The organism is Burkholderia cepacia GG4, assembly GCF_000292915.1.
Taxonomy (GTDB): Bacteria; Pseudomonadota; Gammaproteobacteria; order Burkholderiales; family Burkholderiaceae; genus Burkholderia; species Burkholderia cepacia_D.
In genome coordinates this window covers 288,358-515,050 of the sequence record NC_018514.1, presented here as the reverse complement: position 1 = coordinate 515,050, position 226,693 = coordinate 288,358, and the positions used below count along the sequence as shown (strand labels likewise).

Below are 226,693 nucleotides of genomic sequence, written 5' to 3'. Positions count from 1 at the left end.
GCGCTGCTCGATCTCTATACGATCCAGCGCGAATTCTCGCGGCTCGGCAAGATCGTCGACGGCGCGCACATCGCGCTCGTCGGCGACCTGAAATACGGCCGCACGGTGCACTCGCTCGTCAAGCTGCTCGCGTTGTACCGCGGGCTCAAGTTCACACTCGTGTCGCCGCCGACGCTCGAAATGCCGGCCTACATCATCGACCAGATCGCGACGAACGGCCATGTGATCGAGCAGACGAACGACCTTGCGGCCGGGCTGCGCGGCGCGGACGTCGTCTATGCGACGCGGATTCAGAAGGAGCGCTTCACCGACGAGTCGTTCGAGGGCTATACGCCGGATTTCCAGATCAACCAGGCGCTCGTCGATTCCGTCTGCAAGCCCGACACGCTGATCATGCACCCGCTGCCGCGCGACAGCCGGCCCGGCGCGAACGACCTGTCGGTCGACCTGAACCGCGATCCGCGTCTCGCGATCTTCCGGCAGACCGACAACGGCATTCCGGTGCGGATGGCGATCTTCGCGGTACTGCTCGGCGTCGAGAACCTCGTCCAGCATTCGATGCGCGACGCGACGTGGCGTCCGCCGGCATACCTCGGGCCGGAGGATGCGGTGTTTCACGGGATCGATTGAGCCGCATCCGGCAACGCGCCGCGCCGCTGAACTTGAATGGTTCAGTTGAGGGACGGCGCGCGCTGGCGTAACGCACGACGCGCCGTCTCGCACGGCGCGTTTTCATTTTCAGCGCGGGTGATGCGGGGCGGTCAGTCCAGGATCACCGGGCCCACGGGTCGATCACGCGCAGGCCCGCTGCTTCGAACGGCGCGACGTCGCGCGTGGCCACGATCAGGCCGTTCGCTGCGGCTGTTGCAGCGATAAAGCCATCGGCAGACGCCATCGCGTTGCCCGTAGCACGCGCCTTCGCGCGAAGGCTCGCATACGCTTTACTGGCCGCATCGTCGAACGCAAGGATCCGACCGCGAAACAGCGGCACGACACGCTGCTCGACGCTCTGGTGCAGCCAGTCCCGCCTTCGCCCTTCCGGCAAGGCCGCCACACCGAAGCGGATTTCCGCGAGACTGATCGCGGCAAGAAACAGCGTCTCGACGTTCTGCGCGTCGAGCCATTCGATCACGGCTGCGCTCGGTTCGCGTCGCAGCGGCTCGGAAATGACGTTGGTATCGACCAGGATCATTCGAAGCTCATCGGTTCGGATGGCGCTTGGTCGCGCTGAACCTCGAGATCGATGCCACCAGCCTCGCGCCCGATTTCAGCCAGCAGCGTTCCCAGCCTGGGGCGCCCACCGGGCCGGACGGCTTGCTCGAGGATGTCGCGTACCTCGGCCTCGGTACTGCGGCCATGTTGCGCAGCACGGATTCGAAGCGCGCGATGCACCTCGTCGGGCAGATTTCGAACAGTGATCACGGGCATGATGAGCCTCACCACATTTGCTTTCAATGCAGTCATGTTATCACCTTGCTGTCACTTTGAACGAATGAAGATGCAACCACTGTAAGTCGCCCGCCACACCCTTCACACTCAGCCATTCGGCCATCCTCCCCCGCCCCACAAGCCCGGCAAACCCGCCGTCACATTCGCCAACACTCTCTTCGCAAATGAGAACAAGAACGCTTCTCATTCAGCAATAAATTACATAGAATGCCGCCTGAAAACAAATCGTAATAATTCCCGGCGGCCTGCACGTTTCCGTAACGCGCCGCTCCCGGGCCACACCGCGAGGTCGAAGCGCACCATGAAGTCACGTCCTGAAGAGTTGAAGCTCGGCAAATTCACTACCCTGTGCAGCGTGCTCGCCGCGAGCCCCGCGTTCGCCGATGGCACCCCGCCGCCCGCCCCCGCCAGCACCGAAGGCCATCTCGCGCCGATCGAGATCCAGGGCAAGACCGAGCACAGCTACAAGGCCGATTTTTCCGCGTCCGCGAAATTCACCGCACCGCTCGTCGACACGCCGAAGTCGGTCACCGTGATCCCTCAGGAACTGATCCGGAACAGCGGCGCGGCCACGCTGACCGAAGCGCTGCGCACCGTGCCCGGAATCACGTTCGGCGCCGGCGAAGGCGGCAACCCGCTCGGCGATCGTCCGTTCATCCGCGGCTACGACACGCAGGGCAGCATGTTCGTCGACGGGATGCGCGATACGGGCGCGACCACGCGCGAGATCTTCAACACCGAGCGCGTCGAGATCACCAAGGGCTCCGACGGCGCGTACGGCGGCCGCGGCGGCGCGGGCGGCAGCATCAACCTGATCACCAAGGCGCCGCACCTCGGCACGACGGCCGCCGCGAGCGCGGGCTTCGGCACCGACCGCTATCGCCGCTTCACGGCCGACGGCAACTGGCAGTTCGCCGATCACGCCGCGTTCCGCCTGAACCTGATGAGCCACAACAACGACGTCGCCGGCCGCGACGCCGTCAACAACGAGCGCTGGGGCGTCGCGCCGTCGATCGCGTTCGGTCTCGGCACGCCGACGCGCGTGACCGCGAGCTACTACCACCTGTCGACCGACGACCTTCCCGACGGCGGCATTCCGTACTTCTACACGACGTCGAACAAGCCCGCGAACGTCGACACGATCTATCCGGCGCCCGTCGATCGCCACAACTTCTACGGCCTGATCGACCGCGATTTCCGCAAGACCACGTCGGACATCAGCACGATCAAGATCGAGCACGACATCACGCCGGACCTGACGGTGCGCAACACCACGCGCTACACGGAATCGACGCAGGACTACATCTGGACGCAGCCCGACGACAGCCAGGGCAACGTGATCAACGGCAAGGTCTGGCGCCGCAACAACAACCGCGACAGCTCGATCAACAGCCTCGCCAACCTGACCGAACTGTTCGGCGAGTTCCGCACCGGCCCGTTCAAGCACAGCTTCACGACCGGCATCGAGCTGACGCGCGAATGGGGCAAGCGCGACTCGTACACGGTCGCGACCGACAAGGGCACGATCTGCCAGAAAGGCATCGGCGCGCCGTCGGGCTACAACTGCACGAGCCTGTGGTCGCCGAACCCGAACGATCCGTGGGCCGGCTCGGTCACGCGCAACAACGACTACGCGCATGCGCGCACCACGACCAAGTCGATCTACGGCTTCGACACGATCGAACTCGCGCCGCGCTGGCAGGTGAACGCCGGCGTGCGCGTCGACGACTACTCGACCCGCTTCACCGACACCAGGGCGAACGGCGGCAAGACCTACACGCGCGACGACACGCTCTTCAACTGGCAGGCCGGCCTCGTGTTCAAGCCCGCGCAGAACGGCAGCATCTACGCGTCGTATGCGACGTCGTCGACGCCGGCCGGCATGCTGCTCGGCGAAGGCAGCGAAACGCAGTCGCTCACGCCGGGCCGCGGCGGCGTCGGTCCGAACGCCGATCAAATGGCCCCCGAGAAGAACCGCAGCATCGAGCTCGGCACGAAGTGGAACGTGCTGAACGACAAGCTGTCGCTGACCGCCGCGCTGTTCCAGATCGACACGACGAATGCGCGCGTGACGCTGCCGAACAACCAGTACGCGATGGTCGGCAACAAGCGCGTGCAAGGTCTCGAGCTCGGCGTCGCCGGCCAGATCACGAAGCAGTGGCAGGTGTTCGGCGGCTACACGTACATGAAGAGCGAACTGCGCGACAACGGCAAGGACGCCGCAAACGACGGCCACCGGTTCCCGAACACGCCGAAGCACAGCCTGACGATGTGGTCGAACTACGACGTGACGCCGAAGTTCACCGTCGGCGGCGGCGCGTTCTACATGTCCGAAGTGTTCGGCGATCCCGCGAACCTGCGTGCGGTGCCGTCGTACTGGCGCTTCGATGCGATGGCGCAGTACCGGATCAACAAGAAGCTCGACCTGCAGCTGAACGTGAACAACCTGTTCAACCGCACCTACTTCGATCAGGCGTATCCGGCGCACTACGCGTCGATCGCGCCGGGCCGCTCGGCGTTCGTCACGCTGAACGCGCGCTACTGATCGATGGAGACCGTCTCGCTGAAGGCGCTCGCGTCGGTGTCGCCGCGCGGGTTCGCCGATATCCTGGCCGGGCCGCCCGAGCGTGCCGCCGCGTGGGTCGCGGCGGCCGCCGAACACGGGATCGTCGACGCGCAGGCCGTGTACGGACAGTACCTGCTCGACGGGCATGGCGTCGCGCGCGATCCGGCCGCCGCGCTCGGCTGGTTCCGCCATGCGGCGCGGGCCGGCCATCCGATGGCGATGAACATGCTCGGCCGCTGCTACGAGTTCGGCTGGGGAACGGCCGCGTGCGCGCCGGTGGCCGTGTACTGGTACCGGCTCGCCGCGCAGGCGGGGCTCGACTGGGGCATGTACAACTACGCGACGGCGCTGGCGCTCGGCAACGGTGGCGACAAGGATCGCGCCGCCGCGCTTGACTGGTTGCGGCGCGCGGCCGCGCTCGGCCATGCGAAATCGATCAACCTGATCGGCGGCTTCTACGAGGACGGCTGGGTCGTGCCCGTCGATGCCGACGCCGCGTTCGACCACTATCGCCGCGCGGCCGAGGCCGGCGATTTTCGTGGCCAGTTCAACTACGCGCGGCTGCTCGCCGAGCGCGGGCGCATCGACGCGGCGCTCGCGTGGCTCGCGCGTGTGCCGGCCACCGCCCCCCCCCGCGTTCGTCGCGAAAGTGCGCGCGTATCTCGCGTCGTCGCCGCTCGATGCGTTTCGTGCGGCGGCCCTGCAGTTGCCGGCTCACGGCATGGAATTCGACTCATGATGCTTCATATCCCCGGCGTGCTGACCCAGGCGCAGGTCGCGCAATGCCGAGCGTTGCTCGATACCGCCGATTGGGTCGACGGCAACGCGACGTCCGGCGCGCAGTCGGCACTCGCGAAACGCAACCGGCAGTTGCCGGAAGACTCGCCCGTCGCGCGTGCGGTCGGCGATGCGATTCAGGATGCGCTGGCGCGTCATGCGCTGTTCTTTTCGGCGGCGCTGCCGCTGAAGGTGTTTCCGCCGCTGTTCAATCGCTATGAAGGCGGCGAGACGTTCGGCACGCATGTCGACAACGCGATCCGGCTGCTGCGCGGCACGGATTTCCGCGTGCGCAGCGATCTGTCGGCGACGCTGTTTCTCGAGGAGCCCGATGCGTACGACGGCGGCGAACTGTGCGTGGAAGATACGTACGGCGTGCATCGCGCGAAACTGCCGGCGGGCGACCTCGTGCTGTATCCGGCGTCGAGCCTGCATCGGGTCACGCCGGTCACGCGCGGCGAACGGGTCGCATCGTTCTTCTGGATTCAAAGCATGGTGCGCGATGACGGCGACCGCACGCTGCTGTTTCAGCTCGATACGCAGATCCAGGCTTTGTCCGCCGAAAAAGGCGCGAAGGATCCGCTGGTCATTTCGCTGACGGGGATCTATCACAACCTGCTGAGGAAGTGGGCGGATGCCTAGCGTGAACCGTAGCGCCACCCCCGTCGCTTGCATCGGATCGCCACGCGCGCCCGGCGCGTTCCACAACGATCCGGCCGATTGCATGATCGTCGCCACCGCGCGGCGGCTCGGCGCGCCGCTCGTCACCCGCGACGAAAGGATCCGCGCGTACGCGCACGTCAAGACACTCTGGTAAGCCACACACCGCACGCAGGCCAGGCCGATACCCGTGTGCCGCCAAGCCATCGCACATCGGGATTCGTCTAACCAAATCGTCCACGACGAACCACGTCCGATGCATCGCACTGACCGGCACGTGCGTGACGAATTACCCGTCCGAACGGTGGCATTGGCCGTTAGACGACCGCTATTGGGCCGGGATGCAGGGCGAATCGCACGCCATATACGGCCCTGTCGAGCAAACCATGCTCGACGAAGCCGCACGCCGACATTCTTTCCGACGGCAACGCGCATGCATCGGCAACATCCGCACTTGCCGATCGCTGCGCGCTCCCGCACAATCGGGCCACTTGCCTTCCTCCCCCCGCGCCGATGTCCTATGCGTCACTCGCCACCGGCGTCCTGCTCGCCGGCGGTCTCGGTCAACGCTTCGACCCCAGCGGTCTGCACAGCAAGCTGCTCGCGCTGCTTCCCGACGGCACGCCGGTTGCGGTCGCGGCCGCCCGTCATCTCGCGGCGGCCACGGCCGACGTGATCGCCGTCGTGCGCCCCGGCGCCGAACAACTCGCGATTCTGCTGAACGAAGCCGGCTGCCAGGTCGTCTATGCGCCCGACACGACGCGCGGCATGGGCGCGAGCCTGGCGGCCGGCATCCGTGCGACGCCGGAAGCGACCGGCTGGCTGGTCGCGCTCGGCGACATGCCGTGGATCGCGGCTTCCACCTACGAAGCAGTGACGCGCGGGCTCGACGCCGACGACGCGTCGATCGTCGCCCCCGCGCACCGCGGCGTGCGCGGCCATCCGGTCGGTTTCGCCGCGCACCATTACGATGCGCTCGCCGCGCTCGACGGTGACACAGGCGCCCGCGCACTGTTCGCCAGCGCGCCGGTGAACCTGCTCGCCGTCGACGATCCCGGCATCCTGCGCGACGTCGATACACCGGCGGACCTGCGCTGACGCCGATCGCACCAGCCATACCGCACATCGCGCCTGCCTGTCGCCACGCCATCCGGCGCGATATCTGCAGAGATCCGGACGTCGCCGGCAATCCGCACGCCGCCGCAAGAATCCCGCTGCAAACACGCGCCCGATTGCCTATAACGAAGACGAGGCGCGCCTGCCGCGCCACCGCCGTGACGCATTGCGCGAGTATCCCATGACCGACCACACAACCCCGATGCCGGAGCCCCCGGCCGACCCGAACCGTGATCCCGAAGACGACCCGCTGTCACCGCCACCGCCGGGGCATCCCCACGACAACCCGCAGCAGCCCGACGGGCCGCCGAGCAAGGATCCTGTCTAGCCGGGCACTGGCACGAGTCGTATTCGCCCGTGCCATGCCCGGACGTACCCGGTAACGCGCCTCAGCGACGACCGCTACCGCACCGCCGCAGCCGCGCTTTCGCGCGCGACGCGCACCTCGTACGTCTTCAGGTGGTTGTACGCGATCCGCAGCAGCGACAGCGCATCCGCCGCCTGCGGGTCGCGGCGCGCGAGCAGGTCGCCGATCACGTGATCGGCTTCGACGCGCGCGCGGTTCTCGACGTCGCGCAGCATCGACGCGGTCAGCGGCGACGGCGTCAGCACCATGCGCTGCATCCGCTCGATCGCCGCCGGATCGGGCCGTTGACCGTTGTGCTCGGCGATCGCGCTGCATTCGGCGAGCATCGTCTCGAGCAGGCGGCGACCGTCCGGCGCGGCGAGAATGTCGCCGATCGAGCCGCGAAACAGCGACGTGCTCGCCGCGAGCGTCGCGAGAAACACCCACTTTTCCCACATCCGCGCGACGATGTCGTCGCTGAGCGTCGCGTCGAAGCCCGCGCCGCCGAGCACGTCGGCCACCGCGCGCACGCGCGCCGATTCGCCGCCGGCGAGTTCGCCGAACGACAGCCCGTGCGTGTCGTTCAGGTGCACGATCCGCTGCTCGCGATCGAGCGTCGCCGCGATCACGCACAGGCCGCCCAGCACCTGCGCAGCGCCGAAGCGCTCGCGCAGCGCGTCGAGATGGCGCATCCCGTTGAGCATCGGCAGGATCAGCGTCGACGGCCCGACGAACGGCGCGAACGACGCGATCGCATCGTCGAGGCTGTACGCCTTGCAGCTCAGCAGCACCAGGTCGAACGGCGCGGCTGCGTCGCCGGCGCGCACCGTCTGCACGTTCGCGAGCGTCAGGTCGCCGCGCGGGCTGCGGATCAGCAACCCGTCGCGCGCGAGCGCGGCCGCACGGCCGTCGCGCACCAGAAATGTCACGTCGCGCCCCGCCGCCGCGAGCCGGCCGCCGAAGTATCCGCCGACCGCGCCGGCCCCTACCACCAGAATTCGCATCGTTGCCTCCTTTCGGGTTCGTTCGGCGCCGCCGCCCTGCGCCCGATCATCCGGACGCAACACGCAGCCGCCATCGCCCCGACAGTATAGCGACGCCGCATATGTATATGCATAGATGACCGTACGCGCGCGATGGCATTCGTGACCGAGGTTTCTAAGGGATTTCCCGCCTACGGCAACGTTCGTTGCGGGCCGTCAAACACTAATCCCGTCACGCCGTTTCGGCGCGCTTGTTCGACCGACCGACCTCCCCCCATGCGCACCCTCTCCCTGAATCAGAAACTTGCTTCGATGATCGTCATTCTGTGGCTCGGCCTGCTCGTGATCGCCGGAATCGGCGCATGGCAGACGCGCGCGTCGATGATCACGGAACGCCGCGACCAGCTTGCGTCACTGGTCGCCCAGGCGACGAGCGTTGCCGACCATTTCTACAAGCTGTCGCAGCAGAACGCGTTGCCGGAAGCCGACGCGAAGCAGAAGGCGCTCGAGGCGATCGCCGCGATGCGCTACGGCACCGACGGCTACATCTCGATCAACGACTCGAAGCCGGTGATCGTGATGCATCCGATCAAGACCGACCTCAACGGCAAGGACGTGTCGAATTTCACGGACCCGAACGGCCAGCACCTGTTCGTCGAGATCGTGAAGGCCGGCAACGTGGAAGGCAGCAAGGGCTTCGTCGAGTATTTGTGGCCGAAGCCGGGCGCCGACAAGCCGCAGGACAAGACCAGCGCGGTGCAACGCTTCGCGCCGTGGGACTGGTATCTCGTGACGGGCATGTACATGGATGACGTTCGATCGGCCGTGCTCGCGAGCATCGGCCGCTGGCTCGCGATGACGGCCGTGCTCGGCGCGATCGCGACCGCCGTGATGGTGCTCGTGCTGAAAAGCGTGCGCGCGAACCTCGGCGGCGAGCTCGAAGTCGCGCTGGACGCCGCACAGCGCATCGCGCAGGGCGACCTGACCGCGCGCGTGAGCGTGAAGCACGACGATCGCGCCAGCCTGCTGCATGCGCTGCACACGATGCAGGGTGGGCTGATCGACATGGTGTCGCGCGTACGGACGGGCACCGAGAACATCAACGTCGGCGCGAGCGAGATCGCGTCGGGCAACACCGACCTGTCGCAGCGCACCGAGGAACAGGCGGCCGCGCTCGTGCAGACCGCGTCGAGCATGGACCAGATGACCGCGAACGTGAAACAGAACGCGGACAGCGCCGCGCAGGCCGCGACGCTTGCAAGCCAGGCCGCGCAGGTCGCGACGCGCGGCAGCGAGGTGGTCGACGACGTCGTACGCACCATGAACGAGATCACCGACCGCTCGCACAAGATCGGCGACATCATCGGCGTGATCGACGGGATCGCGTTCCAGACCAATATCCTCGCACTGAACGCGGCCGTCGAAGCGGCGCGCGCGGGCGAACAGGGCCGCGGCTTCGCAGTGGTCGCGGCCGAGGTGCGCTCGCTCGCGCAACGCTCGGCGACGGCCGCAAAGGAGATCAAGTCGTTGATCGTGTCGTCGAACGAGACGGTCGAGCACGGCGCGACGCTCGTCACGCACGCGGGCGAGACGATGACCGAGATCGTGCAGTCGGTGCGGCGCGTGAACGAGATCCTCGACGAGATCAGCCATGCATCGCGCGAGCAGAGCGCGGGAATCGAGCAGGTCAATCGCGCGGTGGGCGAGATGGACCAGGTCACGCAGCAGAACGCGGCGCTCGTCGAACAAGCGGCGGCCGCCGCGCATTCGCTGCGCGACCAGGCCGAAGCGCTGCGCGACGCCGTTACGCGATTCGCGCTGCCGGCCTGATACCCGATGACGCGGCCGGCACCGCAGGTGCCGGCCGTTGTGCCGCCCCGCGCGGCCCTCGCCTATCCGGCCCCGCCCGGCCGGCCCACGGCCTTGCTGCCGCTGAACCCCAGCCCGGCTGCCCGCTGGACCAGCTCGATGTCGTTGGTCACGCCGAGCTTCTTCATCGCGCTGATCTTCTGCGCACTGACCGTCTGCTTGCCCTTGTTGAGCTGCTGCGCGATCGACTTGATCGGCACGCCGGCCAGATAGAGGCGAATCACCTCGATCTCGCGCGTCGACAGCTTCACGGGCGGCTGGTCGCGTTCGGCGAGCGCCTCGAGCGCGCGCCGGACGAGCGGCGACAGATAACGCCCGCCGCTATAGCTCGAATGGATCGCGGTGACGATATGGCCGACCTCGTCGAACTTGCTGACGAGGCTCGCACCGGCCTGCGCGAGGATCGAGCGAAAGATCACCGGGTTCTCGTTCCCGACCAGCGCGACGATCCCGACGTTCGGGCGCACGCGCCGCAACGATTCGCACAATGCGAGGCCGTCCATCTGCGCGTCGCCGCGTGTCGAATAGTCGACCAGCGCGATGTCGAACTCGATGCTGCCGAGCGCCGCGACCAGTTCGGCCGGGGTCCGATAGACGCCGACGAGATCGATCGCGCATGCGTCGCCGGCGATGTGTTCCATGCCCGCGAGCGTCAACGGCCAGTCGTACGCGAAGACGGTGCGAATACTGAATTTCCCCATGCGCAGTTCCAGAAGGTTCGCCGGGCCGCGCGACGCGGAATGCGCGCGCGGCCGGATCGGCGTTGAATGACGTTCAAGATATATTTATCCCAAACGTCATTCTAGGAAGCGGCGCGCGGCCGGGATATCGGACGGCGTATAGAGCAGCCCTCAGGGACCTAATACGAGTTTGATTTTTTGCGCCGGCTCCACTTTGACTTTCCAGGAACTTCCGCCAATCGTTCGGCATCTGTTGGCGAGTTTCAAGCCTGCGAAGGTCCATCTCATCGCCGGCGATGGGTGCCTCAAAAGCCGCATCGGCGAGAACACCCTCAACGCGGCGCTCGAGCGTATGGGATACGAAGCTGACTCGCCCGCGCCCTCGATTGCGCTCAACGAGATCGGCTATCCGAAGATCCTGGTGGATGCGACGCAGATTAGACAGTCCGCACTGCGGCTGGGAGTAAGCCGTGATGATGCGCGATGCGACCGAGGATCTGACCATGCATTGAAGACCCGCGACTGGGCGGCAGAAACCAAGGAAATCGGTCCTCAGGTCAGATAAGTGAACACCCGTCATGAACGCCCGCCTGGCGCACCCGCCTCCCACGAGCGCAGGGATATGGGAGACATCCCTGCGCGCTCGGCGACCGCCGACATGCAGCCCCGGATTCATTGAGGGAAGGAAGAAGGAATTAGTGCTTTTGCATGCAGACTGCGCTCCGTTAATGATTTTGATCGGAGATTCGCGTTTTGGAGCTCAAGCAGGCCGTTACCGTTTTAGGAGAAAACTGCCAAGAAATTAACGCTTTCTGACGCCCGTTAAAGGATTTCCACCATGCAGGTCGGTTTCAAGGCTCACCGCCGAGGATGACGATGGCCGGCCCGCGCATGTCGGCGACCTCTATTCGGAGGAAACCGCGCGCAAGGAAATTCACCGCCTGAGCTTCGAGACGGGCTTGTACAGCCGCGCCTGGGAGATCAGCAGCACCCACACCGAAGAGGCAACCTGGAATCTGTGCAACCTGGCAGACATCGCCAGACCATCGGCGTTTCTGTTCGTCGCCCTCCGGATTCCGTACAGCCCGGCCATCGGCGTCAAGCCGATGGCGACGCCTTGGACGGATGCCAACCTGTTCGGCGAACATTCTATCGACAATCCGTATTTGGAGCTGATCCCGGCAAACGCCCAATGATGCTGCAAGTTCCCAACCACGGACTTCAACTCAGCCAGCGCTCGCCCTGTCGCGCCCGACGCGCTCCCGGCCGCCGGCACGAAGGCGGTGCCGCGTGCCGTGAGGCAGAGCGCCAGTGGGAAGCGCGACAAGGCGTGCCCACGGACTACACTAGGGCCGGAGGACGCCACGGGGGTCCTGGTGCGTGACGTCACAGGTAGACCAACTCCATCGTGGCGGAGCCGTCGATGACGATTTCCTGGCTCAGGTCGAGGTCTTTGGCGGGGGCTATGGCGATATTGAACAGCAGCCTGCTGCTGATGTTCTGGAACGCCTGGGGCAAGGTCTGACCTGGCTCGGCCCACGAGGAAAGCCAGGACGGGGGGATCATTTCGGCAGTGTCACTACTGGTGGGGGCGCCCCAATACCGATCGTCGAAGCTGACCAACTGGGAAAGCGGTTTGCCATCACCAAAACGCTCGAACGGATAGAACCAGTACCTGTTCTTGCTGCCGGAGGGACCCAAGCCATACATGCGGTTCCCATAATAGTCCACGTCTTCGCGATTGTTGACCACCTTGATGGCAACCTTGGTTGGAGCCTGGCACTGGATATTCAGTGGAAGATCGTATTTGAAGCTGAAGATGGTTTCCTCTGCTTCATTCAGATCCTTGCGCGAAATCGTGCCCAGATCGATGGTGCCGCCATTGCCCAGCGTCAAGCTGCACGCGCCGGACTGGATGCGACCGCTGACGCTCAGGTCGGTGCCGGCAAGCGCGTGGCCGGTGCTCAGCAGCAAGGCGCTGGCGAGCAGCGAGGGAACCGGCAGGTGTTTGAGGTGCATGATGAGATCTCTCGTGTTGGAGGTGTGTGTGCGAGAAGGGGGCCGGCGCGCTGGCCTTGCCGCTTCACAGGTAGACCAGCTCCATCGTGGCGGAACCGTCGATGGCGATTTCCTGGCTCAGGTCGAGATCTTCGGTGGGGGCTATCCGTATCGAGACACCCAGCGTACTACTGATGCTCTGGAACGCCCGCGGCAAGGTGTGGCCAAGCTCGGCCCACGAGGAAAGCCAGGAAGGAGCAATGCCTCCGGTCGACGTTGTACCACCGGTCACCTCCCAGCCGAGGCCCCGATCCACCAATTGGACGAGCTTGACGCCATCGCCAATGCGGTTGAGTGGCATGAGGTAGTAGTGGCCGACGCTTTTGCCGCCAGATGCACCCAAGCCGAACCCAGCTCCTTGGAACGACGTTCCTGGGCGATTGTCGAGTGCCCGGAAGGCAACCTTGGTGGGCGTCTGGCACTGGATGGCCAGTGAGATCGCATGCTGGTTGAAGACGGTCGCCTCTGCCCCCTTCAGACCCTTGCGCGAAATCGTACCCATATCGACGGTGCCGCCATTGCCCAGCGTCAGGCTGCAGGCGCCTGGCTGGATGCGGCCACTCACGCTCAGGTCGGCAGCCGACGCGATGCCCGGGCCCGACAACGTGCAGGCCAGCACGAAAAGAACACACCACTGTTTCAAATCCATCTGAATACCCCTCCCCTCTCGTTCGAATCGGAATGCCCTTCGAATCGTGACGGCGCGCGCTGCGCCGGCGATCCGAAGATCCGAAGATCCGAAGATCCGAAGATCCGAAGATCCGAAAAATAGATGGCTTGCGCCAAGCGTGCTGATACCAGAAGCGCCCTTGCGTCACCAAGACAGCAAGTCTGCCGACCCTGTGCCTGTTGAAACCATTCGGAAGAGTCGGATTTTCAGCGAGAAGTTTCTATATTTCCGGCGAGAAAAATCTGGCACACCACTCTGCCCATTTCGCCGTCAATCCTCATTTGATCCAGATATCTGCCCTCGCCCAACAGTCACGATTTGAAACATTTCACGCTTCGAACGCATTGGCCCAATGAGCGGCCCGTTAATCGGAGAAGAAAGCGCAGGAGAAAACCGCCGCGTTGTCCGCCGGCGAGAACATAGCCGGACGGCAATGGGAATCTTGCCGCTGCGGGGCATCACACTGTAATGTGTTTGTCAAAATTGTCGAACGACCGCTCGGCACTCGGATAGAGCTTTTGGGGAAACCGGTGCCAATGCCATTTCCGCAACGGCATCACCCGTCAACCGAAGGGGCTGCCAGGTCCTGATTGGCAAGTTCGGCCAAATGAAATCAATTGAGAGTAGAGGAGTCCGTGAATCCTCGTATTGTGGTCGTGGACGACCATCCGCTAGTTCGAATGGCCGTGCGAATGGTTTTGGAGCGCGACGGTTATGAAGTCATCGCAGAGTGCCACTCGGGGGTGGACGGAGTTCAGGCCGTTCGCACACTTGAGCCCGATCTGGTGGTCCTGGATCTAGGCATTCCCGATCTGGACGGCTTCTCGGTCATGGAGCGCCTGCGCGTTGCCAAGGTCGCCTCCCGTATTCTGGTACTCACCTCCGGCGACACGCGCAGCCATGCGATGCGTTGCCTGCGAGCCGGCGCGTCCGGCTTTGTCTCCAAGAACGGGGGGCTGAATGAAGTATCCGAAGCCGTAAAAGCGGTGCTTGCCGGCTATTCGTACTTTCCTCGAGTGGTCACCGACATGCTTCGCGAAAACTTGCAGGAGGTCGCGACGCACAAAGGCAAAGGCCCTGCCGTAGAGCTCGATGGGATCACCGACCGGGAAATGACGATCCTTCGTCTGTTAGTCAATGGAATGAACAACCAGGAAATCGGGCGTACGCTGATGCTCAGCCACAAGACGGTGAGTGCCTATAAGGTACGCCTCATGAGCAAACTCAATGCTCCGAACATGGTCGAGCTTCTGAAGGTCGCACAGCGCAATGGCATAGCGATATCCTAGCCGCTTGCGTACCGACCGGTTGACCTGCCACGCGTGAAGGTGATCGACGACAAGAGCAGGCAAGTCGTGCAGTTCGTGATCCGTGCGTGCGGCGCGGTGTCGCCGAATGCAGAGCCGGCCGTGAAAGCTGCGATGCGCATCGCGCCGAAACTCAATGCGTCACTCGACGTACGCATCCCCGAGGCCCGATCGGCTTCAGAACGGGATCAGCTCCAGGAAGTGGCTGCTGGACCAATCGGATTCGCTGTTGACGCCCTCGATCGAGGCACCGGGAATCACGGGATCCAGTTCCAGTTGCAAGGCCAGCCGGCTGCCCGTCACCGGCACGCCTTGCTCCAGCACGACGGCGCCCTTGTTCGGATGCAAGCTGACTTTGCCAGCCTGCTCCGAAGGATGTTGGCCGGCATGTTCCACACTCCCCAACGCAACGGTCTTGCCATCCAGATTCGCGTCGCCGACCGTCACGGAAAGAACGCCCTGTAGGCCAAACCGGAACGCGCTCTCATTTTGAGCTTCGCCACGGAGGAAAATCGCCATGCGCACCGGGTCCTTGCAGACGACGCTCACAGAAACCCGGCGTTTTCCCAACGAGTGCCCCTGGGCCGATGCGGGCTGCGCCAGGATGGTCCGTCGGTACTGAACACCGTAGTCCAGCTGCGCAGGCGCCGTATGCACCTGGCAATTGTCCGCCGCCATCGCAGCGCTGCTCATGATCAAGCCCATGCACATTGTCCGCGCGCACCGGCAGACAAACTTCGATTGTCGCGACATATCGTCTCTCAAGGCCAGGGGTCTCATTGGAATGTGCAACGGGCATCGGCGCTTTCGAACAGGGTGCCGGGACTTGGCCGCTCGGGCAGCACATACTTCAACAGGCACTGCCTGCCGTCCGGCAATGCCACCGTCAACGCATCGGTCCCGGCGCCATTGTTGAGGAATACCTGCCCCTGCTCGAGCACCGTGCCGACATAGTGCTGGCGGCCGTCGAGCACATAGGCGCCGGAGGGGAGCAGATTGCCCTCGGAGTCGCGTGCGTTGAGCAGCGCCCGGCGCACACGGGTGAGCTCGAAGTCGATCCGGTTCACCGACCCGCGCCCGGGATCGACCTGGTGGAATCCGTTGCCGATGTCGACGTTGCGCGGCAGAGTGGTGGTCATCACCTCCACACGATTGCTGCTGTATGGGGAAAGCCGGGGCACCACGGCACGTCCCCAAAGGTCGGTCCATACCGGCCCCTGAGGGGTGTTGATCTTCACGTTCGAGACGCCCGACGCCGACACAATGCCGAACGTGTCCTGTACCGGATAGGGCGAAAGCGTCACCCCGCTGGCATGCACCACCACCCCGCCCGAAGCGCCGCCATAGTACGAGCGGGCGCGCTTGCCGGTATCGGAAAACCCCAGGTTGACCTGCGCGATGCGCGACGTCGCGGCCGCTTGCCCCGACACGGCATTGCTCCGGTCGCGCGTGTTGCGCTCCGCGTTCAGCGCGTAATTCAGGCGATCGCCGATCCGCTCGTTGTAGTTGGCCCCGAAGCGCGTATAGCCGCTCGTGTTGCTGGCATAGGTGCGGACGCTGCGCTTGCCGAACGGGATGCTCAGCGACACGTAATAGGTGTTGTCTGGCCTGTCGTAGGCTCTGCTGCCGTAATACCGGGTCTCCCGGCGCGGGCTGAGGTCGCGCTCCACGTTCAGCGACACGGTGCCGAAGGCGAAGCTCTTTCCCCAGGAAAAGTTCAGCCGCTGGGTACGCTCCCCGTTCTGCTGGTTGGAGAATGCGTAGCCGAAGGTCAAACCGCCCAGCCTGGAATCGGACCAGGCCAAGGCCGCGGTATGCCGACTCCGAAAGCGTGACGCAGCAAATCCGGGCTGGCCGGCATCCACGGTAAAGTCGTCCAGCGTGCGGTAGCCGCTGCTCTGGTACGCACTGCTGAAACTCATGCTCAGGTTCTCGTGCAGGCCGCCGAAAATGCCCGAGACCTCGATCTGCGTGCCCGACTTCCTGGCCTGCAGCGAGGCGCGCTGCTGCAGCTTGACGCTGCTCGACGACGACACGCGCATATCCACGCCCCAGCTGGCGGCCTGGTATCCGGGAGCGAACAGCGCGGCGGCGCCAATGTTGTTTCGCCGCCCCAGCGCCCAGCTACCGCTCGCGCTCGCCACCCACGGACTACGGGCCTTGTTGCCGTCGAGATTGCGGCTCTTGCCGATCGCGAAAGCATAGCCCGGTCGCTGTCCGAGAGTCCCCGCACTGATCGATGCGGCAGGCACGACAAAGCTGCGCCGCGCGCCATCGGATTCGATGACGGTCACCTCCAGGTCGCTGCTGTTGTTGAGCAGCGGCAGGTCGGTAAGCGCGAACGGGCCGACTGGTACGACGGTGGTATAGATCAACCCGCCCGCCTGGCGCACCTCGACGCGCGCCTGCGATTGCGCCACGCCCTCGACCATGACGACGTTGCGCTCCTGCTTGCTCAACGCGGCATCGGGAAAAATCTGGATGCCGGTCAGTGGCGCGCCGGTGAGCACCGAATTGGCGATATTGATCTGCCCACCCTGCACCGTGGCGCCCAGCCGCAGCCAGGTTCGCTGGCCGTAGGCATAGAGGTGTCGGCTTTGAAACCCTGAGTGATCCTGACTTTGCGAGTAGGCACGGCTGCGCAGGATCCAGTCGCCTGCGTTCACGCCGAGTTCGGAATTGAGCGACAGGAAGTGCGAGCCCGGCATGCCACTCGCTTCGCTGCGCATGGCCATCAGCTCGTAGTTGAGCAGCGCCGCATTGCCACCCCGGCTGTAGCCGGAGAAGTCCGCCACCGCCTGACGCAACGCCGCGGTCGGCACGACCAGCCGCACTTCTTCCCGCCCAGGCTTGAGCGTCACGTCCGTGCCGGGGAAGGCACGCACGAAGTCGTAGCAGGTGTCGGGGCCGACATCGCCGTCCACCGCGTACTTCGCGTCGGGCACGACCAGGCCGGCCGCCCCAAGGAAGGTTTTGTCGAAGCACAGTGCGCCGTCTTCGTCGAACCGCGTATTGATCCGCCCGCGCCGAATGTCGTTGACGTACACAACAACGCTGCTGCGGCCAGGCCGATAACGCGGCGCGGAGCGAAAATAGTCGGCGATCTGCGGATCCAGCCCGCGCTGCTGCAGGATGCCCGTGTCGAAGGCCGCATCCGCAGCGACCGACTCGGCCGTCGTTTGCGATGCAGGCACTGCGTCGGGCGGCGCTACCGCCTGAGCATGTGCCCGTGGCGGATAGGCACCCGCCAGCAGCATCAACAGCGACGCGGCCGTCCCACTGCAGTACGCACTCGACTCGCGTTGGCGCCGTCTTCGGCACGTGTCACGGTCAAGCTGCATTACGGTTGCGCCGCTGCGTTGACGAGCGGCGCGTCGTAGGTGTCGACCTCGTATCCGTAGATCGTCGCGGGCGACAGCTTGACGCCGGTTGCCCGTGCCCCCGCCCCCGGCGGCAACGAGACCTCCACGGTGCTTTCGGGAAGCACATAAGTCTTACCCAGATCCACAGCGGTCTTGTCCGGCAGGAGTTGCACACCTTGCCCCAGACGCACCACATACGGGCTATCGTTGCGCACGCGCAGCTTGCCGTCGGCCACCGACCACTGCAGCAGCGTCCATGGAGACGCGTGCTTCGCGAGCGTGGCGGGATGCACGATCAGTGGCAGGTTCTGGCGGACCGTCATGCTGATGCGCGCCTTGCCGTCCGGGCCTTTGGGCGGGATGCCCTCGAACGTCACGCGCTTGAGCCGCTGCACCCGCAGTGGCGCCGGGCTTTGCAGCAGAAAACGCACCAACTGGGTATCCTGGCCTTCTACCCGGCTCACCGGCGGCACCGCCACGACCAGCAGTTCCTGGTCGTCCGGCGTGTTCTGTATGGTCGTATGCAGCAACAGCGGAATCGACTCCGTGTTCTTCACGTTCATGGTGACTTCGCCGTCCGCCTCGTTCAGGATCACCACGGACGATTCAGGCAGGACGCCCGAGGCCGCCGCAATGGTCGGCACGCTCAGGAAGATCGGCAGTCCGCCTGTCAGAACGGCCTTCGTGAATGCGTACCGGCGCGACGAAAAAGACCGGACATGGGATGCTGACCATGACGGGAAACGCGTGAAACGGCCAAACATGATTAGGTATCCGATGCAAATGAATTTAAAGGACGCGAATGCCCGATACGCCCCGGAGGGCGAGGAAATGCGAGGGGCGGCGTGATCGATCGCCGCGTCGGCGCGGTTGCCGACGCTAGGTGCGATATTCGTGACGAGTGGGCACTACAGGTAAATCAGCTCCATCGTGGCGGAGCCGTCGATGGGGACTTGCTGGCTCAGGTCAAGGTCTTTGGTGGGGGCTATCTGGATGTAGAAGCCTAGCCTACTGCTGATGTTCCGGAATGCCTGCGGCAAGGTCTGGCCAGGCTCCGCCCACGAGGAAAGCACGGACGGATCGATACCCCAGGTCGTCGCAGTACTACCACCTGGCGGCACCTTCCAGGCACCACCGTCCGATTTCATCAAGTGGACGAGCTCAGCGCCATCGCCAACGCGGCTCCTAGGCACGAGGCTGTACCTGCCAACGCTCTTGCCGCCAGATGCACCCAAGCCGAACCAATATCCGTCAAGCGCCGTTCCTGCGCGATTATCGAGTGCCCGAAAGGCAACTTTGGTGGGCGCCTGGCAGTGGATACCCAGTGAAATCTCATGCTGGTCAAAGACGGTTGCCTCGTCTTCCTTCAGATCCTTGGGCGAAATCGTGCCCAGATCGATGGTGCCGCCATTGCCCAGCGCCAGACTGCAGGCGCCGGGCTGGATGCGGCCACTCACGCTCAGGTCGGCGCCGGCCAGCGCCTGGCCGGCGCTCAGTAGCAAGGCGCTCGCGAGCAGCGAGGGAGCAAGCAGGTGTTTGCGGTGCATGATGCGATCTCTCAGGTTCGAAGTATGTGTGTGCGCGAGAAGGGAGCCGGCGCACCGGCCTTTCCGCTTTACAGGTAGACCAGCTCCACCGTGGCGGAGCCGTCGATGGCAATTTCCTGGCTCACGTCGAGGTTGCTCGCAGGGGCTATGTCTATTTCGAAGCCCAGCCTGCTACTGATGTTCTGGAACGCCTGCGGCAAGTTATAGCCAGGCTTGGACCACGAGGAAGTCATGGACGGACTGACCTTCCATGTGTACATCTCACTGCCAGCCCCGTTCCAGGAACCGTTCCCCCATCGCACCAGGTGGGAGAGCGCTGTGCCGTCGCCAATGCGGTCCTTTGGCAGGAGGAGGTACCTGCCGATTTTCTTGCCGCCAGATGCGCCCAAGCCGAACCCGAATCCTTGGAACGCCGTTCCTGCACGATTGTCGAGTACCCGGAAAGCAATCTTGGTGGGCGCCTGGCACTGGATGCTCAGTGAGATCTCATGCTTGTCGAAGGTGGTTAGCCCGGTTTCTTGCAGATCCTTGGACGAAATCGTGCCCAGATCGACGGTGCCGCCTTTGCCCAGCGTCAGGCTGCAGGCGCTGCCTGGCCGTATATGGCCATTGACGCTCAGGTCGGTGCCAGCCAGCGCATGGCCAGCGCTCAGCAGCATGGCGCAGGCGAGCAGCGACGGAGCAAGCAGGTGTTTGCGGTGCATGGTGCGATCTCTCGGGTTGGAAGCGTGTGCGCGCGAGAAGGGAGCCCGCGCACCGGCCTTGCCGCTTTACAGGTAGACCAGCTCCATCGTGATGGAGCCATCGATGGCGATTTCCTGACTCAGGTCGAGATCTTTGGCGGGGGCGATCCGTGTGTAGAAGCCCAGCGAGCTGTCGATGTTCTGGTACGCCTGCGGCGAACTCTGGCCAGGCTCGGCCCACGACGAAAGAAGAATGTCCTCGGCCTTGATGCCCCCCCAGCCCTGCCCCCAACCATTGCCGCCATTCCAATACGCCAAGTGAGTGAGCTTGGCGCCATCGCCAAAAATCTCGTCGAGCGCGAGGGCGACGGCGCCAACGTTCTTACCGCCAGATGCGCCCAAGCCGAACATGTTGTGATAAGTCGACGTTCCTGCGCGATTGTCAAGCAAGCGGAAGGCGACCTTGGTGGGCGCCTGGCAGTGGACGCCGAATGGCATATTTGAATTGAAGGTGGTCTCGTCCGCCTCCTGAAGATTCTTGGACGAAATCGTGCCCAGATCGACGACCCCGCCATTGCCCAGCGCTATGCTGCAAGCGCTGTCCGCTCGAACTTGACCGCTGACGCTGAGGTCCGCCGCCGACGCCACGCCCGGGCTCGACAACGCACAGGCCAGCATGGAAACACCACACAATTGTTTCAAGCTCATATGAATATCTCTCTCATTCGAAACTGCATGGATTAACGAATACTGATGCAGCACGCACGCCAGCGGATGGCTCACAGTTCCAACGTCGCGACACGTCGAACCGTATGCCTCTCTACCGAAATCCCCTTCGTGCTTTTTCAGATTGCGTCGGCTCTCCGAATCCCCCCGCCTGCAAACGCAACTCGAACGCGCAATCAGCCGACGCACGGCCTCGCGCACGCTCCGACGTAATCGCCGCCGCTAACCGACGGAGTCCGATTTCTCATCGCTGACTCCTTGAAATTCGGGAATTCGTGACGCGCGTGCACTACAGGTATACGAGTTCCAAGGTCGCGGAACCATCGAACTCGAGCTCGTCGGTGAACGCGGAGTGGTATTTGGGAAAGAGCTGGAGCTCCAACCTAGTCGTCAGCGTCTTGAACGCCATCGGCTCAACCTGTGGCCCACTCACGTCCCACGAAAGGGTCGTCCCCCTCTCACCCCGCCAGTGATAAAAGGCACCCTTATCGCCCCAATTAGTTGATCCGTTGTTCCTGCGCCAAATCTGGACGCCGTCCCTTCCATCGATCTGAGCACGACCGGGCACAATGTCGTAGTAACCGATTGCAGGGTTCCCCAGGCCAAAATTCCAGGGCATATTTTCGGATCCCGTACCTTTTCGATTATCGATCACATTGACGCCGACTTTGGTCGGGCGCTGGCAGTTAAGCGTCAACGTCACGTCCCTGCTAACCACAACCTCAGGAGCAGGAAAATGCTTTTGTCGCGATAGAGTTCCAAAATCAATGACGCCGCCATTGCCCAGCGCCATGCTGCAAGCACCATCCGTTCGGATATGCCCGTTGACACTGAGGTCGGCAGCCAACGTCACGCCCGCACTCGACAACGTGCAGGCCAGCACTGAAAGAACAATCCACTGCTTCAAGCTCATCTGAATATCTCACTGATTTGAAATTGGATGGGCAAACGCATATCGTGGCAGCAAGCACATGAGTGGATATTCAGCGCCAGTGTCGTGATGTCCCGACCGAAATGTCCGCCTTTCGAAAAACCCGCCAAATCGGAACACTGCGCATAGCGTCAGCTAGCCAAGTCCCTCGCCCCCTGCTTGCCCGGCGAACAGCAGTGTCCGACAGAAATTGGCCCGAGCACCGGCCATCGCTGCCGCCAACGCTCCGGCCAACTTCGATCGCTCTGCTTACAGATAGGTCAACTCGAGGGTCGCAGAGCCATCCAGCGCAACGCCGCCATTGGAAAGATCCAGCTCCGGCAGCTTGTTGATCGTCGGGGTGACGGTCAGATCAGCCGAGATGGTCTTGTATGCCCCGGGCGCCGTGTTGCCCGATTCCGAGAACGATTTGCGCGCCGAGCCGTTCGCCATCAATCCCGCGCCGTCGAGCACCCACGCGTCGGAGCCAGCGGGAGCCGCCACGACGTCCAGCGCATTGCTGTCGCCGACTGCTTTATTCAGAGCCAGCGTGTAGTAGCCCGCCTTCCCAAAGCCCAGGCCGAACTCACTGTCGTCACCCTTGCCACCGACGGCCGTACCCGAGCGATTGTCCCGCACGTTCAACGCGACCTTGGCGGCCGCATTGCATGAGATCGCCACGGACTGCGCCTTGGCGTCGAGTGTCGTCGGAGCATCCTGGCTAAGCTTGTCCGACGCGATGTTGCCGAAATCATAGACACCGCCGTTGCCGATCGTGAGAGTGCACGCATCGGGCACGATTTTGCCAATGACCTTGATTTCCGCGGTTTGTGCCTGCGCATGACCGGCAAACAACGCACCGGCAACCAACCCCAATCCTGCCAGCTTTCTCTTCATCGCCTTGCTCCAATAACAAATGAACTGAAAAAATGATGGCCGGCACCAACCGTGCTGGTGCCAGAAAAGCCATGGCGTAACTGCGGCGGTAAGTCTGACAGCCGCTCGCCCGATCAAGCCACTAGGAAGAATCTGTTTTTCAGCGAGACGTTTCTATTTTTTGGCGAGCAATATCTGATGCGCCACTCAGCCCGTTTCATCTCCAAGCCGAATTCGATCCAGAGATCGGCTTCCGCTCAATCACCATATCTTGAAATATTTCGTGTTGCGAATTTATCGCGCCGATGAGCGACTCGTTGGCAGCAAGCAACCGCGTCGAGAAGTCTGTAACCGCAAAAAAGGCCTTCTGTCGCGACAACGCCGTGGCGAAAAGCTTCTTCAGTGCGCTGAAAATGGAACGAATCAAACGGCGGATTTACCCGACCAGGGCGATGGCAGCCACAGATGTTCGATTACATCGAGGTGTTCTACCGCCCCATTCTCCGGCACGGTCTCGCCGGCAACCTGTCACCTGTAGAGTTTGAGCGGCGCTATCCGCTAAACGGCTTGTGAGTGTCCATGAAACTCATGGCCGGTCCACGCTGCCCTCGTCCGGACAGCCAACGTTACAGGTCGCACGGGCCGCACCGACGGCCCGCGGGGTAAAATTGCGGCCTTTGCATGCCATTCCGGGCGACCGGCCAGGGGCAGCGCGCCGTTGCCGGCCGCGCGCCCCGCCCGTTCGCCGGCTGCCCGTACTCCCGTTTTCTCCATGACCGAATCCGATCCGCAATCCGACGACACCTCCATCCACGAAGACGGCCTCTGGCGCGACAACGGCTGGACGGCCCGCATCATCAAGAACGAAGACGACGACGGCTGGGCCGTCGAGATGATCAAGGACGGCGAAGCCGAACCTGCGCTCGTCGGCCCGTGGACGATGGGCCGCGACAAGAAGAACCCGAAGCCGATGGACGCGAACGCGTTCCGCACGCTGGTGAAGACCGCGACCGAGGTGCTGATGCGCCACGAGCAGCAGCGCCGCGCGATGCTGCACAAGGAAGTGACGGTCCAGGGCGACGATGGGCAGGATGTGTCGGTCACGCTCGACATCGTGCCTGACGAATTCGAGCCGTATGCGCAGCTGCAGGCGTTCGATCCGTACGGCGAGCTGCTGGCCGACGCGAAGGTGTCCGCCGGGTTCAAGCTCAACAAGGCCAGCGCCGCACGTTGGGTCGAATCCGGCTTCGAACGGCCGGCCTGAGGACCGCGACCGGGCCCGCGCGCCACACGGCGCACGGCACGGGGCGCGGGGCACGGCATGCCGTGCGCGAGCGCGTTCGGCGTCAGGCGTGCAGACCGTGCGCGGTCATCAGGCGGTACAGCGTCGCGCGCGAAATCCCGAGCTCCGCGGCGACGTCGGCATGCTGGTGCCGATGTCGCCGCAGCGTTTCCTCGATCGTGCGCCGCTCGGCCAGCCGGCGCACTTCGGCGAGCGTCGGCGGCCGGCGCGCCGTGTACTGGGTCAGTTCGAGGTCGACGGCCGAGATCAGCGGGCCGTTCGTCATCACGACCGCGAACCGGATCCGGTTGATCAGCTCGCGCACGTTGCCGGGCCACGCATAGTTGTGGATCGCCTCGATCGCGCACGGCATGAAGCCGCGGATCCGGTGTGAGCTGTCGCTGCGATAGCGCCTGAGCACGTGATCGGCGAGCAGCATGATGTCGCGGCCGCGCGCGCGCAGCGGCGGCTCGTCGATGCGCAGCACGCACAGGCGGTAGTACAGGTCCGGGCGGAACCGCCCCGCCTGCATCGCGGCCTCGAGATCGACGTGGGTCGCGGACACGATCCGCACGTCCACCGGAATCGACGCGTGCCCGCCGAGCCGTTCGATCTTGCCTTCCTGCAGAAAACGCAGCAGGCTCGCCTGGCTTTCGAACGGCATGTCGCCGATCTCGTCGAGAAACAGCGTGCCGCCCTGCGCGGCCTCGATGCGGCCGATCTTGCGCTGGTGCGCGCCCGTGAACGCGCCGCGCTCGTGGCCGAACAGCTCCGCCTGCAGCAGCGTCGACGGGATGGCCGCGCAATTCACCGCGACGAACGGCGCATCGGCACGCGACGAATACTGGTGGATCGCCGCCGCGGTCAGCTCCTTGCCGGTGCCGGATTCGCCGGTGATGAACACGGTGGCCTCGGTGTTCGCGACCTTGCGGATCGTCGCGAACAGGCGGCGCATCGCGTCGCACGTGCCGATCATCGCGCCGCCGGGCGGCGCCGCGTCCGCGGCCGGGTCGCCTTCAGCCAGTTTCAGCATGCCGTATGCATGACCGACGAGATAGCCGATCGTCGTGTAGGCCGTCGCGTTGCACACATAGTCGAAACAGCACTGGCGGATCAGGCGCGCGATCGCCGCGTCCCGCAGCCGCTCGTCGTCGATGAGTGCGACCCAGCCGACGCGCGGGTCGCGCACCAGCGCCTCGAACGACGCGACGTCGGGCGACTCGCAGTCGCCGAAATCGATGATGCCCGCATGCAGGCGGTTCGCCTTCACGAGATTGAGTGCGTCCGCAACGGATTTCGCGCGCCATACCTCCCAGCCGCGCGACGTGAGGCAGTCGACCAGCCCGACGTCCGGACGCTGCGACAGATAGACGAGCGGGCGCGACAGCGCCGTGCGATGGTGCCGAACGGCGACGAACGGCGGCGTGCACACGGCCCGTTCGCCCTCATTCGGGCCTGACAGTCTGATCGGGCAGCAATAGTTCACGATGACCTCGCCGCGTAGGGTTGTCCGTCGGACCGGCCGGCGCGACATGGTGCGCGGCGGGCCTTGATGCCCGCGCGCTACGCTGCCGGCGTGTCCGCGCAGGAAAGTGTCGTTATCGGCAGAACACGACACGCTGGGTATAGATCTGCGGCTCGACGACGGGTCGCGCGGACTGGTTGAGATCCTCGCGATAGCTACGGTAGGTCTTGCCGCCCACCGTCACTTCCGTCGCACGTGCCGTCTCGATCGTGTTCAGCCGGCTGCGTTGCCAGTCATTGACCCGATCCGACGCGGACAAGCTCGATTCGCCAGCGATTTTCTGCGTGATCGCGCTGCTGTCGCTCCACGGCTGCGTCTGCATGTCTTCCGCGTGCTGCATTGCGCCGATCGTCTTGCCCGTCGGGTGCGGTCCGTTCTGCGCCTCGAATGGCGCGCCGCGACCGTACACCGGCGACTGCCACGACGGTGCGTGTCCTTCCTCCGGCATCATGTAAATCATCTGCGGCTCGCCGATCATCATCATCGGCACGCAGGCCGTGTTGTCCGGGCGGCCGAGCGTCGTCAGCGCCTGCTCGACGCTCGCGGCGTTCGCGAGGGTCTGCTCGCTCAGGATGACAAAGACCGCAGGGTTCTGGAAAACCGACTGCGCAACGGCTTGTGAGCCGTACAGCAGAAGAGCGACCAAAAAGATCCTCATCATTGAGGCCTCCTTGTACCCTCGTCAGGCAAAAAGAGGTGTTGACCTCGGGGAGGGGCCAACACCCGTCGAACTTGCGACGCGCGTCGCGCAGCGAGTCCCGGCGGCTCCCGTGCGACCGGTGGACCGGTCGCGCGGGAGCCGGACCCGCTTGCTTACGACGACGTGCTCGTCGAGATGACGGCCGGAGCCGGCATGACCGGTGCGGCCGGTGCGGCCTGCTGGTCGACCGGGGCCGGCTCGGACACCGCCGGCATGTCCGCAGCCGGCGCGGCGGCAGATTCAACCGCGGGCTGTGCAGCTTCCGGTGCCGGTGCTTCGGCGGCCGCTTGCGCTGCCGGTTCGGCTGCCTTCGCATCGGCCACCGGTGCGACTTGCGCTGCGTTGTCGGTCGCCGCCGGCGCGGGTTCCGGTGCCTTGTCGGCAACGATCGGTGCCGGTTCCGGTGCCTTCTCGGCAACGACCGGTGCGGGCTCCGGTGTCTTCTCGGCGACGACCGGTGCCGGTTCCGGTGTCTTCTCGGCGACGACCGGTGCGGGCTCCGGTGCCTTCTCGGCAACGACCGGTGCGGGCTCCGGTGTCTTCTCGGCAACGACCGGTGCCGGCTGCGGTGCCTTGTCGGCGACAACCGGTGCGGGTTCCGGTGCCTTGTTGGCTACGGCCGGCACGGCGACGACGGCGGCAGCAGGAACCGCGCTCATCGCGGCCGGTGCGACCGCAGGCGCAGCGGCAACTGCAGGCGCAGCGGCGACCGCCGGTGCAGCCGCGGCAACCGGCGCGGCTGCGGCAGCCGGCACGACGGCAGCGGCTTGCGATGCCTTCACGGCGGCGGCTTGCGTAGCGGCCGGCACCGCGCTGACGGCAGGCGCGGCAATCGACGGCGCAGGCACCGGCATCGGCACCGGGATCGGCGCCGCCTGGACCGCGGTCGTCGCGACCGGCCGCGTCTGCACGGGCGCCGGCGCGGCCGCGTCGATCGGCGGTAGCCCCATGCGGTTGCGTACGAGCGGATCGTGATACTTCACGTCGTCGGCCACGGTCGCGTCGGCGGCGGGCGCGACGTTCGAGCGCGCGAGCGGCGCGGTGGTGCCCGGGCACAGGTGCCCGGTCGCCTCCACCGCGCGCCGGTTCGCATCGCTCTGGCAGAGCAGCGCGAGCGCGACGTCGGTCAACCCCATCGCGCGGAATTCACGTGCATCGAGACGGCGCACGCAAGCCTGGTCGACCAGGGTCGTGCCGCCGGTCGCGCCGAACCCCGGGAACGACACGCCGACGCTCACCGAGCCCATGCAGGTATCGGACAACGTGGTCGTGAGACCTGGCGCCTGGATCGCCGGGTTCGTCTTGATCGTCTGGGTGCCCGAGTAGTTGACGTTTTCAGCCGCCTGGGTGTTGTACGGGCTGGTGCCGGGTGCGCCCGCCGCGAGCGAGCTCGCGCTCTGCGGCGTCACGTTCGCCCCCCCGCTCGTGGAGGACGGCATCGTCAAGTTGACCTGCACGCTCGAATTGCCGCTGCCGCGAACCGCGCTGCTGCTCGTGGCATTGCCACCGGTCGTGGTGTTCGTGTTCATGCTCGCCCCGCCGCCGAGGCTGACTGCCGTCGACGAAGTCGAGGATTGCGCGCTTGAAGTCGAGTCGGCGGTTTGCGCTTGGGCACCGATCGTGGCCATTGCGAACATTGCCGCACATGCCACCCTGATCTTGTTGCTGTTCATTTCAATCTCCGGACGAGGTTTGACCTCCCACCCAGGCAACCGTATTAATTCCCCTGAATTCCTTCAGATTTGCCTGCTTCCCCGAACTGCTTCCAGCCGCTCCCCAGCTGGGACCACGAACCGCCCGACACGCCCGGCCATGGCTGGGAGTTCGGTGCGCCGATGGCACTGCCCGACGAAAGCACGGGTTGTTGTGACGGGTTGGTTGCAGGGTTTGACGTCTGCAAATTCGATTGCACGTCCTCGGCAGCACGGTCAGCGCCATATGCCGTCAGAGACGCGAGCATCAGAGCGGCGGCAATCAGTTTCTGCTTCATGCCAACTCCTTACGGTGACAACAGGGCAAGGCAAGAGACCAGCGTCGCTGGGAAACTGGTCCCCCAACACCCTGTTAAGGACTGCTTGCAGTCGCGCCAGAACTGCCCTGGCTGCCGCCCGATGCGGATGGCGATCCGGCCGGACCGGTGCCCCACACGGTGGACGAGTTGTAGTGGTTCGAACCGGCGATCGTGCCCGACCCGCCACTGCCCGTCACGCCGGCGGCACCTGCATTGGCCGTGCCGTTGTCGTTCGCACCCGTTGCCGTGTAGTGGTTCGCGCCGAGTACGATCGTGGCGGTCACCCCTCCCGACAGAGCATTTGCGTTCTCGCTCGTGTTGCTGGTTCCACCGAACGAGCCTGCGGCGCCGATACCGCCGCCTGCTGCAAACGCACCGCCGTTCGTGCCGGAGCCGCTGGCCGTCGAAGTCGAGTTGTGGTAAGCAGATGCCGTGCCGGCGGATCCTGCGGGTGTGACGGTACTTCCAGCGTTTGCGCCCGCTACCGAATTCGAATTGCTCGTATAACCGCCGGAGCCCACCAGCACCGAACCGGAGACGCCTGCTGCAACGGATTGCGTCTGGTTGAATGTCGACGACGGACCGGCAGCCATGACGGCTGACGAGAGGACGGTGAGCGCTGCCGCTAAAAAGACGTTGGCTTTCATAGCAATTCCTTGCTGTGAGGAAGTTCAGTGGCAAGGCCCGCCGGGCCGCTCTTACGGAGCGTGACCCGGCAGCCGTGCCACCAGCCAATGACGAACGCTATGCGCCGCGGCTTAGTAGTGGATCGTCCAGCCGTTCGAGCCGGCAGTCGCGCCGCTCATGCCACCGGCTTGTGCGCCACCGAAGCCGAAGCCGCCCACCGTCGACGTGTTGGTGTGGTCCGTGAACGAGACCGCACCGCTGCTGCCGCCACCGGCCGTCGCGCCAGCTGCGCCGAGTGCAGCGCCCGAATCGGTCGCGGTGAAGTGACCGAATCCGGCAACCCCGGCCATCGTTTGGCCTCCGCTCGACGAAGCGCTGGTCGATACCGTGCCGTTCGCTGCGAACGCTGCACCCGAAACCGCCATAACTGCTGCTGCAATCAGAAGCTTCTTCATGGTCGACTCCATAACGGCGTGGACGGAACAAGCAAGGAAAGCTGCACGCCTTCAACTTCCCTGCCATGAGCAATCCTCAAAAATAAGGATCACTATCCAATTACAAAGTATCGACTCATCTCGAATCCGAGATCCCGCGATTTTTGCCAGTCGAAGTTTAGGTTCGCACTTTTATTTTTACGAACTTTTTTAGATATATTTTCGATAAGGCGTATGAGTCAATGCAATTATCGAAAGCAAATTTCATCACGATTCCGGAATCGTTAGATTTCCATTCCGAATCATTTTCTTTTCGATACCAGCATTGCGACATGCCGGCATGCGGCACCCGCCTCAGCAATCAAAAATGCGCGAATATAATTGCCCGCCGCAAATGCAGCGCCGTTGCAAACGCCAGCCTCAGCCGGACGCCAACGGATATGCATCACAATCAGGCGGCATCGTTTCTCCCTGAGCAACCGGTCAAAATATCTTCCGGGCAATCCGGCCAATGGGCGTCCGATCTAGTCCAGCCAGTGCCGGTATTGGCCCGGCGCAATCGAAACGGCCCTGCACGGCCGAAGACGAATCGGCATCAAGCTGTCCGGCACGAACAGCCTGTTCCATCCGGGGAAACTGAATAAAGGTGAGCACCGCTGTCGGCTGGTTGCCGCACGAAGCGACAGATGCTCCAGTGCGCGCAACGTGCGGATGCCGTGAATCCGGCGAAGAGGAACCCGCGAAGCTGGCACTGCGTCGCGAGTCTTACCCCAAACTGTCCGGCCACCCCACCGTTGCGTGAAGAATGCGCGGATCCAGTTACTGCGATTGGTCTTCATCGCCATTTCCCCGACTGCTTATTGACGAGTTGGCCGCCCCCCATCCTTGTTACATCTGGTCGACCGCTCGCCGGTGCGTCCAATATTGCAAGCGGCATGCCACGCGTGATTCCACCGCCCGTTGTGCGTCGTATACCGACCGCTATACCGAGCCCTATCGCCAGGAACCGCACTTTTTGTTTCAGGAATGTATCGCAACAACGGTCGGCAACATGGATCGATCATTGAATGCCGAGAAGCAATGCCGTAAATGACGGACGAGTGCGGCGCACCGGGCCTCGTGAAGGGGGGCGGTGAACGCGTGTTTCAAACTTGAGAACTGCCCCGCCGCACGTCCCGGCCGATGTGCGCTTTGCCGCCCGCAAATCGCCTGCTGAGGCCCGTTCGACGCCCCGCGGTACCTTGCGGATCGCGCTTCGAATCACGCGGAAGCCGTTATCGCGGGGCCGACGCGGCGGGCATCGATACGCCTCCAGGTGTGCGCACCGCACAGACCCGAAACGCAATTGATTCATCCGTGAAAATACCGACGGGATCACTTGTAGATCGACAGCGCGAGCGAACCCTTCAACACGCCTCATCGACTTTTACTTTTGTCATTCAACTCGAGGACATCCAATGCCGACAGCCATCGCGTTCAATGCGCGGATCACGCTGGCCTCGCGCCGGATCGGACGACCGCGATACGCGACAGAAACATTTTCCGAATCGGCATCGACCGCAATTCTCTTTGCTGAAACTTGCTCGTGCAGCGCTCGATTTACCGCTGAAAACCCGCTGTAGCGCGACTTTCTTGCGCATTTCGAGAGGCTGGTTCGTACCGGGCCGGCAGATGGCGCACCCGTTCATCCGTCGGCAGGATGCATGCATGAAACGGAAGCGCGTGCAGCGCGCGGCTGCACGATCCGATGCCCTGATGGCGTATGTATTCGGCGTCGCTGGCACGCTGCTTGCCCGGGATCCGATTCCGGTGCGCGGCCGGTGAACGACGTGCCGGGCTGCGAAGCGCCGCGTCATTCCTGATAACCAGCGTCATCGCGACATGGCCGGTGGCGCCGCTACGTGCCCAGCAGTTCCTTCTTGCGCAAGTGCACGACGTCGCGCATCGGCGGCGCGCCGAACAGCCGGCTGTATTCGCGGCTGAACTGCGACGCGCTTTCGTAGCCGACGGTCGCGGCTACCGAGCCGACGTCGCCGCCCTGCCTCAACAGCAGCCGCCGTGCCTCGTGCAGCCGCAGCTGCTTCTGGTATTGCAGCGGGCTCAGCGTGGTCACGTGCTTGAAGTGATGATGGAGCGACGACACGCTCATGTTGACCGCCTGCGCGAGTGTCTCGACGCGCATCGGCTCCGCGTAGTGATCGCGGATCCATTCGATCGCGCGCGCGATCCGGTGCGTCTTGCTGCCGGCGACGGCCATCTGCCGCAACCGCGTGCCCTGCTCGCTCGTCATCAGCCGGTACAGCACTTCCTTTTCGATCAACGGCGCGATCACCGGAATGTCGGCCGGCATATCGAGCAGCCGCAACAGCCGCAGCGCGGCATCGAGCAGCGGCGGCGTGAGTGCGGCGAGCGCGATGCCCTCGCCTTCGGGGCCCCCATCGGGCTCCGGCAGCCGCATCTCGGCCGCGAACTCGACGATGCGCTGCGGATCGAGCGTCAGCGACAGGCAAAGGTACGGTGCCTCCGGCGAAGCCTGCGTCACGCGCGAGAGAATCGGCAAGTCGATCGACGTAATCAGGCAGTTCTGCGAGTCGTATTCGTAAGCCTGGCCAGCCACGATCACGCGCTTCGCGCCCTGCGCGGCGATCACGAGCGCGGCCCGCGACACGCCACAACCGAGATCGACCGGATGCGTGTGCCGGTGCAGCATCAATGCCGGCACGGCGGTCGAGTGGGAGCCGTCCACCGGCGCGAAACGGCCGATCAGCGTCGCCAGTTCGCGCCGCCCGGATTCGCGCGATTCCGCGATATCGGTCATGTCCATGACGGAGTCCTCGATTCAATTCCCTGAATCGCGGGAGCATAGCGAAACGCTCCGCAGCGTGCCGGGGATTTGCAGGATTGTTCAATAAATTTGCAGGATTGGGTAGACGCAAAATTCGACGGGTCGCGCACACTGCCCGCTGACCTGGCCCATGCCGGGTTTTCCCCACGGAGACAACACAATGCCCACCTCGTTTGTCCTGAACGGCAAGAGCGTCACGCTCGACGCCGATCCGTCGATGCCCGTCCTCTGGGCGATCCGCGAGCACGCGGGGCTGACCGGCACGAAGTTCGGCTGCGGCATGGCGCAGTGCGGCGCGTGCACCGTCCATCTCGAAGGCCAGGCCGTGCGCTCGTGCGTGCTGCCGCTCGCGGGCATCGCGGACAGGCACATCACGACGATCGAAGGCCTGCAGAGCAAGCCCGCGCAGGCCGTGCAGGCCGCCTGGGTGAAGCTGCAGGTGCCGCAGTGCGGCTATTGCCAGTCCGGCCAGATCATGTCGGCCACCGCGCTGCTCGAACAGAACCCGAAGCCGACCGACGCGGACATCGACGCCGCGATGAACGGCAACATCTGCCGCTGTGCGACCTACGCCCGTATCCGGGCCGCGATCCACGACGCGGCCGCAACGCTGGGAGCCTGACCATGACGATCGAACTCGACCATCCCGGTTCGGTACGGCCATCGCGTCGTACGTTTCTGAAGGCCGCGGGCGCCACGGCCGTCGTCAGCCTGACGATCGGCTTCGAATGGGCCGGCCTCGGCCGCCGCGCGCTCGCCGCCACGGCACCCGCCGCCGACTTCGCGCCGAACGCGTTCCTGCGCATCACGCCCGACGGCGCCGTCACCGTGATCGCCAAGCACGTCGAACTCGGCCAGGGTGCGTACACGGGCATCGCGACAATCGTCGCCGAGGAACTCGACGCCGACTGGTCGAGCGTGCGCGTCGAAAGCGCGCCGGCCGACGCGAAACGCTATGCGAACCGCGCGTTCGGCACGATGCAGGCCACGGGCGGCAGCTCGGCCATGTCGAACTCGTGGCAGCAGCTGCGCGAAGCGGGCGGCAAGGCCCGCGCGATGCTCGTGTCGGCCGCGGCGGCACGCTGGAAGGTGCCGGCCGGCGAGCTGGCCACCGCCAACGGCGTCGTCAAGCATGCGAAGAGCGGCAAGACGGCCGCCTACGGCACGCTGATTGCCGATGCGTCGAAACTGCCGGTGCCCGACAAGGTCACGCTGAAGCAGCCGGCCGACTTCAAGCTGATCGGCCAGCGCATTCCGCGCGTCGACGCAGCCGCGAAATCGAACGGCACCGCGCATTTCACGCTCGACACGACCTTCCCCGGGATGCGCGTCGCGCTGCTGCAGCGCCCGCCGCGCTTCGGCGCGACGGTCAAGTCGTTCGACGCGTCGGCCGCGAAGGCCGTGCCGGGCGTGGTGTCGATCGTGCAGGTGCCGCGCGGCATCGCGGTCGTCGCGACCGGCTTCTGGGCCGCGAAACAGGGCCGCGACGCGCTGAAGGTCGAATGGGACGAAACGAACGCCGAAAAGCGCAGCTCGGACGAGCTCATGCGCGAATACCGGGAGCTCGCCACGAAGCCCGGCGTGTCGGCGCGCAAGGACGGCGATGCCGACGCGGCGATCGCGGGCGCCGCGCGCAAGATCAGCGCGACGTACGCATTCCCGTATCTCGCGCACGCGCCGATGGAGCCGCTCGACGCGGTCGTCAAGCTGACGGCCGACAGCTGCGAGATCTGGGCCGGCGACCAGTTCCAGACGGTCGACCAGGGCAACGCCGCTCAGGTCGCGGGCCTGAAGCCCGAGCAGGTGCAGATCCACACGCTGTACGCGGGCGGCAGCTTCGGCCGGCGCGCGAACGCGTGGTCGGACTACGTGGTCGAGGCCGTGTCGATCGCGAAGGCGCTGGGCGCGGACGGCAAGCCGCTCAAGCTGCAGTGGACACGCGAGGACGACATCCAGGGCGGCTTCTATCGCCCGATGTACTTCCACAAGCTCGATGCGGGGCTCACCGCGGACGGCCGGCTGGTCGGCTGGCGCCACCGGATCGTCGGCCAGTCGATCCTCGCCGGCACGCCGTTCGAGCCGTTCATGGTCAAGAACGGGGTCGACGCGACGTCGGTCGAGGGCGCGACGAACCTGCCGTACACGGTGCCGAACGTGTCGGTCGAACTCACCACCACCAAGGTTGGCGTGCCCGTGCTGTGGTGGCGCGTGGTCGGCAGCTCGCACACGGCCTACGCGGTCGAGGCGTTCATCGACGAAGCTGCGCACTCGGCGGGCAAGGATCCGTACCTGTTCCGCCGCGACCTGCTCGCGAAGGAGCCACGGATGCGCGCGGTGCTGGAGCTGGCCGCGCAGAAGGCCGGCTGGGATCCGGCGAAGCCGCTGCCGAAGGGCCGCGGGCGCGGCATCGCGGTGGCCGAGGCGTTCGGGAGCTATGTCGCGCAAGTGGCCGAGGTATCGGTCGACGCCGACGGCAAGGTGAAGGTCGAGCGCGTGGTGTGCGCGGTCGACTGCGGGATCGCGATCAATCCCGACATCGTCGCCGCGCAGATGGAAGGCGGCATCGGCTTCGGGCTCGGCGCGGTGCTGCACAGCGCGATCACGCTGAAGGACGGCCACGTCGAGCAGCGCAACTTCGACGGCTACCACGTGCTGCGGATGGCGGAAATGCCGAAGGTCGAGGTGCACATCGTGCCGTCGGCGGAAGCGCCGACCGGTGTCGGCGAGCCGGGTGTGGCACCGGTCGGGCCGGCGGTGGCCAACGCGATCTTCGCGGCGACCGGCAAGCGGCATTATGTGCTGCCGTTCGATTCGGGCGATACGGCGAAGGCTTGACGGGCCAACGCAACACCGGCCGCCGAAGCTCGCCCGGAACAATGGTCTCTCCGCCCTCGGTGAGTCGCTCATCCGCAGGCAAACAGGAAAAGAACCGCTCGTGGATGGCCGAGATTCGCGCAGGCTCAAAAAGCGCGGCGACCGGAAGCGCGGCCCATTCTTCCTCGAGCGCCGCTTCCGTTGCGATGTGCGCGACCGCGAAGCGCTGCTTCTTGCGCTCGACAATATCGCTCGAGTAATCCCGATGAAGCGCGGCCTCGATCTTGGCAGGGGTCGTATGCTGACCTTCAATCTTGTTCGTGTAGTACGAACTCATTGCGCGCAACCGGGGAACGAGCGCACGAGCCAACGGGGTACCCCGCACGGCGAGCAATCGCTGCGACGAATCGACGACTTGTGCGGCCTGGTCAAGCAGCGGATCGAGAACACGGTCCTCGGGAAACAGCGGATCGAAGGTAGCAACGGTCGTCATGCTTCGCCGTCGGGTTTGATGCAGGGTTGAATGTAGGGTTTGATGTCGCCAGTTATAGCGGCTTATGTTCATGATTTATATGAATTTTATTAAACCAACAGTCAGGTCTGATGTAGGGTTCCGTGGAAGGTTTATTTTGCTCGGCTTTACACCATGCCTGGCAAGGGCGTCGGCACTGTCATCGACTCCTTCCCCACGTTACGCCGCCCGTAACACCCGTAACGTTCCCGGTTGATGCTACGTAACAATCCTTCAATATTGCTCCGACCCTCCCGAAGCTCCGCCACGCGTCCCGCGTTAAATATTCTTTTAGATTCAAGGCTAGCGCGCTGCCCACGCCGCCCCTTGGCCTGATAGCCCGTCCCTGGCCCGGAAGTTGCGGTACATGCCCTGCAAACACTCCTTACGGACATGCGAGGGCCAACATGGATTGCAAATACCTGTACATCGACAATATAAAAATCAACTTCGTGCGCCGCACGATCGAAATCGACAACAAAGTCGTCGACGTCACGCCGCGAGAATTCGACGTCGTCGAATTCCTGCTCGACAACATGAACAAGATCGTGCCGCGGCAGGCGATCCAGGAAGCGGTCTGGGGCCGCGAACTCGGTGTGTCGTCGCGCACGCTCGACACCCATATCTCGCGTATCCGTTCGAAGCTGCAGCTCGATCACGACAAGAACCTGCGGATCATCCCGATCTATGCGGTCGGTTACCGGCTGGTGCTGTTCGGTGCGGCCATGACGCACGTCGAACGCCACGACGCGGCGCCGATCCTGCGCGCCGCGCCGCACGCGGCGCTGGCCGCCGACTACGCGTAACGCGTAGCCGCTCACCCGCGCGCCGCCGCTGCGCGGCGCGCCGAATGTCGCCCCCGACACGCTCGCCGCGCTGGTGCGCACCGAATCGGGTTTCAATCCGTATGCGATCGGCGTGGTCGGCGGCCACCTGACGCGCCAGCCCGCGTCCCTCGACGAAGCGCGCGCGACCGCGAGCGAGCTGGCCGCGCGCGGCTTCAGCTACAGCGTCGGCCTCGCGCAGGTGAACGAGCGCAATTTCGTGAAATACGGCCTCGACGACACGACGATGTTCGAACCGTGCCGCAACCTGCGGGCGGGCGGCGCAAGCCTGACCGAATGCATCGCGCGCTCGTCGACCACCGGCCGTCCCGCGGAGGCCGCGTTGCGCGCGGCACTGTCGTGCTACTACAGCGGCAACTTCACGACGGGTTTCTCGAGCGGCTATGTGGGCCACGTCGTCGCGAGCGCGCAGCGCAATGCGCGCGAAGGCGGCGTCGAACCGATTCCGGTGGTCAGCGATACGCCGCCGCCCGAGCGCCGCCGGTGCATGGACGCGGCCGCGACCACGCCGCCGGAACGGGCGCGCCGGCTCGCGTCGCCCGCCGCATCCGCCGACGCGCCGTCATGCCATGCACGCCCGGTGTTGATGATGTGCCGCGGATTGCCGGCGAGCGACGCGAAACGGCTGTGCGTGCGCTGTCTCGATCAGTGAGCGTCGGCGCAACGCCGGCATGAAGTGACGCGCCGCAGCGCGCTGCGTCATCCCGCATCAGGCCGCGCGCTGTGCCTCCAGCCAAGCCTGGAACATCAGCACCGTCCATAGCTGGTGCTGCCAGTTCATCCGGCCCGACTGGTGCTGCCGCCACAGACGCTCGACCGCCTGCACGTCGAAGAAACCCTCGTCGCGCAGCCGCGACGGCTGCAACAGCGCGTCGGCCCAGTCGCGCAACGCGCCGCGCAGCCAGTGATCGACCGGCGCGCAGAAACCCTGCTTCGGCCGGTCGATCAGCGCCGACGGCACGTACCGGTCCAGCAGCCGGCGCAGCAGCGCCTTCGACTGACCTTCCGGCAAGCGCACCGACGCGGGTACGCGCCACGCGAATTCGACGACGTGATGATCGAGGAACGGCATGCGCGTCTCGAGGCTGACGGCCATCGCCGCACGATCGACCTTCGCGAGGATGTCGGTCGGCAGGTAGGTGAGCGTGTCGATCGCCATCGCCTGCTCGGCGAAGCTCAGGTGCGCGGGCCACGCGGACACGGTATCGAGCGGCGTCGGCGGCTCCTGTCCGGCGAGCGCGAGGCGCTCCGGATGATGCACCGACGACATCAGCAGCCGGTACAGCCCGATGCGGCTCTCGGCCGTCATCACGTGGCCGAGCTTGTGCAGCCGGTCGCCGATGCGGGTTGCCGATTCGCGCGCTTCCACACCGCTCCACGCGCCCTGCGCGACGGCCGCGAGCTGATCCGCATGATCGGGCCGCAGCGCATGCAGCGCGGCGGCGATGCGCGCGCGCACCGCCGCCGGTACGCGATGCAGCTTGCGCCACAGACGCGGCGTCAGGAAGTAGCGCGTATAGCCGCCGAACAGTTCGTCGCCGCCGTCGCCGGACAGGCTCACCTTCACGTGCCGGCGCGTCAGTTCCGACACGAGGAAGGTCGGAATCTGCGACGCGTCGGCGAACGGCTCGTCATAGATCGTCGGCAGCTTCGGCACGACGCCCAGCGCGTGGTCGGCCGTCACATAGAGTTCGGTATGCCGCGTGCCGAGATGGCGCGCGACCGCCTTCGCATAGCCGGCTTCGTCATAGCCGGCCTCGTGGAAGCCGATCGTGAACGTGTCGACCGGTTTCGTCGACTGAGCCTGCATCAGCGCGACGATCGCCGACGAATCGACGCCGCCCGACAGGAACGCGCCGAGCGGCACGTCGGCTTCCATCTGCCGCGCGACGGCCTGGCGCAGGACCGCGTCGAGCTGCCCGACGGCTTCGTCGGCGCTGCCCTCGAACGGCTGCTCGCGGCCCGCTTCGATCGCCTGCTCGAGCGTCCAGTACGCGCGCAAGCGCGGCATGTCGCGCGCATGCTCGAACTGGATGAAAGTGCCCGGCGGCAGCTTGCTGATGCCGCGATAGATCGTATGCGGCGCGGGCACGCTCGACTGGCGCAGGTACAGGCACAGCGCGTCGCGATCGATCGTGCCATCGAAGCCCGGATAGGCGCGCAGCGCCTTGAGCTCCGACGCGAATACCAGCGCTTCGCCGATCCGCCCGTAGTAGAGCGGCTTCTCGCCGATCCGGTCGCGCGCGAGCGTCAGCACCCGCGACGCGCGATTCCACAGCGCGAACGCGAACATGCCGGTCGCGCGCCGCAAGGCCGCCTCGAGGCCCCACGCGACGATCGCCGCGATCAGCACCTCGCTGTCGGAGTGGCCGCGCCACGCCGGTGCGCGACCCGCGCGCTCGAGCTCCGCGCGCAACTCGCGATGGTTGTAGATTTCGCCGTTGAAGACCATGACGTAGCGACCGCACGCGGATGCCATCGGCTGCCGGCCATGGACCGACAGATCGACGATCGCCAGCCGCCGGTGGCCGAGCGCGATACCGGCTTCCGGGTCGACCCAGAGGCCCTGCCCGTCCGGCCCGCGATGCGCGAGGCTCGCCGTCATTCGCGCGAGCGTGCCGCGCGCTGTCTCCTCATCGAAGGCGACGCTATTCAGAAAGCCGTCGATTCCGCACATTTGATTTGTTCGCCCCTGTTGACCTGTTCCGTCACCCTCGGCGCAACCTCGCGGCCCGCCGTCCGGCTGACGGTCGAGCCATATTACGAAGAAATAAATCAGCAATAATTCATGGGTGAATTCCGGTCAGCAACGGAAAAAAGCCAGCGTCAAGCGCCGCGTGCGGCCGAACAGGCGGACGGAAAACAGGTCCGCATCACGGCGCATTGGTGGACCGGGCGCAATCCGGTGTTCCGACCCCGACACGCGACGCGCGTCGTCACGATGCCCGCCGCGATCGACACCAGCAGCGACGGAATCTACGACGCCATCCCGTCGCCGACCGTCAGGATCGCGTAGCGCTGCAGCGCCTTGCCGATGTCCATCCCGTGCATCAGCGTGCCGACCGCGATCCCCGCGACGATGTTGATGAACGCGATCACGAGGCCCGCGATCGCGTCGCCCTTCACGAACTTCATCGCGCCGTGCATCTACGATTCCTGCTCGAGCTTTTCGCGGCGCTCGCGCGCTTCGTCGGCGCTGACGATGCCCGCACGCAGGTCCGCGTGGATGCTCATCCGCTTGCCCGGCATCGCATCGAGCGAAAAGCGCGCACCGACTTCGGCGACCCGCTCCGAGCCCTTCGCGATCACGATGAACTGCACGACGGCGATCACGAGGAACACCACGACGTTGTTGCCGACCACGAGCCGCCCGAACGCGTCGATCACGTGGCCGGCGTTCGCGTGCAGCAGGATCAGCTTGCACGACGCGATGTTCAGCGCGAGCCGGAACAGCGTGGTGAACAGCAGCAGCGCGGGAAACGACGAGAAGCTGACCGCCGACGGCACATAGGTCGACACCGTCAGCAGCACGACGCTTGCGGCGAGGTTCAGCTCAGCGAGATCATCCCGTCGAGCGCGGCCTGCGGCAGCGGCAGGATGAACAGCGCAGCCACCGACACGATGAACGCGGCGAGAAACAGGTCGGCGCGCGGCGATGCCCCGAGACGCCGCCCGGACACGCTGCGGCCAGCGGAAAAGATCCGCTGCCAGTCGCGCGGGAGCGCCTTCGGTGCTGCCATCGTGCTGTCGTTGTCGTTGTCGCCGACGCGCGCGGGCCGTCATGCCCCGCGTCGCGCGGACCGTTGAATGGGACGAGTGTAGCGACGCGAAACGGCGCAAAAAGGGACGCGCCTCGTAGCGTCCACGCGGTTTTGCGGCCACGCTCGGATCGGACTACGAAACCCGGCGGCGCCTGCGCGCGCGTTCCGCCGGAACCGCTTCCATCGCGCGGCGGGCGCCGCGCGGACAGACGGGATCAGGACTCCAGACGACGTGCGGCGAGATACGCGAGCTGCGCGCGGTTCTGTACGTTGAAGAGTTTTTCGAGCGAACGGATATGGTGACCGACCTTGTGCAGCGAAGTGCGCAGCGCGCTCGCGATCTCCTGGTCGGACAGACCGTGCACGAGACGCTCGAGCACCTGCTGCTGCTCGTCGCCAAGCGCGAAGCCGCGCATGCGCGCGATGCGCGCCTCGAGAAACGGCAACGCGACGCGATGCACTGCGAGGCTCACCGACAGCGCACCACCCATCACGCGATCGTCGATCCATTCGGTGCCGTGGGTTTCCGACGTCACGTTCACCGCGACGCGCAGGTCGAGCCGCGGTGCCGACAGGCTGAAGATCACGCCGCTGTTCATCGCGTGCGCACGCAGATGACCCGCCAGCGCGAGCACCTTGCGATCGCCGCTGCCCTGCGCGGCCGCTTCGATTTCGTCGAGCCGCCACGCGACCGGAAAGCCGCTCTGGCGCACCTGCGCGAAGCGCGGATCGTTGTCGTAGAGCATGCCCTCTATATACGGTTGCATGAACGTCGCGGGTGCGAGGTCGCGCAGCAGATGCGCGCACAGGATCCGGCGCCCGATCATCTCGTATGCGCCATAGCCGAGCGTGCTGAAACCGATTTGCCGCAAGCGGGCATGGCATTGCGTGAAATCGACAGGAGTCGGGTCGGATTTACCGGGCGTGATTTGAATGCCGGTAAAAACATCGCGCTCGATTGGATGAATTTCTTTCGAATAAGCAGCGGCAGCCGCGATATCGGCTTGCGAGAACCACTCGACGCGTGGCGCGTCGTCAGCATATGTCATGAGGAGCCCACCCTTTCCCAATATGTGAACCTGCCCCGTCACGATTTGGTCTTTTCTTTATGATTTTCTGGTCGTCTCTATATCCGCGCGAATATGAACCTTTCGCCGGCATTAGTATTACGGCATATTACGCGCACACCGGCATTTTTGTACAATGCCCCCGCGTTTGGTCAGGCTGACGATCGGCGCATATCAAAACGATGCTCGACCGCACCGCCGCGGCCGCCGTGCACGACACGGCCGCCGCCAGGCGATGCGCGTCGATTCCGAGGGATGGCTCATGTCCGATATTGCATTGCATGAAGAAGCGGTCGCCCCAACCATGTTGTCCCGTCCGTCGCAGCGGACGGCCGCCGGTGCCGACGCGTCGAGAGCGCGCCCGGTGCAGGTCGTCTGGTGCGACGACGTCAAGCGCGGCGACGTCGTGCAACCGAACGCGCCGAAGCTCGGCGTCGCCGATACGCTCGCGCACGCGCAGAGCACCGCCGAGCGCAACCGGATCGTCGCCAGCCTGCTGCACCTGACGGGCTTCTCGACGTTCGCGTACTTCGCCCTCGAATTCTCGCGCGAGCGCGTCGAGAGTCTCTACCTGCACGAGGCGTTCACACCGGCCACCTATCGCGGTGACTACGTGCGGCACAACCATCACGACATCGACCCGCGCACGCTCGGCGCGCGCGTGTGCAACATGCCGATCGTGTGGGACCTGCAGCAACTGCGCCGCGAACACCGCGAACGCGACGACGGCCCGTGCGTGACGCCGGCCGCGCTCGACGGTTTCCTGCAGACGATGCAGGACGACGGCATGTGCAGCGGCATCATGTATTCGATGGCCATTCCCGGCACGCGGCTGCATGCGTTCATGAGCTTCACCGCACCGCGCCGCACGCGCGAATGGATCACGCCGGCGACGATCGAACAGGCGCTGTCGATCGGGCTGTCGGTCCACAAGTTCGCATCGCCGCAACTGATCGCGACGTCGCGCGAGCGCACGGTCAACGGACTCACGCCGTTCGAGCAGGAGCTGCTGCTGGGTATCGCGGAAGGCGCGTCCGACAAGGAGATCGGCCGGCGCCTCGACACCAGCGCGCACAACGTCGACTATCACCTGCGCAAACTGCGCAAGCGCTTCGGCGTCGCGAACCGGATCCAGCTCACGTACCTGACGTCGAAGCTCGAGCTGATCTGACGCGCGCGGCGTACCCGCGTAAACGCACATGCCGGCCTCGCGGGCCGGCATGTGCGTACTCCTGGTGATGACGACGTACGGCGTTACTTCATCAGCGTCATCTGCACGACCTTGACGATCACGAGGCCGACCGCGATCACCAGATAGCCGCGCAGCACGGCCATCCAGACCCGCGTCGCGACCGTCATGTTCTGCGGCTCGAGCGAGTCGAGCGGCGGCATGCGCCACGTGGCGCGCAGCGAACGATCGATGCCCGGCTCGACGACACGCTTGTTGCGGCGGATCAGCACCGTCGCGAGATAACCAACGATCGCGAGCACCGTGCCGCCGACCAGCACGTCGACGATCGCTTCACCGCTGATGTCCGGATACATCACCGACGCGGTCAGGATGATCGACAGCAGCACGAGCACCCAGATCACCGCGCCCGTGAACACGTTGAGCTTCGTCGAGTTGACCCACGGGCCGAGCACCTGGCGATCGTTGCAAAGCACGAGCAGGAACACCGTTGCGCTCGGCAGCAGCACGCCGGCGAGCGTCTGCACGGCTTCGGTCAGCAGGCCGAGCGGGCTGCCCGGGATCAGCACGAGCGCGGCAGCGGCCGCGACGATCCCGAAGTAGACCAGATAGAAGCCCTTCGCATCGGACACGCCGCGATGCAGCGAATGGCGGATCTTGAACACGTCGCCGATCGCGTACGCGGTCGACAGCGACACCGCCGCCGCGCCGATGATGCACGCGTCGAGCAGCGCAACCGCGAACAGCGTCGCGCTCGTGCGGCCCGCATACTTCTCGAGGCCCGCGATGATGCCGCCTGCGTCGCTGAAGTTGCCTGCTTCCGGGTGCCCGCCGAACAGCGCGGCGCTGAAGCCGATCATCGCGACCGCACCGATCAGCACGAACGCGATGCCGATCCACAGGTCGACCTTTTCATACTTCATGAAGCGCGGCGTGATGCGCTTGTCGATCACGTAGCTCTGCTGGAAGAACAGCTGCCATGGCGCGACCGTCGTACCGACGATGCCGATCACGAGCAGCATCACGTCCGACAGCTTCGCGTGCGCGGGCCAGTTCGGCACGAAGAAGTCGCGCGACATCTGCGCCACCGGCGGGTGGATCGACACGAGCACGGGCACGAGCAGCAGGCTCAGCACGCACAGCACGATCGCGAACCGCTCGAAACGCCGGAAGTCGCCGGTACTCACCGCCGCCATCGTCAACGCGGCGGCCACGCACACGCCCGCGATCTTCGGGAGCCCGAAGAAAGCCAGCACGAAGGTGATGCCGATGAACTCGGTGACGATCGTCAACGCATTCAGCAGGAACAGGTCGATCACGCTGAACGCGCCCCAGAACTTGCCGAAACGCTCGAAGATCAGGCGCGCATGGCCGACGCCGGTGACCGCGCCGAGGCGCAGCACCATTTCCTGGTTGACGTACAGCACCGGCACAAGCAGCAGCAACGTCCACAGCAGCGTCGTGCCGTAGTTCTGGCCCGCCTGCGTGTAGGTGCCGAAGGCGCCGGCGTCGTTGTCGCCGACCATCACGATGAGGCCGGGGCCGATGATCGCGAGCAGTGTGCGCAGACGTGCCCACCACGTGCCGCGCGCGGCTGTGTCGTGATGCGCGATCGTGCCGAGGGCACCGCGGATATCACCCAGGTGGGCTTCGTCGAGCACGGCGCTGCGTTCGACGGCGATCGGTGGAGAGACGTTGGATGGCGTGGACATGATGGATTCCGTACGGCTGGTTTTTTATCCGGTAAGCGTGTGACCTTGGTATACGCGCGCGGAACGGGGCCGCAAGCGCATGCCGAGGCGCGCTCGGCGCTTCAGTGGAACAACGATTTCAACTGTTTCAACAGGCGGGAGAACACCCGCGGACGGGCGTCGAGCATCAGCATCGCGTCGTAGTGCGGACGCGCATCCGCAACGTGCGGAAGATTCGACAGCAGAAGGCCGAAGTTCATGGTCTGGCTCCTGGCGGCGACGGCATGCGTGCCGGCCGCGTGGTGGGCGCGGGGCCAGTCCGGGGCCTGAACGACGTGTCAGGCTAGTCGGCCGGAATGTCCCTGCGACCCGGGTTCAAAAGGGTCTGTTGCTGCAACGGGCATAAGGGACAACTGTCACTGTCGTTCATGGCGGCTCCTGTGCGGTGTTCCGGAGAACACGGTTGGCCACCGCACGGCGCGCGGGCCGTCGTTCGGGCGCAGGCGAAATGCATGCGCGAACGCGGCCGCGCACCGGGGCGGCGGCGAAACCGGGCGGCGCATGCGAAAACGCATCACGCTAACCGGCGCGAATCAGGGTGCACGTAGGGGGTACTGCGAAATGCTGCTGCGCACACCGTTTGCCTGGAGGGACAAACGGCGGCTTCGATGAGGCGCGGACGTCGGTCGCTCAGGCGGAAATTTCGGTCGAAGATCGACTACTGCAGGCGTCCAAGGCGGCGGCCCCAAGAGTGAAGATGGCGGATTCTATGGACCGGCTGAAAAGGAAGTCAACCCTTTGAATCGCCGTTGGCGGAATATTTTTTCGGGTTCACGGCCACTGAAAGATTCGCGCCCGAAATGACGCGCCGCAACCTTTCAGCGCGCCAGCCGGCGCGCGCCACCGATGCGTGCAAGCAACAGTCCCCGCGGGGCGCCGGCGGCGGCCGTAGCGCCGGTCGGCCGGCCGGTTCCGCCATGACGCAGCCGGTGGGATGCACGCAACGCCGATGCTTTTTTGCTTGCACCGCAGCAAAGCTCGCGACTACAATCCGCCCCAATTCATCAAGGGAGTCCCTCCGTGGACGCATGCTCTAGTTGCAGTTCGATGCCGGTCCAGGCCGGCCAAGCCATCGCGAGATAGCAGCCAGACGCATGTCTTTCGCCGCTAGCTCGCATTCGTCGGGTTAGCGCGCTTCCTCCCGGGCCGGCCATCGCCGGTTCGTCAGTCGCACGCTCCGTTACGTTCCAACCGCCGATCGCAGGCCGCGCCGCGCGCCCGCGCTCGATCACGTCGTCCGGCAGGCGCCGGACCGGACGGAGGCAACGTCATGTTCTTTCAATCGTTCGCGCTCAGACTCAAGCGACTCGTGCACCTCGCGTGCGACCGCTCGTTCGTTTCGGCCCTTTCACCGCTCGCTCATGCGCTCGCCAGCTGGCGAAGCGCGGCGCTCGCGCATGTGCCGACGCTGCCCCGCCCGCTCGACTGCGTGCTGATCGGTGCGATGGCGGCCGCCATCGCGCTCGTCGCGCTGCTGTGCACGGCCGCGTCGCGCCTCGGCTTCATGCAGGTGTGGCGCGTCGGCGGCTGGCTGCCGTAAGCGGCGGCGCGGCGCGCAGCAGGCGCGTGCCCACGCGCCGCCCGCGCCTGCGCCATCGCGTCACACCCTCACTTCTTCAGTCTAACTAATCAATCGAATAATGGAGCCTACATGAGGAATCGTTTCGAACCCACGCTGCGCAAACCGCGCCTCGACGCGCTCGCGACGCTGCTGCTGTCGCTCGCCGCCGCGCCCGCGTTCGCACAATCGTCGGCGCCCACCGCGGCTGCCGAGCCGGCGGCCGGCGCCAGCGACACTGCCGCCCCCGCACCGGCCGCCGATGCTGCCGCGCCCGCTCCGACCGGTTTCTGGGAACGCTCGAACCTGCTCGGCAACATGGGCGGCCTGCGCGACGTGCTCGGCGATCACGGCGTCACGCTGAACCTGCAGGAAACCAGCGAGTACCTGTACAACGCCGCAGGCGGCACGCAGCGCGGCGGCGCGTATCAGGGTCTCACCCAGTTCGGCTTCAACGTCGATACGGAAAAGGCGATCGGGCTGCCCGGCGGCACGTTCAACGTGTCGGCCCTGCAGATCCACGGCACCAACCTCACGCAGCGCTACCTGCAGACGCTGCAGACGGCGACCGGTATCGAGGCGAATTCGACCACGCGCCTGTGGGAGCTCTGGTACCAGCAGGCGTTCCTCGACGGCAAGGCCGACGTGAAGGTCGGCCAGCAGAGTGTCGACCAGGAATTCATGGTGAGCCAGTACGCGGCGACCTTCATGAACGCGACGTTCGGCTGGCCCGTGCTGCCGTCGACCGACCTGCCGGCCGGCGGCGCCGCGTATCCGTTGTCGTCGCTCGGCGTGCGGCTGCGCGTCAAACCGGCTGACGCGTGGACCGCGATGGTCGGCGTATTCGACGGCAACCCGGCCGGCCGCAGCGACGGCGACGCCCAAGTGCTGAACGCGCACGGCACCAACTTCAACCTGCGCAGCGGCGCGTTCGTGATCGGCGAACTCCAATACGCGCTGAACGCGCCGCCCGCCGACCCGAAAGCGCCGCAACCGACCGGCCTGCCCGGCACCTACAAGCTCGGCTTCTGGTATCAGTCGCAGCACGCGGACGATCCGCGCACCGGCACCGACGGGCTGTCGCTCGCGAATCCGGCGAGCAACGGGATTCCCGCCACGCATCGCGGCAACTACGGTTTCTATGCGGTCGCGGATCAGATGGTGTGGCGGCCGGCGGCAGACAGCCCTCGCTCGGTCGGCGTGTTCGCTCGCGTGATGGGCGCACCGGGCGATCGCAATATCGTCGATTTCGCGGCGAATGCGGGCGTGACGCTCAAGGCGCCGTTCAAGGGCCGCGACAACGATACGGCCGGCATCGCGGTCGGCTACGCGAAGATCGGCTCGCATGCGCGCGGCTTCGACGGCGACACCGGGGTCTACACGACGCCCGGCTATCCGGTGCGCCGCGCGGAGACGGTGATCGAGGCGACCTACCAGTATCAGGTCACGCCGTGGTGGCAGTTGCAGGCCGACCTGCAGCACTTCTTCCGGCCGGGCGGCGGCATCCCGAACCCGAACGTGGCCGGCGCGCGCATCGGCGACGAAACGGTGGTCGGCGTGCGCACGACGATCTCGTTCTGACGCGCGTCACATGCAACACGGGCCGGACGGCCGCTCAAGCGGCGATCCGGCCCGTGCGGTCGCGGGCTGGCGACGCGCTGCGCGCCGCCCGTTACCGGGCGTTCGTTGCTTGCCGCCAGTTACTCGCCATACAGACCCAGCAGTTTCAGCGTGACGCCGTTGGTCCAGCCGAAGCCGTCCTGCAGCGGATATTCGCCGCCACCGCCGCCGCCCGCGCCGGCACCTTCGACCACGTACTTCTCGACGAGCTTGCCTTCGGTCGCATACACATGCTTCACGTCGGTCAGGAAACGCGTGTCGATGTCCTTCGCGAGCGCCGGTTCGCCGTAGCGGCGCAGCCCTTCGCTCGCGATCCACTGTAGCGGCGCCCAGCCGTTCGGCGCATCCCACTGCTGGCCCGTGTTCGCGGTCGTCGTCGCGAGGCCGCCCGGCTGCAGCAGCGTGTTGCGCACCTCGCGCGCGGTCGCCTTCGCGCGCTCGGGCCACGCAACGCCCGCGAACAGCGGATACAGCGCGGCCGCCGTCACGGCGTCGCGCGGCTTGCGCAGTTGCCAGTCGTAGTCGCCGTAATAACCATGGCGATTCCACAGATAGCGATTGATCGCGGCCGCGCGCCGCGCCGCGCGCGCCGAGAAATCGGTCACGCAGGCGACGTCGCGCGACACCGTGCAGCCCTTCACGATCGTCGTCTCGAGATGGAACATCAGGCTGTTCAGGTCGACCGGCACGATCGACGTCGTGCGGATCGTCTCGAGCGTCCTGCCGTCGCCGAACCAGCGCGAGCTGTAGTCCCAGCCGCTTTCGGCGCCCGCGCGCAGGTCGCGGTACACCTCGTTCGCCGGGCGGCCCGGCACGGCCTTCGCGGTCGTCACGTCCTCGAGATACGACTCGTCGCGCGGCGTGTCGCTCGCGTCCCAGTAGCGGTTCAGCACCGCGCCGTCCGGCAGCGCGACCACGTGGCGCGCGGCCTGCCCGCGCGGCGTCGTGGTTTCGCCCTGCATCCAGTACGCATGCTCCTTGCGCAGCGCCGGCAGGTATTTCTGGTAGACCTTGTCACCTTCGGCCTGCGCGGCGAGCGTGACCATGTATGCGAAGAACGGCGGCTGCGAGCGGCTCGCATAGTAGGTGCGGTTGCCGTTCGGGACGTGGCCGATCGTGTCGATCAGATACGCGAAATTGTCGAGCATGTCGTCGACGAGATCCTCGCGCCCCGACACCTGCAGCCCGAGCATCGTGAAATAGCTATCCCAGTAGTAGCCTTCGCGGAAGCGCCCGCCCGGCACCACGTACGGTTTCGGCAGCGCGATCAGCGAGCTGTACGGCGGCACCGTCGCGCTCGTGCGCGTCAGTTGCGGCCACAACCAGTCGATGTGCTGGCGCAGCGTCTGGTTCGGTGGCGGCGTGACCCCGCCTGCCGGCGGCGGCGTGAAGTGCTGATCGACAAACGCCATCAGCGAGAAGCCCGGCTGCGACTTCTGTTGCTGATACAACCGTACGATCGTCGCCGGATCGGTGTCGGGCGTCGCATCGACGAAGGTCTTCTGGTCGGGATAGAGCTGCGCGGTCTGCACCGCGACGAACAGGTTACCGTAGAGCTGGCTCGGTGGCGGCAGCAGCGTGCCGGAGGCCGGGCTCGCGAGCGCCGTCGTGGCGGGCGCCGCGGCCTGGCTGGCCGCCTGCATGGCGGCCCGGTTCGCATTGTCGGCCTGCGCGGCGCAGCCGGCGACGGCCAGGTAGGCGACGGCCGTGACGGCGGCCCAGCGCAGACGCGGCGCGGGCGACGAACGATGCGATGCGGTCGATGCGGCACGACGTGACGTCATGACGTGTCCCCTCCTTTCGATGGTGAGTGGATCGGCAGGGGTCTCGTTCGCGCGGGCGCTCGTCTCGATGGCCGTCGATCGATGCGCGTGGTTGTATTCCGCAGATGAGCTGCGACTGTCGCACGAAACACGCATCGCACGCAAGTTTCGCGGCCGGGGCTGCAGGCCGGCGTCAGGTGTCTTGTCATGTATCGCGCCCCGGACCGCAGTCGTCTCTTCTTTCACAAGCGGTAACAGGAACGACTGTTGCAACATGCGGAACAAGCGTTGTCTCGCGTGACGCAACGACCACATTGTGGGCATAATGGCATCTTTACCGCGCGCCCTGCCCATGTCGCCCGTCTTTCTAGCACCGCTCATCGTTGCCTGTGCGTTGTTCATGGAAAGCGTCGACGCGAACATCATCGTCACCGCGCTGCCCGCGATGGCGAGGGACTTCGGGCACAATCCCGTCACACTGAACATTGCGATCACGGCCTACGTGGTCGGCCTCGGCGTCTTCATCCCGATCTGCGGATGGCTCGCCGATCGCTTCAGCGCGCGCTCCGTATTCCGCACCGCGATCGGCATCTTCGTCGCCGGCTCGCTGATGTGCGCGGCCTCCAACTCCCTCGGCGTGCTCACGTTCGCGCGCTTCGTGCAGGGCGTCGGCGGCGCGATGATGGTGCCGGTCGGCCGGATCATCATCTTCCGCGCGGTGCCGCGCTCCGATCTCGTGCGCGCGATGAACTACCTCGCGATTCCCGCGCTGTTCGGGCCCACGGTCGGGCCGCTCGTCGGTGGCTTCATCACGACCTACCTGCACTGGCGGATGATCTTCTTCATCAACGTGCCGATCGGCATCTACGGGATCTACCTCGCGAGCAAGCACATCGCGAACACGCACGAGCCCGATCCGGGCCCGCTCGACTGGTTCGGCTTCCTGCTGTCCGCGAGCGGCGCCGCGCTGCTGCTGATGGGCCTGACGCTGATCGACGGTTCGCTCACGTCGCGCAGCAACGCGATCCTGATGTGCGTGGCCGGCACGGCGATGCTCGCGCTCTACGTGCCGTACGCGCGCCGCAAGGAGCGCCCGGTGCTCGACCTCAGTTTCCTGAAGATTCCGACCTACCACGCGAGCGTGGTCGGCGGCTCGCTGTTCCGCATCGGCCTCGGCGCGGTGCCGTTCCTGCTGCCGCTCGCGCTGCAGGAAGGGCTCGGGATGAGCGCGTTCCACTCCGGGCTGATCACGTGCGCGTCCGCGCTCGGCGGCGCGGTGAGCCGCTCGACGGCCACGCACACGCTGCGCCGCTTCGGCTTTCGGACGGTGCTGATCTATAACGCCGCGTTCGCCGGGCTCGCGATCGCCGCGTACGGCATGTTCCATCCGGGCATGGCGACCTGGGCGATCTGGACGATCGTGCTGGTCGGCGGCATCTTCCCCGCGCTGCAGTTCACGAGCCTGAACTCGATGATCTACGCGGACATCTCGCAGAGCGACGCGGGCCGCGCGACGAGCCTCGGCAGCGTCGTGCAGCAGATGTCACTCGGGCTCGGCGTGACGGTCGCCGGCCTCGTGCTGCACGTGTCGCACTGGCTGCAGGGGCATCAGACGATGGTGTGGTCGGATTTCTGGCCCGCGTTCGTGGTGGTCGGGCTGTGTTCGTTCGCGTCGATTCCGATCACGCGGCGGCTGCCGCCCGGCGCCGGCGACGAAGTCGCGCGCGGCAAGCGGCAATAAACGGACAACGGATGGGCGGGCGGGACAAGGCTGGCGCCTGAAAAACCGGACAACCAAAAAAATCAGCGAACATCCACACGGGGCCGGTGCACAGCCGCATGGATGTCCGCTCAGGGCTCCGGGTCACTCATTGGGGGTTGAGAATCCCGGATCTACTTCCTGCGTGCCATGGACATATGTGCGTCGGAAGCGGAATCGTTGCGCGCCTGTTTCGTCGCGCCATGACTGCACTATAGGGAAACTCGCGCCGCGCATCTGTCAACCATTGTCAGACGCGGAGCGTGCACGCGTCGCACACGTGCGCCGCTTTCGCGCTAAAGTGGTGCCCGACCGCCACCCTCAGCCGCCGTTCCGATGCTTACGCTCTCGCCCGCCGCCGCCCGCGCGCTGCATCTCGCCGCGCAGGGCCTGCTGACCCCGCCCCGCCGCAAGGCCACCAAGGCCGACGTGCTCGACACGATCCGCCGGATGGCGCAGTTGCAGATCGATACCATTCACGTCGTCGCGCGCAGCCCGTATCTCGTGCTGTTCAGCCGTCTCGGCGACTTTGCGCCGCAGTGGCTCGACGAACATCTCGCCGAGGCTCGCCTGTTCGAATACTGGTCGCACGAAGCATGCTTCCTGCCGGTCGAGCAGTTCGGGCTGATGCGCTACAAGATGCTCGATCCGTCGGGAATGGGCTGGAAATACGCAGCGGACTGGCACGAGCAGAACCGCACCGAGATCGACCGGCTGCTCATGCGGATTCGCGACGAAGGCCCGGTGCGGTCGGCCGATTTCATCCGCGAAGGCGGCGCGAAGGGCAATGGATGGTGGGATCGCAAGCCCGAGAAGCAGCACCTGGAAGTGCTGTTCACCACCGGTGACCTGATGGTGTCCGAGCGCCGCAATTTCCAGCGCGTGTACGACGTACGGGAGCGCGTGCTGCCCGGCTGGGACGACGCGCGCGACCTGCCGCCGCGCGATGCGGTGCTGCCCGCGTTGCTCGACTACACGTGTCGCGCGCTCGGCGTCGTGCGTGCGGACTGGGTGGCCGACTACTACCGGCTGCCGCGCCGTTCGTACCACGCGGAGCTCGAGCGGCTCGCGGACGCCGGCGAACTGATTCCGGTGAAGATCGCCGACTGGAAGGAGCCGGCCTACGTGCATCGCTCGCTCGACGCGCTGCTGCCGGCCGCCGCGGACGACACGCTGCGCTCGACGGTCACGACGCTGCTGTCGCCGTTCGATCCGGTGGTGTGGGACCGGCGGCGCGCATCGACGCTGTTCGGGTTCGACTACACGATCGAGTGCTATACGCCCGCGCACAAGCGGCGCTACGGCTATTTCTGCCTGCCGGTGCTGCATCGCGGCCGGCTGGTCGGGCGCGTCGACGCGAAAGCGCATCGCGCGCTCGGCACGTTCGAGCTGAAGGCCGTGCATGTCGAGCCGGGCGTGCGGTTCGGCACCGGGCTCGCGGCCGACGTCGCGAAGGCCGTGAAGCGTCTGGCGGCGTGGCATGGCACGCCGGAGGTGACCGTCGCGCACGCGCCGCCGGAGCTGGCGAAAGCGCTGGCCGGCAGTTGAACGCAGGCCCGGCGACCCTGCTCGCCTGCCGCAGGCGTTGGTGCCGACACCGTTGCCGCGCCGAGGCCCTGGCGCGCCGCGCGGCCGCAACCGTTACCGCTGCGCGGCGATCCAGCGGGCAATCCCCGGCCACACGTCCTTCAGCGTGCGCGAGCCCATGAACAACCCGATATGCCCGCCCGGCACGAGCTGGCGCGTCACCTGCGAGGCGGGCGTGCCCACCAGGTCCTGTGCGGCAAACACCTGCTCCTGCGTCGTGATGTCGTCGGCCTCGCCGGCGAGCAGATAAACCGGGCATGTGATCGCCTTCAGGTCGAGCGTACGCCCGAGCGCGACGAACGTGCCCTTCGCGAGCCGGTTCTCCTTGAAGATCTGCACGATTGCCTGCAGATACCAGCGCCCCGGCAGGTCGATCGGACTTTCGTACCAGTTTGCGAACGCTTCGCGCTTGCGCAGGTAGTCTGCGTCGTCGAGGTGTTCGTACAGGTCGACGTGCTCGGCGAGATAGTGCTGGTCGGGATGCATGTTCTTCCAGCCGCGCAACATGAAGCGCCCGCGCATCAGGCCGCCACCCATCGTCACCAGCTCCTCGTAGAACGACGTCGGACAGGCGTGCGCCATCCGCTTGATCGGGCCGTCGCCCGCATCCGTGTCGATCGGCGCGCCCGCGAGCACGAGGCTCGCGACCTTGTGCGGAAAGCGCGCCGCATACATCGCGGACATCCACCCGCCCTGGCACAGCCCGACGAGATTCACGCGCCCGCCGAGCTCGTCGACGCATACGTTCAACTCGGCCAGGTACTGGTCGATCTCGAGATCGCGCATGTCGTCGGTCGCCGAGCGCCAGTCCGTCAGGTACACGCGCGTCACGCCGTGCTCGCGCAGCGTCTGCATCAGGCTCTGCCCCGGCTGATAATCGGCGATCATCGCCCGATGTCCCGCATACGGCGCGTCGACGATCGTCGGCAAACCGTGCGCCGGCGCGACCGAATAATCGCGGAACGTCATCGTGCGTAGCGCCAGCAGCGCGCGGTTCGGCGATGCCAGCGCCGGATGCGGCTCGCAATGCAGCTTCTCCTCTTCCGCGGCGAAGCGCAGGTTGCGCGCGGTGAACGCCGCACCGAGCTCGAACATCGCGGCGGCGGCGGCCATCGGCCAGAAGATCGGCAACGCGGGCGTGCTGACCGACGGCGCGGCGGGCGCGGAAGGCGTGACGGCTTTCTTCAAATTCATCGGTATCCTCATCAGGTCGAACATGCAGCGGAACTAGCGTGTCGCGATGCGTGACGATCGCATGGCGCCCGCGACGAATCGCACGTCGCGAGCGCCGCCGTGACGGATTCGTCCGTCACCACATCGACCTTCCGATGCTGACGAAAGTCGGCCATCGAACGCCCGTCGCGATGATCGGCGAACCCATTCTGGTCCGTACCCGAAAACGATCCTTTGACCGCCGTCAATCGTTTCAGGTGAAATCCCGATAGCATGAAATCGCGCGATGACACTTCGATGGCTGCGGTGCGATACCGGCCGACATCGCGTCGCCACGGCGCACCTGCGACATCGGGCGCCCTGCCCCCCTCACCGCATATGCACATCCGCGAAATCCGCTCGAAGATCGCCAGTACCTCGTCCACGCGCAAGATCACGAAGGCGATGGAAATGATGGCCCGCACCAAGATGGCCAGCGCCCAGCGGCGTGCACGCGATTTCCGGCCCTATGCGACGCGCATCCGGGAAATGGCCGAGCGCGTGCTGCGCGACCGGCCCGACCACGTGTCCGCGCTGATGGTGCGGCGCACGCCCGTGCGCCGCGTCGGCCTGATCGTCGTCAGCACCGATCGCGGACTATGCGGCCCGCTCAATACACGGCTGCTGGTCGAATGCGTGGATGCGCTCGAACGCTGGGACCAGGCCGGCGTTGCGTGCGAAATCAGCGTGATCGGCGCGCGCGGTATCGCGCCGCTGATGCGCCATGGCGCGACCATCGCCGCCCGCGCAGGCGGCCTCGCCGCCGCGCCGCAGTTCGAGCAATTGCTCGGCGCGCTGCTGGTGCCGCTCACCGCGTTCGTCAACGGCGAACTCGACGAGGTACACATCGCGTACAACCGGCTGACGAGCCCGCTCGCGTATTCACCGCGGATCGACGCGGTACTGCCGATCACCGGCCTCGACACCGGCCCGCCGGCCGGCGACCCGGCCGCGTCCGATTATCTGTACGAGCCCGCGCCGAAGCCGGTCGTGGATACCTTGCTGCTGCGCTACGTCGAGGCGATGCTCTACCAGGCCATCGTCGAAAACCACGCGTGCGAGCAGTGCGCGCGGATGTTCAGCATGCAGACCGCGACCGACAACGCCGACCGCGTGCTGCGCGACCTGCGGCACCTGTACCAGAAGACGCGGCAGGCGCAGATCACCACCGAGCTGTGCGAGATCGTCGCCGGCGCGGCGGCCGTCTGAAGGAGGAGGAAGCATGCCAACGTCGATGAAGCTCGACATTCTCAGCGTGGAGGACGTGCTGTATTCGGGCGACGCGCATTTCGTCGTCGTGCCGGGGGAAAGCGGGGAGCTGGGTATCTACCCGCATCATGCGCCACTGCTCACGCGACTGCGGCCCGGCGTCGTGATGGTCGTTGCCGCACCGGGCGGCGAGCATCGCCGCCTGCTCGTCGCGGGCGGCCTGCTGGAAGTCAGCCGTGCCGGCGTGACGCTGATCGCCGATCACGCGCTGCGCACGCCCGAACTCGACGACCTGCGCGCACGCGAAGCACGCCATGCGGCGGACGACTGGCGCCGGCGCTTTGCGCACGAAAACCGGCGCACATTCGATTTCGCATCGGCTCGCGCGGAACTGATGGACGAAATCCGGCGCTTCTTCGCACTGGCGATGCACCGGCAGGCCGCGCCGCACGACCCGGCGGGCGGCGCCAGCCAGGCCGCGTCGGCGCCGTGACGGTCGGCCGGTGCGCTCAGTCGCGCAGCTTGCGAAAACGCGGCGTGCCGTCCGGCAGGTTCTCGTTGAACATCGCTTCCGGCCGCACCCACAGGCCGCGCGCATGCGGCCACAGATGCTCGTACACGACCACCGATTCCTCGGTTTCGGAATGACGGGCGACGCCGATGTAGCGATACAGGCCGCCCTTGTAGTGGCGATGCGTGGCGAGCTGTTCGGCTTCCTGTTCGGTCATGATCTGGTTCCCTTCGGCAAAAACGAAAGCGCGTATTGTATGCGCTCGCCGCGCGTCAGCGTTTCGCGTAGACGTCGGGGCGGCGGATCTCCATCAGCCGCTCCGGATTCGCGGACGGCCCGAAGCCGACCGGCCGGTACAGCTCGTGCGCGTCGGTCGTCACGAGCATGATGCGGCGCAGGCTTTGCACCATCGGCTGCGCGAATACGTGGTCGATCAGCGCGCGGCCGTAGCCGTTGCCGCGTTCGGCCGGCAACACGAACACGTCGCACAGGTACGCGAACGTCGCATGATCGGTCACGAGCCGCGCAAACCCGACGAGCCGGTCGCCGACATACGCGCCGAAGCACAGCGAGCCTTCGATCGCGCGCTCGACGACATCGCGCGGGATGCCTTGCGACCAGTACGCATCGCGATGCAGGAAGTCGAAGATCGCGTCGATGTCGAGTTCGCGCTTGTCGGTGGAAAATCTCAGCGTGGCGGGGGTGGCTGCGGGCACGTCGGCTCTCCGGTGGGGTCGCGGGCGGAGCAGCAACGATAGCGCGGCATCGGGCGGGCGACAAGCGACGGCCGACTCGACATGTACAATATCCCGTACAACAAATCCACCTGTGCTATAGTTGTACAGTTTAAAGTACAAGTGAGGCAAGTCATGCGCACGATTCACTTTTCGGATGCCCGCGGCAATCTGAAGACGGTCATCGACCAGGTCGTCGACGACGCGGACGTGACGCTCATCACACGTCGCGACGCGCCAAACGCAGTCATCATGTCGCAGGAATACTATGACAGCCTGATGGAGACGGTTCACCTGCTGCGCTCGCCGGCCAACGTCGCCCACCTCGAGCGCTCGATCGCGCAATTGCGCAAGGGCAAGGCGAAAGAGCACAAGCTGGCGGGGGACGATGAATGAGCGTACGACGCGTGCTCTTTACCTCCGACGCGTGGGACGACTATGTTTATTGGCAAGGGCAGGACCGCAAGACGCTCAAGCGCATCAACCAGCTCATTCGCGAAGCCCAACGTACGCCATTCGAAGGCATCGGCAAACCCGAACCGCTGAAGGCCAATCTGTCCGGCTTCTGGTCGCGCCGCATCGACGACACAAACCGTCTGGTTTATGAAGCTGACGATCTTCAGATCAGCATCGTGTCCTGCCGCTACCACTACGCGTAGCATCACCCCCGCCGCCTTCCGCCCTCCCGCTCACGGCGCCGGCAACGCCCGGTCGGCCTTGCAACGCTTCAGCGGCAGCGGCCGGGCCGCCACGATGCGCGTCACCTCGCGTGTGCGCGGGTCGATCTGCCGCCTGCGCGCGCATGGCGGCGATACACGCCGACCACGACCGGCTCGATTCGGTGCTATCGTCACTCGCTCGATCAACCTGCCGCACCGTTTGATGCCCTATCGACTCATCGCGTTCGACTTCGACGGCACCCTTGCCGATTCGCTCGACTGTTTTCTCGCCGCACTGACGGAGGCGTCGCGCCTGCACGGCTTTCGCGACGCCACGCCCGAGCTGCGCCCGGCGCTGCGCGGCATGTCGGCGCGCGAGATCATCCGCGCGCTCGAGGTGCCGATGTGGAAGGTGCCGCGCGTGACGATCGACATGCGCCGGCTGATGCAGCCGCGCATCGCGCAGGTGCAGCTGTTCCCCGGGGTCGACGCCACCTTCGACGCGCTGGCCGCGCGCGGTATCCGCATTGCGATCGCGACGTCGAATGCCGAGGACGTCGTGCGCGACCGGCTCGGCCCGCACGCGAGCCGTCGCGTCGATACGTTCGCGTGCGGCATCCCGCTGTTCGGCAAGGCGCGCCGGCTGCGCGCGCTCGTGCGCGAAACGGGCATGCAGCCCGATGACGTGCTGTATGTCGGCGATGAAATCCGCGATGCCGATGCGGCGCGCCGTGCGCGCATCGCATTCCAGGGTGTCGCATGGGGTTACACGGCCCCCGACGCGTTGCAGTCGCATTGCGCGACGCCGTTGCTGCCGAGCCTCGAAGCACTGCTCGATCACGTGTGACGGTGCCGTGCGCATCGCACGCCCGATCCGGCGTCACGTCACGCGATGCCCCGCGCCGCACACACGCACGCACGCACGCACGCACGACAATGAAACGCCGATGACACGCGCGCACATCGCTCCCATCGCACGCGCGCCGCACACGCAAAAATTGCCGGCGCGCCATGCACCGCAGGTACGCACTACCGATCCGCGCACGCGCACATCGTTTCGTCTTACGAACCGTTACACAAACCACAGCGCGGTTGCACCTGCTACCGGAGCGCTCTCCTAGAATCAGTCAGGCCGGGAAACACTTCGAACGCCGCCGCGGCAGAGCGGCGAACGATTCCGGCCCGGGCGCGCCCGGTCTCTCGCACAGCCGCGGATCACCCGATCCGCCCGTTAATCAGAGCCCCGATCGAAAGGAGGTCCCATGAACCGCTTTCCCCAAATCTCGCGCCTTGCATTGTCTGCCGCTGGCCTGCTTCTCGTCGCCGTGACGGCGACCGCGCAAACCGCACAACCGGCGCCGTCCGCACCGGCCGCCGCCACGCAAACGCGCATCCACGAAGCCGACCAGGCCTTCATCACGGACGGCACGAAGACCGTGTCGACGCAGCACGACGCCGCGCGCATCGCCGATTCGCGCACGTCGGACAGCCAGGTCAAGGCGTTCGCGCAACGCGTGTCGACCGACGATGAAAAGATCATCCAGGCGATGCGCGCGGCAAGCCCGCGCGGCATCGACGTGCCGGCCAACGACCCCGACACGGCCGTGCTGAACAGCATCAAGAACCTGCGCGGCGCGGAGTTCGACAAGGCGTATATCGAGCAGGTCGCGCTCGCCGGCCAGCAGAAGACGATCTCGGCGTTCCAGGCCGAAATCGCCGCGGGCCGCGACACGAAGCTGAAGGAAGTCGCACGCCAGGCACTGCCGATCCTGCAGGCACACTACGCAGACGCACAGAAGCTCGCACAGCGTCACCACCTCGCATCGGCGCAGTAACGCGATGCACTGCCGCGCGTGGCGCGGCACACCGCTTCCCCCTCGTCGCGTCGCCGCCCCCTTCCGGCGGCGCGACGCACATCCCGCACGCGATACGCGATCGACGTCAGGTCGCGAGTTTCGCCTTCAACCGTTCGCGGATGTCCGGCCATTCGTCGTCGATGATGCTGAAGCGCACCGAGTTGCGCTTGCGGCCGTCGGGCATGATCCGTTCGTGACGCACGATCCCTTCCTGCTTCGCGCCGAGCCGCAGAATCGCCGCGCGGGACTTCTCGTTCAGTTCGTCGGTCGTGAATTGCACGCGCACGCAGCGCAGCGTGTCGAACGCGTACGCGAGCAACAGCCATTTCGCTTCGGTATTCGCGCGCGTGCGCTGCGCCGACTCGCTCAGCCACGTATGACCGATCTCGAGCTTGCGATTCTTGCGGTCGATCTTCCAGAAACGCGTGCTGCCGATCACGCGGCCGGACGCACGCTCGACAATCACGAACGGCATCACCGTGCCGGCTGCGCGGCCCTGCAGCGCCGCGTCGAGATACGCGTCGATCGTGTCCTCGCCCGGCACGACCGTGACCTTCAGGTTCCACAATTGGCCGTCCGCCGCGGCATCGAGCAGCAGCTGCCGGTCGGATGCCGCGAGCGGCCGCAGTTCGATGCGTTCGCCGATGAGGGTCGGTTGTTCAAGGGACGATGAAGCGTCAGTCATGACGGGTTCCGTGGAAGTTGCGGATGCGCGCGGCGAAACGCCCATGATACGGCCGCCTTTAGCGGGGCAGCGCAGCGAGCCGGCGGCGGATCGCTGTCGCTTCACCGCGCAGCGCCTCGGCGAACGCGTCGACGAGCAGGCTCTTCGGCCGGTGCTCGGGCACGATCACGCTGACCCGGTACGGAAACGACCGCGTGAGCGGCCGCACGTGCAGGTCGCGCCCGACGAAATCGAGTGCGGTCAGCGGATTGACGATCGCGGCGCCGAGCCCCTGCCGCACGAACGCGCACACCGACACGGCCGACGGCGTCTCGACCACCGAACGCGGCGCGACGCCGAGTTGCGCGAACGCCTCGTCGATCAGGATCCGGTACGGGTCGTTCAGCGACAGGCTCACGAACGGGCGATCGGCAAGATCCGCGAGATCGATGGCGTGCTGCGCGAGCAGCGGATGGCCGTCGGGCAGCACGCAGACCTCGTCGACTTCCAGCAGCGGCGTGAGCACGGTGCCGGCCGGCGCGACGTCGTGCTCGGTCAGCCCGAGATCGTAGCGCTGCGCGGTCAGCCATTCCTCGAGCACCGGCGACTCCTGCGTCGCGACCGACACGCTGACGCCCGCATGCGCGTGGTGAAAGCGCCGGCATGCGCCGGGCAGGATCGCATGCGAAAACGCCGGCAGCGCGATCACCGACAGCTGGCCGTCGCGAAACTCGCGCAACCGCGCGGCCGTCGCCGCGATGCGCTCGAGCCCCACATACGCGAGCCGCACGTCGTCGAACAGCGTGAGCGCGGCCATCGTCGGCCGCAGCCGGCCGTGCGTGCGCTCGAACAGAGCGAAACCGACCACCTGCTCCATCCGCGCGAGCTCGCGGCTGATCGTGGGCTGCGACGTGTAGAGCATCTCGGCCGCGCGCGTCGTGCTGCCGGTGACCATCAGCGCGCGGAAGACTTCGATATGCCGGTGGGTGAGCATGGCCACTATATCCAGAATGAATCGAATATCAATAAACAGGCATTTTACTGTATAGCCGTTCAGGCGCATCATTCACGCTATCCGTCCATTCGACCCGATTCATCCGCCATGTCCCTCGATTCCCGCCAGCTCGCGGCACTCGCGCAGCAATACGGCACCCCGCTGTGGGTGTACGACGCCGACGTCATCCGCGATCGCATCGCCCAACTGCGCCAGTTCGACGTGATCCGCTATGCGCAGAAGGCGAACTCGAACCTGCATATCCTGAAGCTGATGCGCGACGAAGGCGCGTGCGTCGACGCCGTGTCGCTCGGCGAGATCGAGCGCAGCCTCGCGGCCGGGTTCAGCCCGGCAGGCGAGCCGGAAGGCGTCGTGTTTACGGCCGACCTGATCGACCGCCCGACGCTCGCGGCCGTACTGAAACACGGCGTGACCGTGAACGCCGGCTCGCTCGACATGCTCGCCCGCGTCGGCGAGCATGCGCCCGGCCATCGCGTGTGGCTGCGCGTGAATCCCGGCTTCGGCCACGGCCACAGCAACAAGACCAACACCGGCGGCCCGCAAAGCAAGCACGGGATCTGGATCGACGACGTGCCGCGCGCGATCGAGATCGTGCGCCAGTACGGGCTGAAGCTGGTCGGCATCCACATGCATATCGGCTCGGGCGTCGACTACGGCCACCTGTCGCAGGTGTGCGACGCGATGGTCGATCTCGTCACGTCGCTCGGCCACGACATCGAGGCGATCTCGGCCGGCGGCGGGCTGTCGATCCCGTATCGCGACGGCGAGCCGCGCGTCGACGTCGGTCACTACTTCAGCCAGTGGGATGCCGCACGCAAGCGGATCGAACGGCATCTCGGCCACGCGGTGCGCATCGAGATCGAGCCGGGCCGCTTCCTCGTCGCCGAAGCCGGCACGCTCGTCACCGAAGTGCAGGCCGTGAACCGCCGGCCGAAGCACGACTTCGTGCTGATCGACGCGGGCTTCAACGACCTGATGCGGCCGTCGATGTACGGCAGCTACCACGCGGTGTCGGTGCATGCGCAGGATGGCGCGCTGCCCGCCGGCCGCCCGCTCGTCGACATCGCGATCGCGGGGCCGCTGTGCGAGTCCGGCGACGTGTTCACGCAGGACGCAGGCGGCGTGGTCACGCACCGCAAGCTCGCGCAGCCGCAGATCGGCGACCTGCTGTTCCTGCACGACGCAGGCGCGTACGGCGCATCGATGTCATCCAACTACAACAGCCGGCCGCTCGCGCCGGAAGTGCTCGTCGATCGCGGCACGCCGCGGCTGATCCGCCGCCGGCAGACGATCGACGAACTGCTCGCGCTCGAAACGTTCGCGTAACACGCGCATTCGCGCCGCGTTCGACAACCCGAACGCCGACGGCCAGGCTTGCCGCTACCGGCATGCCTGGCCGTTTTGCTTTTCAGCGGTTCGATTCGGTTCAGTCCGGGGCAACCGTTCGACCGCGCCGTAGCACCTGATGCTGCGCACCCCGTGCAACCGCAGCAGATCGCTTGCACCACGCTCCATGCGCGGAGAAAAACTTTCCACGCCACGTCGAAAGTCCGTGCATTTTTGGAAGCACTTTCCTTTTTGACAAAACTAAGATTGCCCTCAGTCGTTCAGCATTTGCGTCACCGGATACGCATCGACGATGCAGCCGGTCTACCCCACTCGCAAGCCGCACGGGCACACATGAACACGATGCTTGAACTCTTCGCCGCGCACCGCTACGCCACCGTGCGCGAACGCATGCCGTAACGCATTGCGGCACACGGCTCGCGCCGTCTCTCGCCGCTCCTGTTCCCACGCCGCATTCGATTGCGGCCCGCTTCCCGCCCACGGTGACGCCGCCCGTCGCCGCGGACGCGCGCACCCTGAATTTTCGACAACGACGTTTCGACAACACCCGGAGACAACCATGAAGCACTTCACCCCGACGCTCAAGCAAGGCCTCGCCGCCGCCCTCCTCTGCGTGGCGGCCACCGCATCGCACGCGGCGGACCTGCTCGACACCGTCAAGCAGGCCGGCGTGCTGAAGATCGCGCTCGAAGGCACCTACCCGCCGTTCGACTATCGCAATGCCGACGGGCAGCTCGAAGGGTTCGACGTCGATGTCGCGAAGGCGGTCGCCGCGCGACTCGGCGTGAAGCCGCAGTTCGTCACGACCGAATGGAGCGGGATTCTCGCGGGGCTGCAGGCCGGCAAGTTCGACGTGATCGTCAACCAGGTCGCCATCACGCCGTCGCGCCAGCAGGCGCTCGACTTCAGCACGCCGTATGTGTATTCGTCCGCGCAGCTGCTGCAACGCCAGAACGACACGCGTGCGTTCAAGTCGCTCGACGAGCTGAAGGGCAAGAAGGTCGGCGTGACGATGGGCAGCAACTACGTCGATCTCGTGAAGACGGTGCCCGCAGTCGACCTCCAGGTCTATCCGGGCACGCCGGAGAACCTGCGCGACCTCGCGGCGGGCCGTATCGACGCGGCGGTCAACGACCGCCTGATGCTGAGCTACCTGATCAAGAACTCGCACCTGCCGCTGCGCCCGGGTTCCGTGCTCGCCGGCGGCGAGGACCGGATGGGCATTCCGTTCCGCAAGGGCAATCCGAAATTCGCGAAGGCGATCGACGACGCGGTCGCGTCGCTGCAGCAGGACGGCACGCTGAAGAAGATCTCGATGCAGTGGTTCGGTGCGGATACGACGAAGCCCATCACGCAATAACGCGGCCGCCACGCGCCCGCGCGCACGAACGCGCGGGCCGGCCGCCACATCGGCGGCACACGACACACAATCAGGAGACACGCGATGGAAGCACTCGATCTGGTCATTCAAACCCTGCCCGTGATGGTGAAGGGCGCGCTGCTCACGCTGAAGTTCGCGGTGGCATCGATGGCGCTCGGCCTCGTCGTCGGACTCGTCGTCGCGATCATGCGGATCGGCAACAACCGGCTCGCATCCGGACTCGCGCAGGGCTACGTCAGCCTGATGCGCGGCACGCCGCTGCTCGTGCAGATGTTCGTCGTCTACTACGGGCTGCCCGATCTCGGCATCACGCTCGACCCGACGACGGCCGGCATCTTCACGCTGACGCTCAACGCGGGCGCCTATCTGTCGGAAAGCATGCGCGGCGCGATCCTCGGCATCGGCCGCGGGCAATGGGCGGCCGCGCACAGCCTCGGCCTCACGCACGTGCAGACGCTGCGCTACATCGTCTGCCCGCAGGCGCTGCGCCTCGCGGTGCCGAGCCTCGGCAACACGCTGATCAGCCTGATCAAGGACACGTCGCTCGTGTCCGTCATCACCGTCACCGAGCTGCTGCGTTCGACACAGGAAGTGATCGCCGCGACGTTCCAGCCGCTGCCGCTCTACCTCGCGGCCGCCGCGATCTACTGGGTACTGAGCACGCTGCTCACGCGCCTGCAGGGCCGCGTCGAAACGCGCCTCTCGCTGCCGTCCACGCATTGAACATGCGCATGTCATCCAACCCGAACCTCATCCACGGACAACCCATGATTACGCTCGACAACGTCTCGAAGTGGTATGGCAAGCATCAGGTCCTCTCCGAATGCAGCGCGGCGGTATCGAAAGGCGAAGTGGTCGTCGTGTGCGGGCCGTCGGGCTCCGGCAAGTCGACGCTGATCAAGACGATCAACGGCCTCGAGCCGTTCCAGAAGGGCAGCATCGTCGTCGACGGCATGCGGCTCGGCGATCCGGCCGCGAAACTCGCGCAACTGCGCGCGCGGGTCGGCATGGTGTTCCAGCATTTCGAGCTGTTTCCGCACCTGTCGATCACCGACAACCTGACGCTCGCGCAGGTCAAGGTGCTCGGCCGCCGCAAGGACGAGGCGATCGACAACGCGATGAAGCTGCTCGACCGCGTCGGCCTGAAAGCGCACGCGCACAAGTATCCGGGGCAATTGTCCGGCGGGCAGCAGCAACGCGTCGCGATTGCGCGCGCGTTGTCGATGAACCCGGTTGCGATGCTGTTCGACGAGCCGACCTCCGCGCTCGACCCCGAGATGATCAACGAAGTGCTCGACGTGATGGTCGAACTCGCGCGTGACGGGATGACGATGGTGTGCGTCACGCACGAGATGGGCTTTGCCAGGAAGGTCGCGCATCGCGTGATCTTCATGGACCAGGGCGCGGTGGTCGAGGATGCGGCGAGCGCTGCGTTCTTCGCCGCGCCGCGCTCCGAGCGCGCGCGCGACTTCCTCGACAAGATCCTGCACTGAGCGCACGACGGCCGCCCTGCCGCGCTTGACCGATCGATTGACTCACCCTCAAAGGACGACATCTTGAACCACCTGCATTCGCCCGACACGCTGCTCGCTCACGAAGGCCGCTCGCACGGCCAGCCCGGCTCGCCGGTCAACCCGCCCGTGTATCGCCAGTCGACGCTGCTGTTTCACGGCACCGACGCGCTCGATGCCGTGCGCGGCACGCCGCTCGCGTACGGGCGTCACGGTAGCCCGACGACGCGCGCGCTCGAGAAGGCGCTCGCGCGTCTCGAAGGCGCGCACGCCGCACTGCTCACGCCGAGCGGGCTCAGCGCGATCACGACGTCGCTGCTGGCGGTGCTGAATCCCGGCGACCATCTGCTGATGGCCGATTCGGTGTACGACCCGACCCGCTCGTTCTGCGACGAGACGCTCGCCCGCCTCGGCATCGAGACGACGTACTACGATCCGTCGCTCGGCGCCGGCATCGCGTCGCTGATGCGGCCGAACACGCGCGCGGTCTTCACCGAATCGCCGGGCTCGCTGACCTTCGAGGTGCAGGACATTCCCGCGATCTGCCGCGTCGCGCACCGGCACGATGCGGTCGTGCTGCTCGACAACACCTGGGGCACGCCGCTGAATTTCCGCTCGTTCTCGCATGGCGTCGACGTGTCGATTCACGCGGCGACGAAATACATCGCCGGACACTCCGACGTGCTGATGGGCGCGATCCTGACGACCGAGGCGCTCGCGCCGAAAGTCACGCGCTGCTACCGGCAGCTCGGCATGACCGTCAGCGGCGACGACGCGTATCTCGCACTGCGCGGCCTGCGCACGCTGTCGGTGCGCCTCGAGCGGCACCAGCGCAACGCGCAGGTGCTGACCGAATGGCTCGCGCAGCAGCCGGAAGTCGCGCAAATCCTGTATCCGGCGCGGCCGGGCGACGCCGGCCACGCGCTGTGGCAGCGCGACTTCACGGGCGCCTGCGGGCTGTTCGGCCTGGTGCTGCATCCGCAGCCCGACGACGCGGTGCGCGCGCTGCTCGACGGGATGACATGCTTCGGCATGGGCTACAGCTGGGGCGGGTTCGAAAGCCTGATCATCCCGTCGAATCCGTCACGCAACCGTACCGCGACGCAGTGGAGCGCGGCCGGCCCGCTGCTGCGCATCCACGCGGGGCTCGAGCATCCCGACGACATGATCGCCGACCTCGACGCCGGTTTCGCGAGAATGCGCGCCGCCGCTGCCGCACTCGCGGAAGCCTGAAATCGGGCCACGCGGCGCACGCCGCCCGTGCCACCCCGCACGACGATTTTCCTCAACGTTCGACCACTACTGATAGCGAGATCATCATGAAAGACACGCTGTTCATCCTCCGCCCGGGTTTTTTCAAGGACTCCGAAGGTCCGTTCTACTGCGGCGACTCGGTTGCCGTCGAAGGGCTGCTGAGCTTCTACCCGCAGTTGCGCGACGCTGTCGCGGTCGAGTACATCGACGCGCCGCGGCCGCGCCAGCCGATCGTCGCGCTGATCGGCGAGGACAATCAGTCGGCGCCGGTCCTCGTGCTCGGCGACGGCCAGGCGCCCAAAGATAGTGCGGTCGGGATTCGCGAACACAACGGCCGCCGCTTCATCGATTCGCCGGCCGAGATCCGGCGGTATCTGTCCTCGCAATACGGCGTCGCGCACGTCGCGTAAGCGCGCCGGCGCCGGATGACGAGCGGCGCCACCGAACCGGGCGCGCGGCATGCGCGTGCCCGTTCGCCGCTTCCGGCACGCGCAGCGGCCGCGCGCACGACGCACTCGGCCACGCGGACTCGCCGCTACCGATGATCGGCCCGGGCACCCCGCCCCTGGCCGTCCCGACTTCAACGCAACGCGGCACCGGATGCTGGCACACCCCGGGGCCCCGCCGCGACATGCGTCAGCCCGGCGAGCTGCAGGCCGGCGCGAACGCGAATGCCGCCGGCTCGGACGGCACGTGGCGCGCGAGCCACAGTGCGGCCTCGGTCCGGTTGCTCACGCCGATCTGGCGGAACAGCGCATACAGGTGGTTCTTGATCGTACCTTCCGCGACATTCAGCACGCGGCAGATCTGCTTGTTCGACTTGCCTTCGGCCAGCAGGCGCAGCACGTCGCGCTGGCGCGGCGTGAGGCGCTCGAACGCGCGATCGTCGCCGGCCGGCACGCCGCCCGGGCGTGCCTGCGTCGCGCCGCCGTCGTTCGGCGGCACGTAGATCGCACCGGCCGCAACCCGGCCGAGCGCATCCGCGAACTCGTCGGCGCTCGCGTGCCGGTCGATGATGCCGGCCGCCCCCGCCAGCAGCGCATCGGCAATCGTGCGACGGCACACGGCGGCCACCAGGCACAGCCACGGTGCACCGGCGAACGTCTCGTGCAGCACGTTCGGCCAGCTCGGCCGCGCGGCATGCTCGTCGCATTCGATCGTGATGGCCTCGACCGTCTCGGGCAGCAACGCGTCGCGCAAGCGCAAGACGTCCTCGGGACAGCGCGCCGACCATACATGCCAGTTGACATCGCGTTTACACAGTACGTCCGCCACGCCCGCGACGAACAACGGCGGGCTATCGATCATCAGAACGTTCATTTGCGCGGTTTCCTCGAAATCGGGATGCTCGGTTTAGGTTTTTTTGCTTCCCTACCCGGCGTTTTTTTTACCGCTGTTTCATGCACCGCGCACTAGGCCCGTCGCTCCGTGACGAATGGCCTAATTCGTCCACACCGGGCCCCGCCACGCGTGCCGATACCCGTCGCGGGCCGGCCCGGGCCGCCGGACGTGACGGACGTCATATTTGGTAAACGTCTTCAATTTCCTAACGTGAATAAAGACAGCGAATTTCCGTTGTCTTCAACACGAAGAGGAGTTTATTCATGGACGCGAATTTCATTGGCTCGGTAATTAACGCTTTACCCATGGACCAAATGATCGCCGGGCCGTTAAAAGCGATGATCAGCGCGCAAACACAGGCCGCAAAGAGCTACGCGGATTTCCTGATGCAGGTCTGCATCCAGGGCGGCAAGGCCGTGGCCGTCCAGTTCGACTACGACGAGACGCTGGTGGACGAAAGCGGCGTGTCGAAGGGCGTCGTGCAGAAGACGATGCGCATCCCGCTGCTCGCGGCGATCGTCCACCCGATCATCGCGATCGAGGAAGGCACGATCGACTTCGAGATGGAGATCACGCAGTCCGAAAAGTCGTCGTCGTCGACCGAGGCCGGCGGCGAATTCCAGGCGAAATTCGGCTGGGGGCCGATCAGCGTCAGTGTGTCCGGGCGCGTGTCGCACAAGTCGGAGCAGACGCGCAGCACCGACACGCGCGCGAAATACTCGATCCATACGCAGGTAAAGCGCCAGTCGCCGCCCGAGGCGCTGATGCGCGTGATCGACTTCTTGACCGAAGCCGCAACCAAGCCGGTGGTCACCGAAGGCAACGCGAAAGACGTGAAGCCGCTGCCGGCCACGCCGACCGACGGCAAGCTGGTCGGCGACGCGTCCGGGTCCGGCGGCAACGCGGCCGCGCCGGCCGGTACGGGCGCGCAGCAGCCTGCGCACGCATAAGCGCGCGGGCCGGCCATGTTCAGGCTCTTCAGACGGTCGCGCCGCGCGGGCGGCGGGCACGACGATGCCGATACGCGCCCGGGTGGCGGCAACGCCCGGCCGGAACCGGACGCGCCGGCCGCGCCGCCGGCCGCTGCCGCGGCGGGGCATCCCGGTGCCGGTTGCGGACGCGTAGACGCGTCACAGCTCAGGAACGGCCAACACACCATGCACCGACGATACGTCCGCGATCCGTGCAGTCACGCGTGATGCACGCGTATCGAAGGCAATCACTTTCCTGTCGCCGAGGTGCGCGATAAAGAGCTGGTTGCGGATCGGATCCAGACTTGCATAGTCGAGTCGTGTCGGGTGGCCCGGCAACGCGATGTCCGTGACGTGCGTCAGCGGCAGGGTGCCGATCGAGGTGTCTTCGCCCGAGGCGAAAATCCGCTGAATCAACAGGCCCGATGTGCCGAGTCCGCCACCTAGCGCGATGAGCAGGAGCAGGTTGTAGCGCCAGCTCCGAGCTTCTTCATGATTTCCTCCCGCGACGGTTGCCGCCGCATGACGCGGGGGCGGCGGCATCGCTTTGCATGGCTCCCCGCGTATTCGTCGTTCGACCGTCGCCGCGATTACCCGCAATTACCGGGCCCGGTCGTCGTCTGGTTTGACGTGCCGAAAGGCCGCCAGCAGCGCAAGGTCATACGCGATCTTCAGCACGCCGCATGCGGCCAGCGGCGCACCGGCCGACGACGAGCGCCCGCCGCCGCGCGGCATCGCGCTCGACGAGATCGCGCGCGGGATGCAGCACGCGGCGGCGGCCGCGAACCAGTTGCTCGCGCACCAGTACACGGCCGTGCTCGACCAGTTCTTCGAGCTGCGCGACGACGGCCTGCTCGCGCCGCGCGAGGTCACGGTCGCGCTCGATGCGGAGCACACGATGCCGGTGCCGCTCGTCGCGCTCGCCACGCCGCGCGGGCTCGCGCTCGACCGGATGATCGTGCACCTGACGGTGCGCGGCGACTTCACCGAGGCGCTGCCGGCCGGCGGCGTCGCCGGCGACGACGACCAGCGCGGCCGCTTCTACGTGACGTTCGCGCCGCGCTCCGGGAAGAAGGATCCGCAGGGCAACACGCGGCAGCGCGATACCGAGCACATCGACATCGAAATGCAGTTCGCGGCGCTGCCGCCGCCCGAAGCGATCATGCGCGTGATCGACGAATATACGCATCGCCTGGTGCCGCGCGTACGGCCGGGCAGCAAGGAGAACGACGATGGCGAACCAGCCTGAACGCACCGGTGCGCCGGGCATCGCGCTGATCAAGCAGTTCGAGGGGCTGCGGCTCTCGCGCTATCTCGACGCAGTCGGCAAGCCGACGATCGGCTACGGGCACCTGATCCTGCCGAACGAGCGCTTCACGCGACCGCTCACGCCGGCCGAGGCGGAGGCGCTGCTGCGACGCGACCTGCGCAGCGCCGAGCTGAACCTGCTCAAGCTGCTGCACGTGCCGGTCACGCAGCAGCAATTCGATGCGCTGATGTCGTTCGTCTTCAATCTCGGCGCAGGACGGTTGCGCTCGTCGACGCTGCTACGCTACCTGAACGCCGGCGCGAGCGCGCGTGCGGCCGACCAGTTCCTCGTCTGGAACAAGGCCGGCGGCAAGCCGCTCGCGGGGCTCACCAAGCGGCGCCAGGCCGAGCGTGCGCTGTTTCTGTCATGAGCGCCGTGACGCCGCACCTGCCGAACGTCACGGGTCGCCGGACGTGCCGTTCGCGCCATTTCCCGCGTCGTCGGCTGCCCGTAAGCTGAAACCGTTGCTGTGGTCCCGCCGCACCCGAACCTCTCCAACCTTTCGTCACGACAGGAGTCCAGCATGAACGTTACTCGCTCGCCCGGCCGCACGACGCCGCCCCGCTCCGCCGTTGCGCGCAAGCTGCGCCGCGCGCTGGGTGCCGCTTGCGTCACCGTTGCCGCCGCGGTGACGGTCGCGCCGCACGCCGCGGCGGCCGCCGATCCGTTGCCCGCCTACGGGGCCGACCTGCAGCGCACGTCGGTGTCGGGGCTGTCGTCGGGCGGCTTCATGGCCGTGCAGTTCGACGTCGCGTTCTCGAGCCGGTTGATCGGCGCGGGCATCGTCGCGGGCGGTCCATTCAATTGCGCGGGCGTGAATGCGCTGATCCCGCCGGCCGTGGCCGCGACCACGCTGTGCATGCAGCCGATCGGCCCCGCGCCGTCGGCGGCCGACTCGTGGCGCGACGCGCGCAGGTTCGCGCTGCGCGGCGAGATCGACGATCCGGCCGGCCTGCGTGGCCAGCGCATCTACGTGTTCAGCGGCGCCAAGGACACGGTTGTCTCCACGCGCGTCGTCGACCAGACCGCGCGCTTCTACACGCTCGCGCAGGTTCCGGCCGCGAACCTCCAGTACCGCGAATCGCCGGACGCCGGACACGCGTTCATCACCAACCGCCCCGAAGACAACGCGTGCAGCGCGAACGCGAGCCCGTATATCGACAACTGCGGTTTCCAGCAGGCGCACGACATCGTTCGCTGGATCTACGGCACGCCCGGGAAGCCGCTCAATCCGCCGGCCGCGCAGGCGGGTGGCAAGCTGCTGACGTTCGACCAGCGCGCGTTCGATCCGCAACGCAGTGCGTCGCTCGGGGCGACGGGTTACGCATACGTGCCGACCGATTGCGAACGCGTGACCTGTGCGGTGCACGTCGTGTTCCACGGCTGCGTGCAGAACGTCGAGGCGGTCGGCGAGAAGATGATTCGCGGGGTCGGCTACAACGAGATCGCGGATACGAACCGGCTGATCGTGCTCTATCCGCAGGTCGGGAAATCGGCCGTCAATCCGCTCGGCTGCTGGGATTTCTGGGGCTATACGAGCGCCGATCCGCTCCACCCCGGCTTCTACCGCCGCGACGCGCCGCAGATGGCCGCCGTGATGCGGATGGTGCAGCGCCTCGGCGCCGCGCGCAAGTAATCCGCCTGTCGGCCGCCGCCACGTCGTCATCGTCCCTTCATCTCGAGGAATCGCCATGTTCTCCACGTACATTGCCCAATGGGAACGCGCGCACGCCGACGCGCTCCAGCTGTTCGGCAAGGTCGCCGCGCAGACGACCGGCACCGGCGACACGACCGGCGGCCCAGCGTGGCGCGCGTTCGCGCACACCGCGCTGCTCGCCGGCCACCGCTACACCGATGCATGCCAGGCCGCGACCGACGTGCTGTGGCGCGGCCAGCTCGACCGGCTCGCGCTCGGCAGCTCGGCCGCCGCGGTCAAGGCGCTCGCGGCGCTGAACGCGGATCTCGCGACGCGCTTCGCGCAGAGCCACCTGCAGCATGCGGGCGCGATGGCCGATGCGGCCGCGCAATATCTCGACGATCTCGGCCGCACGCGCGGCCCGGCCGACGCCGCGATGGCGCTCGGCCGCTTCGCCGGCGACCTGCAAGCCCAGGCCCGCGCGCACGCGCTGCACGTCGCGTCGCTCGCGAACGGCGTTGCGCCCGCGCTCGCGCAGTGGGCCGACCGCACGCTGCGCGACGAACGCGCCGTGCCCGACCAGGAGCAATCGACATGAGCATCAAACTCCGCTTCGTGAACCGCTCGAACGACTGCGGCAACAGCGAGGTCGTGCTGTTCCAGCGCGACGTGATCCCCGATCTCGACGCATTCGCGATCGCGTGGAAAGTGATCCGTTATTGCGGACGCGACTGCGCTCATCCGTTCGACTACTCGACCGACATCGACGTCGCGCTCGGCGACGAGCACGGCAATTTCTCGCCGCGCGTCGCGGCGCCCGCCGGCATGCGCTTCGTGGTGGACGCGCATCCGACCGGACGCGGCCGGCTGGTGCCCGACCCGGCCGACGCGCCGGGCGGCGACATCGAGGTCGTGAACCGGCTGCGGCGCGGCGCGGTGAACGTCAACGCATTCAGCGCGGGCCGGCTGATCGCGGCGAAGGAAGCGGTCGCGCCCGGGCAAAAGGCCGTATTCCGCTTCGCGCCGATGCTGTGGATCGGGGTCGCGTCGCAGGTGCAGGAAAGCCGCGCGCTGCACGCGGCGGTGATGTCGAGCGCGAACACGCTGCTGCCGCTGGCGGGCGTCGCCGCGGCGGACATCGTGATGACGGGAGGCGGCACCGGCACCGACGCGCAGCCGTTCGCGTTCGCGCTCGAACACATCGTGCGCGCGTAGCGCCGCCTGAAACGGTTTGACTCGGCTTGACGGCACGGCTTCGCGGCCGGTCCGGCGGGAAAGGTGTGCGGCAGACCGACTGCCGTTTTTTCAAACTCAAGGAGCAACGACGTGGATATCCAACTGAACCTGATCAACCGCTCGAACGACGCGAACAACTCGAGCGTCGTGATCTTCCAGAAGAACGTGGCGACCGACTTCGACGAACTCGCGATCGCGTGGAAGGTGATCCGCAATTGCGGCCAGGGCGACAACCATCCGTTCAAGTTCCCGATGACGATGAGCGTCAGCGCGAGCGACAGCTGGGGCAACTACATGCCGCAACAGACCGCGGGGAACGGCCAGGTGTTCCAGGTCGTGCGCTCCAGCTCCGGCGACGTGCTGCAGCTCGGCGGCGACCCGGGCGCGAGCTCCGAGGTGCAGGTGCGCAACGATCTGCCGGCCGGCGCGATCAACGCGACGATCTACAAGGACGGCAGCGCGCTCGCGCGCAAGACCTCCGTCGCGCCGGGCCAGAAAGCCGTGTTCCAGTTCAAGCCGACGATCTGGATCGGCGTCGCATCGCAGATCGAACAGGGCGCGCTGATGAATTCCGCGGTGATCTCCGACATCAACACGGAACTGTCGCTGCTCGGCATCGCGAGCGCCGACATCGTGATGACCGGCGGCGGCCCGGGCCCGCGCTCGATGCCGTTCACGTTCCGGCTCGAGAACGTCGTGATGGCGTAACGGTCCGCGCGCCGGCAATGCACGGCCGGCGCCCGTTCAATCAGTTATCCGAATTGAATCAAGGTGACTCATGGACATCAATCTCAACTTCGTCAACCTGTCGAACGACGTCAACAACAGCCAGGTCGTGCTCTTCCAGAAGAACGTGTCGACGGATTTCGACGAGCTCGCGATCGCGTGGAAGGTCATCACCCATTGCGGGCGCGGCGACAACCATCCGTTCGTGTTCCCGATGTTGACGACCGTCTCCGCGAGCGACGCCGACGGCAACTACATGCCGCAAAAGCGCGCGGACAACGGACAGGTCTTCAACGTGTCGCGCTCGACGTCGGGCAACGTGCTCGCGCTGGCCGGCCCGGCACCGACCTCGCGCGAGATCCAGCTGCGCAACGACCTGAGCCAGGGTGCGATCACCGCGTCGGTCTTCAAGGACAGCCGGCTGCTCGCGCACAAGACCGGCATCGTGCCGGGCCAGAAAGCCGTGTTCGAGTTCAAGCCGACGCTGTGGATCGGCACCGCGTCGCAGATCGAACAGGGCGCGGTGATGAACTCGGCCGTGCTGTCCGACATCAACACCGAACTGTCGCTGCTGGGCATCAAGAGCGCCGACATCGTGATGACGGGCGGCGGCGGCGGCACCACCGCGACGGCCTACCAGTTCCGGCTCGCGAACGTGGTGATGGGGTAAAACGGCGCACGCGCGACGGCGAACGGCCTGCCCCGTCACGTCGTCGCGCGCCAGTGCGGCTGCGCCCGGCGCGTCAGCCCGCGCGCTGCACCGGCGCCATCTTCGAGAAGTACTTCGCCCCCGCCACGCAGCCGACCACCACCACCGTCACGACGAGCATCGACGGCGGCACCGTCTCGTGCAGCAACCCGGCCGCAAGCAGGAAGCCGAAGAACGGCTGCAGCAGCTGCAGCTGGCCGACGCCCGCGATACCGCCGAGCGCGAGGCCGCGATACCAGAACACGAAGCCGATCAGCATGCTGAATAGCGACACATACGCGAGCCCCCACAGCGCGGCCGCGTCGACGCCGTCGAACGTCGCGGGCCACGTGAACCACGTGAGCGGCAGCATCACCGGCAGCGACAGCACGAGCGCCCACGAGATCACCTGCCAGCCGCCGAGCTGGCGCGACAGGCGCGCGCCTTCCGCATAGCCGAGCCCGCACGCGACGATCGCGGCCAGCATCAGCGCATCGCCCACCACCGACGCCTGGCCGCCGTTGCGCAGCGCAAACGCGGCTACCGCGCCGCTGCCGATCAGCGAGAAGACCCAGAACGGCAGCCGCGGCCGTTCGCCGCCGCGCCAGACGCCGAACAGCGCGGTCGCGAGCGGCAGCAGCCCGACGAACACGATCGCATGCGCGGACGTCACATGCTTGAGCGCGAGCGCGGTCAGCAACGGAAAACCGACCACGACCCCGAGCGCGACGACGACGAGCGACGCGGTCTCGGCACGCGTGGGCCGCTTCTGCTTCAGCGCGACCAGCAGAATCAGGCCGAGCAGGCCGGCGATCGTCGCGCGCGCGAACGTGAGGAACAGCGGGTCGAGCCCCTGCACCGCGACGCGTGTCGCGGGCAGCGAGCCGCTGAAAATGATCACGCCCAGCAGGCCGCTGAGCCATCCGTCGGTCGTCTTTTGCACGGGAAATCCTGGTCGGAACAAGGTGGATGACCAATGATCCGCCGCCCGCGAAAAGCGCGTAAGCTACACCCCAATACAATTCTGACAAACTGTACTGGACAACCGGCCGTACAGTTTCCTTCTAGCCATGAGCCGCTCCGTGCCAAACCCCGCCCCGCCGCCACCGTCGCGCACGCGTGTGGATACCGTGATGGACACCTTGCGCGCGCGGATCGCGAGCCGCGCGCTAATGCCCGGTGCGCGGGTGCCGTCGATCCGGATGATGGCCGACGCGCTCAGCGTGTCGAAATCGACCGTCGTCGACGCGTACGAGCGGCTGGCGAGCGAAGGCGTGCTCGTCGCGCGGCGCGGCTCCGGCTTCTACGTGTCGGGCCACGCACCGCCGCTCGCACTCGCGGAGCTCGGCCCGCAGCTCGATCGCGCACTCGATCCGCTGTGGCTGTCGCGCCAGGCGCTCGAAGCGGCGCCGAACTCCGCGAAACCCGGCTGCGGCTGGCTGCCGTCGTCATGGCTGCCGGACGAGAGCCTGCGCCGCGCGCTGCGCGCCGTGTCGCGCGACGAGCCCGACGCGCTGACCGACTACGCGACGCCGCTCGGGCTGCCCGCGCTGCGCCAGCAGCTCGCGTGGCGGCTCGCGCAGCACGGCATCCATGCGGAGCCCGCGCAGATCATGCTGACCGACGGCGGCACACACGCGCTCGATCTCGTGTGCCGGCTGCTGCTGGAGCCGGGCGACACCGTCGTGCTCGACGATCCGTGCTACTTCAACTTCCAGGCGCTGCTGCGCGCGCATCGCGCGCGGATCGTCAGCGTGCCGTACACGCCGAACGGCCCCGATCTCGCACGCTTCGAGCAGGTGCTCGCCGAGCACCGGCCGCGCCTCTACATCACGAACGCGGCGCTGCACAACCCGACCGGCGCGACGCTCGCGCCGCCCGTCGCGCACCGGCTGCTGACGCTGGCGGCCGAGCATGGGCTGCTGATCGTCGAGGACGACATCTTCGCGGATTTCGAGAGCACGCCCGCGCCGCGCCTCGCGGCGTTCGACGGACTGTCGCGCGTCGTGTCGATCGGCAGCTTCTCGAAGACGCTGTCGGCCGCGATCCGCTGCGGCTATGTCGCCGCGCGCCCCGAATGGATCGACGCGCTCGTCGACCTGAAGCTCGCGACCTCGTTCGGCAATGCGCAGATCGGCGCGAACGTCGTGCACCGGCTGCTCGTCGACGGCACGTACCGGCGCCATCTCGACAGCCTGCGCGCGCACCTCGCGGATGCGATGGGCGAGACGATCCGGCGGCTCGCGCGGGCCGGGCTCGGGATCTGGACGGAACCGCGCGGCGGCCTGTTCGTATGGGCGGAGCTGCCCGACGGGCTCGATGCCGCGCGCGTCGCGCGCCATGCGCTCGACCATGATGTGGTGCTCGCGCCGGGCGATGTGTTCAGTGTGTCGCGCAGCGCGACGTCGTTCATGCGCTTCAACGTGTCGCGCTGCAAGGGGCCGGCGGTGTTCGATGCGCTCGGGCGGGCGATGGACGCGGTGCGGGCGGCGGAACGCAGCGGCCGCACACTGGCCGACCAACGATGAAAACCGAAGGCAGCGGGGCGCATGGCCACCCCGCCGCCCGCCCTCACGCTTCCGCCGCGTGCGCCCTCGCCCGCACCTCGGCGAACGTCGCATCGACCTGCATGCGCCCCGTGTCGAACACCGTCTCGAGCGCATCGTCCCACTCGCCTTCCAGCGCACGGTCGTTCCATGCAACGGGCAGCGTCACCGTCCGGTACTCACCGGTGCGCCGATTGCGCAGCAACGTGAGCCGCCCCTGCTTCGAACGCTTGCCCTGATCGGTGACCGGATCCTTGCGGACGTCGTGCCACACGCCGTCGCGCCGGATCGCCGAACACTTCATCGCAAAGCGCTGCGTATCCCGGTTCACCTGCTGCAGCAGCGCGCCGCCCATCCCGAACACGACGTTGCCGGCCGCGTAGCCCGCGTCGTCGAGCGCGCCGAGGATCGCCTCGATCGACTGCTCGTCGACACCGTCGCCCTGGATCACTCGCACGCGGTTCAGCACGCGTCGCCCCTTGCCGTTCACGGTCGAACCGAACGACGCGTCGAGCGCGCGCACGGTCTGCAGCACGATCGTCACGGGGTCGCCCGAATCGGGGCGCACGACGAGCGTCGCGCCCGAATCGATCACCGCCTGACGCAGCGGGCCGCCCCACATCTCGAGCGCGGCGAACAGATCATAGGAGTCCGACACGACCGACACGATCGCGCCGGGCAGCCCGAAGCGGCTGATCATGTTCCGGTATGCATCGACCTCGTGTTCACGTCCCCACGACGTGATCGTGCTGTGCTCGGCCGCCGGCACCGAATACGCGGCCATCGGCTCGCGATAGAAGCGATTCGCGGCCAGCACGCCGAGCACGGTATCCGAACCCATGAAGCTGACGAGGTGCGCCGCGCCGCCGATCGCGGCCGACTCCGCGCTCGACACGCCGCGCGCACCGAAGTCGTGAAGCTTGAACGGCAACTGCGCGAGATCGTCGTCGGTCTTCTCGAGGAAGCGGCGGATCGTCTGCCGCAGGTGCCAGCTGCGCGTCGCGACCGTCACCGGGTACCACACGCGCAGCAGCATCGTCTCGAGATACGACGCGAGCCAGAACACCTTCGGATCGTCGCACTCGACGGTCATCAGCACGTTGTGCACCGGCACGACCGAACCCTCGGGCACCGCGCGGATCCTCACCGGCAGGTAACCATCGTAGTGCTCGACGACGTAGCGCCACCCGTCCTCGTTGAACGGCTCGCCGTGCACCGCGAAGAAGTCGCGCGCGTCGTCGATCATCGCGTGCGTGACCGGCCGGCACAGGTATTCCTTCAGCAGCATCTGCAGGCCGAAGAACAGCGTGCGGTCGTAGCGGCCGCCGCGAGATTCGACGTACGAGAACATCGCCTGCGCGTCGGGCGGATATTGCAGGAAGTGGGAAGCCTTGTACGAATCCGTGTTGAGGATCGGATTGGCGAGAACCGCGGCAAAGCCGCCGGGATCGTTTTGCATGGCTAGAGCTCCTCTAGGCCGTTGAAGTGCCGCCGCGTCTGTCGCAGCGGACCGGTATCCGGGGCATCAGCGGATCACAGCTTCCCCAGGAAGTGATACGCGATCTCGAAGTGATCCTCGAACATCACGTTGCGCATCTGCGCGAATTCGTTGAGCGGCACCCAGCGCGCCTTGTCGGCGTCGTCGCTGCCCTTCACGCGCGGCAGCTCGCCGGTCGGGAAATTGAACAGGCATGCATGCGTGATCGTGCGGCCGCGCAGCGAGCGGGTCGGATGATCGAACACCTGGCGATCCTTGATCGAGCCGCGCAGCACGGGCTCCGGCAGCTTCAGGCCGGTCTCCTCGCGCAGTTCGCGAATGCACGCCGCGTCGAGCCGCTCGTCCTGGTTCACGAACCCGCCAGGCAGCGCCCACAGGCCGCGGCCCGGTTCGCTGCGCCGGCGCACGAGCAGGATATGGCCCGAGTGCACGACCACCGCGTCGACCGTCACGAACGTGACCGGATACGGCGCAGCCGACCACGCCTTGCGATACGCGGCGATGAATTCGGCCTCGGCCTTCAGCTGCGCGAATTCGGGCTGCGTGCGAAAACGCTCGAGCCAGCCGAACACGGGTTCCGGCACGGCCCATTGCACGAAGCTGTTGGTGCGCTCGGCGAAATACTGGTCACGGATCTCGGTTGCGGAAATGTCTTCGGTCGCATCGACGTCGACGAGCTCCCATTGCGGGAACATCCGCAGGTAATACGAGGTGGCGTCCTTCTCGTGGCCGATCAGCCCGACCTTGCGCTGCGCGACGTCGCCGAGCGCGGCGGCTACCGCGTCCTGCACCCAGCGCACCCAGTCGCCGTCGTTGTACGTCGAATCCTGCACGGGCGCGATCGTCACGCGCTCGCGCTCGGACGCATCGAGCAGCGAAGCCAGCATTTGGCGGCGCTCGTCGAACGAAAACGGATCCTTGACGGTGCGGGGCTTGTCGGTCGACCCGATCAGCACGCACACGCGCTCGGCGCGGCTCAGTGCCGACTTCAGCACATTCAGGTGACCACGATGCGGAGGCTGGAAACGACCAATGAAAACGAGCGCGTCGAAGCGCCGGTTCTGTTGCGTACTCATGAGGCTCCCTCAAGAGATTGATACGCTCCGGGTCTTTCCCGAAGGCATGCAATCGATCGTAGGGGAATTCCCGGAGAAGGTCAATCGAGCGCGCGCTCGACTTGACGAAGTCTGAAGAATTACGTGGCTTTGGCGGGTTACACTCGATTTCATCCTAATCCGCAGCGTGGCGCTTGCTACCCATCATGAGGATCTCAGTCAGCCGGATCGTCGGCGTCGATCGCAGACGCCTCTTCACGTGGTCGCAGGACTACGCGCGGCGGCTCGTGTGGGACAGCTTCCTCGCCGACGCGTATCTGCTCGACGGGATGACGGCCGACGTCGGCGTCGACGCGTTCTGCCGCAGCCAGTCGGGCGCGACGATGGTGTCGCGCTACATCTCGTATCGGCCGCCGCAGGTCGCGGCCGTCGAAATGGTCGACGGGCCGAAGGTGCTCGAACGCTTCAGCGGCAGCTGGAATTTCACCGAGCGTACGCCGGGCACGACCGAAGTGAAGTTCACGTACCACTTCCGCGCGCAGCCGTCCTGGCTGCGCTGGCTGCTCGAGCCGCTGATCGGCGCGTTCTATCTCGTGCACACGCGCCGGCGTCTCGATTCGTTCAAGCGCTGGGCCGAAGCCGAAGCGCTGCCGCACTGACGCGCGACGCCGCGCGCGTCAGAGGAACGGCGAAATGTTCGCGATCGCGCGCGCGACGTAATCGTCCTTCTCGCCCACCGGTGCGACATAGTGAATCGCGCTGCGCGCGGCCTCGACGCCGGCCAGACGCGCGATGAACCACGCGGCCAGATACTGCGACGACAGGCACCCGCCGGCCGTCGCGACATTCCCGCTGGCCACGAACGGCTGGTCGAGCACGGCCACGCCGGCTTCCTGCACCCACGGCTTCGTGGTGAGGTCAGTACAGGCCGGGACATCGCCGAGCCAGCCGAGCTTCGCCAGCACGAGCGTTCCCGAACACTGCGCGCCGAGCAACTGCCGCGCGGGGTCGAACTGCAGTTGCGCCATCAACGCGGCATCGGCGACGACGTCGCGCGTCCGCACGCCGCTGCCCACCAGCACGGCGTCCGCGTCTCGGGCGTCCTGCAGCGACGCTTGCGCGTCGATCGTCACGCCGTTCATCGAGCGCACGCGGGCGGTCGGGCTCGCAATCGAAACCCGCCAGCCCGGCTGCTTGACCCGGTTGAGAATGCCGAGCGCGATCAGCGAATCGAGTTCGTTGAAACCGTCGAAGGTCAGGATGGCGATATGCATGGGGCCTCTGCGTGGGGACGTAGTACCGCCCGATCATAAACCGTTCGCGCCATCGATGCGTGCGCGTCAGCGCATGCGCGCCGCCGGCGTCGGCAGCCGGGCCGCTTACGCGATGCCGCGTGCCACCTGCTGCCGCAGCTGCACGTACGTGCCGAGCGCGGCGGCGATCGCATCGACCGCATCGGCCGCGCACGCGGCGCCGCACATGAACGCGTCGACGGCCGCGAAGCCGTGCTCGGGCCACGTATGAATCGTGATGTGCGACTCGGCGAGCAGCACGACACCCGTCACGCCGTGCTCGCCGCCGAAATGATGGAAATGCGCGCCGATCACGCGCGCGCCGGCCCGCTGCGCGGCGTCGGTGAGAATCGTCTCGAGCCGCGCGGCGTCGCGCAGCAGCGCCGCATCGATGCCGCCGAGATCGGCCAGCACGTGCGAGCCGAGCGTCGCGCGCGGCGCGGCGATCCCGTCGCGCGCCGTCATTTGTGCGACCCGTACGACGAGTAGCCGCTGCGCGCCGACGAACTGCCCCACCCGCTGCCGCCCGAGCCGCTGCCGCCGAGCGACGCGCAGCTGAACAGCGTGACGACGACCAATCCGTAAAGTCCGTAAAGGATGTAACGCATTACGAGTTGCCCCCGTCCGACGCGAACCCTTTCCACAGCCATTCAGGCAGCCACAGCACGAGCAGGCCGACCAGCACGTAGACGGAGCGGCCGGTGAACGAGAACAGCGAACCCATGTTGAAGATCACGAGCATCGCGCTGAACACGACGGGCAGCGGTGCGAAGCTGTGCGGGCGCTTGCCGCTGAACAGGCCCGTCGACGCTCCGCCTGAACTCGTTGCGGACGCAACGGCCGCCGTCGCGAGCGCCGGCGTCGCGAAACGTTCGGCCAGCGTGCTTGCCGACAACGGTCGCGCACGCGACCAGACGATTTCGGCGGCGCTGCGTTCACGCGTGAGCTTGTCCTTCTGCCAGCCATAGTCGACGATCGACGTGCGGTCGCCGACCTGCACGCGCCAGTTGAACGCACCGACCACGTACACGACCTCCGAGTCGTACGCTTCGCGCAACCGATACGTCTTGCCGCCGTCGACCACGTCGGACTCGCCGCTGATCGTCGGCCAGTGGTCGAGCACCTGCACGCGCTCCCAGCGCCCTTCGCTCTGCACGAGCCACAGGAAGCCGCGCTTCGGGTTCAGCAGCAGGTATTCGTCCCACGTTTCGTCGTCGTCCGGCACGCGGCAACGCATCATGCCGATCACCGTGTACTTCACGCCGTCGAAGGTGCCGGTCGCACCGAGTTCCAGCGCACCCTTCACCGCATCGAGCTTGCGCTGCGCGGCGAATACGGTCTGCTGTTCGGCCGTGCACTGCACGCCCGCGTGACAGCTGCCGCACACGACATAGTCGGCCACGTTCGGCGCATACGACAGCGGCGTGCCGCAGCTCGGGCACGCGAACGGCACCATCTGCGGGCCGCGCTTCTCGCGCGTGTCGGTGTCGGGGTCGCGCAGCCCCGTGAATGCGAGCGCGTCGAATTCCATCGCCTCGCCGCTGTAGACGGCCGGGCTCCCGCCGTTCGCCTCGGCGTCGGAATAATCGTAGGTCGCGAATGCGTTGCCGGTGCGCAGGTCGACGACGCGCGCCTCCCAGCCCGCATCGACACGGAACGGCAACTCGCCGTCGCCGCCCGTGCAGCGGGCGGTACGCACGTCGGACACGAGATACGCGCGGCCGCCGTGATCGATTCGCATGCCCGGTTCGAGCGTGCCGAACGCGGGCCACGCGCCGCCGGACGCATCGTCCGGCTCGCGCACCGTGACCGCGTACTGGCCCGATGCATCCGACAGCCAGCCGACTGCGCCGTCGTCAAACACGACGTACCACTCGCTCCACGCGCCGGCGTCGTAAGTCATCTGGATGCGCCCGAGCACCGTGAACGTGCGCTTGCCGTAGCGCCCGGCCGTGCCGATCTGGATCGGCGATGCGTCGTCGAGCACGGTGGCCAGCTCGCCGATGCGTTCGACGTCGGCGCCGCGCTTGAGCAGCGTGCTGCGGCAGAACGCGCAGACGGCCATCACCGCCGCCGCCGAGCGAAACTCGACCGGCGCGCCGCACTGGGGGCACGAAGTACTGAACATGCGCGACGCTTACCGGGTGAGCTTCGCGAGGATTTCCGCCTTCGCGCGCGAGTAGTCTTCTTCGGTCACGAGACCCTTGTCGAGCAGCGCCTTCAACTGTTCGAGGCGTTGCACGTAGTCTGTCGCCTCGGCCGGCTGCGCGGCGGCAACCGGCGCCGCAGCAGGCGCGGACGGTGCCGGTTGCGCGGCCCCCGCGATCTGGCCGGCCATCGCCTGCCCGATCGCCGCGCCGGCCGCGAGCCCCGCGCCAACGCCGGCGATGCCGCCCGGATTCTGCGCGGCCAGCGGGATCGCCTGCGCGGTCTGGTATTGCGTCGCGCGTGCGAGATCGCCAGCCATCCCCGCGCCGATCCGCAGGTCGAGCGCCTTCTGCAGCTCGGCCGGCAGCGACACGCTTTCGACCGCGAACGCATCGAGCGCGAGACCGTAGCGCGTGAACACCGGCGCCAGCGCGTCGGCGACGCGCTGCGACAGCAGTGACTGGTTCGCGGCCATGTCGACGAACGGCACGTCGGAAGAACCGAACGTCGTGCTCATCGCGGTGACGACCAGGTTGCGCAACTGCTGTTCGAGATCGTCGACCGTGTACTGCGCGCGCGTGCCGCTCACCTCGCGGTGGAACGCGGCCGCATCGACGATCCGGTACGAATAGATGCCGAATGCGCGCACCTGCACGAAGCCGAATTCGCGATCGCGGATCGTCACCGGCTGCGCGGTACCCCAGCGCCGGCCGAGCTGCAGCCGCGTGCTGAAGAAGTAGACGTCCGACTTGAAAGGCGACTGGAAGAATTTATCCCAGTTCTGCAGGTACGTGAGCACCGGCAGCGTGCGCGTCTCCAGCTTGTACAGCCCGGGCTGGAATACGTCGGCGACCTTGCCTTCGTTGACGAAGATCGCGACCTGCGTTTCGCGCACGGTCAGCTGGCCGCCGTACTGGATCTCCTGGTCTTCCATCGGATAGCGCCAGGCCAGCACGCCGTCGGTGTCTTCCGTCCATTGCAGGACGTCGATGAACTGCTTGCGGATAAACGAACCCAGACTCATGTCGGTCTCCTCGCGCGCGTGGCGCGTCAGGTCAGGCAGGCGGCATTGATGATGCCGACGACGAGCGACGCGGTGCCCATCAGGCCGCCCATCGCGACGTTGCGATCCTCGATCGCATGGTTCATGCCGGGAATCAGGCGGGTCAGCACGGCATAAGTGACGAGCTGCACGGCCATCGCGCCGACGGCCCACAGCACGACTTCACCGAGCGTCGAGTTGTGCGCGATGCTGGAGGCGAGGGTCAGGCAGAAACCGACCAGCGCGCCGCCGAACGACAGCGTCGCGGCCGCGTTGCCGTCGCGGATCAGCGCCAGTTCGTCGAACGGGGTGACCTTCAGGTACACTGCCGCGAACACAAAAAGCAGCACGAACGCCGACAGTAAATGAACCGCATAAAGATAGGCACTATTCATTCTTTTCCTCGGATCTTGTGCTCGGTTCGCCGACCCCTCTCCGGCCGGCTCATGGAGTGCCGCCCTGCCGATGGCCGCCCCGCGGATGGCCGCCCCACGGATGGCCGCCCCACGAAAATCCGCGCCAGTATATCCACATTGACGAACACTGCACAACGAACGCGCCATGCTGCATAAGCGCGCGCTCGTCCTGTCGATCCTCGTGCTCGCGTCGTGCGGGCTCGGCTACGAACTGATCAGCAGCGCGCTGTCGAGCTACCTGCTCGGCGATTCGATCCTGCAATTCTCGTCGGTGATCGGCTGCTACCTGTTCGCGATGGGGATCGGCTCGTGGCTCGCGAAGTTCGTCGAGGACGACGACGTGCTCGACCGCTTCGTCGACATCGAGCTGCTCGTCGGCCTGCTCGGCGGCGTGTCGGCCGCGCTGCTGTTCGTGGTGTTCGCATGGCTGGCCGCGCCGTTCCGCGCAGCGCTCTACGCGCTCGTGCTCGCGCTCGGCCTGTTGATCGGGATGGAGATCCCGCTGGTGATGCGCGCGTTCCAGCAGCGCCGCCAGGCGTTCCGCCATACCGTCAGCGAGGTGCTGACCTTCGACTATCTCGGCTCGCTCGCCGTGTCGCTGATCTTCCCGCTCGTGCTCGCGCCGCGTCTCGGCCTGTTGCGCACGAGCTTCCTGTTCGGCCTGCTGAACGCGTTCGTCGCGCTGTGGACCACGCACCTGTTCCGCGACGAGATCCGCAACGTGCGCGGCAAGCTGATGCGCGCGTCGCTCGTGATCGGGCTGCTCGTCGCCGGCTTCGCGCTGTCGGACCGCATCACGCACTGGGCCGAACACGGCGTGTACGGCGACGAGACGATCTATTCGGAAACGACGCCGTACCAGCGCATCGTGCTCACGCAGTGGCACGACGACATGCGGCTGTACCTGAACGGCAACCTGCAGTTCTCGTCGCGCGACGAGCACCGCTATCACGAGGCACTGATCCATCCGACGATCGACGCGCTGCCGTGGGCGAAGCGCGTGCTGGTGCTCGGCGGCGGCGACGGCCTCGCGGTGCGCGAACTGCTCAAGCACCGCAACCTCGAACAGATCACGCTCGTCGACCTCGATCCGGCGATGACGAAGCTGTTCTCGACGTCCGCGCCGCTCGTGAAGCTGAACCAGGGCGCACTGAGGGACCCGCGCGTGCGCGTGATCAACGACGACGCGGTGCGCTGGCTCGAATCGAATGCCGACGTGTACGACGCGATCGTCGTCGACTTCCCCGATCCGACCAACTTCGGGCTCGGCCGGCTCTATTCGGTGCCGGTGTTCCGCCTGCTCGCGCGCCACCTGTCGGAGAACGGCTATGCGGTGATCCAGTCGACGTCGCCGTATTTCGCGCCGCACGCGTACTGGACGATCATCGCGACGCTGCACGAAGCCGGGCTCAACACCTGGCCGTACCACTGCTACGTGCCGTCGTTCGGCGACTGGGGGTTCGTGATCGCCGGCAAGCGCCGCGACTTCACCGTGCCGACGCACTACTCGGTACCGACGCGCTGGCTCGACGCGCAGACGGCCGCCGAGATGTTCCACTTCCCGGCCGACATGCCGGCGCTGCCGATGTCGCCGAACGAACTCAACGACCAGCCGCTCGTGCGCCGCTTCGACGACGACTGGAAGCACGTGCTGCGCTGATGGACCGCCGCACGTTCCTCGTCGCGTCCGCGGCCGCGTCGCTCGCCGCGTGCGGCCGCACCGGCTGGCTCGAGACGACGCCGCGCGTCGGCTACCCCGGCATGCGCGAAGGCCATGCGCTGCGCGATCACGCGGCGCTGCCGCCGCCGTCCGGCACGATCGAGACCGACGTCGCGATCCTCGGCGCCGGCGCGGCCGGCCTGTCGTGCGCGTGGCAGCTCGCACGCGCCGGTCATACGCACTTCGTCGTGCTCACGGGCCCCGAATTCGGCGGCAATGCGGCCGGCGGCCGCTTCGGCGAGCTCGGTTATCCGAAGGGCGCGCACTACCTGCCACTGCCGTCGCTCGAATCCGCCCATCTGCGCGACATGCTCGCCGATCTCGGCGTGATCGAATCCGCGCCGTTCTCCACACGACCCGTGTATGACGAGCGCGCGCTCGTGCACGCGCCCGACGAACGCCTGTTCATCGCCGGCCAGTGGCAGGACGGCATCGTGCCGACGGCCGGCCTCGACGCCGACGCGCTCGCGCAGCAGACGCGCTTCTTCGCCTACACGGACGGCCTGCGCACCGCACGCGGCGCGGACGGCCGCAAGGTGTTCTGCATCCCGATCGCGGAATCGTCGCGCGACCCGCGCTGGCGCGCACTCGACCGCCGCTCGTTCAAACAGTGGCTGCTCGACGAGGGCTACACCGCACACGCGCTGCACTGGTACCTGAACTACTGCTGCCGCGACGACTACGGCGCGGGCTACGAGCACGTGTCCGCCTGGGCCGGGCTCCACTACTTTTCGTCGCGCGGCGGCCATGCGCGCGATGCGGACGACGGCGCGGTGCTGACCTGGCCCGACGGGCTGCACACGATGGTGACGAAGCTCGCCAATTCGATCGGCGCGCGCACCGGTTCGAACGCGTGGTCGCGGGACGGCTTCGCCGTTCGCGCGACCGAACGCGCGGGCGGCGTCGACGTGCTGTGCGCGCGCGTCGCCGACGACGGTACGCTGACGACGTTCACGCTGAAGGCGCGGCGCGTCGTCAGCGCGATGCCGCTGTTCGTCGCCGCACGCGTGTTTCCGCAGCTGCACGCCTATGGCTTCGATCCCGCGCGCGACCTGCCGCCGCGCGCGCCGTGGCTCGTGTCCAACTTCCTGCTCGACGGGATGCCGGACGAAGCGTCCGGCGTGCCGCTCGCGTGGGACAACGTCGTCTATGACGGCGCGGGGCTCGGCTATGTCGTGTCGACACACCAGTTGATCCGGATGTCGCCGCCGACGCGCTCGGTGTTCTCCGCGTATCAGGCGCTGAGCACGCGCACGCCGGACGACACGCGCCGCTGGCTCGCGCAGGCGGAGCCCGACGCATTGCGCGAGCAGGCGGCGGTCGACCTGCAGGCCGTGTACGGGCGCGAGCTGTGGAAGCATGCGAGCGCGCTCGAGATCACCGTGCGCGGCCACGCGATGGCGACGCCCGACGTCGGCTTCCTGAGCCGGCGGGGGCTGCTCGCACTGCGCGATGCCGACGGCCCCGTCGTGTTCGCGCATGCGGACCTGTCCGGGCTGTCGCTGTTCGAGGAAGCGTCGTACTGGGGCATGCTCGCGGCCCGGCGCGTGCTCGCCTGAGCGCCGGCTTCCGGCTCCGCGCGGCCGCGCTCATTCCGTCATTGCAGCGCCACCGCCAACCGCTATAATCGCGCGACATTCCGACTGCATTGAGCAGGCCGACGGTGCCGCGCGATCCGGCGCGCCCTTGCCCTCCTCGACAACAACAATGACAAATCGAACCGTTCGACGCCTTCGCCCGTTCGCGCGCGCCGCCGCACGCCTGCTCGTGTGCGCCCCGCTGCTCGGCACGCCGCTCGCACTGCATGCGGCAGGCTCCGCAAGCCCGGACACCCAGCCCGCGTCCGGCCGCTACATCGTCGTCGATACCGGCCATACGCCGGCCCATCCGGGTGCCACCGGCGCGAGCGGTCGCGTCGAATACCGGTACAACCTTGACCTGTCCACCGCCGTCGCAGAGACGCTCGCCGCGCATGGCGATCGCGTGCTGCGCACGTCGGCCGACGGCCGCGAGATCACGCTCGACCAGCGCTCGACGCAGGCGCCCGACGCGAACCTGTTCGTGTCGATCCATCACGATTCGATGCAGCAGCAGTTCATCGACGCGGGCCGGCAACGCGAATTCCGCGGTTTCGCGGTGTTCGTGTCCGAGCGCAATCCACACTACGCGGAAAGCCTGCGATGCGCGAAGGCGATCGCCGAACGGCTGGTCGCGGCCGGCGAGCGGCCATCGCTGTATCACGCGCAGCCGGTCAAGGGCGAGAATCGTCCGCTGATCGATCCGCAACTCGGCATCCACCGCTTCGACGATCTCGTCGTGCTGCGCACCGCGCCGATTCCGGCCGTGCTGGTCGAGGCCGGCGTGATCGTCAATCCCGACGAGGAAAAGCGTCTCGCGCAGCGCGAGACGATCCAGCGCCTGTCCGCCGCGATCGCGGGCGGGATCGACGCGTGTACGGCGGCCAGGTAAAGGCGACGCCGCCTGGTTTCAACGGTTTTCACCCAGTGAGGAGCACCATGATGATGAAGAAGAATCTGCTCGTATCCTGCGCGCTGCTTGCGCTTGCCGTTCCGTTCGCCGCGCACGCGGCCGGCTGCGGGAAACCGCGCAGTGCGTTCGACCAGGTGTACTGCAGCAGCAACCAGTTCTCGCAGCTCGACCGCGAACTGAACGACGAGTACGGCCGCGTGCGCAAGCAACTGAGCGGCGACCAGCAGGCGAAACTGAAGACGGGCCAGCTCGCGTGGATGAAGCAGCGCGACGACCGCTGCAGCGAAACGCGCGACGACGGCTATCTCGTGAACCTGCAGTGCGCGATCGACTTCACGCAATCGCGCCTGTCGTTCCTGCGCGAACGCGAGCGCGAATGCTCGAGCACCGGTTGCGTGACGGCGAAGCTCGGGGAGTAAGCGCTTCCCGGGTGCCGTGTCGTGAATCGCTGCGCGGCGCGGCACCCGCTGCCCTGCAATAGATCAGGTGGGATCCCCATGGCACCGAATACGACGACGATCGACATCCGCGCCACCACGCCCGCCGACGCCGCGACCATCGCCGAGATCCACGTCGCATCGTGGCAGGCAACCTACCCAGGCATCATGCCTGCGCCGTTCCTCGCCGGTCTGTCGGTCGAACAGCGCACCGCCGCCTGGCGCGACGTGCTCGACGCTGGACGGCCGCGGGTCGCGCTCGCGTTCACGGAAGGCGAGCCGCGAGGCTGGGTTGCCTATGGTCCGACACGCGACACCGACAAGGACTCGACCTGGGGCGAAATCGAAGCGATCTACCTGCATCCGTCGCATTGCGGCCAAGGAATCGGCGCGGCGCTGGTCAACCATGCGTGCCGTGCGCTGCATGACGCAGGGCATGTCCGGGTGTCGCTGTGGGTGCTCGTCGAGAATCGTCGTGCGAAGGCATTCTATGAACGCGAGGGCTTTGTCGTCGAGCGCGACGTCAAGACGTTCGAGATCGACGGCGCGCCAATCGAAGAGGTTCGCTATTGGCGTACGCTTCTTTAGCTTGAATCCTCCCGTGCCATCCCTCCCCTGACGCCCCGTCACACCTTCGGCCCATTTCCCGCCGGGTTTGCCGCCGATATCGTGCTCGTGTCCACTCGCAACGCGGACCCATCCAGACCGATCGACATCGAACCGGAGGCACATCATGCAATACGCATATCGCGGTGAAGACAACGCCCACGCGGGCAAACCCGGCCGCACGCCGGCGGACGTCAAGGCAGCAGGCGGCTTCACGCCGTGGCAGGCCAAGACCGTCGACGACGCAAGAAGCAACCTCGTGAAGCTCGTCACGACCGGCACGCTCGCGCAGCAAGCGCAAAGCTGGTGCATGTTCAAGAACAAGGAGAATGGCTGGTTCTTCAGCACCGGCACGGACGCGCAAACGGCCTACGACAACTACGACTTCTTCTATCGTCTCGCGATCGACGGCCTGAAGAAAGTCGACTGGAGCGTGATGAAGGCCGACGTCAAGGGCATCAGCCTCTATCTGAACGGGACATCGCTCGACGACTCGACGCTGATCGCCGTCGTCTGGTCCGTGCGCCCGACGGAACTGTTGATCATGACGCCGGTCCCGACATCGTCCATCGACGTGAACGACGGCGACCGGTGGAATCCGCTGACCGCCTGGTGAGTGCCTTCGATCGCAACGACCCATGCCGGTTGCGCGTGACCCGCAGCGGGGTCACGCGTCGCGCCGTCACAGAAACCACCGATACTCCCGCGCGCCGATCTCGTTGCGGAAATCCAGCTCCTCCTGCCGCTTGTTCTCGCAATACACCATCACGAACTCGCTGCCGAGCCCGTCACGCACGGCCGCGTGATCCTGCATCGCCGCGACGGCCGACAGCATCTCCTTCGGGAAATCGATCCCGCTGCCGCGATCGTCGTTGAGCGGCGCGATCGGCGCGATCCGTGCGTCGAGCCCGTGCTCCATCCCGGTGAGAATCGCCGCGAGCACCAGGTACGGATTGGCGTCCGCGCTCGCCAGCCGATGCTCGATGCGCAGGTTGCGCGCATCCGATTCCGGAATCCGGATGCACGCGTCGCGATCCTCGAAGCCCCAGCTTGCCCGGCTCGCCGCGTTCACCATCGAGCCATAACGCCGGAACGCATTGTGATTCGGCGCGAACACCGGCATGCAATGCGGCAGCAGCGCGAGGCAGCCGGCCACCGCATGCCGCAGCGGCCGCTGCTCGTCGGCGGCGAGCAGGTTGCGCCCCGCGTCGTCATACAGGCTCACGTGCACATGCATCCCGCTGCCCGGTGCGTGCAGGTACGGCTTGCCCATGAAGCTCGCGCGATAGCCGTGCTGCAACGCGACACCGCGCGTGCTGCGGCAGAACAGCGCCGACCAGTCGGCCGCGCGCAATGCATCGTCGGTATGGCCGAAGTTGATTTCGAACTGGCCGGGTCCGAGCTCGGCCGTGATCACCGTCGCGTCGACGCCCTGCTCGCACGCGGCCTCGACCATCTCGTGCAGCACCTCGGAAAACCGCGACAGCCGCTCGATGTGCATGTTCGGCTGGTCGTCGCGGTCGTCGCTCAAGCGATCGCGCGGATACTGCGGCATCCCGTCCGCGAGCTGTGCGGCGAACAGGTAGAACTCGAGCTCGAACGCGACGACCGGCCGGATGCCGCGCGCCGCGAAGCGTCGCAGCACGCGCGCGAGCACTTCGCGCGGCTCGAACTCGATCGGCGCGTCCGTGCCGTCGGAGCTGATCAGCATCTGCGCGAGCGGCTGCCGTTCCCAGCGCACCGGCTTCAGCGTGCCGGGAATCAGGCGGCGCGGCACATCGGGGTCGCCGTCGTTGAAGCAGTAGTCGCCGATCTTGTAGAGGCCGCCCTGCGTGCCGAGCAGCACGCAGTTCTGCGGCAGCTTCAGCAGCGAGCCCGACGCGACCTTCTCGAGCGCGTCGATCGGATAGCGCTTGCCGTAGAAGTGGCCGGGCAGGTCGAGACAGATCAGGTCGACATAACCGATCTCGGGATGCGCCTGCCGGAATGCGCGGATTTCATCGACCAGCACGGGAACGACGTCAGCCATGTCTCTTCCTTTCCATGTCTTGTATGGCGGTGCCGCAGCGCGGCGAACCGGATTCATCGGCATGCGGCAACGTCGCCTGCGCGATGTCCATCAGTACTGCAAACCAGCAGCGCGGCGCGACAGCGCGACAGCCCGTCAAGCCGCCCCGCCGACAACTCAGGTGAACACCCAGATCACGCGCGTCGGTGTGTCACTCAGGTTCGCGTAACGAAACCGCTGGTGCGCGGGCAACTGAAACGCGTCGTTCGGGCCGAGCGTGACGGGCGTGTCGTCGCCGTCGATCCAGATCGTCAGCTCGCCTTCGAGCACGAAGCCGCCCTGCTCGTCGCTGTCGTCGACGGAGCGCTCGCCGCTGCTCGCGCCGGGCGCGAGATGGCTTTCGAGGATCGAGAAGCGCGAACGCATGTTCGGCGACACGAGGATGTCCGTGATGCCGGCCGCGTAATACACGGTGCGCCGCTCGTCGGGCCGCGTGACCCACGGCACGCTGCGCGGCTTGCTGAGGCTGTAGAAATACGTGGTCGGCACGCCGAGCGCCTCGCCGATCGCGGTGAGATCGGCGACCGTCGGGCGCGACAGCCCGCGCTCGACCTGCGACAAAAAGCCGACCGAGCGGCCGATCCGTTCCGCCAGATCGTTGAGCGTGACCTTGCGATGCTTGCGCAGGTCGCGGATCAGGATCGCCAGACTTTCTATCTCTTCCTGTTCGTTCATGGTGGATTCCGGTGCGTCAGACGGTATCGCGCAAACGGTACCAGGCCTTGCCGATCGCTTCCAGCGGCGCGGCGAGGCGGTCACCGCCAGGGAAGCGCGGGTTGCGGATGCGCTGGTACTGCGCGAGCAGGCGATCGTCGCCGAGCACGGCATCGGCGACCGCGCGCGCACCGGCGAGCGTCGGCAGCACGCCGTGCCCCGAGAAGCCCTGCAGCCAGAAACGCTGGCCGCGGCGGCCGATGTCCGGCGTGCGGCGCATGCTGATGTCGATGTGACCGCCCCACACGTAGTCGAGCGGCACGCCGCCCAGTTGCGGGAACACGCGTTCGAGGTGCGGGCGTGTCGCGGCCGCGATGTCGGCCGGTATGCCGCCGAGATAGGTGCAGCCGCCGCCGAACAGCAGGCGGTTGTCAGGGCTCAGGCGGAAGTAGTCGGGCACGAACTGGTTGTCGATCACGCAGCTGTTCTGCGGCAACAGCGCGCGCGCGACGTCCGGCGCGAGCGGCGCGGTCGCGACCTGGTAGGTGCCGACCGGCAGCAAGCGGCGCGACAGGTCGGGATCGAGCCGGTCGACGTAAGCGTTGCACGCGAGCACCAGCACGTCCGCACGCACCTCGCCGTGCGCGGTGCGCGCGACATGGCCGCCGGCCGCCTCGCGACAATCGAGCACGCGGCTCTGCTCGAAGATGCGGCCACCGGCCCGTTCGATCGTCTGCGCGAGACCGAGCGCGAGCTTCAGCGGATTCAGGTGCCCGGCCTCGGGATCGTAGAGCGCGGCGAGATAGCGCGCGCTGCCGATCCATTCGGGCATCTCGTCCTGCCCGATCACGCGCAGCCGGTCGTAGCCCCAGCGCTCGGCCGCTTCGTCGCGGGCCTGCGCGAGCATCGCGACGCGGCGCGGCCGCACCGCCGCCCACAGGCTGCCGGGCCGGTAGTCGATGTCGAAGCCGTGCCGCGCGGGCAGTTCGCGCACTTCGGCCGCGGCCCAGCGCATGCTGTCCCACAGCTCGCGCGCGCCGTCGCGGCCAAGCGAATCCTCGAGCGGCTGCATGTCGCACGACCAGCCGAGCAGCGCCTGTCCGCCGTTGCGGCCCGATGCGGCCCACGCGACGCGGCTCGCTTCGAGCACGACCACACGCTTGCCCGCGAGCGCGAGGCGCAACGCCGTATGCAGTCCGCTGAAGCCGGCGCCGACGACCAGCACGTCGGCGTCGATACGTTCATCCAGTTCGGGACGATGCGGGATCGGCGCCGGATAGGTGCCGGCGTAGTAGCTTGCGACGTGACGGTCGGACTGCACGAACATGCGGACTCCCGTGAAATTTTCGCCGGTGAATTTCATGAAAAATTAGCACGGCAATTTCACGGAAGCAAGGGGGGGCGATTCGGCGTGAAGTCTCGCGAACTAAGAGCTTCTGGAGTCCGGTGAATTAAAGTTGCGCGCTTTACGAGCAATTTCGGCTGGATTTAACAATTGGCAGCAATCGCGCCACTTCGAGCCCGGCGGCGAATACACGCCCGAGCAGATCGCCGAGCATTGCATTGCGACGCTCACAGGCGGCTTGTTGCTGCGCCCGGTGGTCGCAGACAAATGACCCGATGATTGGGTCCGGGTCGTCAGGCTGATCGGGTTCGACGGCGGCCACACCGAACATGCATCGGATTACTCGCCTCGTTCCCGTCATCGCTGCGGTTCATGGCGTCGCTTTGGCAAAAGAGTCGCCAAAAATCAGGCAAAAAAAACGGCATGCCAGGCATGCCGTTTCGGGGATCGGACCGTGCGCCGCGAGGCTCGATACCTCTGTCCGGCGCTCGGTGCGAACAGCAACGCGTTTTAGTTCGGCAGCGCGTAAGCGATCACGTAATCGCCGAGCTTCGTGCCGAAGGAGCCGTGGCCGCCTGCGGCGATCACGACGTACTGCTTGCCGTTGATCGAGTAGCTCATCGGCGTGGCCTGGCCGCCTGCCGGCAGGCGGGCTTCCCAGAGTTGCTTGCCGTTGTTCACGTCGAACGCGCGGATGTAGTTGTCCGCCGTTGCGCCGATGAACGCCACACCACCGGCCGTGATCATCGGGCCGCCCAGCATCGGCATCCCCATCTTGAACGGCAGCGGGATCGGCGAGCTGTCACGCACCGTGCCGATACGCTTCTTCCAGACGATCTCGTTGGTCTTCAGATCGATACCGGCGATGTAGCCCCATGCCGGTTGCTTGCAGGGCAGGCCAAGCGGCGAGAGGAACGGGTTCAGCGTCACGCCAAACGGCACGCCGTACTGCGGCTGGATACCCGACTCCGTACCGCTCCCCTTGGCACCCGATGCCGGTTCGATCGGGTTGCCCGGACCGCGTGGGATCAGACGCGACACGAACGGCAGCGCAATCGGGTTGGCGATGGCGATCTGACGATCGGTGTCGAGCGCAATGCCGCCCCACTCGAACATGCCCAGGTTGCCCGGGAACACCAGCGTGCCTTGCAGCGACGGCGGCGTGAAGGTGCCTTCATACCGCAGCTTGTGGAACATCACGCGGCAGACCAACTGATCGTACATCGTCGCGCCCCACATGTCCTTGTCCGTGAGCAGGTTCTTCGGACGGAACGTGAGTTCGGAGAACGGCTGCGTCGGCGAGGTACGGTCGCCAGGCGCGGCGCCTTGCGGCACCGGCCGTTCCGGAGCCGGCACGACGGTTTCGCCAGTGCGGCGGTCGAGCACGAACAGGTTGCCGGTCTTGGCCGGCCCGTACACGACCGGCACGGTCTTGCCGTCCTTGGTCGTGATGTCGGCAAGCGTCGGCTGCGACGGCATGTCCATGTCCCACAGATCATGGTGAGCGGTCTGGTAGAACCAGGCCAGCTTGCCCGTCGAGGCGTGCAGCGCGAGCAGGCCGCTTGCATATCGCTCCATCTCCGGCGTACGGTCGCCGCCCCAAATGTCCGGCGTGCGCACGCCCATCGGCAGATAGACGATATCGAGCTTCGCGTCGTAGGCGGCGGGCGCCCATGAGTTCGGCGAGTTCCAGGTGTAGTGCTCGCCCGGGCCCGGGATATGGTTCGGGTCACTCGCGCCCGGATCGAACGCCCACAGGAGCTGGCCCGTGCGCACGTCGTAACCACGGATCACGCCCGACGGTTCACGGGTCGAGAAGTTGTCTTCCACCGCGCCCGCAACGACGATCACCTTGCTGGTGACAACCGGCGGCGAAGTTGGCTCGTACATACCCGGCGTGGTGATCGGCATGGCGTGCTGGAGATCGAGGTCGCCATTGCTGCCGAAGCCCGCGCAGCGCTCGCCTGTCAGTGCGTCGAGCGCGTACAGGTGGCCGTCGTTGACCGGCAGGTAGATACGGCGCGAGCACGCCCCCGTAGCCGATACGGCAGCGTCGCTTGCCGGTGCGGCGGCCTGCGGCGCCGAAGCAGCAGCGTCACTAGCCGGAGCAGCCGTTGCCGATACATCAGCGCTCGCCGTCAGATCGACATACGACACGCCGCGGCAAGTCACGTGCTGGAACGACGGATCGGTCTTGAGCTTCGGATCGAAGGTCCACTTAAGCGCGCCGCTCTGCGCGTCGAGCGCGAAGAGCTTCTGGTGCGGCGAGCACAGGTAGAGCAGATTGCCGATCTTGATAGGCGTGACTTCGTCGGTGATTTCACCCGGATCGCTCGGGCCTTTCATGTCGTTCGTGCGGAACGTCCAGGCCACCTGCAGGTTCTTCACGTTATCCCGCGTGATCTGCTGCAGCGGCGCGTAGCGCGTGCCTTCCTGAGTGCGGCCGTACGCGGGCCAGTCCGAGGCGTCAATGCCGTTGGCGTTCGCGGCGGGCGAACCGACAGACGAAGCCATCGTGCCATTGACCGTCTGCGGATCGTTGAAGCAGGCGTATACGAGCACACCCGCCCAGATCACGAGCGCGCCGACAAGCGACTGCACGCCGAGCTTGCGCGGCACTTCGAGACGCCAGCTCACGAGCAGCAGCAACCACACGCCGAACACGACGAGCACCCCCGAGCGCGGCGCGAGCGCCCAGAAGTCGGGACCCGACTCCCACAGCGACCAGATGGCAGTGCCCACGAGCACGAGCGCGTAGAGCACGAGCGCAGTGGGACTGCGGCGATACAGCAGCCACGTGACTGCCAGCAGCACGACGCCGGTCACGACGTAATACGCCGAACCACCGAGCGAGAGCAGGTACGCGCCGCCTATCAGCAGAAAGAGCGACGTAAGCGCGATAAATAGTAGCGTTACGACGCCGATGAACCCCGGCGATGATTCTCTTGATCTGGTCATGATGATCTCAACCTTCTTTTGAGGACGGCGCCAGCATCGCTTGCCACTCGATGCCTGTGGCGAGGCTCGCCCGCGCGAACACCGGCGAGTCGTCCAGCCACTGCGCTATGCCCGCAGTGGCCGGCTGTGCGGAAAACGCTCCGCGAAATGGCCTGTTGCTTTAGAAGACGTGAATCATCCCGACATACGCGCCGGTTTGCCCTTCGCCCATGTTCGGACGGGTCGGCGAGCTGGAATCGCGAGCCGTCGCAAACACCGGGAAGTTGCCGTTCTTGCTGTTGCCCACGTGAGCGACCGTGCCGCACAAGAAGGTGCACGTGGTCAGATTATAGGTGGTACCGAGTGCGTAGAGCATTGCGTGGCTACCCGGATCGTGCGAAGCGTCGTCGCTGCCTTCGTCGACATGGATGTAGAAGACCGCGGCCGTCACGGCCCAGCGCGGCGTCACCCGACCGCAAAATGGGAAGAACTCTGAACAAACAGGCGCCTGGTCACGTAAGCAAAGCAGGCGAGCGAGATGCTGTGTACCCACTGCCATCCCGGATCTACCTCAAATGATCGAGATACCCAATTCGACCATGAGCGTCCAATACTCGGCGAACGGACTCACTGTCGTACATCGGGACACGGTACAGTCGAAGCCAGTGATATTTTCGCTGCCTTGGATTGTCCCGACGCGGTCGCTTTCACGAATTGGGTACGCAATCCTTCCATCGCCTCGACACCTCCAGTGATCTGGTGCGCCAGTTCAGCAAGTGCGCGCCGGTGGCCGACCACGAGCGCGTCGTAGCCATCGGCGACCGGTTCGGCGACGCTCGTGCGGCACGTCATCACCGCCTGCGTGCCGAGCACGCGCACGCTCCACACCGCATCGATCGCCGCGCGCTTGGCCGGCCACGACTCGAAGCGCTGCACGTTCACGCTGATGCGATAGACGGGCACGCCGGCCGGATACGCGGAATTCGCAACGTCGATCGTGCCGAGCTGCGCGGCGAGATCGTCCGACAGCGCGCGGCGAATCTCGTCGGCGGGCGGCGCGGCCCAGCGTTCCTGCTCGAGCACGTCGACCTGCGCGGCGTTCTTCTGCACAACGAGCTGATTCTTCGCGACCTGATCGGGCACACCGACGGACGGCACCTCGATCAGGAACGATGGATTCGCGGGCGCGGTACGCACGGGCGCCGCGGCGTCGGCCGGGCTCAGCGTATAGAACCGCGCAGGCGGCGAGCTGCACGCGGCGAGCGCGAGCGCAGCGAAGACTGCTGCCGCGCCGCTCGCGAGGATGTTCACGCGTGTCGTCGTCATGGTTGATCTCCTGGCTTGCCCTTGAGCAGCGATTCGGGGTGCCGCTCCAGATAATCGGCGAGCATATTGAGTGACTGCAACGTGTGCGTCAGCTCCTTCAGCGCGCCGCGCACGTCGGACTGCAGCGGCGAATCCTGCTGCAGTGTGGCCTCCGCGGCCGAGAACGTCTGCTTCGCCGCCGACAACGTATCGCGCGCCTGCGGCGCCACCTGCGTGTCGAGCTGCCTGAACAGCTTGTCGGCATTCCCGAGCGCGCTGTTCAGGTTCGCACCGATCTGGTCGAACGGCACCTTATCGAGCTTCTTCGCGATGTCGGCGACCTGCATCTGCAGCTCGTCGAGCGTGTTCGCCACGGTCGGCAGCTCAACAGTCTCATGACTGACATCGACCTTCACGGCGGGCGCCGTCGGGAAGAAATCGAGCGCGACGTAGAGCTGGTTCGTCAACAGGTTGCCGGTGCGCAACTGCCCGCGCAGCCCGTGCTCGACGAGTCGCTGCAGGATCTGTCGGCGCTCCGGTTCGCCCTTGCTGCGAATCGCGTCCCGGAAGCTCTTGCCGAGGCGCTCCGGATACAAGTTCATCATTACCGGCATCTTGAAGCTCTTCGCCTTCGCGTCGTAGTCGATGCCGATGTTCGTGACTTCGCCGAGCACGATACCGCGGAAGTCGACCGGCGCGCCCACCGCGAGCCCGCGCAGGGACTGGTTGAAGTTCATCACGATCTGCAGCGGTTGGCCGTCCGGATCGCGCATCGCCTGCCCTTCGTCCGACGCGAGCTGGAATACCGTGCCATGCGCAGCCACGCCCCCGGGCGGTTGATCGACCGGAGACTGGAACGCGATGCCGCCGAGAATCACTGTGGCGAGCGACTGCGTATTGAGTTTGAGGCCGCTCGAATCGAGACGCAGATCGACGCCGCTCGCCTGCCACCAGCGCGAATTCTCATGCACGTACTGGTCGTACGGCGCGTTGACGAACACCGTGAACGTGACACCCGTGCCGAGCCTGTCCAGCGAGAAGCCGACCACCTGCCCGACCTGCACGCGCCGGTAGTAGACGGGCGAGCCGATATCGACCGAGCCAAGCGAATCGCCGCGCAGCGTGTACTGCGTACCGCGCTGATCGCCGGTCACGGCAGGCGGCGTTTCAAGGCCGGTGAACGCGCGCTCGTCGTCCTTCGAACGTCCCGCGTCGACGCCGATGTATGCGCCCGACAGTAGCGTGCCGAGCCCCGATACGCCGGTCGCGCCGATGCGCGGTCGTACGACCCAGAACCGCGCCCCTTTCACCGCGAAATCTTCCGCCTCCTTCTTGAGCCGGACGTCGACCAGCACATGAGACAGATCCTTCGCGAGCCGGATCGCGTCAACCGTGCCGACCTCGACATCCTTGTACTTCACCTGCGTCTTGCCGGGCTCGAGTCCTTCGGCGTTGGCGAAGCTGATCGTGATTTCCGGGCCGCGTTCGCGCACCGACTTGACGACGAGACCGAGGCCGATCAGCGCGGCAATCAGCGGCACGAGCCACACGAGCGACGGCAGCCAACCGGCGCGCTTCGCGATCACCGGATCGGCAATGGACGGTGGTTGACCGGCACCTGCGTTCGAATCGCGTTGCGGGCCTTGCGGACTATTCATGGTGAGTTCCAGAGGTTTCGACGGGATCCCAGATCAGACGGGGATCGAACTGCAACGACGCGAGTATCGTCAGGATCACGACCGAGCCGAACGCCAGCGCACCGGGGCCGGCAGTGATGACGGCGAGCGACCGGAAATGCACGAGCGCAACGGTCAGCGTGACCACGAAGATGTCGAGCATCGACCAGCGGCCGATGTGTTCGACGACCCGATAGAGCGTGGTGCGCTGCATCGGCCGCCAGGCCGACCGGCACTGGGCGGTGATGACGAGGATCAGCAGCACGCAGAGCTTGAGCATCGGCACGAGAATGCTGGCGACGAACACGACCACCGCGAGCGGCCAGTCGCCCGACACCCAGAAATAGACGACACCGCTCATGATCGTGTCCGACTGCGAGCCGACGATCGACGACGTGCGCATCATCGGCAGCAGGTTGGCCGGGATATACAGGATCACGGCCGCGAGCAGGAATGCCCAGGTGCGAGCGAGACTGTTCGGGAACCGCACGTGCAGCGCGGTGCCGCAGCGCGTGCAATGCGTCGGCGCAGCATCCCGATCGGCGGCGAGCGGCTGAACCTGGCCGCAGACGTGGCAGCTCGCCATCCCCTCGCGGGCGGCGGTCGTCGTCTTCATCGGATCGTCGCCTCGTCGTCGGCGGCGCGATCGCCGCGCAGTGCGTCGGCCAGATCCCACAACGCGCGCGGCTCGAACATCACGACGACGCTCAGCATCAACGTAAGCGCCGCAAATGCGAACAGCGCCGCTTCCGGCACCACCCGCGCGAGGCTCACCATCTTCACGATCGTGACGAGGATGCCGAGCATGAACACCTCGATCATGCCCCACGGACGCACGAGGCCGATCGCGCGCAGCACCAAGCCGAAACCGGGCGGAATGCGGCCGGCGCGCAGCGGCAGCATCACGTAGAGCAGCGCCGCCATCTCGGCGAGCGGAAACAGCAGCGTCGCGCAGAACACCATCACGGCGACGAGGCCCATGCCTTGATCCCATAGCGCCCGCACCGCGCCCAACAGCGTCGTCTGCACGTGCATGCCGTTCACGTTCATCTCGAGGATCGGAAATCCCTGCGCAATCACGAACGTGATCAGCGCGGCGAGCGTAAGCGCACAGACGCGGTCGAGCTGCGGGGCGCCGCCTCGATACAGTAGTTCGTTGCAGCGTGGACAGCGCGCGTGGGTGTGGCCGGCGAGCGGCAACTTGCGCAGCAGCGTGTCGCAGGCAGGACAGGCAATCAACGCGGTGCGGGCCATGCGGCGGCACTCGTCAGGCGGGGTTGGGTGGCCGGGCCGGGGATCGACGCTGCATGCCTCGAAGCCGGCCGGCATGACACGGCGGCGGCGTAACGGTTCATCGATCGATCTCGCCGACAATGCGCTGGAGAAACCGCTTGAGAAACGTCCGCTCCTCAACCGACAGTCGGCTGAGCACGATCCGCTCGGCTTCCTCGACGACGGCCGGCACGCGCTCCGCGATCTGCCGCCCCCTCGCCGTGAGCGACAGGTCCAGCGCACGCCGGTCCAGATCGTTGCGGCGCCGCACGATCAACCCGCGACGTTCGAGGTCCTGCGCAAGGCGCGTGAGGCGGCTCGTGCCGCAACCGAGCAATTTCGCGAGCGCCTGACAGGACATCGTGTCGCAGCGTGCGAGCTGAACGAGCGCACTGCCCTGCGAGTACTGCACGCCGAGCGCCGCCTGCATGCGCTGGTTCAGCACCTGCCGGACCGCCAACTGGACGCCCAGCATCGTGCGAAAGCCGTCCGCCTCGCGCGGCACGTCGTCAAAGCGTGGCCCCACGGACTGAATCGACATGGCTTGCCTCACCGCGGCTTCAGCGTCACCGGCGCATCCGACCGGTAACCGCCGCCCAGCGCCTTGGTCAACGCGATGTCCTGGCCGATGCGGCGGCCGTCGAGATCGAGCAGCGCGACCTGCTCCACGATCACGGCCTGCTTCGCTTCGACCGCGCTCAGCCGGCTGCCCATCCCGCTGCGGTAATGGGCGTCGGCGCTGTCATGCGCGAACGTCACGGCCTGGATCTTCTGCGTCTGCAGCTTTGCTTCCGCGTCGAGGTCCTGCAGCTGGCTGCCCGTCGTCGCGACGTCGCGCACGGCATTCAGGACCGACTGGTTGTACTGCAGGATCAGCAGGTTACTCGCGCTGCGTGCGTTGCCGAGGTTGGCGTTGAGCCGCCCGCCGTCGAACACCGGCAGGGTCAGGCCGGGCACGAGGTTGATCTGCTGGCTCGCATGCGTGAACAGGTCGCCCAGATGCAGCGCGTTGACGCCGAAGAACGCCTTGATGTCGAAACTCGGATAGAACGCAGCCTTGGCCGCGTCGATCTTGTCGAACGACGCTTCTACGTACCAGCGCATCGCCTGCAGATCCGGGCGCCGCGCGAGCAGTTCGTACGACAGCGTCGGCGGCAACGCCGACGGCGGTTGCGGCAACGGCACGGGCCGGATCTCGGGCAGATCCGTCGGCCCGGCGCCAAGCAGCGCGCGCAGCGCCTCGCGAAACTGCACGACCCGCCCGCGGGCGGCGACGAGCTGCCGCTCCGTCGCAAGCTTCTGCGCGCGGGCGAGTTCCGTCTGGGTCTGCGGTTCGAGCCCGCGCGCCGCGCGCGCGGCATGCGCATCCATCGAGAACACGGCCACGTCGTGCAACCGTTCCAGCAGGTCGATGAGGCGATAGGTCGTCTGGATACCGTAGTAAAGCTGCACGACATCGGCGGACACTTCCAGCTCGATCGCCGACGTCTCGACCACCCGTGCGTTGTGCACGCCCAGCGCCGCCGCCACCTGCGCGCGCTGCTTGCCCCAGATGTCGACATCGAGACTCGCGCCCAGGCCGACGATGCCTTCCGTGTACCACGGCCCGGTCGCGCCCAGCAGCGGCTGATTGCCGGAATAGGCGCCCAGGAAGCCGTTGCCCGACACGCGCTCGCGATCCACCGAGCCAAGCGCGCTCACCTGCAGGTTGGTCCCCGCTTTCACGAGGTCGACGTCGGATTTGGCCTGCGACACGCGCGTACGCGCGATCCCCATGGTCGGCGCATCCGCGAGCGCCCGGTCGACCAGCGCGTCGAGCTGCGGATCGCCGTAGCGGGTCCACCAGCGGGCCGACGGCCAGCCGTCCTGCGCCAGGTGAATGTCGTCGGCGACGCGAACGCGCTCGGGATCGAGCGTCGCCACCGGCTTGGTGTCGTGACGAATCAGCGCGCAGGCGGACAGCCCGCACAGCAGCGCGGCGACGGCAATGCGGCGCAACGACGAACAGGAAGGTCGAATCAGCGAATCGGTCATGCTTGCGAAGCTCGGGAAGGCAATACAGAAGCGACAGGTTCCGGCGCCCAGGCGGGCAGCCCCTCTACCTGGCCGGCGAGCTGGCCGGCGCGGGCCAGCAGCCGGTCGTAGGCGGACTGCGACGCATCGTCCGGCCGGGCGGACAAATCCGCCGCGCAGCGATCCGACAGCGCCGCGATGGACGCACGCGACGGTGCATCGATCGCCAGCGGGTGCTCGACCAGCGCGTCGGCATAACGGTCGAGCGCGCCGGCCAGTTCGGCCTGAAGCGCGGCCGCCGCGGCGGCGACGTCGTGCGGCGCGCGCTGCGCGTCCCGCTCCGCGCCGAACGCATCGGTCGCCAGCAGGATTTCCCGCATGCGGGCCAGCAGCGCCTGCATGCGCAAGGTCAGGCTTTCCTGTTCGCCGTCGGCCATCTGCCAGCCCGGTTCGAGCGCGACGCGCGCCGCCATCGCCTCGCTGTCGCCCAGCTCGGCCCACAGCCCGACCGGCACCGGCCCGCTCGCATCGGAGCGAAGCTGCGTGCCGATCCGGCGCAGCAGCTTCGCCGCGCGCTGGCGCAGCGCCTCGCCCTCGGCCTCGGGCCACAGCAACGCGTGAACGACCGCCGACACGGCGACACCCAGCAGGATCCCGATCATCCGGTCGCGGATTTCGGTGAGATTCGTGGTCGGCCCGAAATGCTCGAGTACGGCCAGCGAGAACGTAAACATGATCTGCGTGCCCGCATAGCTGATGCGCTCCGACCCAGCGGATACCCACGCGGACAGCGCGATCACCGGCAGCGCCATCATCAGCAAGCCGACGATGCCGTCGAGCCGCGGCATGACCCAGACGACCATCGCGAGCGCCAGCACGCTGCCGACCGCCGCGCCGCCGATCCGCAGCACCGCGCGCTGCGCCGACGCGCCGAGGCTCGGTTGCGCGACGATCAGACAGGTCAGCATCATCGTGTGGATGCCCTGCCAGTCGGTCGCGATGTAGAAGACGTAGCTGCACATGGCCGCCATCAGCGTCTTCAGCGCGAACTGCGCGTAGACCGGATTGGTGGCGGCATCCGGCACCAGCATCCGCTCCTTTTCGGCCCTGGACTGAACCGCCGGCGGCGCCGCCGACCGATCCGAGAATGTCAGCAACGCGTCGCGCATTTCCGCCAGCGCGCCCGGCAAGCCGTCCGCCGCCAACCCGACCAGTGCCGCAGGCGCGACGAAGCGCGCGTCCGCTCCGACCGCGTCGGCCAGATGCCGGACCGCTTCGCGCAGCACCGCCAGCGCGCCGGCCGCCGATCCGTCGGCGGAGGCCGGCAGATGGCCGGCTGCCGCGTACAGGCGCGACACCGTCGCCACGCGGGCGAGATGCAATGCCTGGCTCGCGCGATAGGCGGGATCGCGCATCGTCGCGAAGCGGAGCAGCTTCTGCAGCGTCAGCGCGCCGACCTGGATGGCGCGCGCCGTCGGGCCGCCCGCCGCCGGCGCGCGCCGTTCGAGCGCGGCCAGACTCGCGTCCACGGCATCCAATTGTGCGCACAGGGCCGCACGAAGCTGGCGCACCGGCTCCGCCGGCAGGAACAGCGTATTGATCACGAGCGTCACCGCGATCGCATAGTTGACCGCGACCCACACCCACAGCACCGCGCGCACCAGCAGTTCAGCCTGATCGGTCCGGTCGACGAAGGTCTGCGAGTAGATGACGACGATGGCGACGATGAAGAACACCACGCCGATCCTGGCCACCCGCATCATGTAGACGCTGAAGAAGAACAGCACGCAGGCCAGCAGGATCCGCAACAGCGGATAGTCGTAGGTGAACTTGAACACGAGGATCGAGCTGCCGACGGCGAGCGTCGACCCGACGACGAACAGCACGCCGATCAGGCGCGTCACCACCACGTTCGCCTGCGTCACGAAGAACACCACGATCAGCGACACCGCCAGCAGCGGCACCTGCAACGCCATCGACGCGACGATCACGAGCGCACTGGCGAGCACGCAACGCAGCATCACGTTCATGCGCCCCGGGTACGGGCGAATCTCGCCGCCGACGAAGCCCGCGAAGCGCTGCAGACGGCTCGGCGCGAATGGCGCGGTACTCATGGCGCGCTTACCGGGCCGCATCGTGCGCGACGGCGTCGCGCCTGAGCGTCGCGACCGCCGAGGTCCCGACCCGGAACAGGTCGGGATCCGGGTTGCGCACCGCGATCTTGACCGGGAAGCGCTGCGAGACATGCACCCAGTTGACGCTGCGCGCCACGCGCGGCAGTCCTTCCAGCACCACGCCGCCGTCGTCGGGCAGTACGCCGTAGCTGAGCGAATCGATCGTGCCGGCGAAACGCTTGCCGATGTCGCTCGTCAGATAGACGGTCGCCGGTATCCCCGCGCGCACGCCTTTCAGGTCGGTTTCGCGGAAATTCGCGATCACGTACCAGTGGCGCGTATCGATCAGCGTGAAGACCGGCTTGAGCGCCGACGCGAACTGGCCGACCGTCGTGCGCAACGCGGCGACGCGTCCGTCGAACGGCGCGCGCACCTCCGTGTACTCGAGATTCAGTTCGGCGATCGCGATCTGCGCCTCGACTTCCGCGCGCTGCGCGACCAGCGCGTCCACGCCGCTCACCGCCGCGGACGCCTGCTGCGCCTGCAGCATCGCCGCGTTCAGTTCGGCCTGCGCCGCGCGCTGCGCAGTGCGGGCCCGGTCGACGTCCTCCGCCGACGTGTAACCCGGCGCGAGCAGCGGCTCCATCCGGTGCAGCGTGTCGGCGGCCTGCGCGGCCTGCGCGCGCGAGCGCTCGACCGCGGCCTTCACGGAATCGGCGTTGTACTGCTGCGCATTGACCGTGCGCTGGGTGAGTCCGATCTGCTTGTCGAGCGTGACCAGCCGCGCACGCGCCTGGTTCAGCGCGTCCTGGTACGGCCGCGGATCGATCCGGAACAGCAGGTCGCCCTGCTTCACCGGCTGGTTGTCACGCACCGGCATCTCGACGATCTTGCCGTTGACTTCCGGCACGACGTTGATCGTGTCGGCGTAGACGTATGCGTCGTCGGTCGTCGGCGACCGGTCGAGACGCCACACGACGACGCCGAGCAGCACCAGCGCGGCGATCACGATGAGCCAGGCAGGCAGGGACTTGTTGCGCGATGCGCCGGAAACGTCGGACATAACGGTACGCGGAATCAGTGGGGGAAGAAGAGCAGCCAGACGGCCAGCGCGAGCGCCGTGGCGAGCGCGGGATAGCTGATCGCCAGCGGCGCGAGCAGCGCGCGCTTGCCGCGCTTGCCCAGCACGACGTGAACGATCGCGGTCCCCAGCACGCCGGCGACGATGCAGAACAGCCAGTCGGGAAAGGCCGCACCGAACACGGCGACCGACGGTGCGGTCGCGCATCCTGCAAGCAACAGGCTGGCCGCAATCGAAACGAAACTCAGGGCGGTGGACGGGCGCATCGGCAAATGACTCACGGCAACGGACGAAAGCGGCATGACGGCATGCCGCAAGATTGATTCGGCAATCGAACGAACACGATGGGAGGAGGCCGAGACGCCCGGACTGGAAACCGGGCACCCTGTCTTCTGCCTCCGGGCTGGGAATGCGGATCGAGCCGGGCCGGCGCAGTACGCGACCCGGCTGCCGATACTACCCGCGGCACGATTGCGATAAAACCGTGAAACAAACTATTGGGCTTGTGTGTTTTCACAAAATTGTGAAAACACACAACGCCGGTTGGTCATCGTCACAATCGTGCGAGCGGAAACCGGCGCACGTCGCATTTCGACAAAACTCCGATGTCTATATTCATATTGACTGTGCGTACTGCTATTTATTATAAGAACGGACTTCCGAACTCGTGGATTCAGCAACGATGGTGATGTTCGACGCACTTTCCCCATACGCCGTCGGTCCGCTTCCACGACATCGGTTCATCTCCCCTTCCCCGCGATCGGCATTGCGCCGCCGTTCCGCTTGCAATTAACTCGGCAGCACGGCCGCCGCCGGACGTACCATTCAGGTACCCGCAGCGCTGTCCGATCGCGAGAAGCCTTCGCCAGGAGCGAAATCGTATGACCACCGTCATTCCCGATCTGTCGCCGGCCATGCGGCAGTGGATTGCCAGCGTCACCGAGAACAACACCGCATTCGTCGATCGCGTGTACAAGGCGCTGCTGGTCATCAAACCTTATGCGGACCTCGATTCGACGACCCAGCTCGACATTCGCCAATCGATCGCGCTGTCGTCGCGGCTCTGGCTCGACAGCCTCGTGTCGGGCCGGATGCCGTCGGAGGATGCACTCGAGGGCTTTCGTACGTACGGGCGCCGGCGCGTCTACCAGGGCGTTCCGCTGGAGTCGCTGCTGCGCGCATTCCGGCTCGGGTCGCGGGAATTGTGGTGCTTCTATATCGGGCTCGCCAAGGACGACAACGCGCTGCGCGACGAACTGCTGTTCCGGATCTCGCCGTACCTGATGGAGTTCTTCGACATCATGTCGCAGGAGATCGCCCAGACCTTCCTGGAGGAGCAGTACAAGCAGGCGCGCTGGCGGGAATCGCTGCGCTACCAGCTGCACGGCATCATCTTCAACTTTCCCGACGATACCGACGAGTTCAACAAGACGGCCGCGGCGCTGCGCCTCGACGTATCGGTGCCACGCGTCGCGCTGGCCATCGACATTGCGTCGATCGACAGCAATTCGGCCACCTTCAAGAGCGAGCTCGACCGCATCGTCGCGGCGGCGGCCCGCCGCCTGAGACTGCCCGTCGACGATATCTTCGACGTCTGGTTTCGCGGGCAACTGCTCATGTGGATTCCCGTCCGGCGCGGCGAGACGGCGAGGACGAGCGATCTGCAGATGGTCCGACAGATCGCGTCGATCGCGACGGCCGCGCCGGAAGTCAGGGCCATAGGCGTCGGCCTGCCGGGCGCAGGCGCGGCGGGCTGGGCGGAGTCTGCGAGCGAAGCCGGCCGGGCGCTCAATTTCGGTCGCGGCCACCTCGAGGAAGAGCGCGTGCGGCTGTATGCCGAAATCGCGGTCGAGGAAAGCATCCGCGGCACGAAGCGCGCGCTGACCTACCTGACTTCGCTGGCCGAGCAGCTCGCCGGTGAACCCGATCTGCTCGACACGCTGCGGACCTACTTCGAGCAGTTGCAGCGACGCAAGGCGACTGCGAGCGTACTGGGCATCCATCCCAACACGCTCAACTACCGCCTGGAGCGGATCGAGAACATGCTCGGCGCCCGCCTGGACGACGCGGGCTGGATCTCGAAGCTCGACATCGCGCTCAAGCTGCGCAGCGCGCTCGAATGACGCCGGCCGGCACGCAGTCGACCCGATTTCCCCCCACCCTCGCGAGCATCCCATCATCATGGAAAGCTGGACGATCGGCGTGCTTCTCGGCATGGCCAACATTCTGATTCATGCGGTAGCCATGGTTCTTCTGGCCGTCGGTGCACGACGCATGCGATCCGCGCTCGACATGCAGAGCGACACCATTCACGCGCAACTGCGCAAGCTGGTCGGCATCATCGCATTCATCTGCATCGCGCTCGGCACGCTGCATACGCTGGAGGCGGCTCTGTGGGCCGTCGTGTTCGTGCAGCGCCACGCGCTCGGCTCGTTCGGCGACGCCCTGTTCTTCTCGATCGACACGATGGCGACCCGCGGCGCGTCGGGTCTCGCGCTGACGGAACAATGGCGCATGCTCGGCGCGATCGAGTCGTCCGTCGGCGTGCTGCTGTTCGGCATGTCCACCGCGTTCATCTTCGCCGTCATCCAGGCCGACTTCGCGGCGATCACGCATTCGCTGCATCGCCCGTCCACTTCCCGATAGCGCTGCCGCACCGCAGCACACCGGCCGACGCGTCCGTCGCGGCGGCCCTGCCGGTCAGCGCGCGCCCGGCGCTTCGTCCACCTCGGGACACGGGCGCCGGTCGGGCGCGTCGCCGCTGCTGGCGAGCGCGCGTTCGTCGCTCGCCAGCATCGGCGGCAATGCATCGCGCATCAGTTCTACCCAGGTCCGGACTTTCGCATCCAGATACTGGCGCGACGCGTACAGCGCGTAAACATTCATGTCGCACGTGCGATAGTCCGGCAGCACGCGTACGAACTCACCGTCGCGCAACCCGGCGACCGCCGAGTAGAGCGGCAGCAGACCGATGCCCATGCCACCCCGGATGCCTGCCGCCAGCGCGTCGGCGTCATTGACGCGAAAGGCCGGCCTGACTCGCGGGACCCGCTGCTCGCCGTCCGGGCCGAGCAATTGCCACGCGTCGTGCGGCATCGCCGTCGCCGCCAGGTCGAGACAGGCATGCCCTTCGAGATCCTCGTGCGTGGCCGGCGCGCCATGCGCGTCGACATAGCCGCGCGCCGCGCACAGGATGCTGAAGGTCGACCCGAGTCGCTCGGACGTCATGCCCGATTCCGGCGGATGCCGTTCGAGCGCGATCGACACGTCGAAGCCCTCGCTCATCATGTCGGGCCGCCGCCGGGCGACCGACAATTCGATCCGGACCTCCGGAAAGCGTTGCCGATAGCGCGCCACGAGCGGCATCACGTAGTGCCGGTCCAACCCGTTCAGGCAGTGCAGCTTCAGCTTGCCGGACGGCCGCGCGTCGGCGTCGCGCGTCTCGGCCTCCGCCTGTTCCAGGTAGGCAAGAATCTGGTCGCAGCGCCGCCAGTATCGTTCGCCGGCCTCGGTCAACGAGATGCGACGCGTCGTCCGGTTCAACAGGCGCACCGCCAGATGCCGTTCGAGGTCCGACACCGCACGCGAAATCCGCGGGGTGCTCGCGCCGAGTTGCCGCGCCGCCGCCGAAAATCCGCCCGCGTTGACGACGCGAACGAACAGGCGCATGTGGTGAAGCGTGTCCATGGTGTGTTCCGTTTGAAGCAAACGGAATTCTTGCACGGCGATCCGCGGCGATTATCCCGCCGCTCGCAAAATTGCGTTACGCAGGGTTGTGTCGTTTTGCACAATGGCGCTTGTGCGCAAGCGCTCAGTGCCCGATGCGGCCCGGCCGGATCGTGCAGCCGGAAGCGGCCTCCGCGCCGCGTCGGTCACCGCGCATCCGTCTGCGCCTTGAGAATCGCCTGGGCGCGATTCCTGACGTCCAGCTTCAGGTAAAGGTTCTTCAGGTGAAACTTCACCGTGTTCTCGGACAGAAACAACGTCTCGGAGATCTCGCGGTTCGACGCGCCGCTGCAGAGCAGGCGCAGGATTTCCTGCTCGCGCTGCGACAGCTGGCTCGCCCATGCGGCCTTCGGGCCACTCGCGGCCGGATGCCGCATCGCACGCTCCGCACCCGGCGCCGTCGCTGAATCGAGCAGCGCGGCCAGTTCGCCGCCTTCATCGAGCAACGCGCGCGTGCAGCCCCCTGCCCGCGCCGCGTCCTGCGCGCCCTGCAGCGTGCGTAGCGCGAGCCGCGTGTGACCTTGCCGATGCTGCACCAGCGCCTGCAGCACCTGCAGCTTGACCGCCAGCAGCGGCCGCACCGGCACGATGCCGAGCGCCGACTTCAGCAACTCGGATGCCCGGTCGAGCCGCTGCTGCAGCAACGCGAGCCGGATGCGTCCGAGCAACGGGCCGCTCAGCATCTCGGTCACCAGAATCCATCCCGGATCCGGCGCTGCGTCATCGCCCGGCACCTGCGACAGCAACGTATCGATGCGCGTCGTGTCGCCGCTGCGGCCGGCGAGATACAGCCGCTCCCACGCGATCATCTCGCGCACGCTCGCCCAGCGATTCTGAAAGCTCAGCCGCTCGAGTGTGTCGAGCGCGTCGCGTGCCTGAGGCATCCGGCCGCGTGCGACATGCACGCGCGCAATCGACACCATCGACAACGCGACGAATTCCGGCACCGCCGCGAGCGTGATGTCCTCGCCGAACTGGGCGGCGAGCCGCTCCACCGTGTCGAGCTGATCGGCCTCGTAGCAGGCCCAGATACGCGACGCGGCCAGCGCCGCGGCCGACATGCCGCGATTCACGTATGGGCTGCCCGCGTCGCGTCGCATGCCGCGGGTCGCGTGCGGCGCGTCGGTCGCCAGCCGCGGCTGCGCGCCGATCACTTGCAGGATGCAGCGCAACGCAAGCGTATAGCCGTGGCTGAATGCGGACTGCGCGTGATCATTGTGGCTGTTCGCGAGCACGAGCAGGTGATGGGCCCGTTCCTCGTCCCACGCGGCCATCGCGCTGAACGCGTGCAGGTTGGCTGCCGCGCCGAGTTCGAATGCCTCGAACAGATCGGACGCGGGCTGATGCAGCGCGGGCACGTCGGCGAGCCTCGTCGCCTCGCGCAGGTCGTTCCTGAACAGCATCGCCATCGCGAGCACGACGTCGGCGCCATGCCCGTCGCGCGTCTCGGCGAGATACGACAGCAGTGGATGGGTCGGCCCGCCGCGCCGCAGAAACACCAGCGCCCATGCGATCTTCACCGCGAGGCTCCGACAGCAGAGCACCTCCTGCAACGGCAGCCGGTCGAACCAGTACGCGACCGTCACCAGCTCGGCGCCCTCGACGAGCCGCGACGCCCAGCCGTCCAGCGTCGTGATCGCCAGCGCATATTCGCGGGCCTCGACCGCATGGAACATCGCCTCTTCCGGTATGCCGTGCCGCACGTACCAGTGCGCGGCGCGGCGATGCACGTCGATCAGGTCCGCCGGGTCGTCGTGCGCGAGCCGTTCGGACAGGAAGCGCGCAAACAGGCCGTGATACCGATACCATCCCGGGCTGCCGTCGAGCGCCTCGACGAACAGCCCGTCGCGCTCGAGCTGCCGCAGCACCGCGTCCGCACGCGCGAACCCGGTCACGTCCGCGCAGAGCGAGCCGTTCAAGCGCCGCAGCTGCGAGGTCTTCAGCAGGAACGCCTGCACGTCGGGCGGCTGCAGCGCCAGCGTGTTCTCCGACAGATAGCGGACCAGCTCGAGCGGCGTGCAGTCGCGCAACGCGTCGAGCGCGTGCCGGATCTCGTCGCGCGCGAGCGCCAGCTTGAACAGCTGCAGCCCCGCAGGCCAGCCCTCGGTGCGCGACTGGATGAACGCCTCCGTCTCGGCATCGATCGTATCGGCAGCATCCGCCAGGAACACGGCCGCTTCGTCCGACGAGAAACGCAGGTCCTCCATGCGCAGCACGAGCGCCTCTTCGGCGACCTGCAGCGCACTCACGCCGACGTCCGGCAGGTTGCGCGATCCGATGTAGAGGCGGCAGCGCCCGGGCAGCGCATCGAGCAGATCGCGGAAGAAATGCAGGATCGCCGGCTCGTGAATCCACTGGAAATCGTCGATGCAGATGCCGATCGGCCCGTCGATCCGTGCGATCTGGTCGAACACCCAGTCGAGCATGTTGTCGGTGGGGCGGCCCGAATGCCCGCTCGCCACCACGCCGGCCTCCTCGACCAGCTGCGCGATCAGCGAGATGAAATACGCTTCGAAGCGGCGCGGATCGTTGTCGTTCTCGTCGAGCGCGAGCCACGCCATGGTCCAGCGCTTCGCGCGCCCGGTCTCCATGATCTGCTGCAGCAACGTCGATTTGCCGCTGCCGAGCGGCGCCTGCAGGATCACGATATGCGGCACCCCGAGCCCCGTCACGCGATCGAGCAGCGCGCGCCGGACGATCGCGCCGCGACGCGCGACGGGCGGAAAGAACTTGTGTTCGCGCAGGTCCGCGCCATGCCGGCGTGGCCTGCGTCGCGTCGCATTCGGGGAAGCAGTCACGGTCGCTCGGATGACGTGGAAGAGAAGGCATCGTGCCTCAATCGCGAAGCCGCTTCAAGCATCGTCGGCCGCCGGCTCCGCCGTGTCGGTGTCCGGCAGCGGCGGCGTCCAGCCGCCGACGCGCGAAAACGCCGAGAACGCGGCAAACGGATTGCAGCAGAACGGGCGCAGGCAGCCCGCATCGTGCGACGCGTCGTCGTCCTCCGTGCGGCCGGATGCCGGCGTCGGCGCGCCGGTCGCGAGCGTGGCCGTCATCGTGGCACCGCACCGGCGAACGCGACGTAGGCGTCGAGCGCGTCCGGATTGGCCATCGCATCGCGGCTCGCCGCGCTGTCGACCCGCTGGCCCATCAGGATCTTGCGCACCGGCACCTCCATCTTCTTGCCCGTCAGCGTGTATGGAATCTGCGCCATCGACACCATCACGTCCGGCACGTGACGCGGGCTGCACAGCGTGCGCAGCCGCTCCGCGATCCGCGCGCGCAGCGCGTCGTCGAGCGCCGCGCCGTCGCGCAGGCGCAGGAACAACGGCATGAAGTAGCGGCCTCCCGGCAATTCGCAGCAGACGACGAGACTGTCGGCCACCGCGTCGATCTCCTCGACGACGCGATAGATCTCGGCCGAACCGATCCGCACGCCGTGGCGGTTCAGCGTCGAGTCGGCCCGCCCGTAGATGTAGCAACCGCCGTGCGGCGTCATCTTCATGAAATCGCCATGCCGCCACACGCCCGGGAAATGGTCGAAATAGGACTCCCGATAACGCGTGTCGCCGTCGTCGTTCCAGAAGCAGATCGGCATCGACGGCGCCGGCTGCGTGACGACGAGTTCGCCGATCTCGTCGACGACCGGCTCGCCGGCATCGTTCCACACGTCGACCGCCATGCCGAGCATGCGCGCCTGAATCTCGCCCGCCCGCACCGGCAGCAGCGGCACCGCGCCGACGAGCCCACTGCACAGCTCGGTGCCACCCGACTGCGACGTCACCCACAGATCCGGCTTCACGCAGCGATAGAACCACGCGAACGTCTCCGGCGTGCTCGGCGCGCCGCTCAGGATCACGCTCCTGATGCGCGACAGGTCGAATGCGCGGCCGGGCTCGAGGCCGGCCTTCTCCATCATCTGCACGAACGTCGGGCTGGCGCCGAAACAGGTCGCCCCCGTAGCGGCGGCAAGCTGCCACAGGCACGCGGGGCCGCCGTGCACCGGGCTGCCGTCGTACAGCACCGCGGCCGCGCCCGTCATCAGCGACGCGACCAGCAGGTTCCACATCATCCAGCCGGTCGTGCTGTAGAAGAACATGACGTCGCCGGCATGCAGATCCATGTGCAGGTGCATCAGCTTCAGGTGCTCGACGAGGACGCCGACGTGGCTGTGGACGATCGCCTTCGGCAGGCCCGTGGTGCCCGACGAAAACACGATCCACAGCGGATGCTCGGGACCCACGCGCTCGAAGCGGAATGCGTCGGGCGGCACGTCGGGGCCGGCCAGCAGCGCACGCCACGGCTGCACCGTGCACGGCAGCGACGCGGCGCCGTCCGGCAAGGTATCGGCGTCGGACGACAGCCACACGAGCGTCTCCAGCGAGGGCAGCGCGTGCGCGATCTGCAACGCTTCGTCCGTGCGCTCGAACACGCGGCCGCCGAAGCTGTAGCGATCGGCGGTGATCAACACCTTCGGCGCGATCTGCCGGAAGCGGTCGACCACCGTGCGCACGCCGAAGTCGATCGCGGCCGACGACCACACCGCCCCGATGCTGGTGGCGGCGAGCATCGCGATCGCGCATTCGGGCACGTTCGGCAGATACGCGACGACGCGGTCGCCCGGCTGCACGCCCAGCTCACGCAGGCGCGTCGCGACGCGCCGCACCTGGCTGGCGAGCTCGACCAGCGACAGCGTGCGCAGCGGCTGCGTTTCGCTCGCGTAATGGAACGCCGGCTGCGCCGCGTCCGCGTGTGCCGCATGCTGCAGCACGTGCTCCGCGTAGTTCACGCGCGCATCGGGAAACCAGCGCGTGCGCGGCATCGGCGCGCCGTCGGTCACGCGGCGCGCCGACCCGTCGTGCCGCACGTCGAACCACTGCCAGAGCGACGACCAGAACGCGTCCGGCTCGCTGATCGACCAGCGCCACAGCGCATCGTAGTCCGCGAACGTCAGATCGTGATCGGCCTCGAGCCAGGCCATGAAACGTGCCAGGTTGGAGCCGCGCATGAACGCGTCGTCCGGCGTCCACATCAGTTCGCCTTCGTTCGTCATGTCGATTGCCTTTCACGTAAGCGCGCGATGCGCGCGAGAACCGTTTCGGGATGCGCCGCAGCGGGGATTGCCGCTACGTCGAATGTATCGGGCTGCGCCGCCGGCAGATCGTCTTCGCCGTGCCAGAATGCCGCCGGCACGAGGACCCCGGTCAGCCCCCCACCGCCCGGCGCCGGCGCGATCGAAAAATCTGGCGCCGCAACGCCCGCGAAGGCGACCGGCGCCGGCATCCGCATCCCCCAATCCCAGCCATAATGCCGCGCGACGTTCACGACCGGCTGAACCCGTTCCAGTCCATGCGCGGCAGTGTCGGCATCCCACGCCTGCGACTCGCGCATCAGCACGGCGTCCACGCCGGCCGTCGCAAACCCGCGCAGGAAATCCGCGACGCACGCTGCGGCAGCATCGGCCGCATCTTCATCGACGTCGACGTGCTGCATACCGCTCGCGAATGTGAACGCACGTGCCGCCCAGTCGCGCGGCGACGGCAGGTCCAGCACGAAGATCGCGCCGGGCAACGCCGTGCGCAGCGCGACCGCCAGCGCCGCCGCATAGGCGCGCACCGGCTCGCTCGACAGGCACGTTTTCAGCGGCAGATGCGTGCGCTTCGTCTTGCCGACCATCTCGGCGCCGAGCGCCGAATCGCGTGCGAGCCACGCATCGGCCAGATCCGCAAGCGGCAGCGTCAGCACATCCGGGCGCAGCAGGCCATGCGCGTGACGCACCCACGCGACGCACGCGGCACTGTCGAGCCACGGCGGCGCATCGCCGGTCAGCAGCGGCGCGCTGTAGCTGTCGTGATCGAGCCATAGTAGCCGGCGCATGCGATTTGCTTCAGTCAATCGGGGCATGATGCCTCCCTGTTCAACATGCCGTGTAGCCGCCGTCGATCACGAGATCGGCACCGGTCATGTAAGAAGAATCGTCCGAGACGAGAAAGACGATCGCACGCGCGATCTCGTCCGGATCGGCCAAGCGATGCATCGGAATGCGGGCCATCAGCCGCGACGCAAATGCGTCCGCGTCGCTCGTCGACATTTTCGACACCGCACCCGATACCATCTGCGTATTCGCGAAGCCCGGGCACACCGAGTTGATACGGATGCCGTAGCCGCGCTCCGCGCAGTGCAGGGCCGCCGAGCGCGTCAGCAGGCGCACACCGCCCTTGCTCGCGTTGTACGCCGGTACGAGCGGCTCGCCAACGAGGCCTTCGATCGACGCGACGTTGACGATCGCGCCACCGCCGGATTGCTTCATCCGTGCGATTGCCGCCTGCATGCCGAGAAACACGCTGTCGAGATTCACCGACATCGTGCGTCGCCAGCCTGCGAAGTCGAGCGTCTCGATGTCGGCGATCTCCGCGATGCCCGCGTTGTTCACGAGCATGTCGAGCCGCCCCCAGCGCTCGATCGCGACGTCGAGCACACCCGGCCAGCGCTCCGGATCGGTCACGTCCTGCACGACGAAATACGCGTCGTGCCCGTCGGCGCGCAGCGCCGCCGCGTGCGCTTCGCCTTCGTCCCGGCACATGTCGGTCAGCAGCACATGCGCGCCGGCGGCAGCGAGCCGGCGCGCAGCGGCGAGGCCGAGGCCACGCGCCGCGCCGGTGACAACCGCGCAGCGGCCGTCGAGTCGGCTCATGCCGGTACCTCCTGCGCAGCAAGACGCGCTTCGAGCTCGGCGATCCGGACGTCCTTCGGATCGAGCATGAATGCCCCCTGGATCTGATCGGCCGGCATCTTGACGCGCTGGCCCAGCGTCGTCGCATAGATCTCGGCGTGGTTGTTCCAGCTGCCGAAGTACGGCAACGATGCGGGCGGCTCCGGCGTCACCCATGCGTCGCAAAACGCGTCGAACGGTTTGCCGCGTGCAATGCGTGCCAGCCGCTCGGCCGCGCGTGCATCGGCAGTCGCCTCCGCATCGACGACCAGTGTCGCCTCGTCATAGACGACCTTGTAGATGTCGCGCGCGTTCTCGTGCGACATCAGGTCCTCGCGCAGATCCTTCATCACGAGCGCCGGATCGCGTTCAAGTACGTCTCCATAGCCGCCGCCCGAGCCCTGGCAGATCATGTAGATCTCGCCTTCGTTGCAGATCTCGAACGTCATCCCCATGTCGTGACTGCTGTATTTCGCGCCCGGAATCGGACGCTTGTTCATCAGGGCCACGATATCGAACGCTTCGACGGCCTTCGGGTTTTCTTCGAGCACCTTGAAGATGTTGATACCCTTGATCTTCATCAACTGATAGCTCGGGCACGAGTAGCCGCCGAACAGCCCCTGCGCGGACGGAAATTTCGACCCTTCGCAGCCGGTCATGAAGCCCCACAGGCCCGAGCCGCGCGCGGTCGCGATCTGCTCGTAGCCCATCCCGCCGCGATACTTGCCCCAGCCGATCCGATCCTTCGCGAGCCGTTGCGCACCGAGGCGGATGATCGGGGTATCTTCTTCCGCGATCTCGTGCTCGCCGGTGTCGCACATGAAGCCGAACACGGGCGAGATCGAATGCTCGCCGTCCGCGTGACTGCGCGCACCCTGCCCGTTGCCGTTGATGTCCGCGCAGAAGTTGCCGGTCACGTCGCCGTGCTGCGTGATACCGCCGTAGATGAACGTCGCCGCCTGGTCGTACTGTGACGCAATGACTGCCGAGTAGCGATGCGGCAGGCTGTAGCTGAGCTTGTTCATCGGCACCGTCCACGCCACGCAGCCCTTGAACAGCGGCATCAGGCTCATCGCCTGCGGCATCTCGCCCTCCGCATCGAGGATCGAGTTGCGATCGGTGATGATCTCGATCGGCGACAGCACGGCCATCGTGTGCGGCAGATCCGGCCAGATGTTCTGCAACAGCCCGGTGCACAGCGCGGCCTTGAACGATGCGATGTTGGTGTTCACCGAGCGGTTCAGGAACTGCGGCGCCGAGCCGCGGAAATCCATGATCATGCGCTCGCCCTTCACGGTGATCGCGCAGGCGATCTTCTGCAGCGCGTTCTCGCGCAGGCTCGAATCCATGAACTGCAGCACGCGCGTCGTGCCGTCCGGCAGTTCGCGGATGCGCCGGCGCATTTCCGTTTCGACGTCTTCGAGATGCGAACGCAGTGTGCCGATCAGCGCTTCCCGGCCGTACTGGTCGAGCAACGCGATGATCCGGTCACGCAGCCGCAGTACCGCGTGCAGCTTCACCTTCATGTCCTCGAGCTGCAGGCGCGGATCGCGCACCGAGTTCTGCAGGAACGTCACGAGATCGCGCTTCAGCTCGAAGTTCTCGACGATCTTGAACGGCGGCATCTTGATGCCCTCGTCGTACTTGCTCTCCGCCTTCGCGGGCAGGCCGCCCGGCTCGGTCGAGCCGTTCTCGCCCTCGTGGATCGTCGACGACAGCCAGCAGACCAGTTCGCCCTTGTAGAACAGCGGCATCATCATCGACTGGTCGGTGTTGTGGATGCCGCCGTAGCGCGCGTCGTTGTGGATGAACCCGTCGCCGTCCTTCACGCCGACGGTCGGATCGTCGGTCCAGTTCTTGATGATGAAGCGGATCGGATAGAAGCAGCACGCGGCAAACGCGATGATCCCGTGCGGCGCGATCATCGACAGGTCGCCCTGGGCGGTGTAGATCGCGGTCACCAGGTCGCCCCACTTCGCACCCGGCGCCGCCCCCATCTGGTTCACCATCGTGAACGCCTCGGACAGCGCCGAGTTGATCAGTCCGCGCACATGGTGGACCTGGTGGGGATCGACGCCACGCTCCAGCACTTCCTGCTCCGCCTTCGAGCGCGGCAGGATGCTGTGGTTGCGCATGATCTCCGGGTCGGGCCCGAGGAACAGCGTGTTGTCGGCGATGAACTTGTCGAGCAGCGCCCGGTCTTCCGCATTGATGTCGTTTTGCATGTCGAACTCCTTGCTTACTTGCGCAGGAACCACGCGCCGCCCTGGGCCGTCGCCTGGTAGATCCAGCCCGGTTCGACGAGGAACGTCGTCGCGCGTGTGGTGATGACGGCCGGCCCTTCGATCTGCGTGCGCTCGGCGCGTGCGCGATCGTCGTAGACGGCTGTGCGAAGCGGTCCCTCGTGCCCGACGAAGTGGCATTCGCGATAACCCACCGGCTCCGGCGGCGGCAGCGGATCGTCGCTGACCGTCAGCTTCGCGAACTGTACCGACGGCTGCTCGACGTACGCACACACGCGCAGCGTGTTGATCCGCACGCCGGTTTCCGGGCTCTGCGAGCCTTCGCCAAAACGCGAGCCGTAGCTCTCATGGAACAGTTCCATCAATGTCAGCACGTCACGCTGTGTCTTCAGGCGCGAGAGCGGCGTGACCACGGCCGTCTGCACGCGCTGGTTGCCGTAGCGCATGTCCAGCTCGAGGCGATAGCGAATCCGCGACGGGTCCATGCCCTGCCGCTCCAGATCCTCGCGACCGCGCCGTTCGAGTTCCGCGACGCCTTGGTTGAAGGTGTCGAAATCCATGAAGAACGACTTCGTGTTCGGGTTGAACAGCACCGTCCACGTGTTCATCTCGTGGATATGCATCTGGTTCACCGTACCCGCGCCGCATGCCGAAAACGTCGACGAATACGGCGGCGCCAGTACGCGGGCGATGCCCAGCGCCGCTGCGATCCCGCACGCGTGCAGGGGCCCGTTGCCGCCATAAGCGAGGACGGTGAAGTCCTTCGGCTCGTAGCCGCGCGTACGCAGTTCGGTGGCGATCCCGTTCGCCATCGACGCGTCGACCTGCTTCTTGATCAGCTTCGCGGTTTCGATCACGTCGAGGTCGAGCTCGTCGCACAAATCGTCCTGCATCGCCTGCCTGGCACGGCGCGGATTCAGCGGAATGCGGCCGTTTGCATAGTTCTTCGGATCGAGATAGCCGAGCAACAAGTCCGCATCGGTCACAGTCGGATGCTGGCCGCCGCGATCGTAGCAAGCGGGCCCCGGATCGGAGCCGGCCGACTGCGGGCCGATCTCGACCGTCTTGTACATCCGCTCGTAGCGTGCGATCGAGCCACCGCCCGCGCCGAGCGCGACCAGATGCACCATCGGCACGCTGACGAGCCAGCGGTCGATCACCGGGTTGAAATCGTAGAATTTCTGCCCGCCCTGCACGACGATGCCGATGTCGAAGCTCGTACCGCCCATGTCGGTCGCAACGACGTTGCCGAGCGCTGCGGCGGCGGCCAGGTATTCGCTCGCGGCGATCCCCGATACCGGCCCCGAGTGCACGGTCTGCAACGCGTCGGTCGAGTTGAGCTGCGCCATCCCGCCCGAGTTGTGATTGACCAGCATCGGCTTCGCATAGCCCTGCTGGCGCAGGTTCAGTTCCAGCGTGCCGAGCCCGTGATACATGATCTGATGCAGGAACGCATCGATGATCGACGACGTCGCGCGCGAATACTCGCCCTTGCGCCCGACGACCTGATGCGACAGCAGCATCGGAATCGCGCCGAGCATGTGCGCCGGATATTCGTCGAGGAAGATTTCACGCACGCGCAGTTCGTGAACCGGATTCACCACGCTGTTGGTGAACATCACGACGAGCGCCTGGGCGCCAGCGTCGACGAGTTCGCGAATCCGCAGCCGCACGTCATCCTCGTCCAGCGTCCAGAACACCTGGCCCGCATAGTCGATGCGCTCGCGCACTTCGCGGATCAGCGGAATCGCGACGAGCGGTTCCGGCCGCGCGGCATTCGGGATGTCCATCTGCTCGGGCTCGGACAGCCCTTCGCCATAGCCGCGTGCACGGGACAACGGCACGGTGTGCTTGAAGCCGGTGGTGACGAGCAGGCCGACCCGCGGCCCCTTGCGCTCGATCAGCGCATTGGTGCCGAGCGTCGTCGCGTAGCGCACCGAATCGACTTCGGACAGAAGCTGCGTCGGCGTCAGATCGAGCTGGCGGCATGCATCCGCGAGCGAGTCGTTGAAGCCGACCGCGAGATTGTGATGGGTAGTCAGCGACTTGCCCTCGACGCACTGCTCGCCCCACGCGACGAAGCAATCCGTGAAGGTGCCGCCGATATCGACGGAAACACGTTTCATGAGCGGTTCTCCCCGTATCTCAAGTGGACGATGCATCGGCGTCGGCGACGAGCGCATGCCGGTGATGCGCGGCCGCATGCAGCGCGCGCTGCAGCTTCACGCGTTCGAGCGCGAGGTCGGGCGCCTGCGCGGGTTCGGTCATCTCCGGCCGGTCCTGCCACTGCATTTTCAGCGCGTCGATGTCGAGCTCGATGTCGTGCAACGGCGGATGACCGGGCGGCAGATATTCGGCTTCGACCAGCACGCCGCATTCCGGGCAGTAGTATTCGAGGATGCGGCACCAGTCGGGGTCCGGCGAATACGTGCGCTCGTAGCGTGCCGGATCGAGCAGCGGCTTGTGAATCTCGCGCGGGTCGCGATCATGGACAAGCAATCCTCGCTTGTAGTTGTCGCGCGCACTGCCATGCTCATGGCCGCATCGCCGGCATTCCCATTGCTCCGTCCCGAGGTCGATGCGCAGGGTTTCGGTAATCAGGACCTTCATTGTTCGCTCTCCTTGCCGCTGCTGAGCAGGATGTCTCCAGCGGCGTTGATTTCGAAGTGCCAGCCGGCGTCGATGCGCCCGGTGAAGAAGTCTTCCTCGAGCACGGCCGGTCCCGCCGCGTGCACCGCGACGCCCTTCGGCTGATCGTCGACGCGATACAGCGGCAGTTCGGCATCGCGGCCGTCGACGGTGACCGTGCGCGTGCCGCGCGCGATCGCGGCCTGCCGGCCGCTTTCGCCGAACCGGCCGTCGAGCGTCGCCTGCGGCATGCGCTTGATCGCGGTCAGCGTCACCGACAGCGTGGCGCCCGGCTCGACGCCCGGCGGCAACGCCGGTCCTTGCAACGCATGCTCGACCGTCGTGCCGTCGGCACCGGTGGCTTCGAGCGTGTAGACCAGCCGGCAATCGTCGATCGCCGCGCCTTCGCCGAACATCGCGCGTGACGCTTGCGTGAGTAACGCGTCCATCGTCGCGACGAGCGCGTCGCCGCTCGGATCGACCAGCGGGGCCGAGAAACCGTGGCCCACGTCCGAAAATCCGATCCCGTAAGCGGAAAACACCGCCGCCAGGCCGGGAATCAGCACGCGCTTCACGCCGATCGCTGCCGCGACCCGGCACGCGACGAACGCGCCCGCGCCGCCGAATGCGGCGAGCGTCGTATCGGCGCGGATCTCCGTATAGGCAACGAGGCTGTCGGCGACCTTCTTCACCCATGCGGCCTCCATCGCGGCCAGCGCCTCCTTGTCGCCCATCCTCATCGGATCGGCGACATGCGCGTGGATTGCGTGCTGCGCACGCGCCTTGTCGAGATGCAGCTTTCCACCGAAGAACGAAGCTGGATCGAGCAATCCGGCGAGCGCGAACGCGTCGGTGATCGTCGCCTGCGTGCCGCCCAGGCCGAAGCACGCGGGCCCCGGTGCGCTGCCGACGCTCTCCGGCCCGACCGTGAGCCGCTCGCCGTCCGCGCGAATGATCGAACTGCCGCCGACGCCCGCGCTGACCACGTCGCACAGTGCGAACGACGTCGCGACGCCTTCGACGTTGCCGTGCCGGTTCGCGCGCACGCCGCGTTCGTCGACGACGCCGATGTCGGTCGTCGTGCCGCCGATATCCATCGACAGCAGATGCGTGAGTCCGTAGTGCGCAGCCAGCACGCGCGCGCCTTCCATTCCGCCGCGCGGGCCGGAACTGTAGGTCTTCAGCGCGATCGTCTTCGCGACGCGGCCCGCATGGCCGTCGTTGCGAAACACCAGCAGCGGGCTTTGCGCACGCGCGTCGCGCAGCTTCTGCTCGGCGCTGTACAGGAACCGCTCCATCGCCGGATGCAGGAACGCGTTGAACAGCGCGGTCCAGGTGCGGCGTACGTCGTCGGCGTCGTCCGCGACTTCGTGCGCATACAGGATCGGCAGCGCGCCGAGCAGGTGCGGCGGGAAACTGCGCAGCAGCCGGCGCTTCAGTTGCTGCTCGAGTTCCGCCCGCTGCGACCCGCCGATCGCGACGACCAGCCGGTTCGCGCCCGCCGCCGCGAGCTCGCCGACCACGCGCACGATGTCCGCTTCGGACGGCTCGCTGCCGAGCGTGACGGTACGCTCGCCGATCACGGTGTCGAACAGGCTTGCCGCACCGTCCGCGCCGCGAATCCGCGCGGCCGTCAGCGTGCCCCCGACCACCAGGCCGAGCCGCGGGCCCTTGCGCTCGACGAGCGCGTTGGTGCCTTGCGTCGTCGAATAGCGGATCGCCGCCGTCGACAGCAGCAGCGCCTCGAGATCCTCGCGACCGAAGATGGCTTCGGATGCCTTGCGCAAGCCGTCGAACAGGCATTGCGACAGATCGTGGGGCGTCGTCAACGTCTTCGTGCGCACCACCTTGTCGCTGTCCATCACGCAGATGTCGGTCAGCGTGCCGCCGTTGTCGATGTTGATCAGGCGATGCCGCACGGGCCCGGCGCTGGTCGCGCCCGGGCGGACATCGCGCGTGAAACCGGATGAGTGAGTCATGAGCTGTCTCGCTGAATGAAGAGCCGGGTCAGGCCCGGCACATCCGCCGCAACGGCGGATCGACGGGAAGATCGAGCGGCGCGCGCTGTTCGGTCGGGCGACCGCGCAACGGCGAAAGGGATGGGTGATACACGTCGTCTCCTGTGTGTTGTATCTATCGTGGAATCAGTTTAGGTATCCGCATCACGCATCACGCCACCCGTCCGGGTAGTCTCGGGATATGGATTGCCCGTATCCGGCGTGGTCGGCCGCGTGCGTGAAGTCGCGCATTAGCGCCGCCGTGGGCGACGAGGTGACGGTAACGAGGGACGAGCGGCTTGCACGGGCGCGGCTAGGTCGCACACATAGCGTCGCGCGACCGGCGCGGGTCAATGCCGACGAACGGGAGAAGCCCGTCCGCCGACATTGCATCGGCGCTGCACGGGAAGGGGGGCCGCAGGCGGGAAGAAGCGGTACGGTGCACCGCACGACTCCCGCGATCGCGGAGAACATGCGGCCCGCCCGCCGAACCGGCAGGCGCGGTATCCGCCGAAGTCGGCGGCGAGATCGAGGTAGGGATCGACGTCGATTCGCGCGCTGCACGCGTCGCGGATGCAGCGCGCGCCGATCAGAAGAGGTGACGGATACCGACGGCCGAGCCGAACGTCGAGCCCGATGCGCCGAACAGCGCGTCGTTGGTCGACAGGCCGGTATTCATCTTCCCGTGGTTGTTGACGAAGCCGAACTGGCCGTACAGCAGCGTCGCCTTCGACAGGCTGTAGGTCACGCCCGTCGCGGCCATGATCGAATGGTTGCCGGTGTCGTTGCCGTCGCTGGTGTACCACACGCCGGCGTCCGCGTTCACCGCCGGCGTGATCTGATAGCTCAGGCCGCCGCTGTAGACGCGGTTGTCGAACGAACCGGAGACCTTGAAGCTGACGAACGACGCCTTCACCGTCAGGTCACGATAGCGGTAGCTGGCGCCGATCGTGCGGCCGGTAAACGGCACCGTGCTCGGAATCGGCGTCGACGCGGCGGTGCCGCCCGCATTGCCGTTGTACATGGCCGCGCTGATCAGCAGCGGCCCGTACGTGTAGTTGAGGCTCGCCGAATACTGCCGCCCCGCCTGGAAGTCGCCGGCGACGCCACCGAGCGCGAGCATCGCGGCGCCCTGGAAGCCGCCGATCGTCGGGCTCGTATAGGACACTGCGTTCGCGTTGAAGATGCCGGTCACGAACACGCTGCCGACGTAGACCGGCACGCCGCTGCCGAAGTACGACACGTCGCGCGCGTCGGTCGAGATGAGCGACAGCACGAATGGCGAGAACTGCACGCCGGCCTTCACCGTCCCGTACGGACTGGCGAGGCCCACCCATGCCTGCCGACCGAACATGTTGCCGTTCGAATCGGTAAAGCCGCCGTTCGAGATGTCGATCCCGCTTTCGAGCGCGAACATCGCCTTCAGGCCGCCGCCGAGATCCTCGACGCCTTTCAGGCCGAACAGCGACGGCGTCATGCCGCCCGTCACCATCGAGAACTGATGGCCGGCGTTCTGCCCGGTGGCCGGGTTCACGGTCTTGCTCGTGTACAGGATCCCGGCGTCGACGACGCCATACAGCGTGACGCTACTTTGCGCATGGGCGGATGGAATCGCGGCGGCGGCCGATACGACGGCCGCGGCGGTAAAGCGAAGGCGGGATCGGCGACGTTTCATCCAATGAGTCTCCTGGCGTTCTTGCTGTTGGAAGGCCCGAAGCCGAACCGGCGTCCCGGACGCGTTCCGATGCGCGTGGGTCCGACCGCGGGCGATAAGGAAGCGGCATCGCTGCGCACCATCCGTTGGGAACGCAGTGTAGGGACGGGACGGGTAGGCGGTCGCTACCCGTTCGGGTAGTTCGAAAACATGGATTCCCCGCATTCCGTATGCGAAAACGCGTCGTTGCCAGGGTGTGCCGATCGCATCGGTGACTTTCTTACGATCTGTCAGATGCGACGGGTAACGACGCGCGATCCGGCACGAATGCCCGCGTCCAGCGCGGTAAAATCGACGCGTCTCATGCGCGGTCGGCGGCTGCCCGCGACGCCGCGCATCCCCGACGCAAGGAGGAGGCATGACGACACCATTCAAGCTGGGCGACCACGTCCGCTGGAATTCCGAAGCCGGTTACGTGACCGGCACGATCATCGCGATCCACACGCAGGATTTCGATTACAAGGGCCATCGCCACCGCGCGTCGCCCGACGATCCGCAATACGAGATCAAGAGCGACCGCACCGACCACATCGCCGCGCATCGCGGCCGCGTGCTCGAACGCCTGGCCGGCAAGGACGACGCGTGACGCTCCCGTTCTATACGATCGGTCATTCGAACCGCACGCTCGACGAATTCGTCGAGATGCTCGACGCGGTCGACATCGCGTTGCTCGCCGATATCCGGAAGATGACGCGCTCGCGCACGAATCCGCAGTTCAACGAAGCGACGCTCCCCGCCGCGCTGGCCGCGGTCGATATCACGTACGAGCACATCGCCGAGCTCGGTGGGCTGCGCGGCAAGTCGCGCGGCGTGCCCGACGAGGTCAACGACTTCTGGACCAACCGAAGCTTCCATCGCTACGCCGACTACGCGCTGTCGCCCGAGTTTCGAGCCGGCCTCGACCAGCTGATCGTGCAAGGGCACCGGCAGCGCTGCGCGATCATGTGTTCGGAAGCCGTGTGGTGGCGCTGTCACCGGCGTATCGTGTCCGACTACCTGATCGCGCGCGGCGAAACGGTGCTGCACATCATGGGCAAGAACCGCGTGGAGCCCGCGCGCCTCACGGCCGGTGCGGTGATCCGGGCGGACGGCACGATCGTCTATCCGGACGTCGAAGACGCTGCAGCAGCGGAGGAAACCGCCGCGCAGCCGGACGAGTGACGCTGGATCGGTCGCGCGCATGACCGTGTCGTCGTGTCGTCGTGTCGTCGTGTCGTCGTGTCGTCGCTTCGTCGCTTCGTCGCTTCGTCGCTTCGTCGCTTCGTCGCTTCGTCGCTTCGTCGCTTCGTCGCTTCGTCGCTTCGTCGCTTCGTCGCTTCGTCGCTTCGTCGCTTCGTCGCTTCGTCGCTTCGTCGCTTCGTCGCTTCGTCGCGTGCTGGCGCAACGCCGCAAGCAACGCCGCCCCTCGACCGGCCGCAGGCTGCCGGTCACGCACGTCCGTAGCCCCCGCGCTTGCCCCGCTTTGCGCCACCGCGATCCTGCATTACCATCGGGCCACCGCCGCGCGTGCCCGCCTCCGGCCTGCGCGCCCCGCCACCTCTCCGCTCCCGCACCGATGCTCGCCCTCATCATCCTCGCCGGCCTGTGGGCCGGCCTGCAGAACGCCCTCGCGGGCGGCGGCTCGTTCGTCACGCTGCCCGCGCTGATCGTATCCGGGATGTCGCCGCTCGCGGCGAACATCACGTCGACGGTCGCGCTGTTCCCCGGCCAGGTCACGACCGGCTGGGCAAGCCGCAACATGGTGCGCGGCGCGGGCAAGCTGTCGTTTCGCGCGCTGTTCGCGATCAGCGTGGTCGGCGGCGCACTCGGCGGCCTGCTGCTGCTGAAGACCCCGTCGTCGATCTTCTCGCACCTCGTGCCGTGGCTCGTGCTGTTCGCGACGGTCGTGTTCGCGTGGGGCAGCTTCTTCCGCAAGCCCGGCGCGGGCACGCAGCATCTCGGCCCCGTCACGGCCGCGATCTCGCAGTTCCTGATCGCGATCTACGGCGGCTACTTCGGCGGCGGCATCGGGTTCCTGATGATGGCCGCGCTGACGATGGCAGGCCTGTCGCCGCGTCACGCGATGTCGACCAAGAACGCGCTCGCGGGTGTGATGAACGCGTCGGCGGTCGTGCTGTTCCTGAGCTCGCCGCACCTGCACTGGCGCGAGGCCATCGCGCTCGGCGGCGGCGCGATCGTCGGCGGCCTGCTCGGCGCGTGGGCGCTGCACCGCGTGAACGAGCGCGTGCTGCGGATCGCGATCGTCTGCATCGGGGCCGCCCTCACCGTCGGCCTGTTCGTCAAGCCGATCTGACGCGCGCGCAGCGGCCGACGGCGCGGCACGCATGCCGCCGCCGCGACGGCAATTGATGAGCGAACCGCAAGACGTCTTTCGGATTCGCGGGTGCGGGGCGCGACTTGCGGCCCCGCTCCTCAAGCCTGGCAGGCGTGCCCGTTCAACCGAACGGTCGCACGCCGATCAGCGGTCCGTGCAGCAACAGCGCGAATACCGCCCACACGATGAGTCCGGCCGCGACGGCGATGACGTCGCCCGACAGGCGGCCGGCCGGATAGCGAACGCCATCGCGGCGATCGCGCGTGCGCGACACGATGAACTGGACGAGCGACCACACGAAGAACGCGCCGAACAGCACGGCCGCGTGCATCGTGCCGTTGACGAGCAGGTGCGCGACCGCCCACACCATCACGCCGGCCACCATCGGATGCCCGGCGAGCGTCTTGATCCGGTTGCGCGGTACGTACGACGCGGCGATCAGCACGAACGCGACCGCAGTCAGCATGCCCGTCAGGTGGCGCACGCCGACGGGCGACATCCACAGGAGCGTCGCGTTCTCGCGCGCGACCCCGTAGCCGCGGATGATCAGCACGAAGCCGATGATCGACGCGATCGAATAGCCCGCCTTCCAGCCCTTCTCGCCAACGCGCGCGATCATCGCGGTGCGCCAGCCGTCGGCCACGATCCGGATCGAGTGCACACCGAGGAAGATCGCTAAACCGAGAATCAGGACGAGCATCGGTTGTCTCCGTCTGGAACGATGAGTGGGGAAGGCATGCCGCGCGGCGTTCAATGCACCGTTCGCGGGGCCGGCGTCACGGCCGGCGCGGGTCGCGCCAGACGCGGACGCGATCCGCGCCGATCATAAACGCCGCAGCCGCCGTTGTGAAGCATGAGGCATGTCAGGCGCGGCAGGGTTGATGCTTTCGTGTTTCGGTGCGCGCGGCGTGCATCACGCGCATCACCCGGCGATCGGTGAGTCGGAAACAGAGGACAACGGACAGCGCGGCAGCGCGGCAGCGCGGCAGCGCGCGGCCAATGCTACGCCTGCTTGCGCTTCGGTGCGGATTTCGTGGCCGGCTTCGAAGCAGGTTTCGGCGCCGGCTTCGGTTCCGTTTTCGGTACCGGCTTCGCGCTCCGTTTCGGGACCGGTTGCGGCGCAGCAGCCGATCCCGGTTCCGAAACCGGCCGCAGCGCCGTTTTCGCGTTCGCCTTGCGTTGCGACGCCGCTCCGGATTCCGGCGCTTGCGCCGGTTTCGACACAGCCTTCGTCTTGCGCTGCGCCGCCGGCTTCGACGCCGCTCCCGAAGCCGGTTCCCGCGCCGCTTTCAATTTCGCCTTGCGTTTCGGCGCACCCGCCAGCAACGCCGCCCGGTACGCGCCGCGGCACCAGTCGAACAGCGCGCCCGCGTCCTCGAGCACGTCAGCCGGCGTTTCGTAATAGCCTTCAAGCGCAACGGTACGCGTGCGCCCCGCATACGAAAACGGCCCCATCCCCGCCGCGACGAACGCGGGCCGGTTCACGTCGTCGACACGCAGGAACAGCGATCCGCGCGCGATAAACCCGAACATCACGCCGTCGAGCCGCATCGCCGCGCCGCTGAAGAACCGCGTGACCTCGACCCGGCCGAGGCTCGCGATCTGGTAGGCGATCTCGTCGCCGTGCGCCTTGTCCGCCTGCCAGCTCATCGCTTGTGCCCTCGCCCTCGTCCGCGGGCCGTCAGGCAGCGCCGCTACAGCGTTGCGTCCACAGCTCCAGTTCCGCGTCGTCGAAACCGATGGCCGCCGCGCTGTCGCGGATCTGCCGCCACGTCGCACGATCGACCGGAATGCCGTCCGCGCCGCGCGCGGCCCGGCTCGCCTCCTCCGGCTCGCCGGGCATCCGCACCGGCGCATCGCCCGCCTGCGGCGACGCCTTCGCCCATGCGACGAACGCATCGGCCTCGCGCTCCGCGTCGGCCGCATCGAACGCGTTCGGATCGATCAGCACCGACAGCATCCCGTTGACGATCGCGCTCGTCTTCTGCAGCGTGTCGCCGTAGGTCGTATGCCCGCCGACCAGCGCGCCGCCGAAAATTTCGCACATCGCGGCCAGCGCATAGCCCTTGTGCAGCCCGAACGGCAGCAGCGAGCCGAACGGCTGCTCGTGCATCACCGCCGGATCGTCGGTCGGCTGGCCGCGATGGTCGATCAGCGACCCGGCCGGCACGCGCTTGCCCTGGTTATACGCCACCCGCGTCTTGCCGTACGCGATCGCGCTCGTCGCGAAATCGAGCAGCAGCGGCGGCCGGCCCGCGCGCGGATACGCGGCGCAGAACGGATTCGTGCCGAAACGCGGATCGGTGCCGTGCAGCGGCGCGACCAGCAGATCGCCCGGCACGTTGACGAAATGGAACGACACCAGCCCCGAGCGCGCGCATTGCTCGGCCCAGTGCCCGATGCGGCCGAGGTGATGGACGTCGCGCAGCCCGATCGCGCAGATGCCCATGCGCCGTGCACGCTCGATCCCTTCGACCATCGCCTCGAACGCGATCACCTGGCCGAAGCCGCGCCCGCCGTCGACCGTCAGCACCGCGCCGCTGTCGCGGACGATCGACGCGTGCCCGTTCAACTGCAACTGCCCTTCCCGCCACGACGCGACGTAGTTCGGGATCATCCCGATCCCGTGCGAATCGTGACCCGCGAGATTCGCGCCGACCAGGTGATCGGCGACGAGCCGTGCCTCGCGCTCGCTGCTGCCGGCCCGTTCCCAGAGTGCCGCGACGAACGCGTGCAGCGGTTCGGCGCGCATGCGCAGCGGTTCGGTATCGGGTGTCGGCAGCGCGGTCATCGGCAAGGCTCCGTCAAGTCAGGCGGGATCCGGTCAGGTCGGGACGGGCAGCAACCACGCTCAGCGCGCGGACGCGATCACGTCCGCCACCGCCGCGGTCAGCTTCTTCGCGTACGGCACGTGCAGGAACTCGTTCGGGCCGTGCGCATTCGACTTCGGCCCGAGCACGCCGCACACCATGAACTGCGCGGACGGGAAGCCGGCCTGCAGCACGTTCATCAGCGGGATCGTGCCGCCGAGGCCCATGTACGCGCAGTCCGCGCCGAAGTGGCGACGCGACGCGGCGTCGAGCGACGACGCGAGCCACGGCGCGAGATCGGGCGCGCTCCAGCCGGTCGCGGCGCCCGCGTCAGGCTTGAACGTGACCTTCGCGTTGTACGGCGGGTCGAGTTCGAGCAGTTCCTTCAGCTGCTGCACGGCCTGCGCGGCGTCGACGAGCGGCGGCAGGCGCAGCGACAGCTTGAAGGCGGTGCGCGGACGCAGCACGTTGCCCGCGTCGGCGAGCGCCGGCAGGCCGGCCGCGCCCGTCACCGACAACGACGGACGCCAGGTCGAATTCAGCAACGCCTCGCGCGGATCGGTCGTGGTCGGCAGCACCGGCTTGCCGTCCATGCCGCACGCCCACGGCAGCCCCTTCCACACCGTGTCGCCGAGAATCGCGGCGGCCGCGTCGGCTTCGCGCACCCGGCTCGACGGAATCTCGCAATGGAACACGCCCGGCAGCAGGTTGCCGTTCTTCGCATCCTCGAGACGCTCGAACAGCTGGCGCATCACGCGGAAGCTCGACGGCGCGATGCCGCCGTAGACGCCCGAATGCAGGCCCTCTTCGAGCACCTCGACCTGCAGGTCGCCGGACACCAGCCCGCGCAGCGACGTGGTGAGCCACATCTGGTCGTAGTTGCCGGCGCCCGAATCGAGACACACGACGAGCGATACCTGACCGAGCCGGTCGCGCAGCGCGTCGACGTACGGCAGCAGGTCGTAGCTGCCCGACTCCTCGCAGGTCTCGATCAGGCCGACGCAGCGCGGCCGTTCGACGCCCTGCTCGTCGAGCGCGCCGAGCGCCGCGAGGCTTGCGTAGATCGCGTAGCCGTCGTCCGCGCCGCCGCGTCCGTACAGCTTGCCGTTCTCGAACTTCGGCGTCCACGGGCCGAGGTCCGCGCGCCAGCCGTCGAATTCGGGCTGCTTGTCGAGGTGGCCGTACAGCAGGATCGTGTCGGTGCTGCCCGAGCGCGTCGCCGGCGTTTCGAAGAAGATCACCGGCGTGCGGCCGGGCAGACGCACGATCTCGAGCTTCAGGCCTTTGACCGGCTGGCGTTCGGCCCACTGCGCGGCATCGGTGACGACCCGCTCGAGATACCCGCGTTTCGCCCAGTCGGGGTCGAATGCGGGACTCTTCGCGGGGATCGCGATGTAATCGGTCAGTGCGTGGAGGATTTCATCGTTCCACTTGCGCTCGACGAAGGTAACGAGCTTGTCATGGTCGAGGACGGGGGTAGTGTCGACGGAGTTCATGGTGGGGGTGCCTGGATAGGGCTGACGAAAAACCGGATGATACGCCGATGACCCCGGCCCCGGGGCCCTTTCGGCGGCGGTTTTCAGGGGCCTTTCGGGCCCGTTTCCCGTCCCGCTTTGCGCGCCCGCTCAAACGGCCGGCGGGAATGCGTCGCGCAGCCCCGCCGCGCACGCCATCGCGTCATCCCACAGGCGCCGGGTCAGCGCCCCGGCATCCTCGTCCCGCGCAAGCGCCGCGGCCTCGCCCGACCACAGCAGCGAGAAATCGTCGCGCCCCTGCCGCTCGAACGCGCCGCGCAGCGGATCGACGGCGGCCGTCGCGAGGGGGAACTCGGGCGCAAGCGCGCTCATCGGCCCCTGCTCGCGCATGAAGCGCGTCAGCAGGCCGCGTGCGGGGCGGCCCGTGTAGAGGTTGGTCACGCGCGTACCGTCGTCGCGTGCGGCCCGCACCGCCGCGCGATGCTGCGCCGAGCGGCCGGCCTGGGGCGTCAGCAAGTAGCCGGTGCCGATCTGCACCGCGCGTGCGCCGAGCGCGAACGCGGCCGCGATGCCGCGGCCGTCCGCGATCGCGCCTGCGGCGATCACCGGCGCGCGCACCGCGTCGACGATCTGCGGCAGCAGCGCAAACAGGCCCGGCTGCGCATGGATGTCGTCGGTCAGGAACATCCCGCGATGCCCGCCTGCCTCGGCGCCCTGCGCGACGATCGCATCGATGCCGCGCGCATCGAGCCAGCGCGCCTCCTCGACGGTCGTCGCCGACGACACGACCTGCGCCCCGGTGCGACGCACGCGCGCCAGAAGCCCGTCGTCCGGCAACCCGAAATGAAAACTCACGACGGCCGGCCGCAGTTCCTCGACGACCGCGCACGCCGCGTCGTCGAACGGTGCGCGACCGGCGCCGCTTTTCACGTCCGCCGGATCGAGCCCGGCTTCCGCGTAGTAGCCGGCAAGCGCCGCGCGCCAGCGCACGTCGACCTCGGCGTCAGGCGCGGGCGGCGAATGACAGAAGAAGTTGACATTGAACGGCGCCGGCGTGCGCGCGCGAATCGCCGCGATCTCGTCGCGCAATTGCTGCGGGCCAAGCGCCGCGCATGCGAGCGAGCCGAGCCCGCCCGCTTCGCAGACGGCAATTGCAAGCGTGCTCAGCGAACCGACCATCGGAGCCTGGATCAGCGGCAAACGGGAAGGCAGCATCGACATCACCCCTCGGAACGAAAGAATCGTCATGCGCATCGGCGACGCACTTTCACATTTAATGCGTCAAATAATAACCGACAAATTCGAGCACAAACGACCGCATTATTTACATCACGAAATGAGTTAACCGATTCGGCAAAAATACGGATTATCTCCCAGCCTCGGCCCGGCCGATTCTGATTTTCTGGCGCAATCGCCGCAAACCCCCGTCAGCCGTGCCACGACGCCCCGCCCCCCGCACCAACACACCGATCCGCTCATTTCAATGACATCCATCAACATTTAACTCATTAAATTTCATCGTTTACCATTACCAAAATCGATTAACGAGATAACATGAGCGCGTTCAATAAAACGACGATCCATTCCGGAATCGTCGACCGGCGCCGGGCCGCGCCACCTCAACCGCATCACGTCCATTCAAGGAGCCTCGCATGTCCGATGCCAGCTCGTCCTCCTCCCGTTCCGCCGCCGCGCCATCCGCGACCGCCTCGCCGAAAATCGGCGTCATCCCCGCCACGCTGATGGTCGCGGGCAATATGATGGGCTCCGGCGTCTTCATGCTGCCCGCGAACCTCGCCGCCACCGGCGGCATCGCGATCTTCGGCTGGCTGATCACCGTGGTCGGCGCCGTGTCGCTCGCGCTGGTGTTCGCGAAGCTCGCGGCGATCGACCCGGCCGCCGGCGGCCCGTATGCGTACGCGCGCAAGTCGTTCGGCCCGTATATCGGCTACCAGACCAACCTGATCTACTGGCTCGCGAACGTGCTCGGCAACGTCGGCCTCGCGGTCGCCGGCCTCGGCTATCTCACGCACTTCTTCCCGGTCCTGCACGACCCGCTCGTGTTCGCGCTCGCGCAGATCTTCGTGATCTGGCTGTTCACCTACGCGAACATCCTCGGGCCGAACGTGGTCGGCCGCGTGCAGTCGGTCACGACGATCTTCGCGCTCGTGCCGATCCTCGGGATGGCCGTGTTCGGCTGGTTCTGGTTCAGCAAGGACGTGTACTTCGCCGGCTGGAACGTGTCGGGCGCGAGCAGCTTCAGCGCGATCGGCGCGACGCTGAACTTCACGCTGTGGGCGTTCATCGGGGTCGAGAGCGCGTCGGTGTCGGCCGGCGTCGTCGAGAATCCGTCGCGCAACGTGCCGATCGCGACCGTCGGCGGCGTCGTGCTCGCGGCCGTCTGCTACGTGCTCAGCTCGACCGTGATCATGGGGATGATCCCGAACAAGGCGCTGCTCGCGTCGAGCGCGCCGTTCGCGGATGCCGCACGTCTCGCGCTCGGCGACACCGCCGCGAACGCGGTCGCGATCTGCGCGGCGCTCGGCTGCCTCGGCTCGCTCGCGGGCTGGACGTTGCTGGTCGGCCAGACCGCGAAGGCCGCGGCCGACGACGGGCTGTTCGCCGGCGTGTTCGCACGCGTCAACTCGAAGAACGTGCCGTCGGCCGGCCTCGCGATCGTCGCGGTCATCATGTCGGTGCAGGTGCTCGCGACGATGTCGCCGAGCGCGAGCGAGCAGTTCGGCAAGATCGCATCGATCGCCGTGATCATGACGCTGTTGCCGTACATCTACTCGTGCATCGCGATCAAGGTGCTCGGCTACGGCAAGATGCCGTCGCACCAGTTCACCTTCTACACGATCGTCGGCCTGATCGGCGCCGTCTACGCGCTGTGGGCGATGGTCGGCTCCGACGGCCAGCAGACGCGCTGGTCGCTGATCTTCGTGATCGCGACGATCGTGTTCTACGAGCTGTCGATCAACCGCCAGCGCGAAATCGAGGAAACCCACATCCATCCGGGCGGCCGTTCGCCGCGCTGGGTGCGCTATCTGGCGCTCGGCATCACCATCGTCGCGCTCGTCGCGACCTTCTGGATCTCCGTGGGCCAACACCAGGCCGACCTCCTTCACGCACGCTCGCCGGCTGCTGCCACCAGCGTCCCGGCAACTCAACAAACGGGGGAATAACAGATGACCGCTTCCTTGACCCAACCGGCGTTCCGCCGCCTCGGCATGAAGGCGCTGCTCGTGCAGCACGACATCGACGAACGCACGGCCACCGGACGCGCAGCCACCGCGCTCGCCGAAGAGTTGCGCACGCGGCTCGTCGACGTCGTGATCGCGACGTCCGCCGAAGACGCACGCGCGGTAGTCGACGCCGATCCCGCGATCCAGTGCCTGCTGCTCAACTGGGAACTCGGCAACGCGCCCGATCATGCGCCCGCGCAGGCCGTGCTCGACGCGATGCGCGCGCGCAATGCGACGGTGCCGGTGTTCCTGCTCGCGAGCCGCGCGAGCGCGGCCGCGATTCCGGTCGACGCGATGCGCAAGGCCGACGACTTCATCTGGATGCTGGAGGACACCACCGCGTTCATCGGCGGCCGGATCGTCGCCGCGATCGAGCGCTACCGCGAGACCGTGCTGCCGCCGATGTTCCGCGCACTCGCACAGTTCTCGCGCGTGTACGAATACTCGTGGCACACGCCGGGCCACACGGGCGGCACCGCGTTCCTGAAATCGCCGGTCGGCCGTGCGTACTTCGAATTCTTCGGCGAGGCGCTGTTCCGCTCCGACCTGTCGATCTCGGTCGGCGAACTCGGCTCGCTGCTCGACCACTCCGGCCCGATCGGCGAAAGCGAACGCTACGCGGCGCGCGTGTTCGGCGCGCACCGCACGTATCACGTGACGAACGGCTCGTCGATGTCGAACCGCGTGATCCTGATGGCGAGCGTCACGCGCAACCAGGTCGCGCTGTGCGACCGCAACTGCCACAAGTCGGCCGAGCACGCGATGACGATGTCCGGCGCGATTCCGACCTACCTGATCCCGTCGCGCAACCATTACGGGATCATCGGGCCGATCATGCCGGAGCGGCTCACGGCCGCCGCGGTGCGCCTCGCGGTCGACGCGAACCCGCTGGTGCGCGGCCGCGCCGGCATCGATCCGACGCCGGTGCATGCGCTAATCACGAACTCGACGTACGACGGCCTCTGCTACAACGTCGCGCGCGTCGAGGAACTGCTCGGCCAGAGCGTCGACCGGCTGCATTTCGACGAAGCCTGGTACGGCTATGCGCGCTTCAACCCGATCTACCGCGATCGCCACGCGATGCACGGCGATCCGTCGCAGCACGACGCGAGCAAGCCGACCGTGTTCGCGACGCAGTCGACCCACAAGCTGCTCGCCGCGCTGTCGCAGGCGTCGTTCATCCATGTCCGCGACGGCCGCAACCCGATCGAGCATGCGCGCTTCAACGAGGCGTACATGATGCATGCGTCGACCTCGCCGAACTACGCGATCATCGCGTCGAACGACGTGAGCGCCGCGATGATGGACGGCCCCGGCGGCGAGGCGCTGACAACCGACGCGATCCGCGAGGCCGTGTCGTTCCGCCGGATGCTCGCGCGCCTGCATGCGGAATGCGAGGAAAACGACGACTGGTTTTTCAACGGCTGGCAGCCGGACACCGTCGTCGATCGCAAGACGGGCCGGCGCGTGCGCTTCCATGAAGCGGACGAGACGCTGCTGGTCAGCGATCCGTCATGCTGGGTGCTGCATCCGGGCGACACGTGGCACGGCTTCGGCGAGATCGAGGACGACTACTGCATGCTCGATCCGATCAAGGTGTCGATCGTCACGCCGGGCGTCGCGCCGCACGGCGGGCTGATGCCGGTCGGCATTCCGGCGACGGTCGTCACCGCGTACCTGGACCGGCACGGGATCGTCGTCGAGAAGACGACCGACTTCACGATCCTGTTCCTGTTCTCGCTCGGCGTGACGAAGGGCAAGTGGGGCACGCTCGTCAACACGCTGCTCGACTTCAAGCGCGACTACGATGCGAACGCACCGCTCGAACAGGCGCTGCCGGAACTCGTCGCACGCTATCCGGACCGCTACGGCAAGCTCGGCCTGCGTGATCTGTGCGACCTGATGTTCAGCGCGATGAGCGACCTGAAGACGACCGAGATGATGTCGCGCGGCTTCTCGACGCTGCCGCAGCCCGACTTCAGCCCGGCCGAGGCGTTCGAGCATCTCGTACACAACGACATCGAGATGCTGGAGCTGGCGGAGATGGAAGGCCGCACCGTCGCGACGGGCGTCGTGCCCTATCCGCCCGGCATTCCGCTGCTGATGCCCGGCGAGAACGCGGGGCCGGCCGACGGGCCGCTGCTCGGCTACCTGAAGGCGCTCGAGCAGTACGACCTGCGCTTCCCCGGCTTCACGCACGATACGCACGGCGTCGAAGTCGAGGACGGCGTGTACCGGATCGCGTGCATCAAGGCAACCGTGCGCGACACCAACACGCGCTGAGCATGTGCATCGCGACGCCGCGCCGCCGACGTGCGGCCGGCGTCGCGATGCTAAAGTCGATTACGCCGGTTACGCCGACAACTGGCCAACCCACGCGGCAAGCTGGGCTTCGCCTTCTTCGTCGAGCTTTCCCTTCAGTTCGCTGTACCACGGCGCGATTGCGTCGACCGGCTGGGTGGCCTTCAGGATCTCGAAACTATTCGAGAGGAACGCCGAAAAGAACGGAATGCCGCGCATGTAGAGGAAGGTCGAATCGGTGATGCGCACATGGCCGTACACGTCGCGCACCCACGCGAGATGCGGCAGCGCTTCACGCGAATGGCCGCTTTGCATCAGCGCAGAAATGAAGTTCACGCGCGCGGCGACGTCAGACTGCTCGTGCGTGTCGTGATTGACCTCGGCGGCCTTCTGCATCCACGCTTCGCCGCGCTCCACTTCGTCGCACATCACCGAGGTCGTCGCGAGCTGCACTGCATTGTGCGCGCTCGGCTCGTGGTCGAACAGCGCGAGCCAGTATGGAAACGCCTCCTGGTAACGCTTCATCGCCGAGTACGACAGCGCGCACAGGCGTGCCGCATCGGCCAGCCGCTCCGCGTGCGGCGCGGCAGCCGCGATCGCGGCGTCGTGCCGGCCCGCCTGGAAAGCCTTCAGCGCGGGCGCGAGTTCGGGTGCGATGTCGGGGCCGTTCTGCCCGGCAGCTTCGGGTGCTTCGGGTGCTTCGGGTGCTTCGGGTGCTTCGGGTGCTTCGGGTGCTTCGGGTGCTTCGGGTGCTTCGGGTGCTTCGGGTGCTTCGGGTGCTTCGGGTGCTTCGGGTGCTTCGGGTGCTTCCGATGCTGCCGATGCGCGTGACGCTTCGGTCGAAGCCGCAGGCGATGCCGCTTCGTCACGCGGTTTCTTTCCGAACAGCTTTCCCAGCAGGCCCATGGTGTTGTTCCTTGTCGTTGTGATGAAGGAATGGCGGCTTCCTGCAGCGGCGCGACATGCGCGGCACGCGTGGAGCGGGTCACCGCACGGCGACCGCCATCTTACGCACGCTTGAAGTCAGCGGGACAAGAATCAGGGAACGACGGCCGGGCGCCGCCGTGACGAGGCAATGTGACGCTCAGGCGTCCGGCGGCCTGACGCCGCGATCCATCCCGCGCCGGTATGCGGCCGGACTCGTCGCCGCGACGCGCCGGAAGTGCCGGCGCAGCGATTCCTCGGAGCCGAACCCCGCGCGTGCGGCCACCTGCGCAAGCGACAACCCGGGATGCGCCTCGAGCGTGTCCTTCGCGACATTCACGCGCTCGCGGATCAGCCACGCGAGCGGCGACATCCCCGTCGCATCCGCGAACTGCCGCTGCAGCGTGCGCGTGCTCATCGCGGCCTGCGCGGCCAGCGACGCGAGCGTGTGCGGCTCGGCCGCGTGCGCGCGCATCCAGTCGATCAGCTTCGCGAGCCGGTCGCTGCCGCCGGGCGCCACCGGGCGCGGCACGAACTGCGCCTGGCCGCCGTCGCGATGCGGCGGCAGCACGAGGCGCTGCGCGACGCGGTTCGCGATCGCGCCGCCATGATCGCGGCGCACGAGATGCAGCAGCATGTCGAGCCCCGCCGCCGAGCCGGCCGACGTGATGACCTGCCCTTCGTCGACGTAGAGCGCGTCGGGATTCACGCGCAGCGCCGGATAGCGCGCCTGCAGGCGCTCCGCATAACGCCAGTGGGTCGTCACGGTCAGCCCGTCGAGCACGCCGGCCGCCGCGAGCACGAACACGCCCGAGCAGATCGAACAGAGCCGCGCGCCGCGACGATGCGCGGCACGCAGCTTCTTCAGCAACGGTTCGGGTGGCAGTTCGTCCGGATCGCGCCAGCCGGGAATCACGATGGTGTCCGCGCGATCGAGCATCGCGAGCCGGTACGGCGCGGCGACCGTGATGCCGCCCGCCGCGCGCACGGGCCCCGGCTCGCTCGCGCAGACCGCGAAGCGATACCAGTCGACGCCGAGTTCCGGACGTTCAAGCGCGAACAGTTCGACCACGCAGCCGAATTCGAAGGTGCAGAGGCGATCGTAGGCGAGCGCGACGACGAGATGATTGTGCATGGCGCGATGTTACCGGAACTTGTCGATCACGCCACTGCCGCGAAAGCTGCCGAACCGCGATACTGCCCTTCATTCCGGCGCATTCCGCGCCATCCTTCAGGAGCGCTTCTCATGTCTTATGTCACCGACGTCCCCGCCGCCGACAGCGCCGCCGCCCTCGCGCACTTCGAAGTGTCGCTGCAATTCGAAACCGACTGCTGGGACGTGCACGACGCGCTCGCGTCCGGCACGCCCGATTTCGTGCTGCTCGACGTCCGGAGTCCGGAGCAGTTTGCCGCCGGCCACGCGCCCGGCGCGCGCAACCTGCCGCACCGCAAGATCGTCGCCGGCAAGCTCGCCGACTATCCAGCCGACACGCTGTTCGTCGTCTACTGCGCGGGCCCGCACTGCAACGGCGCCGCGCGCGCAGCGATCCGGCTCGCGCGGCTCGGCCGCCCGGTGAAGCTGATGATCGGCGGCGTCACCGGCTGGCTCGACGAAGGTTTCGCGCTGAGCAACGAAGTGCGGCCGGAGGACGTCGGCACGCGCTGATCGTCATTAAAAACGCAACAATCAATTGCCAGCACACGAACGGAAAAAGCGCGACAATCGGCTCCATTGCAGTTCGGATGGAGCAGCAACATGCAACACGCAGTCCTGATTCAGATGGCCGGTTCGGTCGCAGCGATCGCGCTCTATTTTCTTCCGGCCATCGTCGCCGACCGGCGCGGCCGGCACGACAAGCTGACGATCGCCATGTTCAACGCCCTGTTCGCGTGGACGGGCATCGGCTGGCTGATGACCCTTTACTGGGCATGCCAGCCGAACCCGCAAACCGACGTCGCGCAAACCATCCTCGCGAAGCGCCGCGGCATCAGCATGCGGACCTTCTCGACCGGTCTCGTCGAACGCGTGCAGCGCCGCGTCGCCGCCCAGGAGCAATGGGCGGAGAAGCAAGGTTGCCGCTAAGTCCCGCTGTACCGCTTACCTCCCCGCGACGAACTTCGGCATCCTGACGTTGGTCGACGCGCGGTAGTCCCACACCAGCCTGTCGCGCGACGGTCCGCCGCCCGCGCGCAACCACGCCCCGAACGCCCCCGCCGTCACCGCCCGCGCGATCCGCTCGCCCGGGCAGCCGTGCGGCCCCGTGCCGAACCCGAAGTTCGGCCCCGGCGCACGGCCCGGCAGCAGCCGCTGCGGCTCGCGATGCACGGCCGGGTCGCGGTTCGCCGCGGCGAGCACGACCAGGATGGCCGCGCCGGCTTCGACGGTCACGCCTTCGATCGTCGTGCGCGACGCGACGAAGCGGCGCGTGTTCTGCACCGGCGCGTCGAATCGGCCGACCTCGGCGACGAATGCATCGAGCGCGGCCGCATCCGGCATCGCGCGTTCGGCACCCGCGCCGTCGGCCGTCGTGCCATCCCACGCCACCAGCGCATTGCCAAGCCACGCGGCCGTCGCCTCGCACGTCTGCGACAGCAAGCCGACGAGATTCGCGACCAGCGCGCCGCTCGCCTGCCAGCCCGCGGCGCGCGCCGCCTGCTGAATCGCGGCGACCAGTGAACCGTCCTGCGCACGTGTGTGCGCGACGCGTTCCGTCATCCGGTCGAGCAACTGGCGCGCGCCGTCGCTCGCCCTGGCCAGCGCGGCGGCGTCCGACAGCGGCGACAGCGCGGCGACGAAATCGACGACCAGCCCGGCGATAGGGTCGAGCTGCGCATCGTCGAAGCCGAGCAGATCGGCGACTGCGCAAACCGGCACCGTCAGGCACCACGCGTTCAGCGCAGCGGCGTCGTATGGCGCGCGCAGCCGGCGGCCGGCGAGCTGCGCGGCACGCTCGCGCAACGCGTCCGCGTCGATCGGCGCAAATGCGGCACGCAACGCCTGCTTCGGTACGTCGTGCCGCAGCGCGCCATCGTTCATGCGCACCAGCTCGCCGAACAGCGCGCCGGCCGTCGTGCCGCGCAACGCGGGCGGCACCGGCGCGTCGAGCGGCCGGACGCGGCACGCCGGGTGGCCGAGCACGGCCGTCACGCTCGCCGCGCGGCTCGTGACCCACAGGCCGAGCGTGGCGTCGAACGCGAGCGGCGGCCCGTCGACGAGCGTCGCGTAGTAAGGATAGGGATCGCGGTGCGTCACCGCGGCAATCGGATCGGTCGGGTTCATGCGTGCAGTATCGGCGCTCAGGGCCGCCGCATGTTTCGGGGTGACGTGAAATGTCGCTGTGCGGGCGATGCGGGCAAGACGGACTGCTGCGTTGCAGCAACCTGCGGGCGCCGGGCGGCGCCAAGCCGTGACAGGCGTGCCGGCCTCAGGCCGCGGAACGGTAACGGTGCCCCTGCATGCGCACGCGGACGCGCCCGGCGGAAATCGCGCGCGGTTCGGGTACCACCGTCTCGTGATGAAACATTTCCTGCCGGAAGTGGCCGCTGTCGTCGAACCACTGGCAGATCAGCCAGTCGGCATCGTCGAACACAACCGGCCCGGCATAGGTGACCGTCATGCGCGGCCCGCCTGTTTTCAGCGTCACGACATCGCCGACACGAAAGCCACTGCAGTGATTTTCCCGGATCGTCATCGCACTCTCGACATTCTATATATTCATTTTCCGGCAGCCTGCCGACGCGGTCGTTTGACGGTGCCGAAGATTACCCATTAAAAAAATAATCGGCAACTCGCGATAACCCCGAATTATCGGTCTTGAAAATGCAACAATACGCGGGATCGATACGCTTGGCGGGCAACTGAGCCAGAACCGGCGCGGCTTGCGCGCCGGTTCCGGTCGAAAAGCCGGAATGCGGAGAATAAACGATGTATTTCTCGCCGTCATCGGACTTTAAATCGACGGCGCTTTCGGTTGATTACTGTCAATCAGTTTTCGGCTGGAAACGTTCCCACGTTTTTTCAGCGCTCATTGTTCAAACGGAACGTGCGGATTGTCCGGCGCCGAAAACCAGCGATCGAGATCGCGCCCCGACAGCGCCGCTTGCGCGAACGTGAACGTACCGTCGCGCGCCATTTCCATCGCGCCGCGCAGGAACGCGCCGAACGCGGTCCGCGCCAGTGCGGCGCCGACGCTGATGCGCTTCACGCCGAGCGCCGCGAGCGCATCGGCGCTCAGCAGCCCGCCCTGCAGCCCCATCACGACGTTGACCGGCCCGTCCACCGCGCGCGTGACTGCCGCGATGTGGTCGGGATCGGTCAGGCCCGGCGCGTACAGCACGTCGGCGCCCGCGTCGCGATACGCGACCAGCCGCGCGATCGTGTCGGCGAGGTCGTGGCGGCCGTGCAGGTAGTTTTCGCAACGCGCGGTCAGCGTGAACGGGAACGGCAGCGCACGTGCCGCGTCGACCGCCGCCGCGATGCGTTCGACCGCCGCGTCGTGCGGATAGATCGGCGCGTCGGCGCGGCCGGTCGCATCCTCGATCGAGCCGCCCACCGCGCCGGCGCCGGCCGCCAGCCGGATCGTCTCGGCGACCGTCTCGGGCGCGTCGCCGAAGCCGTTCTCGAGATCGGCACTCACCGGCAGGCCGCCCGCGGCGACAATCTCGGCGATGTGGCCGAGCATCTCGTCACGGCCGATCGCGTTGTCGGGCCGCCCTTTCGAATACGCGAAGCCGGCGCTCGTGGTGGCGAGCGCGTCGAAGCCGGCCATCGCGAGCAGCCGGGCCGAGCCGGCATCCCACGGGTTCGGGATGATGAAGGCACCGGGGCGCACGTGCAGCGCGCGGAAAGCTTCGGCCTGGCGGAACTGAACGTCGGAATCGGACATCGCGGTCTCCTCGGGATTGGAGACGCCAGCATACGCGCGTCCGGCACCGCGACGGTTCGGGATGCGGTGAAATGTCGATGTCGATGTCGGCACCTCGCGCGCGCGGCGCGCCGCCGGTCATGCCGCTCAGGAACCGAGCTGCTTCGTCAGGAAAATGCGCGTATGCCCCGTCGCGTAGTCCGGCAGTTCACCGAAGCGGACATAACCGCGTTTCTCGTAGAACGGCCGCGCCTGGAAGTCGAACGTGTCGAGCCACGCGCTATGGCAACCGCGCGCGACCGCTTCCGCTTCGGCGAGATCCATGATGCGCGTGCCGGCGCCCTGGCCGCGCGCCGCCTCGGGCACGACGAGCAGGTCGACATGCAGCCAGCCGAACGCCGTGCTGCCCCACAGGCCGCCGACGACGGCGCCGTCGGCATCGGTCACGCGCACGGCCAGCGGCCGAAAATCGTGCGGGCCGGCCTGGCTTTCGTTGAACCGGACGAGCGGCGCCGCGATCTGCTTGCGGACGTTCGCGTCGCCCGCGTCGGTCACGTCATAGGTAAACGTCATCGGATGGCTCGGATCAAGTCGTCCATGGCGGGAGGACGGATGGAAGGTCGAAGCAGCGCGCGGCTACACGACATACGCACCCTTCGCATGCAGCTCCGCTTCGGTGCGCTCGAGCGCCGCGATCGCGTCGCTGCCTTCGAGCGCCAGCAACTGCGCGACCAGCGCTTCGGCCATCGCATGCGCGGCGACCAGCGACGGAAAGAACGACGGACTGTCGTGCGTGAAGATCAGCTGCGCGTCCGCGTGCAACGCGATCGGCGACACCGCGCTGTCGGTGATCGCGACGATCTTGCTGCCCTGCGCCTTCGCGGCCTGCGCGACGCGGGTCGCTTCCGCCGAATACGGCGCGAAGCTGACGACCACGGTCACGCTCTGCTTCGCGATCGTGCGCAGCTCCATCTCGAGCGAGCCCGCGACGCCGTTGAGCAGCGACACGGTCGGCCGGAACAGACGGTAGCCGTACACGAAACCGAACGCGACCGGATAGCACGACCGGAACCCCGCGACGTGCACGTGCGATGCCTTGCGGATCAGCTTCGCGGCATCCGCGAGCGCGTGCTCGTTCTGCGCGGCGGTCGCGGCGAGATTGTGCTGCTGTGCGGCAAGCAGGTCATGCGCGAGCGACGCTTTCGCGTCGGGCCGCACGAGCGAGCGCGCCCGTTGCGTGAGCGGCTCGGGACGCGTGCGCACGCGCGCGACGCACAGGTCGCGCAGCTCGTTCCAGCCGGGGAAACCGAATTGCTGCGCGAGCCGCACGAGCGACGCGGGTTGAACCTGCGCGCGCTGCGCGACCTTGCGCATCGACGACGTGGCGACCTCGTCGGGATGATCGAGCAGAAATGCAGCGCCCGCCTGGAATTGCGGACTCAGTTCGGAAAATTGCGCCCGGATCCGGGACGCGAGTTCATCGAAATTGGCAGCCATCTTGGTGAGAACGGGAACCGGTCGTCCATGGTATCACCGGCCCCGTCCGCACCGGTCAGCGCACCACTTCGACGTGGTCGGCGTCGACCTTCACACGGCCCGACCATTTGCGCTCGAATTCGCCGGTCACCTTCACTTCGTTCTTGTCGTTGACGGGCTGGCCGGCGGCCCACAGCTTGTGGTCGATCTCGACGAGGATCGTGCCCGTCGCGTCGGCGAACGTGTAGTCCTCGCCGCCCATGCGCTTGACGATGCGCCCCTGCAACTGCACGTGCTGATCGTCCTTGCCGTTCGCGAGGAGTTCCTTCACGGTCGTCGTCGCGAGCGCGGACGGCCCGGTGTATTGCGCGTAGACGGCGGCAGGCAGCACTGCGAGCGCGACCGTCAGGATTCTGGCCAGGTGTTTCATGTTTGCGTTCCTCTTCTTCAATAGGGCGCCGCGCCCCGTAGCACGCGACAGCCCAAGATTACGGACCGTAAGATTAAGCAAACCTGAAGGCCGTGCCGAAGCGACACGGTCCCGCATTGGACACGCATGAATGCGCGGCCGACCGCCGTTCTTTAAGCTCGCCCTAAGACACCTGCGCTTATCATGGGAACCCCGGGCGCTCGTGCCCACCACCAGACACCAATCCATGCGCGTACTGCTCGTCGAGGACGATCCGCTGATCGGCAGCGGGCTCGAACAGGGCCTAAAACAGGAAGGCTTCGCGGTCGACTGGGTGAAGGACGGCGACGCCGCGTCGCTCGCGCTGCGCTCGACCAGCTACGGCCTGCTGCTGCTCGACCTCGGGCTGCCGAACCGCGACGGCCTGTCGGTGCTCGCGTCGCTGCGCCGCCGCGACGAGACCCTGCCCGCGATCATCATCACCGCGCGCGACGGCGTGCCGGACCGCATCGCCGGCCTCGACAGCGGCGCCGACGATTACCTCGTCAAACCGTTCGTGCTCGAGGAACTGCTCGCCCGCATTCGCGCGGTCAACCGCCGCCATGCGGGGCGCGCGCAAACGACGCTCGCGATCGGCCCGCTGCGGCTCGATCCCGTCAAGCACGTGGTCTGGCTGAACGACGACGAAGTCACGCTGTCGCCGAAGGAATTCGTGCTGCTGCACGAACTGATGCGCGACCCCGGCGCGGTGATTTCGCGCGAACAGTTCGAGGAACGGCTGTACAGTTGGGGCGAGGAAATCGAAAGCAACGCGGTGCAGGTGCATATCCACAACCTGCGCAAGAAGCTCGGCCACGACATGATCCGTACGGTGCGCGGCGTCGGCTACCGGATCGGTGACGGCGCATGACGGGCCTGCAACACGCGATCGCGCGCTGGCGCAGCGCGTCGCTGCGGCGGCGCCTGCTGATGTGGCTGCTGCCCGCCGCCTGCGTGATCGGGCTGGTCGCGAGCGCGGGCACCTACTGGGGCGCGCTGCGCGAACTCGACGATCTGCTCGACGACCAGATGCGCAGCATGTCAAAGCAAATCGTGGTCGGCCCGAACGGCGAGCTGTCGTTCCGTAACCACGGCGACGGCAAGCACGACTTCGAGGCCAGCGACCCCGACGCCGTGCTGCTGCAGGTCTGGCGCAACGGCACGCTGGTCTATTCGACCGATCGCAAATCGTCGCTGCCGCCGCCCGCCCAAACCGGCGTCGCGAGCGTCGACGTCGGCGGCCAGCCGTGGCGCACTTATGTGACCGAACGTGGCGGCACGACGATCCGCCTCGCGCAGGCGCGCCATGCGCGCTGGGAAGCGATCGCGGGCATCGCGGTGCACCTGCTGTGGCCGGTGTTCTCGATGCTGCCGCTGCTCGCGATCGGGCTGTGGTTCGGCATCGGCGCGGGGCTGCGGCCGCTGCGCACGATCGCATCCGGCCTGAAGCGCAGGAATGCGAACAATCTCGAACCTGTCGACGTCGCCTCGATGCCGAACGAGGTCCGCCCGCTCGCCGAAGCGATCAACGACCTGCTCGCGCGCCTCGACCGCTCGTTCACGCTGCAGCGCCACTTCATCGCCGATGCCGCGCACGAACTGCGCACGCCGATCATGGGGCTGTCGATCCAGTCGCAACTGCTGCGGCGCGCGTCGACGTCCGACGAACGCGAACGGATACTCGCGCAGATCCACGCGGGCACGACCCGCCTCGGCCACCTCGCCGAACAGCTGCTGACGCTCGCGCGTCTCGAACCCGATGCGCAGGCATCCGCATCGACCGCCACGCCCGTCGATCTCGCCGCGCTGTGCCGCTCGGTGGTGGCCGACCGCACGCGCGTCGCGGACGCGCACCGGATCGATCTCGGCGCGATCGTGTCGTCGCCCGTGATGGCCGCGGGCAATCTGGACACGCTGCGTGTGCTGCTGAACAACCTCGTCGACAATGCGATCCGCTATGCGGGCGACGGCGCGCGCGTCGACGTGTCCGCGCGCCTCGACGGCGCGACGCCCGTGCTCGAAGTTGCCGACGACGGCCCCGGCATTCCGGAAGCCGAGCGCACGGACGTATGGGAGCGCTTCTATCGCGGCGAAGGCGCGCAGGCGGTCACGTCGTCGGGGAGCGGGCTCGGGCTGTCGATCGTCAAGCGCATCGCCGAGCAGCATCGCGCGACGGTCGCGCTCGGCACGACGCAAGGCGGCCGCGGGCTGACCGTGACAGTGCGGTTTCCCGCAGCGGGCTGACGCGCGCCGGGCAGGCGGCTTGTCCACAGATTGTGTTGGCAAGCTTGTGGACAACCCGCCGCTAACGGCAGCAAACCATTGATCGGAAAGGGTTTGGAAGACGTGCGCAGCGAATGCGCCAGCCAGGGCGAAATACGCCCCATATTGACAACCAGTTGTCTATTACGTAAAGTGGTTGTCAATTCGTGACGCGTATTGAACATGACGAAACCCGCCAAGTTGACCGCCATCGCGCTGTCCGTCTTCCGGCTGAACGGCCTGCTGATTGAATGGGGTAATACCTTTGCCGCGCCGCACGGCTTGACCAGTGCGCGCTGGCAAGTGCTCGGTGCCATCTCGATGGCACCCGACGCACCGAACATCCCGCAGATCGCCGAGGCAATGGGCATCACGCGGCAGGCCGTGCTGAAGCAGATCAACGTGCTGGCGGAAGAAGGACTGGTGCAGCCGCTGGCGAACCCGACGCACAAGCGGTCTCCGCTGTATGCGCTGACGCCGCGCGGCGCGGCGGCCTATCACGCGGTGGTCGGGCAATGGCAACAGCATGTCCGCGACATCTCCGGCCAATTCAGTTCGGCTGATCTGGATGCGGCGATTCGCGTGCTGTCAGCGATGTCCGGTGCGCATGCGCCGGGCGGACCAGCGTGATCGCCCCACTGACCCATGACCCACAGGAGTGCACATGCCACATTTCAAACCGATGGATCCGAACTTTCCGATTCAGCAACAGATCGGCATCGACGCAGAGCCCGTTGTCCTGGTCAACGTGTTCACCCTGGATGCGGCCGACGAAGCGGATTTCCTCGCTGTGTGGAAGGACGATGCAGCGTTCATGAAACGGCAGCCGGGCTTCATTTCGACCCAGTTGCATCGTGCGCTCGGCGACAGTCCGACTTACTTCAACTATGCGATCTGGGAGTCGACAGACGCGTTTCGCGCGGCCTTCACGCATCCCGAGTTCGTCGCAAAACTGTCGGCCTACCCGTCGTCCGCCGTCGCGAGCCCGCACCTGTTCCAGAAAGTCGCCGTGGCCGGTATCTGTACCGCGTAAGCCAGCATGCGAAGCGGCGCAGCGCACCGTTTGCGCGCTGTGTCGTGCCGGTCGATCGCGAACCGGACTTCTCCACAGAAAATGTTGGCAAGCTTGTGGATATCCTGCGCACCACAACGCTAAGCCCTTGATCCGACGGACTTTGGCACGCGTGATGCAGAGGAAACGCCTGCCGGGCCGTCACACGCGCCGCGTCGCCGCAGTTCGCATCACGATGCCACGTCGATGCACCGCTGATGCACCATCGAAGCGCAACGCGTGCCGCCGCACCACTTACCCACAGATTTTGTTGGCAAGCTTGTGGATATCCTGCGCAAGCCTGGGCTAACCCGTTGATCGGCCAATGATTCATGCGCCGGGTCACCATTTCGTCACCGCACGGTCCGCATCCGCGCGCACGCGGACGATCCGGCGCAGCAGCGACACCCTGCCCGCGCCTTGACGCCCGCGCACGCCACGCGTCAAGATCACGCGAGCCGCACGCAGCCGCGCATCAACGGCTTCGCGCGTGCGCACGACGGGCCGGCCGTTCCGCCGGCACCGGACAACGACACATCACTCCGAGGAAGACCATGGAACACTTCACCGCGTGGCAGTTGCTCGTCTCGCTCGTGCTCGTCGCGATCGTCGTCTATCCGTATGTCCGCATCGTTCGGCGTACCGGACATTCAGGCTGGTGGATCCTGGCGATGTTCGTCCCGATCCTGAACTTCGTGATGTTGTGGGTGTTCGCGTTCGTGCGCTGGCCCGCGCTCGACGATCGGCATAGCTGAACATCGCGCAGGCGAACGTGCGGGCTTGTCCACAGATTTTGTTGGCAAGCATGTGGATAGCCTGCGCATACCGCAAGCAAGCGCTTGATCCGAAAGGCTTTGTCCGCGCCGCTTCGAATGCGGCATGCAGCCGGCAAAGTGCCGCTCGCGCCGCGTCACGCGACGCGGCAGGCCACATGCCGCGCGCGTGCCGCCGCTTGTCCACAGATTTTGTTGGCAAGCATGTGGATAGCCTGCGCATACCACGCCCAAGCGCTTGATCCGAAAGACTTTGTCCGCGCCGCTTCGAACCGGGCAGGCAGGGCCGCGCGACACCTGCCGCATGCCATCGCGCCGCTTGCTTCGCCATGAACGCACGCGCCCGCGGGCTTTTCCACAATTTTTGTTGGCAAGGATGTGGATATCCTGAGCATGCGTGATCTAAGTCGTTGATCGCACAACGTTTCGACGCGACGGTCACGACAGCGGCACGGCGTGCACATCCACGCATCGATGACGCACGCGGCGCCGCCCGTTCACGCGAACGTCGCGGCCGCGATGCGCGCCGCTGCCGCGATCACGTCGTCCTTCGGCTTCGCATCGGCACGTGCCTGCGTGTAGTACACGGCCAGCACGATCGGCGCGCGCGACGGCGGCCAGATCACACCTGCGTCGTTCGTCGTCCCGTAGTCCCCGGTGCCGGTCTTGTCGGCCACCTGCCACCCGGCCGGCACACCCGCGCGAATCCGCTTGTCGCCGACCTGGTTGCCGCGCAGCCAGGCGACGAGTTGCGCACGCTGCGCGGGCGGCAGCGCCTCGCCGAGCGTGAGCGCGTGCAAGCTCGCGGCCATCGCGGCCGGCGTCGTCGTATCGCGCGGATCGCCCGGCAACGCGGTGTTCAGTTCGGTCTCCCAGCGATCGAGCCGGAACGCGTCGTCGCCGATCGAGCGCGCATACGCGGTCACCGCCGCCGGTCCGCCGATCAGCTTCATCGCCAGGTTCGCGGCCGAGTTGTCGCTGTACTGGATCGCCGCCGCGCACAACTCGGCGACCGTCATGCCGGTGCCGACATGCTTGCCCGACACCGGCGAATAGTTGACGAGATCGGACTGCCCGTACGTGACGCGCTGCTGCAGCAGCCCCGGACGCTCGACGCTTTGCGCGAGCACCGCCGCGCTCAGCATCGCCTTGAACGTGCTGCAGAACGGGAAGCGCTCATCGGCGCGATGCTGCGCGCGCCGGCCACTCGCGGTGTCGATCGCGCACACGCCGAGACGGCCGCCTGCCGCGCGTTCGAGCGCGGCAAACGTCGTCGCGGACGACACGTCCTGCGCGGCGGCCGGCGCCGACCCGCACGCGGTGACGGTCAGGACGAGCGGCGCCGTCGCGGCGGCCAGCAACAGGGTTCGACGTTGCGATGAGTAGGTCATGTCAGGTCTCTCGTGGTGGAATGGATGCAGGACGGCCAGCCGGCGAGACAGCACTATCCTGACTTTACGGTTGCCTGACAAGCAACGATAATTGAGCGCTGACAAAAGAAATACTTATGACCAAGCTCCGCCCTCATCTTCCGCTGAATGCGTTGCGCGCGTTCGAATCGTCGGCGCGCCACCTGAACTTCACGCGCGCCGGCCTCGAGCTGAGCGTGACCCAGGCCGCCGTGAGCCAGCAGGTGCGGTCGCTCGAGGAACGGCTCGGCTGCACGCTGTTCACGCGTCTGCCGCGCGGCCTCGGGCTCACCGACGAAGGACGCGCGCTGCTGCCGGTGCTCAGCGACGCGTTCAGCCGGATCGAAACCGTGCTCAAGCAGTTCGAGGGTGGGCGCTTCCACGAGGTACTCACGCTCGGCGCGGTCGGCACCTTTGCCCTAGGCTGGCTAATGCCAAGATTGAAGCGGTTCGGCGACACGCACCCGTTCGTCGAGCTGCGGCTGCGGACCAACAACAACGTCGTCGACCTCGCGGCCGAAGGTCTCGATTTCGCGATCCGCTTCGGCGAAGGCAACTGGCCCGCGACGCGCAACGAACGGCTGCTCGACGCGCCGCTCACCGCGCTGTGTGCGCCGGAGATCGCGCGGCGTCTCGCGCGGCCGGCCGATCTCGCGAACGAAACGCTGCTGCGCTCGTACCGCACCGACGAATGGCTCGGCTGGTTCGACGCCGCGCAGCTCGAGCCATGGACGGTCAACGGCCCCGTGTTCGATTCGTCGCGCCTGATGGTCGAGGCCGCGATGCAGGGCGCGGGCATCGCGCTCGCGCCGGCCTGCATGTTCGCGCGCGAACTGCAGCTCGGGCTGCTCGCACGGCCGCTCGACATCGACGTGCACACCGGCGGCTACTGGCTCACATCGCTGAAATCGAAGCCGCTGACGCCCGCGATGACACAGTTTCGCGACTGGATCGCGGCGGAAGCCGCCGACGCGGCGCCGGTCGAATGATGGGCCCCTGTTTGTCCACAGAAAGTGTTGGCAAGGATGTGGATATCCTGGGTACCCGGGGCCTAACTCATTGATCGTGCACGAATCAGGGTGACGACGCACGCATCGGGCAGCCCGCAGGCAGCGGGTTCGCGACGCCCGCCTCCACAGGCCGGATCCTCAACCATCGAGAAGCAATCACGTCAGACTTATCCACAGATTTTGTTGGCAAACCTGTGGATATTCCACCAATGTGACACGTAACATCTTGATACAAAAGAGGATTCAGTAGATCGGGCCAGACAGGTCACCGATGCGGCACCCATTGGCAGGCGCCCGGTGTGCGCCACACGGCCGATTCAGGGCCGGCCGGTTCTCCACAGATTTTGTTGGCAAGCGTGTGGATATCCTGCGCACTGGCCACCTAACCCGTTGAGCGCACGGGGTTTTGTGCGCGTCATGCAGGATCGGGCAGCACCGGCGCGGGCCGTGCGGCCGACGCCGGTGCTGTCGGTTCATCAATGCCGGTCGAGCCCGCCGCGCAACTCGCTCGCCTTGTCGCGCAGCGCCTCGTAGCCCGAGCGCGCATGTTCAGGCAGGTCGGGGTCGCCGATCAGCGCGCCAAGCGTTTCGATCAGGCTGAACAGGATGCCCTTCGCCGCGCCGGCTGCGATGCTCTGAGACTCGATCGACTTGTGCAAGTGGTCGACCGCCGCTTCGAGATTCTCGAGCTTCTGTTCACGGTCGTCGGGCCGGTTGTCGGTCGTCATCGTAGGTGCCTCCGCCATCGTTCAAGGGTCATGTCTCGATTCTATGCCGCCGTGCGCGGACGTGGCGCGACATTGCGCAACCTCCGCGCAACCTCCGCGCAACCGCCTTCGCTACAGCACCGCGACCACCCTCACGCGCCCCGGCTGCTCCGCCGCTGCGACCACCTGGCCGTCGACGCGACGGAACGTCAGCGACACGGTTTCGTCGCCGACCCGCAGTGCGTCGATGCGCAGCCAGTCGACGCCTTCCGGCAGCGCCGGGCGCTCGACGCGCACCTCGTGATGCACCGCGTCGATACTCACGCCGAGACACGCCTGCAGCATCATGAACGGCGCACCGGCCGCCCACGCCTGCGGCAGGCAGGCGACCGGATAGGCCGTCGGCGGTTCGCCGCGCCGGCGCGGGAACCCGCAGAACAGCTCGGGCAGCCGCATCTCGAAGCTGACCGCGGCTTCGAACAGCGCACGCAGCAGGTTCACCGCGGCCGTCTTGTCGCCGTAGCGCGCGAGCCCACGCGCGATCAGCGCATTGTCGTGCGGCCACACCGAACCGTTGTGATAGGCCATCGGGTTGAAGCGCGGCTGGCCGGCCGCGAGCGTGCGGATGCCCCAGCCCGTCTGGAACAGCGTCGAGCCGAGCACGCCGGCGACCGCCGCGCCGCGCTCGGCGTCGGGCAGGCCGAACGCGAGCAGGTGGCCCGCGTTCGATGCGAGCACACGGCACAGGTCGCCGTGACCGTCGAGCGCGATGCCGTAGAACTGGCCTTCGGGCATCCAGAACAGCGCTTCGACCTGCTCGCGCAGCGTCTTCGCACGCAGCGCATAGCGCGTCGCATCGGCCGCGTGACCGCGCCGGTGCGAGCACATCGCCATCGCATCGAGCGCCGCGCACGCATAGGCCTGCACTTCGACGAGCGCGATCGGCCCGTCGGGGAAGCGGCCGTCCGCGTGGAACACCGAATCGTGACTGTCCTTCCAGCCCTGGTTCGCGAGACCGCGCTCCGACGTGCGCTGGTAATCGAGCAGCCCGTACGGATTGCGGTCGCACTTGTCGATCACCCACTGCGCGGCGCGCTCGAGCGCGGGCCACAGCTCGTCGAGCAGCGCATCGTCGCCGGTGCGCTCCACGTACGCACCCGCGAGCACGATGAACAGCGGCGTGGTATCGACGCCGCCGTAATACAGCGCGAACGGCACCTCGCCCGTCGCGGCCATCTCGCTGCGGCGGAACTCGTGCATGATCTTGCCGGGCTCCGCGTCGCGGAACGCGGACGTCTCGCGCGCCTGGTGCTCCGCGAGAAAGCGCAGCACGCCGCGCGCAAGCGACGGCTGCAGCCACAGCATCTGCAACGACGTGATCACCGCGTCGCGGCCGAACGGCGTCGAGAACCACGGAATGCCCGCATACGGGTACGGCCCGGTGTCGAGCTGGGTCGTGAGCAGCCCGAGATCCGCGAGCGAACGGTCGAGCCACGCGTCGAACAGCGGATTGCCGGTGTTCACGCGCGCCATCGACTCGCGCCGCGAGCGCATCTCGCGATGCACGCCGACGAGCGCGGTGCGCAGCGCGACGCGACCGCAGCCGGGCGCTTCACCGTGTGCTGCGCCGAGCGTCGCATCGACGGTCAGGTAGATCGACACGCACGCCTGCGCGGCGATCGTCAGCCGGTAGTCGGCACGATCGACCGACAGCGCATCGGGCGCCGGCGAGAAATGCACGGTCACGTTGCGCTCGACGCTGTCGAGGCCGTCGTAGCGCAGCCGCACCGCACCTGCGTCGACGCGCGGCGCGACCACCGTGCCGCGCTTCGGACGCTGCGTGCCGCGCACTTCGAACATGTCCTTGAAATCCGCCGAGAACGACAGCGACAGCGGCACGTCGGCTTCGCTCGCGCCGTAGTTCGTCAACGTCAGCGCTTCGTACAGCACGTCGCCCGCGAGCACGCGCATCCGTTCGATGTGGATCACGCCCTCGGGCGTCTCGTGGCCGCCGAGCGGCGGCAGCGGGCGATTCGTCAGGTGCGCGGTGAACGACGCGTTGTCGGCACTCGTCGCGCCCGACAGCAGCGACGGCGCGCGGCCGCCAAAGGTCAGGCGCCAGGTCGACAGCACGCGCATGTCGTCGACGAACAGGCCGTCGTCATGACCGCCGATGTCGCCGAGCGCGTCGCTGACCACGAACGCGTCGCCAGATTTCAGCACGTACTGGTTGTTGCGCGCGAGCGCCTGCGGGTCGGCTTCGGGCGCGATGAATGCGGGGCCTGACGCTTGGGTCGGGGCGACCGGCGCGGCTTGCGGCGCCTGCGTCGTGGTGGCTTCGGCGTGATTCGGCATCGATGCTCCTGTGTCGAGGCGCAACGCGCGGCGCGCGTCGCGGGTTTCGCACAGGATAGGCCAGAACCGGGGGCACGCGCAGCGATGACGCGACGCGGCGCCTTGCGACGGCGCAGTCGTCGCAAGGCGCCGCGTGCACGCAGGTTACGCGCCGGTCAGAACTTCCACAGGATGTTGCCGAGCACCGCGTTGTCGCGCACGCCGCTGCCGTACTGGCCGCTGAACGTGAGGCCGAGCGTCAGCCGTTTCGTGATGTTCGCGTCGATGCCCGCTTCGAGCACCGCACTGTCGCGCGCAATCGGCACGCCCGACACCTGGAACGACGTGCCGCCGTTCGCGAACGTGAACGCCGACGACGGCCGCACGTTGCCGAACGCATGCCGCCAGCCGACCGTGCCGCGCGCGGTGATCGTGCCGCTCGCGAGCGTGCCGAGCTGCGACGCGGCACGCAGGCCGAGCGTCGAGAAGCCCACATGGGTCGTCTGGCCGCCCGCCTGCAGCGCGGCCGCCCCGCCGCTCTCCGTATAGCCGTCGGTATGCAGGTTCACATACGCGAGGCCCGCGAACGGTTCGAGCGCGACCGGCCCGACCGGCAGCGCGTAGCCGACTTCGCCGAACACCTGCGCCGAATTCGCGTTGTAGCCGGCCGAATCGTGATCGGAGAAGCCCGCGAAGCCCGGATAGCGGTCGCTGTTGATCCGGTACCAGGTGTACGACGCACCGCCGCGCACGCCGAGCGCACCGTACTGCGCGCCGCCGTACAGCGACAGGTAGTAGCTGTTGACCGACGCCGACGAACTCTGGTCGTTGTCGAGCGAGCTGTGCGTGACGCCGGCCGCGAGGCCCGCGCGCCACTTGTCGTTGAGCGCCATGTCGGCGCCGGCGATGAAACCCGTCATGCTGCGGTTGATCGTCGACGCATTGCCGTCGCCGGCGAGCCGGCTGCGACCGCCAAACGCCTGGCCCCACACGACCGGCTGGTAAGGCGTGCCGCCGTAGCAGCCGTCGCGCGAACCGATCCGGCGTTCCGGCGGCAGCGTCGGGTCGGTCACGCCGGCCGTGTTGTCGCCGCACAGCGCGGCGCCGCCCGACGACAGCGCGGCGAGCGGCCCCGATCCGGGCGCGAGGCCCTGGCGCACGCGATCGGTGACGGCGTCGCGCACATAGCGGCTGTCGAGCAGCAGCATGCTCTTCAAGCTCGCCTGCAGTTCGCCGTCGAGCTGCGTGTAGGCCTGGCGCGCGGTGCCCGCATCGGTCGTCAGCACCTTGTCGTACAGCGGATTGCCGGCGCCGAGCGCGCCGATCGCGGTCGCGACCGCGCGCTGGTTGGGTGTCGTCGCGACATCGGGCAGCGACGTGCCGTTCTGGACCAGTCGCAGGTACACGTGGTTCGGATCGTAGCTGAGCGTCGGCATCAGGAACGCGTAGTTCGAGTTCACCTGACTGAATGTGCCCTGCACGCCCGACGCTGCGCTGAGGATCGTGTACGTCGTGCTCGGCTGGTAGCTGGCCTGGTTCGCGAGCACCTGCACGGTGCCGCCGTTCAGCGTGGCCGAGCCGCCCGCCGCGATGCTGCCGCTTTGCTGCGGCGTGACCTCGACCTGCAGCGTCGAGCCCGGCTGGAACGTGACGTTGCCGGCCACGTTCAGCGCCGCGCCCGGCTGCGACGCCGCCGCGAACGCGCCGCCCTGGACCACGAGGCTGCCGACCGTGCCGGTGCCCGTCAGCGTCGCGCCGTTCTGCACGGTCACGCTCGACTGGCCGAGCGAACCGTCGACGGCAAGCGTGCCCGCGGCGACGGTGGTCGGGCCGCTCAGCGTATTGGTACCCGTCAGCGTCAGTTGTCCGCTGCCGGCCTGGGTCAGCGAACCGGTGCCGGACAGCACGCTCGCGAGCGTCACGTTGGCGGACTGGTTGAAGATCAGCGCGCCGTTGTCGACGACATTGCCGACCACGCTGCCCGACGTGCCGCCGTTGCCGAGCTGCAGCGTGCCGCCCGATGCGATCGTCGTGCCGCCCGTGTACGTGTTGCTGCCGGTCAGCGTCTGAATGCCGGTGCCCGCGACCGTCAGGCCGCCGGTACCGCCGATCGCGCCGCTGAACGTGCCGCTGGCCGTTCCGCCCAGCGTCAGCGCGTTGGCGCCGAGGCTCACGTTGCTGCCGGCCACGCCCGACAGCGCACCGAGCGTTTGCGCACCCGACGCGCCGCTCAGGTCGAGCGTCGCGCCGGTGCCGGCGAGGTTCACCGCGCCGGTCGATGCGAGGCTGCCGCCCGCGCCGAGCGCCAGCGTGCCGGCATTGATCGTCGTGCCGCCGGTGTACGTATTCGCGCCCGTCAGCGTCGTGGTCGCCGCGCCGTTCTTCACGAGCGAGCCCGTGCCGGAAATCGCGCCGCTCAACCCGAGCGCATTGCTGCCGCCGAGCGTCAGCGTCGAGCCCGCGCCGAGACCGATTGCATTCGCCACCGACAGGTTCGCGTTCGTATCGAGCGTCGCCGCGCCGCCAACGGTCAGCGCGCCGGTACCGAGTGCCGCGGCGTTGCCGAGCACCAGTCCGCCGCTATTGAGGTTCGTGCCGCCCGAATAGGTGCTTGCGCCGTTCAGTGTCTGCGTGCCGGTGCCGGCCAGCGTGAGGCTGCCGGTGCCGCCGATCGCACCGCCGAACGTGCCGCTGGCCGTCCCGCCCAGCGTCAGCGCGTTGGCGCCGAGATTCACGTTCGTGCCGGTCACGCCGTTCAGCGCGCCGATCGACTGCGCGCCTGTCGCACTGCTCAGGTCGAGCGTCGCGCCGGCACTCGCGAGATTCATCGCGCCGGTCGCCGCCAGGCTGCCGCCCGCGCCGAGCGCCAGCGTGCCCGCATTGATCGTCGTGCCGCCCGTATAGATGTTCGCGCCCGTCAGCGTCACGGTCGCCGCGCCGTTCTTCACGAGCGAGCCCGTGCCGGAAATCGCGCCGCTCAGCCCGAGTGCGTTGCTGCCGCCGAGCGTGAGCGCCGCGCCCGTGCCGAGATCGACTGCGTTGGCGACCGACAGGCTCGCGTTCGTATCGAGCGTCGCCGCGCCACCGACATTCAGCGTGCCGATGCCGAGCGCCGCGGCGTTGCCGAGCACCAGTCCACCGCTATTGAGGTTCGTGCCGCCCGAATAGGTGCTCGCGCCGTTCAGCGTCTGCGTGCCGGTGCCCGCCAGCATGAGGCTGCCGGTGCCGCCGATCGCACCGCCGAACGTGCCGCTGGCCGTCCCGCCCAGCGTCAGCGTGTTGGCGCCGAGATTCACGTTCGTGCCGGTCACGCCATTCAGCGCGCCGATCGACTGCGCGCCCGTCGCACTGCTCAGGTCGAGCGTCGCGCCGGCACTCGCGAGATTCATCGCGCCGGTCGCCGCCAGTCTGCCGCCCGCGCCGAGCGCCAGGGTGCCCGCGTTGATCGTCGTGCCGCCGGTGTACGTGTTCGCGCCCGTCAGCGTCACGGTCGCCGCGCCGTTCTTCACGAGCGCACCCGTGCCGGAAATCACGCCGCTCAACCCGAGCGCATTGCTGCCGCCGAGCGTCAGCGTCGTGCTTGCGCCGAGACCGATTGCATTCGCGACCGACAGGTTCGTGGTCGCGTCAAGCGTCGCCGCACCGCCGACGGTCAGCATACCGGTGCCGAGTGCCGCGGCATTGCCGAGCACGAGGCTGCCGGCGTTCAGCGTCGTGCCGCCCGTGTAATTGTTCGCGCCGCTCAGCGTCAGCGACGCCGCGCCGTTCTTCACGAGGCCGCCGCCGCCGGAGATCGTGCCGCCGAGCCCGAGCGCGGTGCTGCCACCGAGCGTCAGCGTCGTGCCGGTCGCGACGTTGATGCCGTTCGCAAGCGACACGCTCGTGGTCGCATCGAGCGTCGACGAGCCGTTGACGTTCACCGCGCCGGAGCCCAGTGCCGTGTTGCTGCCGACGACCAGGTTGCCGCCGTTCAGGTTCGTGCCGCCGGTATAGACGTTCGTGCCGGTCAGCGATTGCGTCCCGGTGCCGGACAGCGTCACGCTACCCGCGCCGCCGATCGTGCCCGCGTAGGTCGCATTGCCAGTGCCGGAGAGCGTCAGCGAATTGCTGCCGAGGTCCACGTTCGTACCGGCCGCCCCCGCCAGCGAACCGATCGTCTGCGCGCCCGACGCACTACTCAGATCGAACGTCGCGCCCGCGCCGGTCAGGTTCACCGTGCCGGTCGCCGCGAGGCTGCCGCCCGCACCGAGTGCGAGCGTGCCGGCATTGATCGTCGTGTCGCCCGTGTACGTATTCGCGCCGGTCAGCGTCGTCGTCGCCGCGCCGTTCTTCACGAGGCCGCCGGCGCCCGCGATCGTGCCGGACAGCCCGAGGTTGTTGCTGCCGCCGATCGTCAGCGTCGTGCCGGTCGCGAGATTGATCGCGTTGCCGAGCGTCACGTTCGTGCTCGTGTCGAGCGACGCGGCCGCGTTGACGTTCAACGCGCCGGTGCCGAGTGCCGTGTTGTTGCCGAGCACCAGGCCGCCGCCGTTCAGGTTGGTGCCGCCCGTGTACGTGCTCGCACCCGACAGCGTCAGTGTGCCGCCGTCGTTCTTCGTCAGCGCACCGCCGCCCGACACCGCGCCCGACAGCGTGAGCCCCGTCGCGCCTTGCACCGTCAACCCGCCCGCGCCGAGCGCCACATTGTTGGAAACATCGAGCCCGGCCGTGCCCGCCTGCAGCGCGCCGCCGGTGGCCGTGACGGTGCCCGTGCCGAGCGACGCGTTGTCGTTGATGATCGCGACGCCGCCCCCGAGCGTCGCGTCCTGCGTGGTCGACGCGCCGTTGATCGTCCAGTTGCCGCTCGTGACGTCGAGATGATTGAAGTTGATGTAGTTGTTGACCGCGATCGTGCCGTTTGCCGTAGCGCCCTGCTGCAGCACCAGCGTGTTGTTGCCACCCGCACCGCCGTCGACGATGCCGGTCGCCGCGACGCCGAGCGTGACCGCGCCGACCGTGATGTTGAATGCCCCTCCGGTGCCGCCCGCCGTATTGACCGACGAGCCGGTGATCGCGGTGAACGTGTTCGTGCTGTTCGCGCCCATCGACACGCCACCGTTGATCGTGCCGGAGTTGACGAACGTGTTGCCGAGCCCGGGCGTGCCGTTGGTGCCGAGCGACACGCGCCCGGTGATCGTCCCGCTGTTCGTCATGTTGACCTGGCCGCCGCCGTACGCGGCGACCACGGGCGCATCCGCGCCGAACAGCGTCGCGCCGACCAGTGCGGTAGAGCCGATCGAGCCGGTATTGGTGATGTTGGAGACACCACCCGTGCCGTTCTGGACCGACAGCGCCATGCCCGTCACGCCGCTGATCGCCACGCCGGTCGAGCCGTTCATCGTGCCGTTGTTGGTGACGGTCGTGAGGCTCGCCGCCGCATTGCCGACCACCGCGCCGCTCGACAGCACGCCGAGCCCCGAGCCGAGCGCGGAAGGATCGATCGTGCCGTTGTTGGTCAGCGTCGTGTTGTTGCCGGTCAGCGACATCGCGGGGCCGCCGATGCCGAGCAGCACGCCGACGCTCGCGCCGGGGTTGACGGTGACGTTCAGGTTGTTGCCGCTGTTCGAATAGCTCGGCGCCAGCGGATTCGCGATGCCCGAACAGGTCACCGTGGTGCCTGCCGCACTGCAAAGCGCGTACGCAGGCACGATGCCGGCGCCCGACAACGCCAGGAAAACGCCCGTCGGCAACAGGAATCTCGGAAACGACTCTCCGCTCTTCTTCGAATGCGCAATATTCATGCTTCCCCTCGTCATCAGCATGGCCGCTGAATCGGACCGGCGACGGCGGAAAATCCGGGACGCAAGCGTACCCTCCGGCAGTCGCGGCACGACGTCGGTTTATTCGTGAGTGAACTGGTTAATCGATTCTCGTTTGCGAACGCAAAACTAGCCGGATGACATGACCCTGACCCCTTGTTTTTATGCAGCGATTTTCTGGTTGATTTGATTACCGCCCTGCTTTTTTGTCAGACAAGGCTATATCAAAAAAAGCGGGTTTTCCAGTCGATGTCTGGTTATCGGAACCAGGTTCGCGCGATGCGTATTTTTTACTTGCATCCATGCGCCAGGCATGTGATTTCGCGTTGATTTCCGGTAATTTCGCGCGATTTCGGGTAAAGGTACCGAGGGTTTCCGGTCAGTAAAAACACCAATACTTCATACTTAATAACGAATCCGCAAACGGCTTTCGACGACGCGATATATACGGTCGATGGAAACTGGCACTGATAATCGCGGACCGTTGGATCCAACGGTCCGCCAGCGGGAATTTTCAATCCATCAAATCACTTTCGAATTGGGCGTACTTACAACCCGTAATCCGGATCGTCGTGAATCATTCGGCTGCGACGACACCGCTTCCGGCAATGGAATAGCGCAGCGGATTCGGCGTGAAACGGCCAGGAAATCTGAAACGGGAAAGGACCGCCGTGAGGAAAATCGAAACCGGCATGCGCGTGGCAAACACCGCGCCGCACCGCGTTACGAAAACAGGCGCAACAGATAGAGCATCGGCCGGAACGATATCGGCCGCGCATCGGGATTCAGCCACAGACGCAGCGCATAGATCGCGTATGCCGGCACTTCCCGCCAGCTCGAATAGACATCGCGCAACTGGAAGCCGCGCGGATACGCGGCGAAGATGTTCGCCCGCTCGATGCCGACCCGCTCGAACGCGAGGCGCGCCCGCGCGAGGTGGTAATACTGGCTGACGATCAGTACGCGCGAGATCCGGTGCGCCTGCATGTAAGCCCGCGTGTGCTGCGCGGTCGCCAGCGTGTTGTCGCCCTGGTCGTCGACGGCGATCCGGTCGGCCGGGACGCCGCGCGCGACGAGATAGTCGCGCATCGCGGTCGCCTCGTTCAACCCGGGGCCGTCGATCGCGCCGCTGACCAGAAACGCCGGCACCTGCCCGGCCCGATAGCAGCGCACGCCGACGTCGAGCCGCGCGGCGAGCACGGGCTTCGGCGCACCGTTGTCGTCGAGCGCGTTGCCGAAGATCACGGCGACATCGGCCGGTTCGCCCGGTATCCGCATGCCAGTCACGACGATCGCGACGGCCGCGGCGATCCACAGGCATGCGATAACGGCCAGCACGCGGCCGATCCGGGCCGCACGGCCGCGCTTGACACGGTTATTCAACAATCTTGTCGGACTCCTGGAGAGGTGCGCCACTTGCACGGGCGCGCCATGCTCGCACGGCGCGCTCGCGCGTGTCCAGGGATCGTCGCGGCAACGACGTGCCGACCGTACTCGATCAGGCCTGCCGACCTTCGCGGCGCGCGATGTCCGGGGTTCGAAAGACCGTCAACGAACGTGGCAGCGCAAGCCCGGCCCGACGTCAATCCACCGGGCACATCGCGAGCCGCCCCATCGCCTCGCCGGCGCCGCGCACCGCGCAGGTAGCCGGCTCGTCGGCGATCCGCGTGGTCAGCCCGGTCTCGTCCTGCAACAGGCGTTCGAAATCCGCGAGCAGCGCGCCGCCCCCCGTCAGCACCACGCCGCGATGCGCGATGTCGGTCACGAGTTCGGCCGGTGCATTTTCCAGCACCGACTTCACCGCGCCGATCACCTGCTTGAGCGGCGCAGCGAGCGCCTCCGCCACGTCGTGGTTGGACAGTTCGATGGAGCGCGGCAGGCCGTCCTCGACACCGCGCCCGATCGCGCGCGTCGACGTGCGCGGCACGGCGCTGGTGGCCGAGCCGATCGTCTTCTTCACGCGCTCGGCGGTCTGCTCGCCGAGCAGCACGCCGTACAGGTTGCGCACGTGGTTGACGATCGCCGCGTCGAACTGGTTGCCGCCGACGCGAATCGCCTCGCGGTAGACGATGCCGCCGAGCGCGATCACCGCGACTTCCGTCGTCCCGCCGCCGATATCGATCACCATCGAGCCGACCGGCTCGGTCACCGGCAGGCCCGCGCCCAGCCCGGCGGCCAGCGCCTCCTCGATCAGTTCGACATCCGATACACCGGCCGCGAGCGCGGCCTCGCGGATCGCGCGGCGCTCGACCGCCGTCGCGTCCGACGGCACGCACAGCGTGACCTCGACGCGGCGGCTGAAACGCGAGCGCGTACACGACATGTCGATGAAACGGCGGATCATCTGCTCGGCGGCGTGCGCGTCGGCGATCACGCCGTTCTGTACGGGCCGCACGGACTCCAGATGCCCCGGCTCGCGGCCGAGCAGCGCCTTCGCGCGTTCGCCGACCGCTTCCAGCGTCGGCCGCGCGTCGGCAGCATGGCCCTTGCGAAAGCAGACGACCGACGGCTGGTTCAGCACCACGCCGCGCGCGTGCGTATAAATCTGCGTACTCGCTGTTCCAGGGTCGATCGCAACGGGTTGCGCAAACAACTTTCCGAACAGCGGTGTCGACATATCAAGCCTTTTTTGAGCGAACGGGCCGGAACGGCCATGCCGCATCGCCGCGGCGCGCCTTGGGAGTCCCATCACGGACTTAGCGGCAAATCGTTCCGATACTTTAAGCAATTCCGATGATTTTTTCGCGACGGAATTGCCGAAAACGCGTGTCGGCGGGCCTGCGGCTACGCATCGGCCTCTCGCGTTGCGCTTGTAAAACACGGTAATCTCACGGTCTTGCCTGCTCCCGGCAGGCGTCCGACGCCCGATCACGCCAGGTATTCCACCATGACAGCGACCGCTTCTCTCCGCTGGCTAGGGGTGCGCCAGTTCGGCGCAACGCTCGTTGCGCTGTGGTGCTGCACCGTTGCCGCGCAGCCCTTGCCGGCCGCCGACACCGCCACCCGCACCGCGACGGCGGCCACTGCCGCCGCATCGGCCGCCCCCGCCACGACGGCCGCTGCCCCCGCCACCACGCCCGAGCCGACCTGCAACGCCGACGGCGGTCCGGCCGGCCGGCCGGCGATCGGCCTCGTGCTGTCCGGCGGCGGCGCCCGCGGGTACGCGCACCTGGGCGTGCTGAAGGTACTCGAGGAAAACCGCATCCCGATCGACTGCATCGCCGGCACCAGCATGGGCGCCGTGGTCGGCGGCCTGTATGCGAGCGGGATGGCCGCCGACGAGATGCAAAAGAAGCTGTCGGAGGTGAACCTGGCCGACATCGCGTTCGACGTGACCGACCGCGCGGACCTGCCGCAAACCAGCCGCGAAGACGAGCGCCTGTACATCAACGGCCTGACGCTCGGCTTCGGCAAGAAAGGCGTGAAGGCGCCGGTCGGCCTCGTGCAGGGCAACCGGCTGCAGGCGCTGCTCGCGAACTGGACGGCCGCCGTGCCGACCAACCAGCCGTTCGACCAGTTGCCGATCCCGTATCGCGCGGTCGCGACCGACCTGCAGACCGGCCAGATGGTCGTGCTGGACCACGGCTCGCTGCCGCTCGCGGTCCGCGCGAGCATGGCGATGCCCGGCCTGTTCGCGCCGGCCGAGATCAACGGCCGCGCGCTCGTCGACGGCGGGCTCGTCAGCAACCTGCCGGTCGACACCGCACGGCAGATGGGCGCGAAGGTCGTGATCGCCGTCGACATCGGCTCGCCGCTGCGTCCACTCGACGCGCTCGCGTCGCCGGCCGACGTGATGCAGCAGATGGTCGGCATCCTGATCCGCCAGAACGTGACATCGCAGCGCAAGCAGCTCGCCGCGCAGGACGTGCTGCTCACGCCCGACCTCGGCGCGCTCGCGTTCACCGATTTCCAGAACGCGAAGCAGGCGATCGCCGCCGGCGCGGCCGCCGCGACTGCGGCGCTGCCGCAGCTCAAGCACTTCGCGCTCACGCCGGAACAGTACGCGGCCTACCGGTCCGCGCATGCGCAGCCGCTGCCGCCGCCGATCCGCATCACGCGGATCGAGATCAAGACGACCGGCGGCGTGCCGAAGCGGGTCGTCCGCGACGCGCTGCACGTGAAGCCCGGCGACACCTACGATCCGGCGACCGTCAGCCAGGACCTGCTCGGGCTGACGACCGGCGGCAATTTCGAGAGCGTGACGCAACAGATCGTGAGCCACGGCGACGAAAACGTGCTCGAGATCGATGCGCGCGAGAAATACTGGGGGCCGAATTTCCTGCTGTTCGGCGTCGGCATGTCGAGCAGTTCGACCGACGAAGGCGGCTTCCGCCTGCACGTCGGGTACCGGCGGCCGTGGCTCACCGAGTCGGGCCTCGAGTTCCGCGCGGACACGACGATCGGCAGCGACCTGCAGTCGGCGCGCGTCGAACTGCGCCAGCCGTTGTCGGCGGCGTACGGTTACTACATCTCGCCGTACGCCGAATATCAGCGCCGTTACGCGAACCTGTACGACAACAGCGGCGACGTGAAGCTGAACCAGTACCTGATGCAGACGACGCGCGCCGGCATCGACTTCGGACTGCCGATCGGGCGGCTCGGCGACTTCCGGATCGGCCTTGGCTACGCGACGGGTCACGGCTCGCCGAACTACAACCTGCCGTTCTCGAACGACGACGGTAGCAGCTCGACACTTCTGTGGCCAAGCTTCACGTCGCAGGCGCTGACCGCGCGCGCGCGGCTCGTCATCGACCAGCTCGACGATCCGATGTTCCCGCGCCGCGGCTACTACACCGAATTCCGCGTCGAACGCTCGCTGCTGTCGCACAACAGCCAGTCGGCACAGCAGTTCGACGAAGCGATCTCCAACACGCCCTTCACCGACATCTACGGCAAGGCGATGATCGCGCAGCAGTTCGGGCGGCACAGCGTCAGCGCGACGATCGAGGGCGGCAAGAGCATCGGCGGCACCAACCTGATCAACGCGTTCAACTTCACGCTCGGCGGCTTCCAGCATCTGGCCGCGTATGCGGCCGACCAGCTGAACGGCAACGAGCTCGCGTACGGGAACGTGACCTACATGAACCAGCTGATGACGTTCAACGCGTCGCCGGTCAAGGCGCTGTCGATCGGCGCCAGCGCGGAAGTCGGCAACGTGTGGTCGAGCGGTGAGAAGATCGGCGGCGGCACGCTCAAGCAGAGCTATACGTTCTTCACGAGCCTGTCGACCGCGTTCGGCCCCGTATACATGGGCATCGCGCTCGCACCGGGCGGGCGGCGCAACATCTACCTGCAGCTCGGCCGCACGTATTGACGGCGCTCAAATCGGCCAGCTGATCTCGAACCGCGCGCCGCCGAGTTCGACCGGATCGACGACCGCGATCCGGCCGTTGTGCGCGTGGAGCACCTGCCGCGTGATCGCGAGGCCGAGCCCGTAGCCGCCGGTGCGGCGGTCGAGGCGCACGAACGCGTCGAAGATCCGCTCGCGTTCGTTCTCCGGCACGCCCGGGCCGTCGTCCTCGACGAAGATCGCGATGTTGCCGTGCTTGATCGCGATCCCGACGACGATCTGCGCTTTCGCATACTTGCTCGCATTGCGCAGCAAGTTGCGCATCGCGTACGACATCAGCCGCCGGTCCATTTTCACGCGCAGGTCCGACGCGATCGCGATGCGCGACTCGATCGCGCGCTCCGGATACAGCAGCTGCGCGTCGCTGACCTGGTGCTCGAACCATGCGACGGGCGCGGTCAGCTCGATGCTCGACTGCAGCGAGCTGTATTCCAGACGCGCATACGTGAGGCTCATGTCGATCAGCTCCTCGAGCTCGGTCACGTCCTGCGCGATGCTCTCCAGCGCACCGTGGTATTCGGCGGCGGAGCCCGGTTCGCGCAGCATCTCGAGTGCGAAACGCACGCGCGCGAGCGGCGTGCGCAGCTCGTGCGAAATCCCGTTGGTCAGGTCGCGCTGCGCGGCGATCAGCCGTTCCATGCGCATCGCGAGCGCATTCAGCGTGCGCGCGAGCGGGCCGATGATCACGCTGTGCGATTCCCTCGCGCGCGTGTTGAAGCGACCGCCGGTGAAGTCGATCGCGCGCTCGCGCACCATCACGAGATCCGACCAGACCGGCCGCATCCACCGATACGCGGCGAGCGCCGGCGCGGTGAACACGAACGCGAGCACGATCCAGATATCGCCCGGCAGCGCGTCGAATGCGTGCCATACGACTTGCGGCGACAACACGACGCCCAGCGCGAGCGCCGGCACGAGCGCGGTCAGCAGCACGAGCCCGAGCAGCTGCAGATAGGTGCGCACGTACAGGCGCGACCAGCTCGGAATGCGGTCGGCGCGTGTGTCGGTCCATGCGCGGCGGAAATGCAGCCAGCGCCATTTGACATAGCGCAGCGGCGACAGCGGCGGTGCATCGGGGTGCGAACGGGTGCGTCGGATCATCGCGGCTTCCGGCTATCGTGCAGTGCAGGGGCGCGGCCGACGGTGTCGCACCGAGGCAGCGTCATTCCCACGCATGCTTGCTGAACTGGTAACCCTTGCTGCGGATCGTCTTGATCCGCTGCGGGTTGCCCGCATCGTCGTGCAGCTTGCGGCGCAGCTTCGAGATGCGCCCATCGATCGTGCGGTCGAGGCCGTCGAATTCGACGCCGCGCAGCTGCAGCATCAGGTCGTCGCGGCTGACGACCTCCCCTGCATGGCACACCAGCACCCACAGCAGGTCGAACTCGGCCGACGTGAGATCGGGCGAGCCGCCACCGGGCAGCACGACCGAGCGGTCGGTGCGGTCGATCGAGAACTGGCCGAACGTGTAGCGCTCCGGCTGCGGCGCGACGCTTTCGGCCGCGCGCGCGGGCACGCGGCGCAGCTGCGCCTTGATCCGCGCGAGCAGGATGCGCGGCTCGACCGGCTTGTGCACGTAGTCGTCGGCGCCGAATTCGAGGCCGAGCAGTTCGTCGAACGGCTCGTCGCGCGCCGTCACCATGATGATCACGCCGTCGTACTGCTTGCGCGCCTCGCGACAAATCTCGAAGCCGTCCTTGCCCGGCAGGTTCACGTCGAGAATGACGAGATCCGGACGCGTGGACAGGATCGCCGGCACGGCGGCGTCACCATGCAGCACAGTGTCGACTTCATAGTCGTTCTTGCGCAGGTAGCCGGCGACCAGCGTGGACAGGCGGGTGTCGTCTTCGACGAGCAGGATGCGAAAAGACATGGGCAACGGTCGGATCATACGGGGAGACCGGGGCGGCGGCGGCTTGCGCCGGCTGCCGGCCATCGGCCGAAACGTACCGCATGATACTGCGCCCGCCGCTTGCCCGTTTGCAGATCTGAAGAATAAGGGCTCGATGGCCGCCGCGCTTGACGAATCGGCGCCGAAACGGTTCCATACGGGCTCCCCGGAATCCGGGCCGCGCGCCCGCCCTGCCCCACGTGATGAACTACCAGCCGATCCTCGAACGCATCCATACCGAACTCGCCCCCTGGATCGGCCAGGGGCGCGTCGCCGACTACATTCCCGAGCTCGCGACGGTGCCCGCCGACAAGTTCGGCATGGCCGTCGTGACGCTCGACGGAAACGTTTACACGGTCGGCGATGCGCGCGAGCGCTTCTCGATCCAGAGCATCTCGAAGCTGTTCGCGTGCACGCTCGCGTTCCAGATGCTGGGCGATGCGCTGTGGGAACGGGTCGGCCGCGAGCCGTCCGGCAACGCGTTCAACTCGCTGGTCCAGCTCGAGAGCGAGCGCGGCAAGCCACGCAATCCGTTCATCAACGCCGGCGCGCTGGTCGTCACCGACGTGCTGTGCCGCCGTTTCGTCAAGGCCGAGACGGCGCTCGTCGAATTCGTGCGGCGGCTGATCGGCACGAACGACCTCGACTACGATTCGCGCGTCGCGCTATCGGAACTGCAGCACGCGGAACGCAACCGCGCGATGGCGCATTTCATGGCGAGCTTCGGCAACATGCAGATGCCGCCCGATACGGTGGTCGACGCGTACTGTCGCCAGTGCGCGATCACGATGAACTGCGTCGAGCTCGCGCGCGCCGCGCTGTTTCTCGCGAACGGCGGCGTCGCGCCCGTCACCGGCGAGCGGATCGTCGACGCGAGTTCGGCGAAGCGACTATCGGCGCTGATGCTGACGTGCGGTACCTATGACGCGGCGGGCGACTTCGTCTATCGCGTGGGCCTGCCCGCGAAAAGCGGCGTCGGCGGCGGGATCGTCGCGGTGCTGCCGGGGGAGATGGCCGTGTGTGTCTGGGCGCCGGGGCTCGACGCGAATGGGAACTCGCTGGCGGGGACCAGGGCTTTGGAATGGTTGACGACGTATTCCGGGCGGTCGATTTTTTGACGCGGCGAAGTCAGGCGTGCCTCATGTGGCGCGACGGCGGCAGATTCATATCGGCGCGCGCCAGAGAGCTCAATGGGGAATTCGGCCATCGACGGGTTGAATCCGCAACCCTAAACGGACCTTGAGCCCACCGAGACGGCATCGGCAGCTTTCAGAGTGCACCGGTCACTCGTCCCTCGCGCGTCGGCAGTCAAGTCATCCGCGGACGCGCTCATTCGCGTGATGCACCGCGCCGCCTTCCGCGCTTAACCGCTTTCGTGCGATCGGCCTGAAGTCGACCCTCTGCCGCAATTGGACCCTCAGTTGAGGAAGGCAGCTTCCTGATGCCAGCAAACTGCCCTGCTTGCCAAGTCCCTCATTCGAGACGGCCGGTCGTGCGCTACTTGTGAATCACGATATTGCCGCCGCTGAAAGCTGCACTGTCCTGGCAAGCCTGCGAGATGCGATGGCTCGCGGCTCACCATCGAACGGCGGCAGCTGTAGAGCACGCCCGGATTGTTCAGTATCGGCGCCTCGTCAGGCTGGTACGCGGCAGGCGTATTGCGCGAGAGGGCGTGAATGTTCTGCTGCGCCTGCCGATACGCGTGCAGTGCCTGGGCCGATGCCCTTCGACCAAGCGATCGCCGTTGTGCGCTCAATCAGCTTCCGGCTGGCCGGCAGATTTTGGCCTTGGAGGAGCGGATCCTCGACTAACATTCCCGTGTAGCGCGCTCGTCCTGCCGTTCGTCCGCCAGCCGAATCGCCCCCCGGAGACGAAAATGCCAAAAGAAGTCGATTCACGCCGACGTCATTTCACGCGCATCGCTGCCGGTGCGCTTGTTGCAGCGCAATTCGAGATGCTGCAAGCCGCCGACGCTCAAAAAACATCGTCGAAAGCGTCATCGCCGCCGCGAATCAAGCCAGGCACGCACACGTCCTTCACGTCGATCAAGCAGGTCGACGCGGGGCTCCTCAACGTCGGCTACGCGGAGGTCGGTCCGGCCGGCGGGCCGCCGGTCCTGCTGCTGCACGGCTGGCCGTACGACATACATAGCTTCGTCGACGTTGCGCCCACGCTCGGCGCGCAGGGATACCGGGTGATCGTCCCATATCTGCGCGGCTACGGCACGACGACCTTCCTGTCCGACCAGACTATGCGCAACGGCCAGCCGGCCGCGGTCGCACTCGACATCATCGCGCTGATGGATGCGCTCGGTATCCAGAAGGCGATCTTTGGCGCGTTCGATTGGGGTGCGCGTACCGCCGACATCATCGCGGTGCTATGGCCGGAGCGATGCAAAGGATTGGTATCGGTGAGCGGCTACCTGATCAGCAATCAGGAAGCGGGCAAGATGCCGTTGCCACCGGCGGGCGAATTCCTGTGGTGGTATCAGTTCTATTTCGCAACCGAGCGCGGGCGCACGGGTTACGAGAAATACACGCACGATTTCGCCAAGCTCATTTGGAAGCACGCGTCGCCGAAATGGAACTTCGACGATGCCACGTTCGAGCGAAGTGCGGCGGCTTTCAAAAACCCCGATCACGTCAGCATCACGATCCACAACTACCGGTGGCGGCAAGGTCTCGCCGCAGGTGAGGCGAAATACGACGAATACGAACAGCGACTCGTGTCGGCGCCGCCCATCACCGTTCCCAGCATCACGATGGAGGGTGATGCCAACGGTGCCTTTCACTTGCCGCCCAGCGCCTACGCCGCGAAGTTCACGGGCAAATACGCGCACCGCACGATCACCGGCGGCATTGGTCACAATCTCCCGCAGGAAGCGCCCCAGGCGTTCGTGCAGGCGGTGATCGACGTCGACAGATTTTGATCCGGCTGTGCCACGTTTCTACCGCAGGCGCGTCGATACGCGCCCGTCTTGCAGGATCGCAAGCGTAAGCGCCGCGAGGCCGCACAACGCGATGAGCGCCAGCAACGCGTTCTTGCCGACGTGGACCATCACCCAGCCGCCAACCGATGGAAAGCCGAATACGCCGATGAAATACGATGCGGCGAACCACGTCAACGCCGAGCGACGATGCGTCGCTTCTGAATCGTTGACCGCCTGCGCCTGGATGACCGGATACACGAGGCCGTACCCGGCGCCGAGCAACACCGCGGCCGCAGACTGGAACGATGCGTGGTACGGCACCGCGAACATTGCCGCGATGCCGAGCACCATCATGACGAGCAACGCTTTCGTGGCGGTTTCGGAGCGCACATTGATGACGAGACGCGAAAGCAGCCAGCGCGTCAATACGACTGTCACCGCGTAGAGGCTGAAGAACGTGCTTGCGTGCGCATGCGTTCCTTGCACCAAAGACATCTGGAACGTCATCAAGCCTGAGAAGACGCTGGCACCCAGCGCGATCATGACAATCGGATAAAGCGCGCGCGTGCGGGCGATCGCGCCGATGTTGCGGAGCCACCGATCCCGTAACGGCGATTCGGGCGCGCGCGGCGACAGCCGACCGAAGGTTTCCAGCATGAGGGACGCGATCACGCACAGGCCGCCGACGGTGTAGAGCACGCTGCCGACCGACCAGTGCAGCGAACGAATGGCGAAAGCAGCGAGCGCCGGGCAGGCGCCGATGCCCGCCATTTGAAACGTCGCGAAACGAAAGAACCACAATCCGCGATCTGCATCGTTCGTTCGCTCGGCGAGCGACATCGGCGCGGCAACGTAGAACGCACCCCAGCCGAATCCGATGAGGAATCCGGGCAACAGATCGAGGAGGCCAACGCGTTCGATGATTGCGAAACCCGCGACACCGGCACCGACGCAGAGCGCCGCGAGCGCGGCCATCCGCGTCGTGCCGATGTGCTGCGAGAACCAGCCGACGAGCGACACGCCGAGCGATGTGCCGGCCATCGCGCCGGCGAGCGCCACCCCGGTGTCAACGTCGTTTCCGCCGATCGCCCCGAAGCGCATCGACAGCAGAAAGGTCGCCCCGTACCCTCCCGCGGTGAGCAAGGTACCGACGAGCAAAAACAATGCACTGTGCAGGCGCATGACGGATGTCCGGGTCACCGATGACGATCGTCAATCGTCGAAACAGTATGCGCCAAAGCCCCGTGTTTTGGCCCCTCACGGTCGCCCCATGTGCGCGAACGCGGTCCGTTTTGTATTGCGAGGCATCTGCGCTTCGCATTGACACAGACACATACAAGAACCGCTTCGCGCGAAACATACGGGATACATCTGCCCGCTTCAATACGCCCATCCGCGCGCAGGGCCATCGCTGCAACGCCACAAATCATGAAGGACACGGGCTGTGAGATCGGTCCGAGCTCGGGCGCTTGCTTCACGACGATCGTCGCGCCCGACGGCACGCTGAGGGGGGCGTTCGCGGACACCGTTGCGCGTTCGTTGTATGTCGATGTATCTGCTCGCTGGGTGGATACCCGCTTACGGGAGTGTTTTTATTCAGGATACAGGCGAGCAACGTCCGGGCGTTCCAATGGGCGCGAACGCACTCTGCGCCTAGTATTAGCTTCAATGGCTCGTGTGATCTCGGTGCCATTGATCGGTAACCCGGCTTTATCGCCAATCGGAGCACTTATGTCAGACGACAACCTTCTCCATTCACCGTCCCGCCGTCGTTTTGTTGGCACAGCGGCGGCAACCGTTGCTGCGGGTTCATTGAGTCAACTCGCGCTCGCAGAAACGAATCAGGCGATTACAACAGTCGGGAAAGCGGTGGGCGGCGACAAGACCGCCATTCGTCCGCTTCGCGTTCATGTGCCCGAGTCGCAACTCGTCGACTTGAGGCGACGCATCAAGGCGACCCGGTGGCCCGACAAGGAGACGGTCGCCGATGACTCGCAAGGCGTGCCGCTCGCGATGACGCAGGAACTCGCGCGCCATTGGGCGACCGATTACGATTGGCGCAAGTGCGAGGCAAGACTGAACGCACTGCCGCAGTTCGTGACCGAGATCGATGGACTGGACATCCATTTCATCCACGTTCGCTCGAAACATGAAAATGCCATGCCGCTCATCGTCACGCACGGGTGGCCTGGCTCGGTCATCGAGCAGTTCAAGATCATCGATCCGCTGACGAACCCCACTGCACATGGCGCGAGCCCATCGGATGCGTTCCATCTGGTCATTCCGTCTTTGCCGGGCTATGGGTTTTCAGGCAAACCGACCGGGACCGGCTGGGGGCCGGAGCGCACTGCGCGTGCCTGGGTCGTCCTCATGAAGCGCCTTGGATACACGAAATTTGCGGCGCAAGGTGGGGATCTCGGCGGTGTTGTCGCGAATGTGATGGGCAAGCAGGCGCCACCGGAATTGCTGGGTATCCACGTCAATTTCCCCGCGACGGTTCCACCCGAGATTGCAAAGGCGATTCAGGCCGGCGACCCACCGCCGTCCGGCCTGTCCGACGACGAAAAGCACGCTTACGATCAACTGGCCAGCGCGGCGAGGAAGCGGCGCGCCTATGCGTTGGAGATGGGGACTCGCCCGCAAACGCTCTATGGTTTGGCGGACTCGCCCATCGGACTGGCGGGCTGGCTGCTCGATCACGGCGACGGGTATGTTCAGCCGGCGGCGGCACTGACCTCGGCCGTGTACGGGCGCACTGTCAATGGAGAATCGGCAGGAGAGATGACACGGGACGACGTCCTCGACGACATCACACTTTACTGGTTGACGAATACGGGGATTTCGTCGGCGCGCTTCTATTGGGAGTCTCACTCCAACTTCCTTGCCGCCGCCGATGTGTCGGTTCCGGCTGCCGTGAGCGTCTTTCCTCGCGAAAACTATCAGGCGCCACGCAGCTGGACAGAGCGCGCGTACCACAACCTGATCTATTACAACCGGCTCGACAAAGGCGGACACTTTGCGGCATGGGAACAGCCGCAACTGTTTTCCCAAGAGGTCCGCGCGGGCTTGAGACCACTGCGCACATAACGGACCGCAAAGAACGGTGAGCGGATATGCGTGGACTGACCAGCAGGTCGGGCGGTATCCGCTGTCGTCGTTGTGCGGGGTGCTGTCGGTCAGCGTGAACGGCTATCGCGCATGGAAGCGCGGCGGCAAGCCGGGGCGAACGCGACTGACGGACACGCAACTGCTGACGTTGATCCGGACGATACATGCCGAGGTCATCCGCTCGGTCTCGGTCGCCGAGCATCTACGCCGCTCCGGTTTGGGAAAATCCATCGTTTCGTACTTGCTGACGGCATGCAGGACCCATGCTGTTCCGTCGGTGGTCCTGCTGACCACCACGGCAGAAGAATACTTTGCAGGCCACGGTTTTGTGCGGGTGGCGCGCCACGAGGTGCCCCATCCGTTGCCGGCATCATCCCAATTCCAGGGCGTATGTCCGGGATCGGCCACCGCGATGCTGAAGGCGCTCTAGGCCAAATTAGTAGTCCCTCGACCTTGATTCAACGAGGGAATTCTCGGCAGAACGCCGTGGAATAGCCTCGTCCCGCGACGGTGCACGTGATCCGATTCGCGTAGCGGCCGCACCTGCCGCGAGGCTGCCGATCTGCCGCATCGCGCGGCCGACATTTGTCAACCGAACGTCGGTTCTTGCAAGTGGATCGGACGCCCGAACGTCCGGGCAAGGGCGGCACCAAATGTCGCGTTATGGCCGGTCGGCGCCTTCCGACGCGCGACCGGCGACTTCCGACCCTGAACGGCCCTTCAGATTCATCCAAAGCGGCCAATCGTTGTGACCTGCGGCGGGATTTTGTAGCCACGCTCGATGAGTATCTTGGCCTCGGCGCGACTGCGGAATCATTCCCGATTAAATCGCTTCTCGCGCAGCGTGCCGTTGGAACCTTCAACGGAGTCGTTCTGCCAAGGGCAGCAAGAACGGACACAGCGTGTACGATCTGGTCTTCAAGAAAACCATCCAAGGAGAGTGGAATGAATCCGGAACAGGCCCGAGCCGAAGAAACCCAGGCGATGGAGCGCATGGTGGCCGCCACGCTGCGCGTGCAGAGTACGTTCGCCTCGATGCAGAAGCAATTTCCGCCGCAAGGCAGCGGCGAGCCTTCGCCGTTCGCGCTGCAAACCTTTGATGCCGCCCTGCAGGAACTTGAAGACGCACAGGCCGCGTTCGATGCGCTGCTGAACGATCTGATCGACGGTAACCGCTAAAGGCTACGCCCTTACCGGCGCACTTCAGGCACCAATGTTCAGGGAAGCATTTCTATCTCACGCGCTAGCGCCTCATTTTTTCTTGCGACCCACCGGAAAAGAAGCCCAAGAACCCCAAAGATGATCACGAAGGCCGCGAACTCGGCCGCAAGTAGACTCCCCGGGGATTTCGGGTGGATTACCAATCCTACTCCCAGCACGAATGGGAAAATGAACAAGATCCTAGCAAGCCACCGCAGCTGGTTACCTGTTGCTCGGAGTTTCTGTGCTGAACCACCGTTCTCCAGCGCGAATTGCGCTGGACTCAAACCCCGCGCCTTTGCACTTCGCCAGCGAATCGCTCGAAGCACTGCAACAAATAAAACTGCTACCGCAAGGAATATGTTGTACGTGACGTGCATGGCGCGATAGATTTTTAGATGGCAATTGGGCGCGGTCGCTGCGCAAAATTGTCGACGATGCAAGCCGGCGTGTCGAATGGCTGTTCACGGCGGTGGATTCAACCGGTCGACCATCGACTCGCGAAACGGTCATCCGCATGACACTAGTTGCTAGACCAAACGTCATTTTTTGTGCACCACGGTAGCGGTATCTGCGAAAACGTCGCTCGGTCGCTGCTGTCCGCCCCTTGCTCGACGCTCATCGTGACCGTAGTACCGTGCCGGCGATCGGGCGACGAAATCGAACCGCTTTCTGGCAAGAAGAACGAGTGCCCACGTGGAACGATGTTCTCAGCCCCTAACAGCCCGAAACGCTGACAGTGCGGCATGTACCAGAACCCGGCCTCGCCACTCGAGTCTGCCACGTATCTCCAATAGACCTCGCGCAGGCCGATTAAAGTCGTGCTGCTTTGCGCATGTGCTACTGGAACCCCTAATAAGCTTGCAAGCGAGACCAAGAGGAGTTTGTTTTTCAAGCGCGTGTTCCATGAGTGCTCACGCCGAGCGCGGCGCAAGCAGGGCTGTGTGAAGGCGAGATAGCCGGGGCAACGCGTCGTGGTTAAACCATAGGGAAGCCAAGGTTGATTGTCGACGATCTAGACGCCGACGTCGAATGACTGGTCATTGCCGAACCCGGCCGTCGAAGGCAGCACGGTACTCGCCCGCTTGGTCGGTGCCGGGACGACATAGTCGGTTTATATTGCCGGCGTTCCAGCACGTTGGCGCTGGAGTGGTTGACGACGTATACGGGGCGGTCGATTTTCTAAAGCGCCGAAGTTGAGCGTGCCTCAACTGGCGCAATGGCGGCAGCAATCGCCCGCAGCGGACCGCCATCTCTCCCCACCGGGGTCGTTCGTCAGCACTGAAACAATCGAAAGGAAGGCGCCAGGGCGATTGCTCGATCTGGACTGCGCTCAATCCGCAGGACGTCGCCTTTAACCGCGTGTGTCGACCCAGTTGCGTGCCCAGCGTGCCGAGTGCTGCAGCGCCTGTTTTTCACTCGGGAAGTAATCGAGCGAATAGAACTGGTAGCGGCCTTCGGCGCGTGAGCTATCGACGCGCTCGAGCAGCAGGTTGGATGAAAAACTCCCGTCGGGCAAGCGATGCGCCGAGGGTTGGACGGCATAGCCGTTGTACTGTTGAATTCGTTTGTTCTGCATTTTAATTTTAATGATGTTCGGGTGCGCGCGTGCCGTGCGAAATGTGCACCGATTCAAAGCCATTGCGAGCTGAATCTAAAGCAGTCGGAAAGCGCAAAAAGGCGTTGCTGCCGGAGGGGAGAGTGAAGTGCAACGAGGCATGTGGCGCGCGGATAGCTGCTGAATAAACAGATGCAGCCAAGAACGATCGCGCCAACTTTAGGAGACAACGCTCCGTGAGGGTGTCGCTGCGACCCGGCGTCCGTCGCGGGCGGCCGGGCCCTTCAAACTTACAGCGGCTTGATGTTGGCCGCTTGCAGACCCTTCGGGCCTTGCTTCGTTTCGAAGCTCACTTTTTGATTTTCAGCGAGCGTCTTGAAGCCGTCGGCCCGGATCTCGGAGAAGTGAGCGAAAAGGTCGTCGCCGCCCTTGTCCGGGGTGATGAAGCCAAAGCCCTTGCTGTCGTTGAACCACTTAACGATACCGGTATCCATGATGAATCCTTGAGGAAAAAATACGAAGATTTGCTCTGTTGAAGAGCGCTTGAAGCGTCAAGGAGGGAGAGGACAACGAATACCGCTGGGGGAGCGAGACATTGATGAACAGCAATCGGACTACTTGGACTTCGGCGTACACACTAACCGCCAGGAAAGGCGGAGTCAATGGTTATCTTGTAACTGTGTCACCAGGCGGCACGCTCGATGGGGAATCCGGCCATCGGCAGCGATCGCCCCTTGTGAGCCATTCAGCCAAAGTTCGCGACCGTCCGCTCGCCCACCTGCAAGCGACGATCGGAGACGACCCTGCAACTCGCCGCGCGGCGACCGTTGCGTATGACATTGCGGGGCATCCCGTGAGATCGCACCAACGCGTCAGCCCGAGAACCGGCCGTGCGGGGGTGATACGCCCGGAAGCAAGCAAGGCCCCCCGCTCATCCCCCCGCAACGGTCGCAAGCCGAACGCAACGATTCGCCCCCGTCGGCCGCATGCGCGACACCGTTACCAGTGCCAGACCTGATCGAATCGGTCGAACAGGGCGGGAATGTCGGCACGCGCGAGCGGCGTCAGGTCGCCGATGACATTTTCCTGCGACAGTCCGCAGTCGCGCATGTCCTCGGTGACCACATACACGGCAATGCCACCGCCGATCATCTTCGCCAGATCCTTGTCTAGCGCCGGCGGATGGGTCTGCCGGCGCGCGCCGAAGGCGAGGCCGCTGGCATCCTGCCCGCGCACCGCGTAGTTCACGGCGCTCCCGCACAGCAAGAGGCTGATGTCCGCGCCGGCGTTTTTCAGCACATGGTTCAGCCACAGGATGGTGTCGTCCTGTTCCTCCAGGGTAGCCCGGTACGCTGTCTCAACAATGCTCAGGACTTTCATGGCGCAGCTCCTATTTCGTCGGGATTACGAGCACGGCGTCGCTCTGGGTCGCGGACTCGAGAAAATCCTTCGGACTGCCTCGGCGGGGACCCTCGATCCAGTCGCCTGCGCCGCGTTCGTCCACACATAGGCCGCAGTTGATCCAGTCGAGCTTGACGCCCTGCTCGCCAGCGAGTTGAAACAGGGCTGCGACCCAGTCCCTGGTCACGGGGTGATCCTCTTCCTCCACGGATGTGCCCTTGACGGGATTGGCATGCGGCGCTTGCGCCTTCATGGTCAGATTGACTGCACCTTCGTAGGCGAACACCGTGACGTCGTGTCCCCGACGCAGTGCCGCATCCACGATACGCAGCGCCGTGGTGCTCGCGGCCTTCTCATACGGGGGATCCATCAGTGCCAGGGTCAATTTCTTACCGGTAGCCATCATGTGCTCCTTGCGTCAATGCCAAATGGCCTTCGTCCCAGCCACCAAAAGAAGATCCACGAGTTGATCGATGTCCGCCTTCTGGACACCTTCCGCCAGCCCTTCGATCGCCCGTTCGCGCAGCGAGAATTCGTCGGCAAGGACGGTGATGCCGCTGCGCGTCAGATCCGCATATCGCTCACTGAATTTCGCCCCCGGGCGACTGGAAAGCACACCGTTCTGAACCAGGAACAGTGTGACCGTGTTGCCCCTCTGGCGTACGCCCCTGAGCAATTCATCGACGCGCTGGGGATCCCCGCCGCCAAATGGATCGCGCGACTCTACGAACAGGTAATTTGCCATGTCAGACTCCTGCCGGCCTCCGGCCTGAAAAAACGCTCCCCCGATGTGTTGCCGTGGTGTCGCGCCCGTCGCAAGTAACGAGCACGGACTCGCCGCACGGCGCGTGGGCCGCGGGCACAGTTCATGAGTTGGGTATAGCAGAACGGGCAAACAGTCCAAATAACCACCTGTCATAAGCAGGCGTCTTTTCCGGTGCGACAAGGCTGATACGGGCCGAGGAGCGGCCATTCTCCGGCACGACGGGCGTGTCTCTTCGTGGCCGATCCCGGACGTCAAAGGCGGCGTGGCGCTCACCCGTCCGATCGGTGCCGAAGCAACCACATGCGAATTTATATTTCCGGTGTGCAAGCACGCTCGCGCTGGAGTGGTTGGACACCGGGCGACTGCCCTGGACAGTCGCGAAACACCTCCCGGCGCCTACGCACAAGTAGGGAGCTTACCCATCCGGACCGGCCCGCGCCGATGCCATAATCCCGCCAACGCACCGGCCGATGTGCGATCCCGCCAACGTCATGTCAGCGCTATTTCGCAGGAAGATAGGCAGCATCCTCGGATTGCTTGCAATCCTGATGGCGACGCTCGCACCAACGGTGTCGCAAAGCCTGTCGTCCGAGCACGAATTCGACGTGGTATCAGGCGCGTTCTGTACCACGCAGAACGATTCGGACATGGCGGGCCCCGATCACGCATCGTTGCCCGGGAAGGCGGGCCACTGGCAGGCATGCGCGTATTGCGGGCTGCTTGCCGACTTGCCGGTGTTGCTGAGCGGGACGTCCGGATTCGTGCCGACGGATTGGGCCACCCATCCCGCGCCGGCGCCGCTGCTCCAGACGCCCCATAGCGTTTTCAAGTTCACCGCGGCACAGCCGCGCGCGCCTCCGCTCTCATCCTGATCGAGTCAGCCAGGCGGCGATGCAGGTGTCATTGCATCGCCGCATTCTCGCGCGTCCTTTGACAGGCCCGCGAGCACTGCAACGCGACTTCCAACAGGGGTGACCCATGCGCACCAAACCTGCACGCGGCACGATGCCGCCGCTGACGGCGCTCGTCGTTTCCGCCGCCATCACCGTCCCGCTTCTCTTCCCGTCACTTGCAATCGCACACGCCATCGCCGGCAACCGCGTCTTTCCGGCGACCATGGCAGTCGACGATCCCGGCGTCGGGGATGAGGTCAACCTGGAATTCGGCCACATCAAGTCCGACTCGGGTGACGGCGAAAACCAGAACACCAATACGACGTCGCTCGAATGGGACAAGCTGATCACGCCCAGTTTCGCGCTATCCGTATTGGCGACCTATGTGAACATCAATGCGCCAAACGGCGGCTCGGCGAACGGCTTCGACAACATCCAGCTAGGAGCCAAGTACCGCTTCTACGTGAACGAAGCGCACGAGTTCATGGCGTCGGTTGGCGCGATCGCGGAACTCGGCGGCACGGGGGCGAGCGCGATCGCCAATCCGCACTCGGCGATCACGCCGACGCTCTATTTCGGCAAGGGGTTCGGCGACCTGCCGGACAGCCTGAAGTACCTGAAACCGTTGGCGGTTACCGGGACGGTCGGCCCGCGCGTCACGATGAACAGCGCCGATCCCGATTCCCTGAGCTGGGGTGTCACGGTGCAATACAGCCTGCCCTATCTCCAGAATTTCGTGCAGGATGTCGGGCTCAAGGCGCCGTTCAGCAACCTGATCCCGGTGGTCGAATTCCCGATGAGCACATGCACCGGCGGCCCCTGTTCGGGGCATATCACCGGAACCATCAATCCCGGCGTACTCTGGCTCAACCGTTGGGGGCAGTTCGGCGTCGAAGCGCAAGTCCCGATCAATCACGCCAGCGGAACGGGCGTGGGCATCCTGTTGCAGGCGCACCTCTATCTCGATGACGTGCTGCCCCACTCCGTCGGCAAGCCGCTGTTCGGCAAAGGGGAAAAATGATGCGCCCATTCAACCGGCTTCGTCCGGGCGCGCGCGCGGCGGCCATCGCAACGGGCGTCCTGATCGCGTCGACAGCATTCGCCCATGTGTTTCCGCAGCGGCAAACGCCGTCGGCGGGTGCGGAAGTGGCCGCGCCCGCGAGCGTGTCGATTACCTTCGACGGGCCGCTCGAACCCGCGTTCAGCTCGCTGATCGTCAGTAATTCGACGGGCACGCAGGTGAACACCGCACGGGCGGAAGTCGATCCGAACGACAGGAAGTCGATCCATGTGGCGTTACCGCCACTGCCTGCCGGTTCATACTCGGTGCACTGGGTGGCAGTCGCGGCGGACGGACACCGCACGCACGGCGACTATTCGTTCAAGGTGAAGTAAGGCGCCGGGGAGCATGGCCGGTGATCGGTCGCTTTCCGGCGCACCGGCCAAGCGACCGACCCGCTGTCGCCGCTCATGTACGGCTGATCCGATCGCACCATGCCATCACGATTGCTCGCGGCGGACGCCGGAAACCTGCGATTCCGAGAGTCGTGATGTCAGCGTCGCCCTTTCGCTGAGCCATGCGACGAAGACGGCGGTTCGCAGCGGTAGTTCGGAATCCGGAGTATGCACAAGATAGTAGCTGTAGGGACTACGCTGTGAAAACTCGCCGAATGGCAGAATCAGTTCGCCGTCGTCGATGCGCTTTTGTACCAGACGTTGACGGCCCATCGCAATGCCGACGTTATTCAACGCTGCGATGACGCACAAATCAGACTGATCAAAGCTGAATCCGCGTTCCGGCAATTCGAGGTTCGGCATGTTCTGGCTTGCCCACAGCGCCCATTCCGCCTGGCAGGACGCATGATTCCACGCAAGCGAATCGTGCAACAGCGTGCATTCGACGATGTTGTCGGGGTTCCCGATCAGCCGATGGCGCTTGGCATACTCCGGGCTGCATACCGGCGCCATTCTCTCGTCCATCAGCTTATGGACGACGAGACCGGGAAATTCGCCGTTCGCATAATCGACGGCCACATCGATATGTTGCGTCCTGAAGTCCACGTTCTCATTCCCGACCCTGAGATCGATCGACAGACCGGGATAAATTGCCGAGAACTCTGCCAGTTGAGGCACCAGCCAGCATCGCGCAACGGACGGCCGGGCGTACACGGTCAACCGTCCCTCGATGGTCGCCGCCGTTGCCGGCTCGAGCGCCGCCGCAAGCTCGCTCATGGTCCGCTGCAAGATCCTGAACAGGCGCTCTCCCTCCGGCGTGAGGGAAATTTTGCGCGTCAGGCGTTGAAACAGCCGCATCTCCAACGCGTCTTCGAGCCTCCTGATGCGATGGCTGACCGCGCTGGCGGTCAGACATAGCTCCTCGGCAGCGCGCAGGAAGCTCATATGGCGAGCCACGACCAGGAACGTATGAAGGTTCGCGAATTGGCTGCCGTCGAGCCGATTCGCGATCCGCGGCGGCAGGTTGTACATGATGTCCATTCCCTTCGTCGGTCGACCTTGCCGGTGCGTGACACCAGGGAACCGGTGCGGCTCACTGGTCAGCGTGCGAGCGCTTTCCGGCCCCTGGCGAGGTAGTCGACCATCTCCTCTTCCGGAACCATGCTGCCGCCGGTCGCCCACGCGAGATGCGTGGCGTTCGCCAGCACGCTCGAATCCATCTGCATGCGGGCGCGGTACGGGCCCTGATCCGGTCCGAGCACGCGCGCGATGCCCGGAACGCCTGCCAGAGCCGAAGGCTCGAGCCGGACATTCTCTCGTTGCGCAACCAGGGCAAGCAACGCGTAGAGTTCCTCGTCATCGACCGTGTAGTAGCCGTCCAGCAGCCGCTGCATCGCTTTCCCGACGAAGCCGGACGGTCTTCCAACCGCCAGGCCGTCCGCCGCCGTCACGTTGTCGATTCCCAAGTCTTGTACCGATATTGCGTCGTGCAAGCCAGTGTATACACCAAGCAACATGCACGGCGAATGCGTGGGTTCCGCGAAAATGCAGTGCACTGCATCGCCAAACAGCAGCTTCAGTCCAAACGCCACGCCACCGGGACCGCCGCCGACACCGCAAGGCAGATAGACGAACAGCGGATGCCGGGCGTCCACGACGATGCCTGCAGCGGCCAGCTGGGACCCGAGCCGGCTTGCCGCTACCGCATACCCAAGGAACAGATTCCGCGAGTTCTCGTCGTCGACGAAGTGGCACGCAGGGTCCAGTTCCGCCTGCTTTCGGCCTTCACGTACGGCCACGCTGTAATCCGACGCGTGCTCGACAACCGTCACGCCATGGCTGCGCAGCCTGTCCTTTTTCCATTGTCGTGCGTCGGCCGACATATGAACGGACACGTTGAAACCGAGTGTCGCCGCCATGATCCCGATAGACAGCCCCAGATTCCCGGTGGATCCCACGGCAATGCGATGCATGCCGAAAAAAGCGCGGAAGGCTTCGCTGTCCAGCCTCGCATAATCGTCGTCGCGTGTCAGCAGGCCAGCCGCCAATGCGAGGTCTTCGGCGTGCTTCAGCACCTCGTAGATGCCACCGCGCGCCTTGATCGATCCGGAAATCGGCAAATGACTATCGAGCTTCAGCCAAAGCTGCCCCGGCAACGCGATGCCATATCGGGCGGCGAGCGTCTCCTGAAGCCGGGGCACCGATCGGATCTCGGACTCGATGATTCCGCCTGCCTCCGCAGTTTGCGGAAAGACGCGCGCGATGTACGGCGCAAACCGCACGAGCCTGGCGCGGGCATCGTCGACGTCCGCCGCCGTCAGCCCTACGTCGGTCAGTGCTTCCTCGGTTGGCCGTACCTCGGGATTGAACCAGGCGGTCTCTCTCAATTCGACGAGGATGTCGAGAAGCGGGTGGCTTTCCTTCCACTGTTCAACAGATTTTCCTGCAATCATGATCTTCTTCGCGGCTCGAATATGAATGGCTGACTTAGTGAACAAGGGTCGACAACAAGAGCGTCAGCCCAAGCGCTATTACCGATGCGAGCGTGGTGCTCGCGGAAAACTTCTTCAAAGCCTCGGACAGCGAGACGCCGAGATACTCCTTGACCACCCAGAATGCCGAGTCGGTCACGTGCGTCCACCCGATGGCACCCGCCCCAACGGCGATGACCATGATCTCTGGCCGTAGCGTCGGATGACTGGCGAGCAGCGGCGCCACCATGCCCGCAGCACTCATCATCGCGACCGTGGCGGAACCGACGGCGAAGTGCATCAGTCCGGCCACCAGCCATGCGAGAAAGATCGGGTTCAGGTCGGAATGGGCCAGCTTGCCTGCGAGCACCTGACCAATGCCACTGTCAATCAACATGCCGTTGAACGCGCCACCCGCGCCGATGATCAGCAAAATGCCGGCCAACGGCGGGAAGCTTTTCTGGGTGCTTTGCAGCATGCTTGCCATCGTTGCGCCGCGACGAATGCCGAGGGACCAATAGGCGAATACGACTGCGATAGCGAGCGCGGTCAGAGGATTGCCAACGAAGGCGAAGAGCTTCGCGACGAACGGGACATTCGGCAGGCTCGACGTCAGCGTCCTTGCCACCATCAACACGAGGGGCAATGCGATGGTCAGCAGCGTAATGCCGAAACCAGGCAGGGCGCGCACCTCGTCTTGCACGTCTCCGTGGCCGGCGAGGAACGCATGTTGATCCGAAGACGCACCACGCTTGCAGACCCAGCTGATCCAGAGCGGACCGGCAATCGCGGCGGTCGGCAGACCCACGACCAGTCCGTACAAGACGACTTTCCCGACATCCGCGCCCAGCATGCCGGTAACGGCCATGGCGGCAGGATGCGGGGGGAGCATGCAGTGCACTGCCATCAGCGATACTGCCAGCGGCACGCCCAGATAGAGCAGGTTGATCTTCGTCTCGCGCGCGACGACATAGACCAACGGGATCAGCAAGACAAACCCGACCTCGAAGAACACCGGGATACCCGCGATGAATCCGACCAGCATCATGACCCAGGAGGCCCGCTGGTGGCCGAGACGGGCGAGCAGCGTCTGGGCAATGCGTTCGGCGCCACCTGACTCCTCCAGCATTTTTCCGAGGATGCTGCCCAGTCCTATAATCGCTGCGAGAAAACCCAACGTTCCGCCCATGCCTTTCTCGAACGATGCGACGATGCTTGATAGCGGCATGCCCGAACCGACGCCGACGACGAAGCAGGCTGCGAGCAACGCCAGAAATGCATGAATACGGACTTTGACGATCAGCACGACGATCAATGCAATCGCCGCGAACAAAACCAGTAGCAATTCCGTACTTCCGTCCACGATGTCTCCTGTTGTTTGAATTGAAATTCGCGCCGCTCCCCATCTCGGGAGGTGAGGCGGCCACATTTGACATGTGAATCCGGGGAACGACAAACGATGAATCGTCAGCCAACGGCTGATCTGGATTCAACCGTCCAGGCAGGACCAGACGCGTGGTTGCAGGAATCGGCCGCGCGGCTTCAGGCGCGTATATGGGCGATTCAGGATGTCAGGAGCGGCGTGGCGCCCCCCGTCCGGTCGGTGCCGATGGGTTCGAATGCGCGTTTGTATTTCCATCGTGCAAGCACGCTCGCGCTGGTTGACGACGTGTGCGGAGCGGTCGATTTTCTGAAAACACCGATGTAACCACCGAAGTGACTCATGGGAGAGCATCAGTCATGCAACCGGAACACGCTTCAGATCTCGAAACGACTCACCACGCAGGCGCGGACGGCCGCACGCCCGCGCCAATTCCGCCGATCGTGCCCGCGCAGACCGCGCTGGTGGTGATGCACTACCAGACCGACATCCTCGGCCTCTTTCCATCGGTCGCGCCCACCCTGCTCGCCAATACGCGCAAGCTGTGCGATGCGGCGCGCGCCGGCGGCGTGCACGTCTGTTTCGCCAATCTCCGCTTCAGCCCCGGCTATCCGGAAGTCAGTCCGCGCAACAAGAACGGGCAAGGCATCAAGCAGCTCGGCTTGTTCGTCGACGACGGCCCGTCGCCGGAACTCGGCCGGCGGGACAGCGAGCCGCTGATCGTCGCGCATCGCGCGAGCGTGTTCTTCGGCACCGACCTGCAGGCGCAGCTCGTCGCGCAGGGTATCGATACGCTGATCCTGGTCGGGATCGCATCGACCGGCGTCGTGCTGTCGTCGGTTGCGCACGCAAGCGATGCCGATTTCCGGCTCTATACGGTGAAGGACTGCTGCTACGACCCGGATCAGGTCGTGCACGAGCATCTGTTCGCGACCGCGTTTGAGACGCGCACGACAGTGCTGGCGCTCGCGGACGCGCTGCGCTTGCTCACGTAGACGCGCGACGTCCACGCCACGCCGGCCGGAACCGTCCCGGCCGGCGCAGCCCGCATTACTTCGCGATATATACGCCCGACGTCGGACACGTCCCTGGGCAAGCCGGTGCGGGTCAGGCCGGCCACGATCGTGAGCGGCTGATCGTCGGCGTTCGCCACGGACGCCGCGCTAGCGGCGCCGGCTCATCGACGGTCGAACGGCACGCGCCAACGGCACGCCGGCACTCACGACCCGCTGCCGAGCTGCGTGCAGGCGCGCACGGCCGCCTCGGGGCCTTCGAGCGCGAGGATCTGCCACACGCCAATGCTCACGCGCTGGCGCGCCACCGTCGACGCATCGGCCAGCAGTGCCTCGACGCCCGGCGCCGCGTCCGGCGCCTGCTGCTTCAGCGCCGCGTGATGCCGGGCGCGCGACGCCGGTGCGGATTCGTACACGTCGCAGAGCCGCACCATGCCGGCCAGCCCGGCCAGATCGTCGTCCTTGTCGATCGCGCCGGCCTCGACCGGCGCGAGCCCCTTGCGCTCCGCCGCCGGCAGCATGCCCCGCGCGGCTTCGTCGATCGTGACGGCGGACGACGGCGGCAGGCCACCGATCACCGCGACGATCCGGCTGCCCGCGGCGATCATGTCGCCCTGGCATTCGATCTTCCGGTCGGCCGCGACGTTCGAGCAAAACGACACCGACGTGCGATAGACGTCATTGCTCATGCGCGGCATCTCGTCGACGCTCGCCTGCACGAGACCGGCGCCCGCCAGCGCCAGGGAAACGGGAATCAGGATGCGGAATGCACTCGTCGGTTTCATTGTTGTTCGTCATGCGGGTTCTGATGGCGTGCCACGGCGCCGGATCGCCCGGCGGTGGCCTATGTCGCGCCGGGCCCTCGTCCGGCGCCCCGTGATTATTTCATCGACGCGGCTTCCGATCCACCCTGCGACAGCGCCGCACTGTCCTGCTCGCGCCACGCGCGGCGCGACGCCATGATCGCCGTCACGGCCGAGCGCGCGACCTGCCACCACGCGAACGGCCGCGGATCGGCCAGCATGCTGAGCGCACGCGCATAGTCGAGCGTGAGGCCGGGCGTCCATGCCATCGTCACCGCGCGCTTGCGGATCTGCGCGGCCACCCACAGCTCGGGCGTGAGCAGCAGCCGGACGAATGCGCCCCACCCGGCCCGCTCACCCTTGAGCCGCCACACCGCGCCGTCGAGCGCGGCTTCGAGCGCGTTCGACACGGTGCTCGAGCAGTTGCGATGCGTGAGGTTGTAGGTGACGGTCTGCCGGTACGACGACCAGAACGCGTCCAGCTTCGCCGGATCGTAGTTGCGAATCCGGACGCGCACGGTCGACGGGCACCATGCGTTCGACTCGGTCGCATAGTCGGGCTGGAACAGGCCCGGCACGTCGTTCTCGCGGGTCGCGCGCAGGAGCCGGGTGAATTCGTCCGGAGAACGATCGATCTCGACGGCCGGATACAGGCTGATGTAGATGCCTTCGGGCGACTCCAGCGCCGCGTGGCCGGTCGAGATCACACCGTTGACGTCCACCGCCGCGATGTAGCGGTCGATCACCGAATAGCGCTGCGCTTCGGCCTTCGACGTGCCGGTCGGCGTCCACACGTGCACAGTGAGCGCGTGCTCGTGGTCGGCCGGCGGGCCGTCCCAGTCAGCTTGCGTGAACCGCGGGATGTCGGGCGCCACGTCGATGTCTGGCAGGATCGCCGGCGCCGACGACATGACGAACGCGGGGTTGCGTGTCAGCCGCCGCACGCGCGCGGCGAGGCTCAGCATGTGCATCCCGCCGAACGTCAGCAGCAAGCCGAGGCAGTACGGCACGGTGCCCACATAGTGGGTCGGGTACGGCTGGTAGAAGAAGATCGCGAGCAGGATTTCGACGACGCCCCACCCGAACGCGACGTGCCAGCGCCGGTAGCGCACCATCCACGCGGACGTGCACTGCAGCAACCCGTCGACGAGGAACAGCGTGCCGAAGATCATCGACAGCAGGAAATGGCCGTGGTGATGGCCCGCGCTCGACGAAGAGCGCGAACGGCCGATGATGGCGATCGTTGCGGCGCAGCGGTAACACGCACCAAACGGTGGTCACAATTTCCACAGCCTGTTCGGTGAATCTATAGCCGCTACGCGGCGCGCGAAATCCTGCGCAAGAAGACCACGTGCGGCCGACAAGACTTACTGAGTCGCCGAGCGTCGAACTCAACACCGGCACGACCACTCTGCGCGTCGTGTCGATTCGCCCCAACATGCCAGCCCTACGCGAGCGTCGCCTATTCGATGTATTCACCGTCGATGGCTAACACTCTCGCTGCTTCGGCCACGCGCGACTCGAGATCCAAGCCCTTCGCAATCGGCGCCTTCCATTCGCCGTCCGAACCCTCAAAAAACGTCGACCCTGCCGCTCTCCGGGTTCTGCGGTCACACTGAACCCACGCTTGCGCCGTCTTTCGGAAAACACAAACCAATAGACACACACCAGCTTAAATTTAACAAAGTTTGCAATATCACAGTCAGCAACAATTTTCTTTTCTCAAAAAAATAATCACTTGAAAGACAGCCAACAAAATAATTAACCTGTCTAACACAGGAATCCAAATTTGAAACCGAAACGAAAATCTCAAAAATTAACCAGTCCCGCATCAATAAATTACCCCCCTCAACCCGCTACAAAGGAGGTTTAGATGCATTCCAAGCAAAGCTTCTTCACAAGAAAGAGCGTCAGATCGATCGCCGTCACCTTTGGCATAGCAATTACCATGCTCCATCCCGGCATCGCCGCCGCAGAAGGGCTTGCCAACAAAATCCTCGAAGGCCCGAACAATTCGAATCAACGCGCATTTACAAGCTGCACTGTCTTTTACACAATGTGTATCCAACGGTACGGCAGCAGACCTGGCAGTACCGCCGGCATGACGCGATGCGGGGATTGTTTGAACAACTGCAATCGCTCGAATGGGTGGTGGCCGAGGATAACCGGTTGCGCCGTATAGAAACAATGATTCATTTCGTCGCGAGCGCCAACACTGGTCGACCCCAAATTCCTCAACCTTGCCAATACCATCGTCCGTTCGCGACGAATCTGCAACCTTCCCTTCAAATTGAGGAATTCAAATGACTCAAAGCAAAGATGATAAAAATATAGTCCACGCAACATTTTCGAACACGTCCTTCAATATCATTTCATCCGCAGTTTCAAAAAGAAATTTTACTGAATCATGTGTTCTTATTGGTGGAGACTGGCATCTCGGTCCGCTCAAGGAACGCAACACCAAAACTCTTTCGGCATGGTTTTCCGAGAATTTTGGCTATGTTCCGGAAAATTTATCGACCAACGCCCAGGCCATCGACCAAGGCGCAAAAATTTTCGCATGGGTAAACCCTCTATCGTCAGACGAATATGCGAATTTTATACATTGGACGAGCTCTCAAAGAATGCGAGAATTTTTCTTGATCTCGCTTCCCGAAAACGCGACCAACTCCACCGTGAATTTCCACGACCTCGCCATTTTTCTCGACGATGCAGCGGAGAAAAAGGTGCGCGACATCAAACATTACATCCAAGAATGGGATGCCCTAACCAACGAAAATTCGGACTTTAGACTGATCGACTGCACTGGAAAAATCCAGTCATTCGCGTCATCGCATTTCGACAAATACATCATCAATTTCATAACCAAGGAATGGGAACCAGCCCCGATAGTTGCATTACGCATAATGGAAAAACTTGATTCAGAGAAGCAGGCATTCCCGGGAGACATATTTATTTATCATCACCTCGAGAAACTTTGCTTGAGCGGCGCCATAGAAAAGCAAGCCAACGTCAGCATCGCACAAACTCTAATACGGGCAACGAGCGCATGACAGTTCGCCACCCGCCCAAATTACAGCTCTTACGTACCATGCCGAATAATCTGAGACTATACGCCGCGCCACTCCTGACGATCGTTCTCGCCACAGTGCACGTGAACGCCGTCGCCGTTCAGGAAGAAGAAAATCTGAGGCGAATCTTACAAATAAAAATCCCGGAATTAAAAATAGAGACTGTCGCCCCATCTGAAATTAATGGTTTATATGAAATCACCGCGGATTCCCGGATTTTTTATAGCAATCCATCCGGCTCGCACATCATCATCGGGAACATATTCGACACCATCAGCCAGGAAAATCTGACGGAAATTCGATTTAATAAGATTAACAACATAAATATCAATGACCTACCATTTCAGCACGCAATAAAGATAAAAAACGGAACCGGAGCACGAGTGATCGCCACATTCTTCGATCCAAACTGCTCATTTTGCAAGAAAATGAGTCCCGAGCTGAACAAGATCCCAAACTCAACCATATATATTTTCCTGTACCCCATCCTTTCCGCTGACTCAGTCATCAAGTCTGGAATGATTCTTTGCGCCGACAACCGATCACTGGCATGGAGGCAATGGATTCAAAAAGGAAAAATCACTGCTCCTCGCAGAGCATGTCAGCCAGCCATCACCAACGAACTCCTTTCACTGGGAAAGAAGCTCAACATCAAGGGAACACCCACCACATTCCTGCCTTCTGGCGAAAGAACCGCTGGATTTATTTCCAGAAAAGATCTGACCGAAAAGATTGATCGAAAATAATCACGTCGATCGCCCAACCTCGGCGCGCTCCTAGAGTTGTAAGAAACGTTCCTTGGTCGTTCGCGCTTACCTCGGAGAGAAGCCACTCTGCCACTGCGCGTTGCTCCCGTGCATTTGCCTGTCTATTTCACAGATTGCAACAATGGAAAAGCTCAAATTCCGTTCAGGCGATGCAATCGGCACAGTTCGGCACAATTCCTACACGAATTCACGAAATTACCTCGATTACCATAACCGACCGACTCGAATGGGCACCGCCACGCGATACCTGCCCGACTCTGCTTCGATCGAACTGCACCGCATGCCTCGCTAGCTAGATCATCCCGATTGGCCATCCACACTGCCGACGCCCGACTCATCACCGCCGCATTGTCATGAATCAGAAGATCCGCCGCAGACTCATTGTGCTGACCATCAGCAGTGTCGTCGCCATCGCCACCGTCGTAGCCCTAACGATATTCGCGCCAAACAAGCATCCGCAGTACCTGACTGCACACGTCACGCGCAACGATCTCGAAAACGCAGTACTCGCGACTGGTGCGCTGCAGGCGTTCAAGCAGGTCGACGTTGGTGCGCAGGTGTCGGGGCAGTTGAAAACGCTGAAGGCAAAGCTCGGCGACAAGGTCGTCAAGGGCCAATGGCTCGCCGAAATCGATCCCGTGATTTCCGAGAATGCACTGCGCCAGGCGCGCGCCAGCGAGGAAAGTCTGCGCGCGCAGCAACAATCGACCGCCGCGCAGCTCACTCAGGCCGAACTCGCATTCCGTCGCCAGCAGGCGATGCTGCCCGACGATGCGACGTCGCGCGAAGCCTTCGAGGCAGCACGTGCGGCGCTCGACGTACAGCGAGCGGCACTCGCGTCGCTCGCCGCGCAGATCCGCTCTGCGCGCATCCAGATCGAGACCGCGCAGGCCAACGTCGGCTATACACGCATCGTCGCGCCGATCGACGGCGAGGTCGTCGCGATCGTCACGCAGGAAGGCCAGACCGTGATCGCACAACAGCAGGCACCGGTGATCCTGAAACTCGCCGATCTCGACACAATGACCGTCAAGGCGCAGATCTCAGAAGCCGATGTGATCCGTGTGCGTGCCGGGCAGACTGCGTATTTCACGATCCTCGGCGAACCAGACAAGCGGCACTACGGCAAGCTGCGTGCGATCGAGCCGGCGCCGCAGAACTACGCCGATGCGCAGAGTACGCTTGGCGGCGGCGCGAAGTCGAACAGCGCCGTGTTTTACAACGCGCTGTTCGAAGTGCCGAATCCCGAGCATCGTCTGCGCATCTCGATGACGACGCAGGTCAGCATCGTGCTCGACAACGCGCGCAACGCCCTCAGCATGCCAACCGCCGCGCTCGGCGAGAAACACAAAGACGGCACCTACTCGGTTCGCGTGCTTCGCGCCGACGGCAGCACCGAAGCGCGCGCGGTGCGCATCGGCATCAACAACAACGTGCGCGTCGAGGTGCTAGCGGGTCTGAAGGACGGCGAGCGCGTCGTGATCGGCGAAGCCGCCGCGGACGAGCACGCGCCGCTCGCGGACGTGGTGTGACGATGAACACTCCCCTGCTGAAACTCGCCGCCGTCACGCGGCGCTTCCCGGCTGGCGACAAGGATGTCGTCGTCCTGAACAACGTGACCATTTCGATCGACGCGGGCGAGATCGTCGCGATCGTCGGCGCGTCGGGGTCCGGCAAATCGACGCTGATGAACATCCTCGGCTGCCTCGATCATCCAAGCGAAGGCATCTACACGGTCGGCGGTCGCGACACGCACATGCTCGACAGCGACGAGCTCGCGCAACTGCGCCGCGAGCATTTCGGCTTCGTGTTCCAGCGTTATCACTTGCTGCCGCACGTCGACGCCGTCGCGAACCTCGAGATGCCGGCGATCTATGCGGGCGCCGCGCGCATCGAACGGCACACGCGGGCACGCGCACTGCTCGCGCGCCTCGGACTCGCCGATCGCGCGCATCATCGGCCCGGTCAGCTGTCGGGCGGCCAGCAGCAGCGCGTGAGCATCGCACGCGCGCTGATGAATGGCGGCCAGGTGATCCTTGCCGACGAACCGACGGGCGCGCTCGATACGAAAAGCGGCCAGGACGTGCTACGCATCCTGCACGAGCTGAACGCACTCGGCCACACGATCGTCATCGTCACGCACGACAAGGCCGTCGCGCGCCATGCGCGGCGCATCATCGAGATCAGCGACGGCGAGATCGTCTCCGACCGGCCGAATCGCCATTACGCCGAGGCGCTCGCCGAAGCGGCGATCGACGCGGCGCCCACGCACGACGGCGACGACACGCTACCGCCAGCCGCACGCGACACCCGTGCGCGGCGCTTCACCGCCAGTACCGGCCGCTTCGCCGAAGCCTTCCGGATGGCGTGGATCGCGCTCGTGTCGCACCGGTTGCGCACGCTGCTGACGATGCTCGGTATCATCATCGGCATCACGTCGGTCGTGTCGATCGTCGCGATCGGCGAAGGCGCGAAGCGCTACATGCTCGACGAAATCGGCAGCATCGGCACGAACACGATCAACCTCTATCCGGGCACTGACTGGGGCGACAACCGCGCCGACTCGATCCAGACGCTCGTGCCCGCCGATGTCGCCGCGCTCGCCGAGCAACCGTACGTCGACAGCGCGACGCCCGAAACGTCGCGCACGCTGCTGCTGCGCTATCGCAACATCGACGTGAACGCGCTCGTGAGCGGCGTCGGCGACCGTTTCTTCCAGGCGCGCGGCATGCAGTTCGCGCGCGGCATCGCGTTCGACGACGAAGCAGTACGCCGTCAGGCGCAGGTGGCCGTGATCGACGAGAACACGCGCCGCAAGCTGTCCGGCGCGACCGGCAATCCGATCGGCGAAGTGATCCTGGTCGACAACGTGCCGTGCGTCGTGATCGGCGTCACGGCCGACAAGAAGAGCGTGTTCGGCAGCGTGAAAAGCCTGAACGTGTGGGTGCCTTACACGACTGCGAGCGGCCGGCTGTTCGGCCAGCGCTATCTGGACAGCATCACCGTGCGCGTGCGCGACGGGCAACCGAGCGCCGCCGCCGAAAAAAGCCTCGAGAAACTGATGATCCAGCGCCACGGTCGCAAGGACTTCTTCACGTACAACATGGACAGCGTGGTCAAGACCGTCGAGAAGACCGGCCAGTCGCTGACGCTGCTGCTGTCGCTGATCGCGGTGATCTCGCTCGTCGTCGGCGGGATCGGCGTAATGAACATCATGCTCGTGTCGGTCACCGAGCGTACGCGCGAAATCGGCATCCGGATGGCGGTCGGCGCGCGGCAGTCCGACATTCTGCAGCAGTTCCTCGTCGAGGCCGTGCTCGTCTGCCTGCTCGGCGGCACGATCGGGATCGCGCTGTCGTTCGGGCTCGGCGCCGTGTTCTCGATGTTCGTCGCGCAATGGAAGATGGTGTTCTCCGCCAGCGCGATCGTCACCGCGTTCGTCTGCTCGACGCTCATCGGCGTGATCTTCGGTTTCATGCCCGCGCGCAACGCGTCGCGGCTCGATCCGATCGATGCGCTCGCGCGCGACTGACGGAGCCTGCCCATGACGCACTCCTCATCGTTTCGCCGCTTCGGCGCCTTCGCCTTCGCGTGCGCGGCAGCGCTGCTGGCCGGCTGTGCGGGCGCGCGCCACGCGCCTCTGCCCGTGGTCGCGATGCCCGCGAACTGGGCGGCGCCGGTGTCCGCCGATGCGCCGGCCGCGACGCGCGACTGGTGGCGCAGCTTCGGTGATCCGCAGCTCGACGCGCTCATCGACGATGCACTGCGCGCGAACAACGATCTCGCGATCGCGGCGATCCGCGTGTACCGCGCGCAACTGCAGGCCGGGTTCGTCGATACGAACCTGGCGCCCACGGTTTCGCTTGGCGCGAACGGCGGCGTGTCGCGCACGCTCGATACGCACCGGATGAGCCGGTCGAGCGGCATCACCGGTTCGCTCAGCTACGAAATTGACCTGTGGGGCCGGCTCGCCGCGTTGCGCGACACCGCACGCTGGGAAGCCGATGCGACCGCCGCCGATCTCGAAGCGGCGCGGTTGTCGCTAATCGGCACGACCGCGTCGCTGTACTGGCGGCTCGGCTATCTGAATCGGCAGATCGCGCTCGGCGACGCGAACATCGCGTATGCAGTGGGCACGCTCGTGATCGTGCGGTCGCGCCACACGGCCGGCGCCGTGTCGGGGCTCGACCTCGCGCAGGCCGAACAGAACCTGGCCGCACAACGCGCGGCGCAGACGCAGCTAATCCAGCAACGCACGGAGAACCGTCACGCGCTCGCGATCCTGTTCGACCGGCCGCCGCAGCAACTCGCGGCCGAACCGTCGGCCCTGCCCGACGCGGCGCCGCCCGAGGTCGCGGCCGGCCTGCCCGCCAGCCTGCTCGGCCGCCGCCCGGACCTGCGCGCGGCGGAGTTCCGGATACGCGAATCGCTCGCGCAGGTCGATGCGACCCGCACGAGCTTCTACCCGACCTTCACGCTGACCGGCAACGCCGGCACCTCGAGCACGAGCCTCGAGCGCGTGCTCGCGAACCCGGTCGGTACGCTCGGGCTCGGCCTCGCGCTGCCGTTCATCCAGTGGAACGCGATGCAACTGCAGATCAAGGTCTCGAAGACACAGTACGAGGAAACCGTCGTCGGCTTCCGGCAGCGGCTCTACACCGCGCTCGCGGAAGTCGAGAACGCGCTGTCGGCGCGCGTACAGCTCGCACGCGAGGCCGAACAGCGTGCTCTGTCGCTGACGCAGGCGCAGCGCGCAGAACGGCTGGCCGCGGCGCAATTCGCGTCCGGCGCGACCGCCGTGCAGCCGTGGCTCGACCAGCAGCAGCGGCTAAGGGACGCGCAAAGCGCCGACGAGCTGACGCGGCTGAACCAACTCAACAACCAGATGACGCTGTACCAGGCCCTAGGCGGCGGCACGTCCTGACCAGCGGCCCCACGCCGCGCCCCGCACACATCATTCACACACCGCCGCCCTGCGCCGCCCCGGCGCGAACGCCACCGCGCTCGCCGTCGCGAGCACGGCCACGCCGGCCGCGCCGTACACCATCACCCAGCCGAACCCGTGCACGAGTGCCGCGTGCAGCGCCGTGCCGGTCGGGTCCGCCTGCGCGAGCGCCGGTGCGATCGCCTGCAGCCCGTCGGTGCGTCCCGACGCGATCTCCTGCGCAAGCGTGCGCAGCGCCGCCGCATCGACCGCACCCGCGACCCCGGCCTTCAGGCTCGCGACGATCCCCGCGACCAGCACGAAGCCCATCGCCGCGATGTTCAGCGCGAGCGAGATCATCCGCGCGCTCATGTCGATACCCGACGCCATCCCGGCCCGCGAACTCGGCACCGCACCCGTCGTCGTGTTCGTGACCGGCGTGTTGGTGAGCCCGAGCCCGATGCCGGCGATCACGCAGCCGGGCAGCATCGTCAGCCAGGTGGCATGCTCGACGCCACCGCCGACCCGCATCAGCGCGAAGCCCGCCGCGATCGTGAAAAGCCCACCCGGAATCACGACGCCCGGCCCGTAGCGCAGCGCGAGCCGCTCGCCGAACGGCGGCGCGACGAGCGTCGGCAACGTGTACGCGAGCAGTGCGAGGCCGGCCGTCACGCTGTCGTAGCCGAGCGCGACCTGGAACCAGATCGGCAGGTAGATCATGAACGGCCAGAAGCTGAAGTTCATCCCCATCGAACCGAAGATCGCGCCGGTGAATGCGCGAATCCGGAACACCGAGAAGTCGAACATCGGTCGCGCGCTCACGCGCTCCGCGACGAAGAAGCCGGCCAGCGCAAGCACGGTCGCGCCGAGCACGCCGAGGCCGGCCGCGCTCGTGAGCCCGAGCTCGGCGCTTTGCGTGATGTAGAACGCGAGACCGAGCACGGCGAGCGACAGCGTGACGATGCCCGCGACGTCGAGCGTGCCCGCATGCGGATCGCGCGACTCCCGCACCGCGCCACCGATCAGCACGAGCGCAACGGCCGCGAGCGGCGCATGGACGAGAAACACCCACGGCCAGCTCGCCAGCGCGACGATCGCGCCGCCGACGATCGGCCCGAAGCCGAGGCCGATCCCGAACACGATCCCCCAGATCCCGAACGCACGGCCGCGCTCGCGCCCTTCGCGGAACTGGTGCGACAGCACCGCGATCTGGCAGATCAGCATCGCGCCGCCGCTCGCGCCCTGCAGCAGCCGGCCCGCGACCAACACCGGCACGTTCGGCGCGAGCCCGCACAGCAACGACGTCGCGCCGAACAGCACGGTGCCGATCACGTACACTCGCTTGCGGCCGAACCGGTCGGCGAGCGTGCCGGCCGCCATCAGCACCGTGGTACACGCGATCGTGTACGCGTTCATGATCCACTGCATACCGTTGAAATCGCCATGCAGTACGTGTTCGAGCGTCGGCAGGATCACCGGCACGCTCGAGATCTCGAGGCCGAACATCAGCGACGTGAGACAAACGGCCGCGAGCGCGACCGCATTCCTGCGGGAGTCGGATAGCGTCATGCGTATTGCGCGACGGTCCCGCAACGGGCCGCGCGCCTCCAGGTGAGAAGGATGCGCCGCGTGCGGACGGCGACGCACGCTGGACGGGAATCGGTACTATAGTGAGAATCCTTCTCCCCATTGACGCGTCCATTTCTCCGCACTGGGGAATGACAGGACGCAATTAGCGCATCCCGCTATGACCGACAGACTCGACGGCGTGACGACCTTCGTCCAGGTGGTGGAATCCGGCAGCTTCGCGCTTGCCGCGGAGCGGCTCGACATGACGCGCTCGGCGGTCGGCAAGGCGATCGCGCGGCTCGAGAAACGGCTCGGCGCGCGGCTACTGCAGCGCACGACGCGCAGCCAGAGCCTGACCGACGACGGCCAGGCGTACTACGACCGCTGCGTGCGCGCGCTGGCGGAACTGGAAGCGGCGGAAGCCGATCTCGATTGCGGCCGCCACGAAGCACGCGGCAAGCTGCGGCTCAGCGTGCCGCTCGCGTTCGGGCACCACTGCGTGACGCCGATCGTGCTCGATCTCGCACGCACCTATCCGCACCTGCGGATCGACGTGTCGATCACCGACCGTTTCGTGGATCTCGTCGAGGAAGGGATCGACCTCGCGGTGCGGATCGGCCCGCTCGCGGACAGCACGAGCCTCGCGGTGCGACGGCTCGGCACGCAATACGGGAGCCTCGGCGCGTCGCCGTCGTATCTCGCGCGCTACGGGATGCCGCAATCGCTCGACGATCTGAGGAACCACCGGACGATCGCGTATTCACGCTCGGGCGTGACGCAACCGTGGGACCTGCGCGCGCCGGACGGCTCGACGGTGCGCGTCGACATGCCGCATCAGCTCAGTTTCGACGACGTGCAGGCGATCGCGGCGGCCGGCGCGTCGGGGTTCGGGATCGCGTGGCTGCCAAGCTGGCTGCTCGATCACTACGTAAAGCGCGGCGAGATGACCGTCGTGCTCGACCGCTGCTTCGTATGCGAAGGCGACATTCACGCGATCTGGCCGAAAACCCGCTATCTGCCGCGCAAGACGCGCTGCGTGATCGACGCGCTCGTGCAGGCGGTGCCGCCGATGATCGAGCGCTGAGCGCAAAAGAGAAGAAACGAAATGCGTTGCAACCGACGCGCCGCACGAGCGCGTCGGGTCGTCACGTCACGTCACGTCACGTCACGTTACGTCACACCGCGCCGAGATCGACGAGCGGATGCGCGAACAGCTTCCACGGCGACGTCAGGAAATGCCGCACGCGCTCGGCACGCAGCTCGACGAGCGACGCGGGTGCCCAGCGCGGCTTGCGATCCTTGTCGACGAGATGCGCACGCACGCCTTCGCAGAAATCGCCCTCCTCGATTGCGCGCGCAACGATGCCGAGCTCCATCCGGAACGATTCGGCGAGCGTCATCTGCCGGCCGCGCAGCAGCGCTTCGCGCGTCACGCACAGCATCGTCGGCGAATGGCCTGAGAGCGCATCGAGCGTCGCCTGCAGCCATTGACGGTGCTCGCGCACCAGCTCGTCACGCGCCAGATCCTGCTTCAGTGTCGCGACGATCCGCTCGACGGTCGAGCGCTTGTCGAAGTGACGAACGATCCACGCCATCTGGCTGTCGAGCGCCGCATGCGGCACGACGTTGCACGGCGGCTCGAACACCTTGCGCAGCGCCGGCAACACGTCGCCGTCCCACTTGACGCTTTCGATCCGCGTCTCGAACGTATCGAGCCACGACGACGGCACGCACAGGTCCGCGAGCTTTGCGGTCAGCGCATCGGCGCCCGACAGCATCGCGCCCGTCAGCCCCACGTACAGCTCGAGCTCGACCGGCATGCGCGCCAGGAAATGCGTCGCGCCGACGTCGGGCACGAGGCCGATGCGCGTCTCGGGCATCGCGATCTTGCTGCGCTCGGTGGCGACGCGCAGCGCCGCGCCTTGCGCGAGCCCCATTCCACCACCCATCGTCACACCGTCCATCAGCGCGACCACCGGCTTCGGGAACGTGTGGATCGCGTAGTCGAGCCGGTATTCGTCGACGAAGAACGGCAGCCAGGTCTCGCGCTGCGCGACCATCTTGTACAGCGCACGCACGTCGCCGCCCGCGCAGAAGCCCTTCTCGCCCGCGCCGCGCAGCACGACCGCGACGATCTGGTCGTCGTGGCGGCAGCGCTCGAGGAGCGCGGCCAGCTCGCCGATCATCGGATAGGACAGCGCGTTCAGCGCGGCCGGCCGGTTCAGCGTGATCAGCGCGACGCGGTTCACCACGCGGAACAGCACCTCCGGCGCGGGTTGCGCGAAGCTGTCATGAGTCGTCACCGGCGTGCTCATCGTTGCGGCTCTCCATCGGTGTGCCATTGCGGCGCGCGCTTGCCGAGAAACGCGGCCACGCCTTCGCGCGGATCGTTCGTGTCGAACAGGTCGACGAAGCGTTCGCGCTCGATCGCGAGCGCCGCGCTGCGCGGCACGCCGCGGCGCGCGAGGCCGATCAGTTCCTTGCTGTATGCAACCGCGTGCGGGCTCTGCCGCGCGACGTTGCGCGCGAGCGCCAGCGCCGCATCGCGTGCCGCGCCGCTATCGACCACGTCCTCGACGAGGCCGATCCGCAGTGCGGTGGCCGCATCGACGCGCGTGCCGGCCAGGATGATCTTCTTCGCCCAGCCTTCGCCGACGAGCCAGGGCAGCGTCTGCGTGCCGAGCCCGCACGGCAGCAGGCCGACCGACGGCTCGGGCAGCGCCATCTGCGCGTGCGTCTCGGCAATCCGCAGGTCGCACGCGAGCGCGCATTCGAGGCCGCCGCCCATCGCATAACCGTTGATGGCCGCGATCGTCACGACGCGCGCGTCATGCAGCGCCTCGAACGCCGCGCCGAAACGCGCGGCCATCGCGCGCGCGACCGCGCGGTCGCCGTCGGCGAACGTGTTCAGGTCGGCGCCCGCGCTGAAGAACTTCGGGCCGTCGCCGGTGATCACCAGCGCGCGCACGCGCGGGTTCGCATTCAGTGCGGCAACGGTTTCCTGCAGTTGCTGCAGCCCGTCGGCAGTAAAGGCGTTCGCGGGCGGACGCTTGAGCGTCGCGCACGCGATCGCGCCGTCGTCGACGTAGTCCAGTTCGATCATGAGGCGTCCTTCTTCGTTGCCGGTTGGTACAGGCGGATCACCGCCGAGAAATCGAGTTGCCCGTCGCCGCGACTGCTCATCGTCTGGTACAGCTGCTGCGCGAGCGCGCCGAGATAGACGGGTTGGCGCGCCTGCTTCGCAGCATCGTTCGCGAGGCCGAGATCCTTCAGCATCAGGTCGGTGCCGAAGCCGCCGCTGTAGCCGCGCGACGACGGCGCAGTGTCGATCACGCCCGGATACGGGTTGTAGGTGTCCGAGCTCCAGCAGCGCCCCGTCGACGTGTTGACGATGCCCGCCAGCACCTTCGGATCGATGCCGAGCGCGACGCCGAGCGACATCGCCTCGGACACGGCCGCCATCGAGATGCCGAGCACGAGGTTGTTGCAGACCTTCGCGACCTGCCCCATCCCCGTCGCGCCGCAGTGGACGATGTTCTTGCCCATGCCGGCGAGCACGGGCTTCACGCGCTCGAAATCGGCATCGCTGCCGCCGACCATGAAGGTCAGCGTGCCGGCCGCCGCCCCGCCGGTGCCGCCCGACACCGGCGCATCGACGAACGCGCCGCCGTGCTCGCGCACGAGCGCACCGAACGCCTGCGCGCTCGCCGGGTCGATCGTGCTCGAATCGATCACGGTCGCGCCGGCGCCGAGGCCGGCCAGCACGCCGTTCTCGCCGGCGAGCACCGAGCGCACGTGCGGCGCGGCCGGCAGCATCGTGATCACGAAGGTCGCGCCTGCCGCCGCGTCGCGCGGCGAGCCGGCCACCTGCGCGCCGGCGTCCTGCAGCGCGCGCAATGCATCGGTGCTCAGGTCGAATGCATGCACTTCATGGCCGGCCTTCAGCAGGTTCAGCGCCATCGGCGCACCCATGTGGCCCAGTCCGATAAAACCGATCTTCATGTTCGTGTCCTCCGCGGCTCAATGCAGCCGGATCGTCGTATTCACCGGGCCGGCCGTCGCGTCGTCGTCGAACCAGCGCGCGGTGACCGTCTTGGTCTGCGTGTAGAACTGCACGACCTGCTTGCCGTACGGGCCGAGATCGCCGAGCTTCGAGCCGCGCGAACCGGTGAAGCTGAAGAACGGCACCGGCACCGGAATCGGGATGTTGATGCCGACCTGGCCGACGTCGATCTCGCTCTGGAACTTGCGTGCCGCCGCGCCGCTCTGCGTGAAGATGCCCACGCCGTTGCCCATCGGGTTCGCGTTGACGAGCGCGATCGCGTCGTCGAGCGTGTCGGCTTCCATCACGACCAGCACCGGCCCGAAGATTTCATGCGTATAGACCGTCATGTCGGGCTTCACGCCCGAGAAAATCGTCGGCCCGATGAAGTTGCCTTCCTCGAAGCCGGCAACCTTCACGTCGCGGCCGTCGAGTTCGAGCTTCGCGCCTTCCTTGGTGCCGGCTTCGATCAGCGACAGGATGCGTGCCTTCGCACCGCGCGACACGACCGGCCCGACGTCGGTGCCCGCTTCCGAACCCGCGTTGACCTTCAGCGCCTTCGCTTTCGCGACGATGTCCGGCAGCCAGTCGCGCGCGCTGCCGACCAGCACCGCGACGGAGGTCGCCATGCAGCGCTGGCCGGCCGCGCCGAAGCCCGCGCCGACCAGCGCGTTGATCGCCTGCTCGCGGTTCGCGTCGGGCAGCACGATCGCGTGGTTCTTCGCGCCCATCATCGACTGCACGCGCTTGCCGTGCTGGCTGCCGAGGTGGTACACGTGCGTGCCGACGGCCGTCGAGCCAACGAACGAGATCGCCTTCACGAGCGGATGCGTGCAGATCGCGTCGACGACTTCCTTGCCGCCATGCACGACGTTCAGCACGCCCTTCGGCACGCCGGCTTCGATCGCCAGCTCGACGAGTTCCATCGTCGACATCGGGTCCTGCTCCGACGGCTTCAGCACGAACGTATTGCCGCATACGATCGCCATCGGGAACATCCACAGCGGAATCATCGCGGGGAAGTTGAAGGGCGTGATGCCCGCGCACACGCCGAGCGGCTGGCGCAGCGTGTAGGTGTCGACGCCGCCCGCGACGTTTTCAGCGAATTCGCCGAGCTGCAGCGTGCCGACCGAGCACGCATGCTCGACCACTTCGAGGCCGCGGAAGATGTCGCCTTCGGCGTCCGGCAGCGTCTTGCCCTGCTCGGCCGTCAGCGTCTTCGCGATGCGCTGCAGGTTCGAGCGCACCAGATCCTGGAACTTCAGCATGATGCGCATGCGCGCGGCGATCGGCGTGTTCTTCCATGTCGCATACGCGGCGTGCGCGGCCTGCACGGCCGCGTCGACTTCCGCGACGGTCGCGAACGGCACGCGCGCGAGGACCTGCTGCGTCGCCGGGTTGACGATGTCGCGCCACTCGCTCGTGGTGGACTCGACGAAGGCGCCGTCGATCAGCAGCTTGACCGTCGGCACGTCTTGCCCCGTCTGGGGCGTCGGATTCGCGTTCATCGATGCATTCTCCTTGCAGTGGGCCGCGTAGCGCCATGGCGTCGCGCGGCCGGTTCAATCAGGTTGCGGGCGACCGCCGCGGCATGCGGCGCGCGCGGCCCGCGGCCGGTCATTTCAGTTCCGCGGCGAAATCTTCTTCCCAGTATTCGCCGGGCATCCGCGCACTCGCGTCGTCGCCGCGCTCGATCTCGCGGCGGCGCAGCTCGACGCGGCGGATCTTCCCCGAGATGGTCTTCGGCAGTTCCGCGAACTGCAGGCGGCGAATGCGCTTGTACGGCGCGAGCTTCTCGCGCGAGAAGCGGAAGATCTCCAGCGCGAGCGCCGGGCTTTCCTCGTAGCCCTGGCGCAGCGTGATGAAGGTCTTCGGCACCGACAGCCGCACCGGGTCCGGGCTCGGCACGACGGCCGCTTCCGCGATCGCCGGATGCTCGATCAGCACGCTTTCCAGTTCGAACGGGCTGAGCCGGTAGTCGGACGACTTGAACACGTCGTCCGCGCGGCCGATGTACACGTAGTAGCCGTCGTCGCCGCGCATCGCGATGTCGGACGTGCGGTAATGGCCGTCGCGCATCGCGTAGGCCGTCGCGTCTGGATTGTTCGCGTAGCCGTTCATCAGGCCGACCGGGCGCGTCACGTCGGGGCCGATCGGCAGCGCGACTTCACCTTCGCTGACGGGCACGCCGTCCGGGTCGAGCAGCGCGATCCGGTAGCCGGGCAGCGGCCGCCCCATCGAGCCCGCGACGACCGGCTGGCCCGGCGAGTTGCCGATCAGGCAGGTGGTCTCGGTCTGGCCGTAGCCGTCGCGAATCGCGATGCCCCACGCCTTCTTCACGCGCTCGATGATCTCGGGATTCAGCGGCTCGCCCGCGCCGACGATCTCGCGCAGCTTCACGTCGAACGACGCGAGCGGCTGCTGCACGAGCATGCGCCACACGGTCGGCGGTGCGCACAGCGTGGTCACCTGGTATTTGACGAGCGCGTCGAGCACGACCTTCGGCTCGAAGCGCGTGTAGTTGAACGCAAACACGCACGCCTGCGCATTCCACGGCGCGAAGAAGCAGCTCCATGCATGCTTCGCCCAGCCCGGCGAGCTGATGTTCCAGTGGATGTCGCCCGGCTGCAGGCCGACCCAGTACATGGTCGACAGGTGCCCGACCGGATAGGTGCGGTGCGTATGCTCGACGAGCTTCGGCTTCGACGTCGTGCCCGACGTGAAGTACAGCAGCATCGGATCGTTCGCGTGCGTGACGGCATCCGGCTCGAACGCGGCGCTCGCGGCGTAGCCGTCGTTCATCGCGAGCCAGCCGGCGCGCGGTGAGCCGGCAACGATCTTGTGTTCGAGGCCGAGGTCGGCCTGCTCGAATTTCGCGGTTTCGTTCTCGTCGACGATCGCATATTTGGCGCCGCCGATCTGCACGCGATCGCGCACGTCGTCGGCCGACAACTGCGTGGTCGCAGGCAGCACGATCGCGCCGAGCTTCATCGCGGCGAGCATCGCGTCCCACAGCTCGACACGGTTCGGCAGCATCAGCAGGATCCGGTCGCCGCGCACGACGCCGATACCGCGCAGCCAGTTTGCGATCCGCGACGAGCGCTCGGACATCTGCGCAAACGAATACGGGTCGCCCGTGCCGGTTGCCGCATCGACGATCCATAGCGCGGGCTTGTCGTTGCCGCGCGCCATCGGGTCGAAGTAGTCGAGTGCCCAGTTGAACGCATCGAGCACCGGCCATTCGAAATCGCGGTAGGCGGTTTCGTAGTCGGTGCGATGGCGCAGCAGAAAGTCGCGTGCGTCCAGGAATGCCTGTACCGTCATCGTGTCGTCTCCTGTCTCCAGTCTCCATGCCTGGCGGTCAAGCGGTGCATGCGCTGCAGCGCATGCCCGGTTCCGCGTGGTCGCGGCGCACGGTCACGTCGTTGCGTGCCGCGTTTGCCGCGCTGCCCTCGTGCCTTGCTTCTTTCCTGCTTGTCTGTTTGCGTGGTTACCGCTGGAGCGCGCGCCGCGACTCAAAGCTGGCGCGCGATCACCATCCGCTGCACTTCGCTGGTGCCCTCGTAGATCTGCGTGATGCGCGCGTCGCGATAGTGACGCTCGACTTCGTAATCGACCAGGTAGCCGTAGCCGCCGTGGATCTGGATCGCATCCGAACACACGCGCTCGGCCATCTCGGACGCGAACAGCTTCGCCTGCGACGCCTCCGACAGGCACGGCAGCCCGGCCGTGCGCAGCTTCGCCGCGTGATGCACGAGCAGGCGTGCCGCGTTGATCTGCGTGGCCATGTCGGCGAGCTTTTGCTGGATCGCCTGGTGCTCGGCGATCGGCTTGCCGAACTGCACGCGCTCGCCCGCATAGCGGCGCGCCTTGTCGAACGCGGCGCGCGCGATGCCGAGCGCCTGCGCGGCGATGCCGATCCGCCCGCCTTCCAGGTTCGACAGCGCAATCTTCAACCCTTCGCCGCGATTGCCGAGCAGGTTTTCTTCCGGAATCGCGCAGTTCTCCAACGTGATCGGGCACGTGTCCGATGCGCGGATGCCCATCTTCTTCTCGGGCTTGCCGACGATGAACCCCGGTGTGTCGGTCGGCACCAGGAACGCGGAGATGCCGCGCTTGCCGGCTTCCGGATCGGTCATGGCAAAAACGATCGCGACGCCCGCGCGCTGCCCGTTGGTCACGAACTGCTTCGCGCCGTTCAGCACCCACTTGCCGTCGCGCAGTTCCGCCCGCGTGCGCAGGTTGTTCGCCTCCGAGCCGGCCTGCGGCTCGGTCAGGCAGAACGCGCCGATGACGCGGCCCGCCGCCATTTCCGCCAGCCAGCGATCCTTCTGCGCCGGCGTGCCGAACCCGAGGATCGGCCCGCAGCCGACCGAGTTGTGCACGCTCATCATCGTCGCGCACGCGGCGTCGCCGGCGGCGATCTCCTCCATGGCCAGCGCATAGGCGACGTAATCGGTATACGCGCCGCCCAGTTCCTGCGGCACGATCATCCCGAGCAGGCCAAGTTCGCCGATCTGCGCGACGACCTCGTCGGGCAGGTGCGCGTCGTGGTCCCACTGCGCGGCGTTCGGTGCCAGCACCTCGGTCGCAAAAGCGCGCGCGGCGTCGCGGATCATCCGCTGGTCTTCGGTGTAAAGCTCGTCCATGGCGCTGCTGTCTCCCGCGGCCGCGTGCCGCGACCGACCTTCCGTTTCGATGCAACAAGTGTAGGCAAGCACGCGCGACTGTTCGATGCTCGCGCCGCTCATTTACACTGAGCGTTTTTGCCATACCGGCGGCGTCGATGAAGCAGGAAGACAAGGGAACCGTCGCGATCAGCCTCGTCGCATACAGCGTCGCGCTCGCCACCCGGCGCGGCGTCGCGGCCGAGCCGCTGCTCGCGCAGGCCGGCATCGCGCCCGCGCTGCTCGCGCAGCCGCGCGCGCGGGTGTCCGCGCAGCAATACGGCGCGTTGTGGAATGCCATTGCGCGCGCGCTCGACGACGAGTTTTTCGGGCAGGATCGCCACCCGATGCGCAGCGGCAGCTTCATCGCGATGAGCCAGGCCGCGCTGTCCGCGCAAGACGGGCTGCACGCGATGGCGCGCGCGGTGAATTTCCTGCACTGCGTGCTCGACGACCTGCACGCGGAGCTCGACGCCAATCCGCAGCGCGTGCGGCTGCGCTTCGTGCACCGCAACAGCGCCGCGGCGCCGGCGATGTTCACGTACGCGACCTATTTCATCATCGTGTACGGGCTCACCTGCTGGCTGATCGGGCGCCGCATTCCGCTGCTGCACGCGAGCTTCCGCTGCGACACGCCGCCGACCGACCACGAATACCCGTCGATGCTGTGCGACGACATGCGGTTCAACCAGCCCGATTCGTATGTCGATTTCGATCCCGAATTCGCGACGCTGCCGATCGTGCAGAACGCGAAGACGCTGAAGGCGTTCCTGCGCAACGCGCCGGCCAGCTTCATCGTCAAGTACCGTAACCCGAACGCGCTCGCGCAACGCGTGCGCACGGTGCTGCGCGGGATGCCGCCCGCCGCATGGCCAAGCGCGGGCGGGATGGCCACGCGGCTGCACGTGGCGGAGGCGACGCTGCGCCGCAAGCTGCACCAGGAAGGCCACGCGTACCAGTCGATCAAGGACACGCTGCGGCGCGATCTCGCGTTCGAGGCGCTGGCCGATCCGTCGCGAACGATCGCCGACGTCGCCGCCGCCGCCGGTTTCGCGGAACCGAGCGCGTTCTACCGCGCGTTTCGCAAGTGGAGCGGACGCAGCCCGGCCGAGTACCGGGAAGAAGCGCTCGCGCGAGGCGGCGGCGCAGGCTGAGTCGGCGGCCGGTGGCCCCGCCTTCGCGCTTTCCGCCGAAACCGCCTAATCTTCAAATATCGGGCCAACGCCCTTTCCGCGAGCCGGGTGGCGTGCGGCCGCGCGCCGCCCGGACGCCCCGATGCGCTTTCACCGTCATGAGCCGCCGCCGGCGCCTGCCGCGCCCGACGGCCGCCCCCGTCACCCGCTGTCCGCGCGGGTCGCACGCGCCGCGCTGTTCGCGGCGCTGCTCGTCGTGTGCGCCGCAGTCGCCGCACCGCCTCCTGTCGACGCGCCCGCTGCCGCTCGCCCGGTCATCGTGATCCCGATCAACGGCGCGATCGGCCCGGCCAGCGCCGATTTCATCGTGCGCTCGCTCGACCGTGCCGCCCGCGAGCACGCGCCGCTCGCGATCCTGCAACTCGACACGCCCGGCGGCCTCGATACATCGATGCGGCAGATCATCAAGACGATCCTCGGCTCGCCGGTGCCGGTCGCCGCGTTCGTCGCGCCGGGCGGCGCACGGGCCGCGAGCGCGGGCACCTACATCGTCTATGCGAGCCACTTCGCGGCGATGGCGCCCGGCACCAATCTCGGCGCGGCGTCGCCCGTGCAGATCGGCGTCGGCGGCGCCGCGCCGCCGGGCGCGAACCCCGCAGCACCAAGGCCGCCTGCGGCCGGGACACCGGGAGCGTCGGGTGCCTCGGGCGCGTCGCCGGCCGCGCTGCCGACCGACACGCAATCGACCGAGATCCGCAAGGCGATGCAGGACGCGTCGGCCTATATCCGCGGCCTCGCGCAGTTACGCGGGCGCAATGCCGAGTGGGCCGAGCGCGCGGTGCGCGAAGCCGTCAGCCTGTCGGCCAGCGAGGCGCGCGCGCAGCATGTGGTCGATCTGATCGCGCAGGATCCGGCCGATCTCGCGCGCCAGCTCGACGGCCGCAGCGCGACGACCACCGCCGGCACGGTGCGGCTCGCGACCGCGCATGCGCCGCTCGTCGTGGTCGAACCCGACTGGCGCAGCCGCTTCCTGTTGATCATCGCCGATCCGAACGTCGCGCTGATCCTGCTGACGATCGGCATCTACGGCCTCTTCTTCGAGTTCGCGAACCCCGGCTTCGTGCTGCCGGGCGTCGCCGGCACGATCTGCCTGCTGGTCGGGCTGTTCGCAATGCAGCTGCTGCCGATCAGCTATGCGGGCCTCGGCCTCGTGCTGCTCGGCCTCGGCTGCCTCGTCGCCGAGGCATTCCTGCCGACCTTCGGCGTGCTCGGCTTCGGCGGGATCATGTCGTTCACGATCGGCGCGCTGATGCTGATCGACACCGACGTGCCCGGCTACGGGATTCCATGGCCCGTGATCGCGAGCCTGGCGCTCGGCGGCGGGCTGCTCGTCGCGGGCGTGTCGAGCGTCGCGCTGCGCGCACGGCGCCGCCCGGTCGTAACGGGCGCCGAGGCAATGGTCGGCAGCATCGGCGAGGTGCTCGACGACGGCCTGCGCACCGACCAGCCGCATGGCGCGGCGGGTGCCGCGCCGTCCGCCGCCGGCTGGGCGCGCGTACACGGCGAACGCTGGCGCGTGGCCAGCAACGCGCCGCTCGCCGCGGGCTGCCGCGTGCGCGTCACCGGCCGCCACGGGCTGCTGCTCACCGTCGCACCGCTCTACGACTTGCCGGCGCAAGAACAACATCAAGGAGAGCCTTCATGATCGGCTACACGTTCGGCTTCAGCAGTGTCCTGATCGTCTTCGTCGTGGTGCTCGTCGCGTCGTCGATCCGCATCTTCCGCGAGTACGAGCGCGGCGTCGTGTTCATGCTCGGCCGGTTCTGGAAAGTGAAGGGGCCGGGGCTCGTGCTGATCATCCCGATCGTCCAGCAGGTCGTGCGGATCGACCTGCGCACCGTCGTGTTCGACGTGCCGCCGCAGGACGTGATCACGCGCGACAACGTGTCGGTGAAGGTCAACGCGGTCGTGTATTTCCGCGTCGTCGATCCGGAGAAGGCCGTGATCCAGGTCGCGCGCTTCTTCGAGGCGACGAGCCAGCTCGCGCAGACGACGCTGCGCGCGGTGCTCGGCAAGCACGAACTCGACGCGCTGCTCGCCGAGCGCGAGCAGCTGAACGCGGATATCCAGAAGACGCTCGACGCGCAGACCGACGCGTGGGGGATCAAGGTATCGACGGTCGAGATCAAGCACGTCGACCTGAACGAGACGATGATCCGCGCGATCGCGCGGCAGGCCGAGGCCGAACGCGAGCGGCGCGCGAAGGTGATTCACGCGGAAGGCGAACTGCAGGCGTCGGAGAAGCTGCTGCAGGCTGCGCAGCGGCTTGCGCTGCAACCGCAGGCGATGCAGCTGCGCTATTTGCAGACGCTGACGACGATCGCGGCGGACAAGAACTCGACGATCGTGTTTCCGCTGCCGGTCGATCTGCTGGGAGCGTTGCTGGAGCGGCTGGGCATGCCGCGCGAGCGCTGACACGTGCGTGTTCCGGCCTGCGCGGAGCTGCCGTCGCCCCGCCGGATGCCGGGTCGCAACGGCCCGGCATCCGGCACACGTCACGCAAGCAGCTTGCGCTCGGTCTTGCCGTACTTGATCGACTTCTCGTCCGGGATCATCAGGCCCGTGTGCTCGTCGCGGCCCTGCAGCAGGAAGCGCGCGTCCGGTTTGCCGATCTGCTCGGCTGCGAGCTTGCTGTCCGCGCCGATCTCGCCCTTCTTCATCCGGTTGACGATCACGCCCGCCGCGGTGTCCTTGAAGTCGCGCAGCATCCACGCGTCGCCGTCGCTGTCGCCGAACACCAGCAGCGGGCCGTAGCCCTTCTTCGATTCGAGCACGTTGCGGATGCCCACGGTCTTGCCGGGCCCCCAGTTGAAATGCCAGCCGGCCGGATAGGTGCTCGTGTACTTGCCGTCCCGCATGTCGAGGCGCAGGCCGATCACGTTCTCCGGCGGCACGCCGTAGCCGTAGTTCGGGTTGCCGGCGAACACGCGCACGACATCGTCGAGCGACGCAGTGCTCACGTACACGTCGATGCCGTTCGCACGCAGCGTGTGCATCACCGCGCGGATTTCCTCATGGATGCGAATGCCGTGGAAATGCGTGTCGGCCACCACGCCGGCCTTGCCCGGCAGCGTCTTCGGGCTTTCGTAGCGGACCTTGCGCAGCGCGTCGCCGATCCCGTAGTTGTCCGACGCTTCCGCCATCGCCTGCAGCTCGGCCGTCGTCATGTTCTTGTAGAAGTAGATGATCCACTTGTAGCCGACTTCGAGCGGGTGCGTGTCGCAGATCGCGTCGTACATGAAGTACAGCTTCGCGCGGAAATCCTTGAACTGGTCGGTCTCGCGAATCTCGTCGAGGCTCTTGCTGCCGCCGAAACCCTGGTAGTTCGCGTAGAGCCAGCGGTAGTCGGATTCGACGTCGGCGGCGAGATCCTCCATCGTCACCGGCTTGCCGTCGACGGTCGTGTAGTCCTTCATGAACGCGCCTTTCGGCACGTCCTTCCACATCACTGCGACGAATTCGTCCGGCGTCAGCTTGTACTGAAGATGGTTGATCTGGTACATCAGCAACGCCTCTTCGCAGTCGTTCATGATGCACGTGTTGTCCCAGTCGAACACCGCGTACGGGCGACGCTTTGAGTCGTACCGTGCGCTCGCGACGCCATGCTGGTCGAGCACCGCCTGCAGGCGCGCGGCGTTGAACGGCGACCAGCGGCCCGGGTCCAGCGCGTCCGGCGCGGTCGCGCTCCTTGCGTCGGCGGTGCCGGCCTTGAGCATCAGCGACGTCGCAGCGGTCGCCGCGGCAAGGGTGTTCATGAACTGGCGGCGTTGCATGGTCTCTCTCCGTGGAAATGTCGAATCGGCTTCGGTCACTGCCCCGTGCAGCGCACCGGCGGCTCATCGCCGCAGCGAAGCCGGGGCGGCTTCGAATTGGGGGCGAATGATGTGACGAAATTATTTCGGCAATTTGACAGCGTCACGCCGTGGCGCGACGGCGAGTTGACCCGGCGCGACATGCCGGGCGCCGCAAGATGACCGGACACGGCGATCCGGGCCGGCAACGAGCCCGCTCCCGACATCGTCCGGAAACCTAGAGGCTCCCCTCCATTTCCCCCTTCCATTAGGACAAATCCTCACTTCCCGGCGCGCGTAACCGTCTATGATCGTTACATCATTCAATGACACATTAAATGCTGACTGAATAACCCGTGACGGCGACGCCGGCGGGCGCGTTCCGGATCAGCGCCCCAACGGAGACGCTCCATGGCCGACCATCACCCGCTGCCGGAAGTCCACCTCGACGAGCTGCCGCAATTCCGCGCGGTCCAGCAGCTTGCCTACCGCTGTGTCGAAACCGTCGGCGCGATGCTCTACCCCGGCATCACCGAGAAGGAAGCCGCGCGCCTCCTGACCGAATGGCTGCAGGACAACGGCGTGCACGACTGGCTGCACAAGCCGTTCGCGTGGTTCGGCGACCGCACCGCGTTCGAGGGCTTCTCCGGCCTGAAGCACCTGGGCGGCTTCAACCTCGCGTTCTTCCCGAGCAACCGCCAGCTCGAGACCGACATGCCCGTGATCCTCGACGTCGCGCCGGTGCTGAACGGGATCGTCGCGGACGTCGGCTACGCGCACTGCCTCGGCGAGAACCCGATCCTCGAACAGCTGCAGGACGACCTGATGGACCACCGCGACCTGATCGTGCGGCTCGTGAAGGCGCGCCGGCCGATGGCCGAGGTCGCGCAGGAAGTCGACGCGCTGTGCCGCCGCCAGGGCGTCGAGCCGCGCCACAAGGCTTATCCGTTCAAGGTGCTCGCGCATCGCGTCGCGAAGATCCACAAGCTGTCGAAGCCGCGCTTCGTCGCGCGCTTCGGGCTGAACGCGACGCGCAACCTGCTGCTCGACCAGGGCCGCGCGGCGAAGCAGCAGGGCTGGTCGCCGCTGTGGTCGATCGACCGGCGCTCCGAGCATGCGCCGGTGCCGGGCCTGTGGGCCGTCGAGCCGCATCTCGGCTTCGCTGGCGTCGGCGCGAAATTCGAGGAACTGCTCGTGATCACCGAAGACGACGCGTACTGGCTCGACGAAGACCTGCCGCACGTGCGCCGCTGGCAGCGCCGCCAGGCCGAGCGTGCGCAGGCCGTCGCGACCGTGCCGGCCGCCGCCTGACGCGCACGCGCCTTCCCTCCCGACTCCCTGAACGACGGACTCACGATGCAGCCTCTTTCCGACGAAGCGCCGCTGGCCCTGTTCGAATCGGTTCATAGCGAAACGGCGGTCACCTCCGGCGACCTGACGCTCGCGGTCAAGACCTGGGGCGACCCGGCCCGTTCGCCGGTCGTGCTCGTGCACGGTTATCCCGACGACAGCAGCGTCTGGCAGCACGTCGCGCCGCTGCTCGCGCGCAAGCACTACGTGATCGCGTACGACGTGCGCGGCGCGGGCCTGTCCGGCGTGCCGAAGCGCACGGCCGACTATCACCTCGCGAAGCTGACCGACGATTTCGTCGCGGTGATCGACGCGCTCTGCCCCGGCCGCGCCGTGCATCTGATCGCGCACGACTGGGGCTCGATCCAGGGCTGGGAATTCGTCACCAATCCGCGCCTCGCGGGCCGCATCGCGTCGTATACGTCGTGCTCGGGGCCGTGCCTCGACCACGTCGGCTTCTGGCTGCGCGAACGCGTGCTGCGCCCGACACCCGCATCGCTCGCCAAGCTCGGCGGCCAGCTCGTGCGGTCGTGGTACGTGTACCTGTTCCACCTGCCGTTCATCCCCGAGCTCGGCTGGCGACTGTGGCTCGGCCGCGCGTGGCCGCGCCTGCTGCGCCGGCTCGAGAAGACGCCGGCCACGCCGCGCCCGACGCAAGCCGACGACGGCGCGCGCGGCGTGCGCCTCTATCGCGCGAACTTCATCCGCTGCCTGTTCGCGCCGCGCGAGCGCTACGCGCATGCTCCGGTGCAGACGATCGTGCCGCTCGGCGACAAGTACGTGAGCCCCGCGCTGTCCGAGAACCTGTCGCGCTGGGTGCCGCAGTACTACCGTCGCGAAGTCGCGGCCGGCCACTGGCTGCCGCTCGCCGATCCCGCGCGCTTCGCGGATCTCGCAGGACAGTTGATCGACGCAGTCGAATCGGGCAACGAACCGCCCGCGCTCGCGAACGCGCGCCGCCGCGCCACGAGCGGCCGCTTCAGCGGCAAGGTCGCGGTCGTCACCGGTGCGGGCAGCGGCATCGGCCGCTGCGCGGCGCTCGCGTTCGCCCGCGAAGGCGCGACGGTCGTCGCGTGCGACATCGATCTCGCGAGCGCCGAACGCACCGCGCTGCTGCTCGGGCTGACCGGCGCGCAGGCGCACGCGAAACGCGTGGACGTCGGGTCCGCCGACGAGATGGAAGCCCTCGCGACGTGGGTCGGCAGCGAACTCGGCGGCGCGGACATCGTGATCAACAACGCGGGCATCGGCATGGCCGGCGGCATCCTCGACACGAGCGCGCGGCATTGGGAGCGCATCCTGCACGTGAACCTGTGGGGCGTGATCCACGGCTCGCGGCTGTTCGCGCAGCAGATGGCCGCGCGCGGCACGGGCGGGCACATCGTCAACACCGCGTCGGCTGCCGCGTTCGGGCCGTCGCGCGACCTGCCCGCGTATGCGACGACGAAGGCCGCCGTGCTGATGCTCAGCGAATGCATGCGCGCGGAACTCGCGGAGAAAGGCATCCGCGTGACGGCCGTATGCCCGGGTTTCGCGGAGACCGGAATCATGGCGTCGACGCAATACGCGGGCGCCAACGCACAGGATGAAGCGCGGCTGCGCAAGCGCGCGACGAAGCTGTACCAGATGCGCGGCCTGAAGCCCGAAACCGTCGCGCAGGCGATGGTCGACGGCGTGCTGCGCAACCGCCCCGTCGTCGCGGTCGGCGGCGAGGCGCACGCGATGCGCTTCGTCGGCCGCTTCATGCCGTGGCTCGGCCGGATGATCGCCCGCGTCAGCATGGCATCGCATTGACGGCGCATGACGCCGCACACGGAGACAACATGACCGATACCGCCGACTACCACAAGATCAAGGCCCGGCACGTGAAGTTCGACTTCCGCGACACGCCGATCACATGGGTACCGAACGACCCGGGCAGCACCCACATCATCAACACGCTGAACCTGCTGTTCCCGGAAGGCGAGCTGTGGTTCTGCCGCGTGTACAACAAGGCGCTGCCGCACATCACCGATGCGCGCCTGCGCGACGAAGCCGAAGGCTTCCTGCGCCAGGAGGCCGTGCATTCGCGCTCGCACGGCGGCGTGCTCAAGCATTACTACGACCGGCACGGGATCGACACGAAACCGTTCACGCAGAAGCTGAACTGGCTGTTCACGCGCGTGCTGGGCGAAGCGCCGTTCGGGCTGAAGATCGGCCACACGCGCTTCTGGCTGCGGCAGCAGCTCGCGGTGATCGCGTCGCTCGAGCATTTCTTCGGCTATCTCGGCAACTGGGTGCTCAACGCGCACGGGCTCGACGAAGGCCATGCCGACCCGACGATGGTCGACCTGCTGCGCTGGCACGGCGCGGAGGAAGTCGAGCACCGGACCGTCGCATTCGACATCTACAACCACATGGGCGGCAACTACCCGGAGCGCTGCATGCACATGGCGTTCGTGATCGTGCTGCTGCTCTACTTCATCACGACGGGCGCGAAGTTCATGTACCGGCGCGATCCGGCCGCCGGCCGCTATCCGGGTTTCGTGCGCGCGTGGTGGAAGGGGTCGCGGCGCGGGCACCTGCCGTCGTTCTGGAAAGTGATCGGCGCGGCGCTGCGCTACTTCAAGCCGGGCTATACGCCGCACCATGAAGGCTCGACCGAGCAGGCGCTCGCCTATCTGGAACGCTCGCCGGCCGCGCAGGCGGCCGCGCACGGCGGCAACTGGGGCACGACGAAGGGTGCGTGAGCGGGTCCGTTCGCGGGTCCGTTCGCGGGTCCGCGAGCAGGTTCGTGACGGTCTCGGCGAGCGGCGCCCGCCGAAATGCGTACAATCGCGGCTTCATTTCCCGGAGGTGCCGCGATGGCCATGAAGAAAACCGATCTAGAAAAGAACAAGGCGCTCAAGTTGACGCACGCGCTGAAGCAGTCGAGCTCCGCGCGCTTCGGCAAGGGTGCCGAGGACGCAGCGAAGCTCGATCGCCGCGCGCAGCGAAAGCTTGACCAGGAACAGGGCCTCGTGCCGTTCGCCTGCAAGCTCAACGCCGATCTCGTCGAACAGCTGAAGGCGCGCGCCGCCACGCATCCGGACGGCATGACGGGCCTGCTGTCCGAACTGCTCGTCAACGGGCTCGCGCAACGCGACGCGTGATCGCCGTCTGTCTCGAAAATAGTCGTTGACAACGCCGTACGACATCGACAAACTCGTTCGCATGCCTACGTTCAAGCTCATCGCCATCGCGAATCATTGCCCGATGAACATTCGAAAGAATGGATCACGGGAGGCGCTTGTGCGTTAGCATCCGAGCAGTACCGCATGTCACACAAGGCCTCACCGGAAACGGATGAGGCCTTTTTGTTCTGGTGCGCGTCATCCGTCCGGCTCAACGAATGGAGCAGACGATGGACCAGGCAAGCCCGTTGTTCGACCGTCCCGATGCGCGCCGCGCCGGCGCAATCGCGTTACCGACCGTCGTGATCCGTTTCGCGGTCGCGCCGCGCACGACGCTGACCTGGCGTGCGCCGAGCGATGCGGAGATTCGCGCGCACGGCGCGCCGCTGTGGATCACACGCCCGCCGAGCGTCGACGATTACTGGGTGCAGCCCGGCGACGTGCTGCGCATCGCGCGCGGCGATCGCATCTGGCTCGGCACCGATGACGACCGATCGGCCGAAGCGTCGATCACGACCGCGTACGTACGGCGCGGCGAACGGCTAAGACGCACGCTCGCGCGTGTGCAACGTTTGCTCGCCGGACGATGGCGAAGAAGGGAATGACGATGCGCGCTCACCCGCGCAACGGGAAACCGGGACGCACGGGGTCAGCGCATCCGCAAATGGACGCACCCGCGGCGCATCGCGTCGCAGGTGCGCATCGAATGACGCGGCACGACCGTGCGTGCCGCGAGCGATCGCTCGCCGTGCGCAACCATCCGGTGCATCGAATGCATCAGGTGCTGGCGGCGAGACGCGGGCCCGTGCTGCGTGGAGTGGAATCAAGGTCGGGGCGTTGCGCCGCCTGCGAGGTCACCCACGGGTCGATGCCTTGCTTCTGCACCTCCTCGAGAAATGACACACGCGCGCGCCAGTAATCCGCCTGTAATTTCGCATCGATGACGCGCTGCTCGGCAGAGAACAACTCCATGCGCGCAGTCACGAGCATCGACGCAGCGGTTTTTTCCGGCGTGGGGGCGTGCCGCATTGCCCAACGGCTGATCCAGTTCAACATGCTGACCTCCGTGATTACGGACGAACCCGCATCGGGCAATCGCAATCGGTCGCGCCTGCCCGAATGCGCAACGACCGTCACCGCACTTCACCGCCTGGCCTGCACGGACTGCGACTCCCCCGCGTCGGCAACAACTGGCCGGCGTGTGTGCGCGGTGTATCTATCCTAGAAAGACTTGCCGGTTTACGCGATGACGTCTTGCAATCTTTTACACAGAAACCACAGTCGGGCCCACATCTCAAAATGACAGTTGCGGACGGGACGGCTTCGGAGCAGGATAGCCCGATATCTGAAACCGCCTCGACCGACGCATGGCCGTTGCACGCCGCTGCGCATCCGCGCCGGCGATGCTTGCGCGTTCGCGCGTGCGTTGCGCCCATAGCGGGCCGTACCGCATACATCCAGCATGCGGGTGCTCCGTTTCAGTCACATGTCATCGTGGCGCGGCCGCGCCCTGCGCGTGCGTCATGCCGTTGCGCCCGCATCGGCCCGCACGGCCGCCCGTGCCCGCATCGTTTTCAGCGTTTCCATCGCTTCCGCCTGCCCGCTCCGTCCGAACCGGTAAAATGCGCGCCTTCCTCGCGCGGCCGGGTTGCCCGACCGTTCGCGCGAGCGCGGCCGATCGTGCCCCGCAACTATATCGTCGGAGCTATCTGCGCTATTACAATCCGCCGATAGCCTGGCAATAGTGGCTGGTTACAGTAGGCCGGCCGCGCTGCCCTTACAACAATTCGGCACAACAAGCAACACGACAACCCGACCGGAGAAACGCCTTCATGGAATCCATCAAGCGGTATTTCGGCTTCGCTGAAGCCGGCACCGACTTCCGCACCGAAATACTCGCGGGCGTCACCACGTTCCTGACGATGGCCTACATCATCTTCGTCAACCCCGCGATCCTCGGCGACGCCGGCATGCCGAAGGAATCGGTATTCGTCGCGACCTGCCTCGTCGCGGCGCTGGCGTCGATCATCATGGGGCTGTATGCAAACTACCCGATCGCCTGCGCGCCCGGCATGGGCCTGAACGCGTATTTCGCGTACACGGTCGTCAAGGGGATGGGCTTCACGTGGCAGGCCGCGCTCGGCGCGGTGTTCATCTCCGGCTGCCTGTTCCTGATCGTGACGCTGTTCCGCGTGCGCGAGGCGATCGTCAACGGGATTCCGAAATCGCTGCGGATCTCGATCACCGCCGGCATCGGCCTGTTCCTCGGCATCATCTCGCTGAAGACCTCGGGCGTGATCGTCGGCAACCCGGCCACGCTCGTCACGCTCGGCGACCTGCACAAGCACGACACGATCCTCGCGATCATCGGCTTCTTCACGATCGTCACGCTCGACCACCTGCGCGTGCGCGGCGCGATCCTGATCGGCATCATCGGCGTCACGATCCTGTCGTTCTTCTTCGGCGACAACCAGTTCCACGGCGTGTTCTCCGCGCCGCCGTCGATCGACGCAACGCTGTTCCAGCTCGACATCCGCGCCGCGCTGTCGACCGGCATCATCAACGTGATCCTCGTGTTCTTCCTCGTCGAGCTGTTCGACGCGACGGGCACGCTGATGGGCGTCGCAAACCGCGCCGGGCTGCTCGTCGAAGGCAAGATGAACCGCCTGAACAAGGCGCTGCTCGCCGACAGCACCGCGATCGTCGCGGGCTCGGTGCTCGGCACGTCGTCGACCACCGCGTATATCGAAAGCGCGTCGGGCGTGCAGGCCGGCGGCCGCACGGGCGTGACGGCGATCACCGTCGCGGTGCTGTTCCTCGCGTGCCTGTTCATCGCGCCGCTCGCCGGCGTCGTGCCGGGTTACGCGACCGCGCCCGCGCTGCTGTACGTGTCGTGCCTGATGCTGCGCGAGATGGTCGACGTGCCGTGGGACGATGCGACCGAAGCCGTGCCGGCCGCGCTGACCGCGCTGCTGATGCCGTTCACGTACTCGATCGCGAACGGCGTCGCGTTCGGCTTCATCGCGTACGGCGGCCTGAAGCTGCTGACGGGCCAGGGCCGCACGGTCAAGCCGATCGTGTGGATCATCGCGGCCGTGTTCCTGTTCCGCTTCTTCTATCTCGGCAGCGAGTGACGCACGCGCGTCGGTACGATGCACGCTGAAAACACGCCACCTTCGGGTGGCGTTCTTGTCTGGATATGCAGCGCGCGCGGACGAAGTCACGTCATGCGGCGGCCTCCGCGAGCACCCAGCGGGCAAAGGTCTGCAGCGGCCCGTCGCCGAGTTCCAGCGATTCCGGCAGCACGAGACAGAAGCGCTTGACCACATCCTGACCGTCAGGCCAGGGCGCCGCGAGCAACCCTTGCGCAATCTCGGTGCCGACGTACAGTCGCGGCACCAGCGCGACGCCGAGCCCGGCCAGGGCCGCCGCGATCAGCATCGAGTAAAGGTCGTAGCGCGCGCCGGCGGCCGGATTGTTCACCGGCAACCCCGTCTCCTGCACGTACGCCGACCACGCATCGGGCGTCTGGCGCTTGTGCAGGCGCGGCAGCCTGCCCAGCAACGCGTCCGGATCCCCGCCGACGAGCAGCGACGGATGACAGACCGGCACCAGCACCTCCTCGCACAGCCGGTACGTATGCATGCCGGCCCAGGCCGGATGCTCGAAGTGAATCGCCGCATCGAAGCCACTGCCGGCCAGCACGAACGGCTCGGCGCGATCGGCGAAATGCACCGTGATGTTCGGATGCTGCGTCTGGAACCCCTTGAGCCGTGGAATCAGCCAGCGCGTCGCAAACGTCGGCGTCACGGCGATATCGACACTGCCGCCGTCGCCGGGCTGCCCCATCATGTACTGGCTGTCGCGCTCGAGACGGTCCAGCACTTCGCGAACCTGCGCCGCGTAGCGTGCGCCGTTCGGCGCAACCCGAACGCGGTTGCCGACCCGCTCGAACAGCGCCACCCCCAGGAAGTTCTCCAGCCGACCGATCTGCCGGCTGATCGCACCTTCCGACAACGCCAGTTCGTCGGCGGCGCGCGCGAAGCTCCCATGCCGCGCCGCGGCCTCGAATGCCATCAATGCCGAATTACTCGGAATCCTGCGTCGCGTCACGATTGCTCCCAGTCCGACCGTCGTCGGTCACAGCTTGATTAAATATCAATGAATGATGACGAATCATCGTTTTTCGCCGGTTCATCGGCTAATTATCATGATAAAAACTCAACCAGTCGAGCGGTGATCCATCCCGACAGCCGCTTGCTATCCCGTGGAGGTGTGATGATCTATGCCGTTGAATGCAGCTTCGCCGAGCCCGCCGCCGAGGCCGAGTGGAACGACTTCTACAGCCGGGTCAAACTGCCGGCGCTGATCTCCGTATCCGGCTTCCGCACGTCGCAACGCTTTCGCGCCCTCGGTGGCGACGGTCCCGTCTACCTCGCGCTTCATACGATCGACGGCCCGGACGTGCTGACGTCGGCCGAGTATCGCGACAAGGGCGGCGGCAATTTCGCGCGCTGGCAGCCGCACATCGTCGCGTGGCGCCGCAACGTGTACGACGGCGCGGCACCCGCGCCGGCCGTCTCCGGCCATCAGCGGCTGGCCGTTTGCGACGACGCTGCGCCGTTCGCGCGGGCGGGCATCGCAGCCACCGCCATGCATGCGATCGCGCTGGACCGCCAGCCGGCCATTCGCTGGCTGGCCGCCCTGGATCACGATCAGGCGCGGCTCGCGTCCGGTGCGTCCGGTGCCGCGCTCAGGCTCTATGCGCCGATGGGCGACCGGCTCGTCAGCACGCCGGCGTCGGCTGCCACACGCTGACGGGCGCCCGGCCATGCCCGGCATCACGATTTTCATCCCAGAGGCGAGCCTGCCGTCGAACGCGGCGCTCGACGCGCTGTCGTCGGCCTGCGAGACGCTCTGCACCGAGGTGTTGAGCGCCGCACCCGGCACGATCCACGTCGCGTACGTTCCGATCCGGCACGGCTGCGGACATCCGGTCAGCGCGGAGATTCGCTTTCGCACCACATCATTTCGTACGACTGAATTGATGGAGCGGTTCATGGCAGAACTGGATCGCGAGATTCTCCGCCACACCGGATTCATCGCGCGGATCCGCTGCTTCGGCTACGACGCCGCACACCTTCACGCCCGACACTGACCCATGAGCGAACCCATTCCCCGTCCTGCGTTTCCGCGCCGTCGAATCGGCGATTTCTCGGTCATCGCGATCAGCGACGGCACGCTGACAGCCGGCCTCGATCTGCTGTCGAACATCGATCTCGACGATGCGACCGGCATCATGCGCCGCGCTGGCGTACACGCGCCGTCCGACGTCAACATCAACTGCTATGTGATACGCGGGAACGGCCGCACCGTCCTCGTCGACGCCGGCGCCGGCGGCTTCCGGAACTGGGGCGGCCTTCTGAGTCGGTCGCTGTCGCAAGCCGGCATCGATGCGCGCGACATCGACACGATCCTGCTGACGCACGCGCATCCCGACCACATCGGCGGCCTGCTCGACACGAATGGGCAGCCGGCCTTCCCGCACGCGGAGGTGATCATGCACGAACGGGAGCGTGCGTTCTGGCTGGATGACGACACGTACACGCATGCGACCGAACGAGCACGCGTCAATTTCCAGATCGCGCGGCGCACGTTCGATGCCTATCACGCGCAGCTACGTACCATCGATGCAGGCGCTGTGCTGCCCGGCATCGTCGCCGTGCCGCTGCCGGGGCACACGCCCGGCCACACGGGTTATCGCGTCGAATCGCGAGGCGAGCGTCTGCTGATCTGGGGTGATCTCGTGCATTTCGCGCCGATTCAGGTCGCTCGCCCCGACGTGTCGATCGTGTTCGATCACGATCCGTCGCAGGCATCCGCGACGCGCGCCGCCACGCTCGCAGAAGTCGCTTCGGATAACCTGTTGATTGCGGGGATGCACCTCGCCGACACGGGCTTCGCACGCATCGCGCACACGAACGGCGCAACCGACGGCGCGTATGCGCTCATCGGGGCGGATTAAGCGAAACGGGACGCTGGCACGCCCTCGCGCCGCACGATGCTCGAATCGTGCCGCGCATCATCCCGCACCAGCAGGACACCGGATGGGCACGCGCCGATATGACACGGGCGCCGGTATTCGGCGCCCGCTCCGTCGCTGCCCGGTCGACCGGTTCAGCGCCAGTTCGCTTCGTAGAAGCGCACGTAGCCGCTACGCAGCGTCACGCATTGCGCGCGCGTCTCGGACAGCAGCCGCCGTGCGGCCGCCTCGATACGCTCGCGGTGCTGATCGTACGCACCGACCATGTCCTCGAAGCGCGGCGATGCCGCACCGAAATGATCCTCCAGCGCCTCGGCGGTGATCTGACATTGGACGCGCTCGCCATTGACCAGCGCCGTAAATCCAAGCATCAGGTCTCGCCCCGAATATTCGGGCTTCTCATTCGTGAAATGGATCTGCATGGGAGCCGCCTATCGTCCGGTAGAAAGCGAATGACCGCGTCCGTCGTCCGCTACCGGCCGGACGAAAATGTACGCGGGCTCGCCGACAGAGGCACGATCCGCGGGGGGGTGTGGCGCGGACAATGCATGCCGGTTGCATTCCACTTTAGACGGTTTCGCGCAGGAGGCAAAATTTGCGACGTGCGTCGTTCCGACGCGCATTTCATCTGACCAGCGCGACATCCGGCACCGCTTGCCGAACGGCATCAGTGCGGATCGGAGGGCCAGATGTTCAGCGAGATCGCAGCGGTCGTAGCGCCTGCCGCGATCGCGGCCGCCCCGTATTGAACCGCGTCGCTCAGGTCGAACAGCAGACCGTGGATCGCCACGGCGATGCCGCCGAGCATGGTGAAGGTGGCGATGGCCGCCAGCACGACTCTCAGTTCCGTCCGAACCATGATGCGTCTCCCGAACGGATGCATGTCGCGTCACATGCATGTTGCGATGCGGAACACGGCGCGTGCGTGCTCCATTTCCATCATTGCAGGCGGGCGTTTAAAAGCAAGGGGTTTTTGTTCCCGGTCGCACAACGCGCGCGGCGCTTGTATGATGAAGCGATATCGACGGCGGCGGCCCGGGTGGCGGATGTTGCGGTGCGAAGCGCCAAGGTGGGCCGACCGCGAAGCGTGGGACCAGAGCAAGCGCTAAAGCGCTAACTGGGCGCCGACCGCGAAGCATGGGGCCCCAGTAAGCGCTAAAGCGCTAACTGGGGCCGACAGGAGACAAGACATGCCTCAACCTTTCGTGCTGCCCGCCACCGCGGGCCGCATCGACCTGCTCGCGCAGGCGCATGCCCGTTCGACCGCGGTCGGCCTGCGCGCCAACGAGCGCCCCGATTTCTCGCCGCTGTCGCGACTCGCACTGCGCGAACTGCTCGACACGAACCACGCCCTGTTCGCGCACGCGCGCCCGGTGATGGAGAACCTCCACACGCAGATCGCCGACACGCAAAGCCTCGTGCTGCTCACCGACGCCGACGGCGTGATCCTGCACAGCATCGGAGATGCCGACTTCATCGAGAAAGCGAACCGCGTCGCGCTGTGCACCGGCGTGTCGTGGGCCGAAGGCGCGCGCGGCACCAACGCGATCGGCACCGCGCTCGCGTCGGGCCAGGCGGTCGCCGTGCACGGCGCCGAACATTTCCTGCGCGCAAACCATATCCTCACCTGCTCGTGCGCGCCAATCATCGACCCGTTCGGCCGCTCGCTCGGCGCGCTCGACGTGAGCGGCGACCCGCGCGGCTTCAGCCCCCATACGCTCGCGCTCGTGCGGATGTCCGCGCAGCTGATCGAGAACCACCTGTTCGCGAACCAGTGCGCGGAAGCGCTGCGACTGCGCTTCCACGCACACGAGGATTGCGTCGACTCGCTGTTCGCCGGGCTCGTCGCGTTCGGCCCCGACGGCGGGCTGATCGCCGCGAACCGCAGCGCGCAATTCCAGCTCGGTGCGACGTTCGATGCATTGCAGCATCAGGGCTGCGATGCGCTGTTCGGGATGCACTTCGGCCAGCTCGCCCAGCAAGCGGCCCGCGCACCCGGCGCACCGTTCCGCCTCACGCTGTCGACCGGCGTGCGCGTGCTGGCACGCTGCGAATTCGCGGAAGCGCACAAGACGGCCGTCGCCGTCACGCCGCCCGCCCCCGCCGTGCGCACGCGGGCGCCGGACCCCGACGCCATCACGTTCGCGACGCTCGACACCGGCGATGCGCGGATGGCCGCGGTGCTCGAACGCGTCGCGAAGATTCGCGGCCGCGATCTGCCGTTGCTGATCCTCGGCCAGACCGGCACCGGCAAGGAATGGCTCGCCCGCGCGCTGCACCAGGCATCGCCGCGCTCCGACGGCCCGTTCGTCGCGGTCAACTGCGCGGCACTGCCGGATTCGCTGATCGAGGCCGAACTGTTCGGCTACGAAGACGGCGCCTTCACCGGCGCACGCAAGCGCGGCAGCCCCGGCAAGATCGCGCAGGCGGACGGTGGCACGCTGTTTCTCGACGAGATCGGCGACATGCCGCTCGCGCAGCAGGTCAGGCTGATGCGCGTGCTGCAGGAGCGCGCGGTGATGCCGCTCGGCGGCGCGCGCGCGGTGCCGGTCGACGTGCGCGTGGTCTGCGCGACGCACCGCGACCTGCGCGCGATGATCGCGGAAGGCACGTTCCGCGAAGACCTGTTCTACCGGATCAACGGGCTCGCGGTCACGCTGCCGGCGCTCGCCGCGCGCACCGACCTGCCCGCGCTGGTCGAGCGGATCCTCGCGCGGCTCGCGCGCAGCGAACCGATGCCGACCCGCCTCGCGGCCGACGTGCTCGACGCGTTCATGCGCCACCGCTGGCCCGGCAACCTGCGGCAAATGACCAACGTGCTGCGTACGGCCGGCATGCTCGCCGAAGATGAAGCCGAAATCACGCTCGCGCACCTGCCCGACGATTTCTGGCTCGACTGCGACGACCTGCCCGCAGCGGAGGCCGCACCGGCCGACACGCGCGAAGCGACGACGCTGCAACGCCATCAGGCCGCGGTGATCGATGCGGTGCTCGCGCGGCACGGCGGCAATGTGTCGGCGGCCGCGCGTGAGCTCGGGCTCGCGCGCAATACCGTGTACCGCTACCTGCGCCGGCACTGAGGCCGCGGGCCGGCCGCCCGGCGGGCGCCGGCCGCATGCGGCTTCGGGTATGCTTGGCGCTTGCTTTGCCTTGCCGCCGATCCGCCGCCCGCCTCGACCCATGACCGATCCAGAACACCCTCCTCTCGTGCGCATCGAGCCGCTCGGCGCGACGTTCGACGCGCCCGATTCGCTGACGCTGCTCGAGGCCGCCGCGTTCGCGCACGTCTCGCTGCCGCGCTCGTGCCGCAACGGCACGTGCCGTAGCTGCCTGTGCAGGATCGTCAGCGGCAGCGTACGCTATACGATTGAATGGCCGGGGCTGAGCCGCGAGGAAAAGGCCGACGGCTACACGCTGCCGTGCGTGGCCGTCGCGACCTCGGATGTCGTGCTCGACGTGCCCGACGCGGTGCTGATCGACTGAACGCGACGCGCGGCCGCGCGCCGTCCTGCAATGGTGACACCAGCCAGGAGAACGTGATGAACCCGTCAACCGATCCGATCGAGAAACAAGCGCTGCTCGCCGCGCCGCTCGCGCGTGTCTGGGAAGCCGTCAGCAATGCCGGGGAATTCGGCATCTGGTTCGGCGTGACGTTCGACGGACCGTTCGTGGCCGGCCAGCCGCTATTCGGCCGCATCACGCCGACCCGCGTCGACGACGACGTCGCCAAGGCGCAGGAGCCGTATGCGGGCGCTGTGTTCGAAATCGTCGTCGACCGCGTCGAGCCGCAGCAACTGTTCTCCTTTCGCTGGCATCCGTTCGCGATCAACCCGAACTTCGATTACACGACCGAGCCGATGACGCTCGTCACCTTCACGCTCGCTGAAAAAGACGGCGGCACGCTGCTGACGGTCACCGAAACGGGTTTCGACCAGCTGATCGAAGCGCGCCGCGCGAAGGCGCGCGACATGAACGATCAGGGCTGGGCCGCACAAATGACGCTGATCACGAAATATCTGGCGAAGCACGCGTAAGCGTGCCGCGCAGCCGCGCATCATTCCCGGTATCCGGACGACCGCATGCCAGCGTTGCGGGGTGCGTGGCATAATCCGCTCCATCGCTGTCCACACGCCGCCGCGTATCGCATGCTGAGTCGTCGTTTCCGGAAGATCGGCAGTCTGATCGGGATGCTCGCCATCCTGATGACGGCGCTCGCGCCGACGATCTCGCAGGCGCTGACGACGCAAGGCCGCGTCGACGCGCTGCTGGCCGGTTACTGCACGGCCGGGCCGGCTGCCGGCGATCATGCCGGCGCTTCATCGCAAAAGAGCCTGCAGGCCCATCTGCAGGCTTGCGGCTATTGCAGCCTGCTTGCCCATACACCCGCGCTACCCGCGCCGGAACTGACGTTCGCGGCCAACGTTCACCCCCTCCAGCAGCGCGCAGCAACCCGCTTCGAAAGCCTGCGCCGCGCACTGCCGCTCACGGCCGCGCAACCGCGCGCCCCGCCGTTCGCGTCCTGATCCGTCGTCACAGCGCGTGATGCCGTAGCGCATCGCGCCGTCCGCACGCGTCATGCGCGTGCATGCCGTGTCACGTTTCGAACGACGATCCTGTTTCACCCTATCGCGCGCAGCCTCGTGCCGTGCAGGCGTTCGCTCGTGCGCGAACGTGCGGCGATGCGTCGAACGTGTCGTTCTCCTTGTCATTTCCAACCGGATCACCCAGCCATGAAAGCTATCTCCATCGCTCGCGGCGCGTTCGTCGCACTCGGCTTCGTCGTCGTACAGGCCGCTCACGCGCACGCGCACCCGAAAACCCTGGAACCGGCCGCCGACGCCACGCTGTCGAGCGCGCCGCACGCGGTCACGATCGACTTCAGCGAAACGCTCGAACCCGCATTCAGTACGATCGCCGTCACCGACAGCCACGGCCAGTCGGTCGCCGACGGGAAATCCGCCGTCGACGCCGGCAACCGGAAGCGGATGCATGTCGCACTGGCCAACCTCGCGGCCGGCACGTACACGGTCGCGTGGATCGCGGTGGCGAGCGACGGGCATCGCACGCAGGGCCACTACACGTTCACGCTGAAGTAACGCACACGATGCCCGCGCGGCAACCTTCGCTACCCGATCAGGACCACACTCAATGAAACGCTCGATTCCGACCAACCTGCTGTTTGCGCTGCTGGCGCTGCAGGCGCCCGCCACGTTCGCCGCACCGACCGTGCAGGCCGAAGCATGCTGGATCCGCACCATGCCGGCGACGGTGCCGTCGTCCGGCTACTTCACGCTGAAGAACGACGGCGACAAGCCCGTCACGCTCACGGGCGTCGATACGCCCGCGTACGGGATGGCGATGATGCACGAGACGCAGACGGCCGGCAGCACCGCGAAGATGGTTCACGTCGAAGCGGTCGACGTGCCCGCGCACGGCACGGTAACGTTCAGGCCGAAGAGCTATCACGTCATGCTGGAGGAACCGCGCAAGCCCGTCGCGCCCGGCGCGAAGATTCCGTTCCGGCTGCATTTCGCCGACGGCTCGGCAATCTCCGTGACCTGCGACGCGAAGGCGCCGTCGTACACCGGCCAGTAATGCTGCATGCGCAACGACCGAGGGAGACGAACATGAGGAAAGAACGCCTGCCGCTGGCCGACCTGATCGTCCGCTACCGGACGCCGCTGAACCTCGCCGTGTTGATCGTCTGCGGGTTATGGGCGGCGTGGATCGCCTGGATGACGCGACCTGCCGCGATCGATGCGCCGTCGTCGATCGCCGCGTACTGCGTGCGCGACGCGCGCTGACGCCGTGCGTCGGGGTGAGCCGCGCCGTCGTGGCATCATGCACGGATTCACCCCAATCGCCGAACCCGCCTCCCGGAGCGCCGCATGTCCATTCAGACCTGGATGCTGTTTGCCGCAGCCTATCTCGCGACGACGCTGTCGCCGGGCCCCAACGTGCTGCTCGTCATCCGCAACACGGTGCGCTACGGTTCGCGCGGCACCGCCGCGACGATCGCGGGCAACCTCGTCGCGCAGGGCGTGGTGGTCATGCTCGTCGCGCTCGGCGTCGGCGCGCTGCTGGCCGCGATGCCGCCGCTGTTCATCGCGATGAAGGTCGTCGGCGCCGCGTATCTGATCTTTCTGGGTATCCGGCAACTGCGCGGCGACCGCAACCGCCCCGCGCCGGACCGCCAGGCGGCGAGCGCCGAGCCCGACCGCGGCAAGCTGTTCCGCGAAGCGCTGTTCGTCTCGGGCAGCAATCCGAAGACGATGATCTTCCTGTCGGCGTTCATGCCGCAGTTCATCACGCACGATCGCCCGCTCGCGATGCAGTTCGTCGCGATGTACGCGACGATCGCATGCACCGTCGTCGTGGTTCACAGCGTCTATTCGTTCGGCGTGCGCCGGCTGCATCGCGGCTTCGGCGTCAGCCCGTGGGTGCGCGCGGTCAAGCGCGCCAGCGGCCTGCTGTTCG

The 226,693-nt window shown here is 66.4% G+C and carries 208 protein-coding genes and 9 pseudogenes (2 of these 217 running past the window's edge); 103 read left to right on the top strand and 114 right to left on the bottom strand.

Annotated features, from left to right (window positions below):
* Positions 1-630: the final stretch of an aspartate carbamoyltransferase gene (locus tag GEM_RS18100; protein WP_014898816.1), read on the top strand. Its footprint begins 666 nt before the window's first position; 630 of the gene's 1,296 nt are visible here — the last part of the coding sequence; the start codon falls outside the window, past its left edge; its stop codon occupies positions 628-630.
* Positions 631-772: 142 nt separating this feature from the next.
* Here the strand turns inward: GEM_RS18100 and GEM_RS18095 are convergent, their stop codons facing one another.
* The gene (locus GEM_RS18095; protein ID WP_014898815.1) at positions 773-1,192 is read right to left on the bottom strand and encodes a type II toxin-antitoxin system VapC family toxin; all 420 of its coding nucleotides are present in this window, start codon (positions 1,190-1,192) and stop codon (positions 773-775) included.
* Positions 1,189-1,428: a FitA-like ribbon-helix-helix domain-containing protein gene (locus GEM_RS30230; RefSeq protein WP_014898814.1), complete on the bottom strand. Its 240-nt coding sequence runs from the start codon at positions 1,426-1,428 to the stop codon at positions 1,189-1,191. Before GEM_RS30230 ends, GEM_RS18095 begins: the two co-directional genes overlap by 4 nt.
* Positions 1,429-1,750: 322 nt before the next feature.
* Between GEM_RS30230 and GEM_RS18085 the strand changes: the two genes are divergently transcribed.
* The 5 genes and pseudogenes from GEM_RS18085 (at position 1,751) to GEM_RS18065 (ending at position 6,550) form a co-directional block, all read left to right on the top strand.
* Positions 1,751-3,994 carry a TonB-dependent receptor gene (locus tag GEM_RS18085; protein ID WP_014898813.1) on the top strand — a complete coding sequence of 748 codons (2,244 nt, stop codon included), beginning with the start codon at positions 1,751-1,753 and terminating at the stop codon, positions 3,992-3,994.
* Between the two features lie 3 nt (positions 3,995-3,997).
* Positions 3,998-4,754: pseudogene (locus GEM_RS18080) on the top strand (tetratricopeptide repeat protein).
* The gene (locus GEM_RS18075; protein ID WP_041490735.1) at positions 4,751-5,434 is read left to right on the top strand and encodes a Fe2+-dependent dioxygenase; all 684 of its coding nucleotides are present in this window, start codon (positions 4,751-4,753) and stop codon (positions 5,432-5,434) included. The pseudogene GEM_RS18080 and the gene GEM_RS18075 overlap by 4 nt, the downstream one beginning before the upstream one ends.
* A gap of 37 nt (positions 5,435-5,471) precedes the next feature.
* Positions 5,472-5,609, top strand: a pseudogene (locus tag GEM_RS18070) (PIN domain-containing protein); the annotation flags it as partial.
* Between the two features lie 356 nt (positions 5,610-5,965).
* The gene (locus GEM_RS18065; protein WP_014898810.1) at positions 5,966-6,550 is read left to right on the top strand and encodes a nucleotidyltransferase family protein; all 585 of its coding nucleotides are present in this window, start codon (positions 5,966-5,968) and stop codon (positions 6,548-6,550) included.
* Between the two features lie 420 nt (positions 6,551-6,970).
* Here the strand turns inward: GEM_RS18065 and panE are convergent, their stop codons facing one another.
* Positions 6,971-7,918: a 2-dehydropantoate 2-reductase gene (gene panE / locus GEM_RS18060; RefSeq protein WP_014898808.1), complete on the bottom strand. Its 948-nt coding sequence runs from the start codon at positions 7,916-7,918 to the stop codon at positions 6,971-6,973.
* A gap of 255 nt (positions 7,919-8,173) precedes the next feature.
* Here panE and GEM_RS18055 point away from each other — a divergent pair, with 255 nt between their 5' ends.
* On the top strand, positions 8,174-9,727 hold the full coding sequence (locus GEM_RS18055) for a methyl-accepting chemotaxis protein (protein ID WP_014898807.1): 1,554 nt from the start codon (positions 8,174-8,176) through the stop codon (positions 9,725-9,727).
* 62 nt (positions 9,728-9,789) lie between these two features.
* On the opposite strand, the gene GEM_RS18050 is transcribed toward GEM_RS18055, so the two are convergent.
* Positions 9,790-10,467: a response regulator transcription factor gene (locus tag GEM_RS18050; protein WP_014898806.1), complete on the bottom strand. Its 678-nt coding sequence runs from the start codon at positions 10,465-10,467 to the stop codon at positions 9,790-9,792.
* A 217-nt stretch (positions 10,468-10,684) separates the two neighbouring features.
* Here GEM_RS18050 and GEM_RS32270 point away from each other — a divergent pair.
* A pseudogene (locus GEM_RS32270) lies at positions 10,685-10,876 on the top strand (integrase); the annotation flags it as partial.
* Between the two features lie 448 nt (positions 10,877-11,324).
* Positions 11,325-11,582: pseudogene (locus GEM_RS30220) on the top strand (ABC transporter substrate-binding protein); the annotation flags it as partial.
* A gap of 250 nt (positions 11,583-11,832) precedes the next feature.
* On the opposite strand, the gene GEM_RS18035 reads toward GEM_RS30220, so the two are convergent.
* Together GEM_RS18035 and GEM_RS18030 are read right to left on the bottom strand one after the other, a co-directional pair.
* Positions 11,833-12,465, bottom strand: coding sequence for a DUF1120 domain-containing protein (locus tag GEM_RS18035; RefSeq protein ID WP_014898804.1), 633 nt, complete (start codon positions 12,463-12,465; stop codon positions 11,833-11,835).
* A 64-nt stretch (positions 12,466-12,529) separates the two neighbouring features.
* A complete protein-coding gene (locus tag GEM_RS18030; protein WP_014898803.1) occupies positions 12,530-13,153 on the bottom strand; it encodes a DUF1120 domain-containing protein in 624 nt (207 codons plus the stop codon).
* 656 nt (positions 13,154-13,809) lie between these two features.
* Here GEM_RS18030 and GEM_RS18025 point away from each other — a divergent pair.
* Positions 13,810-14,463, top strand: a complete 654-nt coding sequence (locus GEM_RS18025) for a response regulator transcription factor (protein ID WP_014898802.1) — start codon at positions 13,810-13,812, stop codon at positions 14,461-14,463.
* Between the two features lie 195 nt (positions 14,464-14,658).
* Here the strand turns inward: GEM_RS18025 and GEM_RS18015 are convergent, their stop codons facing one another.
* The 8 genes from GEM_RS18015 to GEM_RS17985 all read right to left on the bottom strand — a co-directional run bounded on the left by GEM_RS18015 (position 14,659) and on the right by GEM_RS17985 (position 22,606).
* Positions 14,659-15,186: a hypothetical protein gene (locus tag GEM_RS18015; RefSeq protein WP_014898801.1), complete on the bottom strand. Its 528-nt coding sequence runs from the start codon at positions 15,184-15,186 to the stop codon at positions 14,659-14,661.
* A 71-nt stretch (positions 15,187-15,257) separates the two neighbouring features.
* A complete protein-coding gene (locus tag GEM_RS18010; RefSeq protein WP_080599441.1) occupies positions 15,258-17,738 on the bottom strand; it encodes a fimbria/pilus outer membrane usher protein in 2,481 nt (826 codons plus the stop codon).
* Between the two features lie 83 nt (positions 17,739-17,821).
* On the bottom strand, positions 17,822-18,607 hold the full coding sequence (locus tag GEM_RS18005) for a fimbria/pilus chaperone family protein (protein WP_014898799.1): 786 nt from the start codon (positions 18,605-18,607) through the stop codon (positions 17,822-17,824).
* 144 nt (positions 18,608-18,751) lie between these two features.
* Positions 18,752-19,390 (bottom strand): DUF1120 domain-containing protein, encoded by a 639-nt coding sequence (locus GEM_RS18000; RefSeq protein WP_014898798.1) that lies wholly within the window; start codon positions 19,388-19,390, stop codon positions 18,752-18,754.
* Between the two features lie 68 nt (positions 19,391-19,458).
* Complete coding sequence (locus tag GEM_RS17995) at positions 19,459-20,094, bottom strand: DUF1120 domain-containing protein (protein ID WP_014898797.1); 636 nt, start codon at positions 20,092-20,094, stop codon at positions 19,459-19,461.
* A 66-nt stretch (positions 20,095-20,160) separates the two neighbouring features.
* Positions 20,161-20,781: a DUF1120 domain-containing protein gene (locus GEM_RS17990; RefSeq protein WP_148283860.1), complete on the bottom strand. Its 621-nt coding sequence runs from the start codon at positions 20,779-20,781 to the stop codon at positions 20,161-20,163.
* Between the two features lie 307 nt (positions 20,782-21,088).
* A complete protein-coding gene (locus tag GEM_RS30215; RefSeq protein WP_014898795.1) occupies positions 21,089-21,712 on the bottom strand; it encodes a DUF1120 domain-containing protein in 624 nt (207 codons plus the stop codon).
* A gap of 267 nt (positions 21,713-21,979) precedes the next feature.
* Complete coding sequence (locus tag GEM_RS17985) at positions 21,980-22,606, bottom strand: DUF1120 domain-containing protein (RefSeq protein WP_014898794.1); 627 nt, start codon at positions 22,604-22,606, stop codon at positions 21,980-21,982.
* A 347-nt stretch (positions 22,607-22,953) separates the two neighbouring features.
* On the opposite strand from GEM_RS17985, the pseudogene GEM_RS30950 reads away from it, so the two are divergent.
* Positions 22,954-23,158 (top strand): annotated as a pseudogene (locus GEM_RS30950) (IS3 family transposase); the annotation flags it as partial.
* Between the two features lie 199 nt (positions 23,159-23,357).
* The gene (locus GEM_RS17975) at positions 23,358-23,849 is read left to right on the top strand and encodes a hypothetical protein (protein WP_014898793.1); all 492 of its coding nucleotides are present in this window, start codon (positions 23,358-23,360) and stop codon (positions 23,847-23,849) included.
* 82 nt (positions 23,850-23,931) lie between these two features.
* Here GEM_RS17975 and GEM_RS17970 read toward each other — a convergent pair whose 3' ends face one another.
* The 6 genes from GEM_RS17970 to GEM_RS17955 form a co-directional block, all read right to left on the bottom strand.
* Complete coding sequence (locus GEM_RS17970; RefSeq protein ID WP_014898792.1) at positions 23,932-25,353, bottom strand: sigma-54 dependent transcriptional regulator; 1,422 nt, start codon at positions 25,351-25,353, stop codon at positions 23,932-23,934.
* Between the two features lie 112 nt (positions 25,354-25,465).
* Positions 25,466-26,050, bottom strand: coding sequence for a hypothetical protein (locus GEM_RS17965; protein ID WP_041490903.1), 585 nt, complete (start codon positions 26,048-26,050; stop codon positions 25,466-25,468).
* Positions 26,051-26,205: 155 nt separating this feature from the next.
* Complete coding sequence (locus GEM_RS17960) at positions 26,206-27,765, bottom strand: chemotaxis protein CheA (protein ID WP_014898790.1); 1,560 nt, start codon at positions 27,763-27,765, stop codon at positions 26,206-26,208.
* Positions 27,766-27,809: 44 nt separating this feature from the next.
* Positions 27,810-28,082, bottom strand: a complete 273-nt coding sequence (locus GEM_RS30210) for a hypothetical protein (RefSeq protein WP_014898789.1) — start codon at positions 28,080-28,082, stop codon at positions 27,810-27,812.
* 74 nt (positions 28,083-28,156) lie between these two features.
* A complete protein-coding gene (locus tag GEM_RS30205) occupies positions 28,157-28,750 on the bottom strand; it encodes a hypothetical protein (RefSeq protein WP_014898788.1) in 594 nt (197 codons plus the stop codon).
* Between the two features lie 111 nt (positions 28,751-28,861).
* Entirely contained in the window at positions 28,862-29,185 is a 324-nt protein-coding gene (locus tag GEM_RS17955; protein ID WP_041490902.1) for a hypothetical protein, read from the bottom strand.
* 221 nt (positions 29,186-29,406) lie between these two features.
* On the opposite strand from GEM_RS17955, the gene GEM_RS31900 reads away from it, so the two are divergent.
* The gene (locus GEM_RS31900) at positions 29,407-29,808 is read left to right on the top strand and encodes a hypothetical protein (protein ID WP_187293268.1); all 402 of its coding nucleotides are present in this window, start codon (positions 29,407-29,409) and stop codon (positions 29,806-29,808) included.
* A gap of 1,253 nt (positions 29,809-31,061) precedes the next feature.
* Here the strand turns inward: GEM_RS31900 and GEM_RS17950 are convergent.
* The gene (locus GEM_RS17950; RefSeq protein ID WP_014898785.1) at positions 31,062-31,988 is read right to left on the bottom strand and encodes an AraC family transcriptional regulator; all 927 of its coding nucleotides are present in this window, start codon (positions 31,986-31,988) and stop codon (positions 31,062-31,064) included.
* A 181-nt stretch (positions 31,989-32,169) separates the two neighbouring features.
* On the opposite strand from GEM_RS17950, the gene GEM_RS17945 reads away from it, so the two are divergent.
* From GEM_RS17945 to GEM_RS17930, 5 genes are all read left to right on the top strand, one after another.
* On the top strand, positions 32,170-32,631 hold the full coding sequence (locus GEM_RS17945; RefSeq protein WP_014898784.1) for a (2Fe-2S)-binding protein: 462 nt from the start codon (positions 32,170-32,172) through the stop codon (positions 32,629-32,631).
* A gap of 2 nt (positions 32,632-32,633) precedes the next feature.
* A complete protein-coding gene (locus GEM_RS17940; protein WP_014898783.1) occupies positions 32,634-34,844 on the top strand; it encodes a xanthine dehydrogenase family protein molybdopterin-binding subunit in 2,211 nt (736 codons plus the stop codon).
* A 100-nt stretch (positions 34,845-34,944) separates the two neighbouring features.
* Positions 34,945-35,346 (top strand): hypothetical protein, encoded by a 402-nt coding sequence (locus GEM_RS31895; protein ID WP_187293267.1) that lies wholly within the window; start codon positions 34,945-34,947, stop codon positions 35,344-35,346.
* 395 nt (positions 35,347-35,741) lie between these two features.
* The gene (locus GEM_RS17935; protein WP_014898782.1) at positions 35,742-36,140 is read left to right on the top strand and encodes a winged helix-turn-helix domain-containing protein; all 399 of its coding nucleotides are present in this window, start codon (positions 35,742-35,744) and stop codon (positions 36,138-36,140) included.
* 28 nt (positions 36,141-36,168) lie between these two features.
* On the top strand, positions 36,169-36,831 hold the full coding sequence (locus GEM_RS17930) for a lytic transglycosylase domain-containing protein (protein ID WP_080599439.1): 663 nt from the start codon (positions 36,169-36,171) through the stop codon (positions 36,829-36,831).
* A gap of 57 nt (positions 36,832-36,888) precedes the next feature.
* Here GEM_RS17930 and asnB read toward each other — a convergent pair whose 3' ends face one another.
* The 3 genes and pseudogenes from asnB to GEM_RS17915 form a co-directional block, all read right to left on the bottom strand.
* Positions 36,889-38,856: an asparagine synthase (glutamine-hydrolyzing) gene (gene asnB / locus GEM_RS17925; RefSeq protein ID WP_014898780.1), complete on the bottom strand. Its 1,968-nt coding sequence runs from the start codon at positions 38,854-38,856 to the stop codon at positions 36,889-36,891.
* A gap of 239 nt (positions 38,857-39,095) precedes the next feature.
* Positions 39,096-39,919 (bottom strand): annotated as a pseudogene (locus GEM_RS17920) (FHIPEP family type III secretion protein); the annotation flags it as partial.
* 236 nt (positions 39,920-40,155) lie between these two features.
* Positions 40,156-40,989 (bottom strand): helix-turn-helix transcriptional regulator, encoded by an 834-nt coding sequence (locus GEM_RS17915; protein ID WP_014898779.1) that lies wholly within the window; start codon positions 40,987-40,989, stop codon positions 40,156-40,158.
* 280 nt (positions 40,990-41,269) lie between these two features.
* Between GEM_RS17915 and GEM_RS17910 the strand changes: the two genes are divergently transcribed.
* The gene (locus GEM_RS17910) at positions 41,270-42,178 is read left to right on the top strand and encodes a helix-turn-helix transcriptional regulator (RefSeq protein ID WP_014898778.1); all 909 of its coding nucleotides are present in this window, start codon (positions 41,270-41,272) and stop codon (positions 42,176-42,178) included.
* Positions 42,179-42,261: 83 nt separating this feature from the next.
* Here the strand turns inward: GEM_RS17910 and GEM_RS17905 are convergent, their stop codons facing one another.
* Positions 42,262-43,908 (bottom strand): Nramp family divalent metal transporter, encoded by a 1,647-nt coding sequence (locus GEM_RS17905; protein WP_014898777.1) that lies wholly within the window; start codon positions 43,906-43,908, stop codon positions 42,262-42,264.
* A 101-nt stretch (positions 43,909-44,009) separates the two neighbouring features.
* On the bottom strand, positions 44,010-44,147 hold the full coding sequence (locus GEM_RS31890; protein ID WP_014898776.1) for a hypothetical protein: 138 nt from the start codon (positions 44,145-44,147) through the stop codon (positions 44,010-44,012).
* Positions 44,148-45,217: 1,070 nt separating this feature from the next.
* Here GEM_RS31890 and GEM_RS17900 point away from each other — a divergent pair.
* Together GEM_RS17900 and GEM_RS17895 are read left to right on the top strand one after the other, a co-directional pair.
* A complete protein-coding gene (locus GEM_RS17900) occupies positions 45,218-45,487 on the top strand; it encodes a hypothetical protein (protein WP_014898775.1) in 270 nt (89 codons plus the stop codon).
* 111 nt (positions 45,488-45,598) lie between these two features.
* Positions 45,599-47,086, top strand: coding sequence for a carbohydrate porin (locus GEM_RS17895; RefSeq protein WP_014898774.1), 1,488 nt, complete (start codon positions 45,599-45,601; stop codon positions 47,084-47,086).
* Between the two features lie 119 nt (positions 47,087-47,205).
* Here GEM_RS17895 and treA read toward each other — a convergent pair whose 3' ends face one another.
* Positions 47,206-48,909, bottom strand: a complete 1,704-nt coding sequence (gene treA / locus GEM_RS17890; protein WP_014898773.1) for an alpha,alpha-trehalase TreA — start codon at positions 48,907-48,909, stop codon at positions 47,206-47,208.
* A 331-nt stretch (positions 48,910-49,240) separates the two neighbouring features.
* Between treA and GEM_RS17885 the strand changes: the two genes are divergently transcribed.
* Positions 49,241-50,629 carry an MFS transporter gene (locus GEM_RS17885; RefSeq protein ID WP_014898772.1) on the top strand — a complete coding sequence of 463 codons (1,389 nt, stop codon included), beginning with the start codon at positions 49,241-49,243 and terminating at the stop codon, positions 50,627-50,629.
* A 354-nt stretch (positions 50,630-50,983) separates the two neighbouring features.
* On the top strand, positions 50,984-52,195 hold the full coding sequence (locus tag GEM_RS17880) for a winged helix-turn-helix domain-containing protein (protein ID WP_014898771.1): 1,212 nt from the start codon (positions 50,984-50,986) through the stop codon (positions 52,193-52,195).
* A gap of 93 nt (positions 52,196-52,288) precedes the next feature.
* Here GEM_RS17880 and GEM_RS17875 read toward each other — a convergent pair whose 3' ends face one another.
* Complete coding sequence (locus GEM_RS17875) at positions 52,289-53,428, bottom strand: alpha/beta fold hydrolase (protein ID WP_014898770.1); 1,140 nt, start codon at positions 53,426-53,428, stop codon at positions 52,289-52,291.
* 11 nt (positions 53,429-53,439) lie between these two features.
* On the bottom strand, positions 53,440-53,871 hold the full coding sequence (locus GEM_RS31885) for a hypothetical protein (protein ID WP_187293286.1): 432 nt from the start codon (positions 53,869-53,871) through the stop codon (positions 53,440-53,442).
* Between GEM_RS31885 and atpG the strand changes: the two genes are divergently transcribed.
* Both atpG and atpC read left to right on the top strand, forming a co-directional pair.
* Positions 53,786-54,655 carry an ATP synthase F1 subunit gamma gene (atpG, locus tag GEM_RS17870; RefSeq protein WP_014898769.1) on the top strand — a complete coding sequence of 290 codons (870 nt, stop codon included), beginning with the start codon at positions 53,786-53,788 and terminating at the stop codon, positions 54,653-54,655. The two genes, GEM_RS31885 and atpG, sit on opposite strands and share 86 nt — an antisense overlap.
* Before the next feature lie 13 nt (positions 54,656-54,668).
* Complete coding sequence (gene atpC / locus GEM_RS17865; protein WP_014898768.1) at positions 54,669-55,148, top strand: ATP synthase F1 subunit epsilon; 480 nt, start codon at positions 54,669-54,671, stop codon at positions 55,146-55,148.
* A gap of 16 nt (positions 55,149-55,164) precedes the next feature.
* On the opposite strand, the gene GEM_RS17860 is transcribed toward atpC, so the two are convergent.
* Both GEM_RS17860 and GEM_RS17855 read right to left on the bottom strand, forming a co-directional pair.
* Positions 55,165-55,383, bottom strand: coding sequence for a DUF1653 domain-containing protein (locus tag GEM_RS17860; RefSeq protein ID WP_006751720.1), 219 nt, complete (start codon positions 55,381-55,383; stop codon positions 55,165-55,167).
* Positions 55,384-55,438: 55 nt separating this feature from the next.
* Positions 55,439-55,882 (bottom strand): GNAT family N-acetyltransferase, encoded by a 444-nt coding sequence (locus tag GEM_RS17855; protein ID WP_014898767.1) that lies wholly within the window; start codon positions 55,880-55,882, stop codon positions 55,439-55,441.
* A 153-nt stretch (positions 55,883-56,035) separates the two neighbouring features.
* Here GEM_RS17855 and GEM_RS17850 point away from each other — a divergent pair, with 153 nt between their 5' ends.
* The 4 genes from GEM_RS17850 to GEM_RS17835 all read left to right on the top strand — a co-directional run bounded on the left by GEM_RS17850 (position 56,036) and on the right by GEM_RS17835 (position 58,394).
* Positions 56,036-56,296: a type II toxin-antitoxin system Phd/YefM family antitoxin gene (locus GEM_RS17850; RefSeq protein WP_014898766.1), complete on the top strand. Its 261-nt coding sequence runs from the start codon at positions 56,036-56,038 to the stop codon at positions 56,294-56,296.
* Positions 56,293-56,559, top strand: coding sequence for a Txe/YoeB family addiction module toxin (locus GEM_RS17845; RefSeq protein WP_012366508.1), 267 nt, complete (start codon positions 56,293-56,295; stop codon positions 56,557-56,559). The genes GEM_RS17850 and GEM_RS17845 overlap by 4 nt, the downstream gene beginning before the upstream one ends.
* Before the next feature lie 223 nt (positions 56,560-56,782).
* Positions 56,783-57,406, top strand: a complete 624-nt coding sequence (locus tag GEM_RS17840; protein WP_014898765.1) for an HAD hydrolase-like protein — start codon at positions 56,783-56,785, stop codon at positions 57,404-57,406.
* A gap of 415 nt (positions 57,407-57,821) precedes the next feature.
* Positions 57,822-58,394: a DUF4142 domain-containing protein gene (locus tag GEM_RS17835; RefSeq protein ID WP_014898764.1), complete on the top strand. Its 573-nt coding sequence runs from the start codon at positions 57,822-57,824 to the stop codon at positions 58,392-58,394.
* 106 nt (positions 58,395-58,500) lie between these two features.
* On the opposite strand, the gene GEM_RS17830 is transcribed toward GEM_RS17835, so the two are convergent.
* Positions 58,501-59,100, bottom strand: coding sequence for a GNAT family N-acetyltransferase (locus GEM_RS17830; RefSeq protein WP_014898763.1), 600 nt, complete (start codon positions 59,098-59,100; stop codon positions 58,501-58,503).
* 58 nt (positions 59,101-59,158) lie between these two features.
* Positions 59,159-60,073, bottom strand: a complete 915-nt coding sequence (locus tag GEM_RS17825) for a LysR family transcriptional regulator (protein WP_041490727.1) — start codon at positions 60,071-60,073, stop codon at positions 59,159-59,161.
* 108 nt (positions 60,074-60,181) lie between these two features.
* Here GEM_RS17825 and lysA point away from each other — a divergent pair, with 108 nt between their 5' ends.
* The 6 genes from lysA (at position 60,182) to GEM_RS17795 (ending at position 65,997) form a co-directional block, all read left to right on the top strand.
* A complete protein-coding gene (lysA, locus tag GEM_RS17820) occupies positions 60,182-61,420 on the top strand; it encodes a diaminopimelate decarboxylase (protein ID WP_014898761.1) in 1,239 nt (412 codons plus the stop codon).
* A 580-nt stretch (positions 61,421-62,000) separates the two neighbouring features.
* Complete coding sequence (locus tag GEM_RS17815) at positions 62,001-62,801, top strand: transporter substrate-binding domain-containing protein (RefSeq protein WP_014898760.1); 801 nt, start codon at positions 62,001-62,003, stop codon at positions 62,799-62,801.
* 84 nt (positions 62,802-62,885) lie between these two features.
* The gene (locus GEM_RS17810) at positions 62,886-63,545 is read left to right on the top strand and encodes an amino acid ABC transporter permease (RefSeq protein WP_014898759.1); all 660 of its coding nucleotides are present in this window, start codon (positions 62,886-62,888) and stop codon (positions 63,543-63,545) included.
* A 44-nt stretch (positions 63,546-63,589) separates the two neighbouring features.
* A complete protein-coding gene (locus tag GEM_RS17805) occupies positions 63,590-64,315 on the top strand; it encodes an amino acid ABC transporter ATP-binding protein (RefSeq protein ID WP_014898758.1) in 726 nt (241 codons plus the stop codon).
* Positions 64,316-64,378: 63 nt separating this feature from the next.
* Complete coding sequence (gene metC, locus GEM_RS17800; protein WP_014898757.1) at positions 64,379-65,566, top strand: cystathionine beta-lyase; 1,188 nt, start codon at positions 64,379-64,381, stop codon at positions 65,564-65,566.
* Between the two features lie 86 nt (positions 65,567-65,652).
* Complete coding sequence (locus tag GEM_RS17795) at positions 65,653-65,997, top strand: DUF3088 domain-containing protein (protein ID WP_014898756.1); 345 nt, start codon at positions 65,653-65,655, stop codon at positions 65,995-65,997.
* Positions 65,998-66,223: 226 nt separating this feature from the next.
* Here GEM_RS17795 and GEM_RS17790 read toward each other — a convergent pair whose 3' ends face one another.
* Positions 66,224-66,907, bottom strand: coding sequence for a helix-turn-helix transcriptional regulator (locus tag GEM_RS17790; protein ID WP_014898755.1), 684 nt, complete (start codon positions 66,905-66,907; stop codon positions 66,224-66,226).
* A 284-nt stretch (positions 66,908-67,191) separates the two neighbouring features.
* Between GEM_RS17790 and GEM_RS17785 the strand changes: the two genes are divergently transcribed.
* Complete coding sequence (locus GEM_RS17785) at positions 67,192-67,878, top strand: DUF2589 domain-containing protein (protein WP_014898754.1); 687 nt, start codon at positions 67,192-67,194, stop codon at positions 67,876-67,878.
* A gap of 183 nt (positions 67,879-68,061) precedes the next feature.
* Here the strand turns inward: GEM_RS17785 and GEM_RS17780 are convergent.
* A pseudogene (locus tag GEM_RS17780) lies at positions 68,062-68,319 on the bottom strand (hypothetical protein); the annotation flags it as partial.
* 205 nt (positions 68,320-68,524) lie between these two features.
* Here GEM_RS17780 and GEM_RS17775 point away from each other — a divergent pair.
* From GEM_RS17775 to GEM_RS17745, 7 genes are all read left to right on the top strand, one after another.
* Positions 68,525-69,148: a DUF2589 domain-containing protein gene (locus GEM_RS17775; RefSeq protein WP_272148431.1), complete on the top strand. Its 624-nt coding sequence runs from the start codon at positions 68,525-68,527 to the stop codon at positions 69,146-69,148.
* Entirely contained in the window at positions 69,132-69,578 is a 447-nt protein-coding gene (locus GEM_RS17770) for a lysozyme (RefSeq protein ID WP_014898751.1), read from the top strand. Before GEM_RS17775 ends, GEM_RS17770 begins: the two co-directional genes overlap by 17 nt.
* Before the next feature lie 153 nt (positions 69,579-69,731).
* Positions 69,732-70,844 (top strand): poly(3-hydroxybutyrate) depolymerase, encoded by a 1,113-nt coding sequence (locus tag GEM_RS17765; RefSeq protein ID WP_014898750.1) that lies wholly within the window; start codon positions 69,732-69,734, stop codon positions 70,842-70,844.
* 55 nt (positions 70,845-70,899) lie between these two features.
* Positions 70,900-71,442, top strand: a complete 543-nt coding sequence (locus tag GEM_RS17760; RefSeq protein ID WP_014898749.1) for a hypothetical protein — start codon at positions 70,900-70,902, stop codon at positions 71,440-71,442.
* On the top strand, positions 71,439-72,059 hold the full coding sequence (locus GEM_RS17755; RefSeq protein ID WP_014898748.1) for a hypothetical protein: 621 nt from the start codon (positions 71,439-71,441) through the stop codon (positions 72,057-72,059). Before GEM_RS17760 ends, GEM_RS17755 begins: the two co-directional genes overlap by 4 nt.
* A 111-nt stretch (positions 72,060-72,170) precedes the next feature.
* The gene (locus GEM_RS17750) at positions 72,171-72,788 is read left to right on the top strand and encodes a hypothetical protein (RefSeq protein ID WP_014898747.1); all 618 of its coding nucleotides are present in this window, start codon (positions 72,171-72,173) and stop codon (positions 72,786-72,788) included.
* A gap of 70 nt (positions 72,789-72,858) precedes the next feature.
* On the top strand, positions 72,859-73,476 hold the full coding sequence (locus tag GEM_RS17745) for a hypothetical protein (RefSeq protein ID WP_014898746.1): 618 nt from the start codon (positions 72,859-72,861) through the stop codon (positions 73,474-73,476).
* Between the two features lie 73 nt (positions 73,477-73,549).
* Here the strand turns inward: GEM_RS17745 and GEM_RS17740 are convergent, their stop codons facing one another.
* The gene (locus GEM_RS17740) at positions 73,550-74,437 is read right to left on the bottom strand and encodes a DMT family transporter (protein WP_014898745.1); all 888 of its coding nucleotides are present in this window, start codon (positions 74,435-74,437) and stop codon (positions 73,550-73,552) included.
* Positions 74,438-74,564: 127 nt separating this feature from the next.
* Between GEM_RS17740 and GEM_RS17735 the strand changes: the two genes are divergently transcribed.
* Positions 74,565-76,022 carry a PLP-dependent aminotransferase family protein gene (locus GEM_RS17735; RefSeq protein WP_014898744.1) on the top strand — a complete coding sequence of 486 codons (1,458 nt, stop codon included), beginning with the start codon at positions 74,565-74,567 and terminating at the stop codon, positions 76,020-76,022.
* A gap of 43 nt (positions 76,023-76,065) precedes the next feature.
* Here the strand turns inward: GEM_RS17735 and GEM_RS17730 are convergent, their stop codons facing one another.
* Both GEM_RS17730 and GEM_RS17725 read right to left on the bottom strand, forming a co-directional pair.
* Positions 76,066-77,499, bottom strand: coding sequence for a nicotinate phosphoribosyltransferase (locus GEM_RS17730; protein ID WP_014898743.1), 1,434 nt, complete (start codon positions 77,497-77,499; stop codon positions 76,066-76,068).
* Positions 77,500-77,573: 74 nt separating this feature from the next.
* Positions 77,574-78,614, bottom strand: coding sequence for a bifunctional nicotinamide-nucleotide adenylyltransferase/Nudix hydroxylase (locus GEM_RS17725; RefSeq protein WP_014898742.1), 1,041 nt, complete (start codon positions 78,612-78,614; stop codon positions 77,574-77,576).
* A 185-nt stretch (positions 78,615-78,799) separates the two neighbouring features.
* On the opposite strand from GEM_RS17725, the gene GEM_RS17720 reads away from it, so the two are divergent.
* Positions 78,800-79,252: a type II toxin-antitoxin system RatA family toxin gene (locus tag GEM_RS17720; RefSeq protein WP_014898741.1), complete on the top strand. Its 453-nt coding sequence runs from the start codon at positions 78,800-78,802 to the stop codon at positions 79,250-79,252.
* 18 nt (positions 79,253-79,270) lie between these two features.
* On the opposite strand, the gene GEM_RS17715 is transcribed toward GEM_RS17720, so the two are convergent.
* From GEM_RS17715 to GEM_RS17695, 6 genes are all read right to left on the bottom strand, one after another.
* The gene (locus tag GEM_RS17715; protein ID WP_014898740.1) at positions 79,271-79,867 is read right to left on the bottom strand and encodes a DJ-1/PfpI family protein; all 597 of its coding nucleotides are present in this window, start codon (positions 79,865-79,867) and stop codon (positions 79,271-79,273) included.
* A 105-nt stretch (positions 79,868-79,972) separates the two neighbouring features.
* Complete coding sequence (speD, locus tag GEM_RS17710) at positions 79,973-80,350, bottom strand: adenosylmethionine decarboxylase (RefSeq protein ID WP_014898739.1); 378 nt, start codon at positions 80,348-80,350, stop codon at positions 79,973-79,975.
* Positions 80,347-80,493, bottom strand: a complete 147-nt coding sequence (locus GEM_RS31880) for a hypothetical protein (protein ID WP_014898738.1) — start codon at positions 80,491-80,493, stop codon at positions 80,347-80,349. The genes speD and GEM_RS31880 overlap by 4 nt, the downstream gene beginning before the upstream one ends.
* Positions 80,493-82,013, bottom strand: coding sequence for a DUF4178 domain-containing protein (locus tag GEM_RS17705; protein WP_014898737.1), 1,521 nt, complete (start codon positions 82,011-82,013; stop codon positions 80,493-80,495). Before GEM_RS17705 ends, GEM_RS31880 begins: the two co-directional genes overlap by 1 nt.
* Before the next feature lie 9 nt (positions 82,014-82,022).
* Positions 82,023-83,057, bottom strand: coding sequence for an SPFH domain-containing protein (locus GEM_RS17700; protein WP_014898736.1), 1,035 nt, complete (start codon positions 83,055-83,057; stop codon positions 82,023-82,025).
* Positions 83,058-83,083: 26 nt separating this feature from the next.
* On the bottom strand, positions 83,084-83,470 hold the full coding sequence (locus GEM_RS17695; protein ID WP_014898735.1) for a DUF350 domain-containing protein: 387 nt from the start codon (positions 83,468-83,470) through the stop codon (positions 83,084-83,086).
* Between the two features lie 166 nt (positions 83,471-83,636).
* Here GEM_RS17695 and GEM_RS17690 point away from each other — a divergent pair, with 166 nt between their 5' ends.
* The 6 genes from GEM_RS17690 (at position 83,637) to GEM_RS17665 (ending at position 89,360) form a co-directional block, all read left to right on the top strand.
* Positions 83,637-85,151, top strand: a complete 1,515-nt coding sequence (locus tag GEM_RS17690) for a polyamine aminopropyltransferase (RefSeq protein WP_014898734.1) — start codon at positions 83,637-83,639, stop codon at positions 85,149-85,151.
* Positions 85,151-86,770, top strand: a complete 1,620-nt coding sequence (locus GEM_RS17685) for an FAD-dependent oxidoreductase (RefSeq protein ID WP_014898733.1) — start codon at positions 85,151-85,153, stop codon at positions 86,768-86,770. Before GEM_RS17690 ends, GEM_RS17685 begins: the two co-directional genes overlap by 1 nt.
* Before the next feature lie 148 nt (positions 86,771-86,918).
* A complete protein-coding gene (locus tag GEM_RS17680; RefSeq protein WP_014898732.1) occupies positions 86,919-87,680 on the top strand; it encodes an N-acetylmuramoyl-L-alanine amidase family protein in 762 nt (253 codons plus the stop codon).
* 50 nt (positions 87,681-87,730) lie between these two features.
* Positions 87,731-88,120 carry a lysozyme inhibitor LprI family protein gene (locus tag GEM_RS17675; RefSeq protein ID WP_014898731.1) on the top strand — a complete coding sequence of 130 codons (390 nt, stop codon included), beginning with the start codon at positions 87,731-87,733 and terminating at the stop codon, positions 88,118-88,120.
* A 78-nt stretch (positions 88,121-88,198) separates the two neighbouring features.
* Entirely contained in the window at positions 88,199-88,726 is a 528-nt protein-coding gene (locus GEM_RS17670; protein WP_014898730.1) for a GNAT family N-acetyltransferase, read from the top strand.
* Between the two features lie 145 nt (positions 88,727-88,871).
* A complete protein-coding gene (locus GEM_RS17665; RefSeq protein ID WP_014898729.1) occupies positions 88,872-89,360 on the top strand; it encodes a hypothetical protein in 489 nt (162 codons plus the stop codon).
* Positions 89,361-89,426: 66 nt separating this feature from the next.
* Here GEM_RS17665 and GEM_RS17660 read toward each other — a convergent pair whose 3' ends face one another.
* The 15 genes from GEM_RS17660 to GEM_RS17595 all read right to left on the bottom strand — a co-directional run bounded on the left by GEM_RS17660 (position 89,427) and on the right by GEM_RS17595 (position 105,511).
* On the bottom strand, positions 89,427-90,773 hold the full coding sequence (locus tag GEM_RS17660; protein ID WP_014898728.1) for a glutamine synthetase family protein: 1,347 nt from the start codon (positions 90,771-90,773) through the stop codon (positions 89,427-89,429).
* 156 nt (positions 90,774-90,929) lie between these two features.
* Positions 90,930-91,487, bottom strand: a complete 558-nt coding sequence (locus tag GEM_RS17655; protein ID WP_014898727.1) for a helix-turn-helix domain-containing protein — start codon at positions 91,485-91,487, stop codon at positions 90,930-90,932.
* A gap of 16 nt (positions 91,488-91,503) precedes the next feature.
* Positions 91,504-92,793 carry an NAD(P)/FAD-dependent oxidoreductase gene (locus GEM_RS17650; protein ID WP_014898726.1) on the bottom strand — a complete coding sequence of 430 codons (1,290 nt, stop codon included), beginning with the start codon at positions 92,791-92,793 and terminating at the stop codon, positions 91,504-91,506.
* Between the two features lie 139 nt (positions 92,794-92,932).
* Entirely contained in the window at positions 92,933-93,142 is a 210-nt protein-coding gene (locus GEM_RS31350) for a hypothetical protein (RefSeq protein WP_148283858.1), read from the bottom strand.
* 179 nt (positions 93,143-93,321) lie between these two features.
* Entirely contained in the window at positions 93,322-95,769 is a 2,448-nt protein-coding gene (locus GEM_RS17645; RefSeq protein ID WP_014898725.1) for a glucose/quinate/shikimate family membrane-bound PQQ-dependent dehydrogenase, read from the bottom strand.
* A 160-nt stretch (positions 95,770-95,929) separates the two neighbouring features.
* The gene (locus GEM_RS17640) at positions 95,930-96,307 is read right to left on the bottom strand and encodes a porin (protein WP_014898724.1); all 378 of its coding nucleotides are present in this window, start codon (positions 96,305-96,307) and stop codon (positions 95,930-95,932) included.
* Between the two features lie 68 nt (positions 96,308-96,375).
* Entirely contained in the window at positions 96,376-97,074 is a 699-nt protein-coding gene (locus GEM_RS17635) for a PqiC family protein (RefSeq protein WP_014898723.1), read from the bottom strand.
* The gene (locus GEM_RS17630) at positions 97,071-98,711 is read right to left on the bottom strand and encodes an intermembrane transport protein PqiB (protein WP_014898722.1); all 1,641 of its coding nucleotides are present in this window, start codon (positions 98,709-98,711) and stop codon (positions 97,071-97,073) included. The genes GEM_RS17635 and GEM_RS17630 overlap by 4 nt, the downstream gene beginning before the upstream one ends.
* Positions 98,704-99,345 carry a paraquat-inducible protein A gene (locus tag GEM_RS17625; RefSeq protein WP_014898721.1) on the bottom strand — a complete coding sequence of 214 codons (642 nt, stop codon included), beginning with the start codon at positions 99,343-99,345 and terminating at the stop codon, positions 98,704-98,706. The genes GEM_RS17630 and GEM_RS17625 overlap by 8 nt, the downstream gene beginning before the upstream one ends.
* Complete coding sequence (locus GEM_RS17620; protein WP_014898720.1) at positions 99,342-99,983, bottom strand: paraquat-inducible protein A; 642 nt, start codon at positions 99,981-99,983, stop codon at positions 99,342-99,344. Before GEM_RS17620 ends, GEM_RS17625 begins: the two co-directional genes overlap by 4 nt.
* 97 nt (positions 99,984-100,080) lie before the next feature.
* The gene (locus GEM_RS17615; RefSeq protein ID WP_014898719.1) at positions 100,081-100,542 is read right to left on the bottom strand and encodes a MarR family winged helix-turn-helix transcriptional regulator; all 462 of its coding nucleotides are present in this window, start codon (positions 100,540-100,542) and stop codon (positions 100,081-100,083) included.
* 8 nt (positions 100,543-100,550) lie between these two features.
* Positions 100,551-102,035 (bottom strand): MdtP family multidrug efflux transporter outer membrane subunit, encoded by a 1,485-nt coding sequence (locus GEM_RS17610; protein ID WP_014898718.1) that lies wholly within the window; start codon positions 102,033-102,035, stop codon positions 100,551-100,553.
* Positions 102,032-104,128: a multidrug efflux transporter permease subunit MdtO gene (mdtO, locus tag GEM_RS17605; protein ID WP_014898717.1), complete on the bottom strand. Its 2,097-nt coding sequence runs from the start codon at positions 104,126-104,128 to the stop codon at positions 102,032-102,034. Before mdtO ends, GEM_RS17610 begins: the two co-directional genes overlap by 4 nt.
* 7 nt (positions 104,129-104,135) lie before the next feature.
* Complete coding sequence (gene mdtN / locus GEM_RS17600) at positions 104,136-105,191, bottom strand: multidrug transporter subunit MdtN (protein WP_014898716.1); 1,056 nt, start codon at positions 105,189-105,191, stop codon at positions 104,136-104,138.
* 14 nt (positions 105,192-105,205) lie between these two features.
* Positions 105,206-105,511: a YtcA family lipoprotein gene (locus tag GEM_RS17595; RefSeq protein ID WP_148283857.1), complete on the bottom strand. Its 306-nt coding sequence runs from the start codon at positions 105,509-105,511 to the stop codon at positions 105,206-105,208.
* A gap of 579 nt (positions 105,512-106,090) precedes the next feature.
* Here GEM_RS17595 and GEM_RS17590 point away from each other — a divergent pair.
* Complete coding sequence (locus tag GEM_RS17590; RefSeq protein ID WP_014898714.1) at positions 106,091-107,332, top strand: PucR family transcriptional regulator; 1,242 nt, start codon at positions 106,091-106,093, stop codon at positions 107,330-107,332.
* A 151-nt stretch (positions 107,333-107,483) separates the two neighbouring features.
* Entirely contained in the window at positions 107,484-107,855 is a 372-nt protein-coding gene (locus GEM_RS17585; RefSeq protein WP_272148430.1) for a two pore domain potassium channel family protein, read from the top strand.
* 54 nt (positions 107,856-107,909) lie between these two features.
* Here GEM_RS17585 and GEM_RS17580 read toward each other — a convergent pair whose 3' ends face one another.
* From GEM_RS17580 to GEM_RS17530, 11 genes are all read right to left on the bottom strand, one after another.
* Positions 107,910-108,896 carry a LysR family transcriptional regulator gene (locus GEM_RS17580; protein WP_014898712.1) on the bottom strand — a complete coding sequence of 329 codons (987 nt, stop codon included), beginning with the start codon at positions 108,894-108,896 and terminating at the stop codon, positions 107,910-107,912.
* 185 nt (positions 108,897-109,081) lie between these two features.
* A complete protein-coding gene (locus GEM_RS17575; protein WP_014898711.1) occupies positions 109,082-111,733 on the bottom strand; it encodes a LuxR C-terminal-related transcriptional regulator in 2,652 nt (883 codons plus the stop codon).
* A 54-nt stretch (positions 111,734-111,787) separates the two neighbouring features.
* The gene (locus tag GEM_RS17570) at positions 111,788-111,988 is read right to left on the bottom strand and encodes a hypothetical protein (protein WP_014898710.1); all 201 of its coding nucleotides are present in this window, start codon (positions 111,986-111,988) and stop codon (positions 111,788-111,790) included.
* Positions 111,985-113,985, bottom strand: coding sequence for an acetoacetate--CoA ligase (locus GEM_RS17565; protein WP_014898709.1), 2,001 nt, complete (start codon positions 113,983-113,985; stop codon positions 111,985-111,987). The genes GEM_RS17570 and GEM_RS17565 overlap by 4 nt, the downstream gene beginning before the upstream one ends.
* Positions 113,982-114,836, bottom strand: coding sequence for a hypothetical protein (locus GEM_RS17560; RefSeq protein ID WP_014898708.1), 855 nt, complete (start codon positions 114,834-114,836; stop codon positions 113,982-113,984). Before GEM_RS17560 ends, GEM_RS17565 begins: the two co-directional genes overlap by 4 nt.
* Before the next feature lie 13 nt (positions 114,837-114,849).
* A complete protein-coding gene (locus tag GEM_RS17555; RefSeq protein WP_014898707.1) occupies positions 114,850-115,626 on the bottom strand; it encodes a glucose 1-dehydrogenase in 777 nt (258 codons plus the stop codon).
* Positions 115,623-117,869, bottom strand: a complete 2,247-nt coding sequence (locus GEM_RS17550) for a hydantoinase B/oxoprolinase family protein (protein ID WP_014898706.1) — start codon at positions 117,867-117,869, stop codon at positions 115,623-115,625. Before GEM_RS17550 ends, GEM_RS17555 begins: the two co-directional genes overlap by 4 nt.
* Positions 117,870-117,883: 14 nt before the next feature.
* Positions 117,884-120,013: a hydantoinase/oxoprolinase family protein gene (locus GEM_RS17545; RefSeq protein WP_014898705.1), complete on the bottom strand. Its 2,130-nt coding sequence runs from the start codon at positions 120,011-120,013 to the stop codon at positions 117,884-117,886.
* 19 nt (positions 120,014-120,032) lie between these two features.
* Positions 120,033-120,497 carry an acetone carboxylase subunit gamma gene (locus GEM_RS17540; RefSeq protein ID WP_014898704.1) on the bottom strand — a complete coding sequence of 155 codons (465 nt, stop codon included), beginning with the start codon at positions 120,495-120,497 and terminating at the stop codon, positions 120,033-120,035.
* Complete coding sequence (locus GEM_RS17535; RefSeq protein WP_014898703.1) at positions 120,494-122,494, bottom strand: hydantoinase/oxoprolinase family protein; 2,001 nt, start codon at positions 122,492-122,494, stop codon at positions 120,494-120,496. The genes GEM_RS17540 and GEM_RS17535 overlap by 4 nt, the downstream gene beginning before the upstream one ends.
* Positions 122,495-123,101: 607 nt before the next feature.
* Positions 123,102-124,187 carry a porin gene (locus tag GEM_RS17530; protein ID WP_014898702.1) on the bottom strand — a complete coding sequence of 362 codons (1,086 nt, stop codon included), beginning with the start codon at positions 124,185-124,187 and terminating at the stop codon, positions 123,102-123,104.
* Positions 124,188-124,584: 397 nt separating this feature from the next.
* On the opposite strand from GEM_RS17530, the gene GEM_RS17525 reads away from it, so the two are divergent.
* The 3 genes from GEM_RS17525 to GEM_RS17515 all read left to right on the top strand — a co-directional run bounded on the left by GEM_RS17525 (position 124,585) and on the right by GEM_RS17515 (position 126,519).
* Entirely contained in the window at positions 124,585-124,812 is a 228-nt protein-coding gene (locus GEM_RS17525) for a DUF2945 domain-containing protein (protein ID WP_014898701.1), read from the top strand.
* Complete coding sequence (locus GEM_RS17520; RefSeq protein WP_014898700.1) at positions 124,809-125,387, top strand: DUF488 family protein; 579 nt, start codon at positions 124,809-124,811, stop codon at positions 125,385-125,387. The genes GEM_RS17525 and GEM_RS17520 overlap by 4 nt, the downstream gene beginning before the upstream one ends.
* A gap of 394 nt (positions 125,388-125,781) precedes the next feature.
* Positions 125,782-126,519, top strand: coding sequence for a sulfite exporter TauE/SafE family protein (locus GEM_RS17515; RefSeq protein ID WP_014898699.1), 738 nt, complete (start codon positions 125,782-125,784; stop codon positions 126,517-126,519).
* A 142-nt stretch (positions 126,520-126,661) separates the two neighbouring features.
* Here GEM_RS17515 and GEM_RS17510 read toward each other — a convergent pair whose 3' ends face one another.
* The 5 genes from GEM_RS17510 to GEM_RS17490 form a co-directional block, all read right to left on the bottom strand.
* Positions 126,662-127,240: an NnrU family protein gene (locus GEM_RS17510; RefSeq protein WP_014898698.1), complete on the bottom strand. Its 579-nt coding sequence runs from the start codon at positions 127,238-127,240 to the stop codon at positions 126,662-126,664.
* Positions 127,241-127,542: 302 nt separating this feature from the next.
* Positions 127,543-128,190, bottom strand: coding sequence for a TfoX/Sxy family protein (locus GEM_RS17505; RefSeq protein ID WP_014898697.1), 648 nt, complete (start codon positions 128,188-128,190; stop codon positions 127,543-127,545).
* Positions 128,191-128,221: 31 nt separating this feature from the next.
* A complete protein-coding gene (locus tag GEM_RS17500; RefSeq protein WP_014898696.1) occupies positions 128,222-129,331 on the bottom strand; it encodes a malate/lactate/ureidoglycolate dehydrogenase in 1,110 nt (369 codons plus the stop codon).
* 60 nt (positions 129,332-129,391) lie between these two features.
* The gene (locus tag GEM_RS17495; RefSeq protein ID WP_014898695.1) at positions 129,392-130,846 is read right to left on the bottom strand and encodes a M20 family metallopeptidase; all 1,455 of its coding nucleotides are present in this window, start codon (positions 130,844-130,846) and stop codon (positions 129,392-129,394) included.
* A 129-nt stretch (positions 130,847-130,975) separates the two neighbouring features.
* Positions 130,976-132,046 (bottom strand): NAD(P)H-dependent flavin oxidoreductase, encoded by a 1,071-nt coding sequence (locus tag GEM_RS17490; protein WP_041490724.1) that lies wholly within the window; start codon positions 132,044-132,046, stop codon positions 130,976-130,978.
* A 431-nt stretch (positions 132,047-132,477) separates the two neighbouring features.
* On the opposite strand from GEM_RS17490, the gene adiC reads away from it, so the two are divergent.
* On the top strand, positions 132,478-134,010 hold the full coding sequence (adiC, locus tag GEM_RS17485) for an arginine/agmatine antiporter (RefSeq protein ID WP_014898693.1): 1,533 nt from the start codon (positions 132,478-132,480) through the stop codon (positions 134,008-134,010).
* A gap of 3 nt (positions 134,011-134,013) precedes the next feature.
* On the top strand, positions 134,014-136,353 hold the full coding sequence (locus GEM_RS17480; RefSeq protein ID WP_014898692.1) for an Orn/Lys/Arg decarboxylase N-terminal domain-containing protein: 2,340 nt from the start codon (positions 134,014-134,016) through the stop codon (positions 136,351-136,353).
* Between the two features lie 69 nt (positions 136,354-136,422).
* On the opposite strand, the gene GEM_RS17475 is transcribed toward GEM_RS17480, so the two are convergent.
* Entirely contained in the window at positions 136,423-137,277 is an 855-nt protein-coding gene (locus GEM_RS17475) for a hypothetical protein (RefSeq protein WP_014898691.1), read from the bottom strand.
* Between the two features lie 178 nt (positions 137,278-137,455).
* Positions 137,456-138,430: a transcriptional regulator FtrA gene (ftrA, locus tag GEM_RS17470; protein ID WP_014898690.1), complete on the bottom strand. Its 975-nt coding sequence runs from the start codon at positions 138,428-138,430 to the stop codon at positions 137,456-137,458.
* A 111-nt stretch (positions 138,431-138,541) separates the two neighbouring features.
* Between ftrA and GEM_RS17465 the strand changes: the two genes are divergently transcribed.
* Together GEM_RS17465 and GEM_RS17460 are read left to right on the top strand one after the other, a co-directional pair.
* Complete coding sequence (locus tag GEM_RS17465) at positions 138,542-138,961, top strand: rhodanese-like domain-containing protein (RefSeq protein WP_014898689.1); 420 nt, start codon at positions 138,542-138,544, stop codon at positions 138,959-138,961.
* A gap of 90 nt (positions 138,962-139,051) precedes the next feature.
* Positions 139,052-139,378: a superinfection immunity protein gene (locus tag GEM_RS17460; protein WP_014898688.1), complete on the top strand. Its 327-nt coding sequence runs from the start codon at positions 139,052-139,054 to the stop codon at positions 139,376-139,378.
* Positions 139,379-139,393: 15 nt separating this feature from the next.
* Here the strand turns inward: GEM_RS17460 and GEM_RS17455 are convergent, their stop codons facing one another.
* The 6 genes from GEM_RS17455 to GEM_RS17430 form a co-directional block, all read right to left on the bottom strand.
* On the bottom strand, positions 139,394-140,575 hold the full coding sequence (locus GEM_RS17455) for a cytochrome P450 (protein ID WP_014898687.1): 1,182 nt from the start codon (positions 140,573-140,575) through the stop codon (positions 139,394-139,396).
* A 145-nt stretch (positions 140,576-140,720) separates the two neighbouring features.
* On the bottom strand, positions 140,721-140,987 hold the full coding sequence (locus GEM_RS17450; protein ID WP_014898686.1) for a YodC family protein: 267 nt from the start codon (positions 140,985-140,987) through the stop codon (positions 140,721-140,723).
* A gap of 333 nt (positions 140,988-141,320) precedes the next feature.
* Positions 141,321-142,181, bottom strand: coding sequence for an isocitrate lyase/PEP mutase family protein (locus tag GEM_RS17445; RefSeq protein ID WP_014898685.1), 861 nt, complete (start codon positions 142,179-142,181; stop codon positions 141,321-141,323).
* Between the two features lie 126 nt (positions 142,182-142,307).
* Positions 142,308-142,733, bottom strand: coding sequence for a GNAT family N-acetyltransferase (locus GEM_RS17440; protein WP_014898684.1), 426 nt, complete (start codon positions 142,731-142,733; stop codon positions 142,308-142,310).
* Positions 142,734-142,796: 63 nt separating this feature from the next.
* Complete coding sequence (locus GEM_RS17435) at positions 142,797-143,657, bottom strand: MurR/RpiR family transcriptional regulator (RefSeq protein ID WP_014898683.1); 861 nt, start codon at positions 143,655-143,657, stop codon at positions 142,797-142,799.
* Positions 143,658-143,712: 55 nt separating this feature from the next.
* Complete coding sequence (locus tag GEM_RS17430; protein ID WP_014898682.1) at positions 143,713-144,066, bottom strand: YgiW/YdeI family stress tolerance OB fold protein; 354 nt, start codon at positions 144,064-144,066, stop codon at positions 143,713-143,715.
* A gap of 226 nt (positions 144,067-144,292) precedes the next feature.
* Here GEM_RS17430 and GEM_RS17425 point away from each other — a divergent pair, with 226 nt between their 5' ends.
* The 5 genes from GEM_RS17425 to GEM_RS17405 all read left to right on the top strand — a co-directional run bounded on the left by GEM_RS17425 (position 144,293) and on the right by GEM_RS17405 (position 148,152).
* Positions 144,293-144,955, top strand: coding sequence for a response regulator (locus GEM_RS17425; RefSeq protein ID WP_041490723.1), 663 nt, complete (start codon positions 144,293-144,295; stop codon positions 144,953-144,955).
* Positions 144,952-146,328 (top strand): ATP-binding protein, encoded by a 1,377-nt coding sequence (locus GEM_RS17420; RefSeq protein WP_014898680.1) that lies wholly within the window; start codon positions 144,952-144,954, stop codon positions 146,326-146,328. The genes GEM_RS17425 and GEM_RS17420 overlap by 4 nt, the downstream gene beginning before the upstream one ends.
* A 201-nt stretch (positions 146,329-146,529) precedes the next feature.
* Entirely contained in the window at positions 146,530-146,976 is a 447-nt protein-coding gene (locus GEM_RS17415; RefSeq protein WP_014898679.1) for a MarR family winged helix-turn-helix transcriptional regulator, read from the top strand.
* 34 nt (positions 146,977-147,010) lie between these two features.
* On the top strand, positions 147,011-147,379 hold the full coding sequence (locus GEM_RS17410; RefSeq protein WP_014898678.1) for an antibiotic biosynthesis monooxygenase family protein: 369 nt from the start codon (positions 147,011-147,013) through the stop codon (positions 147,377-147,379).
* Positions 147,380-147,951: 572 nt separating this feature from the next.
* A complete protein-coding gene (locus tag GEM_RS17405; RefSeq protein WP_014898677.1) occupies positions 147,952-148,152 on the top strand; it encodes a membrane protein in 201 nt (66 codons plus the stop codon).
* 515 nt (positions 148,153-148,667) lie between these two features.
* Here the strand turns inward: GEM_RS17405 and blaPEN-bcc are convergent.
* Positions 148,668-149,561 carry a PEN family class A beta-lactamase, Bcc-type gene (gene blaPEN-bcc / locus GEM_RS17400; RefSeq protein WP_014898676.1) on the bottom strand — a complete coding sequence of 298 codons (894 nt, stop codon included), beginning with the start codon at positions 149,559-149,561 and terminating at the stop codon, positions 148,668-148,670.
* Positions 149,562-149,677: 116 nt separating this feature from the next.
* Between blaPEN-bcc and penR the strand changes: the two genes are divergently transcribed.
* On the top strand, positions 149,678-150,568 hold the full coding sequence (gene penR, locus GEM_RS17395) for a beta-lactamase transcriptional regulator PenR (protein WP_014898675.1): 891 nt from the start codon (positions 149,678-149,680) through the stop codon (positions 150,566-150,568).
* A 497-nt stretch (positions 150,569-151,065) separates the two neighbouring features.
* Here penR and GEM_RS17390 read toward each other — a convergent pair whose 3' ends face one another.
* The 5 genes from GEM_RS17390 to GEM_RS17370 all read right to left on the bottom strand — a co-directional run bounded on the left by GEM_RS17390 (position 151,066) and on the right by GEM_RS17370 (position 162,045).
* Complete coding sequence (locus GEM_RS17390) at positions 151,066-151,317, bottom strand: hypothetical protein (RefSeq protein WP_014898674.1); 252 nt, start codon at positions 151,315-151,317, stop codon at positions 151,066-151,068.
* A gap of 111 nt (positions 151,318-151,428) precedes the next feature.
* Positions 151,429-153,651 (bottom strand): amylo-alpha-1,6-glucosidase, encoded by a 2,223-nt coding sequence (locus GEM_RS17385; protein WP_014898673.1) that lies wholly within the window; start codon positions 153,649-153,651, stop codon positions 151,429-151,431.
* Positions 153,652-153,806: 155 nt separating this feature from the next.
* On the bottom strand, positions 153,807-159,410 hold the full coding sequence (locus GEM_RS17380; RefSeq protein ID WP_014898672.1) for an autotransporter domain-containing protein: 5,604 nt from the start codon (positions 159,408-159,410) through the stop codon (positions 153,807-153,809).
* 741 nt (positions 159,411-160,151) lie between these two features.
* Positions 160,152-160,811 (bottom strand): YdcF family protein, encoded by a 660-nt coding sequence (locus GEM_RS17375; protein WP_041490722.1) that lies wholly within the window; start codon positions 160,809-160,811, stop codon positions 160,152-160,154.
* Between the two features lie 199 nt (positions 160,812-161,010).
* The gene (locus tag GEM_RS17370) at positions 161,011-162,045 is read right to left on the bottom strand and encodes a rod shape-determining protein (protein ID WP_014898670.1); all 1,035 of its coding nucleotides are present in this window, start codon (positions 162,043-162,045) and stop codon (positions 161,011-161,013) included.
* A 270-nt stretch (positions 162,046-162,315) separates the two neighbouring features.
* Between GEM_RS17370 and GEM_RS17365 the strand changes: the two genes are divergently transcribed.
* Complete coding sequence (locus GEM_RS17365; protein WP_014898669.1) at positions 162,316-164,742, top strand: patatin-like phospholipase family protein; 2,427 nt, start codon at positions 162,316-162,318, stop codon at positions 164,740-164,742.
* A gap of 6 nt (positions 164,743-164,748) precedes the next feature.
* Here GEM_RS17365 and GEM_RS17360 read toward each other — a convergent pair whose 3' ends face one another.
* The gene (locus GEM_RS17360; RefSeq protein WP_014898668.1) at positions 164,749-165,879 is read right to left on the bottom strand and encodes an ATP-binding protein; all 1,131 of its coding nucleotides are present in this window, start codon (positions 165,877-165,879) and stop codon (positions 164,749-164,751) included.
* A gap of 61 nt (positions 165,880-165,940) precedes the next feature.
* Positions 165,941-166,651, bottom strand: a complete 711-nt coding sequence (locus tag GEM_RS17355) for a response regulator (RefSeq protein ID WP_014898667.1) — start codon at positions 166,649-166,651, stop codon at positions 165,941-165,943.
* 221 nt (positions 166,652-166,872) lie between these two features.
* On the opposite strand from GEM_RS17355, the gene GEM_RS17350 reads away from it, so the two are divergent.
* Together GEM_RS17350 and GEM_RS17345 are read left to right on the top strand one after the other, a co-directional pair.
* On the top strand, positions 166,873-167,787 hold the full coding sequence (locus tag GEM_RS17350; RefSeq protein ID WP_014898666.1) for a glutaminase: 915 nt from the start codon (positions 166,873-166,875) through the stop codon (positions 167,785-167,787).
* 758 nt (positions 167,788-168,545) lie between these two features.
* Positions 168,546-169,598 carry an alpha/beta fold hydrolase gene (locus GEM_RS17345; protein ID WP_014898665.1) on the top strand — a complete coding sequence of 351 codons (1,053 nt, stop codon included), beginning with the start codon at positions 168,546-168,548 and terminating at the stop codon, positions 169,596-169,598.
* Between the two features lie 18 nt (positions 169,599-169,616).
* Here the strand turns inward: GEM_RS17345 and GEM_RS17340 are convergent, their stop codons facing one another.
* Positions 169,617-170,780, bottom strand: a complete 1,164-nt coding sequence (locus tag GEM_RS17340) for an MFS transporter (RefSeq protein WP_014898664.1) — start codon at positions 170,778-170,780, stop codon at positions 169,617-169,619.
* Positions 170,781-171,329: 549 nt separating this feature from the next.
* On the opposite strand from GEM_RS17340, the gene GEM_RS17335 reads away from it, so the two are divergent.
* From GEM_RS17335 to GEM_RS17330, 3 genes and pseudogenes are all read left to right on the top strand, one after another.
* A complete protein-coding gene (locus GEM_RS17335; protein ID WP_014898663.1) occupies positions 171,330-172,685 on the top strand; it encodes an epoxide hydrolase family protein in 1,356 nt (451 codons plus the stop codon).
* A 25-nt stretch (positions 172,686-172,710) separates the two neighbouring features.
* Positions 172,711-172,878: pseudogene (locus GEM_RS31335) on the top strand (IS3 family transposase); the annotation flags it as partial.
* Positions 172,879-173,651: 773 nt separating this feature from the next.
* A complete protein-coding gene (locus GEM_RS17330) occupies positions 173,652-173,885 on the top strand; it encodes a hypothetical protein (protein WP_011549124.1) in 234 nt (77 codons plus the stop codon).
* A gap of 1,375 nt (positions 173,886-175,260) precedes the next feature.
* Here GEM_RS17330 and GEM_RS17325 read toward each other — a convergent pair.
* The 5 genes from GEM_RS17325 to GEM_RS17305 form a co-directional block, all read right to left on the bottom strand.
* Positions 175,261-175,485 carry a hypothetical protein gene (locus GEM_RS17325; RefSeq protein WP_041490721.1) on the bottom strand — a complete coding sequence of 75 codons (225 nt, stop codon included), beginning with the start codon at positions 175,483-175,485 and terminating at the stop codon, positions 175,261-175,263.
* 269 nt (positions 175,486-175,754) lie between these two features.
* Positions 175,755-175,958, bottom strand: coding sequence for a cold-shock protein (locus GEM_RS17320; protein WP_011549079.1), 204 nt, complete (start codon positions 175,956-175,958; stop codon positions 175,755-175,757).
* A 505-nt stretch (positions 175,959-176,463) separates the two neighbouring features.
* Complete coding sequence (locus GEM_RS17315; RefSeq protein ID WP_014898660.1) at positions 176,464-176,844, bottom strand: DsrE family protein; 381 nt, start codon at positions 176,842-176,844, stop codon at positions 176,464-176,466.
* 10 nt (positions 176,845-176,854) lie between these two features.
* Positions 176,855-177,268 carry a DsrE/DsrF/TusD sulfur relay family protein gene (locus GEM_RS17310; protein WP_014898659.1) on the bottom strand — a complete coding sequence of 138 codons (414 nt, stop codon included), beginning with the start codon at positions 177,266-177,268 and terminating at the stop codon, positions 176,855-176,857.
* 15 nt (positions 177,269-177,283) lie between these two features.
* On the bottom strand, positions 177,284-177,610 hold the full coding sequence (locus GEM_RS17305; protein ID WP_014898658.1) for a hypothetical protein: 327 nt from the start codon (positions 177,608-177,610) through the stop codon (positions 177,284-177,286).
* 491 nt (positions 177,611-178,101) lie between these two features.
* On the opposite strand from GEM_RS17305, the gene GEM_RS17300 reads away from it, so the two are divergent.
* From GEM_RS17300 to GEM_RS17290, 3 genes are all read left to right on the top strand, one after another.
* A complete protein-coding gene (locus tag GEM_RS17300) occupies positions 178,102-178,503 on the top strand; it encodes a DUF2946 domain-containing protein (protein ID WP_014898657.1) in 402 nt (133 codons plus the stop codon).
* Between the two features lie 106 nt (positions 178,504-178,609).
* Positions 178,610-179,545 carry a hypothetical protein gene (locus GEM_RS17295; RefSeq protein ID WP_014898656.1) on the top strand — a complete coding sequence of 312 codons (936 nt, stop codon included), beginning with the start codon at positions 178,610-178,612 and terminating at the stop codon, positions 179,543-179,545.
* Positions 179,542-179,919 carry a copper resistance CopC family protein gene (locus tag GEM_RS17290; RefSeq protein WP_014898655.1) on the top strand — a complete coding sequence of 126 codons (378 nt, stop codon included), beginning with the start codon at positions 179,542-179,544 and terminating at the stop codon, positions 179,917-179,919. The genes GEM_RS17295 and GEM_RS17290 overlap by 4 nt, the downstream gene beginning before the upstream one ends.
* A 105-nt stretch (positions 179,920-180,024) precedes the next feature.
* Here GEM_RS17290 and dsdC read toward each other — a convergent pair whose 3' ends face one another.
* From dsdC to GEM_RS17275, 3 genes are read right to left on the bottom strand one after another with little or no spacing between them, the layout of a single operon-like run.
* Positions 180,025-181,020 carry a DNA-binding transcriptional regulator DsdC gene (gene dsdC, locus GEM_RS17285; protein ID WP_272148429.1) on the bottom strand — a complete coding sequence of 332 codons (996 nt, stop codon included), beginning with the start codon at positions 181,018-181,020 and terminating at the stop codon, positions 180,025-180,027.
* A 59-nt stretch (positions 181,021-181,079) separates the two neighbouring features.
* Entirely contained in the window at positions 181,080-182,432 is a 1,353-nt protein-coding gene (gene dsdA, locus GEM_RS17280) for a D-serine ammonia-lyase (RefSeq protein WP_014898653.1), read from the bottom strand.
* A 34-nt stretch (positions 182,433-182,466) separates the two neighbouring features.
* Entirely contained in the window at positions 182,467-183,813 is a 1,347-nt protein-coding gene (locus GEM_RS17275) for a gluconate:H+ symporter (RefSeq protein WP_014898652.1), read from the bottom strand.
* Between the two features lie 96 nt (positions 183,814-183,909).
* On the opposite strand from GEM_RS17275, the gene GEM_RS31330 reads away from it, so the two are divergent.
* Together GEM_RS31330 and GEM_RS17270 are read left to right on the top strand one after the other, a co-directional pair.
* Positions 183,910-184,158 carry a hypothetical protein gene (locus GEM_RS31330; protein ID WP_148283854.1) on the top strand — a complete coding sequence of 83 codons (249 nt, stop codon included), beginning with the start codon at positions 183,910-183,912 and terminating at the stop codon, positions 184,156-184,158.
* 32 nt (positions 184,159-184,190) lie between these two features.
* The gene (locus tag GEM_RS17270) at positions 184,191-184,826 is read left to right on the top strand and encodes an isochorismatase family cysteine hydrolase (RefSeq protein ID WP_014898651.1); all 636 of its coding nucleotides are present in this window, start codon (positions 184,191-184,193) and stop codon (positions 184,824-184,826) included.
* A gap of 224 nt (positions 184,827-185,050) precedes the next feature.
* On the opposite strand, the gene GEM_RS17265 is transcribed toward GEM_RS17270, so the two are convergent.
* Both GEM_RS17265 and GEM_RS17260 read right to left on the bottom strand, forming a co-directional pair.
* Positions 185,051-185,629, bottom strand: coding sequence for a hypothetical protein (locus GEM_RS17265; protein WP_014898650.1), 579 nt, complete (start codon positions 185,627-185,629; stop codon positions 185,051-185,053).
* A gap of 95 nt (positions 185,630-185,724) precedes the next feature.
* Positions 185,725-186,852: pseudogene (locus GEM_RS17260) on the bottom strand (HdeD family acid-resistance protein); the annotation flags it as partial.
* 1,098 nt (positions 186,853-187,950) lie between these two features.
* On the opposite strand from GEM_RS17260, the gene GEM_RS17255 reads away from it, so the two are divergent.
* The 5 genes from GEM_RS17255 to GEM_RS17240 all read left to right on the top strand — a co-directional run bounded on the left by GEM_RS17255 (position 187,951) and on the right by GEM_RS17240 (position 194,409).
* A complete protein-coding gene (locus tag GEM_RS17255; protein ID WP_014898647.1) occupies positions 187,951-188,700 on the top strand; it encodes a DUF3658 domain-containing protein in 750 nt (249 codons plus the stop codon).
* Entirely contained in the window at positions 188,697-189,464 is a 768-nt protein-coding gene (locus tag GEM_RS30180; RefSeq protein ID WP_014898646.1) for a DsbC family protein, read from the top strand. The genes GEM_RS17255 and GEM_RS30180 overlap by 4 nt, the downstream gene beginning before the upstream one ends.
* Positions 189,465-189,838: 374 nt before the next feature.
* A complete protein-coding gene (macA, locus tag GEM_RS17250) occupies positions 189,839-191,017 on the top strand; it encodes a macrolide transporter subunit MacA (RefSeq protein WP_014898645.1) in 1,179 nt (392 codons plus the stop codon).
* 2 nt (positions 191,018-191,019) lie between these two features.
* The gene (locus GEM_RS17245) at positions 191,020-193,017 is read left to right on the top strand and encodes a MacB family efflux pump subunit (protein ID WP_014898644.1); all 1,998 of its coding nucleotides are present in this window, start codon (positions 191,020-191,022) and stop codon (positions 193,015-193,017) included.
* A 12-nt stretch (positions 193,018-193,029) separates the two neighbouring features.
* Complete coding sequence (locus GEM_RS17240; RefSeq protein ID WP_014898643.1) at positions 193,030-194,409, top strand: efflux transporter outer membrane subunit; 1,380 nt, start codon at positions 193,030-193,032, stop codon at positions 194,407-194,409.
* 30 nt (positions 194,410-194,439) lie between these two features.
* Here the strand turns inward: GEM_RS17240 and GEM_RS17235 are convergent, their stop codons facing one another.
* A complete protein-coding gene (locus tag GEM_RS17235) occupies positions 194,440-195,978 on the bottom strand; it encodes an MFS transporter (protein WP_014898642.1) in 1,539 nt (512 codons plus the stop codon).
* A 178-nt stretch (positions 195,979-196,156) separates the two neighbouring features.
* Here GEM_RS17235 and GEM_RS17230 point away from each other — a divergent pair, with 178 nt between their 5' ends.
* Positions 196,157-197,062: a LysR family transcriptional regulator gene (locus GEM_RS17230; protein ID WP_014898641.1), complete on the top strand. Its 906-nt coding sequence runs from the start codon at positions 196,157-196,159 to the stop codon at positions 197,060-197,062.
* Positions 197,063-197,153: 91 nt separating this feature from the next.
* On the opposite strand, the gene GEM_RS17225 is transcribed toward GEM_RS17230, so the two are convergent.
* The 6 genes from GEM_RS17225 to GEM_RS17200 form a co-directional block, all read right to left on the bottom strand.
* On the bottom strand, positions 197,154-198,293 hold the full coding sequence (locus tag GEM_RS17225) for an enoyl-CoA hydratase/isomerase family protein (RefSeq protein WP_014898640.1): 1,140 nt from the start codon (positions 198,291-198,293) through the stop codon (positions 197,154-197,156).
* Entirely contained in the window at positions 198,290-199,081 is a 792-nt protein-coding gene (locus GEM_RS17220; protein WP_014898639.1) for an enoyl-CoA hydratase, read from the bottom strand. The genes GEM_RS17225 and GEM_RS17220 overlap by 4 nt, the downstream gene beginning before the upstream one ends.
* Entirely contained in the window at positions 199,078-199,980 is a 903-nt protein-coding gene (gene mmsB, locus GEM_RS17215; RefSeq protein ID WP_014898638.1) for a 3-hydroxyisobutyrate dehydrogenase, read from the bottom strand. Before mmsB ends, GEM_RS17220 begins: the two co-directional genes overlap by 4 nt.
* Before the next feature lie 18 nt (positions 199,981-199,998).
* On the bottom strand, positions 199,999-201,528 hold the full coding sequence (locus GEM_RS17210) for a CoA-acylating methylmalonate-semialdehyde dehydrogenase (RefSeq protein ID WP_014898637.1): 1,530 nt from the start codon (positions 201,526-201,528) through the stop codon (positions 199,999-200,001).
* 109 nt (positions 201,529-201,637) lie between these two features.
* Positions 201,638-203,344, bottom strand: coding sequence for an AMP-binding protein (locus tag GEM_RS17205; RefSeq protein WP_014898636.1), 1,707 nt, complete (start codon positions 203,342-203,344; stop codon positions 201,638-201,640).
* Positions 203,345-203,535: 191 nt separating this feature from the next.
* A complete protein-coding gene (locus GEM_RS17200; protein ID WP_014898635.1) occupies positions 203,536-204,669 on the bottom strand; it encodes an acyl-CoA dehydrogenase family protein in 1,134 nt (377 codons plus the stop codon).
* A 137-nt stretch (positions 204,670-204,806) separates the two neighbouring features.
* Here GEM_RS17200 and GEM_RS17195 point away from each other — a divergent pair, with 137 nt between their 5' ends.
* From GEM_RS17195 to GEM_RS17185, 3 genes are all read left to right on the top strand, one after another.
* A complete protein-coding gene (locus GEM_RS17195; protein ID WP_014898634.1) occupies positions 204,807-205,841 on the top strand; it encodes an AraC family transcriptional regulator in 1,035 nt (344 codons plus the stop codon).
* 121 nt (positions 205,842-205,962) lie between these two features.
* Positions 205,963-207,525, top strand: a complete 1,563-nt coding sequence (locus GEM_RS17190; RefSeq protein WP_014898633.1) for an NfeD family protein — start codon at positions 205,963-205,965, stop codon at positions 207,523-207,525.
* Positions 207,522-208,295 (top strand): slipin family protein, encoded by a 774-nt coding sequence (locus GEM_RS17185; RefSeq protein ID WP_014898632.1) that lies wholly within the window; start codon positions 207,522-207,524, stop codon positions 208,293-208,295. Before GEM_RS17190 ends, GEM_RS17185 begins: the two co-directional genes overlap by 4 nt.
* An 80-nt stretch (positions 208,296-208,375) precedes the next feature.
* Here GEM_RS17185 and GEM_RS17180 read toward each other — a convergent pair whose 3' ends face one another.
* Positions 208,376-209,653 carry a haloacid dehalogenase-like hydrolase gene (locus tag GEM_RS17180; RefSeq protein ID WP_014898631.1) on the bottom strand — a complete coding sequence of 426 codons (1,278 nt, stop codon included), beginning with the start codon at positions 209,651-209,653 and terminating at the stop codon, positions 208,376-208,378.
* A 429-nt stretch (positions 209,654-210,082) separates the two neighbouring features.
* Between GEM_RS17180 and GEM_RS17175 the strand changes: the two genes are divergently transcribed.
* The 5 genes from GEM_RS17175 (at position 210,083) to GEM_RS17155 (ending at position 214,778) form a co-directional block, all read left to right on the top strand.
* Entirely contained in the window at positions 210,083-210,982 is a 900-nt protein-coding gene (locus GEM_RS17175) for a M24 family metallopeptidase (RefSeq protein WP_014898629.1), read from the top strand.
* 45 nt (positions 210,983-211,027) lie between these two features.
* Positions 211,028-212,815, top strand: coding sequence for an SDR family oxidoreductase (locus GEM_RS17170; protein WP_014898628.1), 1,788 nt, complete (start codon positions 211,028-211,030; stop codon positions 212,813-212,815).
* A gap of 29 nt (positions 212,816-212,844) precedes the next feature.
* Positions 212,845-213,750, top strand: coding sequence for a metal-dependent hydrolase (locus tag GEM_RS17165; RefSeq protein WP_014898627.1), 906 nt, complete (start codon positions 212,845-212,847; stop codon positions 213,748-213,750).
* Positions 213,751-213,864: 114 nt separating this feature from the next.
* Positions 213,865-214,152 (top strand): hypothetical protein, encoded by a 288-nt coding sequence (locus tag GEM_RS17160; protein WP_014898626.1) that lies wholly within the window; start codon positions 213,865-213,867, stop codon positions 214,150-214,152.
* 251 nt (positions 214,153-214,403) lie between these two features.
* A complete protein-coding gene (locus tag GEM_RS17155) occupies positions 214,404-214,778 on the top strand; it encodes a DUF2917 domain-containing protein (RefSeq protein WP_014898625.1) in 375 nt (124 codons plus the stop codon).
* Between the two features lie 172 nt (positions 214,779-214,950).
* On the opposite strand, the gene GEM_RS17150 is transcribed toward GEM_RS17155, so the two are convergent.
* Positions 214,951-215,229 carry a hypothetical protein gene (locus GEM_RS17150; RefSeq protein WP_014898624.1) on the bottom strand — a complete coding sequence of 93 codons (279 nt, stop codon included), beginning with the start codon at positions 215,227-215,229 and terminating at the stop codon, positions 214,951-214,953.
* A 776-nt stretch (positions 215,230-216,005) separates the two neighbouring features.
* Here GEM_RS17150 and GEM_RS17145 point away from each other — a divergent pair.
* On the top strand, positions 216,006-217,307 hold the full coding sequence (locus GEM_RS17145) for an NCS2 family permease (protein ID WP_014898623.1): 1,302 nt from the start codon (positions 216,006-216,008) through the stop codon (positions 217,305-217,307).
* A 91-nt stretch (positions 217,308-217,398) separates the two neighbouring features.
* Here GEM_RS17145 and GEM_RS17140 read toward each other — a convergent pair whose 3' ends face one another.
* Positions 217,399-218,250 carry a LysR substrate-binding domain-containing protein gene (locus GEM_RS17140; protein WP_014898622.1) on the bottom strand — a complete coding sequence of 284 codons (852 nt, stop codon included), beginning with the start codon at positions 218,248-218,250 and terminating at the stop codon, positions 217,399-217,401.
* Between the two features lie 201 nt (positions 218,251-218,451).
* Here GEM_RS17140 and GEM_RS17135 point away from each other — a divergent pair, with 201 nt between their 5' ends.
* The 3 genes from GEM_RS17135 to GEM_RS17125 are packed head-to-tail and all read left to right on the top strand — an operon-like array spanning position 218,452 to position 220,198.
* Positions 218,452-218,991 (top strand): hypothetical protein, encoded by a 540-nt coding sequence (locus tag GEM_RS17135; RefSeq protein ID WP_014898621.1) that lies wholly within the window; start codon positions 218,452-218,454, stop codon positions 218,989-218,991.
* A 13-nt stretch (positions 218,992-219,004) separates the two neighbouring features.
* Positions 219,005-219,331: a hypothetical protein gene (locus tag GEM_RS17130; protein WP_014898620.1), complete on the top strand. Its 327-nt coding sequence runs from the start codon at positions 219,005-219,007 to the stop codon at positions 219,329-219,331.
* Between the two features lie 3 nt (positions 219,332-219,334).
* A complete protein-coding gene (locus GEM_RS17125) occupies positions 219,335-220,198 on the top strand; it encodes an MBL fold metallo-hydrolase (protein WP_014898619.1) in 864 nt (287 codons plus the stop codon).
* Between the two features lie 152 nt (positions 220,199-220,350).
* Here the strand turns inward: GEM_RS17125 and GEM_RS17120 are convergent, their stop codons facing one another.
* Together GEM_RS17120 and GEM_RS17115 are read right to left on the bottom strand one after the other, a co-directional pair.
* Positions 220,351-220,638 carry a DUF1488 domain-containing protein gene (locus GEM_RS17120; RefSeq protein ID WP_014898618.1) on the bottom strand — a complete coding sequence of 96 codons (288 nt, stop codon included), beginning with the start codon at positions 220,636-220,638 and terminating at the stop codon, positions 220,351-220,353.
* A gap of 245 nt (positions 220,639-220,883) precedes the next feature.
* Positions 220,884-221,075, bottom strand: a complete 192-nt coding sequence (locus GEM_RS17115) for a DUF2964 family protein (protein WP_014898617.1) — start codon at positions 221,073-221,075, stop codon at positions 220,884-220,886.
* A gap of 331 nt (positions 221,076-221,406) precedes the next feature.
* Here GEM_RS17115 and GEM_RS17110 point away from each other — a divergent pair, with 331 nt between their 5' ends.
* The 8 genes from GEM_RS17110 to GEM_RS17080 form a co-directional block, all read left to right on the top strand.
* Positions 221,407-223,296 carry a sigma-54-dependent Fis family transcriptional regulator gene (locus GEM_RS17110; RefSeq protein WP_014898616.1) on the top strand — a complete coding sequence of 630 codons (1,890 nt, stop codon included), beginning with the start codon at positions 221,407-221,409 and terminating at the stop codon, positions 223,294-223,296.
* 100 nt (positions 223,297-223,396) lie between these two features.
* A complete protein-coding gene (locus GEM_RS17105) occupies positions 223,397-223,699 on the top strand; it encodes a 2Fe-2S iron-sulfur cluster-binding protein (RefSeq protein WP_014898615.1) in 303 nt (100 codons plus the stop codon).
* 56 nt (positions 223,700-223,755) lie between these two features.
* The gene (locus GEM_RS17100; RefSeq protein WP_014898614.1) at positions 223,756-224,250 is read left to right on the top strand and encodes an SRPBCC family protein; all 495 of its coding nucleotides are present in this window, start codon (positions 223,756-223,758) and stop codon (positions 224,248-224,250) included.
* Between the two features lie 111 nt (positions 224,251-224,361).
* On the top strand, positions 224,362-224,739 hold the full coding sequence (locus GEM_RS17095) for a DUF2946 domain-containing protein (protein ID WP_041490719.1): 378 nt from the start codon (positions 224,362-224,364) through the stop codon (positions 224,737-224,739).
* Positions 224,740-224,946: 207 nt separating this feature from the next.
* Positions 224,947-225,312 (top strand): copper homeostasis periplasmic binding protein CopC, encoded by a 366-nt coding sequence (gene copC, locus GEM_RS17090; protein WP_014898612.1) that lies wholly within the window; start codon positions 224,947-224,949, stop codon positions 225,310-225,312.
* Between the two features lie 52 nt (positions 225,313-225,364).
* Positions 225,365-225,811, top strand: a complete 447-nt coding sequence (locus GEM_RS17085; protein WP_014898611.1) for a copper chaperone PCu(A)C — start codon at positions 225,365-225,367, stop codon at positions 225,809-225,811.
* 32 nt (positions 225,812-225,843) lie between these two features.
* Positions 225,844-226,020 (top strand): hypothetical protein, encoded by a 177-nt coding sequence (locus GEM_RS31875; protein ID WP_014898610.1) that lies wholly within the window; start codon positions 225,844-225,846, stop codon positions 226,018-226,020.
* 84 nt (positions 226,021-226,104) lie between these two features.
* Positions 226,105-226,693, top strand: partial view of a LysE family translocator gene (locus tag GEM_RS17080; RefSeq protein WP_014898609.1) — the 5' portion only. Its footprint extends 41 nt past the window's final position; only the first 589 of its 630 coding nucleotides appear in the window; it begins with the start codon at positions 226,105-226,107; its stop codon lies beyond the right edge, outside the window.

What these genes read in the sequence shown, in the direction of transcription:
- GEM_RS18095 (WP_014898815.1), bottom strand. Translation starts at nt 1,192, where the DNA reads ATGATCCTGGTCGATACCAACGTCATTTCCGAGCCGCTGCGACGCGAA.
- GEM_RS30230 (WP_014898814.1), bottom strand. Translation starts at nt 1,428, where the DNA reads ATGCCCGTGATCACTGTTCGAAATCTGCCCGACGAGGTGCATCGCGCG.
- GEM_RS18085 (WP_014898813.1), top strand. Translation starts at nt 1,751, where the DNA reads ATGAAGTCACGTCCTGAAGAGTTGAAGCTCGGCAAATTCACTACCCTG.
- GEM_RS18075 (WP_041490735.1), top strand. Translation starts at nt 4,751, where the DNA reads ATGATGCTTCATATCCCCGGCGTGCTGACCCAGGCGCAGGTCGCGCAA.
- GEM_RS18065 (WP_014898810.1), top strand. Translation starts at nt 5,966, where the DNA reads ATGTCCTATGCGTCACTCGCCACCGGCGTCCTGCTCGCCGGCGGTCTC.
- panE (WP_014898808.1), bottom strand. Translation starts at nt 7,918, where the DNA reads ATGCGAATTCTGGTGGTAGGGGCCGGCGCGGTCGGCGGATACTTCGGC.
- GEM_RS18055 (WP_014898807.1), top strand. Translation starts at nt 8,174, where the DNA reads ATGCGCACCCTCTCCCTGAATCAGAAACTTGCTTCGATGATCGTCATT.
- GEM_RS18050 (WP_014898806.1), bottom strand. Translation starts at nt 10,467, where the DNA reads ATGGGGAAATTCAGTATTCGCACCGTCTTCGCGTACGACTGGCCGTTG.
- GEM_RS18035 (WP_014898804.1), bottom strand. Translation starts at nt 12,465, where the DNA reads ATGCACCTCAAACACCTGCCGGTTCCCTCGCTGCTCGCCAGCGCCTTG.
- GEM_RS18030 (WP_014898803.1), bottom strand. Translation starts at nt 13,153, where the DNA reads ATGGATTTGAAACAGTGGTGTGTTCTTTTCGTGCTGGCCTGCACGTTG.
- GEM_RS18015 (WP_014898801.1), bottom strand. Translation starts at nt 15,186, where the DNA reads ATGGGCTTGATCATGAGCAGCGCTGCGATGGCGGCGGACAATTGCCAG.
- GEM_RS18010 (WP_080599441.1), bottom strand. Translation starts at nt 17,738, where the DNA reads ATGCTGCTGGCGGGTGCCTATCCGCCACGGGCACATGCTCAGGCGGTA.
- GEM_RS18005 (WP_014898799.1), bottom strand. Translation starts at nt 18,607, where the DNA reads ATGTTTGGCCGTTTCACGCGTTTCCCGTCATGGTCAGCATCCCATGTC.
- GEM_RS18000 (WP_014898798.1), bottom strand. Translation starts at nt 19,390, where the DNA reads ATGCACCGCAAACACCTGCTTGCTCCCTCGCTGCTCGCGAGCGCCTTG.
- GEM_RS17995 (WP_014898797.1), bottom strand. Translation starts at nt 20,094, where the DNA reads ATGCACCGCAAACACCTGCTTGCTCCGTCGCTGCTCGCCTGCGCCATG.
- GEM_RS17990 (WP_148283860.1), bottom strand. Translation starts at nt 20,781, where the DNA reads ATGAGCTTGAAACAATTGTGTGGTGTTTCCATGCTGGCCTGTGCGTTG.
- GEM_RS30215 (WP_014898795.1), bottom strand. Translation starts at nt 21,712, where the DNA reads ATGAGCTTGAAGCAGTGGATTGTTCTTTCAGTGCTGGCCTGCACGTTG.
- GEM_RS17985 (WP_014898794.1), bottom strand. Translation starts at nt 22,606, where the DNA reads ATGAAGAGAAAGCTGGCAGGATTGGGGTTGGTTGCCGGTGCGTTGTTT.
- GEM_RS17975 (WP_014898793.1), top strand. Translation starts at nt 23,358, where the DNA reads ATGACCGAATCCGATCCGCAATCCGACGACACCTCCATCCACGAAGAC.
- GEM_RS17965 (WP_041490903.1), bottom strand. Translation starts at nt 26,050, where the DNA reads ATGAGGATCTTTTTGGTCGCTCTTCTGCTGTACGGCTCACAAGCCGTT.
- GEM_RS17960 (WP_014898790.1), bottom strand. Translation starts at nt 27,765, where the DNA reads ATGAACAGCAACAAGATCAGGGTGGCATGTGCGGCAATGTTCGCAATG.
- GEM_RS30210 (WP_014898789.1), bottom strand. Translation starts at nt 28,082, where the DNA reads ATGAAGCAGAAACTGATTGCCGCCGCTCTGATGCTCGCGTCTCTGACG.
- GEM_RS30205 (WP_014898788.1), bottom strand. Translation starts at nt 28,750, where the DNA reads ATGAAAGCCAACGTCTTTTTAGCGGCAGCGCTCACCGTCCTCTCGTCA.
- GEM_RS17955 (WP_041490902.1), bottom strand. Translation starts at nt 29,185, where the DNA reads ATGAAGAAGCTTCTGATTGCAGCAGCAGTTATGGCGGTTTCGGGTGCA.
- GEM_RS31900 (WP_187293268.1), top strand. Translation starts at nt 29,407, where the DNA reads ATGCAATTATCGAAAGCAAATTTCATCACGATTCCGGAATCGTTAGAT.
- GEM_RS17950 (WP_014898785.1), bottom strand. Translation starts at nt 31,988, where the DNA reads ATGGACATGACCGATATCGCGGAATCGCGCGAATCCGGGCGGCGCGAA.
- GEM_RS17945 (WP_014898784.1), top strand. Translation starts at nt 32,170, where the DNA reads ATGCCCACCTCGTTTGTCCTGAACGGCAAGAGCGTCACGCTCGACGCC.
- GEM_RS17940 (WP_014898783.1), top strand. Translation starts at nt 32,634, where the DNA reads ATGACGATCGAACTCGACCATCCCGGTTCGGTACGGCCATCGCGTCGT.
- GEM_RS17935 (WP_014898782.1), top strand. Translation starts at nt 35,742, where the DNA reads ATGGATTGCAAATACCTGTACATCGACAATATAAAAATCAACTTCGTG.
- asnB (WP_014898780.1), bottom strand. Translation starts at nt 38,856, where the DNA reads ATGTGCGGAATCGACGGCTTTCTGAATAGCGTCGCCTTCGATGAGGAG.
- GEM_RS17915 (WP_014898779.1), bottom strand. Translation starts at nt 40,989, where the DNA reads ATGACATATGCTGACGACGCGCCACGCGTCGAGTGGTTCTCGCAAGCC.
- GEM_RS17910 (WP_014898778.1), top strand. Translation starts at nt 41,270, where the DNA reads ATGTCCGATATTGCATTGCATGAAGAAGCGGTCGCCCCAACCATGTTG.
- GEM_RS17905 (WP_014898777.1), bottom strand. Translation starts at nt 43,908, where the DNA reads ATGTCCACGCCATCCAACGTCTCTCCACCGATCGCCGTCGAACGCAGC.
- GEM_RS31890 (WP_014898776.1), bottom strand. Translation starts at nt 44,147, where the DNA reads ATGAACTTCGGCCTTCTGCTGTCGAATCTTCCGCACGTTGCGGATGCG.
- GEM_RS17900 (WP_014898775.1), top strand. Translation starts at nt 45,218, where the DNA reads ATGTTCTTTCAATCGTTCGCGCTCAGACTCAAGCGACTCGTGCACCTC.
- GEM_RS17895 (WP_014898774.1), top strand. Translation starts at nt 45,599, where the DNA reads ATGAGGAATCGTTTCGAACCCACGCTGCGCAAACCGCGCCTCGACGCG.
- treA (WP_014898773.1), bottom strand. Translation starts at nt 48,909, where the DNA reads ATGACGTCACGTCGTGCCGCATCGACCGCATCGCATCGTTCGTCGCCC.
- GEM_RS17885 (WP_014898772.1), top strand. Translation starts at nt 49,241, where the DNA reads ATGTCGCCCGTCTTTCTAGCACCGCTCATCGTTGCCTGTGCGTTGTTC.
- GEM_RS17880 (WP_014898771.1), top strand. Translation starts at nt 50,984, where the DNA reads ATGCTTACGCTCTCGCCCGCCGCCGCCCGCGCGCTGCATCTCGCCGCG.
- GEM_RS17875 (WP_014898770.1), bottom strand. Translation starts at nt 53,428, where the DNA reads ATGAATTTGAAGAAAGCCGTCACGCCTTCCGCGCCCGCCGCGCCGTCG.
- atpG (WP_014898769.1), top strand. Translation starts at nt 53,786, where the DNA reads ATGCACATCCGCGAAATCCGCTCGAAGATCGCCAGTACCTCGTCCACG.
- atpC (WP_014898768.1), top strand. Translation starts at nt 54,669, where the DNA reads ATGCCAACGTCGATGAAGCTCGACATTCTCAGCGTGGAGGACGTGCTG.
- GEM_RS17860 (WP_006751720.1), bottom strand. Translation starts at nt 55,383, where the DNA reads ATGACCGAACAGGAAGCCGAACAGCTCGCCACGCATCGCCACTACAAG.
- GEM_RS17850 (WP_014898766.1), top strand. Translation starts at nt 56,036, where the DNA reads ATGCGCACGATTCACTTTTCGGATGCCCGCGGCAATCTGAAGACGGTC.
- GEM_RS17845 (WP_012366508.1), top strand. Translation starts at nt 56,293, where the DNA reads ATGAGCGTACGACGCGTGCTCTTTACCTCCGACGCGTGGGACGACTAT.
- GEM_RS17840 (WP_014898765.1), top strand. Translation starts at nt 56,783, where the DNA reads ATGCCCTATCGACTCATCGCGTTCGACTTCGACGGCACCCTTGCCGAT.
- GEM_RS17835 (WP_014898764.1), top strand. Translation starts at nt 57,822, where the DNA reads ATGAACCGCTTTCCCCAAATCTCGCGCCTTGCATTGTCTGCCGCTGGC.
- GEM_RS17830 (WP_014898763.1), bottom strand. Translation starts at nt 59,100, where the DNA reads ATGACTGACGCTTCATCGTCCCTTGAACAACCGACCCTCATCGGCGAA.
- GEM_RS17825 (WP_041490727.1), bottom strand. Translation starts at nt 60,073, where the DNA reads ATGCTCACCCACCGGCATATCGAAGTCTTCCGCGCGCTGATGGTCACC.
- lysA (WP_014898761.1), top strand. Translation starts at nt 60,182, where the DNA reads ATGTCCCTCGATTCCCGCCAGCTCGCGGCACTCGCGCAGCAATACGGC.
- GEM_RS17815 (WP_014898760.1), top strand. Translation starts at nt 62,001, where the DNA reads ATGAAGCACTTCACCCCGACGCTCAAGCAAGGCCTCGCCGCCGCCCTC.
- GEM_RS17810 (WP_014898759.1), top strand. Translation starts at nt 62,886, where the DNA reads ATGGAAGCACTCGATCTGGTCATTCAAACCCTGCCCGTGATGGTGAAG.
- GEM_RS17805 (WP_014898758.1), top strand. Translation starts at nt 63,590, where the DNA reads ATGATTACGCTCGACAACGTCTCGAAGTGGTATGGCAAGCATCAGGTC.
- GEM_RS17795 (WP_014898756.1), top strand. Translation starts at nt 65,653, where the DNA reads ATGAAAGACACGCTGTTCATCCTCCGCCCGGGTTTTTTCAAGGACTCC.
- GEM_RS17790 (WP_014898755.1), bottom strand. Translation starts at nt 66,907, where the DNA reads ATGAACGTTCTGATGATCGATAGCCCGCCGTTGTTCGTCGCGGGCGTG.
- GEM_RS17785 (WP_014898754.1), top strand. Translation starts at nt 67,192, where the DNA reads ATGGACGCGAATTTCATTGGCTCGGTAATTAACGCTTTACCCATGGAC.
- GEM_RS17770 (WP_014898751.1), top strand. Translation starts at nt 69,132, where the DNA reads ATGGCGAACCAGCCTGAACGCACCGGTGCGCCGGGCATCGCGCTGATC.
- GEM_RS17765 (WP_014898750.1), top strand. Translation starts at nt 69,732, where the DNA reads ATGAACGTTACTCGCTCGCCCGGCCGCACGACGCCGCCCCGCTCCGCC.
- GEM_RS17760 (WP_014898749.1), top strand. Translation starts at nt 70,900, where the DNA reads ATGTTCTCCACGTACATTGCCCAATGGGAACGCGCGCACGCCGACGCG.
- GEM_RS17755 (WP_014898748.1), top strand. Translation starts at nt 71,439, where the DNA reads ATGAGCATCAAACTCCGCTTCGTGAACCGCTCGAACGACTGCGGCAAC.
- GEM_RS17745 (WP_014898746.1), top strand. Translation starts at nt 72,859, where the DNA reads ATGGACATCAATCTCAACTTCGTCAACCTGTCGAACGACGTCAACAAC.
- GEM_RS17735 (WP_014898744.1), top strand. Translation starts at nt 74,565, where the DNA reads ATGAGCCGCTCCGTGCCAAACCCCGCCCCGCCGCCACCGTCGCGCACG.
- GEM_RS17730 (WP_014898743.1), bottom strand. Translation starts at nt 77,499, where the DNA reads ATGCAAAACGATCCCGGCGGCTTTGCCGCGGTTCTCGCCAATCCGATC.
- GEM_RS17725 (WP_014898742.1), bottom strand. Translation starts at nt 78,614, where the DNA reads ATGAGTACGCAACAGAACCGGCGCTTCGACGCGCTCGTTTTCATTGGT.
- GEM_RS17720 (WP_014898741.1), top strand. Translation starts at nt 78,800, where the DNA reads ATGAGGATCTCAGTCAGCCGGATCGTCGGCGTCGATCGCAGACGCCTC.
- GEM_RS17715 (WP_014898740.1), bottom strand. Translation starts at nt 79,867, where the DNA reads ATGCATATCGCCATCCTGACCTTCGACGGTTTCAACGAACTCGATTCG.
- speD (WP_014898739.1), bottom strand. Translation starts at nt 80,350, where the DNA reads ATGACGGCGCGCGACGGGATCGCCGCGCCGCGCGCGACGCTCGGCTCG.
- GEM_RS31880 (WP_014898738.1), bottom strand. Translation starts at nt 80,493, where the DNA reads ATGCGTTACATCCTTTACGGACTTTACGGATTGGTCGTCGTCACGCTG.
- GEM_RS17705 (WP_014898737.1), bottom strand. Translation starts at nt 82,013, where the DNA reads ATGTTCAGTACTTCGTGCCCCCAGTGCGGCGCGCCGGTCGAGTTTCGC.
- GEM_RS17700 (WP_014898736.1), bottom strand. Translation starts at nt 83,057, where the DNA reads ATGAGTCTGGGTTCGTTTATCCGCAAGCAGTTCATCGACGTCCTGCAA.
- GEM_RS17695 (WP_014898735.1), bottom strand. Translation starts at nt 83,470, where the DNA reads ATGAATAGTGCCTATCTTTATGCGGTTCATTTACTGTCGGCGTTCGTG.
- GEM_RS17690 (WP_014898734.1), top strand. Translation starts at nt 83,637, where the DNA reads ATGCTGCATAAGCGCGCGCTCGTCCTGTCGATCCTCGTGCTCGCGTCG.
- GEM_RS17685 (WP_014898733.1), top strand. Translation starts at nt 85,151, where the DNA reads ATGGACCGCCGCACGTTCCTCGTCGCGTCCGCGGCCGCGTCGCTCGCC.
- GEM_RS17680 (WP_014898732.1), top strand. Translation starts at nt 86,919, where the DNA reads ATGACAAATCGAACCGTTCGACGCCTTCGCCCGTTCGCGCGCGCCGCC.
- GEM_RS17675 (WP_014898731.1), top strand. Translation starts at nt 87,731, where the DNA reads ATGATGAAGAAGAATCTGCTCGTATCCTGCGCGCTGCTTGCGCTTGCC.
- GEM_RS17670 (WP_014898730.1), top strand. Translation starts at nt 88,199, where the DNA reads ATGGCACCGAATACGACGACGATCGACATCCGCGCCACCACGCCCGCC.
- GEM_RS17665 (WP_014898729.1), top strand. Translation starts at nt 88,872, where the DNA reads ATGCAATACGCATATCGCGGTGAAGACAACGCCCACGCGGGCAAACCC.
- GEM_RS17660 (WP_014898728.1), bottom strand. Translation starts at nt 90,773, where the DNA reads ATGGCTGACGTCGTTCCCGTGCTGGTCGATGAAATCCGCGCATTCCGG.
- GEM_RS17655 (WP_014898727.1), bottom strand. Translation starts at nt 91,487, where the DNA reads ATGAACGAACAGGAAGAGATAGAAAGTCTGGCGATCCTGATCCGCGAC.
- GEM_RS17650 (WP_014898726.1), bottom strand. Translation starts at nt 92,793, where the DNA reads ATGTTCGTGCAGTCCGACCGTCACGTCGCAAGCTACTACGCCGGCACC.
- GEM_RS31350 (WP_148283858.1), bottom strand. Translation starts at nt 93,142, where the DNA reads ATGTTCGGTGTGGCCGCCGTCGAACCCGATCAGCCTGACGACCCGGAC.
- GEM_RS17645 (WP_014898725.1), bottom strand. Translation starts at nt 95,769, where the DNA reads ATGACCAGATCAAGAGAATCATCGCCGGGGTTCATCGGCGTCGTAACG.
- GEM_RS17640 (WP_014898724.1), bottom strand. Translation starts at nt 96,307, where the DNA reads ATGGCAGTGGGTACACAGCATCTCGCTCGCCTGCTTTGCTTACGTGAC.
- GEM_RS17635 (WP_014898723.1), bottom strand. Translation starts at nt 97,074, where the DNA reads ATGACGACGACACGCGTGAACATCCTCGCGAGCGGCGCGGCAGCAGTC.
- GEM_RS17630 (WP_014898722.1), bottom strand. Translation starts at nt 98,711, where the DNA reads ATGAATAGTCCGCAAGGCCCGCAACGCGATTCGAACGCAGGTGCCGGT.
- GEM_RS17625 (WP_014898721.1), bottom strand. Translation starts at nt 99,345, where the DNA reads ATGAAGACGACGACCGCCGCCCGCGAGGGGATGGCGAGCTGCCACGTC.
- GEM_RS17620 (WP_014898720.1), bottom strand. Translation starts at nt 99,983, where the DNA reads ATGGCCCGCACCGCGTTGATTGCCTGTCCTGCCTGCGACACGCTGCTG.
- GEM_RS17615 (WP_014898719.1), bottom strand. Translation starts at nt 100,542, where the DNA reads ATGTCGATTCAGTCCGTGGGGCCACGCTTTGACGACGTGCCGCGCGAG.
- GEM_RS17610 (WP_014898718.1), bottom strand. Translation starts at nt 102,035, where the DNA reads ATGACCGATTCGCTGATTCGACCTTCCTGTTCGTCGTTGCGCCGCATT.
- mdtO (WP_014898717.1), bottom strand. Translation starts at nt 104,128, where the DNA reads ATGAGTACCGCGCCATTCGCGCCGAGCCGTCTGCAGCGCTTCGCGGGC.
- mdtN (WP_014898716.1), bottom strand. Translation starts at nt 105,191, where the DNA reads ATGTCCGACGTTTCCGGCGCATCGCGCAACAAGTCCCTGCCTGCCTGG.
- GEM_RS17595 (WP_148283857.1), bottom strand. Translation starts at nt 105,511, where the DNA reads ATGCCGCTTTCGTCCGTTGCCGTGAGTCATTTGCCGATGCGCCCGTCC.
- GEM_RS17590 (WP_014898714.1), top strand. Translation starts at nt 106,091, where the DNA reads ATGACCACCGTCATTCCCGATCTGTCGCCGGCCATGCGGCAGTGGATT.
- GEM_RS17585 (WP_272148430.1), top strand. Translation starts at nt 107,484, where the DNA reads ATGCGATCCGCGCTCGACATGCAGAGCGACACCATTCACGCGCAACTG.
- GEM_RS17580 (WP_014898712.1), bottom strand. Translation starts at nt 108,896, where the DNA reads ATGGACACGCTTCACCACATGCGCCTGTTCGTTCGCGTCGTCAACGCG.
- GEM_RS17570 (WP_014898710.1), bottom strand. Translation starts at nt 111,988, where the DNA reads ATGACGGCCACGCTCGCGACCGGCGCGCCGACGCCGGCATCCGGCCGC.
- GEM_RS17565 (WP_014898709.1), bottom strand. Translation starts at nt 113,985, where the DNA reads ATGACGAACGAAGGCGAACTGATGTGGACGCCGGACGACGCGTTCATG.
- GEM_RS17560 (WP_014898708.1), bottom strand. Translation starts at nt 114,836, where the DNA reads ATGCCCCGATTGACTGAAGCAAATCGCATGCGCCGGCTACTATGGCTC.
- GEM_RS17555 (WP_014898707.1), bottom strand. Translation starts at nt 115,626, where the DNA reads ATGAGCCGACTCGACGGCCGCTGCGCGGTTGTCACCGGCGCGGCGCGT.
- GEM_RS17550 (WP_014898706.1), bottom strand. Translation starts at nt 117,869, where the DNA reads ATGCAAAACGACATCAATGCGGAAGACCGGGCGCTGCTCGACAAGTTC.
- GEM_RS17545 (WP_014898705.1), bottom strand. Translation starts at nt 120,013, where the DNA reads ATGAAACGTGTTTCCGTCGATATCGGCGGCACCTTCACGGATTGCTTC.
- GEM_RS17540 (WP_014898704.1), bottom strand. Translation starts at nt 120,497, where the DNA reads ATGAAGGTCCTGATTACCGAAACCCTGCGCATCGACCTCGGGACGGAG.
- GEM_RS17535 (WP_014898703.1), bottom strand. Translation starts at nt 122,494, where the DNA reads ATGACTCACTCATCCGGTTTCACGCGCGATGTCCGCCCGGGCGCGACC.
- GEM_RS17530 (WP_014898702.1), bottom strand. Translation starts at nt 124,187, where the DNA reads ATGAAACGTCGCCGATCCCGCCTTCGCTTTACCGCCGCGGCCGTCGTA.
- GEM_RS17525 (WP_014898701.1), top strand. Translation starts at nt 124,585, where the DNA reads ATGACGACACCATTCAAGCTGGGCGACCACGTCCGCTGGAATTCCGAA.
- GEM_RS17515 (WP_014898699.1), top strand. Translation starts at nt 125,782, where the DNA reads ATGCTCGCCCTCATCATCCTCGCCGGCCTGTGGGCCGGCCTGCAGAAC.
- GEM_RS17510 (WP_014898698.1), bottom strand. Translation starts at nt 127,240, where the DNA reads ATGCTCGTCCTGATTCTCGGTTTAGCGATCTTCCTCGGTGTGCACTCG.
- GEM_RS17505 (WP_014898697.1), bottom strand. Translation starts at nt 128,190, where the DNA reads ATGAGCTGGCAGGCGGACAAGGCGCACGGCGACGAGATCGCCTACCAG.
- GEM_RS17500 (WP_014898696.1), bottom strand. Translation starts at nt 129,331, where the DNA reads ATGACCGCGCTGCCGACACCCGATACCGAACCGCTGCGCATGCGCGCC.
- GEM_RS17495 (WP_014898695.1), bottom strand. Translation starts at nt 130,846, where the DNA reads ATGAACTCCGTCGACACTACCCCCGTCCTCGACCATGACAAGCTCGTT.
- GEM_RS17490 (WP_041490724.1), bottom strand. Translation starts at nt 132,046, where the DNA reads ATGTCGATGCTGCCTTCCCGTTTGCCGCTGATCCAGGCTCCGATGGTC.
- adiC (WP_014898693.1), top strand. Translation starts at nt 132,478, where the DNA reads ATGTCCGATGCCAGCTCGTCCTCCTCCCGTTCCGCCGCCGCGCCATCC.
- GEM_RS17480 (WP_014898692.1), top strand. Translation starts at nt 134,014, where the DNA reads ATGACCGCTTCCTTGACCCAACCGGCGTTCCGCCGCCTCGGCATGAAG.
- GEM_RS17475 (WP_014898691.1), bottom strand. Translation starts at nt 137,277, where the DNA reads ATGGGCCTGCTGGGAAAGCTGTTCGGAAAGAAACCGCGTGACGAAGCG.
- ftrA (WP_014898690.1), bottom strand. Translation starts at nt 138,430, where the DNA reads ATGCACAATCATCTCGTCGTCGCGCTCGCCTACGATCGCCTCTGCACC.
- GEM_RS17465 (WP_014898689.1), top strand. Translation starts at nt 138,542, where the DNA reads ATGTCTTATGTCACCGACGTCCCCGCCGCCGACAGCGCCGCCGCCCTC.
- GEM_RS17460 (WP_014898688.1), top strand. Translation starts at nt 139,052, where the DNA reads ATGCAACACGCAGTCCTGATTCAGATGGCCGGTTCGGTCGCAGCGATC.
- GEM_RS17455 (WP_014898687.1), bottom strand. Translation starts at nt 140,575, where the DNA reads ATGAACCCGACCGATCCGATTGCCGCGGTGACGCACCGCGATCCCTAT.
- GEM_RS17450 (WP_014898686.1), bottom strand. Translation starts at nt 140,987, where the DNA reads ATGACGATCCGGGAAAATCACTGCAGTGGCTTTCGTGTCGGCGATGTC.
- GEM_RS17445 (WP_014898685.1), bottom strand. Translation starts at nt 142,181, where the DNA reads ATGTCCGATTCCGACGTTCAGTTCCGCCAGGCCGAAGCTTTCCGCGCG.
- GEM_RS17440 (WP_014898684.1), bottom strand. Translation starts at nt 142,733, where the DNA reads ATGACGTTTACCTATGACGTGACCGACGCGGGCGACGCGAACGTCCGC.
- GEM_RS17435 (WP_014898683.1), bottom strand. Translation starts at nt 143,657, where the DNA reads ATGGCTGCCAATTTCGATGAACTCGCGTCCCGGATCCGGGCGCAATTT.
- GEM_RS17430 (WP_014898682.1), bottom strand. Translation starts at nt 144,066, where the DNA reads ATGAAACACCTGGCCAGAATCCTGACGGTCGCGCTCGCAGTGCTGCCT.
- GEM_RS17425 (WP_041490723.1), top strand. Translation starts at nt 144,293, where the DNA reads ATGCGCGTACTGCTCGTCGAGGACGATCCGCTGATCGGCAGCGGGCTC.
- GEM_RS17420 (WP_014898680.1), top strand. Translation starts at nt 144,952, where the DNA reads ATGACGGGCCTGCAACACGCGATCGCGCGCTGGCGCAGCGCGTCGCTG.
- GEM_RS17415 (WP_014898679.1), top strand. Translation starts at nt 146,530, where the DNA reads ATGACGAAACCCGCCAAGTTGACCGCCATCGCGCTGTCCGTCTTCCGG.
- GEM_RS17410 (WP_014898678.1), top strand. Translation starts at nt 147,011, where the DNA reads ATGCCACATTTCAAACCGATGGATCCGAACTTTCCGATTCAGCAACAG.
- GEM_RS17405 (WP_014898677.1), top strand. Translation starts at nt 147,952, where the DNA reads ATGGAACACTTCACCGCGTGGCAGTTGCTCGTCTCGCTCGTGCTCGTC.
- blaPEN-bcc (WP_014898676.1), bottom strand. Translation starts at nt 149,561, where the DNA reads ATGACCTACTCATCGCAACGTCGAACCCTGTTGCTGGCCGCCGCGACG.
- penR (WP_014898675.1), top strand. Translation starts at nt 149,678, where the DNA reads ATGACCAAGCTCCGCCCTCATCTTCCGCTGAATGCGTTGCGCGCGTTC.
- GEM_RS17390 (WP_014898674.1), bottom strand. Translation starts at nt 151,317, where the DNA reads ATGACGACCGACAACCGGCCCGACGACCGTGAACAGAAGCTCGAGAAT.
- GEM_RS17385 (WP_014898673.1), bottom strand. Translation starts at nt 153,651, where the DNA reads ATGCCGAATCACGCCGAAGCCACCACGACGCAGGCGCCGCAAGCCGCG.
- GEM_RS17380 (WP_014898672.1), bottom strand. Translation starts at nt 159,410, where the DNA reads ATGAATATTGCGCATTCGAAGAAGAGCGGAGAGTCGTTTCCGAGATTC.
- GEM_RS17370 (WP_014898670.1), bottom strand. Translation starts at nt 162,045, where the DNA reads ATGTCGACACCGCTGTTCGGAAAGTTGTTTGCGCAACCCGTTGCGATC.
- GEM_RS17365 (WP_014898669.1), top strand. Translation starts at nt 162,316, where the DNA reads ATGACAGCGACCGCTTCTCTCCGCTGGCTAGGGGTGCGCCAGTTCGGC.
- GEM_RS17360 (WP_014898668.1), bottom strand. Translation starts at nt 165,879, where the DNA reads ATGATCCGACGCACCCGTTCGCACCCCGATGCACCGCCGCTGTCGCCG.
- GEM_RS17355 (WP_014898667.1), bottom strand. Translation starts at nt 166,651, where the DNA reads ATGTCTTTTCGCATCCTGCTCGTCGAAGACGACACCCGCCTGTCCACG.
- GEM_RS17350 (WP_014898666.1), top strand. Translation starts at nt 166,873, where the DNA reads ATGAACTACCAGCCGATCCTCGAACGCATCCATACCGAACTCGCCCCC.
- GEM_RS17345 (WP_014898665.1), top strand. Translation starts at nt 168,546, where the DNA reads ATGCCAAAAGAAGTCGATTCACGCCGACGTCATTTCACGCGCATCGCT.
- GEM_RS17340 (WP_014898664.1), bottom strand. Translation starts at nt 170,780, where the DNA reads ATGCGCCTGCACAGTGCATTGTTTTTGCTCGTCGGTACCTTGCTCACC.
- GEM_RS17335 (WP_014898663.1), top strand. Translation starts at nt 171,330, where the DNA reads ATGTCAGACGACAACCTTCTCCATTCACCGTCCCGCCGTCGTTTTGTT.
- GEM_RS17330 (WP_011549124.1), top strand. Translation starts at nt 173,652, where the DNA reads ATGAATCCGGAACAGGCCCGAGCCGAAGAAACCCAGGCGATGGAGCGC.
- GEM_RS17325 (WP_041490721.1), bottom strand. Translation starts at nt 175,485, where the DNA reads ATGCAGAACAAACGAATTCAACAGTACAACGGCTATGCCGTCCAACCC.
- GEM_RS17320 (WP_011549079.1), bottom strand. Translation starts at nt 175,958, where the DNA reads ATGGATACCGGTATCGTTAAGTGGTTCAACGACAGCAAGGGCTTTGGC.
- GEM_RS17315 (WP_014898660.1), bottom strand. Translation starts at nt 176,844, where the DNA reads ATGAAAGTCCTGAGCATTGTTGAGACAGCGTACCGGGCTACCCTGGAG.
- GEM_RS17310 (WP_014898659.1), bottom strand. Translation starts at nt 177,268, where the DNA reads ATGGCTACCGGTAAGAAATTGACCCTGGCACTGATGGATCCCCCGTAT.
- GEM_RS17305 (WP_014898658.1), bottom strand. Translation starts at nt 177,610, where the DNA reads ATGGCAAATTACCTGTTCGTAGAGTCGCGCGATCCATTTGGCGGCGGG.
- GEM_RS17300 (WP_014898657.1), top strand. Translation starts at nt 178,102, where the DNA reads ATGTGCGATCCCGCCAACGTCATGTCAGCGCTATTTCGCAGGAAGATA.
- GEM_RS17295 (WP_014898656.1), top strand. Translation starts at nt 178,610, where the DNA reads ATGCGCACCAAACCTGCACGCGGCACGATGCCGCCGCTGACGGCGCTC.
- GEM_RS17290 (WP_014898655.1), top strand. Translation starts at nt 179,542, where the DNA reads ATGATGCGCCCATTCAACCGGCTTCGTCCGGGCGCGCGCGCGGCGGCC.
- dsdC (WP_272148429.1), bottom strand. Translation starts at nt 181,020, where the DNA reads ATGGACATCATGTACAACCTGCCGCCGCGGATCGCGAATCGGCTCGAC.
- dsdA (WP_014898653.1), bottom strand. Translation starts at nt 182,432, where the DNA reads ATGATTGCAGGAAAATCTGTTGAACAGTGGAAGGAAAGCCACCCGCTT.
- GEM_RS31330 (WP_148283854.1), top strand. Translation starts at nt 183,910, where the DNA reads ATGAATCGTCAGCCAACGGCTGATCTGGATTCAACCGTCCAGGCAGGA.
- GEM_RS17270 (WP_014898651.1), top strand. Translation starts at nt 184,191, where the DNA reads ATGCAACCGGAACACGCTTCAGATCTCGAAACGACTCACCACGCAGGC.
- GEM_RS17265 (WP_014898650.1), bottom strand. Translation starts at nt 185,629, where the DNA reads ATGAAACCGACGAGTGCATTCCGCATCCTGATTCCCGTTTCCCTGGCG.
- GEM_RS17255 (WP_014898647.1), top strand. Translation starts at nt 187,951, where the DNA reads ATGACTCAAAGCAAAGATGATAAAAATATAGTCCACGCAACATTTTCG.
- GEM_RS30180 (WP_014898646.1), top strand. Translation starts at nt 188,697, where the DNA reads ATGACAGTTCGCCACCCGCCCAAATTACAGCTCTTACGTACCATGCCG.
- macA (WP_014898645.1), top strand. Translation starts at nt 189,839, where the DNA reads ATGAATCAGAAGATCCGCCGCAGACTCATTGTGCTGACCATCAGCAGT.
- GEM_RS17245 (WP_014898644.1), top strand. Translation starts at nt 191,020, where the DNA reads ATGAACACTCCCCTGCTGAAACTCGCCGCCGTCACGCGGCGCTTCCCG.
- GEM_RS17240 (WP_014898643.1), top strand. Translation starts at nt 193,030, where the DNA reads ATGACGCACTCCTCATCGTTTCGCCGCTTCGGCGCCTTCGCCTTCGCG.
- GEM_RS17235 (WP_014898642.1), bottom strand. Translation starts at nt 195,978, where the DNA reads ATGACGCTATCCGACTCCCGCAGGAATGCGGTCGCGCTCGCGGCCGTT.
- GEM_RS17230 (WP_014898641.1), top strand. Translation starts at nt 196,157, where the DNA reads ATGACCGACAGACTCGACGGCGTGACGACCTTCGTCCAGGTGGTGGAA.
- GEM_RS17225 (WP_014898640.1), bottom strand. Translation starts at nt 198,293, where the DNA reads ATGAGCACGCCGGTGACGACTCATGACAGCTTCGCGCAACCCGCGCCG.
- GEM_RS17220 (WP_014898639.1), bottom strand. Translation starts at nt 199,081, where the DNA reads ATGATCGAACTGGACTACGTCGACGACGGCGCGATCGCGTGCGCGACG.
- mmsB (WP_014898638.1), bottom strand. Translation starts at nt 199,980, where the DNA reads ATGAAGATCGGTTTTATCGGACTGGGCCACATGGGTGCGCCGATGGCG.
- GEM_RS17210 (WP_014898637.1), bottom strand. Translation starts at nt 201,528, where the DNA reads ATGAACGCGAATCCGACGCCCCAGACGGGGCAAGACGTGCCGACGGTC.
- GEM_RS17205 (WP_014898636.1), bottom strand. Translation starts at nt 203,344, where the DNA reads ATGACGGTACAGGCATTCCTGGACGCACGCGACTTTCTGCTGCGCCAT.
- GEM_RS17200 (WP_014898635.1), bottom strand. Translation starts at nt 204,669, where the DNA reads ATGGACGAGCTTTACACCGAAGACCAGCGGATGATCCGCGACGCCGCG.
- GEM_RS17195 (WP_014898634.1), top strand. Translation starts at nt 204,807, where the DNA reads ATGAAGCAGGAAGACAAGGGAACCGTCGCGATCAGCCTCGTCGCATAC.
- GEM_RS17190 (WP_014898633.1), top strand. Translation starts at nt 205,963, where the DNA reads ATGCGCTTTCACCGTCATGAGCCGCCGCCGGCGCCTGCCGCGCCCGAC.
- GEM_RS17185 (WP_014898632.1), top strand. Translation starts at nt 207,522, where the DNA reads ATGATCGGCTACACGTTCGGCTTCAGCAGTGTCCTGATCGTCTTCGTC.
- GEM_RS17180 (WP_014898631.1), bottom strand. Translation starts at nt 209,653, where the DNA reads ATGCAACGCCGCCAGTTCATGAACACCCTTGCCGCGGCGACCGCTGCG.
- GEM_RS17175 (WP_014898629.1), top strand. Translation starts at nt 210,083, where the DNA reads ATGGCCGACCATCACCCGCTGCCGGAAGTCCACCTCGACGAGCTGCCG.
- GEM_RS17170 (WP_014898628.1), top strand. Translation starts at nt 211,028, where the DNA reads ATGCAGCCTCTTTCCGACGAAGCGCCGCTGGCCCTGTTCGAATCGGTT.
- GEM_RS17165 (WP_014898627.1), top strand. Translation starts at nt 212,845, where the DNA reads ATGACCGATACCGCCGACTACCACAAGATCAAGGCCCGGCACGTGAAG.
- GEM_RS17160 (WP_014898626.1), top strand. Translation starts at nt 213,865, where the DNA reads ATGGCCATGAAGAAAACCGATCTAGAAAAGAACAAGGCGCTCAAGTTG.
- GEM_RS17155 (WP_014898625.1), top strand. Translation starts at nt 214,404, where the DNA reads ATGGACCAGGCAAGCCCGTTGTTCGACCGTCCCGATGCGCGCCGCGCC.
- GEM_RS17150 (WP_014898624.1), bottom strand. Translation starts at nt 215,229, where the DNA reads ATGTTGAACTGGATCAGCCGTTGGGCAATGCGGCACGCCCCCACGCCG.
- GEM_RS17145 (WP_014898623.1), top strand. Translation starts at nt 216,006, where the DNA reads ATGGAATCCATCAAGCGGTATTTCGGCTTCGCTGAAGCCGGCACCGAC.
- GEM_RS17140 (WP_014898622.1), bottom strand. Translation starts at nt 218,250, where the DNA reads ATGGCATTCGAGGCCGCGGCGCGGCATGGGAGCTTCGCGCGCGCCGCC.
- GEM_RS17135 (WP_014898621.1), top strand. Translation starts at nt 218,452, where the DNA reads ATGATCTATGCCGTTGAATGCAGCTTCGCCGAGCCCGCCGCCGAGGCC.
- GEM_RS17130 (WP_014898620.1), top strand. Translation starts at nt 219,005, where the DNA reads ATGCCCGGCATCACGATTTTCATCCCAGAGGCGAGCCTGCCGTCGAAC.
- GEM_RS17125 (WP_014898619.1), top strand. Translation starts at nt 219,335, where the DNA reads ATGAGCGAACCCATTCCCCGTCCTGCGTTTCCGCGCCGTCGAATCGGC.
- GEM_RS17120 (WP_014898618.1), bottom strand. Translation starts at nt 220,638, where the DNA reads ATGCAGATCCATTTCACGAATGAGAAGCCCGAATATTCGGGGCGAGAC.
- GEM_RS17115 (WP_014898617.1), bottom strand. Translation starts at nt 221,075, where the DNA reads ATGGTTCGGACGGAACTGAGAGTCGTGCTGGCGGCCATCGCCACCTTC.
- GEM_RS17110 (WP_014898616.1), top strand. Translation starts at nt 221,407, where the DNA reads ATGCCTCAACCTTTCGTGCTGCCCGCCACCGCGGGCCGCATCGACCTG.
- GEM_RS17105 (WP_014898615.1), top strand. Translation starts at nt 223,397, where the DNA reads ATGACCGATCCAGAACACCCTCCTCTCGTGCGCATCGAGCCGCTCGGC.
- GEM_RS17100 (WP_014898614.1), top strand. Translation starts at nt 223,756, where the DNA reads ATGAACCCGTCAACCGATCCGATCGAGAAACAAGCGCTGCTCGCCGCG.
- GEM_RS17095 (WP_041490719.1), top strand. Translation starts at nt 224,362, where the DNA reads ATGCTGAGTCGTCGTTTCCGGAAGATCGGCAGTCTGATCGGGATGCTC.
- copC (WP_014898612.1), top strand. Translation starts at nt 224,947, where the DNA reads ATGAAAGCTATCTCCATCGCTCGCGGCGCGTTCGTCGCACTCGGCTTC.
- GEM_RS17085 (WP_014898611.1), top strand. Translation starts at nt 225,365, where the DNA reads ATGAAACGCTCGATTCCGACCAACCTGCTGTTTGCGCTGCTGGCGCTG.
- GEM_RS31875 (WP_014898610.1), top strand. Translation starts at nt 225,844, where the DNA reads ATGAGGAAAGAACGCCTGCCGCTGGCCGACCTGATCGTCCGCTACCGG.